The organism is Acidovorax sp. PRC11 (assembly GCF_031844105.1).
Taxonomy (GTDB): Bacteria; Pseudomonadota; Gammaproteobacteria; order Burkholderiales; family Burkholderiaceae_C; genus Paracidovorax.
Map to the genome: position 1 here is coordinate 227,562 of NZ_JAUZUQ010000001.1, position 224,629 is coordinate 452,190.

Annotated in this window: 214 protein-coding genes and 4 pseudogenes (2 of these 218 only partly in view); 146 read left to right on the forward strand and 72 right to left on the reverse strand. The window is 67.4% G+C overall.

Annotation, left to right across the window (positions count from 1 at the left end; genetic code table 11):
• The 11 genes from Q9R47_RS01000 to Q9R47_RS01050 form a co-directional block, all read left to right on the forward strand.
• Window positions 1-1,621, forward strand: partial view of a bifunctional 3-phosphoshikimate 1-carboxyvinyltransferase/cytidylate kinase gene (locus Q9R47_RS01000; RefSeq protein ID WP_311231393.1) — the 3' portion only. 419 nt of this gene lie to the left of the window's left edge; only the last 1,621 of its 2,040 coding nucleotides appear in the window; its start codon lies off the left edge, out of view; its stop codon occupies window positions 1,619-1,621.
• Window positions 1,622-1,774: 153 nt separating this feature from the next.
• Window positions 1,775-3,460, forward strand: a complete 1,686-nt coding sequence (rpsA, locus tag Q9R47_RS01005; RefSeq protein ID WP_311231394.1) for a 30S ribosomal protein S1 — start codon at window positions 1,775-1,777, stop codon at window positions 3,458-3,460.
• Window positions 3,461-3,564: 104 nt separating this feature from the next.
• Window positions 3,565-3,897, forward strand: a complete 333-nt coding sequence (locus Q9R47_RS01010; RefSeq protein WP_311231395.1) for an integration host factor subunit beta — start codon at window positions 3,565-3,567, stop codon at window positions 3,895-3,897.
• Between the two features lie 66 nt (window positions 3,898-3,963).
• Window positions 3,964-4,308 carry a LapA family protein gene (locus tag Q9R47_RS01015; RefSeq protein WP_311231396.1) on the forward strand — a complete coding sequence of 115 codons (345 nt, stop codon included), beginning with the start codon at window positions 3,964-3,966 and terminating at the stop codon, window positions 4,306-4,308.
• Window positions 4,298-5,455 (forward strand): lipopolysaccharide assembly protein LapB, encoded by a 1,158-nt coding sequence (lapB, locus tag Q9R47_RS01020; RefSeq protein ID WP_311231397.1) that lies wholly within the window; start codon window positions 4,298-4,300, stop codon window positions 5,453-5,455. Before Q9R47_RS01015 ends, lapB begins: the two co-directional genes overlap by 11 nt.
• 126 nt (window positions 5,456-5,581) lie before the next feature.
• Complete coding sequence (locus Q9R47_RS01025) at window positions 5,582-8,602, forward strand: monovalent cation/H+ antiporter subunit A (protein ID WP_311231398.1); 3,021 nt, start codon at window positions 5,582-5,584, stop codon at window positions 8,600-8,602.
• The gene (locus Q9R47_RS01030) at window positions 8,602-8,967 is read left to right on the forward strand and encodes a Na+/H+ antiporter subunit C (RefSeq protein WP_271452729.1); all 366 of its coding nucleotides are present in this window, start codon (window positions 8,602-8,604) and stop codon (window positions 8,965-8,967) included. Before Q9R47_RS01025 ends, Q9R47_RS01030 begins: the two co-directional genes overlap by 1 nt.
• A 64-nt stretch (window positions 8,968-9,031) precedes the next feature.
• Window positions 9,032-10,855 carry a monovalent cation/H+ antiporter subunit D gene (locus tag Q9R47_RS01035; protein ID WP_311231399.1) on the forward strand — a complete coding sequence of 608 codons (1,824 nt, stop codon included), beginning with the start codon at window positions 9,032-9,034 and terminating at the stop codon, window positions 10,853-10,855.
• Complete coding sequence (locus Q9R47_RS01040) at window positions 10,852-11,346, forward strand: Na+/H+ antiporter subunit E (RefSeq protein WP_311231400.1); 495 nt, start codon at window positions 10,852-10,854, stop codon at window positions 11,344-11,346. Before Q9R47_RS01035 ends, Q9R47_RS01040 begins: the two co-directional genes overlap by 4 nt.
• Entirely contained in the window at window positions 11,343-11,633 is a 291-nt protein-coding gene (locus tag Q9R47_RS01045; protein WP_107172222.1) for a K+/H+ antiporter subunit F, read from the forward strand. Before Q9R47_RS01040 ends, Q9R47_RS01045 begins: the two co-directional genes overlap by 4 nt.
• A complete protein-coding gene (locus tag Q9R47_RS01050; protein WP_311231401.1) occupies window positions 11,630-12,001 on the forward strand; it encodes a monovalent cation/H(+) antiporter subunit G in 372 nt (123 codons plus the stop codon). Before Q9R47_RS01045 ends, Q9R47_RS01050 begins: the two co-directional genes overlap by 4 nt.
• Window positions 12,002-12,086: 85 nt before the next feature.
• Here Q9R47_RS01050 and Q9R47_RS01055 read toward each other — a convergent pair whose 3' ends face one another.
• Complete coding sequence (locus Q9R47_RS01055) at window positions 12,087-15,749, reverse strand: hydantoinase B/oxoprolinase family protein (RefSeq protein WP_311231402.1); 3,663 nt, start codon at window positions 15,747-15,749, stop codon at window positions 12,087-12,089.
• Between the two features lie 145 nt (window positions 15,750-15,894).
• Between Q9R47_RS01055 and Q9R47_RS01060 the strand changes: the two genes are divergently transcribed.
• From Q9R47_RS01060 to Q9R47_RS01090, 7 genes are all read left to right on the forward strand, one after another.
• On the forward strand, window positions 15,895-17,700 hold the full coding sequence (locus tag Q9R47_RS01060) for a peptidase M14 (protein WP_311231403.1): 1,806 nt from the start codon (window positions 15,895-15,897) through the stop codon (window positions 17,698-17,700).
• Between the two features lie 204 nt (window positions 17,701-17,904).
• Entirely contained in the window at window positions 17,905-18,909 is a 1,005-nt protein-coding gene (locus tag Q9R47_RS01065) for a TRAP transporter substrate-binding protein (protein ID WP_311231404.1), read from the forward strand.
• Between the two features lie 7 nt (window positions 18,910-18,916).
• Window positions 18,917-19,450: a TRAP transporter small permease gene (locus tag Q9R47_RS01070; RefSeq protein WP_311231405.1), complete on the forward strand. Its 534-nt coding sequence runs from the start codon at window positions 18,917-18,919 to the stop codon at window positions 19,448-19,450.
• A gap of 80 nt (window positions 19,451-19,530) precedes the next feature.
• Entirely contained in the window at window positions 19,531-20,844 is a 1,314-nt protein-coding gene (locus Q9R47_RS01075) for a TRAP transporter large permease subunit (protein WP_311231406.1), read from the forward strand.
• Window positions 20,845-20,883: 39 nt separating this feature from the next.
• The gene (gene crcB, locus Q9R47_RS01080) at window positions 20,884-21,264 is read left to right on the forward strand and encodes a fluoride efflux transporter CrcB (protein ID WP_311231407.1); all 381 of its coding nucleotides are present in this window, start codon (window positions 20,884-20,886) and stop codon (window positions 21,262-21,264) included.
• A gap of 72 nt (window positions 21,265-21,336) precedes the next feature.
• Window positions 21,337-22,200: a TIGR00730 family Rossman fold protein gene (locus Q9R47_RS01085; RefSeq protein ID WP_311231408.1), complete on the forward strand. Its 864-nt coding sequence runs from the start codon at window positions 21,337-21,339 to the stop codon at window positions 22,198-22,200.
• Window positions 22,201-22,504: 304 nt separating this feature from the next.
• A complete protein-coding gene (locus tag Q9R47_RS01090) occupies window positions 22,505-23,020 on the forward strand; it encodes a hypothetical protein (protein WP_311231409.1) in 516 nt (171 codons plus the stop codon).
• A gap of 55 nt (window positions 23,021-23,075) precedes the next feature.
• Here the strand turns inward: Q9R47_RS01090 and Q9R47_RS01095 are convergent, their stop codons facing one another.
• The 4 genes from Q9R47_RS01095 to pncB form a co-directional block, all read right to left on the reverse strand.
• Window positions 23,076-24,236, reverse strand: coding sequence for an MFS transporter (locus tag Q9R47_RS01095; RefSeq protein ID WP_311231410.1), 1,161 nt, complete (start codon window positions 24,234-24,236; stop codon window positions 23,076-23,078).
• A gap of 1 nt (window position 24,237) precedes the next feature.
• Window positions 24,238-25,665, reverse strand: a complete 1,428-nt coding sequence (gene rmuC, locus Q9R47_RS01100; RefSeq protein WP_311231411.1) for a DNA recombination protein RmuC — start codon at window positions 25,663-25,665, stop codon at window positions 24,238-24,240.
• Window positions 25,666-25,708: 43 nt separating this feature from the next.
• Complete coding sequence (locus Q9R47_RS01105) at window positions 25,709-26,689, reverse strand: D-glycerate dehydrogenase (protein ID WP_311231412.1); 981 nt, start codon at window positions 26,687-26,689, stop codon at window positions 25,709-25,711.
• Window positions 26,690-26,796: 107 nt separating this feature from the next.
• The gene (gene pncB / locus Q9R47_RS01110; RefSeq protein WP_311231545.1) at window positions 26,797-28,005 is read right to left on the reverse strand and encodes a nicotinate phosphoribosyltransferase; all 1,209 of its coding nucleotides are present in this window, start codon (window positions 28,003-28,005) and stop codon (window positions 26,797-26,799) included.
• A gap of 281 nt (window positions 28,006-28,286) precedes the next feature.
• On the opposite strand from pncB, the gene ggt reads away from it, so the two are divergent.
• Window positions 28,287-30,296, forward strand: a complete 2,010-nt coding sequence (gene ggt / locus Q9R47_RS01115) for a gamma-glutamyltransferase (RefSeq protein ID WP_311231413.1) — start codon at window positions 28,287-28,289, stop codon at window positions 30,294-30,296.
• 108 nt (window positions 30,297-30,404) lie between these two features.
• Here ggt and Q9R47_RS01120 read toward each other — a convergent pair whose 3' ends face one another.
• Window positions 30,405-30,887 carry a thioesterase family protein gene (locus Q9R47_RS01120; protein ID WP_311231414.1) on the reverse strand — a complete coding sequence of 161 codons (483 nt, stop codon included), beginning with the start codon at window positions 30,885-30,887 and terminating at the stop codon, window positions 30,405-30,407.
• A gap of 207 nt (window positions 30,888-31,094) precedes the next feature.
• On the opposite strand from Q9R47_RS01120, the gene Q9R47_RS01125 reads away from it, so the two are divergent.
• The 20 genes from Q9R47_RS01125 to Q9R47_RS01220 all read left to right on the forward strand — a co-directional run bounded on the left by Q9R47_RS01125 (window position 31,095) and on the right by Q9R47_RS01220 (window position 49,766).
• Entirely contained in the window at window positions 31,095-31,673 is a 579-nt protein-coding gene (locus Q9R47_RS01125) for a phasin family protein (RefSeq protein ID WP_311231415.1), read from the forward strand.
• A 232-nt stretch (window positions 31,674-31,905) separates the two neighbouring features.
• Complete coding sequence (locus Q9R47_RS01130) at window positions 31,906-32,181, forward strand: (2Fe-2S)-binding protein (protein ID WP_311231416.1); 276 nt, start codon at window positions 31,906-31,908, stop codon at window positions 32,179-32,181.
• A gap of 115 nt (window positions 32,182-32,296) precedes the next feature.
• Window positions 32,297-33,004, forward strand: a complete 708-nt coding sequence (locus Q9R47_RS01135) for a TonB family protein (protein WP_311231417.1) — start codon at window positions 32,297-32,299, stop codon at window positions 33,002-33,004.
• An 82-nt stretch (window positions 33,005-33,086) separates the two neighbouring features.
• A complete protein-coding gene (locus Q9R47_RS01140) occupies window positions 33,087-33,803 on the forward strand; it encodes a MotA/TolQ/ExbB proton channel family protein (RefSeq protein WP_311231418.1) in 717 nt (238 codons plus the stop codon).
• Between the two features lie 6 nt (window positions 33,804-33,809).
• A complete protein-coding gene (locus Q9R47_RS01145; protein ID WP_311231419.1) occupies window positions 33,810-34,217 on the forward strand; it encodes a biopolymer transporter ExbD in 408 nt (135 codons plus the stop codon).
• Between the two features lie 93 nt (window positions 34,218-34,310).
• On the forward strand, window positions 34,311-34,526 hold the full coding sequence (gene hemP, locus Q9R47_RS01150; RefSeq protein ID WP_311231420.1) for a hemin uptake protein HemP: 216 nt from the start codon (window positions 34,311-34,313) through the stop codon (window positions 34,524-34,526).
• A gap of 258 nt (window positions 34,527-34,784) precedes the next feature.
• Window positions 34,785-37,205, forward strand: a complete 2,421-nt coding sequence (locus Q9R47_RS01155; RefSeq protein WP_311231421.1) for a glucose/quinate/shikimate family membrane-bound PQQ-dependent dehydrogenase — start codon at window positions 34,785-34,787, stop codon at window positions 37,203-37,205.
• 260 nt (window positions 37,206-37,465) lie between these two features.
• Complete coding sequence (locus tag Q9R47_RS01160) at window positions 37,466-38,680, forward strand: site-specific integrase (RefSeq protein WP_043371948.1); 1,215 nt, start codon at window positions 37,466-37,468, stop codon at window positions 38,678-38,680.
• Between the two features lie 75 nt (window positions 38,681-38,755).
• Window positions 38,756-39,118 carry a type II toxin-antitoxin system RelE/ParE family toxin gene (locus Q9R47_RS01165; RefSeq protein WP_043371950.1) on the forward strand — a complete coding sequence of 121 codons (363 nt, stop codon included), beginning with the start codon at window positions 38,756-38,758 and terminating at the stop codon, window positions 39,116-39,118.
• Window positions 39,118-39,438, forward strand: a complete 321-nt coding sequence (locus tag Q9R47_RS01170) for a helix-turn-helix domain-containing protein (protein ID WP_043371951.1) — start codon at window positions 39,118-39,120, stop codon at window positions 39,436-39,438. Before Q9R47_RS01165 ends, Q9R47_RS01170 begins: the two co-directional genes overlap by 1 nt.
• 115 nt (window positions 39,439-39,553) lie before the next feature.
• Window positions 39,554-39,841 (forward strand): hypothetical protein, encoded by a 288-nt coding sequence (locus Q9R47_RS01175; RefSeq protein WP_311231422.1) that lies wholly within the window; start codon window positions 39,554-39,556, stop codon window positions 39,839-39,841.
• Window positions 39,842-40,137: 296 nt separating this feature from the next.
• A complete protein-coding gene (locus tag Q9R47_RS01180; protein ID WP_043371954.1) occupies window positions 40,138-40,410 on the forward strand; it encodes a metal/formaldehyde-sensitive transcriptional repressor in 273 nt (90 codons plus the stop codon).
• A gap of 37 nt (window positions 40,411-40,447) precedes the next feature.
• A complete protein-coding gene (dmeF, locus tag Q9R47_RS01185; RefSeq protein WP_154163134.1) occupies window positions 40,448-41,416 on the forward strand; it encodes a CDF family Co(II)/Ni(II) efflux transporter DmeF in 969 nt (322 codons plus the stop codon).
• Window positions 41,417-41,468: 52 nt separating this feature from the next.
• A complete protein-coding gene (locus Q9R47_RS01190) occupies window positions 41,469-41,822 on the forward strand; it encodes a hypothetical protein (protein WP_051962158.1) in 354 nt (117 codons plus the stop codon).
• Between the two features lie 213 nt (window positions 41,823-42,035).
• Window positions 42,036-43,244 (forward strand): TolC family protein, encoded by a 1,209-nt coding sequence (locus Q9R47_RS01195; RefSeq protein WP_154163197.1) that lies wholly within the window; start codon window positions 42,036-42,038, stop codon window positions 43,242-43,244.
• Window positions 43,241-43,897, forward strand: a complete 657-nt coding sequence (locus Q9R47_RS01200) for a hypothetical protein (protein ID WP_154163135.1) — start codon at window positions 43,241-43,243, stop codon at window positions 43,895-43,897. The genes Q9R47_RS01195 and Q9R47_RS01200 overlap by 4 nt, the downstream gene beginning before the upstream one ends.
• Complete coding sequence (locus Q9R47_RS01205; RefSeq protein WP_043371960.1) at window positions 43,894-45,030, forward strand: efflux RND transporter periplasmic adaptor subunit; 1,137 nt, start codon at window positions 43,894-43,896, stop codon at window positions 45,028-45,030. Before Q9R47_RS01200 ends, Q9R47_RS01205 begins: the two co-directional genes overlap by 4 nt.
• Window positions 45,031-45,040: 10 nt before the next feature.
• Window positions 45,041-48,193, forward strand: a complete 3,153-nt coding sequence (locus Q9R47_RS01210; protein WP_154163136.1) for an efflux RND transporter permease subunit — start codon at window positions 45,041-45,043, stop codon at window positions 48,191-48,193.
• Window positions 48,194-48,289: 96 nt separating this feature from the next.
• Window positions 48,290-48,685, forward strand: coding sequence for a hypothetical protein (locus Q9R47_RS01215; RefSeq protein WP_179954928.1), 396 nt, complete (start codon window positions 48,290-48,292; stop codon window positions 48,683-48,685).
• A gap of 40 nt (window positions 48,686-48,725) precedes the next feature.
• Window positions 48,726-49,766 (forward strand): DMT family transporter, encoded by a 1,041-nt coding sequence (locus tag Q9R47_RS01220; RefSeq protein WP_179954929.1) that lies wholly within the window; start codon window positions 48,726-48,728, stop codon window positions 49,764-49,766.
• Between the two features lie 93 nt (window positions 49,767-49,859).
• Here the strand turns inward: Q9R47_RS01220 and chrA are convergent, their stop codons facing one another.
• Both chrA and Q9R47_RS01230 read right to left on the reverse strand, forming a co-directional pair.
• Window positions 49,860-51,230, reverse strand: coding sequence for a chromate efflux transporter (chrA, locus tag Q9R47_RS01225; protein ID WP_154163138.1), 1,371 nt, complete (start codon window positions 51,228-51,230; stop codon window positions 49,860-49,862).
• The gene (locus Q9R47_RS01230) at window positions 51,227-52,162 is read right to left on the reverse strand and encodes a chromate resistance protein ChrB domain-containing protein (RefSeq protein ID WP_043371969.1); all 936 of its coding nucleotides are present in this window, start codon (window positions 52,160-52,162) and stop codon (window positions 51,227-51,229) included. The genes chrA and Q9R47_RS01230 overlap by 4 nt, the downstream gene beginning before the upstream one ends.
• A gap of 408 nt (window positions 52,163-52,570) precedes the next feature.
• On the opposite strand from Q9R47_RS01230, the gene Q9R47_RS01235 reads away from it, so the two are divergent.
• From Q9R47_RS01235 to Q9R47_RS01250, 4 genes are all read left to right on the forward strand, one after another.
• A complete protein-coding gene (locus Q9R47_RS01235) occupies window positions 52,571-52,963 on the forward strand; it encodes a hypothetical protein (protein ID WP_043371971.1) in 393 nt (130 codons plus the stop codon).
• A gap of 776 nt (window positions 52,964-53,739) precedes the next feature.
• Window positions 53,740-54,564: a DUF932 domain-containing protein gene (locus Q9R47_RS01240; RefSeq protein ID WP_043371975.1), complete on the forward strand. Its 825-nt coding sequence runs from the start codon at window positions 53,740-53,742 to the stop codon at window positions 54,562-54,564.
• A 65-nt stretch (window positions 54,565-54,629) separates the two neighbouring features.
• Window positions 54,630-56,693, forward strand: a complete 2,064-nt coding sequence (locus tag Q9R47_RS01245; protein ID WP_154163139.1) for a ParB/RepB/Spo0J family partition protein — start codon at window positions 54,630-54,632, stop codon at window positions 56,691-56,693.
• Between the two features lie 89 nt (window positions 56,694-56,782).
• Window positions 56,783-56,962 (forward strand): hypothetical protein, encoded by a 180-nt coding sequence (locus Q9R47_RS01250; RefSeq protein WP_043371977.1) that lies wholly within the window; start codon window positions 56,783-56,785, stop codon window positions 56,960-56,962.
• Window positions 56,963-57,087: 125 nt separating this feature from the next.
• On the opposite strand, the gene Q9R47_RS01255 is transcribed toward Q9R47_RS01250, so the two are convergent.
• Entirely contained in the window at window positions 57,088-57,522 is a 435-nt protein-coding gene (locus Q9R47_RS01255; protein ID WP_154163140.1) for a nuclear transport factor 2 family protein, read from the reverse strand.
• Window positions 57,523-57,857: 335 nt separating this feature from the next.
• Between Q9R47_RS01255 and Q9R47_RS01260 the strand changes: the two genes are divergently transcribed.
• Window positions 57,858-58,814, forward strand: coding sequence for a transposase (locus Q9R47_RS01260; RefSeq protein WP_311231423.1), 957 nt, complete (start codon window positions 57,858-57,860; stop codon window positions 58,812-58,814).
• 41 nt (window positions 58,815-58,855) lie between these two features.
• Here Q9R47_RS01260 and arsC read toward each other — a convergent pair.
• The 6 genes and pseudogenes from arsC to Q9R47_RS01290 all read right to left on the reverse strand — a co-directional run bounded on the left by arsC (window position 58,856) and on the right by Q9R47_RS01290 (window position 62,235).
• Window positions 58,856-59,279: pseudogene (arsC, locus tag Q9R47_RS01265) on the reverse strand (arsenate reductase (glutaredoxin)).
• Window positions 59,280-59,293: 14 nt separating this feature from the next.
• A complete protein-coding gene (gene arsB / locus Q9R47_RS01270; protein ID WP_154163142.1) occupies window positions 59,294-60,379 on the reverse strand; it encodes an ACR3 family arsenite efflux transporter in 1,086 nt (361 codons plus the stop codon).
• Between the two features lie 10 nt (window positions 60,380-60,389).
• Entirely contained in the window at window positions 60,390-60,887 is a 498-nt protein-coding gene (locus Q9R47_RS01275) for an arsenate reductase ArsC (RefSeq protein ID WP_013721777.1), read from the reverse strand.
• Window positions 60,888-60,899: 12 nt separating this feature from the next.
• Window positions 60,900-61,370: an ArsI/CadI family heavy metal resistance metalloenzyme gene (locus Q9R47_RS01280; protein ID WP_154163143.1), complete on the reverse strand. Its 471-nt coding sequence runs from the start codon at window positions 61,368-61,370 to the stop codon at window positions 60,900-60,902.
• A 13-nt stretch (window positions 61,371-61,383) separates the two neighbouring features.
• On the reverse strand, window positions 61,384-61,713 hold the full coding sequence (locus Q9R47_RS01285; protein WP_154163144.1) for a helix-turn-helix transcriptional regulator: 330 nt from the start codon (window positions 61,711-61,713) through the stop codon (window positions 61,384-61,386).
• Window positions 61,714-61,944: 231 nt separating this feature from the next.
• The gene (locus Q9R47_RS01290) at window positions 61,945-62,235 is read right to left on the reverse strand and encodes a helix-turn-helix domain-containing protein (protein WP_043376311.1); all 291 of its coding nucleotides are present in this window, start codon (window positions 62,233-62,235) and stop codon (window positions 61,945-61,947) included.
• A gap of 263 nt (window positions 62,236-62,498) precedes the next feature.
• On the opposite strand from Q9R47_RS01290, the gene Q9R47_RS01295 reads away from it, so the two are divergent.
• From Q9R47_RS01295 to Q9R47_RS01310, 4 genes are all read left to right on the forward strand, one after another.
• The gene (locus Q9R47_RS01295) at window positions 62,499-62,849 is read left to right on the forward strand and encodes a DUF2958 domain-containing protein (RefSeq protein WP_043371981.1); all 351 of its coding nucleotides are present in this window, start codon (window positions 62,499-62,501) and stop codon (window positions 62,847-62,849) included.
• Between the two features lie 341 nt (window positions 62,850-63,190).
• Window positions 63,191-63,967, forward strand: coding sequence for a DUF2285 domain-containing protein (locus tag Q9R47_RS01300; RefSeq protein WP_043371984.1), 777 nt, complete (start codon window positions 63,191-63,193; stop codon window positions 63,965-63,967).
• Between the two features lie 83 nt (window positions 63,968-64,050).
• Entirely contained in the window at window positions 64,051-64,332 is a 282-nt protein-coding gene (locus tag Q9R47_RS01305) for an AlpA family transcriptional regulator (protein WP_043376313.1), read from the forward strand.
• Window positions 64,333-64,358: 26 nt separating this feature from the next.
• A complete protein-coding gene (locus Q9R47_RS01310) occupies window positions 64,359-65,192 on the forward strand; it encodes a replication initiator protein A (protein WP_154163145.1) in 834 nt (277 codons plus the stop codon).
• Window positions 65,193-65,354: 162 nt separating this feature from the next.
• Here the strand turns inward: Q9R47_RS01310 and Q9R47_RS01315 are convergent, their stop codons facing one another.
• Window positions 65,355-65,483 carry a hypothetical protein gene (locus tag Q9R47_RS01315; protein ID WP_255446750.1) on the reverse strand — a complete coding sequence of 43 codons (129 nt, stop codon included), beginning with the start codon at window positions 65,481-65,483 and terminating at the stop codon, window positions 65,355-65,357.
• On the opposite strand from Q9R47_RS01315, the gene parA reads away from it, so the two are divergent.
• The 5 genes from parA to Q9R47_RS01340 all read left to right on the forward strand — a co-directional run bounded on the left by parA (window position 65,482) and on the right by Q9R47_RS01340 (window position 69,967).
• Complete coding sequence (parA, locus tag Q9R47_RS01320; protein ID WP_043376318.1) at window positions 65,482-66,120, forward strand: ParA family partition ATPase; 639 nt, start codon at window positions 65,482-65,484, stop codon at window positions 66,118-66,120. The genes Q9R47_RS01315 and parA overlap by 2 nt on opposite strands.
• Window positions 66,117-66,401 (forward strand): chromosome partitioning protein ParB, encoded by a 285-nt coding sequence (locus Q9R47_RS01325; RefSeq protein WP_154163198.1) that lies wholly within the window; start codon window positions 66,117-66,119, stop codon window positions 66,399-66,401. The genes parA and Q9R47_RS01325 overlap by 4 nt, the downstream gene beginning before the upstream one ends.
• Complete coding sequence (locus Q9R47_RS01330; protein WP_043371986.1) at window positions 66,398-66,931, forward strand: DUF2840 domain-containing protein; 534 nt, start codon at window positions 66,398-66,400, stop codon at window positions 66,929-66,931. Before Q9R47_RS01325 ends, Q9R47_RS01330 begins: the two co-directional genes overlap by 4 nt.
• Window positions 66,928-67,527, forward strand: coding sequence for a S26 family signal peptidase (locus Q9R47_RS01335; RefSeq protein WP_154163146.1), 600 nt, complete (start codon window positions 66,928-66,930; stop codon window positions 67,525-67,527). The genes Q9R47_RS01330 and Q9R47_RS01335 overlap by 4 nt, the downstream gene beginning before the upstream one ends.
• A 448-nt stretch (window positions 67,528-67,975) precedes the next feature.
• Complete coding sequence (locus tag Q9R47_RS01340) at window positions 67,976-69,967, forward strand: relaxase/mobilization nuclease and DUF3363 domain-containing protein (RefSeq protein ID WP_154163147.1); 1,992 nt, start codon at window positions 67,976-67,978, stop codon at window positions 69,965-69,967.
• A gap of 47 nt (window positions 69,968-70,014) precedes the next feature.
• Here the strand turns inward: Q9R47_RS01340 and Q9R47_RS01345 are convergent, their stop codons facing one another.
• The 8 genes from Q9R47_RS01345 to Q9R47_RS01380 all read right to left on the reverse strand — a co-directional run bounded on the left by Q9R47_RS01345 (window position 70,015) and on the right by Q9R47_RS01380 (window position 77,563).
• Entirely contained in the window at window positions 70,015-70,407 is a 393-nt protein-coding gene (locus tag Q9R47_RS01345) for an enoyl-CoA hydratase/isomerase family protein (RefSeq protein WP_253279287.1), read from the reverse strand.
• Between the two features lie 31 nt (window positions 70,408-70,438).
• A complete protein-coding gene (locus Q9R47_RS01350; protein WP_255446752.1) occupies window positions 70,439-70,732 on the reverse strand; it encodes an enoyl-CoA hydratase/isomerase family protein in 294 nt (97 codons plus the stop codon).
• Between the two features lie 116 nt (window positions 70,733-70,848).
• The gene (locus Q9R47_RS01355) at window positions 70,849-71,631 is read right to left on the reverse strand and encodes an SDR family NAD(P)-dependent oxidoreductase (RefSeq protein WP_015014604.1); all 783 of its coding nucleotides are present in this window, start codon (window positions 71,629-71,631) and stop codon (window positions 70,849-70,851) included.
• Between the two features lie 30 nt (window positions 71,632-71,661).
• The gene (locus Q9R47_RS01360) at window positions 71,662-72,462 is read right to left on the reverse strand and encodes an enoyl-CoA hydratase/isomerase family protein (protein ID WP_034386985.1); all 801 of its coding nucleotides are present in this window, start codon (window positions 72,460-72,462) and stop codon (window positions 71,662-71,664) included.
• Window positions 72,459-73,640, reverse strand: a complete 1,182-nt coding sequence (locus tag Q9R47_RS01365) for a thiolase family protein (RefSeq protein ID WP_154163148.1) — start codon at window positions 73,638-73,640, stop codon at window positions 72,459-72,461. The genes Q9R47_RS01360 and Q9R47_RS01365 overlap by 4 nt, the downstream gene beginning before the upstream one ends.
• A gap of 28 nt (window positions 73,641-73,668) precedes the next feature.
• Complete coding sequence (locus Q9R47_RS01370) at window positions 73,669-75,345, reverse strand: long-chain-fatty-acid--CoA ligase (RefSeq protein WP_311231424.1); 1,677 nt, start codon at window positions 75,343-75,345, stop codon at window positions 73,669-73,671.
• Between the two features lie 11 nt (window positions 75,346-75,356).
• The gene (locus Q9R47_RS01375; protein WP_154163150.1) at window positions 75,357-76,415 is read right to left on the reverse strand and encodes a CaiB/BaiF CoA-transferase family protein; all 1,059 of its coding nucleotides are present in this window, start codon (window positions 76,413-76,415) and stop codon (window positions 75,357-75,359) included.
• A gap of 2 nt (window positions 76,416-76,417) precedes the next feature.
• Window positions 76,418-77,563: an acyl-CoA dehydrogenase family protein gene (locus Q9R47_RS01380; protein WP_154163151.1), complete on the reverse strand. Its 1,146-nt coding sequence runs from the start codon at window positions 77,561-77,563 to the stop codon at window positions 76,418-76,420.
• Between the two features lie 194 nt (window positions 77,564-77,757).
• On the opposite strand from Q9R47_RS01380, the gene Q9R47_RS01385 reads away from it, so the two are divergent.
• Together Q9R47_RS01385 and Q9R47_RS01390 are read left to right on the forward strand one after the other, a co-directional pair.
• Window positions 77,758-78,786, forward strand: a complete 1,029-nt coding sequence (locus Q9R47_RS01385) for an AraC family transcriptional regulator (RefSeq protein WP_154163152.1) — start codon at window positions 77,758-77,760, stop codon at window positions 78,784-78,786.
• 338 nt (window positions 78,787-79,124) lie between these two features.
• Entirely contained in the window at window positions 79,125-80,174 is a 1,050-nt protein-coding gene (locus tag Q9R47_RS01390; protein ID WP_179954930.1) for an MBL fold metallo-hydrolase, read from the forward strand.
• Between the two features lie 169 nt (window positions 80,175-80,343).
• Here the strand turns inward: Q9R47_RS01390 and Q9R47_RS01395 are convergent, their stop codons facing one another.
• A complete protein-coding gene (locus Q9R47_RS01395) occupies window positions 80,344-80,748 on the reverse strand; it encodes a transposase (protein ID WP_154163153.1) in 405 nt (134 codons plus the stop codon).
• A 168-nt stretch (window positions 80,749-80,916) separates the two neighbouring features.
• On the opposite strand from Q9R47_RS01395, the gene Q9R47_RS01400 reads away from it, so the two are divergent.
• The 19 genes from Q9R47_RS01400 (at window position 80,917) to Q9R47_RS01490 (ending at window position 100,148) form a co-directional block, all read left to right on the forward strand.
• Window positions 80,917-82,284 carry an MFS transporter gene (locus Q9R47_RS01400; RefSeq protein WP_162524646.1) on the forward strand — a complete coding sequence of 456 codons (1,368 nt, stop codon included), beginning with the start codon at window positions 80,917-80,919 and terminating at the stop codon, window positions 82,282-82,284.
• Window positions 82,285-82,308: 24 nt separating this feature from the next.
• Complete coding sequence (locus tag Q9R47_RS01405) at window positions 82,309-84,090, forward strand: acyl-CoA dehydrogenase (RefSeq protein WP_043373373.1); 1,782 nt, start codon at window positions 82,309-82,311, stop codon at window positions 84,088-84,090.
• A 24-nt stretch (window positions 84,091-84,114) separates the two neighbouring features.
• A complete protein-coding gene (locus tag Q9R47_RS01410) occupies window positions 84,115-84,864 on the forward strand; it encodes an electron transfer flavoprotein subunit beta/FixA family protein (protein WP_015014594.1) in 750 nt (249 codons plus the stop codon).
• The gene (locus Q9R47_RS01415; RefSeq protein WP_154163155.1) at window positions 84,865-85,797 is read left to right on the forward strand and encodes an electron transfer flavoprotein subunit alpha/FixB family protein; all 933 of its coding nucleotides are present in this window, start codon (window positions 84,865-84,867) and stop codon (window positions 85,795-85,797) included.
• Between the two features lie 17 nt (window positions 85,798-85,814).
• On the forward strand, window positions 85,815-86,729 hold the full coding sequence (locus Q9R47_RS01420) for a LysR family transcriptional regulator (protein WP_027015136.1): 915 nt from the start codon (window positions 85,815-85,817) through the stop codon (window positions 86,727-86,729).
• 25 nt (window positions 86,730-86,754) lie between these two features.
• Window positions 86,755-86,985 carry an EexN family lipoprotein gene (locus Q9R47_RS01425; protein ID WP_027015135.1) on the forward strand — a complete coding sequence of 77 codons (231 nt, stop codon included), beginning with the start codon at window positions 86,755-86,757 and terminating at the stop codon, window positions 86,983-86,985.
• Window positions 86,986-87,202: 217 nt separating this feature from the next.
• The gene (locus Q9R47_RS01430; RefSeq protein WP_154163156.1) at window positions 87,203-89,221 is read left to right on the forward strand and encodes a conjugal transfer protein TraG; all 2,019 of its coding nucleotides are present in this window, start codon (window positions 87,203-87,205) and stop codon (window positions 89,219-89,221) included.
• Window positions 89,218-89,682, forward strand: a complete 465-nt coding sequence (locus Q9R47_RS01435; protein WP_012436232.1) for a CopG family transcriptional regulator — start codon at window positions 89,218-89,220, stop codon at window positions 89,680-89,682. The genes Q9R47_RS01430 and Q9R47_RS01435 overlap by 4 nt, the downstream gene beginning before the upstream one ends.
• The gene (gene trbB, locus Q9R47_RS01440) at window positions 89,679-90,716 is read left to right on the forward strand and encodes a P-type conjugative transfer ATPase TrbB (protein WP_027015133.1); all 1,038 of its coding nucleotides are present in this window, start codon (window positions 89,679-89,681) and stop codon (window positions 90,714-90,716) included. The genes Q9R47_RS01435 and trbB overlap by 4 nt, the downstream gene beginning before the upstream one ends.
• A complete protein-coding gene (locus Q9R47_RS01445) occupies window positions 90,713-91,105 on the forward strand; it encodes a TrbC/VirB2 family protein (RefSeq protein ID WP_154163157.1) in 393 nt (130 codons plus the stop codon). Before trbB ends, Q9R47_RS01445 begins: the two co-directional genes overlap by 4 nt.
• A complete protein-coding gene (locus tag Q9R47_RS01450) occupies window positions 91,102-91,386 on the forward strand; it encodes a VirB3 family type IV secretion system protein (protein ID WP_154163158.1) in 285 nt (94 codons plus the stop codon). The genes Q9R47_RS01445 and Q9R47_RS01450 overlap by 4 nt, the downstream gene beginning before the upstream one ends.
• A gap of 19 nt (window positions 91,387-91,405) precedes the next feature.
• The gene (gene trbE, locus Q9R47_RS01455; protein ID WP_154163159.1) at window positions 91,406-93,883 is read left to right on the forward strand and encodes a conjugal transfer protein TrbE; all 2,478 of its coding nucleotides are present in this window, start codon (window positions 91,406-91,408) and stop codon (window positions 93,881-93,883) included.
• Window positions 93,880-94,635 (forward strand): P-type conjugative transfer protein TrbJ, encoded by a 756-nt coding sequence (gene trbJ, locus Q9R47_RS01460; protein ID WP_154163160.1) that lies wholly within the window; start codon window positions 93,880-93,882, stop codon window positions 94,633-94,635. Before trbE ends, trbJ begins: the two co-directional genes overlap by 4 nt.
• A gap of 12 nt (window positions 94,636-94,647) precedes the next feature.
• Window positions 94,648-96,015 (forward strand): P-type conjugative transfer protein TrbL, encoded by a 1,368-nt coding sequence (gene trbL, locus Q9R47_RS01465; RefSeq protein ID WP_027015128.1) that lies wholly within the window; start codon window positions 94,648-94,650, stop codon window positions 96,013-96,015.
• Window positions 96,016-96,026: 11 nt separating this feature from the next.
• Entirely contained in the window at window positions 96,027-96,731 is a 705-nt protein-coding gene (gene trbF / locus Q9R47_RS01470; protein ID WP_154163161.1) for a conjugal transfer protein TrbF, read from the forward strand.
• A complete protein-coding gene (gene trbG / locus Q9R47_RS01475) occupies window positions 96,728-97,750 on the forward strand; it encodes a P-type conjugative transfer protein TrbG (protein ID WP_154163162.1) in 1,023 nt (340 codons plus the stop codon). Before trbF ends, trbG begins: the two co-directional genes overlap by 4 nt.
• 2 nt (window positions 97,751-97,752) lie before the next feature.
• On the forward strand, window positions 97,753-99,021 hold the full coding sequence (locus Q9R47_RS01480) for a TrbI/VirB10 family protein (RefSeq protein WP_311231425.1): 1,269 nt from the start codon (window positions 97,753-97,755) through the stop codon (window positions 99,019-99,021).
• Window positions 99,018-99,278: a DUF2274 domain-containing protein gene (locus Q9R47_RS01485; protein WP_154163164.1), complete on the forward strand. Its 261-nt coding sequence runs from the start codon at window positions 99,018-99,020 to the stop codon at window positions 99,276-99,278. Before Q9R47_RS01480 ends, Q9R47_RS01485 begins: the two co-directional genes overlap by 4 nt.
• Window positions 99,279-99,419: 141 nt before the next feature.
• Window positions 99,420-100,148, forward strand: a complete 729-nt coding sequence (locus Q9R47_RS01490; RefSeq protein WP_154163165.1) for a hypothetical protein — start codon at window positions 99,420-99,422, stop codon at window positions 100,146-100,148.
• A gap of 251 nt (window positions 100,149-100,399) precedes the next feature.
• Here Q9R47_RS01490 and Q9R47_RS01495 read toward each other — a convergent pair whose 3' ends face one another.
• On the reverse strand, window positions 100,400-100,807 hold the full coding sequence (locus Q9R47_RS01495) for a heme-binding protein (protein ID WP_311231426.1): 408 nt from the start codon (window positions 100,805-100,807) through the stop codon (window positions 100,400-100,402).
• A 255-nt stretch (window positions 100,808-101,062) separates the two neighbouring features.
• Here Q9R47_RS01495 and Q9R47_RS01500 point away from each other — a divergent pair, with 255 nt between their 5' ends.
• On the forward strand, window positions 101,063-101,755 hold the full coding sequence (locus tag Q9R47_RS01500; protein WP_311231546.1) for a Bax inhibitor-1/YccA family protein: 693 nt from the start codon (window positions 101,063-101,065) through the stop codon (window positions 101,753-101,755).
• Window positions 101,756-101,914: 159 nt separating this feature from the next.
• A complete protein-coding gene (locus Q9R47_RS01505; protein ID WP_311231427.1) occupies window positions 101,915-102,325 on the forward strand; it encodes a hypothetical protein in 411 nt (136 codons plus the stop codon).
• 64 nt (window positions 102,326-102,389) lie between these two features.
• On the opposite strand, the gene rlmD is transcribed toward Q9R47_RS01505, so the two are convergent.
• The 3 genes from rlmD to Q9R47_RS01520 all read right to left on the reverse strand — a co-directional run bounded on the left by rlmD (window position 102,390) and on the right by Q9R47_RS01520 (window position 104,835).
• Window positions 102,390-103,865, reverse strand: coding sequence for a 23S rRNA (uracil(1939)-C(5))-methyltransferase RlmD (rlmD, locus tag Q9R47_RS01510; RefSeq protein WP_311231428.1), 1,476 nt, complete (start codon window positions 103,863-103,865; stop codon window positions 102,390-102,392).
• Between the two features lie 55 nt (window positions 103,866-103,920).
• On the reverse strand, window positions 103,921-104,247 hold the full coding sequence (locus Q9R47_RS01515) for a hypothetical protein (RefSeq protein WP_311231429.1): 327 nt from the start codon (window positions 104,245-104,247) through the stop codon (window positions 103,921-103,923).
• A 105-nt stretch (window positions 104,248-104,352) separates the two neighbouring features.
• A complete protein-coding gene (locus Q9R47_RS01520; protein ID WP_311231430.1) occupies window positions 104,353-104,835 on the reverse strand; it encodes an Lrp/AsnC ligand binding domain-containing protein in 483 nt (160 codons plus the stop codon).
• Between the two features lie 109 nt (window positions 104,836-104,944).
• On the opposite strand from Q9R47_RS01520, the gene putA reads away from it, so the two are divergent.
• Entirely contained in the window at window positions 104,945-108,694 is a 3,750-nt protein-coding gene (gene putA, locus Q9R47_RS01525; protein ID WP_311231431.1) for a trifunctional transcriptional regulator/proline dehydrogenase/L-glutamate gamma-semialdehyde dehydrogenase, read from the forward strand.
• Window positions 108,695-108,802: 108 nt separating this feature from the next.
• Here putA and Q9R47_RS01530 read toward each other — a convergent pair whose 3' ends face one another.
• The 5 genes from Q9R47_RS01530 to Q9R47_RS01550 form a co-directional block, all read right to left on the reverse strand.
• A complete protein-coding gene (locus Q9R47_RS01530; RefSeq protein WP_311231432.1) occupies window positions 108,803-109,543 on the reverse strand; it encodes a DUF2325 domain-containing protein in 741 nt (246 codons plus the stop codon).
• A 429-nt stretch (window positions 109,544-109,972) separates the two neighbouring features.
• On the reverse strand, window positions 109,973-111,004 hold the full coding sequence (locus Q9R47_RS01535) for an iron ABC transporter permease (protein WP_311231433.1): 1,032 nt from the start codon (window positions 111,002-111,004) through the stop codon (window positions 109,973-109,975).
• Complete coding sequence (locus Q9R47_RS01540; protein ID WP_311231434.1) at window positions 111,001-111,999, reverse strand: ABC transporter substrate-binding protein; 999 nt, start codon at window positions 111,997-111,999, stop codon at window positions 111,001-111,003. Before Q9R47_RS01540 ends, Q9R47_RS01535 begins: the two co-directional genes overlap by 4 nt.
• Window positions 111,996-112,769, reverse strand: coding sequence for an ABC transporter ATP-binding protein (locus tag Q9R47_RS01545; RefSeq protein WP_311231435.1), 774 nt, complete (start codon window positions 112,767-112,769; stop codon window positions 111,996-111,998). Before Q9R47_RS01545 ends, Q9R47_RS01540 begins: the two co-directional genes overlap by 4 nt.
• A gap of 19 nt (window positions 112,770-112,788) precedes the next feature.
• Window positions 112,789-115,005 carry a TonB-dependent receptor gene (locus Q9R47_RS01550; protein WP_311231436.1) on the reverse strand — a complete coding sequence of 739 codons (2,217 nt, stop codon included), beginning with the start codon at window positions 115,003-115,005 and terminating at the stop codon, window positions 112,789-112,791.
• A 247-nt stretch (window positions 115,006-115,252) separates the two neighbouring features.
• Here Q9R47_RS01550 and Q9R47_RS01555 point away from each other — a divergent pair, with 247 nt between their 5' ends.
• A complete protein-coding gene (locus Q9R47_RS01555) occupies window positions 115,253-115,855 on the forward strand; it encodes an NUDIX domain-containing protein (RefSeq protein WP_311231437.1) in 603 nt (200 codons plus the stop codon).
• A gap of 83 nt (window positions 115,856-115,938) precedes the next feature.
• Here the strand turns inward: Q9R47_RS01555 and Q9R47_RS01560 are convergent, their stop codons facing one another.
• On the reverse strand, window positions 115,939-116,352 hold the full coding sequence (locus Q9R47_RS01560; RefSeq protein WP_311231438.1) for a DUF2141 domain-containing protein: 414 nt from the start codon (window positions 116,350-116,352) through the stop codon (window positions 115,939-115,941).
• Between the two features lie 35 nt (window positions 116,353-116,387).
• On the opposite strand from Q9R47_RS01560, the pseudogene Q9R47_RS01565 reads away from it, so the two are divergent.
• The 11 genes and pseudogenes from Q9R47_RS01565 to Q9R47_RS01615 all read left to right on the forward strand — a co-directional run.
• A pseudogene (locus Q9R47_RS01565) lies at window positions 116,388-116,619 on the forward strand (MarR family winged helix-turn-helix transcriptional regulator); the annotation flags it as partial.
• An 85-nt stretch (window positions 116,620-116,704) separates the two neighbouring features.
• The gene (locus Q9R47_RS01570) at window positions 116,705-117,754 is read left to right on the forward strand and encodes an NAD(P)-binding protein (protein WP_311231439.1); all 1,050 of its coding nucleotides are present in this window, start codon (window positions 116,705-116,707) and stop codon (window positions 117,752-117,754) included.
• Window positions 117,755-117,810: 56 nt separating this feature from the next.
• Window positions 117,811-117,993, forward strand: a complete 183-nt coding sequence (locus tag Q9R47_RS01575) for a DUF2256 domain-containing protein (RefSeq protein WP_311231547.1) — start codon at window positions 117,811-117,813, stop codon at window positions 117,991-117,993.
• The gene (locus Q9R47_RS01580) at window positions 117,990-118,376 is read left to right on the forward strand and encodes a deoxyribodipyrimidine photo-lyase (RefSeq protein WP_311231440.1); all 387 of its coding nucleotides are present in this window, start codon (window positions 117,990-117,992) and stop codon (window positions 118,374-118,376) included. The genes Q9R47_RS01575 and Q9R47_RS01580 overlap by 4 nt, the downstream gene beginning before the upstream one ends.
• A complete protein-coding gene (locus Q9R47_RS01585) occupies window positions 118,373-119,932 on the forward strand; it encodes a cryptochrome/photolyase family protein (protein ID WP_311231441.1) in 1,560 nt (519 codons plus the stop codon). The genes Q9R47_RS01580 and Q9R47_RS01585 overlap by 4 nt, the downstream gene beginning before the upstream one ends.
• A 27-nt stretch (window positions 119,933-119,959) precedes the next feature.
• Window positions 119,960-120,658, forward strand: a complete 699-nt coding sequence (locus Q9R47_RS01590) for an SDR family NAD(P)-dependent oxidoreductase (RefSeq protein WP_311231442.1) — start codon at window positions 119,960-119,962, stop codon at window positions 120,656-120,658.
• A gap of 150 nt (window positions 120,659-120,808) precedes the next feature.
• On the forward strand, window positions 120,809-121,297 hold the full coding sequence (locus Q9R47_RS01595) for a MarR family transcriptional regulator (protein WP_311231443.1): 489 nt from the start codon (window positions 120,809-120,811) through the stop codon (window positions 121,295-121,297).
• Between the two features lie 43 nt (window positions 121,298-121,340).
• Complete coding sequence (locus Q9R47_RS01600) at window positions 121,341-123,488, forward strand: FUSC family protein (RefSeq protein ID WP_404977084.1); 2,148 nt, start codon at window positions 121,341-121,343, stop codon at window positions 123,486-123,488.
• The gene (locus Q9R47_RS01605; protein WP_311231445.1) at window positions 123,485-123,700 is read left to right on the forward strand and encodes a DUF1656 domain-containing protein; all 216 of its coding nucleotides are present in this window, start codon (window positions 123,485-123,487) and stop codon (window positions 123,698-123,700) included. The genes Q9R47_RS01600 and Q9R47_RS01605 overlap by 4 nt, the downstream gene beginning before the upstream one ends.
• Window positions 123,701-123,735: 35 nt before the next feature.
• Entirely contained in the window at window positions 123,736-124,626 is an 891-nt protein-coding gene (locus Q9R47_RS01610) for an efflux RND transporter periplasmic adaptor subunit (protein ID WP_311231548.1), read from the forward strand.
• Entirely contained in the window at window positions 124,623-126,119 is a 1,497-nt protein-coding gene (locus tag Q9R47_RS01615) for an efflux transporter outer membrane subunit (RefSeq protein WP_311231446.1), read from the forward strand. Before Q9R47_RS01610 ends, Q9R47_RS01615 begins: the two co-directional genes overlap by 4 nt.
• Before the next feature lie 84 nt (window positions 126,120-126,203).
• Here the strand turns inward: Q9R47_RS01615 and Q9R47_RS01620 are convergent.
• Window positions 126,204-126,617: pseudogene (locus tag Q9R47_RS01620) on the reverse strand (DDE-type integrase/transposase/recombinase); the annotation flags it as partial.
• Between Q9R47_RS01620 and Q9R47_RS01625 the strand changes: the two are divergent.
• From Q9R47_RS01625 to Q9R47_RS01635, 3 genes are all read left to right on the forward strand, one after another.
• Window positions 126,562-126,954, forward strand: a complete 393-nt coding sequence (locus Q9R47_RS01625; RefSeq protein WP_311231447.1) for a hypothetical protein — start codon at window positions 126,562-126,564, stop codon at window positions 126,952-126,954. The pseudogene Q9R47_RS01620 and the gene Q9R47_RS01625 sit on opposite strands and share 56 nt — an antisense overlap.
• Window positions 126,955-127,356: 402 nt before the next feature.
• The gene (locus tag Q9R47_RS01630; protein ID WP_311231448.1) at window positions 127,357-127,491 is read left to right on the forward strand and encodes a hypothetical protein; all 135 of its coding nucleotides are present in this window, start codon (window positions 127,357-127,359) and stop codon (window positions 127,489-127,491) included.
• A 111-nt stretch (window positions 127,492-127,602) separates the two neighbouring features.
• A complete protein-coding gene (locus Q9R47_RS01635; protein ID WP_311231449.1) occupies window positions 127,603-136,155 on the forward strand; it encodes a GH36-type glycosyl hydrolase domain-containing protein in 8,553 nt (2,850 codons plus the stop codon).
• A gap of 611 nt (window positions 136,156-136,766) precedes the next feature.
• On the opposite strand, the gene Q9R47_RS01640 is transcribed toward Q9R47_RS01635, so the two are convergent.
• From Q9R47_RS01640 to Q9R47_RS01655, 4 genes are read right to left on the reverse strand one after another with little or no spacing between them, the layout of a single operon-like run.
• On the reverse strand, window positions 136,767-137,303 hold the full coding sequence (locus Q9R47_RS01640) for a PD-(D/E)XK nuclease family protein (RefSeq protein ID WP_311231450.1): 537 nt from the start codon (window positions 137,301-137,303) through the stop codon (window positions 136,767-136,769).
• A complete protein-coding gene (locus tag Q9R47_RS01645; protein WP_311231451.1) occupies window positions 137,300-137,746 on the reverse strand; it encodes a CFI-box-CTERM domain-containing protein in 447 nt (148 codons plus the stop codon). The genes Q9R47_RS01640 and Q9R47_RS01645 overlap by 4 nt, the downstream gene beginning before the upstream one ends.
• Before the next feature lie 7 nt (window positions 137,747-137,753).
• Window positions 137,754-138,029, reverse strand: a complete 276-nt coding sequence (locus Q9R47_RS01650; protein WP_311231452.1) for a hypothetical protein — start codon at window positions 138,027-138,029, stop codon at window positions 137,754-137,756.
• On the reverse strand, window positions 138,026-139,057 hold the full coding sequence (locus Q9R47_RS01655; protein WP_311231453.1) for a PRTRC system protein D: 1,032 nt from the start codon (window positions 139,055-139,057) through the stop codon (window positions 138,026-138,028). The genes Q9R47_RS01650 and Q9R47_RS01655 overlap by 4 nt, the downstream gene beginning before the upstream one ends.
• A 1,255-nt stretch (window positions 139,058-140,312) precedes the next feature.
• On the opposite strand from Q9R47_RS01655, the gene Q9R47_RS01660 reads away from it, so the two are divergent.
• The gene (locus Q9R47_RS01660) at window positions 140,313-141,410 is read left to right on the forward strand and encodes a phage integrase N-terminal domain-containing protein (RefSeq protein ID WP_311231454.1); all 1,098 of its coding nucleotides are present in this window, start codon (window positions 140,313-140,315) and stop codon (window positions 141,408-141,410) included.
• Window positions 141,411-141,414: 4 nt separating this feature from the next.
• Here Q9R47_RS01660 and Q9R47_RS01665 read toward each other — a convergent pair whose 3' ends face one another.
• From Q9R47_RS01665 to Q9R47_RS01705, 9 genes are all read right to left on the reverse strand, one after another.
• The gene (locus tag Q9R47_RS01665; RefSeq protein ID WP_311231455.1) at window positions 141,415-141,768 is read right to left on the reverse strand and encodes an H-NS histone family protein; all 354 of its coding nucleotides are present in this window, start codon (window positions 141,766-141,768) and stop codon (window positions 141,415-141,417) included.
• Between the two features lie 96 nt (window positions 141,769-141,864).
• Window positions 141,865-142,083 carry a hypothetical protein gene (locus Q9R47_RS01670; RefSeq protein WP_311231456.1) on the reverse strand — a complete coding sequence of 73 codons (219 nt, stop codon included), beginning with the start codon at window positions 142,081-142,083 and terminating at the stop codon, window positions 141,865-141,867.
• On the reverse strand, window positions 142,080-142,925 hold the full coding sequence (locus Q9R47_RS01675; protein ID WP_311231457.1) for a PRTRC system ThiF family protein: 846 nt from the start codon (window positions 142,923-142,925) through the stop codon (window positions 142,080-142,082). Before Q9R47_RS01675 ends, Q9R47_RS01670 begins: the two co-directional genes overlap by 4 nt.
• A gap of 53 nt (window positions 142,926-142,978) precedes the next feature.
• Window positions 142,979-143,692, reverse strand: coding sequence for a PRTRC system protein A (locus Q9R47_RS01680; RefSeq protein WP_311231549.1), 714 nt, complete (start codon window positions 143,690-143,692; stop codon window positions 142,979-142,981).
• Complete coding sequence (locus tag Q9R47_RS01685; protein ID WP_311231458.1) at window positions 143,692-144,432, reverse strand: PRTRC system protein B; 741 nt, start codon at window positions 144,430-144,432, stop codon at window positions 143,692-143,694. The genes Q9R47_RS01680 and Q9R47_RS01685 overlap by 1 nt, the downstream gene beginning before the upstream one ends.
• A gap of 26 nt (window positions 144,433-144,458) precedes the next feature.
• The gene (locus Q9R47_RS01690; RefSeq protein WP_311231459.1) at window positions 144,459-145,508 is read right to left on the reverse strand and encodes a PRTRC system protein F; all 1,050 of its coding nucleotides are present in this window, start codon (window positions 145,506-145,508) and stop codon (window positions 144,459-144,461) included.
• Window positions 145,509-145,519: 11 nt separating this feature from the next.
• Complete coding sequence (locus tag Q9R47_RS01695) at window positions 145,520-145,963, reverse strand: PRTRC system protein C (protein ID WP_311231460.1); 444 nt, start codon at window positions 145,961-145,963, stop codon at window positions 145,520-145,522.
• Between the two features lie 95 nt (window positions 145,964-146,058).
• Window positions 146,059-146,547 (reverse strand): PRTRC system protein E, encoded by a 489-nt coding sequence (locus Q9R47_RS01700; RefSeq protein ID WP_311231461.1) that lies wholly within the window; start codon window positions 146,545-146,547, stop codon window positions 146,059-146,061.
• 109 nt (window positions 146,548-146,656) lie between these two features.
• Window positions 146,657-148,396: a PRTRC system ParB family protein gene (locus Q9R47_RS01705; protein WP_311231462.1), complete on the reverse strand. Its 1,740-nt coding sequence runs from the start codon at window positions 148,394-148,396 to the stop codon at window positions 146,657-146,659.
• A gap of 143 nt (window positions 148,397-148,539) precedes the next feature.
• Here Q9R47_RS01705 and Q9R47_RS01710 point away from each other — a divergent pair, with 143 nt between their 5' ends.
• Both Q9R47_RS01710 and Q9R47_RS01715 read left to right on the forward strand, forming a co-directional pair.
• On the forward strand, window positions 148,540-149,205 hold the full coding sequence (locus tag Q9R47_RS01710) for a hypothetical protein (RefSeq protein ID WP_311231463.1): 666 nt from the start codon (window positions 148,540-148,542) through the stop codon (window positions 149,203-149,205).
• Window positions 149,205-149,915, forward strand: a complete 711-nt coding sequence (locus Q9R47_RS01715; RefSeq protein WP_311231464.1) for a PIN domain-containing protein — start codon at window positions 149,205-149,207, stop codon at window positions 149,913-149,915. The genes Q9R47_RS01710 and Q9R47_RS01715 overlap by 1 nt, the downstream gene beginning before the upstream one ends.
• Before the next feature lie 168 nt (window positions 149,916-150,083).
• Here the strand turns inward: Q9R47_RS01715 and Q9R47_RS01720 are convergent, their stop codons facing one another.
• From Q9R47_RS01720 to Q9R47_RS01735, 4 genes are all read right to left on the reverse strand, one after another.
• Window positions 150,084-150,515 carry a hypothetical protein gene (locus Q9R47_RS01720; protein WP_311231465.1) on the reverse strand — a complete coding sequence of 144 codons (432 nt, stop codon included), beginning with the start codon at window positions 150,513-150,515 and terminating at the stop codon, window positions 150,084-150,086.
• Window positions 150,473-151,278 (reverse strand): IS5 family transposase gene (locus Q9R47_RS01725; protein WP_311231466.1). Its coding sequence is split into 2 segments (ribosomal slippage): window positions 150,473-150,954 and window positions 150,954-151,278, totalling 807 coding nucleotides; the frame shifts between segments, so codons are not numbered across the junction. Before Q9R47_RS01725 ends, Q9R47_RS01720 begins: the two co-directional genes overlap by 43 nt.
• 44 nt (window positions 151,279-151,322) lie before the next feature.
• A complete protein-coding gene (locus tag Q9R47_RS01730) occupies window positions 151,323-152,063 on the reverse strand; it encodes a hypothetical protein (protein ID WP_311231467.1) in 741 nt (246 codons plus the stop codon).
• A 135-nt stretch (window positions 152,064-152,198) separates the two neighbouring features.
• Window positions 152,199-153,338: an RES family NAD+ phosphorylase gene (locus Q9R47_RS01735; protein WP_311231468.1), complete on the reverse strand. Its 1,140-nt coding sequence runs from the start codon at window positions 153,336-153,338 to the stop codon at window positions 152,199-152,201.
• A gap of 231 nt (window positions 153,339-153,569) precedes the next feature.
• Between Q9R47_RS01735 and Q9R47_RS01740 the strand changes: the two genes are divergently transcribed.
• The 4 genes from Q9R47_RS01740 (at window position 153,570) to Q9R47_RS01755 (ending at window position 156,365) form a co-directional block, all read left to right on the forward strand.
• The gene (locus Q9R47_RS01740; RefSeq protein WP_311231469.1) at window positions 153,570-154,286 is read left to right on the forward strand and encodes a TIGR02391 family protein; all 717 of its coding nucleotides are present in this window, start codon (window positions 153,570-153,572) and stop codon (window positions 154,284-154,286) included.
• A 158-nt stretch (window positions 154,287-154,444) separates the two neighbouring features.
• Complete coding sequence (locus Q9R47_RS01745) at window positions 154,445-155,437, forward strand: hypothetical protein (RefSeq protein WP_311231470.1); 993 nt, start codon at window positions 154,445-154,447, stop codon at window positions 155,435-155,437.
• Window positions 155,438-155,575: 138 nt separating this feature from the next.
• Window positions 155,576-155,971 (forward strand): HU family DNA-binding protein, encoded by a 396-nt coding sequence (locus tag Q9R47_RS01750; RefSeq protein ID WP_311231471.1) that lies wholly within the window; start codon window positions 155,576-155,578, stop codon window positions 155,969-155,971.
• 73 nt (window positions 155,972-156,044) lie between these two features.
• Window positions 156,045-156,365, forward strand: coding sequence for a hypothetical protein (locus tag Q9R47_RS01755; RefSeq protein WP_311231472.1), 321 nt, complete (start codon window positions 156,045-156,047; stop codon window positions 156,363-156,365).
• A gap of 29 nt (window positions 156,366-156,394) precedes the next feature.
• On the opposite strand, the gene Q9R47_RS01760 is transcribed toward Q9R47_RS01755, so the two are convergent.
• From Q9R47_RS01760 to Q9R47_RS01785, 6 genes are all read right to left on the reverse strand, one after another.
• A complete protein-coding gene (locus tag Q9R47_RS01760; protein ID WP_311231473.1) occupies window positions 156,395-157,552 on the reverse strand; it encodes a phosphoadenosine phosphosulfate reductase family protein in 1,158 nt (385 codons plus the stop codon).
• A 2-nt stretch (window positions 157,553-157,554) separates the two neighbouring features.
• Entirely contained in the window at window positions 157,555-158,022 is a 468-nt protein-coding gene (locus Q9R47_RS01765) for a hypothetical protein (protein ID WP_311231474.1), read from the reverse strand.
• A gap of 434 nt (window positions 158,023-158,456) precedes the next feature.
• Window positions 158,457-159,302, reverse strand: coding sequence for a hypothetical protein (locus tag Q9R47_RS01770; RefSeq protein ID WP_311231475.1), 846 nt, complete (start codon window positions 159,300-159,302; stop codon window positions 158,457-158,459).
• A 1-nt stretch (window position 159,303) separates the two neighbouring features.
• Window positions 159,304-160,926, reverse strand: coding sequence for an AAA family ATPase (locus Q9R47_RS01775; protein ID WP_311231476.1), 1,623 nt, complete (start codon window positions 160,924-160,926; stop codon window positions 159,304-159,306).
• Window positions 160,927-161,012: 86 nt separating this feature from the next.
• Window positions 161,013-161,624, reverse strand: coding sequence for an RES family NAD+ phosphorylase (locus Q9R47_RS01780; RefSeq protein ID WP_311231477.1), 612 nt, complete (start codon window positions 161,622-161,624; stop codon window positions 161,013-161,015).
• 32 nt (window positions 161,625-161,656) lie between these two features.
• On the reverse strand, window positions 161,657-162,331 hold the full coding sequence (locus Q9R47_RS01785) for a hypothetical protein (RefSeq protein WP_311231478.1): 675 nt from the start codon (window positions 162,329-162,331) through the stop codon (window positions 161,657-161,659).
• A 465-nt stretch (window positions 162,332-162,796) separates the two neighbouring features.
• On the opposite strand from Q9R47_RS01785, the gene Q9R47_RS01790 reads away from it, so the two are divergent.
• The 4 genes from Q9R47_RS01790 (at window position 162,797) to Q9R47_RS01805 (ending at window position 170,022) form a co-directional block, all read left to right on the forward strand.
• Window positions 162,797-163,423 (forward strand): hypothetical protein, encoded by a 627-nt coding sequence (locus tag Q9R47_RS01790; RefSeq protein WP_311231479.1) that lies wholly within the window; start codon window positions 162,797-162,799, stop codon window positions 163,421-163,423.
• Window positions 163,424-163,527: 104 nt separating this feature from the next.
• A complete protein-coding gene (locus Q9R47_RS01795; protein ID WP_311231480.1) occupies window positions 163,528-164,199 on the forward strand; it encodes a hypothetical protein in 672 nt (223 codons plus the stop codon).
• 152 nt (window positions 164,200-164,351) lie between these two features.
• Window positions 164,352-164,657: a hypothetical protein gene (locus Q9R47_RS01800; protein WP_311231481.1), complete on the forward strand. Its 306-nt coding sequence runs from the start codon at window positions 164,352-164,354 to the stop codon at window positions 164,655-164,657.
• Window positions 164,658-165,012: 355 nt separating this feature from the next.
• Window positions 165,013-170,022: a DEAD/DEAH box helicase gene (locus Q9R47_RS01805; RefSeq protein WP_311231482.1), complete on the forward strand. Its 5,010-nt coding sequence runs from the start codon at window positions 165,013-165,015 to the stop codon at window positions 170,020-170,022.
• Between the two features lie 58 nt (window positions 170,023-170,080).
• Here Q9R47_RS01805 and Q9R47_RS01810 read toward each other — a convergent pair whose 3' ends face one another.
• Window positions 170,081-172,018 (reverse strand): phospholipase D-like domain-containing protein, encoded by a 1,938-nt coding sequence (locus Q9R47_RS01810; RefSeq protein ID WP_311231483.1) that lies wholly within the window; start codon window positions 172,016-172,018, stop codon window positions 170,081-170,083.
• A gap of 280 nt (window positions 172,019-172,298) precedes the next feature.
• On the opposite strand from Q9R47_RS01810, the gene Q9R47_RS01815 reads away from it, so the two are divergent.
• On the forward strand, window positions 172,299-173,480 hold the full coding sequence (locus Q9R47_RS01815) for a hypothetical protein (protein WP_311231484.1): 1,182 nt from the start codon (window positions 172,299-172,301) through the stop codon (window positions 173,478-173,480).
• A gap of 59 nt (window positions 173,481-173,539) precedes the next feature.
• Here the strand turns inward: Q9R47_RS01815 and Q9R47_RS01820 are convergent.
• Window positions 173,540-174,062: pseudogene (locus Q9R47_RS01820) on the reverse strand (flavin reductase family protein).
• 69 nt (window positions 174,063-174,131) lie between these two features.
• On the opposite strand from Q9R47_RS01820, the gene Q9R47_RS01825 reads away from it, so the two are divergent.
• A complete protein-coding gene (locus tag Q9R47_RS01825; protein ID WP_311231485.1) occupies window positions 174,132-175,577 on the forward strand; it encodes an HNH endonuclease in 1,446 nt (481 codons plus the stop codon).
• 85 nt (window positions 175,578-175,662) lie between these two features.
• On the opposite strand, the gene Q9R47_RS01830 is transcribed toward Q9R47_RS01825, so the two are convergent.
• A complete protein-coding gene (locus Q9R47_RS01830) occupies window positions 175,663-175,833 on the reverse strand; it encodes a hypothetical protein (protein ID WP_311231486.1) in 171 nt (56 codons plus the stop codon).
• Window positions 175,834-176,459: 626 nt separating this feature from the next.
• Here Q9R47_RS01830 and Q9R47_RS01835 point away from each other — a divergent pair.
• The gene (locus tag Q9R47_RS01835; protein ID WP_066692626.1) at window positions 176,460-176,684 is read left to right on the forward strand and encodes a hypothetical protein; all 225 of its coding nucleotides are present in this window, start codon (window positions 176,460-176,462) and stop codon (window positions 176,682-176,684) included.
• Here the strand turns inward: Q9R47_RS01835 and Q9R47_RS01840 are convergent.
• Complete coding sequence (locus Q9R47_RS01840; RefSeq protein WP_311231487.1) at window positions 176,655-176,900, reverse strand: hypothetical protein; 246 nt, start codon at window positions 176,898-176,900, stop codon at window positions 176,655-176,657. The genes Q9R47_RS01835 and Q9R47_RS01840 overlap by 30 nt on opposite strands.
• 111 nt (window positions 176,901-177,011) lie before the next feature.
• On the opposite strand from Q9R47_RS01840, the gene Q9R47_RS01845 reads away from it, so the two are divergent.
• Window positions 177,012-177,524: a hypothetical protein gene (locus Q9R47_RS01845; RefSeq protein ID WP_311231488.1), complete on the forward strand. Its 513-nt coding sequence runs from the start codon at window positions 177,012-177,014 to the stop codon at window positions 177,522-177,524.
• A 105-nt stretch (window positions 177,525-177,629) separates the two neighbouring features.
• On the opposite strand, the gene Q9R47_RS01850 is transcribed toward Q9R47_RS01845, so the two are convergent.
• Window positions 177,630-177,842, reverse strand: coding sequence for a hypothetical protein (locus tag Q9R47_RS01850; RefSeq protein WP_311231489.1), 213 nt, complete (start codon window positions 177,840-177,842; stop codon window positions 177,630-177,632).
• Window positions 177,843-178,384: 542 nt separating this feature from the next.
• On the opposite strand from Q9R47_RS01850, the gene Q9R47_RS01855 reads away from it, so the two are divergent.
• Window positions 178,385-178,693, forward strand: a complete 309-nt coding sequence (locus Q9R47_RS01855; protein WP_311231490.1) for a hypothetical protein — start codon at window positions 178,385-178,387, stop codon at window positions 178,691-178,693.
• 52 nt (window positions 178,694-178,745) lie between these two features.
• Here the strand turns inward: Q9R47_RS01855 and Q9R47_RS01860 are convergent, their stop codons facing one another.
• On the reverse strand, window positions 178,746-181,214 hold the full coding sequence (locus tag Q9R47_RS01860) for a DNA repair protein (protein WP_311231491.1): 2,469 nt from the start codon (window positions 181,212-181,214) through the stop codon (window positions 178,746-178,748).
• 215 nt (window positions 181,215-181,429) lie between these two features.
• Between Q9R47_RS01860 and Q9R47_RS01865 the strand changes: the two genes are divergently transcribed.
• Window positions 181,430-181,831, forward strand: a complete 402-nt coding sequence (locus Q9R47_RS01865; RefSeq protein ID WP_311231492.1) for a DUF6088 family protein — start codon at window positions 181,430-181,432, stop codon at window positions 181,829-181,831.
• Window positions 181,828-182,793, forward strand: a complete 966-nt coding sequence (locus tag Q9R47_RS01870; protein ID WP_311231493.1) for a nucleotidyl transferase AbiEii/AbiGii toxin family protein — start codon at window positions 181,828-181,830, stop codon at window positions 182,791-182,793. The genes Q9R47_RS01865 and Q9R47_RS01870 overlap by 4 nt, the downstream gene beginning before the upstream one ends.
• Window positions 182,794-182,843: 50 nt before the next feature.
• Here the strand turns inward: Q9R47_RS01870 and Q9R47_RS01875 are convergent, their stop codons facing one another.
• A complete protein-coding gene (locus Q9R47_RS01875) occupies window positions 182,844-184,124 on the reverse strand; it encodes a metallophosphatase family protein (protein ID WP_311231494.1) in 1,281 nt (426 codons plus the stop codon).
• Between the two features lie 11 nt (window positions 184,125-184,135).
• Complete coding sequence (locus Q9R47_RS01880) at window positions 184,136-185,419, reverse strand: hypothetical protein (protein WP_311231495.1); 1,284 nt, start codon at window positions 185,417-185,419, stop codon at window positions 184,136-184,138.
• A 297-nt stretch (window positions 185,420-185,716) separates the two neighbouring features.
• Here Q9R47_RS01880 and Q9R47_RS01885 point away from each other — a divergent pair, with 297 nt between their 5' ends.
• Together Q9R47_RS01885 and Q9R47_RS01890 are read left to right on the forward strand one after the other, a co-directional pair.
• Window positions 185,717-186,664, forward strand: coding sequence for a site-specific integrase (locus tag Q9R47_RS01885; protein WP_311231550.1), 948 nt, complete (start codon window positions 185,717-185,719; stop codon window positions 186,662-186,664).
• Window positions 186,665-186,669: 5 nt separating this feature from the next.
• Window positions 186,670-187,959, forward strand: coding sequence for a DUF1173 domain-containing protein (locus Q9R47_RS01890; protein WP_311231496.1), 1,290 nt, complete (start codon window positions 186,670-186,672; stop codon window positions 187,957-187,959).
• A 29-nt stretch (window positions 187,960-187,988) separates the two neighbouring features.
• On the opposite strand, the gene Q9R47_RS01895 is transcribed toward Q9R47_RS01890, so the two are convergent.
• The 3 genes from Q9R47_RS01895 to Q9R47_RS01905 form a co-directional block, all read right to left on the reverse strand.
• Window positions 187,989-188,849 carry a hypothetical protein gene (locus Q9R47_RS01895; protein ID WP_311231497.1) on the reverse strand — a complete coding sequence of 287 codons (861 nt, stop codon included), beginning with the start codon at window positions 188,847-188,849 and terminating at the stop codon, window positions 187,989-187,991.
• Between the two features lie 168 nt (window positions 188,850-189,017).
• On the reverse strand, window positions 189,018-189,257 hold the full coding sequence (locus tag Q9R47_RS01900; RefSeq protein WP_311231498.1) for an AlpA family phage regulatory protein: 240 nt from the start codon (window positions 189,255-189,257) through the stop codon (window positions 189,018-189,020).
• A gap of 422 nt (window positions 189,258-189,679) precedes the next feature.
• Entirely contained in the window at window positions 189,680-190,465 is a 786-nt protein-coding gene (locus tag Q9R47_RS01905) for a DUF1845 domain-containing protein (protein ID WP_311231499.1), read from the reverse strand.
• A 493-nt stretch (window positions 190,466-190,958) separates the two neighbouring features.
• Between Q9R47_RS01905 and Q9R47_RS01910 the strand changes: the two genes are divergently transcribed.
• The 6 genes from Q9R47_RS01910 to Q9R47_RS01935 all read left to right on the forward strand — a co-directional run bounded on the left by Q9R47_RS01910 (window position 190,959) and on the right by Q9R47_RS01935 (window position 196,182).
• A complete protein-coding gene (locus tag Q9R47_RS01910) occupies window positions 190,959-191,540 on the forward strand; it encodes a hypothetical protein (protein ID WP_311231500.1) in 582 nt (193 codons plus the stop codon).
• Between the two features lie 33 nt (window positions 191,541-191,573).
• The gene (locus Q9R47_RS01915; RefSeq protein WP_311231501.1) at window positions 191,574-191,795 is read left to right on the forward strand and encodes a hypothetical protein; all 222 of its coding nucleotides are present in this window, start codon (window positions 191,574-191,576) and stop codon (window positions 191,793-191,795) included.
• On the forward strand, window positions 191,792-192,139 hold the full coding sequence (locus Q9R47_RS01920) for a hypothetical protein (RefSeq protein ID WP_311231502.1): 348 nt from the start codon (window positions 191,792-191,794) through the stop codon (window positions 192,137-192,139). Before Q9R47_RS01915 ends, Q9R47_RS01920 begins: the two co-directional genes overlap by 4 nt.
• A 66-nt stretch (window positions 192,140-192,205) precedes the next feature.
• Window positions 192,206-193,843, forward strand: coding sequence for an ATP-binding protein (locus Q9R47_RS01925; RefSeq protein ID WP_311231503.1), 1,638 nt, complete (start codon window positions 192,206-192,208; stop codon window positions 193,841-193,843).
• Window positions 193,830-194,834: a toprim domain-containing protein gene (locus Q9R47_RS01930; RefSeq protein ID WP_311231504.1), complete on the forward strand. Its 1,005-nt coding sequence runs from the start codon at window positions 193,830-193,832 to the stop codon at window positions 194,832-194,834. Before Q9R47_RS01925 ends, Q9R47_RS01930 begins: the two co-directional genes overlap by 14 nt.
• A gap of 283 nt (window positions 194,835-195,117) precedes the next feature.
• Window positions 195,118-196,182, forward strand: a complete 1,065-nt coding sequence (locus tag Q9R47_RS01935) for a DUF932 domain-containing protein (RefSeq protein ID WP_311231505.1) — start codon at window positions 195,118-195,120, stop codon at window positions 196,180-196,182.
• 93 nt (window positions 196,183-196,275) lie between these two features.
• On the opposite strand, the gene Q9R47_RS01940 is transcribed toward Q9R47_RS01935, so the two are convergent.
• Window positions 196,276-196,941 (reverse strand): S24 family peptidase, encoded by a 666-nt coding sequence (locus Q9R47_RS01940; protein WP_311231506.1) that lies wholly within the window; start codon window positions 196,939-196,941, stop codon window positions 196,276-196,278.
• A 347-nt stretch (window positions 196,942-197,288) separates the two neighbouring features.
• On the opposite strand from Q9R47_RS01940, the gene Q9R47_RS01945 reads away from it, so the two are divergent.
• From Q9R47_RS01945 to Q9R47_RS01965, 5 genes are read left to right on the forward strand one after another with little or no spacing between them, the layout of a single operon-like run.
• Window positions 197,289-197,603: a hypothetical protein gene (locus Q9R47_RS01945; RefSeq protein ID WP_311231507.1), complete on the forward strand. Its 315-nt coding sequence runs from the start codon at window positions 197,289-197,291 to the stop codon at window positions 197,601-197,603.
• Complete coding sequence (locus tag Q9R47_RS01950) at window positions 197,604-198,266, forward strand: FlhC family transcriptional regulator (RefSeq protein ID WP_311231508.1); 663 nt, start codon at window positions 197,604-197,606, stop codon at window positions 198,264-198,266. It abuts the gene before it with no gap.
• Window positions 198,267-198,319: 53 nt separating this feature from the next.
• Complete coding sequence (mobH, locus tag Q9R47_RS01955) at window positions 198,320-200,113, forward strand: MobH family relaxase (RefSeq protein ID WP_311231509.1); 1,794 nt, start codon at window positions 198,320-198,322, stop codon at window positions 200,111-200,113.
• A gap of 1 nt (window position 200,114) precedes the next feature.
• Window positions 200,115-202,016: a conjugative transfer system coupling protein TraD gene (gene traD / locus Q9R47_RS01960; RefSeq protein ID WP_311231510.1), complete on the forward strand. Its 1,902-nt coding sequence runs from the start codon at window positions 200,115-200,117 to the stop codon at window positions 202,014-202,016.
• Window positions 202,013-202,636, forward strand: a complete 624-nt coding sequence (locus Q9R47_RS01965; RefSeq protein WP_311231511.1) for a DUF4400 domain-containing protein — start codon at window positions 202,013-202,015, stop codon at window positions 202,634-202,636. Before traD ends, Q9R47_RS01965 begins: the two co-directional genes overlap by 4 nt.
• A gap of 15 nt (window positions 202,637-202,651) precedes the next feature.
• On the opposite strand, the gene Q9R47_RS01970 is transcribed toward Q9R47_RS01965, so the two are convergent.
• The gene (locus Q9R47_RS01970; protein ID WP_041835951.1) at window positions 202,652-202,897 is read right to left on the reverse strand and encodes a helix-turn-helix domain-containing protein; all 246 of its coding nucleotides are present in this window, start codon (window positions 202,895-202,897) and stop codon (window positions 202,652-202,654) included.
• A 171-nt stretch (window positions 202,898-203,068) separates the two neighbouring features.
• On the opposite strand from Q9R47_RS01970, the gene Q9R47_RS01975 reads away from it, so the two are divergent.
• The 23 genes from Q9R47_RS01975 to Q9R47_RS02085 form a co-directional block, all read left to right on the forward strand.
• Window positions 203,069-203,377 (forward strand): hypothetical protein, encoded by a 309-nt coding sequence (locus Q9R47_RS01975; protein WP_311231512.1) that lies wholly within the window; start codon window positions 203,069-203,071, stop codon window positions 203,375-203,377.
• Window positions 203,378-203,580: 203 nt separating this feature from the next.
• Complete coding sequence (locus Q9R47_RS01980; RefSeq protein ID WP_311231513.1) at window positions 203,581-204,078, forward strand: hypothetical protein; 498 nt, start codon at window positions 203,581-203,583, stop codon at window positions 204,076-204,078.
• Between the two features lie 142 nt (window positions 204,079-204,220).
• Window positions 204,221-204,748: a lytic transglycosylase domain-containing protein gene (locus Q9R47_RS01985; RefSeq protein ID WP_311231514.1), complete on the forward strand. Its 528-nt coding sequence runs from the start codon at window positions 204,221-204,223 to the stop codon at window positions 204,746-204,748.
• Window positions 204,745-205,167 (forward strand): hypothetical protein, encoded by a 423-nt coding sequence (locus Q9R47_RS01990; protein WP_311231515.1) that lies wholly within the window; start codon window positions 204,745-204,747, stop codon window positions 205,165-205,167. The genes Q9R47_RS01985 and Q9R47_RS01990 overlap by 4 nt, the downstream gene beginning before the upstream one ends.
• A 96-nt stretch (window positions 205,168-205,263) precedes the next feature.
• Window positions 205,264-205,626: a hypothetical protein gene (locus tag Q9R47_RS01995; RefSeq protein WP_311231516.1), complete on the forward strand. Its 363-nt coding sequence runs from the start codon at window positions 205,264-205,266 to the stop codon at window positions 205,624-205,626.
• A gap of 31 nt (window positions 205,627-205,657) precedes the next feature.
• Entirely contained in the window at window positions 205,658-205,957 is a 300-nt protein-coding gene (traL, locus tag Q9R47_RS02000) for a type IV conjugative transfer system protein TraL (RefSeq protein WP_311231517.1), read from the forward strand.
• A gap of 14 nt (window positions 205,958-205,971) precedes the next feature.
• Window positions 205,972-206,538, forward strand: a complete 567-nt coding sequence (gene traE / locus Q9R47_RS02005; protein WP_311231518.1) for a type IV conjugative transfer system protein TraE — start codon at window positions 205,972-205,974, stop codon at window positions 206,536-206,538.
• A 91-nt stretch (window positions 206,539-206,629) separates the two neighbouring features.
• A complete protein-coding gene (locus Q9R47_RS02010) occupies window positions 206,630-207,532 on the forward strand; it encodes a type-F conjugative transfer system secretin TraK (RefSeq protein ID WP_311231519.1) in 903 nt (300 codons plus the stop codon).
• Window positions 207,529-208,965, forward strand: coding sequence for a TraB/VirB10 family protein (locus tag Q9R47_RS02015; RefSeq protein WP_311231520.1), 1,437 nt, complete (start codon window positions 207,529-207,531; stop codon window positions 208,963-208,965). The genes Q9R47_RS02010 and Q9R47_RS02015 overlap by 4 nt, the downstream gene beginning before the upstream one ends.
• Window positions 208,949-209,797 (forward strand): DsbC family protein, encoded by an 849-nt coding sequence (locus tag Q9R47_RS02020; protein ID WP_311231521.1) that lies wholly within the window; start codon window positions 208,949-208,951, stop codon window positions 209,795-209,797. Before Q9R47_RS02015 ends, Q9R47_RS02020 begins: the two co-directional genes overlap by 17 nt.
• On the forward strand, window positions 209,794-210,468 hold the full coding sequence (locus Q9R47_RS02025; protein ID WP_311231522.1) for a TraV family lipoprotein: 675 nt from the start codon (window positions 209,794-209,796) through the stop codon (window positions 210,466-210,468). The genes Q9R47_RS02020 and Q9R47_RS02025 overlap by 4 nt, the downstream gene beginning before the upstream one ends.
• Before the next feature lie 7 nt (window positions 210,469-210,475).
• Window positions 210,476-213,058, forward strand: a complete 2,583-nt coding sequence (traC, locus tag Q9R47_RS02030; RefSeq protein ID WP_311231523.1) for a type IV secretion system protein TraC — start codon at window positions 210,476-210,478, stop codon at window positions 213,056-213,058.
• A complete protein-coding gene (locus Q9R47_RS02035; RefSeq protein ID WP_011804807.1) occupies window positions 213,055-213,411 on the forward strand; it encodes a hypothetical protein in 357 nt (118 codons plus the stop codon). Before traC ends, Q9R47_RS02035 begins: the two co-directional genes overlap by 4 nt.
• The gene (gene traF, locus Q9R47_RS02040) at window positions 213,408-213,992 is read left to right on the forward strand and encodes a conjugative transfer signal peptidase TraF (protein ID WP_311231524.1); all 585 of its coding nucleotides are present in this window, start codon (window positions 213,408-213,410) and stop codon (window positions 213,990-213,992) included. Before Q9R47_RS02035 ends, traF (Q9R47_RS02040) begins: the two co-directional genes overlap by 4 nt.
• An 11-nt stretch (window positions 213,993-214,003) precedes the next feature.
• Entirely contained in the window at window positions 214,004-214,387 is a 384-nt protein-coding gene (locus Q9R47_RS02045) for a hypothetical protein (RefSeq protein ID WP_311231525.1), read from the forward strand.
• Window positions 214,384-215,013 (forward strand): type-F conjugative transfer system protein TraW, encoded by a 630-nt coding sequence (traW, locus tag Q9R47_RS02050; RefSeq protein WP_311231526.1) that lies wholly within the window; start codon window positions 214,384-214,386, stop codon window positions 215,011-215,013. Before Q9R47_RS02045 ends, traW begins: the two co-directional genes overlap by 4 nt.
• Entirely contained in the window at window positions 215,010-216,047 is a 1,038-nt protein-coding gene (locus Q9R47_RS02055) for a TraU family protein (protein WP_311231527.1), read from the forward strand. Before traW ends, Q9R47_RS02055 begins: the two co-directional genes overlap by 4 nt.
• Window positions 216,034-216,786, forward strand: a complete 753-nt coding sequence (gene trbC / locus Q9R47_RS02060) for a type-F conjugative transfer system pilin assembly protein TrbC (RefSeq protein ID WP_311231528.1) — start codon at window positions 216,034-216,036, stop codon at window positions 216,784-216,786. Before Q9R47_RS02055 ends, trbC begins: the two co-directional genes overlap by 14 nt.
• 9 nt (window positions 216,787-216,795) lie before the next feature.
• Window positions 216,796-219,213: a type-F conjugative transfer system mating-pair stabilization protein TraN gene (gene traN, locus Q9R47_RS02065; RefSeq protein ID WP_311231529.1), complete on the forward strand. Its 2,418-nt coding sequence runs from the start codon at window positions 216,796-216,798 to the stop codon at window positions 219,211-219,213.
• On the forward strand, window positions 219,210-219,599 hold the full coding sequence (locus Q9R47_RS02070) for a hypothetical protein (protein WP_311231530.1): 390 nt from the start codon (window positions 219,210-219,212) through the stop codon (window positions 219,597-219,599). Before traN ends, Q9R47_RS02070 begins: the two co-directional genes overlap by 4 nt.
• A gap of 10 nt (window positions 219,600-219,609) precedes the next feature.
• Window positions 219,610-220,485 (forward strand): conjugal transfer protein TraF, encoded by an 876-nt coding sequence (gene traF / locus Q9R47_RS02075; RefSeq protein WP_311231531.1) that lies wholly within the window; start codon window positions 219,610-219,612, stop codon window positions 220,483-220,485.
• 9 nt (window positions 220,486-220,494) lie between these two features.
• Window positions 220,495-221,943 carry a conjugal transfer protein TraH gene (locus tag Q9R47_RS02080; protein ID WP_311231532.1) on the forward strand — a complete coding sequence of 483 codons (1,449 nt, stop codon included), beginning with the start codon at window positions 220,495-220,497 and terminating at the stop codon, window positions 221,941-221,943.
• 21 nt (window positions 221,944-221,964) lie between these two features.
• A protein-coding gene (locus Q9R47_RS02085) for a conjugal transfer protein TraG N-terminal domain-containing protein (RefSeq protein ID WP_311231533.1) crosses the window boundary here: on the forward strand, window positions 221,965-224,629 show its 5' portion. 107 nt of this gene lie beyond the right edge of the window; 2,665 of the gene's 2,772 nt are visible here — the first part of the coding sequence; the start codon lies at window positions 221,965-221,967; its stop codon lies off the right edge, out of view.

Below are 224,629 nucleotides of genomic sequence, written 5' to 3' on the forward strand. Positions count from 1 at the left end.
CTGCCAGATCAGCTACCTGGGCAACCCGGGCTTCCCACCGCTGCGGATCGCGCATGCGGGGGGCGTGCCGCCGCTGGCGCTGGACGCCCCGGTGCGGGTGCGCGGCGACGTCTCCAGCCAGTTCCTGACCGCCCTGCTGATGGCACTGCCGCTGGTGGCGCGCGCGCAGGACGTGGTGATCGAGGTGGTGGGCGAGCTCATCTCGCGCCCCTACATCCACATCACGCTGCAACTGCTGCAGCGCTTCGGCATCGCGGTGCGGCACGACGACTGGCAACGGTTCACGATCCCGGCCGGCAGCCGCTACCGCTCGCCGGGCACGATCCACGTGGAGGCCGATGCCTCCTCGGCCAGCTACTTCATCGCGCTCGGCGCGCTCGCCGCGCCGGATGCGGCGCGCGGGCCGCTGCGCATCCAGGGCGTGGGGCTGGATTCGATCCAGGGCGACATCCGCTTCGCCGAGGCGGCGCGCGCCATGGGCGCGGAAGTGACCGGCGGGCCGAACTGGCTGGAAGTGCGCCGCGGCGCCTGGCCGCTGAAGGCCGTGGACCTCGACTGCAACCACATTCCCGATGCGGCCATGACGCTGGCCGTGATGGCGCTCTACGCCCAGGGCACGACCACGCTGCGCAACATCGCGAGCTGGCGCGTGAAGGAGACGGACCGCATCGCCGCGATGGCCGAGGGTTGCCGCCGCCTGGGCGCCACCGTCGAGGAAGGCCCGGATTACCTGCGCGTCACCCCGCCCGCCACGCCGGCCGACTGGCGCGCCGCGAGCATCCACACCTATGACGACCACCGCATCGCGATGTGCTTCTCGCTCGCGGCGTTCAACCCGGCGGATCTGCCGGTGCGCATCGAAGACCCGAAATGCGTCGCGAAGACGTTTCCCGATTATTTCGAGGCGCTGTTCTCGGTCGCGCAGACGCCCGTGGAACGGATTCCCGTGATCTGCATCGACGGGCCGACGGCCTCGGGCAAGGGCACGGTGGCCGCCGCGGTGGCGCATCGGCTGGGCTACCGGTTCCTCGATTCCGGCGCCATGTACCGCATCACCGCCCTAGCGGCCCTGCGCGCGGGTCTGTCGATCGACGCCGCCCACCAGGACGCCATCGCCACCCTGGCGCGCACCCTGCCCGTGCGCTTCGAGGAGGGCAGGATCTGGCTCGGCCGGGACGACGTGACGGACGCGATCCGCACCGAGGAGGCCGGCATGAACGCCTCCCGCGTCTCGGCCCTGCCCCCCGTGCGCGAGGCGCTGGTGGCACTGCAGCACAGCTTCCGGCGGCTGCCGGGGCTGGTGGCGGACGGACGCGACATGGGCACGGTGATCTTCCCCGGGGCCGCGCTGAAGGTCTATCTCACGGCGAGCGCCGCCTGCCGTGCGGAACGGCGCCATAAACAGTTGATTTCAAAGGGGATTTCGGCTAACATAGACGACCTTCGCGCGGATTTGGAGGCGCGTGACGTCCGGGACAGCACCCGGGCGGTCGCGCCTCTCAAGCCCGCGCAGGATGCGCTGGTGCTGGACAATTCCCTGCTGTCGGTCGACGAGGCCGTCGAGCAGGTGCTCGTCTGGTGGCAGCGCCTGCAGCCCTTCGCGCAGCCCGCGCAAGGGTGACGACGGCCCGCGAGGCCCTTCCCGCGCCTGCAGCGCGCGGCCCTTGCGGAGTGTTCAACCCCAACCGTGGCCCACAAGCCACACCCCCGCAGGCAACGATAGAAACGCCGGCAATGGTGCCGGCGGAAACGCGCCCGCGGACCTAGGAAATACATGTCTGAATCTTTTGCCGCCCTTTTTGAAGAGTCCTTGACGCGCACCGAAATGCGCCCGGGTGAAGTCATCACCGCCGAAGTCGTGCGCGTCGAGCACAACTTCGTCGTGGTGAACGCAGGCCTCAAGTCCGAAGCCTACGTGCCCCTGGAAGAGTTCAAGAACGACAAGGGCGAAGTCGAAGTGCAGGTCGGGGACTTCGTCTCCGTGGCCATCGGCTCGATCGAAAACGGTTACGGCGACACCATCCTGTCGCGTGACACCGCCAAGCGCCTGGCCTCGTGGCTCGCGCTGGAAAAGGCCCTGGAATCCGGCGAATTCGTCACCGGCACGACCAGCGGCAAGGTCAAGGGTGGCCTCACGGTTCTGGTCAACGGCATCCGCGCCTTCCTGCCCGGTTCGCTGATCGATACGCGTCCGATCAAGGATCTGACGCCGTACGAGAACAAGACCATGGAATTCAAGGTCATCAAGCTCGACCGCAAGCGCAACAACGTGGTGCTGAGCCGCCGCGCCGTGGTGGAAGCCTCCATGGGCGAAGAGCGCGCCAAGCTGATGGAAACCCTGAAGGAAGGCTCCATCGTGCAGGGCGTGGTCAAGAACATCACCGAATACGGTGCGTTCGTCGACCTGGGCGGCATCGACGGCCTGCTGCACATCACCGACATGGCATGGCGCCGCGTGCGTCACCCCTCGGAAGTGGTGACGGCCGGCCAGGAAATCACGGCCAAGATCCTGAAGTTCGACACCGAGAAGAACCGTGTCTCGCTGGGCCTGAAGCAGATGGGCGACGATCCCTGGATGGGCGTTTCGCGCCGCTATCCCTCGGGCACGCGCCTGTTCGGCAAGGTCACGAACATCGCCGACTACGGCGCGTTCGTGGAACTCGAGCCCGGCATCGAAGGCCTGGTGCACGTCTCCGAAATGGACTGGACGAACAAGAACATCGCCCCGTCCAAGCTCGTGTCGCTGGGTGACGAAGTCGAAGTCATGGTCCTCGAGATCGACGAAGACAAGCGCCGCATCAGCCTGGGCATGAAGCAGTGCAAGGCCAACCCGTGGCAGGAGTTCGCGCAGAACACCAAGCGCGGCGACCGCGTGAAGGGCCCGATCAAGTCGATCACCGACTTCGGCGTGTTCGTGGGCCTGGCTGCCGGCATCGACGGCCTGGTGCACCTGTCCGACCTGTCCTGGAACGAGCCCGGCGAAGCCGCCGTGCGCAACTACAAGAAGGGCCAGGAAGTCGAGGCGATCGTGCTGGCCGTGGACGTGGACCGCGAGCGCATCTCGCTGGGCATCAAGCAGCTCGACGGCGACCCGTTCACCACCTTCGTGACGGTGAACGACAAGGGCCAGACGGTGACCGGCAAGGTCAAGACCGTGGACGCCCGCGGCGCTGAAATCGACCTCGGCGAAGACATCGTGGGCTACCTGCGCGCTTCGGAAATCTCCCGCGACCGCGTGGAAGATGCCCGCAACGTGCTGAAGGAAGGCGACGAAGTCACGGCCGTGGTGGTGAACGTGGATCGCAAGACCCGCAACATCCAGCTGTCGATCAAGGCCAAGGACATGGCCGACGAGCAAGGCGCGATGGCGTCCCTGTCGCAGCAGTCGGCCCGCGAAAGCGCCGGCACGACCAGCCTGGGCGCCCTGCTGCGCGCCAAGCTGGACAATTCCGACAAGTAATCGGAACCTGCCGCCCCGCAAGGCGACGGAAGGCCGTGCCCAACGCACGGCCGCGAGCGGCGGGCGCCTCGTGCGCCCGCCGCTTTTTTACAAGTGAGCATTCCATGACCCGATCAGACCTCGTCGAAGAACTCGCCGCACGTTTCGGCCAGCTCACGCAGCGCGATGCCGAAGCCGCCGTCAAGACCATCCTGGATGCCGTGGGCGACGCCCTGGTGCGTGGCCACCGCATCGAGGTGCGCGGGTTCGGCAGCTTCTCGGTCAACCGCCGCCCGCCCCGCATGGGCCGCAACCCGCGCAGCGGGGAAGCGGTGCATATTCCGGAAAAGCGCGTGCCCCACTTCAAGCCCGGCAAGGCGCTGCGCGAGGCCGTGGACCAGCGCACGGCCGAGATGGGCATCGGCGCGCCCGGCGACATCGCGGCCGGCAAGCCCTGAGCCACGTCTGCCGGCCCTCCGCGACCACGCCCTGCCCGTAGAATCGCCCCACCCTCGGGGAGACGCATGAAATACTTCCTGTGGCTGCTGAAGGCAGCCATTTTTTTCACCCTGTTCGCCTTCGCCCTGAACAACCAGCAGGACACGACGGTGCATTTCTTCTTCGGCACGCGCTGGACCGCGCCCCTGGTGCTGGTGGTGCTGGCCGCCTTCGCTCTCGGACTGGTGGTCGGCGTGCTCGGCATGGTGCCCCGCTGGTGGAAGCACCTGCGCGCCGCCCGGCGCGCGGAGGCCGCACTCCCGGCCACCGCACCCGCCGCCGCGGGCATGGCCGCAGCGCCCGGCCCCGCCGCCACCCCCGCGGTCCCCACCGTCGATCTGCAGCAGCAGCCCCCGATCCATGGAATTTGACCTGAGCTGGCTGCTGCTGGGGCTGCCGCTCGCCTTCGTGCTGGGCTGGCTGGCCTCCCGCTTCGACCTGCGGCAGCTGCGCGAGGAGAACCGGCGCGCACCGAAGGCGTACTTCAAGGGCCTGAACTACCTGCTCAACGAGCAGCAGGACCAGGCGATCGACGCCTTCATCGAGGCGGTGCAGAACGATCCGGACACGTCGGAGCTGCACTTCGCGCTCGGCAACCTGTTCCGCCGCCGCGGCGAATACAACCGCGCGGTGCGCGTGCACGAGCACCTGCTGTCGCGGGGCGACCTGAACCGCACCGACCGCGAGCGGGCTCAGCATGCGCTGGCGCTCGACTTCCTCAAGGCCGGCCTGCTGGACCGGGCGGAAGACGCGCTGCAGCGCCTGGAGGGCACGCCCTTCGAGGGCCAGGCGCGGCTGGCGCTGCTGGCCATCTACGAGCGCTCCCGCGACTGGCCGCAGGCCACCGCCATCGCGCGCAAGATGCACGATTCCCAGCAGGGGGACTTCAGCACCCGCCAGGCGCACTACCTCTGCGAGCAGGCACTGGCACGTGCCGCCCAGGGCGATCTGGAAGCCGCCCAGACGCAGTTCGAAGAGGCCATGGTGTCCGCCCCCGGCGCACCGCGCCCGCGCATCGAGCTGGCACGCCTGCAGCAGCGCCGCGGCGATGCGGCGGCGGCCCTCGCGACGCTGCAGGCGCTGGCGCGGCAGTCGCCCGGCGCCCTGCCGCTCGCGGCGCCACTGCTGATCGAGCTGGCGGCGTCGACGGGCCGGCAGGCCGAGGTCGCGCAGCTGCTCGCGGAGCACTACGCCCAGGCCCCGTCGCTGGACGTGCTCGACGCGATCGTGGCGATGGAGACGGCCGCGGGCGCGGCCGGCGGAGCGCCCCGCGACTGGTACGTGCGCCACCTGGAGAAGGAGCCCTCGCTGGTGGCCGCCGCCAAGTGGCTGGCGCAGGAGCGGCTGGAGCACGAGGAATTCCATCCCCAGGTGCAGCGGGCGCTCGACCAGGCGGCCAAGCCGCTCACGCGCTACCGCTGCGCCGCCTGCGGCTTCGAGGCGCGCCAGCACTTCTGGCAATGCCCCGGCTGCCAGAGCTGGGACAGCTACCCGGCCCGGCGCGTGGAAGAGCTGTGAACACGGCGGCCGCCGCGCGCTGGGCGCTGCGGTCCAGGTCACCCCGCCGGGGTGCGCCCATACACCGGAGTCTGCTCGGGTTTTCATAGCGGCTGGCGCGGACCTTGCCCGTAGAATGGTCCGCGCATGTCCCTGATCTTCCTCGTCCTCCTGCCCTTCGCAGGCAGCCTGCTGGCGGCCCTGCTGCCGGCGAACGCGCGCAACGCCGAGTCGACGCTCGCGGGCGCCGTGGCGCTGTTTTGCGCGGTGCAGGCGGCCCTCTACTTCCCGGAGGTGGCGGCGGGCGGCGTGGTGCGGCAGGACATTTCCTGGCTGCCCTCGCTCGGGCTGAACCTCGTGCTGCGGATGGACGGGTTCGCGTGGATGTTCTGCATGCTGGTGCTGGGCATCGGGGCGCTGGTGGTGCTGTATGCGCGCTACTACATGTCGGCCGCCGATCCGGTGCCGCGCTTCTTCGCGTTCTTCCTCGCGTTCATGGGCGCGATGACCGGGGTGGTGATCTCGGGCAACCTCATACAGATGGTGTTCTTCTGGGAGCTCACCAGCCTGTTCTCCTTCCTGCTGATCGGCTACTGGCACCACCGCAAGGACGCGCGCAGCGGCGCCCGCATGGCCCTGACGGTGACCGGCACGGGCGGTCTGTGCCTGCTGGCCGGCGCGCTGGTGCTGGGGCACATCGTCGGCAGCTACGACCTGGACCGCGTGCTGGCCGCCGGCGAGCTGGTGCGCGGCCACCCCCTCTACCTCACGGCTCTGGTGCTGGTGCTGCTGGGCGCGCTCACCAAGAGCGCGCAGTTCCCGTTCCACTTCTGGCTGCCGAACGCCATGGCGGCTCCCACGCCCGTCTCGGCCTACCTGCATTCGGCGACCATGGTGAAGGCCGGCGTGTTCCTGCTGGCGCGCATGTGGCCGGTGATGGGAGGCACCGAACCGTGGTTCTGGATCGTCGGCGGGGCCGGGCTGCTCACGCTGCTGATCGGCGGCTATGCCGCCATGTTCCAGCACGACCTGAAGGGGCTGCTGGCCTATTCCACGATCTCGCACCTGGGGCTCATCACCCTGCTGCTCGGGCTCAACAGCCCGCTCGCGGCGGTGGCCGCGGTCTTCCACATCATGAACCACGCCACGTTCAAGGCGTCGCTCTTCATGGCCGCGGGCATCATCGACCACGAGAGCGGCACGCGCGACATCCGGCGCCTTTCGGGCCTGCGGCGCATGATGCCGATCACGTCCACCCTGGCGACGGTGGCGAGCGCGGCGATGGCCGGCGTGCCGCTGCTCAACGGCTTCCTCTCGAAGGAAATGTTCTTCGCGGAAACCGTGTTCCTCGAGGCCTCGCCCATCGTGGCCACGGCACTGCCCGTGGCGGCCACGATCGCCGGTGTCTTCAGCGTGGCCTATTCGCTGCGCTTCACGGTGGACGTCTTCTGGGGGCCGAAGGCACAGGATCTGCCGAGGGAGCCGCACGAGCCGCCGCACTGGATGCGCGTGCCGGTCGAACTGCTGGTGCTGGCCTGCCTCGTGGTCGGCATCTTCCCGGCCTGGTCGGTGGGCCGCTACCTGGCCGCGGCGGCCCTGCCGGTGGTGGGTGGCGATCTGCCCGAGTACAGCCTCGCGATCTGGCACGGCTTCAACACGCCGTTCGTGATGAGCCTGGTGGCGCTCGCGGGCGGCACGGCGCTCTACCTGCTGCTGCGCCGCCAGCGCGAGGCGGGCCGGATCGACGCCCCCCCGCTCATCTACCGCGTGAGCGGCAAGCGCATCTTCGAGGCCGTGCTCACGGTGGTGACGCTCGCCGGCTACCGCGGCCGCCGCATGCTCGGCACGCTGCGGCTGCAGTGGCAGATGCTGTGGCTGGTGCTGGCGGCGCTCGTGGCGGGCGCGCTGCCGCTGTGGTCGCGCGGGCTGCAGTTGGGCGATCGCGGCACGCTGCCGCTGTCGCCCGCCTTCGTCGCGATCTGGGTCGTCGGCTCGGTCTGCGCGGTCGGCGCGGCCTGGCAGGCGAAATACCACCGGCTGGCCGCGCTCACGCTGCTGGGCGGCGCGGGGCTGTGCACCTGCATCACCTTCCTCTGGTTCTCCGCGCCCGACCTCGCCCTCACGCAGATCGTGGTGGAGGTCGTCACCACGGTGCTCGTGCTGCTGGGCCTGCGCTGGCTGCCGCGGCGCGACGAGCGGCTGCGGGAAGTGGCGCCGGTCGTCGGCCTGCCGCGGCTGCGGCGCGCGCGCGACCTGGTGATCTCGCTGTTCGCCGGCGGCGGGCTGGGCTGGCTGGCCTACGTGATGATGAGCCGGCCGTTCCCCGAGAGCACGTCCACCTTCTTCCTGGAACGCGCGCAGTCCGAAGGCGGCGGGACCAACGTGGTGAACGTGATGCTGGTGGATTTCCGCGGCTTCGACACCTTCGGCGAGATCGTGGTGCTGGGCATCGTGGCGCTCACCGTGTATGCGCTGCTGCGGCGCTTCCGCCCCGCGCGCGAGGCCATGGACCTGCCGGAACAGCAGCGCAACATGCCCGCCGACCTGCAGACCGACCTGCTCAACCCCCGCCACGCCACGGACACCGCCGTGGGATACCTGATGGTGCCGGCCGTGCTGGTGCGGCTGCTGCTGCCGTTCACGCTGCTGGTGTCGTTCTACATGTTCATGCGTGGGCACAACCAGCCCGGCGGCGGCTTCGTGGCGGGCCTGGTGCTCTCCGTGGGCCTGCTGCTGCAGTACATCATTTCGGGCACGCAGTGGGTGGAGGCGCACCTGGCCCTGTACCCGCGCCGCTGGATCGCCACCGGACTGCTGTTCGCCCTCGGCACGGGTGCGGGCGCGCTGTTCTTCGGCTACCCGTTCCTCACCAGCCACACCGCCCACCTGCACCTGCCGGTGGTGGGCGAGATCCACGTGGCCAGCGCCCTCTTCTTCGACATCGGCGTGTTCGCGCTCGTGGTGGGCGCCACGCTGCTCATGCTGACGGCCATCGCCCACCAGTCGGTGCGCGGCCACCGCTACCACGCCCGCCTCGCGGAGGAGCGCGAGGCGGAAGAATCGGCGCAGTCCGCGCAGTCGGCCCATGCGGCCGAAAGCAAACTGCCCGTGGCGCTGGAGGGCGCCCGCGGCGGAGCCGCCGCCACGGCACCGGGAGGGAACCGCTGATGGAAATCGTTCTGGCCGTCGCGATCGGCGTGCTCGCGGGATCGGGCGTGTGGCTGGTGCTGCGCCCCCGGACCTACCAGGTCATCATGGGGCTGGCGCTGCTGTCGTATGCCGTGAACCTGTTCATCTTCAGCATGGGCCGGCTGGGCCTGGCCGTGGGCAAGGAACCGGTGCTGGCCGAAGGCGTGCCGAAGGACCTGCTGCACTACGCCGACCCGATGCCGCAGGCGCTGGTGCTGACGGCCATCGTGATCGGCTTCGCCATGACGGCGCTGTTCCTGGTGGTGCTGCTCGCCTCGCGCGGCATGTCGGGCACCGACCACGTGGACGGATCGAACTCGCGCGACGTGCAGGAGATGCCATGACCGCCGTGCGCATCGCCACCCCTCGCACCCCCCCGTACCGCCGACCCGCGGCCGGAGGCCGCCGATGAACGCGGCCCTGCAGGCTCAGTTCTCGCAGTGGATGGCGGCCGCCATGCCGCACCTGATGCTCGCGCCCATCATGCTGCCGCTGCTGACGGCTGCGCTGATGCTGCTGCTGCGCGAGGAGCGCCAGCGCCTCAAGCTGGGCATGAACCTGGTGTCCACGCTGGGCGGGCTGTGCATCGCGCTCGCGCTGCTGTTCTGGACGCACCTGGGCGGCAAGCCCGTGACGATGGGCGTGTACCTGCCGGGCAACTGGCCCGCGCCCTTCGGCATCGTGCTCGCGCTCGACCGGCTCTCGGCGCTCATGCTGGTGCTCACGAGCTTCGTCGCGCTGTGCTCGGTCCTGTTTGCGGCGGCGCGGTGGCACCGCGCGGGCGTGCATTTCCATCCGCTGTTCCAGTTCCAGCTCATGGGGCTGGCGGGGGCCTTCCTCACGGCGGACCTGTTCAACCTGTTCGTGTTCTTCGAGATCATGCTGGCGGCGTCGTACGGGCTGCTGCTGCACGGCTCCGGGCGCCCTCGCGTGCAGGCGGGGCTGCACTACATCGCGATCAACCTCGCGGCATCCTCGCTCTTCCTGATCGGCGTGTCGATGCTCTACGGCATCACCGGCACGCTGAACATGGCGGACCTCGCGCAGACCATCCCGCACGTGGCCGATGCCGATCGCGGCCTGCTGCACGCGGCCGCGGGCATCCTGGCCACGGCCTTCCTCATCAAGGCGGCGGTCTGGCCGCTGAACTTCTGGCTCGCGCCGGCCTACAGCGCGGCGAGTGCGCCGGCCGGGGCACTGTTCGCGCTGATGACGAAAGTGGGCGTCTATACCATCCTGCGCCTCTGGACGCTGATGTTCGGCGCCGAGGCCGGGCCGTCGGCGCTGTTCGGCAGCCTGTGGCTGATCGGCGGCGGCCTCGTGACCATGGCGTTCGGCGCGATCGGCATGCTGGGTTCGCAGCGCATCGGCGTGCTGGCGGGCTATGCGGCCATCCTGTCGTCGGGCACGCTGCTGGCGGCCGCGGGCTTCGGGCAGAACCTGCTCACCGCGGGCCTGCTCTTCTACCTGCCGAGCTCCACGCTGGCCATCAGTGCCCTCTTCCTGCTCACCGACCTGATCGACCGCTGGCGCAACGACGGCGCCACGCTCGCCCCCCACGAGCTGGACGACGATGCACCGTTCCTCACGCCCGAGCTGGTGCCCGCCCAGCGCCTGAACCTGGACGAGCAGGAGATGGTGCTGGTCGGCCGCGTCATCCCGGCGGCGGTGGCCTTCCTGGGCCTGGCCTTCCTGGTGTGCACGCTGGTGATCGCGGGCCTGCCGCCGCTGTCGGGCTTCGTCGGCAAGTTCGCGATGCTCACGGCGCTGCTCAATCCGCTGGGGCTGGGCGCGTCGTCCGGCATGCGGGCCGGCCCGGTCGGCTGGGTGCTGTTCGCCATGCTGATAGCCACCGGGCTCATGGCGCTGCTCGCGCTCACGCGCACGGGCATGCGGCATTTCTGGACCACGCACGACCGCGCCGCCCCGCAGCTGCGCGTGCTCGAAGGCGTTCCCATCGCCCTGCTGCTGGCCTGCTGCGTGGGCCTGACGCTGCAGGCAGGCCGGGTGATGGATTTCACGCAGGCGACGGCGAACGCGCTGCACGCGCCGGGGGGCTACATCGACGCCGTGATGTCGGCCCGGCCCAAGCCCGGACCCGCCACGCCCGAAGGCGCGGGGGCCGGGGCCACCGTGCGCAGGTTGGCGCCCGGGCCCTCGCCTTCGCAGGCGGGCTCTCCGGCGACCGACGTCGCGGCGCGGCCCCTGGCCGAACCGAAGGCCGTGCCATGATGAAGCGCCTCTTTCCCGCCCCGCTGTTGTCCATCGCGCTGGCCGGCATGTGGCTGCTGCTCAACCACTCTGTGAGCGCCGGCCAACTGATCCTCGCGGCCATCGTGGGCGTGGCGATTCCGCTGCTAACCCGCGGCCTGCGCCCATTGCCGGTGCGCGTGCGCCGGCCCGGCGCCATCCTGCGCCTGGCATGGTCGGTGATGGTGGACACCTCGCTCTCCAACCTGAACGTGGTGCGCTTCCTCGTGTTCAAATCGCAGCGCAAGCACCCCCCCGGCTTCGTGCAGATCCCCCTGGACCTGCGCGACGCGAACGGGCTGGCCGTGCTGGCGGTGATCGTCTGCATCACGCCCGGCACCTCGTGGGCCGAGCTGTCGCTGGACCGCTCGGTATTGATGCTGCACGTGCTGGAGCTCGACAGCCCCGAGGCCGTGATCGGCCACATCAAGCAGCGCTACGAACGCCCCCTGATGGAGATCTTCGAATCATGACGATGACCACCAGCCCCGTGCTCTCCTGGGCCCTGCCCCTCGCGCTGGCCATGCTCGCGCTGGCGATCGTGTTCGCGCTCGTGCGTATCCTCAAAGGCCCTTCCGCGCAGGACCGGGTGCTGGCGCTCGACTGCATGTACCAGAGCGGCATGCTGGCGATGCTGGTGCTGGGCATCTACTACGGCAGCACCAATTATTTCGAGGCGGCGCTGCTGATCGCGCTGCTGGGGTTCGCCAGTTCCACCGCCATGGCGAAGTTCCTGCTGCGCGGCGAGGTGATCGAATGACGCAGGCGATCCCGCTCTGGGCCGAGATCGCCGTGGCCGTGCTCGTGCTCGTGGGCGCGGCGATCGCGATGCTGGGCTCTCTCAGCCTGCTGCGGCTCAAGACGTATTTCGAGCGCGTGCACGCGCCTTCGATCATCGCCACCATGGGATGCTGGTGCATCATGCACGGCACGCTGCTGTATTTCTCGATCGCGGGCCACGGCCTGGCGCTGCACCCGCTGCTGATCGCGCTGTTCGTCGCGGTGACGGTGCCCGTGACCAACATCTTCCTCATGCGCGCCGCCCTGTTCCGCGCGCGGCGCGCGGGCCGCGACGTTCCGCCGAGCCTGAGCCGCCACGCCGACCAGGCCAGCGAGCGCGACTCCTGACGGCTGCGGGCTGTGGGCTGCAGGCTGGGGTCCGGAGGCCCGCCGCCGCAGCCGAAGACCGCACCCGGGTGCAGCCCCGCGGTCGTCAGCCCAGGCTTCCGAAGCCACCCCCGCCCGGGGTATGGATCTCGAACACGTCGCCCGGCTGCATGTCCACCTGGCCGATGTGGTCCAGCGCCTCCACCCGGCCGTCCGCCCGCACCACCCGGTTCACGCCGGGTTGCCCTGCCTCGCCGCCGGCCATGCCGAAGGCGCCCGCCTGGCGGCCGTTGGAGAGGATGCTGGCCGTCATGGGCTCGAGGAACCGGATGCGGCGCACGCCGCCGTCCCCGCCGCGCCAGCGGCCTGCTCCGCCCGATCCGGCGCGCAGCGCGAAGCTCTCCAGCCGCACGGGGAAGCGGAATTCCAGCACTTCCGGATCGGTGAGCCGCGAATTCGTCATGTGCGTCTGCACCACGCTGGTTCCGGGAAAGCCCCCCGCCAGTGCGCCGGATTCGTCGAAAAGCCCGCCCGCGCCGCTGCCGCCCGCGACGGTCTCGTAGTACTGGAACCGTTCGTTGCCGAACGTGAAGTTGTTCATGGTGCACTGGCTGCCCGCCGACACGCCGAGGGCGCCCAGCAGGGCGTTGGTGATGCAGGTGGATGTTTCCACGTTGCCGGCCACCACCGACGCCGGCGGCAGCGGGTTCAGCATGGAGCCCGGCGGGATGATGACCTGCAGCGGCTTGAGGCAGCCCGCGTTCAGGGGGATGTCGTCGTCCACCAGGCAGCGGAACACGTACAGCACCGCCGCCATGCACACGGCGGTGGGCGCGTTGAAGTTGTTCGGCTGCTGCGGCGAGGTGCCGGTGAAATCGATCACCGCGCTGCGCCGCGCTGCGTCGATGCACACCGCCACCTGGATGCGCGCGCCGTTGTCGAGGGGAAGCGTGTAGGCGCCTTCGGGCAGGCGCGAGGCCAGCCGCGCGATGGCCCGGCGCACCGACTCCTCCGCATTGTCCTGGACATGGCCCATGTAGGCCTGCACGACCGGAAGGCCGAACTGCGCGACCATCCGGCGCAGCTCCTGCGCGCCTTTTTCGTTGGCCGCGATCTGGGCCTTCAGATCGGCGAGGTTCTGCTGCGGGTTGCGGGCCGGGTGGTCGCCGCCCGCAAGCAGCGCGAGCATCCCGGCCTCGCGCAGCACGCCGTTCTCCACGAGCTTGACGTTGTCGATCTGCACCCCCTCTTCCTCGATGCGCGTGGAAAAGGGCGGCATCGAGCCCGGCGTGGTGCCGCCCACGTCCGCATGGTGGCCGCGGCTGCCGACGTAGAAGGACGGGCGGCCGGACGCGGTGTCGCCCCCCTCGTCCAGGTACACGGGGGTGATGACGGTGATGTCCGGCAGGTGCGTGCCGCCATGGTAGGGGTCGTTCAGCACGTACACGTCGCCGGGGCGCATGCGGCCGGCATTGCGCGCGATCACCGTGCGGATGCTCTCGCCCATGCTGCCCAGGTGCACCGGCATGTGGGGCGCGTTGGCGATGAGCTGGCCATCGGCATCGAACAGCGCGCAGGAGAAGTCCAGCCGCTCCTTGATGTTGACCGAGTGGGCGGTGTTCTGCAGCTGCAGCCCCATCTGCTCGGCGATGTTCATGAACAGGTTGTTGAAGACCTCCAGCAGGACCGGGTCCACCGTCGTGCCCACGGCGTGGCGCACCGCGCGACGGGCCCGGCGCTCCAGCACCAGATGGTCCTGCGCGGTGAGGCGGGCCTCCCAGCCCGGCTCGACCACGGTGGTGGACGTGCGCTCGGCGATGATGGCGGGCCCCTGCAGCACATCGCCCGGCCGCATGTCGCCCCGCACCACCAGCGCGGCATCGTGCCAGCGCACGCCGCCGTCCGGGTCTTCGGTATAGACGCGCACGGTCTCGCGGCGCGGTACCTCGCGCGGCGGATGGAGGGCGTGCAGGCGCTCGGCGGGTGCCTCGCCGGGCGCGATGGCCTCCACCGACACGGCCTCCACCACCATCGCCCGGCCCGCCATCAGGAAGGCGAACCGCTGCCGGTAGGCGGCCTCGAATGCGGTCCGCACCTCGGCGGGGCTGCCGAAGGGAACGGCCAGCGCAGTGTCGGAGCCGGCATAGCGCACATGCATGCGGCGCAGCACGGCCGGCGCCTGCGGCTGCGACCCCGTCCCCTGGGCCTGCAGTTCCTCCTGAGCGCGGGCGGCCAGCAGCGCCAGCGCGTCTTCCACCGCGGGCCACGAGGGCGCGTCCAGCGGCACTTCCAGCGCCTGCTCGCGGATCACGCTCTGGTCGGCCAGGCCCATGCCATAGGCCGACAGCACCCCGGCGAGAGGATGCACGAAGACGCGCTGCATGCCCAATGCATCGGCCACCAGGCAGGCATGCTGGCCGCCCGCCCCGCCGAAGCACTGCAGGGTGTACGCAGTGATGTCGTAGCCGCGCGCGACCGAGATCTTCTTGATGGCATTGGCCATCTGCTGCACGGCGATCCGGATGAAGCCGTGCGCCACGTCCTCCGGCGCGCGGCCGGTGCGCGCGGCCCAGTCGGCGAACCGCTCGCGCACCACGCCGGCATCGAGCGCCGCATCGCCGGCCGGGCCGAACACCTGCGGGAAATGCGCGGGCTGGATCTTGCCCACCATGACGTTGGCGTCGGTCACCGCCAGCGGACCGCCGCGCCGGTAGCATGCCGGGCCGGGATGGGCGCCGGCGCTCTCGGGCCCCACGCGGAAGCGCGCGCCGTCGTAGTCCAGCAGCGAGCCGCCTCCGGAGGCCACGGTATGGATGCCCATCATGGGCGCGCGCATGCGCACGCCGGCCACCTGCGTATCGAACTCGCGTTCGAATTCGCCCGCGTAATGGCTCACGTCGGTGGAGGTGCCGCCCATGTCGAAGCCGATCACCCGGTCGAAGCCGGCCGCGGTGGCGGTGCGTGCCATGCCCACGATGCCGCCCGCCGGGCCCGACAGGATCGCGTCCTTGCCCTGGAAGCGGCGCGCATCGGCGAGCCCGCCGGACGACTGCATGAAGTAGAGCGGCACGCCCGGCATCTCGGCCGCGACCTGCTCCACGTAGCGCCGCAGGATGGGCGACAGGTAGGCGTCCACCACGGTGGTGTCGCCGCGGCTGACGAACTTCATCAGCGGGCTCGTGGCGTGCGACGTGCTCACCTGCGTGAAGCCCGCCTCGCGCGCGAGCCGTGCCGCGGCGGCCTCGTGCGCGGTGAAGCGCCAGCCGTGCATGAACACGATGGCCACGCTGCGCAGCCCCGCGTCGTGCGCAGCCCAGAGGCGCTCGCGCAGGTGGGCCTCGTCCAGCGGCTGCTCGATCTCGCCGTGGGCCCCGACGCGTTCCTGGGCCTCGATCACGCGTTCGTAGAGCAGTTCGGGCAGCACGATGTGCCGGTCGAACAGCCGCGGCCGGTGCTGGTAGGCGATGCGCAGCGCGTCGCGGAAGCCGCGCGTGGTGACCAGCAGCGTGGGCTCGCCCTTGCGCTCCAGCAGCGCGTTGGTGGCCACGGTGGTGCCCATCTTCACGCACTCCACCCGGTCGGGCGTGACCGGCGCGCCGGGCGGCAGTCCCAGCAGGTGGCGGATGCCCGCCACGGCCGCGTCGCGGTACTGCTCCGGGTTTTCCGACAGCAGTTTGTGGGTGGCCAGCGAGCCATCCGGGGCGCGCCCGACGATGTCGGTGAAGGTGCCCCCGCGGTCCACCCAGAACTGCCAGCCGTTTCCTGCCATAGTGCGTCCTCGTCCAGATTCCGTTGTTGCGGCGCGTGCATTGCACGGCCCGCGATTTCCATAATGTAGGGGCCCACGGGCCCGTCCCCTGTCCCGCAGGGATCGTGCCCGGTGCCGCCCCCGCCTTCCGCTCTCTCCCCCTGCCATGAAACCTGCCGACCCCGCCCCCATCGGAACACTGCTGCTCGACGCCACGGAACCCCGCACGCTGGACGACTGGCTCGCGCGCTTCGCCACGCCCCAGTGGCAGGGGTGCTTCCTGGAGGGCTGGCTGTTCGAAGGCCCCGAGGCCCGGCGCGCGGCCGAGGCGCGGCTCGACGCGGCCGGTGTGCGGGCGCGGCTGCGCAGCGCCTACAAGCCGCTGGTGCACTGGTTCATCGAGGAGCTTCCCGCATGCTCCGGCGGCGAGCGCCCGGTGGCCGCCGTGGTGCGTTATCCGGTCCATCCTGGTGCGGGCGCGCAGCGTTTTCTGCTGGAAGCGTATCCGCTCGCCGCGCTGCTTCCCGGCTGCGCATTGGTCTTCGAGGCCGGTGCGGACACGCTGCACTACGAAGTCGCGCTGACCTTCGCCAGCGGTGCGCCGCAGACGCACCGGGTGTTCGCCCCGAACCAGCTGCGGCCCGATGTGCTGGGGGCGGCCCAGCTCTGCCCCACCGGCTGGCTGCGCGTGGGCCGCTCGGAAGGCGCGGGCGACCTCATCGACACCGCCCAGGCCACGGAGTTCGAGAACCTGTTCTGGCGTGCGGTGCAGGCGGTGCGATCCCATCCGTGGCCGCCGCAGGAGCCCTACTTCGAGCGGCTGGATCTGCGCGTGGACCTGCCGGGCTACGAATGCCCGCTGGACGTGCCCAACGAATGCATCAGCACCTTCGAGGCCTTGCACGAGGACCTGTACTTCGGTCTGCTCGAGTTCTTCCAGCTCCACTCGGGCCGGCCGCCCGGCGATCGCCTGCTGCAGCCGGGGCAGCTCGTGCCCGACGTCCGGCCGTGCGCTGCCGGCGCGCCGCCGCGCGTGCGCGTGGTGGCCCGGCCTTTCGACACCGCCGCGCAGGACGCCGCCGCATGGCACGACACCGATGCCGGGCAGCCGCTGGACGCCCTGGACCAGGCCCCCTCGCCGGAGCGCATCGCGCGCGAGCTGGAGCTGCTGGGCGGCGAGCCGTTCGGCGCGCACTCGCGCCAGGGCCGCGCCGTCCGGGGGCGCTACCTGCGCGGCAGCCGCGCGCCCGTGCTCGTGAGCGGGGGCCAGCATGCCAACGAGACCTCCGGGGTGGTCGGCGCGCTGCGGGCGGCCCGGGCGCTGGCGGCACAGCCGGGCGCGCACTTCGCGCTGCTGCCGCTGAAGAATCCCGACGGCTACGCACTGCACCGGGAGCTCGGGGCCCGCCACCCGAACCACATGCACCACGCCGCGCGCTACACCGCGCTGGGCGATGATCTGGAATACCGCGCGAGCGCCCCCTGGTACGAACGCGAAGCCCTGGAGCAGGGCCTGGCGCTCTCCGGTGCGCAGCTGCACCTCAACCTGCACGGCTATCCGGCCCACGAATGGACGCGCCCGCTCACCGGCTACGTTCCGCGCGGCTTCGATCTGTGGACGATCCCCAAGGGCTTCTTCCTGATCCTGCGCCACCACGCCGGATGGGAAGCCCGCGGCCGGGCCCTGCTGGAACGCGTGGCCGCCGCACTGCTGCAGGTGCCCGGCCTGCCGGAATACAACACCCGGCAGATCGCGCTCTACCAGCGCCATGCGGGCACGCTCCCGTTCGAGCGCATCGACGGGACCGCCTGCATCCAGTCGGAGGTGCAGCGCGGCGCCCCGGTCACGCTCATCACGGAATTTCCCGACGAGACCATCCACGGGGAGGACTTCCGCTTCGCACACACGGTGCAGTGCGCCGCGGTGCTGGCGGCGGAGCGGGCCTGGCAGGACATCGTGGCCGGCGCCTGACGCCGCCTGCCGGACCGCGGCCGGCCGCCCTGGCACGGGACATGCATAGCACCGGGGCGGCAGGGGGAGCATCCGGGTAGCACCCGAGGCGCCCTTGCCGGGTACCCCGCTTACATTCGATGCGCCCCCTGGCGGCCGCACCGGTGTTCGCACGGTGCCGGGCCGCACAGCCCTTCCTGGATGACCTTTCCTTCCGGAGCCCCTATGCAGCGCAGAGCCGTTCCCTTCCTCGCCCTGGCCCTGGCCGGCGTTCTTTCCGCGGCGCCGTCCGCCGCGCAGGTCCGCTGGGACCTCGCGGCCGCGTACCCGGCCAGCAACTTCCACACCGAGAATCTGGTGCAGTTCGCCAAGGACGTGGAGGCCGGGACCGGCGGCAAGCTGCGCATCACGGTGCACGCGAACGCCTCGCTTTTCAAGGCCAACGAGATCAAGCGCGCGGTCCAGGGCGGCCAGGCGCCGGCGGGCGAGATCCTGCTGCCCAATTTCGAGAACGAGAACGCCGTCTTCGGCGCGGACGGCATCCCGTTCCTCGCCACCTCGTATGCCGAGTCGCGGCGGCTGTACGAAGCCCAGAAGCCGGTGCTCGAACGCCTGCTGGGCGCGCAGGGGCTGCGCCTGCTCTACACGGTGGCCTGGCCGCCGCAGGGCATCTACAGCAAGAAGGAAATCGCCTCCGTGGCGGACCTGCGCGGCATCAAGTGGCGCGCCTACAGCCCCGCCACGGCCAAGATCGCGGAACTCATCGGCGCGCAGCCGGTCACGATCCAGGCCGCGGAACTCTCGCAGGCGATGGCCACGGGCGCGGTGGAATCGATGATGACCTCCGGCTCCACCGGCTACGACAGCAAGCTCTACGAGAGCATCAAGTATTTCTACGACACGCAGGCCTGGCTGCCGAAGAACGCGGTCATCGTGTCGCGCAAGGCCTTCGATGCGCTCGACAAGCCCGCGCAGGACGCGCTGCTCAAGGCCGCGGCGGAGGCCGAGGCGCGCGGCTGGAAGCTGAGCGCGGACAAGAACGAGTGGTACAAGAAGGCTCTCGCCGACAAGGGCATGAAGATCCTGCCGCCGCCGGCCAAGCTGACCGCCGACCTGCGCCAGGTGGGCGACGTGATGCTGGCCGACTGGCTGCGCAAGGCGGGGCCGGACGGCGAGGCCATCATCGCGGCCTACCGGAAGTCGGCGCCTGCGGCGGCCCCGGCGAAGTGAGGTGGCCGTGCGGCGCTTTCTCGACCGGCTGTACCTCGCGGCGGGCGCCCTGGGTGCCGCCTGTGTCGCGCTGATCTGCGCACTGATGATCGCCCAGAGCATCCTGCGCGAGGTGGGCGTGCGCACCGGCGCGCTCAACGACGTGGTCGCCTGGCTGTGCGCGGCCGCCGCGTTCTTCGCCATGGCCCATGCCTTCAAGCATGGCGATTTCGTGCGCGTCACCCTGCTGCTGGAAAAGCTGCCGCCCCGCGCGCGGCGCGCGTTCGAGCTGGCGGCGCTCGCCATCGGCACGGTGGCGACCGCCTACCTCGCCTGGTCCGCCTGCCTGTTCACGTACGAGAGCTGGGACTTCAACGACGTGGCCCAGGGCCTGCTGCCGCTGCCGATGTGGATTCCCCAGATGAGTTTCGCGATCGGTTCGGTGCTGCTGCTCGTGGCCGTGCTGGACGAATTCCTGATCGTGCTGCGCGGCGGCACGCCGAGCTTCGTGCGCGCCGTCGAGGAACGCCACGCGCGCGGCGATTTCTCCGCCGACATCTGAGGCGTGCTCCTTCGCCCGCCCCGCCACCGTTTACCGGAACCCGAGCCTGCGCCGCCGCGCGCGGCAGAAAGACCTGTGCCATGGACATCCTGATGGTGGGCGGCATCCTGCTGCTGCTGATGATCGTGCTGCTCGCGGGCGGCGTCTGGATCGCGATGACGCTGGCCATCTGCGGCTGGGTGGGCCAGGCCTTCTTCACCAGCACCCAGCCCGGCAAGAACCTGTTCTCGGCCTTCTGGGAGAGCAATGCGAGCTGGGAGCTGGCCGCGCTGCCGCTCTTCATCTGGATGGGCGAGATCCTGTTCCGCACGCGGCTCAGCGAGGAGATGTTCGAAGGGCTGCGGCCGTGGCTCAACCGGGTGCCGGGCCGGCTGATGCACACCACCATCCTGGGCTGCGGCATCTTCGGCTCGGTATCGGGTTCCTCGGCCGCCACCTGCGCCACCATCAGCAAGGTCGCCCTGCCGGAACTGCTGCGGCGCGGCTACGACGAGCGGCTGGCGCTCGGCTCGCTGGCCACGGCCGGCACGCTGGGCATCCTCATCCCGCCCTCCATCACCATGGTGGTGTACGCGGTGGCCGCCGACGCCTCCATCATCCGCATCTTCCTGGCGGGCTTCCTGCCGGGGCTGCTGCTCATGCTGCTGTTCTCGGGCTACATCGGCTGGTGGAGCCTGCGGCATCCCGACCGGGTGCCCGCGGCGGATCCGCCCACCACGCTGCGCGAGAAGATCCGGCAGTCGGGCCACCTCATCCCCGTCACGGCGCTGATCGTGTTCATCGTCTGGGTGCTGGTCGCGGGTTATGCCACGGCCACCGAATGCGCGGCCTTCGGCGTGGCGGGATCGCTGGGGCTGGCCCTCTGGAGCCGGTCGCTGACCTGGAAGAATTTCTCCGAGGGGCTGATGGGCGCGACGCGCACCAGCTGCATGATCATGTTCATCCTGGCGGGCGCGGCCTTCCTCACCAAGACCATGGCCTTCACCGGCATACCGCGCGAGCTCGCGGAATGGGTGGAATCCATGCAGCTGCCGCCCTATGCCCTGATCGCGGTGCTGACGGTGGTCTATCTGGTGCTGGGCACGGCGCTCGACGGCATCAGCATGATCGTGCTCACCAGCGCCGTGGTGCTGCCGATGATCCAGAAGGCCGGTTTCGATCTGGTGTGGTTCGGCATCTTCATCGTGCTGCTGGTGGAGATCGCCGAGGTCACGCCGCCGGTCGGGTTCAACCTCTTCGTGCTGCAGAACATGACGGGCAAGGACAGCAACACCATCGCCCGCGCCGCCATTCCGTTCTTCATCTGCCTGGTGGTCTGCATCGCGCTGATCACCCTGTTCCCGCAGATCGTCACCGTGCTGCCCGACCTGGTGATGGGCAAGGACGGCGGATGAGCTTCCGGCACGCCCGCGCGTGCTGAGATACTCCAGGGCATGCTGCTGAATATCGCCGTCATCTGTCTGGCCGCCTGCGTCGGCGCCCTGATGCGCTGGGGCTTCGCGCTCTGGCTGAATCCGGGCGGGCTGATCCCCTGGGGCACGCTGGCCGTGAACCTCATCGGCGGGTACTGCATCGGCATCGCGCTGGCGGTGTTCACCAGCCGGCCCGACATCGATCCCGCCTGGCGCCTGCTGGTCATCACCGGGTTCCTCGGTACGCTCACCACGTTCTCCAGCTTTTCGGGCGAGGTGGTGACCATGCTGATGCAGCAGCGCTTCGGGCTGGCGTTCGGCACCATCGCGCTGCACCTGGGCGGCTCGCTGGCCCTCACCTGGGCCGGCATGCGCACGGCACTGTGGTGGCTCGCCCGCTGACCTGTCGCACACTCGCCACTGTCCCCCGGCACGGCCACGGCCGTGCCATCTTTCCCCCGCACCATCGCATCCATGGAATCCAACACCGAACTCAACGAAAGCCGGCTGGCCAACGCCTGGGCCGAGCTGCACAACCATGCCGTGAACGGCAACCCGCTGCACGCGGACGCCTACCGGCTCGCCTTCGCCGACCCGGAATTCATGCTGCGCCGCGAAACCCGCGGCATCCGCTTCCAGCTGGAGATGCTCAAGCCCGACCTCGGGCAGACGGCCCAGGGCATCCAGAACACCGTGGTGGTGTACGGCAGCGCGCGCTTCCTGGCGCCCGAAGACGCCGCGCAGCAGCTGGCCGATGCCGAGGCCAGCGGCGACGCGGACCGCACCGCCCGCGCCCGCCTGGCCGTGCGCAATGCCCGCTACTACGACCTCGCCCGCCGCTTCGCCCGCGTCGTGGCCGATCACAGCCAGCAGCTGCCGCCTTCCGACCGCATCTACATCTGCACCGGCGGCGGCCCGGGCATCATGGAAGCCGCCAACCGCGGCGCACACGAGGCCGGCGCGCTCAACGTGGGCCTGAACATCGCCCTGCCCCATGAGCAGAGCGGCAACCGCTACATCTCGCCCTCGCTCTCCTTCAAGTTCCACTACTTCGCGCTGCGCAAGATGCACTTCATGATGCGCGCGAAGGCCCTGGTCGCCTTCCCCGGCGGATTCGGCACGCTCGACGAGCTGTTCGAGGTGCTCACGCTGGTGCAGACCGGCAAGGCCAAGCCGGTGCCGATCGTGCTGTTCGGCACCGAGTTCTGGAAGAGCGTGGTGAACTTCGAGGCGCTGGTGGAGCAGGGCACGATCTCGGCGGCCGACCTCAACCTCTTCCGCTACACGGACGATCCCGAAGAGGCCTGGAGCTTCATCAAGGCGTTCTACAAGCTGTGACGGCGGGCTGAGAGGGTCGCTGGAAGGCATCTGTCCGGCGACGCGCGCGCCTACCGGTGTTCGCAAGGCACGCGCCCACTTCGCCTGGCGCGTTCCGCGGCTCCGCGGCGCCGCGAAAAATGGAGGCAATCCACTCCATTCCAGAAAGCCGTCCATGCGCCGCATCTCCAGTCACGCAGCCAGTACGTCCCACGCCAGCTCGCCGAGCGGCGACGACTCCGACACCTCTCCGCCCCGGGCACGGCCGAGCGCCCGGCACGATGCCCCCGAAGGTCTTCCGCAGCGTGGGGCCGCCGGCTTCCGCATGCCCTCGACCCGCTCGATACTCCACCATACCTACACCACCACGGCCATCGGATTGATGGCGACGGGGGCCCACCAAGCCGTGACCAATGAGCGGCGCGGAAACGGAACCGCTGCGGCGCAGGGCGCCCATATTGCGCAAGCGGGCTTCACCATGTTGGCAGGGCGCTCGATCGCCGTCCTGGCAGCTCCCCTGCTGCAGGAAGCCATCGCGGCAATCAGACAGATGTTCGCTCCGCAAATCGACAGGAACCTGCTTCTTGGGGCGCTGAACCACGTCGCCGCCACCTCGGAAGACGACCCCGACGACATGACCAATGTGACCGGGCGCCATACCCAGCAGGTGGTCGATCACCTTGCCGACCTGGCGGACGGAGTCGCTGACCAGCGCGTGGTGAACGTGGCCTACAGGGCCCATAGTTCCAGGGAACTGGTACATCTGCTGCTCGGCCTGGTCAGGGGAGACGATGGCCAGCCGGTGCTTTCCGCCCGTGCGACCTCGTCCAGCCATCGCTGAAGGATTCGCGGCGGCGCCCCCCGGGCACGGGCCCTGGTGCCCGTGCGGCCTCGCCCTACTGCCCCAGCCTGGCGGCAGTCCGCGACCCCATCCCCACGACGCCCCCCACCAACCAGAACAGCCCCGCCACCCCGATCAGCGCGCCGGCCGAGCCGAACAGCACGGGCATGGCGACGCTGGACGCATTGATCGCCATCAGGCGCAGGCCCAGGGCCTCGCCATGGCGGTGGTGCGGCGTGATCTGGTGCAGCATGCTCATGATCATCGGCTGCACCGAGCCGAGCGCGAAGCCCAGCAGCACCGAGCACAGGCCGAGCGCCCAGGCGGTCGGCAGCAGCGGATAGACCGCGAACAGCAGGGCCGTCGCCACCATGGCCCAGGTGACCACGGCCGCCTCCCTGAGCCGCGCGGCCACCAGCGGCATGAGGATGCGGATCGCCGCCGCGGCGATGGCGAACGCGCCGAGGATGGAACCGATCACCGAGGCGGACAGGCCCCGTTCGTGACCGAGCAGCGGCACCACGAAGGTGTGCACGTCCCAGCAGGACGACAGCAGCCAGTTCACGAGCAGCAACCGGCGGAAGCCGGCATCGCCCAGCAGGTCCCAGGCGCGCGGCCGGGTGCCGCCTGCGGGCGCGATGATCGGCGGAAGCTCCACCGTGGCGCGCACCCAGAACCACGTCGCCACGGGCAGCAGCGCGGTGAGCGCGAAGGCCGCCCGGTAACCCGTGGTGCTGCCGGGCGCGGCGCCCGCATGGTCGATCAGCAGCCCGGCGAAGAACGGCCCCACGAAGTTCGATACGGCCGGGCCGATGGCCAGCCAGCTGAACACCCGCCGCAACTGCTCGGAATCGTGCGCCGCGCGGCCGACGTGGCGCTGCAGCGCGATCATGGCCGCGCCCGAGGCCCCACCCGTCATCAGCGCCGCCACGCACAGCATCGGGAACACCGGCCACAGCAGCGCGCCCGCGGCGCCGGCCGACGCCACGCCCACGGCCCAGCCCACCGGGCGCTTCAATCCGTGGCGGTCGGCATAGCGGCCCGCGGGCAGCGAGAGGAACACCTGCGTGAGCGCGAACAGCGCCAGCAGCGCGCCCACGGCCGCGGGGCTGTAGCCCTCGCGCAGCGCCAGCAGCGGCGCCGCGAGGCGCATGCCCGTCATGCTGGCGTGAATGCACACCTGGCCGGCGATCAGCCGCGCGAGGGCCGTGTCCATCTCAGGCGCCCTCCTCCTTCGCGCCGGCACCCTGCGGCGCACCGAGCGCAGCGGCGGCCTCGTCCTTCGGTGCCGGCAGCTCCTGCACGTCGCGCAGCCGCTTCTGGATGGCGCGCGTGCGCACGCCCACCTCGTCGAAGCGCTTGGCCGCGGCGTCGATCGACTTGCGCGTGGCCTCCACCACGTCGCCGAACTTGGCGAACTCGGTCTTCACCGCGCCGAGCAGGCCCCAGACCTCGGACGAGCGCTTCTCGATCGCCAGCGTCTTGAAGCCCATCTGCAGGCTGCTGAGCATCGCCGCGAGGTTCGCGGGCCCGGTCACCATCACGCGGCATTCGCCCTGCAGCGCCTCCACCAGCCCCGGGCGGCGGATCACCTCGGCGAACAGGCCCTCGGTCGGCAGGTACAGCACGGCGAAGTCGGTGGTGTGCGGCGGCGAGACGTACTTGGACGCGATCTTGCGCGCCTCCAGCCGCACCGCGGCCTCCAGCGCATTGCCCGCCGCCACGATCGCGGGCTTGTCGGCCGTGTCGTGCGCATCCAGCAGGCGCTGGTACGACTCCACGGGAAACTTCGCATCGATCGGCAGCCAGACGGGCTCATCCTGGCCGCGGCCCGGCAGCCGGATCGCGAACTCCACGAGCTCGTCGCTGCCCGGCACGGTCTTGACGTTGCGCGCGTACTGCTCGGGCGCGAGCACGTTCTCGATGATGGCGCCGAGCTGCAGCTCGCCCCAGGTGCCGCGCGTCTTCACGTTGGTCATCACGCGCTTGAGGTCGCCCACGCTGCCGGCGAGCGTCTGCATCTCGCCCAGCCCGCGGTGCACCTGCTCCAGCCGGTCGCTCACCAGCTTGAAGGATTCACCCAGCCGCTGCTCCAGCGTCGCGTGCAGCTTCTCGTCCACCGTGCGGCGCATGTCCTCCAGGCGGGCGGCGTTGTCGGCCTGGATGGCGGACAGGCGCTCGTGCAGCGTGCCGCGCATCGATTCCGAGGTCTGCGACATCTCCGCCCGGAACGCGCCGAGCGCATCGGCCAGTTCGCGGCGCGCGACCGCGGCGTCGGCCTGCACCTGGGCCATGCGCTGGCCCAGGCGCGCCTCGAAGGCATCGAAGCCTTCGCGCAGCTCCGCACGGCCCGAACGCGCATCGTGCACCGCCTGCGCGAGCCGCTCGTCCAGCGCCACGCGCTGGCCTTCGAGGTGGGCCTGCGTGGCATGGGTGAAGCCGCGCAGCTGCTGCGCCATGCCCTCCAGCGCGCCATCGTTCTTGGCGACGGCGAGCTGCGTGGCCTGCGCCACCTGCTCCAGGCGCTGCAGGCGCACGGCCCACTCGGGAGGAAGCTCCAGGCGGGGGCTGCGCAGCAGCAGCATTCCCAGGAGCACGATGGCGACCACGAGCATCGCGATCACCACCAGCCATTCGATCGACATGGAACTCCAGACGTTTCGGTTGCTATGCGGTCAGTGGAAGAAATCAGCGGGGCTGGGGTGTGTTCACGGGCGTGAGCGGGCCGCGGCCGTCGAAGAACGCGATCAGGTTGTCGGCCGCGAGGTTCGCCATGGCGCGGCGCGTGGGCACCGTCGCGCTCGCGATGTGGGGCGTGAGCACCACGTTCGGCACCGTGAGCAGGTCCGGATGCACCTTGGGCTCGCCCTCGAACACGTCCAGGCCCGCCGCGGCGATGCGCCGCTCACGCAGCGCCTGCGCCAGCGCCGCGTCGTCCACGATGCCGCCGCGCGCGATGTTGACCAGGTTCGCCGTGGGCTTCATCTGCGCGAGTTCGGCCGCGCCGATGGCGTGGTGCGATTCGGCCGTGTAGGGCAGCACCAGCACGAGGTGGTCGGCCTCGCGCAGCAGCTCTTCCTTGGAGACGTACCGGGCCTTGCATTCGGCCTCCAGCTGCGGCGAGAGCCGAGAGCGGTTGTGGTAGATCACGTTCATGCCGAAGCCGTGGGCGCCTCGGCGCGCGATGCCCTGGCCGATGCGCCCCATGCCGAGGATGCCCAGCGTGGAGCCGTGCACGTCGGAGCCCGCGAACATGTCGTAGCTCCACTTGTTCCACCGGCCTTCGCGCAGGTAGATCTCGCTCTCGGTCACGCGCCGCGCGGTGGCCATGAGCAGCGCGAAGCCGAAGTCCGCCGTGGTTTCGGTCAGCACGTCGGGCGTGTTGGTGGCCTGCACGCCCGCGGCGGTGAGCGCATCCACGTCGAAGTTGTTGTAGCCCACGGCCATGTTGGCGACGATGCGCAGGCGCGGGCAGGCCGCGACCAGCGCCGCGTCGATGCGCTGGCTGCCCGTGGTGAGGGCACCGTCCTTGTCGGCGAGGCGCTCGGCCAGTTCGGCCGGGCTCCAGATCACGTCGTCCGGGTTCGCCTCCACCTCGAAGTGCCCGGCGAGGCGGTTCACCACGTCGGGGAAGATGGCGCGGGCGACGAGGATGCGGGGTCGGGTCATGGGGCGAAGTTCCTGGTGGGCTGGGGAAAACGAAGGGCGGAAGAGGGAAGCGTGCCGCGGCGCCGCGGGCGCCGGCAGCGGTGCGCGCGGACGGGCGCCGCCGGGGCTCAGGCCGGGGCGGGTATCTCGAACACCTGCCGGAGGTAGGCGAGGTATTTCTCGTCGTCGCACATGCCCTTGCCGGGCGTGTCGGAGAGCTTGGCCACGGGCTGGCCGTTGCAGCGCGTCATCTTGATCACGATCTGCAGCGGCTCGCAGCCCAGGTCGTTGGTGAGGTTGGTGCCGATGCCGAACGCCAGCTGGCAGCGGCCGTGGAACTGCCGGAACAGCTCGATCGTGCGCGGCACCGTGAGCGCGTCGCTGAAGATCAGCGTCTTGGTCAGCGGATCGACGCGGTTGCGGCGATAGTGCTCCAGCAGCCGCTCGCCCCAGGCGAACGGATCGCCGCTGTCGTGCCGCGCGCCGTCGAACAGCTTGCAGAAGTACAGGTCGAAATCGCGCAGGAAGGCGCTCATGCCGTAGACGTCCGACAGCGCGATGCCGAGATCGCCGCGGTACTCGCGCGCCCACATCTCGAAGCCGTAGATCTGGCTGTCGCGCAGCCGCGGCCCCAGCGCCTGGCAGGCCTGCAGGTATTCGTGGGCCATGGTGCCGAGCGGCGTCATGCCGAGCTTCATCGCATAGAGCACGTTGCTGGTGCCCGCGAACTGGCCCGCCCCTGCGCGCCCGTCGGGGCGGCGGTCGCCGGTGCCCAGGCGCGCGAGCAGCACTCGCAGCACCTCTTCGTGCCAGGCGCGGCTGAAGCGGCGGCGGGTGCCGTAGTCGGCGATCTTCAGCTCGCCCAGCCCGTCCGCCTGCAGTTGCGCGATCTTCGTCTCCAGCCGGCGGCGGCCCTCGGGGAAATCCGGCACCTTCTGCGTGTTGCGGAAGTACACCTCGTTGACGATCGCCAGCACCGGGATCTCGAACAGGATGGTGTGCAGCCACGGCCCGGCGATGTGGATGTCGATCTCCCCGCTGGGCAGCGGCGTGACGGTGATGTACTTCTCGTTGAGCCGGAACAGGCCGAGGAAGTCCACGAAATCGCTCTTCACGAAGCGCAGCGAACGCAGGTACATCAGCTCGGCGTCCTGGAACTGCAGGCTGCACAGCGACCGGATCTCGTCGCGGATCTCCGCCACATAGGGGGCGAGCTGCACGCCCGGATTGCGGCAGCGGAACCGGTATTCCACCTGCGCCCCGGGAAACTGGTGCAGCACGACCTGCATCATGGTGAACTTGTACAGGTCGGTATCGAGCAGGCTGGTGATGATCATGTCGGAGGCATCGGCGCGCGGCATGGCGACGGACCATGGCGCGGAACGGAAAGCGGCAGGTGGCGCGAAGCATTGTGGCACCAAGCGCGACCTCGCGCGCGGCAGCGGTCACGCACGGCCGCGCTGCGCTGCCGCGGGCGATGCGCGCGATTCCACGATGCGGGCCGAATGCTCCTGTCCGCGCTACCCGAAGCCCCTCGGGAGGCATATGCTTGCACCGCGCCCGGGCACGCAGCGGCCCCGGCGCGCCTTCCCTTCCCTCATTCAGAAAGCGATTCCGGATGCACACCTTCGGCAAGCTCCACGCGCCCCCCTCTGCCCGCCCCGCCTGGGGCCTCACCGCCGTGCTGACCGCCGCGCTGCTCGCGCTCGCGGGCTGCGGCGGCAACAGCGACGGCCTCGCGACGCTGCCCGAGCAGGACGCCAATGCCTGCGCGGTCTCCAGCGACAGCGGCCTGGTCACCGTCGGCTCGGGCCTGCCCGGCGATCCCGCGGCGCCGGAACCCGCGTCGGGCTACCGCGTCGGCAAGACCGCCGTGTACGCCAAGCGGTACATGGTCGCCACCGCGAACCCGCTCGCCTCGCGCGCGGGCTGCGAGGTGCTGAAGAAGGGCGGCTCGGCCGTGGACGCGGCCGTGGCCGTGCAGATGGTGCTGGGCCTCGTGGAGCCGCAGTCCTCGGGCATCGGCGGCGGAGCCTTCATGCTCCACTACGACGCCGCGCAAAAGAAGGTGCAGGCCTATGACGGCCGCGAGACCGCGCCCGCGGCCGCCAACGAAAACTACCTGCGCTGGGTGAGCGACACCGACCGCACCACGCCCCAGCCGGGCGGCGCACGCGCCAGCGGCCGCTCGATCGGCACGCCGGGCGCCGTGCGCATGCTCGAGATGGCGCACCGCGACTACGGCAGGCTCGCCTGGGGCGACCTGTTCCAGCCGGCAGTGCAGCTCGCGCGCGACGGCTTCCGCATCAGCGGCCGCATGGCCGCCGCGATTTCCGGTTCCGCCTCCGGCCTCTCGCGCGATTCCGAGGCCGTCGCCTATTTCTTCAATGCCGACGGCACGCCCAAGGCCCTGGGCACGGTGCTGAAGAACCCCGCCTATGCCGACACGCTGTCGTCCATCGCCGGCGGCGGCGCCGATGCCTTCTACAGCGGGCCCATCGCCCGGGGCATCGTCGACAAGATCAAGACCACCAGCGGCGGCTCGCCGGCCGTGGCGATCACCCCCGGCCTCACGGAGGTGAGCGACCTGGCCAACTACCGCGCGAAGCGCCGCGACCCGGTCTGCACCACCTATCGCGACTACTGGGTGTGCGGCATGTCGCCACCGTCCTCGGGCGGCATCGCCGTGGCCTCGGCGCTCGGCATCCTGGAGAACTTCGACCTTGCTCAATACAAGCCCACGGCCATCGACATCGAGGGCGGCAAGCCCACGGTGATGGGCGTGCACCTCGTGAGCGAAGCCGAACGCCTCGCCTATGCCGACCGCGACAAGTACGTGGCCGACACCGACTTCGTCCCGCTGCCGGGCGGCTCCCCCGCGCGCATGCTGGACAAGGGCTACCTGCGCACCCGTGCGAACCTGATCAGCACCACGCGCAGCATGGGCACGGCCACGGCCGGCGACTTCGGCACGGGTGCGGCGGGCGTGGTGCCCGTCGAGGAGCGCGGCACGACCCACTTCACCATCGTGGACCGCAACGGCAACGCCGTGGTCATGACCACGACGGTGGAGGCCAGCATGGGTTCGTTCCACATGACGCAGGGCTTCCTGCTGAACAACCAGCTTACGGACTTCTCCGCCACGCCCACCGACGCCTCCGGCGCGCCGGTGGCCAACCGCGTCGAGCCCGGCAAGCGCCCGCGCAGCTCCATGGCCCCGACCCTGGTGTTCCGCAAGGCCACCGACGGGAGCATGGGCGACTTCGTGATGGGCACCGGCTCGCCCGGCGGCGGCACGATCATCCAGTACGTGGTGAAGACCGTGGTCGGCGCGCTCGACTGGGGCCTCGATGCGCAGCAGGCGACCTCGCTGGTGGACTTCGGCGCCAGCAACAGCGCCACCACCTCGGTGGGCGGCGAGCACCCGAACGTCAACACGGCGAACAACGGCAACGACGACCCGCTGATCACCGGTCTGCGTGCGCTGGGCCATACGGTCTCGACCTCGGCGCAGTCGAGCGGCACCGCGACGATCCTGCGGGTGAACCGCAACGGCGCGAGCGTGCTGCAGGGCGGCGCCGATCCGCGGCGCGAAGGCGTCGTGCTGGGCGACACCTTCAAGCCCTGAAGGCGGGCGGGAAACCGCCCGGACCGGCCCCCGCCCCCGTGGGGCGGGGTACACGCGGGCCACGGCCGGGCACGTCCCCGGCCGGGCAGGCCCGCCCGGATGGCCGGACTACGCGCCGGACGGCTCCCGGCGCAGCGGCTCCAGCGCACGGCGCAACGCCTCCGGCAGCGGGCGCGGGCGCCGGTCCGCGCGGTCCACGTACACGTGCACGAAGTGGCCCGCCGCGGCGCACAGCGGTTCACCGCGCGCGAACAGGCCCACCTCGTAACGCACGCTGCTGCCGCCCAGCCGCGCCACGCGGATGCCGGCTTCCACGGTCTGCGGGAAGGCCAGCGGCGCGAAGTAGTTGCACTGCGTCTCGACCACGAGCCCGATCGTGTCGCCACCGTGGATGTCGAGCGCGCCCTGCTCTATCAGATAGGCGTTCACGGCGGTGTCGAACCAGCTGTAGTAGACGACGTTGTTGACGTGCCCGTAGACGTCGTTGTCCGCCCAGCGGGTCGTGATGTCGCGGAAGACGGGGTAGCCGGCACGCGGCTCGGGAGCGCGCCGGGGCGCAGCGGCGGGGGCGGAAGGCGTGGCGTGGGTCATGCGGAAGATTCTGCCAGCGGGCCGCGTGGAGGCCCGTCACCGGCCGGACCTGCGTTTTTGGAGCCCCGCCTCTAAAAATGCTGCATTGCAGCAAAAGGGCTTGCATACCTGCAGGAAGACCCTAAAATTCATCTCATGCTGCACTGCAACATCCAATGAAGCGGCGCGGTTCAGTCCAGCCATCTTTTACTTCCTGAGGAGATATCCATGTCCCTGACCCCTGAACAAGTGATCGCCGCCCAGAAGGCCCATCTGGAGACCCTGTTCGGCCTCACGAACAAGGCCTTCGAAGGCATGGAAAAGCTGGTCGAACTGAACGTGACGGCATCGCGCGCCACCCTGTCCGAAGCCGCTGCGCACACCCAGGCCCTGCTGTCCGTGAAGGACGCCCAGGAACTGCTGTCGCTGCAGGCCGCCTTCTTCCAGCCCCTGGCCGAGAAGACCGCCGCCTACAGCCGCCACCTGTACGACATCGCCTCGGGCACCAGCGCCGAATTCGGCCGCGCCTTCGAAGCCCAGGCCGCTGAAGCGCAGCGCAATCTCAGCAACATCGTGGACACCGCCGCCCGCAACGCACCTGCCGGCACCGAAACCGGCGTGGCCGTGTTCAAGAGCGCCGTCTCCGCCGCCAACAACGCCTTCGAAACCGTCCAGAAGGCCGTGAAGCAGGCCAGCGACGTGGCCGGTGCCAACTTCAACGCCGTGGCCAACACGGCCGCCAGCAACGCTGCCACGGCCACGAACGCCGCGGCGGCTGCCGCCGACGCTGCTGCACGCAAGCGTTGAGCACAGACCCGTTGTCTCCTTGGATCCTCGGGCTCGCGTTCCTGGATCCATTCAAAGCCCGGCAGTGCCGGGCTTTTTTTTTGGCTGTCGGATACCCGGGGCTTGCGGGGTTCCAGGCTGCGGGAGGCAGTGCGGGGGAACCATCCGGCGAAGCCTGCGTCGAAAGGATTGCAAATGCGATGAATTCGCATTTATAATGGTTCATCGCCAACCGACTGAACGCCACTGCCCCATGATCGTCTGTGTATGCCGCCGGGTTTCCGACCGGGAGATCGCACGCCACGCGCATGCGGGTTTGAGTTTCGACGAAATCCAGTTCGAACTCGGTGTGGCCACCCAGTGCGGCCGCTGCGAATCCTGCGCGCGCGACGTCGTGGCCCGCTGCGGTGGCGGGCAGCAGGTGGCGGCGATCCACAAGGAAGAAGCCGTGCCGCAGCCGATCCAGCTGGCACCGTCCATTCTGGAGAGCAAGGCATGGAACTGCTCTGCATCCTCGCTGGCAGCCTGATCTTCGTTCTGGGATCCATGTGGTGGATCTTCCGTAAATAATCTCTCCCTTTCTGCTCAGCCGTTGGGCGCGCTGGTGCCGCGGCACCGCCCGGACGCCGGCAGACCTTTTTCCTATGTCCCAGTTTGATCGCTATGGCTCCTCCGGGGGCGTGAGCCGCAATGCGGTGATCGCAGGCTCGGTCGTGCTCCTGCACGTCGCCGGCCTGTGGGCACTGCAGTCCGGCCTGGTGCGCAAGGCCGCCGAAATCATCGTTCCCGCGGAAGTCCTGAGCGAGTTCATCACGCCGCCCGCGCCTCCGGCCCCGCCGGTGCCCCCGCCTCCGCCGCCCCCGAAGCCGGCACCGCCTCCGCCCAAGCCCGCGCCGCGCGCCCCCGCGCCCCGCCCCGCGCCGATGCCGTTGGCCGTGCCCGATCCCGCGCCCGCGCCCAATGCGCCCGTGGGCATCACCGAGCCGCAGCCCCCCGCGCCGCCGATCGCCGCACCCCAGGCGCCGCCGGCGCCGCCCCCGGCACCGCCCGCCCCGCCGGCGCCGCCGAAGATCGAGCTGCCGTCCAGCGACGCCGCCTACCTGAACAACCCCAAGCCCACCTACCCCGCGATCAGCCGCCGGCTGGGCGAGCAGGGCAAGGTCGTGCTGCGCGTGCTGATCGGCACCGACGGCCAACCCCAGAAGGTGGAAATCAACAAGTCCAGCGGCTACGAGCGGCTGGACCGGCAGGCCGTGGACGCGGTCATGCGCTGGAAATTCGTGCCCGGAAAGCGCAACGGCGTGCCCGAGACCATGTGGAACCTCGTCCCGGTCAATTTCGTTCTCGAATAAGCGGCCGTGGAGCCTTCCGGTGCCCCGGCGGTTTCCGGCGTACCCACCCGTTCTCAAATCCTCTACAGCTTCAGGAGTTCTCATGGAATCGCATTTCGGCATCGCCAACGTCTGGGTCCAGGGTGATTTCGTCACCCGGGCCGTCGCCGTGCTGCTGCTCGGCATGTCCCTCGCCTCGTGGATCGTGATCCTCATCAAGGCGCTGGACATCGTCAAATTCAAGAAGCACGCCCGGGCGGCGCGCGATTTCTGGCACAGCGAGGACTTCGCGGCCGGCATGGACAAGCTCGGCAACGATGCCGACAACCCGTTCCGCCACCTGGCGCTCGAAGGCCGCGAAGCCACCGCCCACCACCGCAACACCAAGGCCCATCTGCACGACAGCCTGGACGTGAGCGACTGGATCACGCGCAGCCTGCGCAACACCATCGACGAATTCACCGCGCGGCTGCAGTCGGGCCTCGCGATCCTGGCCTCGGTCGGCTCCACGGCGCCGTTCATCGGCCTGTTCGGCACGGTCTGGGGCATCTACCACGCGCTGGTGGCGATCGGCACCTCGGGCCAGTCCACGATCGACAAGGTGGCCGGGCCGATCGGCGAGGCGCTCATCATGACGGCGCTGGGCCTGGCGGTCGCCATCCCGGCCGTGCTGGGCTACAACGCGCTGGTGCGGGGCAACAAGTCGATCCTGAACGGCCTGAACAGCTTCGCGCACGACCTGCATGCCTACTTCGTGACCGGCGCCCGCGTCAGCGCACCCGCCGACCAGGCCAAGGTCCTGCCCATCAAGAAAGGCTGATGCGCCATGGCATTCGGAACCCAGGACGACGCCGACGAGGTGATGAACGAGATCAACATGACGCCCCTGGTGGACGTCATGCTGGTGCTGCTCATCATCTTCATCATCACCGTGCCCGTCATGAAGCATGCGGTGCCGGTGGACCTGCCCCGCGCTTCGGCCGAGCGCGAGAACGTCAAGCCGGAGACCATCCGGCTGAGCGTGACCGCCGACGGCAAGTACCACTGGAACGAGACCGACATCACCGATGCCGAGCTGGAACCCCGCCTGAAGGCCGAGGCGGCGAAGGACCCGCAGCCCGACCTGCACATCCGCGGCGACAAGGAAGTGCGCTACGAGCGCGTCGCCCAGGCCATGGCAGCGGCGCAGCGCGCGGGCGTGCGCAAGATCGGTTTCGTGACCGATCCGCAGTGAGACAAAACCTTGCAATAAAGCCGGGCTGGGCCTTGACGCTTAATTGAGAATGGTTATCATTAATCCATTGCCAACGCACCGAGGACCCCAACCATGCACGCCAGCCTGACCGCCCTGTCCCCTTCCGCAGCCTTCTTCGGCGCGGGCCTCCACGACCGGCATACGGACGTGAACGGCCTGCCCGCCTCCGCCCCGGCGGTGGACAGCAGCGATCTGCTCAAGGGCCAGAAGACCGTGGCGATCTTCCACAACGGCTCGATCTACCGGCTGCAGGCGACCAAGCTCGGCAAGCTGATCCTCACCAAATAAGCGGGCAGCAGGGGCCCCCGCAGGGCCTGCTCCGACGGTTTCATCGTGGGGCGACTCCCGGGCCACGTTCAGGGCCTGCCGGGTCGTATTCGCCAGCCAACGGTTCGCCCGCGTAGCCAGGCACTTTTTTCCTCCACGGCTTCCAACGAAAAAAACCGGCCATCGGCCGGTTTTTTCATGGCCGGCGAAACCCTTGCGGCCGAGTCGATGCGACGAATGCGGGAAAATACCCTTGACTAACATCAAGAAGGAATTTTCATGACCGCAGATCGACGACAGCCCCCGCAGGCCCGTCCGCGCTGGGCCGGCAGGCTCGTGGGCGCGCTGAGCATGCTGTTCGGCCTCGCCTTCCTCGTGGGCGGCATCTATCTGGCCACCCTGGGCGGCAGCCTGTATTTCGCGCCGGCGGGCCTGGCGATGCTGGTGGCCGGCGTGCTGCTGTGGCGCGGCCGCACGGCCGGTGCCTGGCTCTACGCGGTGACGCTGGCCGCGAGCGTGGCCTGGGCCCTGGCCGATGCCGGCTGGGTGTTCTGGCCGCTCTTCTCGCGCCTCTTCGCGCCGGGCGTGCTCGGCCTGCTGGTGGCGCTGGCCTACCCGGGCCTGGCGGCCGCGCGCGGCCGCCGTGCGTACGGCGTGGCGGCGGTGCTCGCCGTGGCGCTGGTGGCGGCCTTCGGCGGCATGTTCGTGCCGCATCCCACCGTGGTGGCGGACGGCAACGGTCCCGGCCTCACGCCCGTGGACCCGGCCCGGGCCCAGAAGAACTGGGAGCACTACGGCAACACCAACGGCGGCAGCCGCTTCGCCGCGCTGGACCAGATCAATCGGGGCAACGTCGGCCAGCTCGAAGTGGCCTGGACGTACCGCACCGGCGACGTGGCCGTCAGCAACGGCAACGGTGCCGAAGACCAGACCACGCCGCTGCAGATCGGCGACCGCCTCTACCTCTGCACGCCGCACAACGACCTGATCGCGCTGGAGGCCGACACCGGCCGCCAGATCTGGAAGCGCGAGATCCACGCGCAATCCTCCGTGTGGCAGCGCTGCCGGGGCCTGGCCTATTTCGACGCCGCCGCGCCGCTGCCGGCCGTGACCACCGCGGGCGCCGTGCCCGTGCAGCCGGTGGCCCTGCCCCCCGGTGCCAACTGCCAGCGGCGCATCCTCACCAACACCATCGACGCCCGCCTGATCGCCGTCGATGCCGACACTGGCGAGTTCTGCCAGGGCTTCGGCACCAACGGCCAGGTCGATCTGAAGGCCGGCCTGGGCGCCGCGCCCGATCCGTTCTACCAGCTCACCTCGCCGCCGCTCATGGCCGGCACCACGGTGGTGGTGGGCGGCCGCGTGGCCGACAACGTGCAGGCCGACATGCCCGGCGGCGTGATCCGCGGCTTCGACGTGATGACCGGCCAGATGCGCTGGGCGTTCGACCCGGGCAACCCCGCAGACAAGAAGGCCCCCGCCGAAGGCAAGACCTACGTGCGCAGCACGCCGAACTCGTGGGCGCCGATGTCGTACGACGCGGCCATGAACACCGTCTTCCTGCCCATGGGCAGCCCCTCGACCGACCTGTACGGCGCCGAGCGCACCGCGCTGAACCACAAGTACGGCGCCTCCATCCTCGCGGTGGACGCCACCACGGGCGCGGAGAAGTGGGTCTACCAGACGGTGCACAACGACCTCTGGGACTTCGACCTGCCGATGCAGCCGAGCTTCATCGACTTCCCCGTCGATGGCGGCCGCACCGTGCCGGCCCTTGCGATCGGCACCAAGGCCGGCCAGATCTACGTGCTGGACCGCGCCACCGGCAAGCCGCTCACCGAGGTGCAGGAGCAGCCGGTAAAGAAGGCCGACATCCAGGGCGAGCAGTATTCCGAGACGCAGCCGCGCTCGGTCGGCATGCCACAGATCGGCGCGCAGACGCTCACCGAATCCGACATGTGGGGCGCCACGCCCTTCGACCAGCTGCTGTGCCGCATCGCCTTCAAGAAGATGCGCTACGAGGGCCTCTATACCGCGCCCGGCACGGACGTGTCGCTGAGTTTTCCCGGCTCGCTGGGCGGCATGAACTGGGGCGGCCTCTCGGTCGATCCGGTGCACGGTTTCCTGTTCGCCAACGACATGCGCCTGGGCCTGTGGGTGCAGATGATTCCCTCGGCCAACCGCGGCGCGGCCTCCGGTGGCGGCGAGGCCGTGAACACCGGCATGGGCGCCGTGCCGCTCAAGGGCACGCCCTACGCGGTCAACAAGAACCGCTTCCTGTCGGTGGCCGGCATTCCCTGCCAGGCCCCGCCCTTCGGCACCCTCACCGCGATCGACCTGAAGACGCGCCGGATCGCCTGGCAGGTGCCCGTGGGCACTGTGCAGGACACCGGCCCGATGGGCATCAAGATGCGCATGCCCATTCCCATTGGCATGCCCACCCTGGGCGGCACGCTGGCCACGCAGGGCGGTTTGGTCTTTATCGCCGGCACGCAGGACTACTACCTGCGCGCCTTCGACAGCAGCAACGGCCAGGAGGCCTGGAAGGCCCGCCTGCCCGTGGGCAGCCAGGGCGGCCCGATGACCTACCAGTCGCCCAAGACCGGACGGCAGTACGTGGTCATCACCGCCGGCGGCGCGCGCCAGTCGCCCGACCGGGGGGACTACGTGATCGCCTACGCGCTGCCTGCTCGGCGCTGATCCGGACCGGGCCGCAAGGCCCCTCCGGCCCGGCCGCCATCCAGGCCGAAGCCTGCCGTCGTGCGCGACCGCAGGCTTTTTTCATTTCACCATGACTCCAGCACCGAACTTCGCTGGACTACGCCGAAGCCCGATACAGCAGGTTTATCAATAACTTAGGCGAGTTCAACATATGCCGGTGCTTTCCGAAACCTGACCCGGCTTCCCCTCTGCTGGCCCCTATGAGGCTCCTGGGAAACGGGTCTTTCCGAGGAGTCATCATGGCGAAAACCAAGCTCACCAAGACCGCTGTTGAGGCGGCGCAACCCCAGGCTCAGGCCGTCGAACTCCGGGACACGCTGGTGCCCGGCTTCCTGTGCAAGATTACACCAGCCGGCCGCAAGGTGTTCATGCTCCAGTACCGCACGAACGCCGGTGAGCGGCGCAAGCCCGCCCTGGGCCTGTTCGGGGAACTGACCGTCGAGCAAGCCCGCTCGCTGGCGCAGGAGTGGCTGGCGCAGGTGCGCCGGGGCAGCGACCCGGCCGCCGACAAGGCAGCGGCGCGCAAGGCCCCCACGGTCAAGGAGTTGTGCGAGAAGTTCATGGAGGATCACTCCAAGCAGCGCAACAAGCCCAGCACGCAGGACGGCTACCAAGGCGTCATCGACCGCAACATCATCCCGATGCTGGGTCGCATGAAGGTGCAGGACGTGAAGCGCCCGGATGTGGCCGGAACGATGAAGAAGATGGCGCACAAGCCGGCCGAGGCGAACCGCACATTCAGCGTGATGCGCAAGATGTTCAACTTGGCCGAGGTGTGGGGCTACCGGCCTGACGGCACCAATCCGTGCCGCCATGTCCCGACCTACCCCGATGGCAAGGCCACGCACCTCATCAGCGATGAGGAAATGGGCAAGCTGTTCCGGCATCTCGATTTTCTGGAAACCGACGGGCTGGGCCTAGACCATGCGGTTCTTCCGCTGGCGATCCGGCTGCAATTCGAGTTTGCGGCCCGCCGCTCGGAGATCGTCACGCTGCAGTGGGATTGGGTGGACTTGGAGAACAGGCGTGTGGTCTGGCCCGACAGCAAGACTGGCGGCATGTCCAAGCCCTTGAGCGATGAAGCCTGCCGGCTGCTGTCCACCGCACCGCGCCAGGATGGCTGCCCGCATGTGTTCCCGTCCCCCAACCATCCGGGACAGCATATGACCACGGGCGAGTATTACGGTGGCTGGACGCGCATCCTCAAGCGCGCTGGCGTGACCCATGTGGGTACGCACGGCGTTCGGCACCGCTCGGCCACCGACATTGCTAACTCGGGCATCCCGGTCAAGGTGGGAATGGCGCTGACGGCGCACAAGACCGTGGCCATGTTCATGCGCTACGTCCACACCGAGGATGCGCCGGTGCGCGCAGCGGCCGAGCTGGTGGCAAACCGGCGCCAGGCCATCGCAGGAACTCGACGCAGCGCGCCGGCCGAGGCAGCGACCGCCTGAACAGCTAGCCCGAATTGTTGTACCGCTGAAACGACAATTCGGGCTCTTGCGATCTATACCTGAACGGATATGATCATGGAGCAGAAACGAAAGCTGCTGTACTGGGAAGGCTCCTCGAAAAAGGACTTCAAGGACTTTCCCATCGACGTGCAGAAGGACATGGGCGTGGCGCTGTTCATCGTCCAGTTGGGCAGTACGCCGGATTCGGCCAAGCCTTGGAAGGGGCTGGGCTCTGGCGTGTACGAACTTGTGGAAGACCACCGGGGCGATACCTTCCGGGCGGTTTACACCGTGAAGGTGGGCGATGCGGTGCATGTGCTGCATGCGTTCCAGAAGAAGTCCAAGTCCGGCATCGCCACGCCGCAGCCGGACGTGGAGTTGATCGAGAAGCGGCTGAAAGCAGTGCTCGCCCGTCACGGGGCGAGCGGGAGAAAGTGATGATTCGCAATGAGCATCCCCAAGGCACCGACAACGTGCTGATGGATCTAGGCTTTGACGATGCCGAGGAACTGACGGCCAAGGCCGCGCTTGCGCTCAAGCTCAATACCTTGATCGACCAGCGCGGTCTGAGCCAGACCGAGGCGGCGGCGATCACGGGCATGACCCAGCCCAAGGTGTCGCAGGTGCGCCGCTACAAGCTCCAGAACATCTCGCTGGAGCGGCTGATGCAGGCGCTGGTGTCGCTGGATCAGCAGGTCAAGATCGTGGTGCAGCCTGCACGGCGGGCGCATGCGCCGGGGATTCTGGTGGCGGGCTGAGATTCATTTTTTGAGTTGGCCAACTTCCCCAACATTGAGTGGAGCCTGTGCGGCGATGCAGTCAAGCCGGGCCAATGGAGCGCAGATGAGAAGAAGCAGGCCCCATGGTGAAGCAATGGCCGAGCTGTACCGCAGCGATCCGGCTCTGGCGCTGGAGGTCATCCAAGGCATCGAAGCGGACAGCGATCACGCCGAACTGCCAAGCGTGCTGCAGCAGGTAGCGCAAGCTCTCGGTGGAATGGAGAGCAGCCCGATCATTGAATCCCTGCGGGGTGAACTGGTTGCGCTGTGCGCGGGAGGCGCTGTCAGCCGGGAGGTGGTGCAGGCATTTGATGCGCTGCTGGCGCAGGATGGAGATGGAGATTGTCGTATCGCTGATACGACAATTGCTCACGCCCCTTGAGTCCATTCGCCAGACACTGTCTGGCGAATTTCCTTCCAGGTCTTCGGGGCTGGCAACCACATCCCCGGCGTTGGCAATTTCCCAGACAGTGTCTCGGAAATTCGATCTGTTCCTGCCAAGCGGAGTCAGAAAACAGTGATGACTGAATGAGCCTCAGGGCGTGCCGGCACGCAGTGCCGCCAGACGCTAATTGCCTTGAAGCCCATCCGCCTGGTCATGTTTTGACCAAACCCCGTCTCAGCGGTGAGCATGGTCAATGTAATATAGCCCCCTAGGCTATATTGACTGACCTCGCCATGTCCCACACTTCCCGAGAAAAAGCCAAGCTGATCGCGCGCGTGCGCCGCATCAAGGGTCAGCTTGAAGGCATCGAGCGCGCCCTGGAAGCAGATGCAGCCTGTGTCGAGGTGCTGCGCCAGATCGCGTCCGTGCGTGGCGCGGTCAACGGCCTGACTGCGGAGGTGATGGAAGACCATCTGCGCGAGCACGTCATCGCGCCATCGACCGACAAGGAACGCCACCAGGGCGGCGAGGAAATGATCGAAGTCATTCGGGCCTACATGAAATGACCTTGTTGCCCGCGCCTCTCATTGCAGAAATTCAGCCATGAATCTCCACGCCCCCACCACGCCCGCACACGACCATTTCTTCCTCGGCGCTAACCACCAGCGCAACGAGAGCAAGGTATGGCTGGTGATTGCGCTCACGGCCAGCATGATGCTGGTAGAAATCGTTGCGGGCACCGTCTATGGCTCGATGGCGTTGGTGGCGGACGGCTGGCACATGTCCACCCATGCGGGTGCGATGCTGATCACCGCGCTGGCCTACCGTTTCGCGCGCCGGCATGCCGGCAATCCGCGTTTCACCTTCGGCACGGGCAAGCTCGGAGACTTGGCGGGATTTGCCAGCGCGGTGGTGCTGGCCCTGATCGCCTTGCTGATTGGCTGGGAAAGCCTGGTGCGCCTGACCCAGCCAATCCAGATCGACTTCAACCAGGCGATCGCCGTGGCCGTCGTGGGGCTGCTCATCAACCTGGTCTGCGCCTGGCTGCTGAAGGATGACCACGCGCACCATGCCCATCACGGTCATGCGCATGGGCATGGGCATCACCACGATCACGACGACGATCACCATGCGCCGGGCAAGGGACGGGACAACAACCTGCGTGCGGCCTATGTGCATGTGCTGGCCGATGCCCTGACCTCCATCCTGGCCATCGTCGCGCTGCTGCTGGGCCGCAGCTATGGCTGGCTCTGGGCCGATCCGCTCATGGGCGTGATTGGCGCGCTGGTGATTGCCCGCTGGTCATGGGGGCTGATCCAGGACTCCGGCAGCGTGCTGCTGGACGCCGCCGCCGAGGGGCAGGAAGTGCGGCAGGAGATTCGGGAGGCGATGGAGCCCACCGGAAGCCATGTCACCGATCTGCATGTCTGGCAGGTGGGGCCGGGACATTTCGCGGCCATCGTTTCGTTGATGGCCAGGGAACCGAAGGAGCCCGTGCACTACAAGGCGCTGCTGGCGCATATCCACGAGCTGTCGCATGTCACGGTCGAGGTGCAGCGGGCCACCACATGACGATGCACCTCCCCCTCAATCATTCTGGCATTCATTGGCAAACTAGAATCGCATGATGCGCCGCAAGTTCGCCCTTGCCCTGATGTTGCTCTCCATGCTGTGGCAGTCCCTTGCCATAGGAGGGCAAGCTGCGGCATTCGCGGATGTTCACGAAGTGGCGCATATGGCGATGCACTCGCTGAGCGAGGCGCACCACCACCATGACGATGGCTCGGTCGTCCAGGACGACTCCGACGAGTCCCGGCAGCATGTCGTTGCCGATGGCGGCGTGAGCAGCCCCTTCCTATGGGCTGTCACATCCTTCTCGCTCATTCCCACCGGTTCCGCGCGTCCGCCCATGATGGACGAATGGCCACTGCCGCCGCCTGTGCTCGACGGCCCGCGAAGACCCCCCCGGCTGTCCTGACCTTCTGAAAACTCCTCCCCCCGCTGCGCTCCCCGCGCGGCCGGGCTGTTTTCAAGCCGGCGATTCCCTCATCTCTTTGCCCGCCCGCGCATGTCCATGTGGGCAGGCATCGCGTGCCTGTGGATCGCCATCGAATGAGTCAGGACTTTCGTGAAACCCGTTCCTTGGTTCGTGGCCTGCGCCATCGCAGGCTGTGCGGCTGTGGGGGGCGCCTTGCCCGCCGCCGCGCAAACCCCTTCGCCAACTCTCCCAGCCCCTCCGGCTGACAACCTCCGAGTCACCCTGGCCGAAGCCGTGGAGGCCGCATGGCAGCGCGCCGTGCAGGCACGCGAAGTTCAGGCCCAGGGCCGGCGCGCCCAGGCCGAGCAGACCGCCGCCTCCAGCCTCTGGGCCGCGCCACCGGCGCTCGAACTCAACCACCGCAATGACCGCTGGCAAACCAACGTCGGGCGGCGCGAGAACGAGATCGGCGTCGCATTGCCGCTGTGGTTGCCTGGTCAGCGCGACGCACGTTCCGCTGCGGCTGGCGCCGAACTCCAGCTTGCCGATGCGCAAACCCAGGCCGCGCGCCTGCGGGTGGCGGGCCTGGTGCGCGAGGCGGCCTGGCGCTGGTCGGCGGCCCAGGCCGAAGCCGATGCGGCCGAAGCCCAGGTGCAATACCTGCAGCGCCTGTCCGACGACGTGCAGCGCCGTGTCCGCGCCGGCGACCTGGCGCGCGCCGATGCCCTGGCGGCGCGGGCCGAGCTGCTGGATGCCCAATCCCTGGCGGGCGAGGTGCGCCAGAAGCGCCAGGGTGCGCAGGCGCAGTGGCGCAATCTGACCGGCCTGGAGGCCATGCCGGAGATGGCACCTCCATCCACGCCATCGGCGGGACTCGACGTTGCGACCAGTGACGTGCACCCCGAACTGCGACTGGCCGCGCAGGCCGTGGAACGGGCGCGCAAGCGGGTGGGCGTGGTCAACACATCCCGGCGTGATCCGCCCGAGCTGCTGCTGCGCTACCGTGAAGAATCGCCGGGCACCGGCCAGACGACTCAGCGCAGCATCGGCATTGGCGTGCGCATCCCCTTTGGCACCGATGGCCGCAATGCGCCGCTGCAAGCCGCTGCCCTGGGCGAACTGGATGTCGCTGAAACCACCGAACTGCGACTGCGCGAGCGCCAGGAAGCCGACCTCGGCCTGGCCCGCTCGGCCATGCGCAACGCTGCCCGCCAACTCGAAGACGCCCGCGACCGCGCCGCGCTGCTGCGCGAGCGCACCCAGCTCATCGACAAATCGTTCCAGGCTGGAGAAACACCGCTGCCCGAGCTGCTGCGCGCAGCCAATGCCGCCGCACAGGCGGATGCCGCCCTGGCCCGCCAACAAGCGGCGCTGGGCCTGAGCCAGGCCCAACTGCAACAAACCCTCGGACTCCTTCCATGAATTCCCTATCCCTTTCCCGACGTGGCTCGTGGTCCGGTGGCTGGCAGCAATGGCTGTCCGGCGCCGCGGTGGCCTTCCTGCTGATTCTTTCCAGCGCGGGTACCTGGGCTGCGCCCGGCGCCCATGGCCCCAATGGCGAACACCTGGACACTCCCACGGCGGCGGCAGGCAGCGCCAGCACCGCGCCGCGCATGGAGGCCCGCTCCGAGAGTTTCGAGCTGGTCGCCCACCTCCGGGGCGATGAGCTGTCGATGCTCATCAACCGCTTCGAGACCAACGAGCCGGTGCTCAAAGCCCAGGTCGAGGTTGAATCCGGCACGGCGAAGGCGACCGCCAAGTTCCACGAGGACATGGGCGACTACGCCGTCGATGACCCGGCTTTCCTCAAGGCGCTGAAGGCCCCGGGGTCGCATCCGCTGGTGGTCACGATCCTGGCCGGCGAGGAGTCGGACCTGCTGGAAGGGACGCTGCAAACAGGCCCGGCAACCACGGCCAGTGGCGATGACCACGGACATGCACACGATGGCGCTGGACACAGCGACGGGCACGGCATCCCCAACGTGGTTTGGGTCGTGCTCGTGATGCTGTTGTTGGCAGCGGCCAGCGCCTGGAGGACCCGCCGTTCCCGCAAAGCCCAAGGAGGCGCCCAATGAACACCCGTCTGATTTCTGTGTCGATTCTTGTGACGGCCATCCACATGCTGGCGGCTGGGAATGCCTGGTCGGCCCCTGGCGCGCATGGCCCCAACGGCGAACACCTCGATGCGCCGCAGGCTGTGAATGTCAACGGGCTGATGCGCCTGCCCGACGGCAGCGTCAACGTGCCGATGCTCGCGCAGCGGCGCATGGGCATCCGTACGCAGATCGTGGCCGCTTCGCAGGCACAGGCCACGGTGGAGCTGGCGGGCCGCGTGGTGATGGACCCGAATGCCGGTGGTCGCGTGCAGGCGGTGCATGGCGGCCGCGTCGAGGCCGGCCCACATGGCCTGCCCGTCGCCGGACAGGCAGTGCGAAAAGGCGAGGTGCTGGCCTATGTTCGCCACCATGCCGAACCCTATGCCCAGGCAAACCAGGAAGCGCAACTGGCCGAACTGCGCAGCAGCCGCCAGCTTGCCGCCCAGCGCGTTGAACGCCTGCAGTCGCTGGAAGGCACGGTGCCGCGCAAGGACATCGAGGCCGCGAAAGCCGAGTTGCAAAGCCTGTCCGCACGAGAAAAAAGCATTGGCGCCAGCCTGGGCGCACGCGAAGCACTGGTGGCCCCGGTCTCGGGCGTGATCGCCCGTGCGCAGGCGGTGGCCGGCCAGGTGGCCGATGACCGCGAACTGTTGTTCGAGATTGTCGATCCCTCCCGGCTGATGGTCGAGGCCTCGACCGCGGACGCGGCGCTGCCGGCCCGCATGGCCGGCGCTTCGCTGCGCGAGGCGCCCGGCGCACGCCTGCAACTGGTGGGTGCGGGTGGCGCGCTGCGCGACGGCGTGATGCCGGTCAACTTCCGCCTGCAAGCCGCTGGCGCAGGGCAAGCCCTGCCGCTCGCGGTGGGCCAGCCCGTGACGCTGATTGCCCAGCTTGCCGAGCGCATCGAAGGCTTCACGCTGCCCGCTCAGGCCGTGGTGCGCAATGCCGCCAACGAGCAGGTGGTGTGGATCAAGTCGGGCGCGGAGCGCTACATCCCGCAGCCGGTGCGCGTGCGCACGCTGGACGCGGCCACGGTGGTCGTGGTGCAAGGGCTGGGCGCGGACAACCGCGTCGTGGTCGAAGGCACCGCGCTGCTGGCGCAGATCCGCTGAGGAGCACGCCATGTTCAACTGGATCGTGCGCAGCAGCCTGCGCAATCGCCTGTTCGTGCTCGCCGTCGCGGCTTTTCTGCTGGTGTGGGGCGCCGTCAGCGCTTGGCGCACCCCCGTGGACGTGTTCCCCAACCTGGACAAGCCCCTGGTCACCGTGCTGACGGAGGCCGGCGGCATGGCGCCGCAGGAGGTGGAGCAGCTCGTCACCTTCCCGCTGGAGACCGCGCTCAACGGCATGCCGGGCGTCACCCGCGTGCGCTCGATGTCCGGCGTGGGCCTGTCCATCGTCTATGCCGAGTTCGACTGGGGCACCGACATCTACCGCAACCGTCAGCTCGTCGCCGAGCGCCTGGCGCTGGCGCGCGCGCAGTTGCCCGCCGGCATCGAGCCGTCGATGGGACCCGTGTCCTCGATCATGGGCGAGATCATGCTGATCGCGCTGCCGATCACCGCGCAGGCCCAGGACGGCGCTTCGCCCATGCAGGCGCGCGAGTACGCGGACTTCGTGCTGCGCCCGCGCCTGCTGTCCATTCCCGGTGTGTCGCAGGTGATTCCGATCGGCGGTGACGTGCGCACGCTGCGCGTCGCACCGGACACGGCGCGCATGGCGCAGTTCGGCGTCTCGCTCAACCAGGTGGAGCAGGCCATGAAGGGTTATGCCTCCAATGCGGGTGGCGGCTTCATCGACCTGAACGGGCGCGAGTACCTGATCCGCCACGTCGGCCGCACGGCCGACCGTGATGCGCTGGGCGGTGACCTGGCCGGCGTGGCCGTCGCCTGGAAGGACGGCCGCCCCGTGCTGCTGGAGCAGGTGGCACAGGTCGGCTTCGCGCCGGGCCTCAAGCGCGGCGATGGCGGCTACAACGGCGGCCCCGCCGTGATCGCCAGCGTGCAGAAGCAGCCCGGCGCCGACACCGTGAAGCTCACCGCTGCCGTGGAGGCGGCGCTGCAGGAGCTGGTGCCCGGCCTGCCCAAAGGCCTGGCCCAGCCGCAGGTGCTATTCCGCCAAGCCGACTTCATCCGGGCCTCGGTGGGCAACGTGGGCGAGGCGCTGCGCGACGGCGCTGTGATGGTCGCGGTCATCCTGTTCGCTTTCCTGCTGTCGGCGCGCACCACGCTGATCTCGCTGCTGGCCATCCCGCTGTCGCTGGCGGTGGCGGCGCTGGCCTTCCGCGCCTTTGGCCTGTCGATCAACGTGATGACGCTGGGCGGGCTGGCCATCGCCATCGGCGAACTGGTGGACGACGCCGTGGTGGACGTGGAGAACATCCTGCGCCGCCTCAAGCAAAACCGCGCGGCGGACGATCCGCTGTCGGTGCTGGAGGTGGTGCGCCGCGCCAGCGTGGAGGTGCGCTCGGGCATCGTTTACGCCACGCTGGTCGTGGTGCTGGTGTTTGTGCCGCTGTTCGCGCTGCCGGGCATCGAGGGGCGCTTGTTCGCGCCGCTGGGCGTGGCCTACATCGTCTCCATCCTGGCCTCCATGCTGGTGTCGATGACGGTGACGCCGGTACTGGCCTACTACCTGCTGCCGCGCATGAAACGCATCGACCACGGCGACAGCCCGCTGGTCGCGTGGCTCAAGCGACTGGATACGAGGGTGCTGGCTTGGTCTTTCCCACGGGCGAGGGCGCTGGTGGCTTGCGCTGCCGTGGCGGTGCTGCTGGCTGGGGCCAGCGTGCCGTTCTTCCCGCGCGCTTTCCTGCCCGCGTTCAACGAGGGTTCGCTGGTTCTCGGGCTCGTGCTCTCTCCGGGCACCTCGCTGGAACAGGCCAACCGCATCGGCGCCGAGGCCGAGCGGCTGATCGCCGAGGTGCCCGAAGTGCGGCAGGTGGGCCGGCGCACCGGCCGCGCCGAGCTGGACGAGCATGCCGAGGGCGTGCATGCGGCCGAGATCGACGTGGACCTCAAGCCCTCGGCGCGCAGCCGCGAGGCCATCATGGCCCACATCCGCGAACGCCTGGCCCTGCTGCCCGCGCAGGCCACCATCGGCCAGCCGATCTCGCACCGCCTGGATCATTTGCTCTCGGGCGTGCGGGCGCAGATCGCGCTCAAGGTCTTCGGCGATGACACGGATGCGCTGCGGGGGCTGGCCGAGCAGTTGCGCGGCCGCCTGGCCGGCATTCCGGGCCTGGTGGACCTCACGGTAGAAAAGCAGGTGCTGATCCCGCAGATCACCGTGCGCATCGACCCGCGCAAGCTGGCGCAGACGGGCCTGGCGCCTGGCGAGGCGGTGCGGCTGCTGAAAGCGCTGACCGACGGTGCGCACAGCGCCGAGATCGTGGACGGCCCGCGCCGCTACGACCTGGTGCTGCGGCTGCCCGACCAGCGGCGCAGCCCGCAGGACCTGGCCGCCACGCTGATCGACACGCCAGCCGGGCGTCTGCCGGTCTCTGCCTTCGCCACGGTGGCGGAAGAAGACGGCCCCAACCAGATCGGCCGCGAGAACGGACGCCGGCGCATCGTGGTCTATGCCAACACCGATGGCCGCGACATGAGCGCCATCGTCGCGCAGATCCGCCAGGCCATCGGCGAGACACCGTTGCCGCTGGGCTACTTCATCAGCCTGGAGGGCCAGTTCCAGGCCCAGGAGCAGGCGGCGCAGTTGATCGGCGCGTTGTCGCTGGTCTCGCTGGCGATGATCTTCCTGGTGCTGTACGCGCGCTACCGCTCGGCGGTGCTGGCCGGCATCGTGATGGCCAACATCCCGTTGGCGCTGATCGGCAGCGTGGTGGCGATGTGGATCGCGGGCGTGAGCCTGTCTGTGGCCTCGATGGTGGGCTTCATCACCCTGGCGGGCATCGCCACGCGCAACGGCATCCTGAAGATCAGCCACTACATCAATCTGTGCAAGTTCGAGGGGGAGACCTTTGGCATGCCGATGATCGTGCGCGGCTCGCTGGAGCGGCTGACGCCGGTGCTGATGACGGCCTTGGTGGCCGCCTTTGCGCTGACGCCGCTGCTGCTGGCCGCCGATGCGCCCGGCAAGGAAATCCTGCACCCGGTGGCGGTGGTGATCTTCGGTGGGCTGGTCAGCTCGACCGTGCTGGATACGTTGCTCACGCCCGTGCTGTATTGGCTGCTGGGTCGCAAGCCCACCGAGCGGCTGCTGCAGGCGGAGCCGGAGGCCGCAGGCCAGGTGCCAGTGCCGCAGGAGGCGTACTGATGCGGGGTGACGCACACCCCGCCTGAATGCTGTTTCGACAAGGCTTTGCGGCGCCGCCTTTTTTGCAAGCGCGCTGCACCCTGAAAGGATGATCCGATGAACTTCAAACCTGCCTCCCTGCGCCTGCTGGCGGCTTCTGCCTTGTGCGCGGCTTCTCTGCTGGCTGCTCCCACTGTCTTCGCGCATGGCGATGCCAAGCCACAGCATGGCGGCATCGTGCGAACCGCCAGCGACCTGTCGTTCGAGCTGGTGGCCGCCGCCGATGGCGCGACGCTGTATGTCATCGACCACGGCAAGGACTACGACACCGCCGGCGTGAGTGGCAAGCTGACCGTGCTCAATGGTGCGGACAAGTCCGAGGCCGACCTCAAACCCGCCGGTGGCAACAAGCTGGAGGCCAAGGGCGTGAAGCTGGGCAAGGGTGCCAAGGCTGTGGCTGCGTTGCAGACCGCCGACAAGAAGACCGTGACCGTTCGCTTTACGGTCAAGTAACGCACCAAGGGTACGCTGGCGCACCATGAAACACGCTTCCATGCCTTGGCCCGCCCTGCGGGGCGGCCTGTTGGCCTTGCTGGCCGCAGCCCTGTTTGGCATCAGTACGCCGCTGGTGCAGCGCATCGGCGCGGGCGTGGGTGCGTTCTCGACGGCGGCGCTGCTTTACGCAGGCGCAGCCATCGTTGGCCTGCTCTCGCGTCAGCGGGTGGACAAGGAAGCGCGGCTGGTGCGCGGCGACTTTCCGCGCCTGCTGGCCATGGCCGCCTTTGGGGCGGTCCTGGGGCCGGTCGCGCTGGCCTGGGGTTTGCAGCACACCAGCGGCACAGGCGCTTCGCTGATGCTGACCCTCGAAGCCCTGTTCACCGCGTTGCTGGCACGGCTGCTGTATGGCGAGACCATGGACCGGCGTGTCTGGGCCGCCATGCTCCTGCTGCTGGCCGGAGGCCTGGCCCTGGTGCTCGATCAGGGGCGCGAGGGCGGCAGCCAGCTTTGGGGGTTGCTCGCCGTGCTCGTCGCCACGATGGCCTGGGGCACGGACAACACCTTGTCGCGCGCGCTGGCCGAGCGTGATCCCGGCCAGGTGGTGCTGGGCAAGGCCGTCCTGGGGACTTCGGCCACGGCCCTACTGGCCGTTTTGGCGGGGGATCCGTTGCCGACGCTGGGCGCGGCCCTGGGCCTGATGGCCGTGGGTGCCACGGGCTACGGCCTGAGCCTGCGCTTTTACCTGCTGGCCCAGCGGGCCTTCGGCGCGGCGCGCACGGGGTCGGTGTTTGCGTTTGCACCCTTCATCGGCGCCGCGATCGCCATGGCCCTGGGAGACCGCAGCGGCACGTGGATCATGGCGGTGGGGGGCCTGCTGATGGTGCTGGGGGTAGTGCTGCACCTGGCGGAGTCGCACGGACACGAGCATGCACATGAGCGGCTGGAACACGAGCACGCACACAGCCACGGCGACGGCCACCATGACCACGCGCACGATCCCATGCCTGTAGGCACGCACAGCCATGCCCACGTACACGAGCCGATGGTGCATGTGCACCCGCATGTGCCGGATGCGCACCATCGACACGAGCACTGACATTTGCTCAGAATGACCTTGAACGGGCTGGATCGAAATGCGAAAGCATGTCTCGGTGCACGCTCAAGCGCCCGTTTGGCCGCCACATAGGGCTCAAGCTACCAGCAGACGCGCCAAGGTGGCCGCGAGGCCGATCACTGCGCACGCACCCAGCAGTGGCATCACGCCCAGCTTGAAACGGAACAGGGCCACCGCGGCGCCCAGTGCGATCAGGGCCGAAAGCCAGTCGAATGCGCCGCTGAAGCCCTGAGGCCACAACACGTGGTACGCGAAGAACAACGCCAGGTTGAGGATCACGCCCACGACGGCCGCCGTGATCGCCGACAGCGGTGCGGTGAAGCCGAGTTTGCCGTGCGTGGCCTCGATGGCCGGGCCGCCCGCCAGGATGAAGACGAAGGACGGCAGGAAGGTGAAGAAGGTCACCACGGCAGCGGCCAGTGCGCCGCCGAGAAACAGCGCATCGGGGCCAAGCACCTGCTTGAGCCAGCCGCCGACGAAGCCGACGAAGGCCACCACCATGATCAGCGGCCCCGGGGTGGTCTCGCCCAAGGCCAGACCGTCGATCATCTGCGCGCCCGAGAGCCACTGGTGATGCTCCACCGCGCCCTGGTACACGTAGGGCAGCACCGCGTAGGCGCCGCCGAAGGTCATCAGTGCGGCCTTGGTGAAGAACCAGCCCATCTGGGTCAGCGTGCCCTGCAGCCCCTGTACCGCGACGAGCGTACCCATCGCGAGCGCCCACAGCCCCAACCCGGCGGCGAGAACCTTGGCCAGGTGGCTGCGCGAGAAGCGCGCGTGCGCCGGCGTCGGCGTGTCGTCGTCGATCAGGGCCGGGCCATAGCCTTGCTGGGCACCGCCATGGCCGCCGCCGAGTGCGAACACGCCCGGCGCCCAACGGGCACCGAAGTAGCCGATCAACGCGGCGGCCAGGACGATTGCCGGGAAGGGTGTGCCGAAAGCGAAGATCGCAACGAAGGCCAGCGCCGCGATGCCCCACATCCAGCCGTTCTTGAGCGCCCGGCTGCCGATGCGGTGCGCGGCATGCAGCACCAGCGCCGTGACGGCCGGCTTGATGCCGTAGAAGATGCCCGCCACCACCGGCACGTCGCCAAAGCGCAGGTAGATCCACGACAGCGCGATCAGGATGAACAGCGAGGGCAGCACGAACAGTGCGCCGGCCACGATGCCGCCCCAGGTGCGGTGCATCAGCCAGCCGATGTAGGTGGCGAGCTGCTGCGCCTCCGGGCCGGGCAGCAGCATGCAGTAGTTCAGCGCATGCAGGAAGCGCTTCTCGCTGATCCAGCGCCGCTGCTCCACCAGTTCGGTGTGCATGATCGCGATCTGCCCGGCCGGCCCGCCGAAGCTGATGAAGCCGAGCTTGAGCCAGAACCAGAAGGCCTCCCGAAAACTCACGGGCGCGGGCGCTGCATCTTGCTGCTGCGGGCGTTGGAGAACGGCACTCATGAAGAGGCTCCCGGCGCCGCGTAGAGCGCATCGAAGACCGCGGATGCGGCGAGGACCAGTCGATCGTCGTCGGCATGCACTTCGCGCAGGCCGTCGAGCACGGCTTCCAGCCCAGCCGCTTCGGCCACGGGAATGCCGCCGACGTCGAGGTAATGCACGGCCCCGGCGATGCGCTGCAGCTTCGGATCAGCGTCCAGGCCGAAGCTCGCGGCCATCACCTCGAAGGTCACGCGTGCGCCGACGTGGGTGAAGCGGGCGCCGTCGTAGTCGAAGCCGATGACGCCGCGCGGCGCCTTCCTGGCATCGCTCAGCCAGGTGAACTTGGCCTTGGGATCGATGAAGCGCCGGACCAGCCAGGCGCAGGCCAGCCGGTCCACCCAGGGCCTTGCCCGGGTCGCCCAGGCCTTGCCTTTGAACTTGGCGGGGTCGAGCCGCTCGATGCCATCGTCGGCGCGCGGCTGTGGCTCGCCCTTGGAGAAATGGTTGTCGAAAGCGCGCCGCAGCGCCAGGAGGTCCGAGTCGGCCTGCTGCGCGGCGGGGCCGGGGTAGTAGTCGATGCGTCGCAGCGTCTGCAGGGCATCCGCCACGCCGCGCAGGCGGCGCCGTGTCTCGGTTTCGCCCAGCTTCTCGAGTTCGGCCTGGAGCGCTGTGGCAGTGTCGCGCCATTGCGCGTAGGCCTCGGTCCGGTCGAACTGGGCCAGCACCTCGGCGCGTTGCGCCTCGTCGCGCGGCGACAGGATCAGGACAGAGGCCGTGCCGCCGTGCTCCCGGACCTCGGTGGCCAGGGACTCCAGCGCCGCCGCGTGTTTATCGGGCAGCAGGTAGGCGCCATCGCGCAGGGCGGCGCAGCCCAGCGCCTTGAGGGCGCGCCAGATGCGCAGGCGCACGGCGTTGGGCTGGGTGGGGAGCGTGACGATCAGGATGGACCACATCCAATGAATCATACGCTACAGATATTGAAATATTTATCTCTAAATTTTTGGTGTAGCTGAGTGATGGCTGGGGCACGGCAAACCGTTGATGGCGTCTCGGCGTACCGCCGTCGGGCTCGCGGGCTGCGCCCCGCGCCTCGTTCCGAGTCGCGGCCATTCGGCTTTGATCCCTGACGCCTCCGGCCCTCTCGGGCCTGCGCGCTTCGCTTGCCAAAGGCAGGCATGTGTAGGGGGCGGGGTGTGGGCGGTCTTGCTGTTCCCTTCACCGTATCACGGCGCTCTCGCCGTCAATGACTGCGCGTGCTTGCACGCTTGCGGCCTGGTGGCCGTCTTCGATCTTTGACCGCTTGCTCTGCGCCGTGCTGGCGACGGTTCCGGGCAATTCCGCCCGAGTAACCGGAGTTCATCATGAGCGACAAATCACACGTTTCCATCGAACAGCACATTTGCCTGGTCTGCGGCGCGGCCTTCGAGACGGGCAGCATCCTGTTGGACCGCCGCCTGCGCGCGAGCATGGAGCATCACACGAAGACGGGCTGGGGGCTGTGTCCCGAGCACCAGAAGCTGGCCGATGACGGCTTTGTCGCATTGGTCGAATGTGATCCGCAGCGCAGCGGCTCGCAGGCCGACGGGCGCATGAAGCCCGAGCAGGCGTACCGGACGGGGCGGCTGGCCCATCTGCGGCGCACAGTGTTCGCCCAGGTGTTCAATGTGCCGATCGCGGATGAGCAGGCCTGCGTGTTCGTGGAGCCTGGCGTGATCGACCACTTGCAGTCAATGACGGCGCCAGCGGCGAACTGATCTCGCCGTGCTGCCTTCGGTGCGTCATTCCTTCGGGAGCGACGCACTTTTTTTCTGCTACGCCTGGTGCCGGTGCCTTCGCGCCCCTGGCGAGGCGCTGCGCGCTTCGTTTGCTCCCAGGGGAAAGCCCTGCGGGCTATCCCCGCCGCGCAGGCTTGGCGCCCCTGAACACCGCCGACCCGGCTGCGCCGGATCGGCCAGACAGCAGCCGCATCAGGCCCACGATGCCTTGCGTGTGCTCGTCCTGATTCTGTCGTTCCTTCGTCTTTGAAGTCCGGGCGTCCCCGGCCACCTGGGAGATGGCCGGTCGCGCTGTCGTGCGCGTAGCGCATCGAGCCGCCTGCGGCATCTCGCCCCCTGAGGGGCTTCCATCGTTTCCTCGCTCCGCTCGGCTGACGCCTCCGGCCCGGCTTCCAGCTTCGGGCCTGCGCGCTTCGCTTGCCGTGCGGTCGGCATGTAGAGGGCCGTTGCCATGTCCAGCCGTCTTCCCTGACCTCATCACCTTGTCCGCGACTGTAGCCCGCGCCCGTGTGCCGTCAAGGCGCGCAGGGCCGTGTCCTCGGCTGCGCCTGCGGGCCGCACCCACCCTGCGCTTGTCTCCTTGACGGCCCCCGTCCGCGCGCTCCTGACCGTCGCGGGCGATGAACTCAGGAAAGACGGTGGCAACAGGGCCAACCGGGTTCTTCGTGCCGACCGCACCGAACAGCCGAAAGGCTGGGCTCCGAATCTAGGAATCCGGTGTGCGGTTTCTTCAACAGCCAAGTCAGGAGAAAGACATGCTTGCAACCCGTTTCGCTTCCCACTCCCCAGCATTGCGCAGCGACTACCCGCTGTCCGATGACCAGATTCGTAGGGTGGCCCCGTCCATCTTCGCGGACGCGCCACATGAAAGCCGTTCCGAGCGGTACAGCTACATCCCCACCGCAGCCGTGCTGACCGAGCTGCGCAAGGAGGGGTTTCAGCCCTTCATGGTGACGCAGACCCGCGTGCGCGATGAAGGCAAGCGCGAACACACCAAACACATGATTCGCCTGCGCCACGCCAGCCAGATCAACGGCGCAGAGGCTAACGAAATCGTGCTGCTGAACTCGCACGACGGCACCAGCAGCTATCAGATGCTGGCCGGAATGTTCCGTTTCGTGTGCAGCAATGGCCTTGTTTGCGGCGACACCGTGGCGGACGTGCGCGTACCCCACAAAGGCGACGTGGCCGGTTCCGTTATCGAAGGCGCTTTCGAGGTGTTGAGCGGCTTCGAGCGCGTGAAGGAATCCCGCGACCTGATGCGCGGCATCACCTTGGACGATGGCGAATCCGAAGTGTTCGCCCGCGCCGCGCTTTCCCTCAAGTACGACGACCCGGACAAGCCCGCGCCCATCACCGAATCGCAAATCTTGATACCGCGCCGGTTCGACGACCGCCGTCCCGACCTGTGGAGCGTGTTCAACCGCACGCAGGAGAACTTGACCAAGGGCGGATTGCATGGCCGCAGCGCCAACGGACGCCGCCAGCGCACCCGCCCCGTGCAGGGCATTGATTCCGATGTGCGCCTCAATCGCGCCCTGTGGCTGCTGGCCGATGGCATGCGCCAGCTCAAGGCTTGAGCCGTTCCCCCGCCGGAGGGGCGGTTCCCCTCCATTCCTTTGTTTCACTTGACTGGAGATACACCATGAACGCCGTTACCCAAACCGAAGCCCGTGCCATCCAAGCCCCTGCGCTGGAAGCCGCCGACCCGACCAAGAACCTGATTCTGGTTCCGCTGTCGCGGCTGGTGCTGCGCCCCACGGGTCGCAATGTGCGCAAGACCCCGCGCATGTCCATCCACGAACTGGCCGCGAGCATTCAGCGCGTGGGCTTGCTGCAAAACCTGATCGTGATTGCATCCGCCGATGGCGAGCATTACGAAGTCGTGGCCGGTGGCCGTCGCCTCGCAGCCCTCAAGCTGCTGGCGAAGAAACACCGCATCCCGAAGGAGTGGGCGGTGCCTTGCCTGCTGGTGGCCGATGGCACGGCCCGCACCGCCAGTCTCACCGAGAACGTGCAGCGCGAAGCCATGCACCCGGCAGACCAGTTTGAAGCCTTCGCGGCGCTGGTGGCCGAAGGCCGCCCCATCGAGGACATTGCGGCGGATTTCTCCGTCACGCCGCTGGTGGTGCAGCGCCGCTTGAAGCTGGCGAATGTTTCGCCGCGCTTGATGGCCGACTATCGGGCCGATGCCGTGAGCCTTGACCAGTTGATGGCGCTGTCCATCACCGACGACCACGCCGCGCAGGAAAGCGCCTTCTACGACGCGCCGACATGGCAGCGCGGCCCCTCCGCGCTGCGCGAACGCCTGACCGAGCGGGAAATCGACGCCTACCGGCATCCGCTGGTGCGCTTCGTCGGGCTGGACACCTACGAGGCCGCAGGCGGTGGCGTGCGCCGTGACCTGTTCGCGGAAGGCGATACGGGCGTGTATCTCGCCGACGCCGCGCTGTTGGAACGGCTGGCGCAAGACCGGCTGGCAGGCATCGCCGCCGCTGTCCGCGCCGAGGGTTGGGCATGGGTGGATGCCACGCCGGGCCTGACCCATACCGATCTGCACGCTTTTCAGCGTGCGCCGAGGGAACGGCGCGAGCCGAACAAGCGTGAGGCGCAGCGCATCGAAAAGCTGCAAGCCAAGATGCACGAACTGGCCGAAGCGGTGGATGCCGCAATGGACGCCGAGGACGAGGACAAGGCAGACGCCTTGCAGGAGGAAGGAGAAGCCTTGGGCGAGCAGTTGCAGGCAATGGAAGATGGTTTGCAAGGGTATGCCCCGAGCGTGAAGGCCGCAGCCGGTGCCATCGTCACCATCGACCGCAACGGTGAGGCCGTGGTTCATCGTGGGCTGCTGCGCGAAGCGGAAGCGAAAGCACTTCGCACGCTGGAGAAGCTGCGCCAAGGTTTCGGCAGCGTGGAAGGCGAAGCCGAGAGCGGCAACGAAACTGAGGACGACGAGCAGCCCAAGACCGCCGCCATGTCCGATCGGCTGGCGCAGCGGTTGAGCGCCCACCGTACCGCCGCGCTGCAAATCGAAGTCGCCCGGCATCCGCAAACCGCGTTGGCTGCTGTGGTGCATAGCATGGTGCAGACCGTCTTGCAGGAACGCCACTACGGCCACGGCTTACCGCTGGGAGTAAGCCTGAAAGTGCAAGACCGGCTGGAAGGCATGGCCCCGGACTGGCCGGAATCCCCTGCGGCCGTGGCGCTGCGCGAACTGCAACAGGTGGTGGGCGAAGCCTTGCCGGAGGACAGCGCCGAACTGTTCGCCGCGCTGCTGGCGAAGCCGCAAGATGAACTGGTGCGGCTGCTGGCGGTATGCGTGGCCTCCACGGTGGACGTGGTAACGCTTCGCACCACGCAGCGCCAGCCCGGCGCGGAACTGGCGCAGGCCGTGGGCTTCGACATGGCCGCATGGTGGACGCCGACCGCAGAAGGCTACTTCAAGCACGTTTCCAAGGCCGTGATTCTGGATGCCGTGGGCGAGTACGCGCCGGAGCACGTCACCCGGCTGGCGAAGTTGAAGAAGGCCGACATTGCCAGCGAGGCCGAACGGCTGGCGGATGGCACGGGCTGGATGCCCGCCATCTTCAAGGCCGAAGGCCCGCAGCAGGCAGCGCAGGAAAGCGCGCAGGAAGAAGGCCCGGAGCAGGACGCCCCGCAGGATGCCGAGGCAATGGCGGATGAACCCGCCGTGGCGCTGGCCGCTTGACCCGCGCCGAAGGCAAGCGCCCCGGCTTCAACCGGGGCGCTTCGCAGGAAGGAGAAGCTCCATGAACCATACCACGCCCCCCCCCGCGCATGGTGGCGATCTATGGCCCCGGCACGGTGCGCGCCCGCCGCTGGCACGGCGCAGGCGACGTGCGCGGCTACCATCCGCCTTCGGGCTGGACGGCCCGCGCTGACCTCACCGACATTCATCCCATCACGGGCCGCACCTTGCCGCGTGCCGTGTGGTGGCTCATCGAGACGAAGGAATGACGCCGGCACTGGCCCCAGCGTTTCGCGCTGGGGCCGGTGGATTCAAAAATCCGGGCGCGGCAGTGGCCGCGCCCGGTGTTGAAGGCCAACAACCGGTTCAGAGCGCCGCCGCCTTCGCGGCGGCGTCAGACGATGCCGTGCTGCCTCAACAGCGCCTGTTCATCGCCTGATACCCAGCCGAATATCTTGGGTTCGCCGTCAAGCTGCTGCACGAGGTAGTGAACGTCGAAGTCGATGGACACGTCCGGGGTTGCGCCCCGGTCATAGGTCGCCGTCCAGGCGACGTGTGCAAGGCAATGGTGTTCGTCGATGGGGTCGATGCGAACACCGCGCAGAACCATATCCTTTGTGCCGAGCTGGCGGTAACGCTCGAATCCTTGGCTCATGACCTGTTTCAGTTGCTTGTCGTTCTGGCCGGCCATGACACCGGCCGGCGAGGCAGCGATGAAAGCTGTGGCATAGGACGAGGCGACTTGCTCCATGTCCGCTTCGTTTTTCAAGCCTTGGCGGAAGAAGTCCTGGTATCGCTTGAAGAACTCATGGATGAACTTTTCTTCCATCGGTGCTCCCTGGTTTTGGGCCATCGCTGTTCATGCCCATCATGGTAGAGCGTGTCGGCGCAATGCGCCGCCGGGCTTTCGGGCTGCGCCCCGTGCCGTCTTTGCCGTCACGGCCATTCGGCTTCAATCCCTTGTATCTTTGAAATGCGTGTTCGGCAGTGCCGTCACGCCCGGACCTGTCAGGGTTCGGGGTTGGCCGCAGCATGTAGCCCGTCATCCCTCGGTGCCCATGGAGCCCGTGCGTGAGTCTTGGGCGCATGCTCGCGCCCGATCTCTGAGAGCCCGAACAGTTGCATGAACGCCGTTCGCATTTGCAAGGAAGGGACGCGGAGATCATGGCCAATCAAATTGCAGTCGGTATCGACATCTCCAAGAAAGCCATGGATGTAGCCATCGGGCACGAGCAGCCCACGGCCATATTCAGCAACGATGGTGCCGGGCACCAAGCGTTGATCGAAGAGCTGAAAAACCATCAGGTCTCGCTGATCGTGATGGAGGCGACCGGGCAGTACCAACTGGCCTGTGCCTGCGCGCTCCAGGCTGCGGGATTCGCGGTCGTCGTGATCAACCCTCGGCAGGCGCGGGACTTCGCCAAGGCCATGGGGCGCCTGGTCAAGACCGACAGCGTGGATGCCCGCATGCTGGCTGAGCTGGCCCAGGTGCTGAATCTGCGGCCGGATCGAGACCGCTTCATCAAGCCGATGCCAGACCAGGCTCAGCAGTATCTGCATGCGCTGGTGCTTCGACGCCGGCAACTGGTGCGCCTGTTGGTCAGTGAACGCCAGCGCAAGCACATGGCGCACGCGGAGGTGGCGCAGGACATTGCGCAACTGATGGATGTGCTGTCGAAACAGCTTGAAGCGCTGGATCGGAGGATTGCGGAACACCTGGCGCAGCACCAACCCAATCTGGCCGCCTTGCTCAAGAGCGTCAAAGGGGTTGGCCCGGCAACGGCTGCGACGCTGATGTCCGAGCTGCCAGAGCTTGGTCAGCTCAAGGCCAGGCAGATCTGTGCGCTGGTGGGCGTTGCTCCGATGAACCGGGACTCGGGCCAGGCCCGCGGCAAACGCTTCATCTGCGGCGGACGTGCCACGGTCAGGAGTGCCTTGTACATGGCCGCTATCGTCGCCATGCGTCACAACGCCGTGATACGGCACTGCTATGAGCGTCTTCTAGCGGCGGGCAAGCCGAAGAAGGTTGCCATCGTGGCCTGCATGCGCAAGCTGCTGATCATCATGAATGCCATGGTCAAAAGCGGGCGGCCATGGAGTGATCAACTGGCACAAGCATGAAATGGTGATTCAGAATGCCCAATCGCCTGCGCGGGAGGAGTTCAGACCCTGCGGCCCTCTGCGTCCACGATCGCCTCGCCATCCTCTTTGTTGAACGCGCCGCGCTGCGGCTGCGGCAGGATGTCCAGCACGGCCTCTGAGGGCCGGCACAGGCGCGTGCCCAGCGGGGTCACCACGATGGGCCGGTTGATGAGGATGGGGTGCTGGAGCATGAAGCCAATCAACTGCTCGTCACTCCACTTCGGGTCATCGAGGCCCAATTCCGCATAGGGCGTGCCCTTCTCACGCAGCACGGCGCGCATTGGCACGCCCATGTCCTGTGATCAGGCGTTGCAGCGTTTCGCGGTCAGGCGGTGTCTTCAGGTATTCGATAACGTTCGGCTCTTCGCCGCTGTTGTGGATCAGAGCCAGCACGTTGCGCGACGTGCCGCAGGCGGGGTTGTGGTAAATGGTGATGTTGCTCATGAGTCGTGTCTTGGTTATCCGCGGGCAGGGTTCGGGCCGCACTCATACCAGCCCTTGCTTTGGTTGACGATCCGAACGACCAGCAGCATGACTGGCACCTCGATCAGCACGCCGACCACGGTGGCCAGCGCGGCGCCGGACTGGAAGCCGAACAGGCTGATGGCGGCGGCTACGGCCAGCTCGAAGAAGTTGCTGGCGCCGATCAGCGCCGAAGGACAAGCGATGCTGTGCTGCTCGCCCGCCTTGCGGTTGAGCCAATAGGCCAGGCCGGAGTTGAAGAACACCTGGATCAAGATCGGCACGGCCAGCATGGCGATCACCAGCGGCTGGCGGATGATGGCCTCGCCTTGGAAGGCGAACAGCAGCACCAGCGTGAGCAGCAGCGCCGCGATCGACAGCGGGCCGATGCGCTCCAGCGCCCGGTCGAAGGCGGCTTGGCCCTTGCTCAGCAGCGCGCGGCGCCAGAGCTGGGCCAGGATGACTGGAATCACGATGTACAGGCCGACCGATACCAGCAGCGTGGCCCACGGCACCGTGATGGACGACAGGCCCAGCAGCAGGCCGACGATGGGCGCGAAGGCGAACACCATGATGGTGTCGTTCAGCGCGACCTGCGACAGCGTGAACACCGGATCGCCCCCGGTCAGCCGACTCCAGACGAACACCATGGCTGTGCAAGGTGCGGCGGCCAGCAGGATCAGGCCCGCGACATAGCTGTCGAGCTGGTCGGCGGGCAGCCACTGCGCGAAGACCTGGCGGATAAAGATCCAGGCCAGCAGCGCCATCGAGAAGGGCTTGACGGCCCAGTTGATGAACAGCGTCACGCCGATGCCGCGCCAGTGCTGCTTGACTTGGCCGAGAGCGCCGAAGTCCACCTTGAGCAGCATGGGAATGATCATCACCCAGATCAGCAGGCCCACGGGCAGGTTGACCTGAGCCACTTCCATGCGGCCGATGGCCTGGAACACGCCCGGCGCGAACTGGCCGAGCGCGATACCGGCGACGATGCACAGAAGCACCCACACGCTCAGGTAGCGCTCGAAGACGCTCATGGTGGAGGTGGCCGGCGCACGGCCGGCCGTTTGGGTTCCAACACTCATCGCGCCAACCTCACTTCGTACCGATGCTGCGCAGCTCGTGCTGCAACGACATGGCATCCAAGCGCTGCATCGGCAGCGACAGGAATAGCTCGATGCGCCGGCGCAAGGTCAGCGCCGCATCCGTGAACGCCTTGCGCTTCTGTTCGTCGGTGCCCTCGACGGCTGCGGGATCGGGCACACCCCAATGCGCCGACATCGGGCGTCCCGGCCACACGGGGCAGACCTCGCCGGCGGCGTTGTCGCAGACCGTGAAGATGAAATCCAGCTCCGGCGCACCGGGCGCCGCGAACTCGTCCCAGTTCTTGCTGCGGTAGCCGGCGGTCGGCATGTGCAGCCGCTCCAGCGTGGCGAGCGCCAGTGGGTGGACTTCGCCCTTGGGGTGGCTGCCCGCCGAGTAGGCGCGAAAGCGCCCCTGGCCCAATTCATTGAGGATGCCTTCGGCCAGGATGGAGCGGGCCGAGTTACCCGTGCAGATGAACAGGGCGTTGTAGGTCTTGTCGGTGGTCATGGGTATCTCGTATCAGCAGCAGGAGGAAGCCGGCTTCACCGCAACGCCTACCGGCTTGCCGCGCGCCGGGGCGCAGCACGCTGCAGCGGCACCCGCTGCAGGCGCCGCTTCGTTGAAGACGGGGATGTTGCCCAGCGTGTGGAAGTGTTCCCAGGCCACGCCCTGCGGGTCGGTGATCCAGTGCTTCTCGCTGCGCGCGTAGCAGCAGGTGGTGGTGCCTTCGTCCAGCAGCGCCATGTCGGCCGCTTCGGCGCGGGCCTTCAGCACGGCCAATTCCTCGGCGTCATCGGTCTGGATGCCCAGGTGGTCGATGCCCGGCTTGTTGCCGCGCGTGGAGATGGCGAAGTTGACCGGCGGGTCTTCGAGCATCCACTTCGCATAGTCGCCTTCGACGCGCGCGGGCTGCGCGGCGAACAACTGGGAATAGAAGCCGATGCTGCGGTTCAGGTCATCGACGTGCAGGTGGACGTGAAAGCGCTTCATGGGGGTGATCCTTTCAGCAGGAAATACAGGCAGAGGAGGATTCGGTGACCTCGCACGCGCCGCCCTGGCAGCAGTGCTCGGTCAGATAGCCGAGCAGCCCATTCATTTGGGTGAAGTCGGCGCGGTAGATCAGGTTGCGGCCCTGCTGCTCGATGGTGACCAGGCCGGCATGGGCCAGTTCCTTCAGGTGGAAGGACAGGGAGTTGCGGGCCACGTCGAGCTGGTCGGCGAGGACGCTGGGTGTCAGCCCTTCGGGGCCGGCGACCACCAGGGCGCGGAACACGCGCAGCCGCTGGGTATGGGCCAGGGCGCCGAGGGCGGAAACGGCTTGGGTCTCGTTCATTGTTCGATAATACAACATTTATTGAATCATCGGCAAAACGCCTTCAATTGAATGGAGCCTGCGCGCTTGCGAGGCTTGACTTTCAAGACAGTTGCTCACGCCTTCGCGCCTGCGGCGCTGCGCGCTCCGCTTGCCTCCGGGGGAAAGCCCTGCGGGCTATCCCCGCCGCGCAGGGCTTGGCGCCCCTCGATGCCGCCGAACCGGCGTGCGCCGGATCGGCCCGGCCAGCGCCTACGGCTGGGCCGCTGTGAGCTGGCCTTCCGTCGCGGTCATCAGCACCGCCGTGCTGCATTCAAGCGCGCTGGCGATCTTGAAGATGATGGCCAGCGTGGGCATGTGCTCGCCGCGCTCGACCTTGCCCATGTGGGAACGCTCGACGCCAGCCAGGTGCGCCAGTGATTCCTGCGCGATGCCGCGCTCCATCCGCAGCGCACGCACCGCCGCGCCGAAGGCGTGAGCCAACTCGGCGTCATGGGTGGTGGAGCCGGCCGGTCGGCCGCGCTGAACGGATCGCTTCTGCATGGACAGAAGCGTCAAGTCGCAGCACAATTAAAACCACGTTATCTTTAACTCTTTCATGCCATTGGCCGTATTCGTGCTTTTACGGAAATCCGCTTTTGCGGATTCCGCCAAAACCGGAGAACCGCCATCGTGTCTTTCCAGATTTCTACAATTCCGCTTTTGCGCTTCCGTACTTCCACGGCTTGGGTGGAATACGCCTCCGCGCTTCGACGTGGAAACGCAAAACCGGCTGGGCACTCCCATGTTGAAGCAGGAATACCGTGATGAACGCTCCCCTTGTCACCGATGAACAGCGCGCCGCGCTGCTGGTGAACGGGTGGCTTGCTGCCACTGGCGAACCGAACGACCCGTTGCCGGTCGTGCGGCTGTTCACGCCCGACGCGCACGCCACCTGGCTGCTCACCGCGCTCGATCCCACTGACGGCGATACGGCCTACGGCCTGATCGACCTGGGAATCAGCATGCCCGAGCTGGGCCGCGTGAAGCTGTCCGACCTCGCGTCCATCGTCGGGCCGAACAAGTTGCCCGTGATGCGGGATCGGTATTTCCAGGCGGTGCGCCCGCTGTCGGAATATCTGCGGCTGGCGCAAGAGAACGGTTCCATTGTCGATTGAACCGCCCACGCACCGGCGAAACCGGGCGTATTGAGACTATTTCAGTTTTATTCCAGACTCGCCAAGTCTCAATTGGCACTCATGCATCCAAGCCCTGCGCTTCTGCTTGAAAAAGTCACGATCTTTCACGCGGCTTGCGGCATGGTGTTTTGTGCCGCCGTGACATTTTTTGGCTCATGCGGCCGTCGCATTCGGACGGATTTCGCAATGCACCGGAGCCCATCGGTCTTGACTACCAATGGTTACAGCCTGCCCCGATTCTGATGATGTTTTGACCTTGATGCGATAGCTCCGCGTTTCTCGCCGTGGCGGCGTTCCTGAATTCGACAGGAGCTTTCGTCATGGTCGATCCTCACCATCTTGCGCACTGGTATCCCACCGCCGCCTACCTCTACGTCTTGTGGCTGGATGCGCTCGCGCTGGCCTGGGAGTACCTGCGCCGTCATCCCGATTACCGGCTCGACTGGCTGCGCCAGCATCGCCGGCCACAAGCCGCACAGCAGGCGGCGCATCGCTGGGGCTTGCGCCTGTTGGAAGACCCGGCCTTGGATGCGCGCGACGCGCATCCGGCTTGGCTGCCCGGCCATGCCGGCGTGGTGCAGCTCTATCCCGATGCCGATCCGCCGTCCGACGCTGTGACCTTCGCGTTCTGGCGTATCCCCGGCCACAAGCAGCTGCTGCATGACGGCAAAGGGCTGGCGCTGATCGCGCTCCGCCCCGGCCAGTGCCTGCGCTTCGTGCTGGCGCATGGCCTGGAAGACGGCATGGCCGTGGCCTATGCCCATCGCGGCGGCGCTACCGCACCTGCGCGCGGTCATGTGCCTGGCGCAGCCCTGGCCGATACCAAGCCCAGGCCAACGCCTGCCGCGCTGCTGGAGTTGCACACCCTGCAGGCGCTTGACGCGACCCTGGCGGGCGCGTCCTTGCGCGAGGTGGCCGAAGGACTGTTCGGTGCAGATACCGTGGCCGCTGACTGGCACGCCGATGGCGACCTGCGCGCCCGCGTGCGGCGTCTGGCACGGCGCGGCGATGCGTTGATGCGCGGCGGCTACCGCCGACTAGCACAGCTTCCGCCGTTTGAGAAGGGACGTTTTGAAGGGGACGCAAAACGTCCCTGAGCAGGAGAGCTTCGTTTTCTGAGACTGCCTCCATCCGGTTGCGCTGTGTGGCCGGAGCTTCAAAACCGATGGAGGTTCACACCATGCGTCCCGCTCCCTTGCGGCCTGCCGCCACTGTCTCGACCGCTGCCGCGCAGCCGCAGCGTTATCTCACCAACGACGAAGCCGCCGAGTACCTGCGGCTGTCGCCGCGCACGCTGGAGAAGCAGCGCGTGATCGGCGGCGGCCCGCGCTTTCGCAAGTTCGGCCGGCGCGTCATGTACGCCGTGGCCGACCTCGATGCCTGGGCGGCCGACCGCAGCTTCGAGACCACTTCCGATCCCGAGTACGCCGAGCACCATGCGGCGGACAGCCGTGCGCGCTGATCGGCGGTGCGCGGGTGGGCTTCGCCATGTCCAAACCCTCGCAGGAACGCGAACAGCTCGATCTGTTCCGCGCCCTGCCGGGCGACATGGCGCCGCGCGACAGCCAGGATTTGATGGCCTTTCCGTTCTTCTCGCTGGCGAAGTCGCGGCGCACGGCGCCGATCGACTTCCGCGCCAGCGGCATCACGATCCGCGTGGAGGGCACGCAGGAACACGGCATCGCCACGATCTGGGACGCGGACGTGCTGATCTGGGCGGCCTCGCAGATCGTGGAAGCCCGCGACGCGGGGCTGCGCGCGTCACGACTCATGCAGGCAACGCCCTACGAGATCCTGCGCTTCATCGGGCGCGGTACGTCGCTGCGCGACTACCAGCGCCTCAAAGCGGCCTTGGACCGCCTGCAATCGACCACGGTGGCCACGTCCATTCGCGAGACGACCGGGCGGCGCCTGCACCGCTTCTCGTGGATCAACGAGTGGAAGGAGCTGGCCGATGCCAGCGGTACGCCGCTGGGCATCGAACTGATCCTGCCGGACTGGTTCTATGGGGGCGTGCTGGATGCGGCACTGGTGCTGACCATCGACCCGGCGTACTTCCGGCTGACGGGTGGCATCGAGCGATGGCTGTACCGCCTGGTGCGCAAGCATGGTGGACGGCAGCCGGGCGGCTGGCAGTTCGATTTCCAGCACCTGTATCGCAAATCGGGCAGCGTGGCGCGGTACTACGACTTCGCCGCCGACCTGCGGGCGCTGGTGGCGCGGCAAACCTTGCCCGGCTACCAGTTGGGAATCGAGTACGTATCCGGGATTTCCTCGCCGCTGCTGACTTTCCGGCCCGTGCCGCAAACGGCACGGGGATAACTACGGCAAAGCCTGTGGATGGGCTCGTGCTATCAGGCAACAAAGGTATCGTGCTATCAGGCAACGAATCCTCGTGCTATCAGGCAACAAAATCGGCCGCAAACCCGCGCCAGCATTGGGATTGCGCGTCCGCTAACTTCCCTAACTTAATTTCTCTAACTTTTAGTAGGGAAACGCCGCTGCGGTGGACAACCACCACGCGGCCACAAACGGCAGGCAAAACCAGCCACCAGCCGACAGGTTTTGCAGGCCGATCAATGCAAGGCTTTCCAGCATGGAGGGCCGCGCCATGATCGTCGCTCTGCTCAACCAGAAAGGCGGCGTGGGCAAGACCACGCTCGCCACACACATCGCCGGCGAGCTGGCGATGCGCGGCCAGCACGTCGTCCTGCTGGACGCCGACCCGCAGGGTTCATCGCTGGACTGGACACAGCGCAGAAGCCAGCAGGGTTTGCCAAGGTTGTTCAGCGCCGTGGGCCTGGCACGCGAAACGCTGCATCAGGAAGCACCAGAACTCGCCAGGCGGGCCGATCACGTCGTCATCGACGGCCCGCCACGCATCGCGGCACTGGCGCGCTCCGCGCTGCTGGCGGCCGAGCGCGTGCTGATCCCCGTGCAACCCAGCCCCTACGACCTGTGGGCCAGCGCCGAGATGGTGGCGCTGATCCGCGAGGCCCAGGTGTTCCGGCCTGCGCTGCGCGCGGCCTTCGTCATCAACCGGCGCGTCAGCACCACGATCATCGGGCGCGAGGCGCGGCAGTCGCTGGCCGACCAACCGCTGCCGGCGCTGCGCGCCGAGGTTCGCCAGCGCATCGTCTTCGCCGACAGCGTGGCCGCCGGTCGGCTCGCACGCGAGACGGCGCCGGACAGCGCCGCCGCGCGTGAAATCACCGCGCTGGTGGACGAACTGCTGCGGTGGCCGACATGACCGAGAAGCCGCCACCGAACAGCAGACGCACGGCAAAGCGCGTCGGCATCGGCGCGCGTCCGCCCGCGAATCCGCACGCCGAGGCGTGGATTCGCCAAGGCGACGCCGATGCGCTCAACAAGGGCGACCTCTACACCGCCCGCCTGACCCTCGACATCACGCCCGCGCTGCGCGCGCGCATCAAGGTGTCGGCCTTCACGCAAGGCGTGACCGTGGCCGATCTGCTGCGCGGCCTGCTGGAGCGGGAGTTTCCCGGGCATCGCAGGGAAAACACCCCATGACCGCATCCGCTTCGCCTGCCGCTGGCGCGGCTACGGCTGCGCTCGCAGCTCCTTCCGGCCATCCTGCCAGGGCGCCGCTGACGCGCGTGGCACTGGCCTACATCGAACCGCGCTTCAAGCTCTACCTGCGCTTCGGCGAACCTGCGCGCACGCACCAGCTCGACCGCTGGCGGCGCTGCGCCGTGTTCCTGCCGGGCGCGATGTTGTGCCGCATCCGCTGGCAGGCCAACGACTACGGCACGATCCGCTGGCAGCTCATGGTGATGCAGGCTTGCACGCCGCTCGATGCGGCGCAGCGCATTCCCGGCGTGCAGCCGGGCGCACGCCTGCTGCTGCACGCCGAGGGCGAGAATCAGGTGCGCGCCGTGCTGGAGCGCATCGACGCCATCGAGGCGCTGGGCATCGCACCTGTCGGTGCCTCGCCCGCGTACTGGCGCACGCTCGCCAACCGGCTCGCTGCGCGCCTGCCGCTGCCCGAATACACCGCCGAGCGGCACGCCGCCTGGCTGACCGGGAGGGCCCTGCCATGACGCTTCCATCCGCCGTTGCCGGTGCAGCGGGCATTCCGCCGCGTCCTCACTCGCGCCTGCGCGCTCGCATCGTGCTGGCGGGCCTGTCCGCCTGCGGCCTCGCTGCGCTGGCCTGGGCGTCCTTCGTGCATCCGCTGCCGCGCCTGATCTACAACCCGTCCGACAGCGTGGCGGTCGGCTGGTATCGCGTCGATCCGCAGGGCCACGGCACCGACTCGCTGCCACGTCCTTTGTCCGTGGGCAGCATCGTCCTGACCACGCTGCCGCCAGATGCCGCCGCGCTGGCCGCGCAGCGCGGCTACCTGCCGGCGCGCGTGCCGCTGCTCAAGCGCGTGGGCGCCGTCGCGCCGCAGGAAGTGTGCATCGCTGGCGACATTGTCCGCATCGACGGCGTGCCTTCGGCCGCCGTGCTGCCTGCCGACCGCTGGGGCCGGCCTCTGCCATCCTGGCAGCAATGCCGCCGCCTTGAACCCGGCGAACTGTTCTTGCTCAGTGTGACCAACCCTGCATCGTTCGACAGCCGGTATTTCGGGCCGGTCAGCGCATCCGCCGTGATCGGCGTCGCGCATCCGGTCTGGCTGGAGTCCCGCCCATGATGGCCGCCGACTCGCTGCACGTCGCCGTGCATCTCATCGTGCCATCGGGCGTGTCGTTCTGCCGTTCGTCGCCGTGTCGTCGCGCGTGCAGTGCGAGCGCATTCGCGCCGCACTTCGCGTTGCCTTCGGCGCAGCCATCCAACGTGCAGGCGTCTTGCCTCGAACGCGCCCGGCCTGCGGCCGTGTCCGCGTTCGCCGGCGCGCTGGCTGCTCACGCAGCAGCGCCGCCGGGCCGCCGCTGCCCGGAGCGCCAGCGAGGGGCAAAGGCGGAAGGCAAGACAAAAGGGTGCGGCACCTGCCTGCCCGCAAAGCCAGTCTGCACGTGGGGGTGGCGCGGCACGCAACGGCTTCGCCGCCGTGCCGCTGGGGGTGCGTGGCCCGCGCCAATGCGGGCTTGTCCGCGTGCTTCGCACGACGGACTACGCCCCAGCTTTCAGGGAGAGAAGTCATGACCAACCGCCGCGACGACGATTTCCGCATCCGCCCGAACCCTCCAAAGACTCCGAAAAACCGGGGCCAGAGCTTCATCGCCAAGGTGCTCCAACAGACCGGCAAGGCCAGCAGCGGCAAGTCCTCGGTGCGCCGCCCGGCATCGGCTGGCGGCGGCAAGACCACCGGCCCGCGGCCTGGCTCGCGCCTGGGTCGGGGCCACACAGCGGCCCGCTTCGCCGGGGCCAAGCTGACGCCCATGTCGCGGCGCGTGACCATCAAGACACTGCTGGTCAACCAGCAGCGGGCCAGTCCGCAGTCGCTCGCCAAGCACCTGCGCTACATCGAGCGCGACGGCGTGGGCCGCGACGGCGAACCGGGTCGGGCCTATGGGCCGCAGACCGACAAAGCTGATCTGGACGCTTTCAAGGAGCGCTGCGCCGATGATCGGCACCACTTTCGCTTCATCGTCTCGCCCGAGGAAGGGGGCGAGCTGGAAGACCTGCGCACCTACACGCGGCACCTGATGGGCCGCATGGAGGCCGACCTGGGCACGCGGCTGGAGTGGGTGGCCGTCGATCACTGGAACACCGACAACCCGCATACCCACCTGATCGTGCGCGGGCGCGATGACACCGGCAAAGACCTCATCATCGCGGGCGATTACATCGCCGATGGCTTTCGGCATCGCGCCGCCGAGCTGGCGACCGAATGGCTGGGGCCGCGCACCGAACAGGAGATCCGGCGCACCCTGGCCCGCGAAGTGGAGCAGGAACGGTGGACGAGCCTGGATCGTATGCTGGAGCGCGAGCTGGGTGACGACGGCCGGGTGCAGATCGAACGCTTCAACGAACCGCGGCTGCAACGCCAGCGCCTGCTGCTGATCGGCCGGCTGCAACGCTTGCAGCGCCTGGGCCTGGCCGACGAGATGCGGCCCGGCACCTGGGCCGTCCATGCCGACGCGGAAAAAACGCTGCGCGCCCTGGGCGAGCGCGGCGACATCATCCGCACCATGCAGCGGGCCATGCGCGGCGAGCCGCGCGAGCTGGCGGTATTCGAGCCGGGCGACGACGGCCGAACCATCCTCGGCCGCGTCGCCGCAAAGGGGCTGGCCGACGAACTGCGCGACCGGGGCTATCTGGTCATCGACGGGGTGGACGGCAAGGCCCACTACGTCGCGCTCAACGCCCGCGACGAGCTGGCGAACTATCCCGCCGGCGCCGTGGTGGAGGTGAAGGGATCGGCCGCCGTGCGCGCGGCCGACAAGAACATCGCCGCGCTGGCGAGCGATGGCCTGTACCGGACCGACCACCACCTTGCCATCGCGCAGGGTCAGGCCGTGCCCGGCCGCGATCCGCAGGAAGTGGTCGCGTCCCACGTCCGCCGGCTGGAAGCCTTGCGCCGTGCCGGTATCGTGGAACGGGTGGCCGAGGGGCTATGGAAGGTGCCGGACGACCTGCCCGAGCAGGGCCGTCGCTACGATGCGCAGCGCCTGGGCGGCGTGGCGGTGGAGCTGAAATCGCACCTGCCCATCGAGCGGCAGGCCCGCGTGATCGGAGCCACCTGGCTCGACCAGCAGTTGATCGGCGGCGGCTCGGGCCTGGGCAACCTGGGCTTTGGCAGCGAGGTCAACCAGGCGATGCAGCAGCGCGCCGAATTCCTGGCCGAACAGGGGCTGGCAGAGCGGCGCGGGCAGCGCGTAATCCTCGCGCGCAATCTATTGGCGACACTACGCGATCGGGATGTGATTCGGGCTGCCAAGGATATTGCCACCGAAACCGGGCTGGAACACCGTCTGGCGGCCGATGGCCAGCGCGTGACCGGCATCTACCGGCGCAGCCTCATGCTCGCCAGTGGCCGCTTTGCCATGCTCGATGATGGTATGGGGTTCAGCTTGGTGCCATGGACGCCGGTCATCGAACAACGACTCGGCATGCTGATTTCTGGGCAGGTACATGGTGGCACCCTATCCTGGCAAATCCGACGGCAGCAGGGTTTATCCGTTACCTGACGCCAGCAGCGATTGAGCACCTACCGACCGGATGCGTCTACAGCCGTTCAGCGTCCGGCAAACTGCGGGACTCGCTTTGCGACGAACGCGTGAACCGCTTCCAGCGAATCTGTGGTTTTCGAGGCTCGATTCATTTCGGCCGCCTCCAGCCTCAATGAGGTCGCCAGATCACTCTCGAAGGCAGCGAGTTGCAGGCGCTTGGCGCCCGCATAACCTTGCGTTGGTCCGACCGAAAATTGCACCGCCATACGCCGCGCTTCGCCCAGCAGGCTCTCGCCAGGAACCACTTTCTCGACCAATCCCCAGGCCAAGGCCTCGTCCGAACTGACTACGCGATTGGTCAAGATCATGTCTCGTGCGCGTCGTCCACCCACTGCGCGTGGAAGTAGCCAGCTGATGCCGAAATCCCCCGCGTATCCGAGGCCGGTATGGGCCGCCACAAACTTCGTCCCACTTGCGGCAATCAGGTAGTCAGAAGGCCAAGGCAAGCCCGAGACCGCCTCCGGCTACCGCGCCTTGTACGGCGCAGACTACCGGGAACGGCAGGCTGGCGAATTGAGGAATCATGCTTTCGGCCACTCTCAGTTCGTCATCGACCAAGGTAGACAACGCATCGCCTGCGGCCACCATTTCTTCGATGTCGCCTCCGCAACTGAACATCCGGCCCTCGCCGCGCAGCAGCAAAGCTCGGATCGAGCCATCGCGTTCGACATCTGCAATGACACCAGCGAGCACGTTTACGACCGACGTGCTCAACGCATTCATTTTTTTGGCGAGTTGAGTGTTATGGTCGCGACGGCACCATTCTTTTCGAGAATTACCGGATTTCCAGGCATGCTGACGTTCCCTGATTGATCAAAATTTCAGCGTCAGCGTCAGCGTCAGCGCGGCGCCATGCGAATGGCACCATCCACACGAATGGACTCGGCATTCATGTAGCCGCAAGTAACGAGAAACTCGACGGCCTGCGCGAATTCATCGGGGTCGCCTAAACGCTTGGGGAAGGGCACGCTGGCCGCCAGCGCCTGTTTGACGTTGTCCGGCAGACCCAGCAGCAACGGTGTACCGAAGATCCCCGGCATGATGGTGTTGATCCGGATCCCTTCGTCCATCATGTCGCGCGCGATTGGCAGGGTCATGCCCACGATGGCTGCCTTGCTGGCCGCATAGCTGGCCTGGCCGACCTGGCCGTCCTGCGCGGCGGCCGAAGCAGTGTTGACGATGGCGCCGCGGTCGCCATCGGCCAGCGGCGCGAGCGTCAACATGCCCGCAGCTGACTTGGCGATGCAGCGGAAGGTGCCCACCAGGTTGATCTGAATGATGCGATTGAAACGATCTGCCGCGCATGGGCGGATTTCGCCGGTTTTCTTGTCGCGGCTGACAGTCTTGACGGCATCGGCAGTGCCGGCGCAGTTGACCAGAATGCGTTCCTGCCCAATGGCCGCGCGGGCCTTGGCGAAGGCGGCGTCCACCTGCTCCTCGGACATCACGTCCACATTGCAGTAAACGCCGCCGAGTTCGCTAGCCAACGCCTGGCCGACGGTTTCGTTCATGTCGAAGATGGCGACTTTGACGCCATGGCTGGCCAAACGCCGGGCCGTGGCGGCTCCCAGGCCGGAAGCGCCCCCGGTGATGACGGCAGAGATGTCGGAGTTCAGTTGCATGGTTTTTCCTCGATGGGTGAGAAACAGGCGTTATTGGCCGGTAAAGTTGGGTGTGCGCTTGCCTAGGAATGCCGCTTGCCCTTCCAGGTTGTCGGCCGAACGCAAAGCGACGAGGAAATTGCGCTTCTCATGCTCCAGGCCTTGCGCGAGCGGAGTCTCAAAGCTGGCCAGTGCCGCATCTTTCGCCAGCGCCACGGCCAGCGGCGAATTGGCTGCAATCCGGTTGGCCATCGCCAACGCCGTCGGCAGGGCCTGGCCATCAGCCGTCACTTCGGCGACCATGCCTGCATCGCAAGCCTTGCGGGCGTCGATGAAATCGCCGGTCAGCAACAGGGCCATGGCCTTGGACTTACCGATAGCGTGGATCAGGCGCTGCGTGCCCCCGGCACCCGGAATGGCGCCCAGCTTGACTTCCGGCACACCAAAATTGGCAGACTCGCCAGCGATCGCGATGTCGCAGGCCAGCGCTAATTCTGTGCCGCCGCCCAGCGCGAGCTTTTCCACCGCTGCGATGACGGGCTTGGGGAAGCGCTCCAGTTCCGACCAAAAGTGGCCGCCTGCTGCCGCACGATCGCCCAGCAGTGGCTCGGCGCGCAGCGCATCGAAGGCCGTGATGTCGGCCCCGGCGCAGAACACGCCCTCGGCGCCGGTGATGATGACCGCGCGCACGGTATCGTCGTCGCGCAGTTGCACAAGCTGCGCACGCAGGCCATCGAATACCGCGCGGTTCAAGCTGTTCTTCGCGCGCGGGCGGTTGATGGTCAAGGTGGCGATGGCGCCATCGCGGCTGACGAGCACTTCGCTGGCTTCGCTCATGGTGGCCCCGCTCATCCAAGCCGCTCGATGATGGTGGTGTTGGCCGTGCCCGAGGCCTCGCAAATCGTCTGCAGGCCATAGCGGCCGCCCCGGCGCTCCAGCTCGCACAGCAGGTCAGTGAGCATGCGCGCGCCGGTAGAGCCCAGCGGATGGCCGATGGCTATCGAGCCGCCGTTGACGTTGAGGCGGTCGTCCAGGATGCCGAACTCCTGCTGAAACATCAGCGGCACGCCGCCGAAGGCCTCGTTGACTTCGAACAGATCGATATCGTCGAGGGTCAGACCCGATTCCTTCAGTGCCTTGCGGGTGGCGTCGAGCACGGCGGTGAACTGGATCACCGGGTCGGCGGCTGCCACGGCGGTGCTGACGAAGCGCGCACGCGGCTTCAGGCCGTATTGCTTGGCGTAGGCACGGCTGGCGATCAGCAGCGCGGCGGCACCGTCGCTGATCTGCGATGAGTTGGCGGCCGTGGTGGCGCCGTCGGCGGCAAACACGGCTTTCAGCGTGGCCATCTTCTCGGGGTTGGGGTCCGCGCGCACGCCCTCGTCGGCGGCGACGATCGGGCTGTCCGGATCAGCCGGATCCTCGGTCAGCCGCACCAGTTGATCCCTGACGCGGCCAGCCTGCGAGGCCTCGGTGGCCCGCCGATGGCTACGCACGGCGAAGGCATCCAAGGCCTCGCGCGTGAGACCGAAGCGCTTGTTCATCAACTCCGAGGAAGCGCCCTGCGGTATCAGCGGGTTGTCCTGGTAGCGCGCCAGTTCGCTCGGGCTGTATTGCGAGCCCAGCGGCGCGCCGGGCTTGAACGACGGCGGCATGGGGGCCTGCGACATCGATTCCACCCCGGCGCCGATGACCAGTTGGTAAGCGCCCGCCTGGATGCCATGCACGGCAAAGCTCACCGCCTGCTGGCCGGAGCCGCATTGCCGGTCAACCGTCACCGCCGGGACGGATTCGGGCAGCCCCGCCGCCAATACGGCATGACGGCCCAGGTTGCCGTGCTGTTGGTCCCATTGCAGCACGCAGCCGACGATCACATCGTCCAGATCGGCGGGGTTGATGCCGGAGCGCTCGACCAGCTGGCGCAGCGTCTCGCCCAGCAGATCGACGGGGTGCCATTTCTGCAGGCGCCCGCCGCGCTTGCCCACGGGGGTGCGCAACGCACCGACGATGACGGGTTCATGGTCATTCATGTTCTTCTCCTGGTGCAAAAAGGTTGGCTCACTCGGCGTAGCGGCCCGCATGCTCGGCGCGGATGCGCTTCTTGTCGAGCTTGCCGACGCTGGTCTTGGGGATGGCTTCGACAAACAGAACTTGGTCTGGCAACTGCCACTTGGCGAAGGCGCTGGTCAGGTGTTCCTGCAATTGCTCCTGAGTCGCCTGCTGGCCGGGCCTCAGCACCACCAGGGCCAGCGGCCGTTCCTGCCACTTCGCATGGGGAATGCCGACCACCGCGGCGTCGCGCACGGCCGGGTGGCCCATGAGCAGGTTTTCCATGTCGATGGAAGAAATCCATTCACCACCGCTCTTGATCACGTCCTTGATGCGGTCGGTGACTTTGAGGTAGCCGTTCTCGTCCACCGTGCCGAAATCGCCCGAGCGCCACCATCCGCCCTCCAGGAAGCGGTCTCCGGAATCGGGCATGTCGTGGTAGCTGGCCGTTATCCAGGGGCCGCGCAGGCAGATCTCGCCTGCCGACTGTCCGTCGTGTGGCAAGTCCTTGTCGTTGGCATCGAGGATGCGGATGTCTACCCCGGTCAGAACCAGGCCCTGCTTGCGCTTGAGGTTCCACCGCTCGTCCTGGGTCAGGCGCTTCTTGAGCGTGGACTTGAGGCGGTTCATCGTCACCAACGTTGTGGCTTCGGTGGCGCCGTAGGCATGCACCACCTCGGCACCCGTGAGGTCGTAGAAACCGATCATCATCGACAGCGGCGGCTCGGTGGCGCCAGACAGCATGCGCATGCGGCTGAAGTCCGGCTTGACCGGCATCGTCTCGATGTACTGCAGCATGGGCTGGAAGATGGCCGGTGCGCCATTGGCGATGGTCACGCCCTCGGCGATCATGGCATCGACCAGCGGCTTGGTGTCTTCGGCAACGTAGCGGCCCGGCAGCACGATCTTGTCGGCGAGCAGCGTGGCGGCCTGCGGCAGGCCCCAGCATTGCCCGTGGAACATGGGCGTGATGAGCATGACGCAGTCGTCCAGCGTCATGCCCAGATTGGTGGCCATGGCCGTGGAGTGCAGGTAGATGCCGCGGTGCGAGTAGTACACGCCCTTGGGCTTGCCCGTGGTGCCGGTGGTGTAGCAGGCGCTGTAGGCCGAGGTTTCGTCGATCTCGGGCCAGTCGATCTTCGTGTCGGCGGCGGCCAGCAGGTCTTCGTAGTGCAGCAGCGGTTTCAGCGTGGTCTTGATCTGGTCCAGCGGCTTGTCGGTCATGACGATCCAGCCCTTGATCTGGGGCGAATTCGCCGCGATGGATTCGGCAATGGGCAGCAATGTTTCGTCCACGCAAACGTAGGACACCTCGCTGTGGCCAACCACGTAACCCAGATCCTCGGCGCCCAGGCGCAAGTTCATCTGCAGCATGACCGCGGCCAGGCCGGGAATGGACCAGTACAGCTCGAAGTGGCGTCGGCTGTTCCAGTCCAGGATGCCGACCCGGTCGCCCGGCTCGACGCCGAGAGCGCGCAGTGCATTGGCGCTGCGGCAGACGCGCGCGTAGCAATCGGCATAGGTGTAGCGATCCCAGCCGCCATCGGGTGTGCGGTAGACGATCTCCTGGTCCCCGTGGGTGCGCGCAGCGTGCCGGATCAGCGTTGTGGTGTTCAGTTGGCGCTCGTTGCCCGTGGTGGACGGGCAGCCGCGGACAGGCTTGGTGGGCTGGATGGTGTCGGTCATGTGCTTGTCTCCTAGGTAGTTGTGTCGAGTGCCTGGAACCGTGGGGCCGGGGCCGCTTCGATGGCGCCGGATGGGGTGATCTGGTAAATGCCCCGTGCTGCGTTATGCGGATGCCGCACCGCCTCGGCGAGGCTGAGCACGGGCGCAAAGCAGGCGTCGCTGCCTTCGAGCAGCGCGCACCAGTGCGCCCTGGGTTGGCTGCGGATAAAGGCTGCGATCCGCTCTTTCAGCGCTGGCCACGTCGCCGCGTCGTACTGCTCGGCGGGGTTCACGTCAGCAAGGCCCAGCTTCGACAGCAGAAGCGCGTGGAACGCTGGCTCCACTGCTGCGAGGCTGATGAAGCCGCCGTCAGCGCAAGCGTATACGTCATAGAACGGCGAATCGTGAAACGGGCTCGGCTGCGCGCCGTCAATTTGCCCATTGGCGCGAATCCAATGCACCAGCGTGCCCAGCATGGCCACGATGTCAATGATCGCGGCGTCCACGACCCGGCCGCGGCCGGTGGCGCGCGCATCGACCAGCGCGCAGGCGACGCCGAAGGCCATGCCCAGCGCCCCGGCCCCATCCCCGAGTACCGAGGGCGGCACGATGGGCGCCTGCCCCCTGTGCGCCGACAGCGACAGCAGGCCTGTCAGCGCGACGTAGTTCAGGTCGTGGCCTGCGGCCTGGGCGAGCGGGCCGTCCTGGCCCCAGCCCGTCATCCGGCCGTAAACCAGCCGTGGATTGCGCGCCGCGCATTCAGCGGGGCCGAAGCCCAGCCGTTCCATCACACCGGGGCGAAAGCCTTCGATCAGGGCGTCGGCCTGGGCAATCAGCTCCAGTGCGCGCGCTTTGCCACCGGGCGACTTCAGGTCGATGACCTCGACCGTCTTGCCGCGATGCAGCGGGTTCTCTACCGCTCCACCCAGACGCTGCGCCCCAGCAGCCTGCTCGGCCCGTGTCAGCGCGATTACCTCGGCGCCCATGTCGGCCAGCATCCTGGCGGCCAGAGGGCCTGGACCGATGCCCTCGAACTCCACCACGCGGACGCCGTGCAGCGGCATCTGCAGCGTGTGCAACGTGTGCGGCATGTTCACAGCTTCCTCGAAACCAGATCTTTCAGGACCTCGTTGGCGCCGCCATAGATCTTCTGCACTCGCGAAGCGGCATACATCCGCGCGATCGGGTACTCGGCCATGTAGCCGTAGCCGCCGAACAATTGGAGGCACTCGTCCACCACTCGGCACTGCTGCTCGGTGCACCACCACTTGGCCATGTAGGCGGCCTCGTTATCCAGCGTGCCGTCCAGCAGGCGCTGGGTGCAGTCGTTGACGAAGCTGCGAACCACATGCGCGGTAGTGGCCACCTCGGCCAGTTTCTGGCGCGTGAGCTGCATGTCGAAGAGGGGCGCGCCGAAGGCCTTGCGCTGCTTCGTGTACTCCACCGTGACGGCCAGCGCCTGCTCGATAGTGGCGGCCGCCGGCACGGCAATGAGCATGCGCTCGTAGGGCAACGCGCCCATCAACTGCCCGAAGCCCTGGCCTTCGACCTCGCCCAGCAGTTGGTCGGCCGGCACGCACACGCCGTCGAAGAACAACTCCGCCGTGTCCGAGGCCTGCATGCCGATCTTCTCCAGTAGTCGGCCAACGCGAAAGCCGGGCAGATTCTCGGTTTCCAGCACGAACAGCGACACCCCCTTGCTGCCCGCACCGCTGGTGCGCGCCGCGACGATCAACAGGTTGCCGGTGAAGCCGTTGGTGATGAAGGTCTTGGCGCCGTCGATCACGTAGTGGTCGCCGTCGCGCCGGGCACGGGTGGAGATGGCCTTCAGATCCGAGCCGCATCCCGGCTCGGTCATCGCGATGGCGGCCAGCATCTCGCCGTTCGTCACCTTGGGCAGCCAGCGCTGCTTTTGCGCTTCCGTGCCGAAGTCCAGGATGTAATGCGAAGCGATGGTGTGCACCGCGATATTGACCGGCATCTCGGCCTTGGCCAGTTCGTCCTGCACCACCAGCTGGTAGGCGAGGCTGGCGCCGGCACCACCATAGGTCTCGGGCATCTCGGGCAGCAGAAAGCTCATCTCGCCGAACGGACGCCAGACCTCGCGCGGGATGTAGCCCTGGCGGCGCCATTCGTCGAGCCGGGGCGTGAATTCGGCGGCAACGTAGCGGCGGACCTGCTCGCGAAAGGCGTCGATCTCGCCGTCCATCCAGGCGTGGCGATACAGCTGTGGCAGCATGAGCGTGTCTCCTTGTATGCTGGTTTCTGAACCCGCACCGGGCGTTCCGCACAGCGTCACTGCCGAAGTGTTTTAGGGGATGCGACAATCGTAGTAATTGGCCCCTGCGAGGGCTATAACGGATTGCCTCAATCAACTGACAAATAACTTCTTTCGGCCCATGCGACCGGCATTGGCCTCTTCGATCACACGCCATGCTGCAACCCGTCTTCACCGTTCCCATCTTTGCCGTGCATGGCCTGCTGGACGGTGCGCGCGGCAAGGGGCTGGCCACGCCAGAATGGCTGGAGGGCGTGCTGGGGCGCGCGGGCGTTAGCGAATCGCTGCTGGAGTTGGAGGAGTCGCGCGTGACCGTGGAGCAGTTCAACGCGCTGTTCATCGCCGTCAAGGACAGTCTGAACGACGAGTGCCTGGGCTACCTGCATGGGCGGCCGATGCGCCCGGGCAGCGTTGCACTGATGGTGCGCAGCGCGTTCAGCGCACATTCATTGTCGTTCGCCCTGCGGCGCCTGGGTGAATCCTTTGCCCTGCTGCAGGACGACGTGGGGCTGGTGCCGGTGACCGAGGGTACGCTGGGGGGCATCGCGCTGGAGATGCGCGGTGGCCCGGGCGCGCATGCCGACTTCCTGCACGCACATCTGCTGCGCGTGTTCTGGCGCCTGCTGGTGTGGCTGCACGGCGGCCGGCTGGTGCCGCAGCGATTCGACTTCAATTTTGCGCCGCCGCTCCATGCGATGAGCTACGGGCGCATCTTTTCCGGCACGCTGTGCTTCGGGCAGCCGCGCACGGCCGCCTGGTTCGACGCCGATGCCTTTAAACAGCCGGTGCGGCGCGATCGGGACGCGCTGCAGTCCTTCCTGCGCGCCACGCCGGGCAACGTGGTGGGGCCTTACCTGAACGAGCGCAGCGCCAGCGCGCGGGTCCGCATGGTGCTGCAGCGGGCCAGCCCGGAATGGCCCGACCTGGTCGTCACCGCGCAGCGCCTGCACTTGTCGGTGAGCACGTTGCAACGGCACCTGGCCTCCGAGGGCACTTCCTTCCAGGCGCTAAAGGACCAGTTGCGGCGCGACATGGCGATCGTGCGCCTGACCAGCAGCGAAGCCTCGCTCGTCGCCATCGCCGCCGACCTGGGCTTCACCGACAGCACCGCCTTCCAGCGCGCCTTCAAGGTCTGGACCGGCAGCGCGCCGGGAGCCTACCGTGCCCGCTCGCGCAGCAGGTAGAACCCTACATAGAGGCATTCGACGGATTCCGGCTCGGCCACGAGGCTGTAGCCGGCCACCGAGAAGATCGGTGCCTTCATAGCTGCCGGGGCCCTGGCCTACCTCGAGCGAGGCTCTCGTGCGCTCAAGAGACTGTTTGCCGCCGTTGGGGCAGTTGCACCGACGGCAGCGCAGCGACAGGCTGTGCCAGGAAGCAGACGTTTTCCATCAGCCTATCGAGGTCATTCGTCATTGCCACCTGTCGGGGCTGACCCTAAGCTAAAAATGATCTCGCACAGCATAAGAGTGATGGCCGTGCGCCATTTGAAGCGGCATTGCCAGAATGTAAACCAAGCATCATGACCGACGCAGCCCCGGCACTCTCGTATCCGTTCTCGGATCTCCCGCTCCCTGGCCAGGCCACGGAAATCAAGCCAGGTGTGCTGTGGCTGCGCATGCCGCTGCCGTTTTCCCTGGATCACATCAACCTCTGGGCATTGAGCGACGGTCCTGGTTGGGCGGTCGTGGACACGGGAATTCGTAGCGTGGACGTAATGAACGCGTGGCTCGCCTTGCTCGCTCCGCGGGGGCCGTTAGCCGGCCGTCCCGTCTCCCGTGTGATGGTGACGCACATGCACCCGGATCATGTGGGCATGGCGGGATGGTTGACACGTCGCTTTGAATGCGCGCTGTGGATGACACGAGACGAGTATTTGAGCTGCCGGGTGATGCTTGCCGATACGGGGAGGGAAGCGCCAGTCGATGGCGTTCACTTCTATCGGAGGGCCGGATGGAGCGACACTGAGGTGGATGAGTACCGCACCCGGTTCGGTGACTTCGGCAATATGATCCATCCTTTGCCTGACAGCTTTGTGCGGCTCACGGATGGTCAGTTGTTGCGGATCGGGGATCAGGAATGGGAGGTCATCGTCGGCACAGGACATTCCCCCGAGCACGCGTGCTTCTACTCCCGCGAACTGGATTTGCTGATATCGGGGGATCAGGTTCTTCCCAGGATCAGTTCCAATACCTCCGTGTACGCCACCGAGCCGCATGCTAATCCTCTGCAGGGCTGGTTCGATTCCATCGACCGGTTGCTGCAACGCGTACCTGGGAGCGCCCTGGTTCTGCCTGCCCACAACGAACCTTTCCATGGCCTGCACCTACGGTTGGAGCAACTACGTGCGAGCGCCATGAGAGGCACAGACCGCGTCAGGCAACAACTTGCGCAGCCTTTGAGGGTCATCGACCTAGTTCGCGCCCTGTACCGTTCGTCCATTGTTGCGGAGCAAATGCACCTCAACCTCGCGACCGGAGAGACGCTCGCCCACCTGAACTATCTCGACCAGCGTGGGGAAATCGTGTCTGCAAAGGACGAAGACGGTGCAATGCGCTATCGGCTCGCCTGATGCACTAATTTGCCCTCAAGGATATAGAAGCAACCCAATCAAGCCCTGTCATTGACTGGGTTCTTTACTGGTGTGTTTCGAGAGCAATGGGTTCTTGCACCAGCGCGTCGTGTACGGCCTCCAGATCTTTGAACACCGTGTTGGCGAACGAGTCCTGGCGCGGCACCTTTCACAGATGCTCGACCGGATTCAGCTCAAGGCTGTAGGGTGGCAGAAACTCTTGGCTCATATTCTGTGGCACATCCAAGTGACCCGCGATGTGCCAACCCGCTTGATCCATGACCATGATGATGAACTCGACGACATGGCGTCGCGCCATCTCTGCCAGGAACACCGGCATTGTCTCAGCGTTAGCCCAGGGCGGCTCCAGAGAGTCCATCACGCCATCGTGCGTGCTAACGGCAGCGAAGGCGTACAGGTACTGGCGTTGCAGGCGTGCGCCGACGATGGGGCGTGAGCCCCTGGGCACCCAACCCTGCCGGGGTGTTCCCAGCAGGTCGAAGTGCCCTTCGTGCTGGAACACCAGCCGCACGCGGCGAGCATATTCAGCTTGACGCTTGACCTCTTGGTGCACTTGAACAGACTCTCAGAAAGGGGCCGTTTGTCATTCGATCGGGGCGCTTCGTCATCGCGGCTCGCAGCACCGGCACCTAGGATTCCTTGTGTGCGCTGGACGACATGTAGCGGAGCGGCGATGACCGCCGCCCCACGATCCAGAGCCTAACTCAAAGGAGACAAACACGTGTGCCAAATCGACATGCAGAAGCTCGCCGACGACGCTCGCTTCAACCGCTTTCATGCCAAGGTGCTTCTGTGGTGCCTGTTGATTCTCATCATCGACGGCTATGACATCGCCGTGATGGGCATCGCCCTGCCGTCCATCATGCAGCAGATGGGCGTGAACGCATCGACTGCCGGTTTCATGGCCAGTTCGGCCCTGTTCGGCATGATGTTCGGCGCCATGGTTCTGGGCACGCTGTCCGACCGGATTGGTCGGCGCTGGGCCCTCTCCATTGGCGTCATGCTGTTCAGCGTGTTCACCGCGGCCGCCGGATTCACCAAGGATCCCATCAGCTTCAGCGTGGTGCGCTTCATCGCGGGCCTGGGGATTGGCGGTGTGCTGCCGGTCATCGTGGCACAGATGGTCGAGTACTCGCCCAAGAAGATCCGCAGCCTGATGACGGCGCTGATGACTTCGGGCTACGCACTGGGCGGCATCCTGGCCGCGGTATTGGGCAAGCAACTGATCGGCGAGTACGGCTGGCAGGCCGTGTTCATCGCGGCGGGGGTGCCCGTGCTGCTAGTTCCGTTCATCCTGAAGTTGGTGCCGGAGTCCATGACCTACCTGATCTCTCAACGTCGCAACGGCGAGCTCGCCGAAGTGGCACGCCATCTCCAGCCGGGGGGCAAGCACCCGGCGGACGCGCAGTTCGTCGTGCCCGCTGCCGACCGCGTGGCGGGTGCGCCGGTTGCCCGCCTGTTCCAGGACGGGCGGGGCCTGAGCACGATGCTGTTCTGGGTGGCCTTCTTCTCGGGTCTGTTCATGGTCTATGCGCTCAGCAGCTGGCTGACCAAGCTGATGGCGATGGCTGGCTACAGCCTGGGGTCTGCACTCAGCTTCGTGATCGCGCTGAACGTTGGCGCCATCATCGGTGCCGTGGGCGGCGGATGGCTCGCCGACAAGTTCAACATCAAGTGGGTGCTGGTGGCGATGTATGCGCTGGGCGGCGTGCTGCTGTACCTGATGACGTTCCAGACCTCGACCGAGCTGCGTTATCTGATCATCGGCGCGGTCGGCGCCTGCACCACCGGCGCGCAATTGGTGGCCTATGCCTACTGCGGGCAGTTTTACCCGATGTCCATCCGCTCGACCGGCATCGGCATGGCCTCCGGCGTGGGGCGCCTGGGCGCGATCGTGGCGCCGCTGCTAATCGGCCAGATCGTTGCGCTTGAGCTGCCGCTGGAGCAGAACTTCCTGGTGATCGGGGCTTTCGGAATCATCGGCTCGATCGCTCTGGCGTTCATCAGGCATGGCGGCCCGGCGTCGGTGGGCCCGCAAGAGGCTGCACGCGAGTTGCGCCCGTCGCAACAGACGCCGCAAAACGCCTGATCGTAGCCATCAAGGAAATTCGCTGTGTCTGTCTACATAGCCCCCCTGCGCGAAATGCTGTTCGCCATGAAAGAGGTCGGCGGCCTGGACGCGATCTGCGCCCAGCCCGACCATGAAGAAACCACGCCCGACCTGGTCGAGGCCATCCTGCAGGAGGCGGCTAATTACGCCGCTGGCGTGCTGGATCCGCTCAACCGCCCCGGCGACGTGCAGGGCGCGCGCTGGCACGATGGTCGGGTCACGCCCGCCGACGGCTTTCGCGAAGCCTGGGCCAGCTTCTGCGAGAACGGCTGGAACGGCATGCCCGCTGCCACCGAATGGGGCGGCCAGGGCCTGCCCACGCTGGTCTCCACCGCCGTGCTGGAGATGTGGAAGTCGTCCAACCTCGCGTTCAGCCTGTGCCAGATGCTCACGCTGGGCGCGGTGGAGGCCATTGCGCACCATGGCAGCGACGCACTCCAGCGCCGCTTCCTGGCACCCATGGTCGAGGGCCGCTGGACGGGCACCATGAACCTCACCGAGCCCCAGGCCGGCTCTGACCTGGCCGCGCTGCGCAGCCGTGCCGTACACGAGGGCGACCACTACCGCGTCAGCGGCAACAAGATCTTCATCACCTGGGGCGAGCACGACATGGCCGAGAACATCGTGCACCTGGTGCTGGCGCGCCTACCCGATGCGCCACCGGGGGTGAAAGGCATCTCGCTGTTCCTTTGCCCGAAGTACCTGGTCAACGACGATGGCACCCTGGGCGAACGCAACGACTTGGCCTGCACGTCGATTGAGCACAAGATGGGCATCCACGGCAGCCCCACGGCGTCGATGAGTTTTGGCGACAGCGGCGGCGCTATCGGCTACCTGGTCGGCGAGCCGCACCAGGGGCTGGCCTGCATGTTCACCATGATGAACCACGCGCGGCTGAACGTTGGCCTGGAAGGCGTGGGCATTTCCGAGCGCGCCTACCAGCGCGCACGCGCCTATGCGCTGGAGCGGGTGCAGGGCAAGCCGCTGATCAGCGGCAGCACCGCCATCGCAGGCCACCCGGACGTGCGGCGCATGCTGATGGACATGAAGGCCCGCACCGAGGCCATGCGCGCGCTGGCCTACTTCTGCGCCGGTCAGATGGACCGCGCCGCGGGCCACGCCGATGCGCAGGAGCGCGCGCAGGCGCAGGCCCTGGTCGGCCTGCTGATACCGGTGGTCAAAGGCTGGTGTACCGACAGCGCGCAGGGCATCACGTCCGACGGCGTGCAGGTGCATGGCGGCATGGGCTACGTCGAGGAAACCGGCGCCTCCCAGCACATGCGCGACGCGCGCATCACGACCATCTACGAAGGCACCACGGGCATCCAGGCCAACGACCTGATCGGCCGCAAGCTGGCACGCGAGGGCGGGCGCACGCTGAAGGCGCTGCTGGGCCGCATCGACGGCGATGCGCGCCGGTTGGTCGAATCGCCCGATGCAGTGCTGGCGCAGATCGGCCGCGCGTTGGCAGCCGCTGCCCAGGCGCTGGACGAAGCGGTCGACTGGCTGCTGGCCCACGACGGTCAACCCGCGCAGTGCGCGGCGGGCGCCGTGCCCTTCCTGCGGCTGGCGGGCACCGTGATCGGCGGCTGGCTGTCGGCGCGCATGGCCGAAGCCGCTACCGCGCAACTCGCGGCGGGCGCGGGCGATGCGGGCTTTCTCGGTACCAAGCGCGCCACAGCCAGCCATTACGCGGCGCATGTCCTGGTGCAGGCGCCGATGCTGCGCGACATCGTCACGGGCGGCGCCGCCAGCACGCTGGCCCTGGCGGACGATCAACTCTGAATGATCCTGAAAGGAAACCCTCCCATGAAAATCCTGGTTCCCGTCAAGCGGGTGGTTGACTACAACGTCAAGGTCCGCGTCAAGAGCGATGGCAGCGGCGTGGACATCGCCAATGTCAAGATGAGCATGAACCCCTTCGACGAGATTGCCGTCGAAGAGGCTGTGCGGCTCAGGGAGAAAGGCGCGGCAACGGAGATCGTCGCCGTCTCGTGCGGCGTGTCTCAATGCCAGGAGACGCTGCGCACCGCCATGGCCATCGGTGCCGACCGCGGCATCCTAGTCGAGACCAATGAAGAACTGCAGCCGCTGGCCGTGGCTAAGCTGCTCAAGGCCCTGATCGACAAGGAACAGCCCGGCCTCGTGATCCTGGGCAAGCAGGCCATCGACGACGACTGCAACCAGACCGGCCAGATGCTGGCGGCGCTGGCCGGTCTACCGCAAGCCACCTTCGCCTCCAAGGTCGAGCTCGCCGGCGACAAGGCAGCCGTGACCCGCGAAGTGGACGGCGGCCTGGAAACCCTTAGCCTCACGCTGCCCGCGGTCATCACCGCCGACCTGCGTCTGAACGAACCGCGCTACGTCACCTTGCCCAACATCATGAAGGCCAAGAAAAAGCCGCTGGACACCATCAAGCCCGAAGACCTCGGCGTTCAAGTCGCCCCGCGCCTGAAGACCCTGAAGGTGACCGAACCCGCCAAGCGCGGCGCCGGCGTGAAGGTGGCTGACGTGGCCGCCCTGGTCGAAAAACTCAAGAACGAAGCGAAGGTGATCTAAATGTCGGTACTCGTTATTGCTGAACACGACAACGCATCCATCAAGGGCGCAACCCTGAACACCGTGACGGCTGCAGCCGCTTGCGGTGGCGACGTGCACGTGCTGGTGGCCGGCCACAATGTCGGCGCTGCCGCACAAGCCGCCGCCCAGATCGCCGGTGTCGCCAAGGTCATCCACGCCGACGCCGCAGGCTTGGCCCACGGCCTGGCCGAGAACGTGGCCGCCCAGGTGCTGGCCATCGCCGGCAACTACAGCCACATCCTGTTCCCGGCCACGGCCGGCGGCAAGAACGTGGCCCCCCGCGTGGCCGCCAAGCTCGACGTCGCCCAGATCAGCGACATCACCAAGGTGGTGAGCGCCGACACCTTCGAACGCCCCATCTACGCCGGCAATGCCATCGCCACCGTGCAAAGCAGCGACGCCACCAAAGTCATCACCGTGCGCACCACCGGCTTCGACGCCGCCGCCGCCACCGGAGGCTCGGCCGCCGTCGAAACCACCGCAGCAGCAGCAGACGCCGGCAAGAGCAGCTTCGTGGGCAGCGAAATCGCCAAGAGCGACCGCCCCGAACTCACCGCCGCCAAGATCATCGTCTCGGGCGGCCGGGCGCTGGGGAGCAAGGAAAAGTTCGACGAAGTCATGACCCCGCTGGCCGACAAGCTGGGCGCGGCCATTGGCGCCAGCCGGGCGGCGGTGGACGCGGGCTACGCCCCCAACGACCTGCAAGTGGGGCAGACGGGCAAGATCGTGGCGCCGCAGCTGTACGTGGCCGCCGGCATCTCGGGCGCCATCCAGCACCTGGCGGGGATGAAGGACTCCAAGGTGATCGTGGCGATCAACAAGGACCCGGAGGCGCCGATCTTCAGCGTGGCCGACTACGGGCTGGAGGCGGACCTGTTCGCGGCTGTGCCGGAACTCGTCAAGGCCTTTTAACTTGGATGAGATACACCATGGAGCTTCGGCATTTGCGTTGCTTTATAGCGGTGGCCGAAGAACTTCACTTTGGCCGCGCAGCGGAAAAGCTGCACATCGATCAGTCCCCTTTGTCGCGCACCATCAAGGAGATAGAGGAAGAGCTCGGGGCGCAACTGTTCACGCGAACCACGCGAAGCACCCGCCTGACCTTTGCCGGAATGGCATTCCTGGAGCGGGTGCCGCGAATCTTCGAAGCTCTGAAACAGGCGTGTGACGGCGTCAAGTCCGCCGCCAGTGGGTTTCAGGGACAGTTGCGCATCGCTTTGTCCGATGGCATCACGCCCTCGCGAATGCCGACGCTGCTGGCACGGTGCCGAGAGGAAGATCCAGAGATTGACATTCGGTTATTTGAGGTGCCGTTGGACCAACAGATCAAGGGTCTGCACGATGACCTGTATGACGTCGGCTTTTCGATGGCCGAAGAGGTGGGCGACGGCATTGTGGTCAGGCCTGCGTGGGAAGACGAGCTGATGGTGGCGGTCCCAGCTCGCCATCCTGTGCTGGCCCACAAGCACGTTCCGTTGGAAGAAGTGCTGCGCTATCCGCTGGCGCTATGCGATCCGGCGATATGCGAAGGCCATGCACGCCAAGTTGATCGCGTTTTGCAGCGCTACGAGCAACAGCCACTGATCGCCCAGCGCGTGGCGTCCTATGAGGTGATGATGACCTTAGTCTCCGCCGGATTGGCACTTGGTTTGGCGGGCGCCGCGCACATTGCATCCGGCCGTGGGCCAGGTGTTGTGGCCCGGCGCTTGGCGGGCAAGTCGCAGATGCTGGCCACGTATCTGCTGCACCGTGACGTGGAGCCCTCCGAAATGCTGGCTCGGTTCATCGCACGAGTGGACTCCATTGATTCGGCGGATGGCTCCAGCGCCGCCGAGGACTCCTGATCCACCTGCTGAAAGGACCCAAGCCATGCCCCGATTCCTGTCGCTGCTGATGGCCGCTGCACTGACAGCCTCCTGTGGGCCATCCCAACCGACGGAAACCGTGGACTTCCTCGTGGCCCATCCTGAGCGTCTCAAGGAAGTCCAGCGCCTGTGCAAGGAAGAGCGCGCGAAGGCCGGCGAAGAACTCTGCCGACGTGCCGCCGAGGCCGCGAATCGCCGCTTCTTCGGTGATCGGCCGGAGCAGAAGCCTCAATAGGGCACCCCTCCGTCGCGGCGCCGCGACGAAGGTCTCACTGTTACCTCATCACGCCGCAGCGCGCTCGCGCATGCGGCATTTTTATTGTCTTCGCCACAGCAATAAGTCTGGCTCTTTTGGCCTGAATCCCCGCCACAACGGTCTTTGACCGACCTGCACGCTCGCCTTGATCCTCGGCACTACGGCACGTTCCTGTGCCGTAGTGGGAGGTTGACCAATGCAAGGAACGAACGTGCTGTTCGGTCAGATTGCCGTTGTCTTCGGCATCGTGATCGCTGGCGTATGGAGCGCTACGCAATGGACGGCCGCCGCCCTGGGCTACCAGCTACGCCTGGGCTCGCCGTGGTTCGATTTCTTCGGCACGCCGGTCTATCACCCCTGGCGCCTGTTCGAGTGGTGGTTCTTCTTCGACGCCTACGCGCCGCATGTCTTTGACGTGGGCGGTGCCATTGCCGCAGGCAGCGGCCTGATCGCGGTGGTGGTTGCCATCGGCATGTCGATCTGGCGCTCGCGCCAGTCCAAGCTGGTCACGACCTACGGGACGGCTCGCTGGGCCAACGCGGAGGACATTTGCAAGGCGGGGCTTGACCAGCCTGCGGGCGTGTTCCTCGGCCAGCATCGCCAGCAGTACCTGCGACATGAAGGCCCAGAGCATGTTCTGACCTTCGCGCCTACCCGCTCGGGCAAAGGCGTGGGCCTGGTGGTTCCCACCTTGTTGAGCTGGCCTGCATCGGCCGTCATTCACGACATCAAGGGCGAGAACTGGAGCATCACCGCCGGCTGGCGCTCGCGCTTCTCGCATTGCCTGCTGTTCAACCCGACCGATGCGAAGTCGTCGGCCTACAACCCACTGCTGGAGGTGAGGCGCGGCGCGCACGAAGTGCGCGACGTGCAGAACATCGCAGACATTCTGGTCGATCCCGAAGGAGCACTGGAGCGGCGCAACCATTGGGAAAAGACTAGCCACGCGCTACTTGTCGGCGCCATCCTCCATGTGCTCTATGCGGGCGAAGACAAGACGCTGCGCGGCGTCGCCAACTTCCTCTCCGACCCGGCCAGCCCGTTCGAGCTGACCTTGCACCGGATGATGACCACGCCGCACCTCGGCGATGGGCCGCATCCGGTCGTCGCATCGGCGGCGCGTGAAGTCCTCAACAAGAGCGACAACGAACGCTCCGGCGTGCTGTCCACGGCCATGTCGTTCCTTGGCCTGTACCGCGATCCCACGGTGGCCGAAGTCACCTCACGCTGCGACTGGCGCATCGCTGACCTGATCGCGGCCGAGCATCCGGTATCGCTGTATCTGGTGGTGCCGCCTTCGGACATATCGCGGACGAAGCCGCTCATTCGCCTGATCCTCAACCAGATCGGGCGGCGCCTCACCGAATCGCTCGATGGCTCCGATGGGATCGAGCGCCGCCACAAGCTGCTGCTGATGCTCGATGAGTTCCCTGCGTTGGGGCGCCTGGACTTCTTCGAGACGGCGCTGGCCTTCATGGCCGGCTACGGTATCCGCAGCTTCCTCATCGCCCAGTCGCTCAATCAGATTGACAAAGCCTACGGCCAGAACCATTCGATCCTGGACAACTGCCATGTCCGGGTGACGTTCGCCACCAACGACGAGCGCACCGCCAAGCGCATCTCCGAAACGCTGGGCACCGCGACCGAGCTGCGCGCGCAGCGCAACTACGCCGGCCACCGGCTCGCGCCATGGCTCGGGCATCTGATGGTGTCGCGCCAGGAGACGGCACGTCCGCTGCTCACGCCGGGCGAGGTAATGCAGCTTCCGCCCGACGAGGCCGTGGTGATGGTGTCCAGCGTGGCGCCCATCAAGGCCAAGAAGCTGCGCTACTACGCGGACAGCAATTTCAAGCGGCGCGTGCTTCCGCCGCCGGTGCTTGCAACCCTGTCCATGCAGGGGCGCTATGCCGATGTGCCACCGGAACGCACCGACGACTGGAGCGGGCTGGCGATTCCCGCCATGCCGGTCGCACCGACGGCCGACGCCGCCGATGGGCTGGAGAACCTGGGTTCGGCCGACGACAGCGGCCCACGCCGCCAGCCCGAACTTTCCGAAGCCGTCACCTACGACCCCGACCTGGTTGCGCCCGCAGCCGACCTCGGGCTGCTCGATGACGACGACATGCCGCATCCCCTTCCTCGCCAGCTCGATCCGGCCCTGCAGCGCACGGCCCGGCTGGCTTCCCTCGACCCTGACGACGGAATCGACCTATGACCCAACACCGCCTCAATGTGTTCATCCAGCCGGAGCACAGCAAGCGGCTCGATGAACTGGCCGCCAAGAAGGGCGTGTCCAAGTCCAGCATCGTCGCGGCGGCCCTGGCCTCCTGGCTGTCGCCCGATGCGGCCGACCAGCGCGAGGCGGCAATTGCCAAGCGGCTGGACCGCCTGTCGCGCCACGCCGAGCGCCTGGAGCGCGACCAGAACATTGCCATCGAAACATTGGCGCTGTTCATCCGCTATTTCCTCACGGTGAGCACACCCGTGCCCGAGGCCCATCAGGATGCCGCTCGCGCCCAGGGCAAGGCCCGCTTCGAGCAGTTCGTCGAACAGCTCGGACGGCATTTGCTGCGCGGGCGCAGCCTGGTGCGGGATGTGGTGGAGGAACTGCACACCGATCCGACGCGACCGGAGGGCGCTGCGGCCGTCGCGGATGCCCAGGAGCGTGCCTTATGAGCGCCGTTCCTTCCTCCTTCACGGCCACCTCGCTGGATCGCCGCATCCAGATGCTGCGCACGGCCATGGGGCCGCTGATCGCTGCCGCGCTCGAAGACCCAGACGTGGTGGAAATCATGCTCAACCCCGACCGCACGCTCTGGGTGGATCGGCTGTCCACGGGCCGCGCGCCGATGGGCGTGGAGCTGTCCGAGGCCGATGGCGAACGCATCATCCGCCTCGTTGCAGCTCACGTTGGCGCGGAAGTTCATCGGGGCCAGCCGTTGTTGACGGCAGAGCTGCCCGAGACGGGCGAACGCTTCGAGGGCATCCTGCCGCCCGCCGCGCCGGGGCCGGCCTTCGCCTTGCGCAAGCGCGCCTTTGGCGTGATCCCACTGTCGCGCTACATCGAGGACGGAATGATGACCGCCGCGCAGGCGGGCCTGCTGGTGCGCGCCGTGCGCGAGCGCCAGAACATCCTGATCGCAGGCGGCACCAGCACGGGCAAGACCACGCTCGCCAATGCCTTGCTCGCCGAGATTGCCGCTACCGGTGACCGCGTGCTGGTGCTTGAAGACACGGTGGAGCTGCAATGCGCGGCGCGCGATCACGTACCGCTGCGCACGCGCCAGGGCGTGGTGTCGATGACCGAGCTGGTGCGCTCTTCCATGCGCCTGCGCCCGGATCGCGTGATCGTTGGCGAAGTGCGTGGTGCCGAGGCGCTGGATCTCATCAAGGTATGGGGCACGGGCCACCCCGGCGGCATCGCCACCATCCACGCCGGCTCCGCGCTGGGCGCGCTGCTGCGCCTGGAGCAACTGATTCTCGAAGTGGCGGAGAACCCGCCCCGTGCGCTGATCGCGGAAGCGGTCAACGTGGTCATCCACATCGCCGGGCGCGGACGCAAGCGCCGCATCGAGAGCATCGCCCGCGTCGTCGGCTTCGATGGCGCGGGCTACCAACTGGCGGATGCGCTGGAGGCTCCATTCCCGGAGCTGCTGTCGCAGTCCGACCTTTCTTCCCTGTCCCTTGACCAACCTGGAGAACTGCCATGACGCAGATGATCGTTCCTGCTTTCCGTATTTCTGCAAACCCGCTTGCCCTGCGCTGCCGTCCCGCGCGGCTGGATGGCTTGGCACGCCCAGCCCTGCAGGGCCTGATGCTCGCGGCGCTGACGCTGCTGCTCGCAGGCACCGCGCAGGCCGCCGGTTCCTCGATGCCTTGGGAGGGGCCGCTGCAATCCATCCTGGAGTCGATCCAGGGTCCGGTGGCCCGGATCATCGCGGTCATCATCATCATCGCCACGGGCCTGGCGCTGGCCTTCGGCGATGCCTCGGGCGGTTTTCGCAAGCTGATCCAGATCGTCTTCGGTCTGTCGATCGCGTTTGCCGCGTCCTCGTTCTTCCTGTCGTTCTTCAGCTTCTCGGGCGGGGCTGTCGTATGAGCGCGGCCCACGATGGCGTGCAGGGGTTCGCTCCGGGGTTCGAAGTGCCACTGCACCGCTCGCTGACCGAGCCGATCCTGCTGGGCGGCGCGCCGCGCACGGTGGCGATTGCCAATGGCACCTTGGCCGCGGCCGTGGGCTTGGGCCTGCAACTGTGGATTCCGGGCGTGGTGCTCTGGATCGCCGGCCATGCGCTGGCGGTCTGGGGCGCGCGTGTCGATCCGCAGTTCATGCAAGTCTTCGCGCGCCATATCAAGCACCGGCCGCTGCTGGACGTGTAGGGGCAAAGGGAGATATCGCATGCTGAACCTTGCCGAATACCGCCAGCGCCCGGCCTTGCTGGCTGACTGGCTGCCTTGGGCCGGGCTGATCGCTCCGGGCGTCGTGCTGAACAAGGATGGCTCCTTCCAGCGCACGGCGCGCTTTCGGGGGCCAGACCTCGACAGTGCCACGCAGGGCGAGCTGATCTCTACGTCAGCACGGTTGAACAACGCGCTGCGCAGGCTGGGTTCGGGCTGGGCCTTGTTCATCGAAGCCGAGCGCCGGCCCGCCGCCAACTACCCGCACTCGGAGTTTCCCGAGCCGCTGTCCTGGCTGGTGGACGAAGAGCGACGGGCAGCCTTCGAGGACTCCGGCAACCATTTCGAGAGCGGCTATCACCTCACGCTGGTGTATCTACCGCCCGAGGAGGCCCGCGCCCGTGCGGTCGGAATGCTGTACGAGAACCGTCCGACCGAGGGCGTGGACTGGCGTGAGCGCCTGACCGCGTTCGTCGCGGAGACGGATCGGATTTTCGACCTGCTCGATGGTGTGATGCCGGAGATTGCGTGGCTCGATGACAGCCAGACGCTGACCTACCTGCACTCGACTATTTCCACGCGGCGCTACCGCGTGGGCGTGCCAGAGGTGCCATTCCACCTCGATGCCTTGCTGGCCGATTCCGCGCTGATCGGCGGACTGGCACCGATGCTGGGCGACCAGCACCTGCGCGTGGCGACGGTGCGGGGATTTCCGACTTCGACTTGGCCGGGGATTCTGGATGACCTCAACCGTCTCAGCTTTGCGTACCGCTGGAGTACGCGCTTTCTCTGCCTCGACAAAGCCGATGCGGAAAAAGAGCTTTCCCGCCTACGCCGCCAGTGGTTCGCCAAGCGCAAAAACGTGATCGCGCTGCTGCGCGAGACGATCTTCCAGCAGGAAAGCCCGCTGGTCGATACCGACGCCAGCAACAAGGCCACCGATGCTGATGCCGCCTTGCAAGAGCTGGGCAGCGATCAAGTGGCCTTCGGCTACGTGACGGCGACCGTCACAGTCATGGACGCGGATGCCGCCGTGGCCGACGAGAAGCTGCGCAGGGTGGAGCGCGTCATCCAGGGGCGTGGCTTCGTCACCATCCCCGAAACGCTCAACGCCGTGGATGCGTGGCTGTCGTCCATTCCGGGCCATGCCTACGCCAACGTCCGCGAGCCCATCGTCTCGACGCTGAACCTGGCGCACCTGATGCCGGTGTCGGCGGTATGGGCCGGGCCGGAGAAGAACGCGCATCTCGACGGCCCGCCGCTGATCGTCACGCGCACTGAGGGCGCGACGCCGTTCCGGCTGGTTACGCACATCGGCGACGTGGGCCACACGCTGGTGGCTGGGCCAACCGGTATGGGCAAGTCCGTGCTGCTCGCCACTTTGGCGATGCAGTTTCGGCGCTATCGCGGCTCGCGCATCTTCGCCTTCGACATGGGGCGCTCGATGCGCGCCACGATCCTGGGCCTGGGCGGCGAGCACTACGACCTTGGGCTGGATGGCGAGATCGCTTTCCAACCACTCGCGCGCATCGACCGCGAGGGCTACCGCACCTGGGCGGCTGAATGGATCGAAGGCCGTTTGCGGCATGAGGGCGTGGCCGTCGGCCCCGAGGAGAAGGTGGCCATTTGGTCGGCGCTGGGAAGCCTGGCCGGAGCTCCGGTGGAGCAGCGCACGATGACGGGCCTTTCCGTACTGTTGCAATCGAACGCGCTGCGGCAGGCGCTCGCGCCCTATGTGCTCGGCGGCGCCCACGGCAAGCTGCTGGACGCGGATTCGGATCGACTGGGCTCCGGCTCCGTGCAGTGCTTTGAGATGGAAGAGCTGATGCACAACAAGGCCGCCGTCATGGCCGTGCTGCATTACCTCTTTGCACGGTTCGATGAACGCTTTGACGGCGCACCGACGCTGCTGATCCTCGATGAAGCGTGGCTGTTCCTCGATGACCCGGTGTTCGCGGCGCGCATCCGCCAATGGCTCAAGACGCTGCGCAAGAAGAACGTGAGCGTCATCTTCGCCACGCAGAGTCTGGCGGACATCAAGGATTCGAGCATCGCGCCCGCAATCATCGAGAGCTGCGCGAGCCGCATCTTTCTGCCGAACCCGCAGGCGACCGAGCCGCAGATTCGCACCATCTACGAGGGCTTCGGCCTCAACAGGCGGCAAATCGAGATCGTCGCCACGGCGCAGCCCAAGCGCGACTACTACTACCAATCGCGCCTGGGCAATCGCCTGTTCGACCTCGACCTGGGAACCGCGACGCTGGCCTTTGCGGGCGCATCCACGCCGCAAGACCAGCGCGACATCGACGCGGTGCTCGCTGCCGCCAGCACCTCCACGCCTTCCGCTTCCACCCCGTTCGCAGCCGCCTGGCTGCGCCACTGCAGCCTCGATTGGGCGGCCGATCTGCTGCGCGATTTCCCCGGCCCCGCGCCGGGTGCCGCCCCCATCCCCAGCCATCCCCAGGAGAACCTGCCATGAAAACCCATACCCACAAGCTCGCCGCGCTGACCACCGCCTGCGTGCTCGCCTTCGGCATCGCGCAGCCCGCGCATGCACTGTTCGGCGTCGGCGACATCGTGTTCGATCCGACCAATCTGGTGCAGAACACGCTCACCGCCGTTCGCACGCTGGAGCAGATCAACAACCAGATCCGCCAGCTTCAGAACGAAGCGCAGATGCTCATCAACCAGGCGCGCAACCTGGCCAGCCTGCCGTCCAGCGTGGTGGGCCAGCTGCGCGCCAACCTAGCGACCACCCAGCGGCTCATCGCCCAGGCCAAGGGCATGGCCTACGACGTGGCGAACATGGACCAGATGTTCCAGCGTCTGTACCCCGAGCAGTACGCCGCCACCGTCAGCGGCAATCAGATGTACCGCGACGCGCAGGAGCGCTGGAAGAACACGCTCACTGGCCTGCAGACCACCATGCAGATGCAGGCCCAGGCGTCGCAGAACCTCAGCGATGACGAGGGCGTGCTGGCCGACCTCGTGGGCAAGAGCCAGTCCGCCGTGGGCGCTCTCCAGGCGATGCAGGCCATGAACCAGCTGCTAGCCCTGCAGGCCAAGCAGTCGATCCAGACGCAGCGGTTGCAGATCACGCAGGACCGCGCGGCCTCGCTGGAGCTGGCGCGGCAGGCCGCCGCCGTGGAGCGGGGCCGCGAAGTCACGCGCCGCTTCCTGGGGTCAGGCACGCCGTACACACCGCAGCCCGTCGATTTCTACAGCCGCTGACGAGGCCGGGCCATGAATGACGTATCGGTCATTGATCGTTTCCTCGACACCTTTTCGCGCTACATCGACTCGGGCTTCGGCCTGCTGCACGGCGAGGTGGCATTCCTCACGGCCACGCTGATCGTCATCGACATGACGCTCGCCGGGCTGTTCTGGGCGATGGGCCATGCCACCGGCCAGGGCGAGGACGTAATCGCCAAGCTCATCCGCAAGGTGCTGTACGTCGGTGCCTTCGCCTACATCATCGGCAACTTCAACACCCTGGCGGGCATCCTGTTCCGGTCTTTTGCCGGACTGGGCCTGACGGCCAGCGGCTCGACCTTGAGCATGGGCAACTTCCTGCAACCGGGACGGCTGGCCAAGGCCGGTATCGACGCGGCGGCGCCCATCCTCGACCAGATCCGGGAGATGGCGGGCTTCCCAGAGGTCTTCATCCACATCGCGCCCATCGTCGTGCTGTTCCTCGCGTGGCTGGTGGTCATCGTCAGCTTCTTCGTGCTGGCGGTGCAGCTTTTTGTCACGCTGATCGAGTTCAAGCTGACCACGCTGGCGGGCTTCGTGCTGGTGCCGTTCGCCCTCTGGAACAAGACTGCGTTCCTCGCCGAGAAGGTCTTGGGCAACGCGGTGTCCTCAGGCATCAAGGTACTGGTGCTTGCCGTCATCGTGGGCATCGGCTCGGGGCTGTTCGCCGAATTCCGGATACCGCCGGGCTCCGAGCCCTCCATCGACCAGGCACTGGTCATCATGCTGGCTTCGCTGTCACTGCTGGCCCTGGGCATCTTCGGTCCGGGCATTGCGACGGGCTTGGTATCGGGCGGCCCGCAGCTCGGCGCTGGCGCGATGGCCGGTGCTGCCGTTGGGGCGGCCGGCGCCGCCGTCGCGGTCGGCGCAGCGGCCTCTGGCGTCGGCAGCGCCGTGGCGGCTGGGGCGCGCATGGCACCCGCCGCCGCGAGGATGGCTGGGGACGGGGCCCGCTCGATGGCATCGACCGCCGGCAGCGCCCGGTCGGCGTACCAGGCAGGTTCCGCCCCGGCCGGTGGCAGCCTCAAGGGTGCCCCCGCCGGCGTGGGCAACGTGGCCAAGACCGGTGCGCAGGCCGCCGGACAGAAGGTGGCCGACGGAGCGCGCTCGATGAAGGAGCGTGTCGCTGCTTCCTTCCGACCCGATGACGCCGGATCGGCATCGGGGGCAGCTGCTGGGACGCAGAGCACCAGCGAAGCCGCCGCACGACCTCCATCCACCGAGCAGCCGGCCTGGGCCAAGCGCCTGCATCGCAGGCAGCAACTCACCCATGCCGCGACCACCGCCGCCCACACGCTGCGTGGCGGCGATGGCGGCAGCTCCAGCCAGGGCCCAAGCCTTCGCGATTCCGATTCATAAGGAGAACTCCCATGCGATTCAAACGACCGCAGCTGCGCTACGCCGACACACCGCAACCTGCCACTCCGTACCAAGCCGCAGGCCAGGTGTGGGACGAGCGTATCGGCTCGGCCCGCGTGCAGGCAAAGAACTGGCGTTTCATGGCACTGGGCTGCCTCACCTTGGCCGTGCTGATGGCGGGCGGCCTGGTCTGGCGTTCCGCGCAGTCCATCGTGACGCCCTACGTGGTGGAGGTGGACAACGCGGGCCAGGTGCGCGCGGTCGGCGAGGCCGCCACGCCATATCGACCCAACGATGCGCAGATGGCCTATCACCTGGGCCGCTTCATCGGGCTGGTGCGCTCGCTGTCCATCGACTCCATCGTCGTGCGGCAGAACTGGCTCGATGCCTACAACTACACCACGGACAAGGGTGCCGTGGCGCTCAACGAGTACGCCCGCGTGAACGATCCGTTCGCGCGCATCGGCAAGGAGTCGGTGACGGTGCAGATCAGCAGCGTGACCCGCGCCAGCGACCAGTCGTTCAACGTGCGCTGGACGGAGACGCGCTTTGTGAACGGTGCGCTGGATCGCACCGAACGCTGGAACGCAGTGGTTTCCATCGTGCAGCAGACCCCTCGCACCGAGCAGCGGCTGCGCAAGAACCCCCTGGGCATCTACGTCAACGGGCTGTCGTGGAGCCGTGAGCTGGAAGGAAACGAAGGAGCAAAACCATGAATGATCTTTTGCGTAAATCCGCCTTGCCGGCGATCCTGCTGGCATCCACCGTCCTGTTTGCAGGCTGCGCTTCGCAGGGCAAGCCGCCGCCGGCCATCTCGCTCGATGAGCCGGTGCAGGCCCAGCCGCTGCCGGAGCCACCCAAGCCGGTGGAGGTGGTCACGGTGCCCCAGCCGCTCGCGCTGCCGTCGCAGCTGAAGCCGCTGCCCGAAGGTGAAGAAGCCAAGCCTGCGCCAGAGCCTGCCGACGAAAAGGTGCGCGTGTCGCGTGCCAATGCCGAGGCCCGTGTGGCGCCCACGCGCGAGGGCTACGTCAATGCGATCCAGGTGTGGCCCTTCACCGATGGCGCGCTGTACCAGGTCTATGCAGCCGTGGGCCGCGTGACGGTGGTTTCGCTGCAACCGGGCGAGGAACTGGTGACGGTGGCCGCTGGCGATACCGTGCGCTGGATCGTTGGGGACACATCGAGCGGCAGCGGTGATGCGTTGCGCGTCAACGTGATGGTCAAGCCCATCCGCTCGGGCCTCAAGACCAATCTGGTCGTCACTACCAGCCGGCGCACCTATCTGCTGGAGCTGACCTCGACTGAGAAGACATGGATGGCTTCGGTGTCCTGGGAGTACCCCAAGGACAAGATGCTGGCCCTGCAGCGCCAGGCGCAGGCGGCCAGCACTGCCGCTTCGGTCGATACTGGCCTGTCGCTGGAGAAGATCCGTTTCCGCTACGCAGTCAGCGGCAGCAATCCGCCGTGGAAGCCGCTGCGCGCCTTCGATGACGGCGAGAAGGTCTACATCCAGTTCCCGCCGGGCATCGCCCAGGGCGAACTGCCGCCGCTGTTCGTGATCGGTGCGCAGGGCGATGGGCAGTTGGTGAACTACCGCTTCCGCTCGCCGTACTACATCGTCGATCGCCTGTTCGGCGCGGCCGAGCTGCGCCTGGGTGGCGGCAAGGGCACTGAAGGCGACGTGGTGCGGATTGAGCGCACGGATGGTGCTTCGAGTGGCACGCGGAGGAACTGACCATGAGCCAGGACGATTCTCCTGACCTTGCGCCGCAGGCGGGCAAGGTGGCACCCGAGGCGGTGGCGCTGCGCGCGCAGCCGCGTCCGGTCACGCGCCTGAACCGACGCACGCTGGCCATCCTCACCGGCGGCCTGTCGGTTGCCGTGCTCGGAGCCACGATCTGGTCATTGCAGCCGCACCGGCGCAATGCAGGCGAGCAGACCGAGCTGTACAACGTAGATCGTGTCTCTAAGTCCGAAGGGCTGGACGGCCTGCCTTCGGACTATTCCAAACTGCCCGCGAAGGTGCCCGAGCTGGGGCCGCCGCTGCCGGGCGATCTCGGCCCGGCGATCGTGAAGTCGCAGCAGCCGGCGACGCCCACCTATGCGCCGCCGGGCAACGACCCGGATGATGCACGGCGCAAGGAGGCCGATGCCGCAGCGGCTTCGTCGGTATTCTTCCGCTCGGGCACGCCCGGCAAGACGAGTGCGCCAGCGACCGCGCAAGTCGCCGCCGCCGGTTCGGCATCGACCTTGGCGGGGTTCGATCCTCTGGCTGCCGGGCCGGCCTCGACGGCGGCCCAACCCACCGACCCCACCGCTGCGCAGAACCGGCAAGACCAGAAAGAGGCTTTCCTGAAAGGCGGTTCTACGGAAACCCTCAATTCCGGCAATCTGCAGATGCCAGCCTCGCCGTACCAGGTCATGGCTGGGACCGTGATCGCGGGTGCGCTGGTGACGGGTATCAAGTCCGATCTTCCGGGCGACGTGATCGCCACCGTGACGGAGCCGGTCTATGACACGGCCACGGGCAAGTTCCTGCTGATCCCGCAGGGCTCGCGCATCCAGGGCAAGTACAACAGCCAAGTGAGCTACGGGCAAAGCCGCGTGCAGGTGGTGTGGAACCGCATCATCCTGCCCGACACGTCGTCGCTGAAGCTCGACAACCTCGCGGGCACCGATCCTGCCGGCTACGCCGGCCTGGAGGATGGCGTCGATTGGCACTGGGATCGCGTCTTCGCGGGCGCGGCGCTGACCACGTTGCTGGGCGTGGGCGCCGAGTTGGCCGCGCCGCAGAACCGGCAGGACGGCAACCGCGTCATCATCGCCGGGCGCGACAGCCTGCAGGACAGCGTGAACCAGGTCGGCCAGGAGATGACCCGGCGCAACATGAACATCCAGCCCACCCTGACCGAGCGGCCGGGCCTGCCGGTGCGCATCATCGCCAACCGCGACCTCGTCTTGCGTCCGTACCAGCCCTTGTTCTTCAACCGGGGAGCCGCGAAATGAACACCTCCAAGAAACTGCGGCTGGGGCCGCTGCCCAAGACCGAGGCCACGAAGCTCACGTTCTCTTGCCCGACCAGTCTGAAGGCTGAACTCGACCGCTATGCCGCGCTGCACGCACAGACCTACGGCGAGGCGGCCGATGCGGCCACGCTGATCCCGCACATGCTAGAGGCGTTCATGGCGGGGGACCGGGGCTTTAGGCGGGTGGATGCCAAGCGCAAAGCGCAGAAGAGCCTGCCGGCGCACACGCCTGGCTGAACTTGCTAAGATGGCACCATGCACGGGTAGGTGCTGGCCGTCCGCAATGGCAAAGTTCACTCACTACCAATGGCGATTTCCATTGGAATCTTGGTCGGATTCCTACTGAGCGGACCCTAGGAGTCTTCGATTGAGAAACCAATGAAGATGAACACCATCACATGGGCCGATCTGGCCCGCCTCAAGAAGGCCGCCAAGGCGGCCAAAGCCACACTCCCCGACCTGACGCATATGCAACGGCTCAATGCCGTTGCCGCGGCCGAGTATGGAGTGCGCCACTTCCACGAGCTGGAGAAGCGCTACGAAGCGCAATTGGCCAGCCACGTGGACATGGACGGCGGTGCGCACCACTGCCGCTTCTGCTCCTTCACCTTTGATGGAAGGCTGCCCGCTGACATCAAGGCGCACAGCGAGCGGCATCAGCTCTTCGAGGAAGCGCAGGCGACGCTGGGCTTCGTGCCCATGCCGTACAAGGAGCGCGAGCAGGTCAAGCGCACCGGGTACGACTGGATGCGTTCGCCCGACCAGGGAACTCAGCGCCAAGGTGCGCTGGCTGTTCTGCTGTCCCACTTCGAGCGTTCGATGGAGCGCGCCGTTGACGGTGGGCGCTGGCACAAGCACCCGTACTTCGTGGAGTACCTGGCGTATGCGCTGCCCGGCGCTGCCTTTGTCCCTGAGTCGATCCGGCAGCGGCTCGCCAACGAGTTCGGCGAGCAGCCTGGGGTCATTCTGACCGGTTCGACGGACTGGCCGTCGCAGGCCGCCGTCAAGGTGACCCGTTCGACCCCAGATGCCGCTGCCTCTGTGCGGCTTCGCGAAAGCGTGTCGCAGGCGGCGAAAACTGCCGCAGAGGCGTCGATCGCTGCCTGACTGGTTCCTCCACGGAGGGGGAAACCCCCTCCAGAGCATGACGGTGTTTGCCACCGCCATGCTCCCATGTGGCACCTAGCCCACGCAGGCCAACCACCAAAGAGTGACCGATCCAGGCCTAACTGCCTGTGGCGTAAGGGGTTTTAGGCCGGTGCAGGTCCACAGCGGGGACTTGACATCGGACATTTTTCATGGGCGCGACGCAGGGGGCGACGCCGTCCGTCGGGCGCCCCGCCTGCAGGGCGTTCCGATCAGAGGCCGATGGCGGCGATGCCCGCGCGGGCGATCTGCGCGTCCTCGCTCGACTTCACGCCGCTCACGCCGACGGCGCCCAGGCACTGGCCGTCCTTCATGATCGGCACGCCGCCTTCCAGCATGCCGTCGATGAACGGCGCCGTGAGGAAGGCCGTGCGGCCCCCGTTGATGGTGTCTTCGTAGAACTTGCTCTCGCGGCGGCCCAGCGCGGCCGTGCGGGCCTTGCCGGGCGCGATGTGCGACGACAGCGGCGCGGCGCCGTCCAGGCGCTGCAGCGACAGCAGGTGGCCGCCGTCGTCCACGATGGCGATGGTCACGGCCCAGCCGTTGCTGGCGGCCTCGGCTTCCGCGGCGGCGGCGATCTTCTTGACGTCGGCGTATTCGAGTGCGTGTCGGGTCTTCATGGAATGGTTTCGGGAAATGAGGGGAAATGGAACGGGAGCGGGAATGCGGAACACCGCGACCGCGACTGGCAGTGCGGTACCTCGTGCAGGATAGCGCCCGCCAGGGGCCCCTTCGGACGGATTCCCGGCAAAACACTCCATCCCAAAAGGTCGGGAGTGGCAAAGGTTATTTGAAAGCTGCCTGAAAGCCTCCACCTAGAATTTGTCCGTCTGCGATGTGCAGGCCTCAACAGGCAAAGGGAGAGAACGACAATGATGAACGACCGGGTCACCACCTACGACTCCGCGGGATACGGCATCTCGCAGGAGCAGCGGCACCGCGTGCTGCGCAATACCTACTGGCTGCTCGCGCTGAGCATGCTGCCCACGGTGCTGGGCGCATGGCTCGGCGTGGCCACGGGCATCACGGAGTCCCTGCGGGGCGGCGTGGGCCTCATCGTCTTCCTGGGCGGCGCGTTCGGCTTCATGTTCGCCATCGAGAAGACCAAGAACTCCGCGGCCGGCGTTCCCGTGCTGCTGGGCTTCACGTTCTTCATGGGCCTGATGCTGTCGCGCCTCATCGGCATGGTGCTGGGCTTCAAGAACGGCACCGACCTCATCATGACGGCCTTCGCGGGCACCGCGGGCGTGTTCTTCGTCATGGCCAGCCTCGCGAGCGTCATCAAGCGCGACCTCTCCGGCATGGGCAAGTGGCTCTTCGTGGGCGCCATGGTGCTGGTGGTCGGCTCGGTGATCAACGTCTTCGTGGGCTCCTCGGCCGGCATGATGGCGATCTCGGTGGCGGCCATCGGCATCTTCAGCGCCTACATGCTCTACGACCTGAAGCAGATCCTGGACGGCGGCGAGACGAACTACATCAGCGCGACGCTGGCGCTGTACCTGGACGTCTTCAACGTGTTCCAGAGCCTGCTGGCCCTGCTGGGCATCATGGGCGGCGAGCGCGACTGACCGCCCCGGTGCCCCCACGCTGGTCCGGGGCCACCGCTCCCGTCCGCACGAAGAAGGCCTCCGCCCCGCGAGGCCTTTTTCTTTTTTGGCGGTGCCGTCACGTCCTTCGCGGCGCTCCGCCCTCAATGATCCGGCCGCACTGCCGATAATGTCTGGAAGATGCCTTACCGCCGCTCCCCCACCCGCCCGGCCGCGCCGTGCCCACGCCCACGCGCTGCGTGGGTCGCCGCGTGCCTGGCCGCGCCCCTGCTGCTCGCGGGCTGCGACATTCCCGGGCTGGGGCCGGACCCGCGCGCCGTGCAGAAGGAGTCCGAGGCCAAGGCCATCGGCGGTGCCTGCCGGCACGCCCTGCGCGGGCTGGAGGACTGCTTCACCCTCAATCCGAAGGCGGCCAAGGCCCAGGTGTTCGCCGGCTGGAAGGAGATGGACCAGTACATGCGCGAGAACAAGCTCGAGGGAGCGCCCTCGGTGCTGAGCAACCTGGAGAAGCCGCCGGCCGCGCCCGCGGCGCCGGCCCGCCGCAGCGAGGCCGAGACGCGCGAAGGCGGGGCCGGACGCAGCCGCAGCTGACGACGCCGACGCTGCCCCTGCGGGCCCGGCCTCCGCGCGGGGCGGCCGGGTTGCGCCGAGGCGTTCAGGCGCGCTCGAACACCGCCATGCTCTCCACGTGCGCCGTGTGGGGGAACATGTTCACCACGCCGGCCGCCACGCAGCGGTAGCCCGCCTGGTGCACCAGCAGGCCCGCGTCGCGCGCGAGCGTCGCCGGGTTGCAGCTCACGTAGACGATGCGCTGCGGCGGCGTCCAGCCTTCGGCCGAGGCCGGCAGGGGCGGCGCGTCTTCCGCGCCGATGCGCGCCTGGTGGATGTCGGCCAGCGCCTTGGCGAGGGCGAATGCGCCCTCCCGCGGAGGATCGACCAGCCATTTGCCCGCCACGCCGTCGGCGATCAGCATCTCCGGCGTCATCTCGAACAGGTTGCGCGCCACGAAGGTGGTGGCGGCCAGCGCCTGCCCCTGCGGACGGCCCTCCTGGTTCTTGCGGTAGTTCTCGCGCGAGCGGGCCACCAGCGCCTCGCTGCCCTCGATGCCGACGACCTCGCGGGCCAGGGTGGCGATGGGCAGCGTGAAGTTGCCCAGGCCGCAGAACCAGTCGATCACGCGGTCGTCGCGGCCGGCATCCAGCAGGCGCAGGGCGCGCGTCACCAGCACGCGGTTGATGTGCGGGTTCACCTGCGTGAAATCGGTGGGCTTGAACGGCATGGTGATGCCGAAATCCGGCAGCGCATAGGCGAGCTGCGGGCCGCCTTCGTCCAGCAGGCGCACGGTGTCCGGCCCCTTGGGCTGCAGCCACCACTGCACGCCGTGCGCGGCGGCGAAGGCGCGCAGCCGGTCGAGGTCGGCGTCCGAGAGCGGCTCCAGGTGGCGCAGCACAAGGGCGGTGACGTCATCGCCGCAGGCCAGCTCGATCTGCGGGCAGGTGTCGCGCGCATCCATGGAGGCGATCAGCTCGCGCAGCGGCATGAGCAAGGCGCTCACGTGGGGCGGCAGCACCGGGCAGACCTCCATGTCGGCGATGTAGCGGCTCTTGCGCTCATGGAAGCCCACCAGCACCTTGCCCTTCTTGGCGACGTGGCGCACGGCGAGGCGCGCGCGGTAGCGGTAGCCCCAGGCCGGACCCTCGATGGGGCGCAGCACCATCTCGGCCTTCACCTTGCCCAGGTGCCAGAGGTTGTCCTCCAGCACGCGCTGCTTCACGGCCACCTGCGCGCCGACGTGCAGGTGCTGCATCTTGCAGCCGCCGCAGGCGCCGGCATGCAGCCCGAAATGCGGGCAGCCGGGGCGCACGCGCTGGGGCGACTCGCGGTGGATGGCGGTGAGGCTGGCCTGCTCCCAGTTGTTCTTCTTGCGGTGGGTGTTGGCGCTCACCCATTCGAAGGGCAAGGCGCCGTCGATGAAGACGACCTTGCCGTCGGGCCTGCGGGCCACGCCCTGGGCATCCATGTCCATGGACGTGACCTCCAGCCAGCCGGGCGGAAGATCGGCGGCACCGGGGGCCGGTGCGGGGAGTTCGGGGATCTGAAGATTCGCGGTGTCATCGGTGGGGTCGCTCATCCCCCGATTGTCTCAGGCCCGCCGGACCGCCAACGAGTACGGCGGTCGGCGCCGGTCAGCTGCGCGCGGGACGCACGAGGCGCGGCACCGGGTCGTAGGGGGGCAGGCCCCGGCGCGCGGCGGGCATCGAGGCAGCGGCGGGCAGGCGGTTGAATTCCACCTGGCAGTCGCTGGAATCGAGCGAGAACACCATCGTGCTGCCCGGCGCGACGGCCGGCAGGGTCTGGTGGATCTGCCGCGACAAATCGACCGGCGGGGTCTGCGAGCGGTAGATCACCTGCTGGGCGGGCGAATAGACGATGTAGCAGGCGGCGGACGCGGCGGCACTCCAGAGCCCCGCGGACAGCGCGGCGGCGTACAGGGCGAAACGGCAGGCGGTCATCGGGAACTCCTCGGAAAGGGGCGCGGGCGGGAACCGGGGCCACCGGGAGCGGTGGATCGCCGCGCCACACGGTGCTGCCGGAGATTATTGCGGACATTGCGCGGCTCAGGACCGCGTTGCGCGCGCTTCCAGCGCCAGGTGGAAGGAATGCTTCACCTCTTCCATCACCGCGTAGGTGCGGGTTTCGCGCACGCCGGGCAATTGCCAGAGCACCTCGCCGGCGAACTGGCGGTAGGCGTTCATGTCGGCCTGCCGCGTCTTGAGCAGGTAGTCGAAGCCACCGGCCACCATGTGGCACTCCATGATGGCGGGATGCACCTGCACGGCGGCTTTGAACTGGTCGAACACGTTCGGCGTGGTGCGGTCGAGCAGCACCTCGACGAACACCAGCATGCCGGCACCGAGCTTCTGGGGATTGAGCCGTGCCTCGTACCCCAGGATGTAGCCCTCCCGCGTGAGCCGCTGCACCCGCGCCAGCACCGCCGTAGGCGAGAGCGCGACGCTTTCCGCGAGCTTGAGGTTGGCGATGCGGCCGTCGCTTTGCAGGATCGCCAGGATCTTGCGGTCTATGCGATCCAGTTCCTCCATGACACCTCCAACTTACAGTGAATGATTCATCGATATCACGTATTTTTACGCATTCATTCGTCGAACAGAGACGGATGATGGCGGAAATTCACTCCACTGCCCCGTCGCCATGAACGCCCCTCAGCCGCTCCTGCATTCCGCCCCGTTCGCCGACTTCGCCCCGCATGCCGGCGCGCCCCTCGCCTCGCCCCTGCGCCAGGCCATCGCGGCGGCCTGCCGCATTCCCGAGCCGGACGCCGTGGCGCCGCTGCTGGAGGCCGCACGGATCGACGGGCCCGCGGCCGGGCGCGTGCAGGCGCTGGCGATGCGGCTGGCCGGCGGGCTGCGCGAGCGCAAGGCGGCCAGCGGCCGGGCCGGCTGGGTGCAGGGGCTGCTGCAGGAGTTCGCGCTGTCCTCGCAGGAGGGGGTGGCCCTGATGTGCCTGGCGGAGGCGCTGCTGCGCATTCCGGATGCCGCCACGCGCGACGCGCTGATCCGCGACAAGATCGGCGGCGGCGACTGGGAGGCGCACCTGGGCAAGAGCCCCTCGCTGTTTGTGAACGCCGCCACCTGGGGCCTGCTGCTCACGGGCCGGCTGGTGGCGACCCACAGCGAGCAGGGCCTGGGCGCGGCGCTGCGGCGCATCACCGCGCGCGGCGGCGAGCCGCTGGTGCGCAAGGGCGTGGACGTGGCGATGCGCATGATGGGCGAGCAGTTCGTGACGGGCGAGACCATCGGCCAGGCGCTGTCGAACGCCCGCCCGCGCGAGGCGCAGGGCTTCCGCTACTCCTACGACATGCTGGGCGAGGCCGCGCTCACCGGGGCCGACGCCGAGCGCTACCTGCAGTCGTACGTGGATGCGATCCACGCCATCGGCACGGCATCGGCGGGCCGCGGCCCCTACGAAGGCCCCGGCATCTCCATCAAGCTCTCGGCACTGCACCCGCGCTACAGCCGGGCCCAGCACGCCCGGGTGATGCAGGAGCTGTTCCCCCGCGTGCTGGGGCTGGCGGAGCTGGCGCGCGGCTACGACATCGGGCTGAACATCGACGCCGAGGAAGCCGACCGGCTGGAGATTTCGCTCGACCTGCTCGAAGCGCTGTGCGAGGCGCCCTCGCTCGCGGGCTGGAACGGCATCGGCTTCGTCATCCAGGCCTACCAGAAGCGCTGCCCGTTCGTGATCGATTACGTGGTCGATCTCGCGCGGCGCTCGGGCCACCGCCTGATGGTGCGGCTGGTGAAGGGCGCCTACTGGGACAGCGAGATCAAGCGCGCGCAGGTGGACGGACTCGCGGACTACCCGGTCTACACGCGCAAGGCGCACACCGACGTGTCGTACATCGCCTGCGCGCGCCGGCTGCTGGCCGCGCCGGATGCCGTGTATCCGCAGTTCGCCACGCACAACGCCCACACGCTGGCCGCGATCCACGAGCTGGCCGGGCCGGAGCGCTACGCGCCGGGCCAGTACGAGTTCCAGTGCCTGCACGGCATGGGCGAGCCGCTCTACGAGCAGGTGGTGGGCGCGGCGGGCCTGAACCGGCCGTGCCGGGTGTATGCGCCCGTCGGCACGCACGAGACGCTGCTGGCCTACCTGGTGCGGCGGCTGCTGGAGAACGGTGCCAACACCTCGTTCGTGAACCGGGTGGCCGACGCCACGCTGCCGCTGGACAGCCTGGTGGCCGACCCCGTGGCCGCCGTGGCCGCGGAAACGCCGCCCGGCCGGGCGCACCCGCGCATTCCGCTGCCGCCGGCCCTCTACGGCACGGAGCGGCGCAATTCCGCCGGGCTGGACCTGGCGAGCGACGCGGTGCTGGAGCCGCTGGCCGATGCGCTGCGGCAGCATGCGCAGCAGGCCTGGGAGGCGGCTCCGCTGCTGGCCGGCCCGGCGGAGGGCGGGCCGCGCGAGCCGGTGCGCAATCCCGCATGGCATGCCGACGTGGTGGGCACCGTGCAGGAGGCCACCGAAGGCGATGCCGCGCAGGCCCTGCAGTGGGCGCAGGAGGCTGCGCCTGCCTGGGCCGCCACACCGGCCGCGGCACGCGCCGCCGCGCTGCGCCGCGCCGCCGATGCACTGGAAGAGCGCATGCCCGCCCTGCTCTCGCTGCTGGTGCGCGAGGCAGGCAAGACCTGCGCGAACGGCGTCGCCGAAGTGCGCGAGGCGGTGGATTTCCTGCGCTTCTATGCCGCGCAGGCGGATTCGCAATCGGCCGGCGGCGGCTGGGCGCCGCTGGGCCCCGTGGTCTGCATCAGCCCCTGGAATTTCCCGCTCGCGATCTTCATGGGCCAGGTGGCCGCGGCGCTCGCCGCGGGCAACACGGTGCTGGCCAAGCCCGCGGAACAGACCCCGCTGGTGGCGGCGGAGGCCGTGCGCATCCTGCACGGCGCGGGCGTGCCGCGCGGCGCGGTGCAATTGCTGCCGGGCCGCGGCGAGACCGTGGGCGCGCGGCTGGTGGGCGATGCGCGCGTGATGGGGGTGCTGTTCACCGGCTCCACCGACGTCGCCCGCATCCTGCAGCGCAGCGTGGCGGGCCGGCTGGATGCCGCGGGCCGGCCGGTGCCGCTGATCGCCGAGACGGGCGGGCAGAACGCGATGATCGTGGACTCCTCCGCGCTCGCGGAGCAGGTGGTGGCGGACGCCGTCGCCTCCGCTTTCGACAGCGCGGGCCAGCGCTGCTCGGCGCTGCGCGTGCTGTGCCTGCAGGAGGACGTGGCCGACCGCGTGCTCGAGATGCTGCGCGGCGCGATGGCGGAACTGCAGGTGGGCCGCCCCGACCGGCTGGCGGTGGACGTGGGCCCGGTCATCGACGACGAGGCGCGCGCGGGCATCCTGCGGCACATCGACGCCCTGCGCGCGAAGGGCCGCAGGGTGCACCAGGTGCCGGTGCCGCGGGAGGCCGATGCCGCGGGCACCTACGTGCCGCCCACGCTGATCGAACTGAAGGACCTTTCGGAGCTGGAGCGCGAGATTTTCGGGCCGGTGCTGCACGTGGTGCGCTATCCGCGCAGCGGGCTCGACGCGCTGCTGGACCAGATCGCCGCGACCGGCTACGGGCTCACGCAGGGGCTGCACACGCGCATCGACGAAACCGTGGAACGCGTGCTGCGCCGCGCGCGCGCCGGCAACCTCTACGTGAACCGCAACATGGTGGGCGCAGTGGTCGGCGTGCAGCCGTTCGGCGGCGAAGGCCTCTCCGGCACGGGGCCGAAGGCGGGCGGCCCGCTCTATCTGCTGCGGCTGGTGGCGCAGGCGCCTGCGGGCGCGGCGCGCACCGCCGTCGCCGCGGTGGGCACGGACGCTGCCGCGGTACGCGGCGTGCCGGGTGAGCGTCCGGCCATGGCCCCGCTGCAGGCGCTCGCGGACTGGGCGGCCACGGCGCGCCACACCGCACTGCACGCCGCCTGCGCCGCCTTCGCCCGGCAATCGCCCGCAGGCGCCGTGGTGCTGCTCCCGGGCCCTACCGGGGAGCGCAACCAGTACAGCGTGCTGCCGCGCGAGCGCGTCCTGTGCCTGGCCGGCAGCGATGCCGACCGGCTGCTGCAACTGGCCGCGGTGCTGGCCGTGGGCGGCCATGCCGTGTGGCCCGCTTCCGCGGCCACGCTGCACGCCACCCTGCCCCCGGCGGTACAGGAGCGCACGGTGCTGGTGGCCGATTGGCAGGCCCCGGCAGTGGCCCTGGATGCGGTGCTGCACCACGGCACGCCCGAGGGACTGCGCGACGTCTGCCGGGCAGTGGCGGCGCGCCCCGGGCCGATCGTGGGCGTCTCGGGCCATGCACCCGGCGATGCGAACGTGGCGCTGGAACGCCTGGTGGCGGAGCGGGCGGTGAGCATCAACACGGCCGCGGCGGGCGGCAATGCGAGCCTGATGACGATGGATTGACAGGCTTGGCGCACCGGTCGTATCGGCAGGGAATCGGGGCCTGACGGCCCTGGGCGGGTCACCGGACAGCGCGCCGGCCGGCACGCTCTTGCGCCAGAACGTCAGGACTCAGGATGCCGTTTCCCGCGTCCCGACGCGGGCCAGGCCCCGCATGACGTGCACCACCTGCGGCTGGTCCACCAGCACGCATGGTTTGCCGGTGCGGCGGCAGTGGTCCTGCACGCGCCAGTAGTCGTCGTGGCTGACACAACCGGTCTGGCAGATGACGAAATCGGCGGCCCGCAGGCTGGCCTCGAACGCGGCGGGGTCGTCTTGCGTGGAGGCCGCTTCCTGCTGTATGTCCGCGGCATCGGAGGCCGAAGCGAATGCCTCCGCACCACCGAAGGGCTGCGCAACCAGCGCGCCGCGCGGACCCCGGGCGATGCACACGACGGACTTCCTTATCGTGGCGGACGTCCCGCTCAGCTCCGGTGCGGCGGCCAGCGCCGGCATGGAGCCCGTAGCCACGCCCGGCGCCGTGTCGCGCGCCCCGGCATGCCACTGCCAGTGCAGCACCTCGCGCATCAGGCACTGCAGGCGGTGCGTCAGCCCCTCCACCTGCCGGGCCAGCGCGCGGCGCCGGCGCAGGCCGGGCAGCGCCTCTTCCTGCACGCGCCGGTCTTCCTGCGCATAGGCCAGCGCTGTCTCGGCCACGATCGCGCGCGCCCGCAGCCGCACCGCTTCGGCCTGCAGATCCTCGATGCGGCGCGCCTGCGCCGCAAGATCGCGGCTGCAGCGCCGCTGCGCGCGGCCGTATTCGGCGAGCAATGCGCGGTGCTCGGCGAGCACCGGTTCCGGACCAGCTTCCATGCCTTCTTCCTCCTGGGCGCAGGGCCCGTACGGCGCTCAAGGTAAGCGGACGCTCCGCCATCGCCGTACCGCCCTTCCCGATAACCATTCGACGAATATTTGTATTGATAAGCATTCTCATTCAGTGCTACACTGCAGTCAATCGCCGACCCCACCGCCTCCCAGGCGATCGGGCCAGCCGCTCCAGACAGGTTTCATCGTGGGGCGACTCCGGGCCCGTCAAGGGTCCCAAGGGTCGTTTTTGCCAGCCAACGGTTTTCCCGCGTAGCCAGGCTTTTTTTGCGATGACCTGCCAAGGCCTTTCTTCGGCTTATCCGGTTTCTCCGGCACAACGGCGTGCAGGGCGCGGGGCATTCAGCATGCCGCGCCGTCTCGTCTCGCGGCACCCAGGCCCTTCCATGTATGCGCAGGCTCAGTGCGCTGCTCGCCTCACGCGCCGCCTTCGCCCCGCCGCAGCAGCACGATCACGAAACACGCCCCCAGCCCCGAGGTGACGATGCCCACGGGCAGCTCCTGCGCGCCCAGCAGCGTGCGGGCGACGAGGTCGCTCGCCAGCAGCAGCACGGCGCCCAGCGCCACCGCGGCGGGCGACGACGCGCCGTGCAGCGGCCCCTTCCAGCGGCGCGCGAGGTGCGGCACCATGAGTCCGACAAAGCCGATCAGGCCGGTGAGCGCGACGCAGCAGGCCGTGGCGAAGGCCGCCACCACGAAGGTCTGCGTGCGCAGCCGCTGCGGGTCCACGCCCAGGCTGTGGGCGGTGTCGTCGCCCGCCAGCAGCGCATCGAGCGCCCGGTGGCGCCGGGCGACGAACAGCACCGGCACCAAGAGGCCCGCGCCGGCCAGCCAGAGGTTGTCCCAGCGGGCGAGCCCCAGCCCGCCGAGCGACCAGAAGACGACGGAATGCGCGGCGCGCTGGTCTCCCGCGAAGATCAGCGCATGCGTGAGCGCGCCGAACAGGAACGAGACCGACACGCCGGCCAGCACGGTCCGCGCGGGCCCCTGCCCCGCGCCGCCGCGCACGATCAGCAGCACCGCCGCGGCCGCGACGAGTGCGCCCGCGAACGTGGCGAGCGGCAACGTCCACATGCCGAGCGCCGTGCCGGCGAACGTGATCACGGCCACCGCGCCGGCCGATGCGCCCGACGAGAGCCCGAACAGGAAGGGATCGGCGAGGTCGTTGCGCGTGGTCGTCTGCAGCAGGCTGCCGACGAGCGCCAGCGCGCCACCCACCGCCATCGCGAGCAGCACGCGCGGCAGGCGCAGGTCGCGCACGATGGCCTGGGCCATCGCGGCACCGGAATCGGCGGGACCGCTGGGGCCGGTCAGGGCCGAAAGCACGTCGTGCACGCCGATCGGCACGCCGCCGGACATGAGCGACAGCATCACGAGCGCCACCACCGCGAACGGGAGCAGCCCCGGCATCCAGCGGCGCCAGCCCGCCCGCGGAGCACGCACGCTCACCGCGCGCTCCGCAGCGCCCGGGCGATCTTCTCGATGGCGTCGATGTTGGCCGGCCCGGGTGTCAGCTCGGCGTAGCGCAGCACGATGAAGCGGCCGTTGCGCACGGCATCCGTCAGGCGCATGGCGGGGTGCTCCCGCAGCACGCGCTCCAGGTGGTCCGGCCCCTGGCCGTTCTGGTAGTCGAGCAGGATGATGAACTGCGGATTGCGCCGCGCGACGGCCTCCCAGGCGGCGTTGCCCCAGCTCATGGGCAGGTCGTCCAGCACGTTGCGGCCGCCCGCGGCATCGATGAGCGCGGTGGGCATGGCGGCCCGGCCGGCGGTGAAGGGTTTGTCCTCGCCGGAGTCGTAGACGAAGACGCCCGGCCGGCCGGTGAGCGCAGGCCGCGCCGCGGCGGCCACGCGCGCGCGCCAGCCATCCACCAGCTGCCGTGCCTGCGCGCTGCGGCCGAACACCTGGCCCAGGCGCAGCATGTCGCCGTAGAGCAGCTCCATGGTGGCATGCGGCTTGTCGGCGCGGTTCTGCGCGCAGCTTTCGGTCAGCACCAGGGTCTGGATGCCGTGCCGCGCGAGCGTGTCGGGTGTCACCTCGCCTCCGGGCTGCATGCCGTAGTACCAGCCCGCGAAGAACAGATCGGGCCTAGCGGCCACCAGCGTTTCCAGCGTGGGGTACTTGGGCGCCAGCTCGGGCACCCCGTCCAGCGTGCGCAGCAGCGCCTCGCCGGTCTGCTTGTACCAGCCGGTGATGCCCGTCACGCCGACGAGCACGGGCCGCAGGCCGAGCGCGAGTGCCATCTCCGTCATGTTGAGGTCGTGTACGACCAGCCGCCGCGGGGGCTTGTCGATGCGCAGCGGCTCGCCGCAGTTGGAAACCGTCACGGGGTATGAGGCGTCGGCCGCGTGCGCGCCCTGCCCCATCGCCAGTCCCGCGGCGGATACCCAGGCCAGCGCCACGGCCACGGCCACGATCCGGCGCCGCCATCCGTTCATGGTCATGCCGCCCCCCGCTCGAACGACCACAGCAGGCCGCCATGCCGGGGATGGCGCGTGTGCACCAGCTCCATGCCGAACACCTGCGAGACGCATTCGCCGCGCAGCGCCTCGGCGGGCGGGCCTTCCGCGGCGAGCCGGCCGGACTGCAGCACCCAGACCCGGTCGGCGAACGACGGCACCAGCGCCAGTTCGTGCAGCACGGCGACCACGGTGATGCCCAGGCCGCGCACCAGCGCCAGCACGTCGGCGCGCGCCGCGAGATCGAGGTGGTTGGTGGGTTCGTCGAGCAGCAGCAGCTCCGGCGACTGGGCGAGCGCACGGGCCAGGTGCATGCGCTGGCGCTCCCCGCCGGAGAGGCTGGCCAGTGCGCGATCGGCCAGCGCCTGCACGCCGCAGGTGCGCAGTGCGTCCGCGACGGCGCGCGCATGGTCGGCAGCGGCCGTGCGGCCTTCGTGCGGCAGGCGGCCGAGCGCCACGTAGTCCCACGCGCGCAGGCCGCCCTGCGCCGCATCGTCCTGCCCGAGCACCGCCACGCAGCGCGCACGCTCGGCCGCCGGCCAGCGGGCCACGTCCTGCCCGAGCCAGCGCACCGCGCCCGCCGTGGGCGCGATGCGGCCCGCCAGCAGCTTCATAAGCGTGCTCTTGCCGGCACCATTGGGGCCGACCAGCGCCACGCATTCGCCCCGCGCGGCCTGCACGCCCACGCCCTGCAGCAGCCAGTCGCCGCGGGGCGAGCACCATCCGAGGCCCTGGGCCTGCAATGCGACCGACACGTCCGTCAGCCTTCCGAGCTCACAGCGTCCAGCGCAGCGCCAGCTCGAAGCTGCGAGGCGCGCCGAGCAGGATCTGGTCGGGGTAGAACGGGTCCGCCCAGGCCGCGTAGACCCGGTTGGTCAGGTTGCGGCCGCGCAGCGTGAGCTGGGTGCCCGGGGCGACGTCCACGCTCCAGGAAGCGTCCAGCACGCGGTAGGACGCGAGCCGCACGGTGTTCGCATCGCTGTGGAAGCGCTCGCCCACGTGCCGCAGCGAGGCCGAGACCTGCATGGGCCGGCCCGCCGTGAAGCGGTAGGCCGCGCCGACACTGCCCATCACCTTCGGTGCGTTGGGCGGGGTGTGGCCGGAGAACGAGGTGCCGTTGGCCAATTCGAAATCCTCGTAACGCGCGCGGTTCACGGCGAGCTGCGTCCACACGCTCCACGCCGCGTTGGGCCGCAGCGCGAGCGAGAGTTCCGCGCCGCGCGACTGCAGCGCGCCCGCCCGCGCGAGCGACTGGCCGCCCTGCCCGGCATAGACGTTGCGGCGCCCGGCGTCGTAGAGCGCGAGCGTCCATTCGCCGCGCTCCTGCCAGAAGCTCTGCTTGACGCCGACCTCGGCATTGCGCGCACGCGTCAGATCGAGCGGCTGCGTGGGCCCGAGCAGGAAGATGTTGTTGGCGGCCACGTCGGCGCCGGTCGCGGCCTGGGCGTAGAGCATGGTGCCCGGCGCGGCTTCCCAGGTCAGGCCCAATCGGCCGGTGGTCGGGTGCCAGGTCTTGCCATAGGGAAAGCCCCGCCGCGCCGCGCCGGCCGCATCGGTGGAGGTGCGGTCCAGTTCGATCGACTCGTGGCGCAGCCCGGCGACGAGCGCCACGGCGGGCGTGAGGCGCAGCCGGTCCTCCAGCGCGAGCGCCGTGTTGCGCAGGCGCGTGGTCTGCAACTGCTGCACGAGCGGGCCGTAGAAGCCGCGGTCGGGCGCCACGAGCGACACGCTGTCGCCCGGGAAATTCGCGGCGCCGGGGCGCGACAGGTCGGTGTGGCTGAATTCGAGCGCGGCGACGGCCCGGTTCTCCAGGCCCGCGATCCGGCCGTCCCATTGCAGCTCCGTCTTGTTGCCGGTGGTGGTCTGGTCCTGCGCGACGAAGAAGCGTTCGCGGTCCACCAGGCCGGTACCGGTGTTGAACGCGAGCACCTCGTTGTTCAGCCAGGAACGCGTGGCGGTGTAGCGGTAGAACTGGGTGCGCACCGCCCAGGCCGCATCGATGCGCCAGTCCGCGCCGGTGCGCAGCCAGGTCTCGCGCGCCTCGTTGCGGTTGTCCAGCACGTTGTAGTTGGTGCGCAGCGTGCGCCGGTCGATCGCCACCGGGCCCAGCACACTGCCGTTGAAGCCCGAGGTGTAGGTGCCCGAGACCACGCCCGGCTCCGCCTCGACGCCCGCGGAGCCGGCCGACACCAGCGGCGTGCCCCAGTAGGGATGGCCGCGGTCGCGCTGCACCTCCGCCGCCACGAACAGCCTGAGCCCGGGCTTGAGGTGCCAGTCCAGCCCGCCCGACAGGTGCCAGAGGCGCTGGCCGGTGTCGTGCACGAATCCGTCGCCGTCGGAGCCGCTGGCGTCCAGGCGGAAGTCCACGTCCTTCCAGGCCGTGGTGCCGCCGGCCCCGATGGAGAAGCGGCGTTCGCCGAACGAGCCGGCGGCAAGCGTCACCTCGGTCTCGACGGGCCCGCGGTGCGGCGCGCGCGTGACGAAGTTCACCGCACCGCCCGCGGCCCCCTCGCCCGACATCAGCGAGGCGGGCCCCTTGAGGAATTCGACGCGCTCCAGATGGGCCGTGCCCATGACGCGCGAGGTCATGTTCGGCGGGCCGATCTTGATGCCGTTGTAGAGGGTGTTGATCTGGCTGTTGGCGAAGCCGCGCATCGAGAACGCGGCCGGCTCGGCGGGGAAATCCCCGGCCAGCACGCCCACGGCCCCCTGCGCCGCCTCGGACACCGTGCGCAGCCCGCGCTCGGCCAGTTGCTCGCGCGGCACCACGTCGATCGAGGCCGGCGTTTCGCGCACGGTGAGCCCCAGGCGCGAGGCGGATGTGGCCGGCTGTGCCAGGCGCGGGGTTTCGGCGCGTTCGCGCACCTCGACCTGCGGCAGGGAGGCCACCGGGGCATCCTGCGGCGAAACGGACTGCGCCAGCGCGGCGACGGGCGCGGCCCCCAGCAGGAGGGCCCACGCGCGCGGACCGGGAACGGGAGAAAATGGCATGGCGTATTGTCGACGACGCCCGCGCAGGCGCGGGTGGGCAGGCAAGCGTGCAGGCCGCCCGCCGGAGTATCGGGAAAGTGGATGCCCCGCCACGGCGTGCAGGCGGGCGGGTGGCGACGATGTTAACGCAATCAGGTTGCATTAACAAACCTGCGTACCGGCCTCACGGCCCGGCCACGACACTGCACACCTGCCGGGCGGCGGGCAGCGCCCGACCACGCGGCATCACACGGACAGGAGCCACCCATTGAGCATCGCCCACCGCATCCGCATCGAAGACGTCACCACCCTCTCGGACGACTGGTACACATTGAAGAAGACCACGTTCTCGTTCCAGCGCAGCGACGGCAGCTGGCAGCGCCAGTCGCGCGAGACCTATGACCGGGGCAACGGCGCCACCATCCTCCTCTACGACCCGCGCCGCCGCACCGTGGTCCTCACCCGCCAGTTCCGCTATCCCGCCTTCGTCAATGGGCACGACGATCTGTTGATCGAAACGCCTGCGGGCCTGCTCGACGACGCTGAACCCGAGGCGCGCATCCGTGCGGAGGTGGAAGAGGAAACGGGTTTTCGCGTGCGCGAAGTGCGCCAGGTGTTCGATGCCTTCATGAGCCCCGGGTCGGTGACGGAGCGGCTGCACTTCTTCGTGGGCGAGTACCGGCCCGGCGACCGGCAATCGGCCGGCGGCGGCATCGCATCCGAGGGTGAGGACATCGCCGTGATGGAGCTGGGCATCGCCGAAGCACTGGCGATGATCGGCTCGGGAGCGATACGGGACGGCAAGACGATCATGCTGCTGCAGTACGCGGCACTGCATCTTCTTCCGGCCGCGCCGCCATCGGCTCGCTGATGGAGCGCCCGGCAGGCGGCGCGACGTCTCCCTTCAATGGACGTCGCGCCGGGCGTCGGCCCCTGCTGGAACCCGAAGGGAAATCAGCGCAGCCTGATGGCGATACGGGTTTTCTCGTCCGTCAGCTGCAGCGACGCCGCGGAGAAATCCGGTGGCCCGAACAAACCCATGACGTTGTTGGAGAACCCGTAGCGCTCGCTGGGTATCCCCAGGAAATTCGTATCCAGCTTCCCGTTGGAATTTTCGTCCGCGAATGCAACGAAGGCATACGTCCCAGGCGCCAGATCCTTGAAGAGCACCGTCGTCGGTTCGCCTTGCGAGTCAGAGATGTTCGTATGCGACGGCTTGTTCTTGGTCATGGCGTCTGCGCTGGGATAGACGGCCACGAAAACCCGGCTCGACGCAGCCGGCAGGTTCTCGATGGTGATGCCGACATCCGCGGCCCGCACCGCAGTGAACCCGAAGAGCGACAACAGGAGAATGGGTAGTTTTTTCACGAGTACGTGGGGTTCGCGAGTTGACAGGAGCCGTCATGGGACGAGCGGCTGATTGTGGCAGCAGACGGTACCCGGCGCTGGGCGTGTCGCAGGCGGGGGGCTGCGTGGTGCCCACCATCGGCCGGCACGGCGACGGCACCCGCCAGGGCGTGATCGCGGATCTGCTGGGCATCGAGGGGGCCGACACTGATCCGCACGCTGGACCAGCTGGTCGCCGCCGGCCTGATCGAGCGCCGGGAAGATCCCGCCGACCGCCGCGCGCGCACCCCTGCACCTGCCTGTCGCGTCCTGATGACTGCGTCCGCTTCCCCGGGTGATCCAGGAAGCGCCGACCCACGTACAGATCGCTGCAATGACCATTCCCTCTTCACCACGCACCGTTGCCGATGCGCCCGTCGCCGTCATCGGCGCAGGCCTGTCCGGCCTGTCGTGCGCGCAGGCCCTGCTGCAGGCAGGCCATGCGGTCCACATGTTCGACAAAAGCCGCGGGCCCTCGGGCCGCATGAGTACCCGCCGGGGGGAAGATCCTGCCGGCCCCTGGCAGTGCGACCATGGCGTCTCCTGTTTCACGGCGAGCACTCCGGAATTCCGTGCCGAGCTGGCACGTTGGCAGAAGGAGGGCGTGGCGGCACGGTGGGATGCGCGCCTGGCCCGCCTGGAAGGCGCTGCGTGGACCGCCCCGGCCACGCCGCAGGCGTGCTTCGTCGGCACCCCGCGCATGACATCGCCCGCCGGGTGGCTGGCGGAAGGCCTGCGGCTGGCGGGCGATCGCGCGCTGGCGCAGTGGCAGACCACGGTGCAGCGACTGGAGCGCCATGGCGATGGCTGGACCCTCACGTCCGCCGAGCACGGGCCGCACGCCGTGCGCTACGGCACCGTGCTGCTGGCCGTACCGGCACCGCAGGCCGTGCCCCTGCTGCAGGCGGCAGCCCCCGCCGCGGTCTCGGTGGCGGCCGGCGCACGCATGCGCGGCAGCTGGGCGGTGATGGTGCGCTGCACCGCGCCCGTGGATCTTCCCTGCGACGGCGCCTTCATCCACGGCGGCCCGCTGCGCTGGATCGCGCGCGACAGCAGCAAGCCCGGCCGCACGGCGCCGGCAGGCACCGAAACCTGGCTGCTGCACGCCAGCCCGGAATGGAGCGAAGCGCACATCGAAGACGAGCCCGGCAGCGTGGCAGCCACCCTGCTGGCCGCTTTCCATGCGCTGGGCGGCCCGGCCCCCGCGCACGTGCAGGCCACCGCGCACCGCTGGCGCTATGCCGACACCGCGCCGGCCCTCACCATCGGCCACTGGTGGGATGCGGACCACCGGGTCGGCATGTGCGGCGACTGGCTGCATGGCGGCCAGGTGGAGGGCGCATGGCTCAGCGGCCGTTCGCTGGCCCGGGCCGTCGCTGGCTGAATCCGTCGGCGCCCCGACAATGCAGCAGACGCTCCCGCACCGCCCCGACCCTGCCCATGCGCAAAAAATCCGATCTCCCGCAAAAGACCTGCCTGCACTGCGGCCTGCCGTTCACCTGGCGCAGGAAGTGGGAGAAGGTGTGGGACGAGGTGAAGTACTGCTCGGAGCGCTGCCGCGGCGAGCGCAGGCGCGGCGGCGGCGGCGCGGCGGCGGCCCCGGCCGGGGACCGCCCCGCATGAGCACCGTGCTGTTCTGGTTCCGCAACGATCTCCGCCTGCACGACCGGCCCGCGCTGCACGCCGCCCTGCCCAGCGGCGGCGCCCACCTCCTGCCCGTGGCGTGCCGGCCCGTGCCCGAAGACACCACGCCCCGGGGCTTCGCCCGCGTGGGCCCGCACCGCCGCGCGTTCACCCACTTCCGGCTTTGGTTCGAGCTGCTGTGGCGCGACTATTTCCGGCTGCCGCACCTCCAGTGGGGCGCGGCACTGTACCGGGCCCGCGGGCTGTCGCAGCAGCCTCCCGCGCCCCATGACCCGCGCGGCGGCCGACGCTTCAATCCCGTGAAACAGGCGCAGCACCACGATCCCGACGGCGCCTACCTCCGGCGGTGGGACACGCTGTGAACCCGCCGCGGCCGCGTACCCACACGCTGCGCCTGCTGCTGGGCGACCAGCTCAATCCCCGGCACTCCTGGTTCGCCACCCAGGACGAAGGCGTGGTCTACGTGCTGATGGAAGTGCGGCAGGAAACCGATTACGTTCTGCACCATGCGCAGAAGATCCTCGCCCTCTTCGCCGCCATGCGCGCCATGGCGCGCCAGCTGCGCGAGGCGGGGCACCGCGTGCGCTACGTGGCGATCGACGATGCGAGCAACCGCCAGTCCATTCCCGCCAACCTGGCCGCCCTGATGGCCCACTATGGCGCAGAGGCGCTGCAATACCAGCATCCCGACGAATGGCGGCTGGACGCGCAGCTGCGCGCCTGGGGCACGGCGCAGTCCTTCGGCGTGCAGGCCGTGGACAGCGAGCACTTCTACACCCGCCGCACGGAACTGGCCGAGGTCTTCCAGGGCCGAAAGCAGTGGCTCATGGAGCATTTCTACCGGCGCATGCGCCAGCGCCACGGCGTGCTGGTGGACGCAGCGGGCGAGCCGGAGGGCGGGCAGTGGAACTACGACCACGACAACCGCAAGCCCTGGCCCGGCACCGGGGACGCGCCCGCGCTGCCGCCCGACGCTCGGCCCACGCACGACCACGGCGCCCTGTGGGCCACCATCGAAGCGGCGGGCGTCGAGAGCTTCGGCGCTCCTGAAGCCACGCGACTGCGCTGGCCCCTCCACCGGGCCGAGGCGCTGGCATGGCTCGACCACTTCATCGATTCCACCCTGCCGCATTTCGGCGCGTTCGAAGACGCCATGCACACGCGCGGCACGCGGCTGTTCCACTCCCTGCTGTCGTTCGCGCTCAACACCAAAATGCTCGGCCCGCGCGAAGTGGTGGAGCGCGCCCAGGCCGCCTACCACGCGGGCGCCGCGCCCCTGCCGGCGGTCGAGGGCTTCATCCGCCAGATCCTGGGCTGGCGCGAATACGTGCGCGGCATCTACTGGTCCCACATGCCCGGCTACGGCGAGCGCAATGCACTCGGCCACAGCGCCGCGCTGCCCCAATGGTTCTGGACCGGCGATACCCGCATGCGCTGCATGCAGCATGCCGTGGGCCAGTCGCTGCAGGGCGCGTATGCCCACCACATCCAGCGCCTGATGGTCATCGGCAACTTCGCGCTGCTGGCGGGGCTCGACCCTGCCGCCGTGCACCGCTGGTACCTGGGCGTGTACATCGACGCCTTCGAATGGGTGGAGCTGCCCAACACCGTCGGCATGAGCCAGTTCGCGGACGGCGGCCTGCTGGCCACCAAACCCTACGTGAGCAGCGCGGCCTACATCGACCGCATGAGCGACTACTGCAGCGGCTGCCACTACGACAAGAAGCAGAAACTGGGCGACCGCGCCTGTCCCTACAACGCCCTGTACTGGGACTTCTTCGCCCGCAACGAGGGCATGCTGGGCCGCAATTCGCGCCTCGGCATGGTGTACCGCCAGTTGCAGACAATGCGGGGCCCGCAGCTCGACGAACTCCGCGGGCACGCCGCCGGCCTGCGCGCCCGCCTCGACACGCTCTGACCCATCCCCGGCAGCAGGATTTATCCCATGCACTCCCTTCCCACCGGCTACCGCGCGCTCGTCATCGGTGCCACGGGTGCCATCGGCGGCGCCCTGCTGGCGCGGCTGCAGGCCGACCCGCGCTGCGCCCTGGCCGTGGGCCTGGGCCGCCACACCCGCCCCGCGCTGGACCTGGACGACGAGGCCACCATCGCGGAGGCCGCCCGCCAGCTGCAGGCCCAGGGACCCTGGCACTGCATCATCCACGCCGCGGGCCTGCTGCACGGCACCCACGGCATGCCCGAAAAGCGCCTGGGCCAGCTGAACTACGCGCAGATGGAAGCCACCTTCCGCACCAACACCTTCGGCCCCGCGCTGGTGCTGGCGCACTTCTCGCCCCTGCTGCCCCGCAAGGAACGCGGCCTGCTCGCCGTGCTGTCGGCCAAGGTGGGCAGCATCGGCGACAACCGGCTGGGCGGCTGGTACAGCTACCGGGCCTCCAAGGCCGCGCTCAACATGCTGCTCAGGACGGCATCCATCGAAGTGGCCCGCACCCATCCGCAGGCTGTGCTGGTGGCTCTGCACCCCGGCACGGTCGGCTCGGCCCTGTCGGCGCCGTTCAACGGGAGGGACATCGGGCGCCCTGCCGCCGACGCCGCGGCCGATATGCTGCGGGTGCTCGACGGTCTGCCGGCGGAGGCGACGGGCGGTTTCTACGCCTATACCGGTCAAGAATTGCCCTGGTAAGGGGCGGGGGCGCCGGCGGCACGGCCCAGGGAGCGGGCACGACGGCTCCAGGGTGCCATTCAGAACCACGCCGTGTACGAAACCGCACTGCGAACAAGGTCACAACCCATTCCCACCCAAAAAGATAGCTAGCTAGCTAAACTTCGAGACATGCCCAGTGCCCCAGACCTCGATTCCGCCGACCCTGCGGAACTGCGCCACCTCACCTTCTCCCTCAGCCTGCTGCAGCGCGCCTACCGCGCCGCGGCCGACCGGGCGGTCGCTCCGCTGGGCGTCTCGCAGGCGGGCGGCTGGGTCGTGGTCACCGTCGGCCGGCACGGCGACGGTACCCGCCAGGGCGTGATCGCGGACCTGCTGGGCATCGAGGGGCCGACCCTGATCCGCACGCTGGACCAGCTGGTCGCCGCCGGCCTGGTCGAACGCCGGGAAGATCCCGCCGACCGCCGCGCGCGCACCCTGCACCTGACCGAGGCCGGCAATGCGATCCTCGCCCGCATCGAGGACGCCCTGAACAACCTGCGCGCCGAACTGTTCCAGGACGTGCCGGCCGAGGACGTGCGCGCCTGCCTGCGCGTCTTCGGAACGCTCTGGGCGCGCCTGGGCAAGGCCGATCGCGGCGGCGCCGCTGCGGAGGGCTGAAGTGCCACTGCCCCGCCTGCTGCCGCGCTTCAGCCCGGCCGAGATGCTTTTTTCCGCCAAATGCTTCGCCGCCGCCATGCTGGCCATGGCCGTTGCGAGCTGGGCCGGCCTGCCGCGGCCCTTCTGGGCGCTGATGACCACCTACATCGTGGCCAATCCGCTGGCGGGCGCCGTCCGGTCCAAGGCCGCCTTCCGCCTGGGCGGCACGCTGCTGGGCTGCGCGGCCACGCTGCTGATGGTGCCGGCGATGGTCGATGCGCCCGAGCTGCTCACGCTCGCGCTGGCCGCGTGGGTGGCGTCGTGCCTGTTCGTTTCGCTGCTCGATCGCACGCCGCGCTCCTACCTCTTCATGCTGGCGGGCTACTCCGCGGCGCTGATCGGCTTTCCAGCCGTGAGCGTGCCCACCGGCATTTTCGAGACCGCCTCCGCGCGCGTGCAGGAGATCGGCATCGGCATCGTCTGTGCCGGGCTGGTGCACAGCCTGGTGTGGCCGGTGGGCATGGGCCCGACGCTGATCGGCATGGTGGACCGCACCCTGGACGATGCCGGCGCGTGGCTGCGCGCCATGCTGCAGCCGCCCGCCCCCTCGGACGCCGGCCGGCCTGCCGCACCCGCGCAGCAGGCCGCGCGGCGCAAGCTGGCGGGCGACATCTCCCAGCTGCGCGTGATGGCCACGCACGTGCCGTTCGACACCAGCCACCTGCGGTGGACGGCCGAAGCCATCCGCGCGCTGCAGCACGAGGTCGCAGCGCTCACGCCCTTCGCATCGGCCGTGGACGACCGGCTGCGCGCCCTGCGCGATGCCGAGGGCCGCCTGCCGGAGGACGTGGAGCGCACCGTGGGCCGGGTGCTGGCACGCCTGGCCGACAGTGGACGCGCGGCACCGGGCCGGCCCGGCCTGCCCCTCGCCGCCGCCGACGCGGCCGAACTGCGCACGGCGGCCCGTGCGCTGACCGATGGCGCATTGCCCGCCGCGGACGGCTGGACCCTGGCGCTGCGCACGGGCCTGGCCGTGCGCCTGGAAGAGCTGATCGATGCCTGGGCCGCCTGCGTGCAACTGCGGGAACACATCGACGCCGGCCTGGCCGGCCGCCCGCGGCCGCTGCCAGCGCCCGGACGCCGGACGGCGGCGCCCGCAGCGCACGACGTGCTGCACCGCGACGTGGGGATGGCCGCATGGTCGGCCGTGGCCGCGGCGCTGGCGATCTGCCTGTGCTCTGCCTTCTGGATCTTCACCGGCTGGTCCGGCGGCGCGGCCATGCCCATGATGGCGGCGGTCTTCAGCTCCTTCTTCGCGGGCATGGACGACCCCGTGCCGGCGATCTACTCGTTCCTCAAGGCGCTGCTGCTGTCGCTGCCGCTGGGCGCGCTCTACGTGCTGGTGCTGATGCCATTGGTGGTGGACCTGCCCACGCTGGCCGTGGTGTGCGCGCCGGTCTTCCTGGTGCTGGGCGCCTACATGGCGCGGCCCGCGACCCTGCTGATGGCGATGGGGCTGCTGCTGTCGGGCGTGCTCGGCACGCTGTCGCTGCACGACACCGGCCAGGCGGACTTCGCCAGCTTCGTCAACAGCTCGATCGGCCAGGTGCTCGGCGGGGCCACGGCCGCGGTGGTCACGGCGCTGGTGCGTTCGGTGAGCGCCGAATGGAGTGCCCGCCGCATCCAGCGCCGCACCTGGCGCGAACTGGGGCGGCTGCCGCGCGAGGCCGACGCGGCCCAGGCCCGCCTGCATGCGGCCCGTGTGCTCGATCGCATCGGCCTGCTGGCACCGCGCATCGCCCAGGCGGGCGGCACGGTGGCGGGCGTGAACGCCGACGACGCGCTGGTGGACCTGCGCATCGGCACCGACCTGCATGCGCTGCGCCGCCACGCCGCGCTGCTGCCGGCCCGGCTGGGGCCGGACATCCTGGCGCAGGTGGCACGGCTGTTCCGCGAACATCCGGCGCAGTCCACCACCGAACAGGCCGCGCAGGCGCAACCTCTGCTCGCCGAGCGCATCGACGAAGCGCTGCGGGCGCTGCTGCCCCCGGCACCCGCGCCACAGGCAGCGCCGGCGCCCCAGGGCGCGGCCACCGGCACCTTTGATGAGCGCCGCCGGGTGCTCGCCGCCCTGGTCGGCCTGCGCCGCAACCTGTTCCCCTCGCGGCCCTGGACGGCCGCTCCCATTCCCGAGCAGGAGGCCCTGGCATGACCGGCGAAGCGACGTTCTATGGCGTGTACGTGCCCTGGCTGCTGGTGCTGGCCGTGCTGGCCTGGGTGCTGTGCCAGGGCGCGCGCCGGCTGCTGGGCCGCCTGGGCGTGTACCGGTGGGTGTGGCATGCCGCCCTGTTCGATACGGCGCTCTACGTGCTGATCCTGTTCTCGCTCACCCGGCTCACCGCGCCGGGAGGATTCCTCTCATGACAACGACTTCGACGACCAAGACCAAGACCAAGACGATGACGGCGCGGGCCCGCGCCTTCGCGGTGCCGCTGGCCCGCGTGCTGCTGACGCTCGGCATGGTGGCCCTGGCCGCCTGGGCCGCCCTGCGCCTCTGGGACCACTACGAACTCGCGCCCTGGACCCGCGACGGCCGCGTGCGCGCCAACGTCGTGCAGGTGGCCCCCGACGTGTCGGGCCTGGTGCATGCCGTGCAGGTGCAGGACAACCAGCCCGTGAAGGCGGGCCAGGTGCTGTTCGAGATCGATCCGGCGCGCTTCACGCTGGCCGTGCAGCAGGCCCGTGCCGGCGTGCAGTCGGCCCGCGCCACCCTGGCGCAGGCACGCCGCGAGGACGCCCGCAACGACAGCCTCTCGGACCTGGTGCCGCGCGAGGCGCGCGAACAGTCGCGCGCCCGGGTCGAAGCCGCCGCCGCCGCGATGGCCCGCGCCGACGTCGATCTGCGCGCGGCCGAACTCAACCTGCAGCGCGCCACGGTGCGCGCGCCGGTGGACGGCTGGGTCACCAATCTGGACCTGCGCACGGGCGCCTACGCCGCCGCCGGCCGCGGCGCCATGGCGATCGTCGATCGCGGCTCCTTCTACGTCGAAGGCTATTTCGAGGAAACCAAGCTCGCCCGCATCCACCCCGGCGATGCCGTGCGGGTCACGCCCATGGGCAGCCGCGTGGCGCTGGCCGGCACGGTGCAGAGCATCGCCGCGGGCATCGCCGACCGCGACCGCTCCACCGGCGCCAACCTGCTGCCCAGCGTCAGCCCCACCTTCAACTGGGTGCGCCTGGCGCAGCGGGTGCCGGTGCGGGTGCAGTTGGATGCGCAGCCCGACGGCGCCGGGCTCGTGGCCGGCCAGACCGTGCTCGTCGAGGTGGTGGCTCCGGGAGGCCGGACATGAGACACCGCACCGCCCTTTTAGGCACTGCCCTGCCCCGCGCCGCCGGCCTTGCCCGGCGGGCCACGCCCCTGCTCGCCGCCCTGCTCCTGGCCGGCTGCGGCAGCCTGGCCGTCGGGCCCGACTACCACGTGCCCGCCGATGCGGCCGTGCGCGATCCGGCCGCGGCCGGCCCCTTCCAGGAGGAGCAGGCACAGTCGAACGCACCCGGCGCCGACGCCGCCCTCTCCACCGAGCCGCTGCCGCCGCGCTGGTGGCACCTGTTCCGCGACCCGACGCTCGACGCGCTGGTGCAGGAAGCGCTGGCGCACAACACCGACCTGCGCGTCGCCGCCGCCAACCTGGAATTGCAGGACGCCACCCTGGCCCAGGTGCGGGCCGCCGAACAGCCGCAACTGTCGGTCTCCGGCGGCCCCGGCTTCGGCCACGTCTCGGGCCTGTCGGAACTGGCACCGGGCCTCAGTCCATCCAACCAGTTCGCCTACCGGTTGGAAGGCGGCCTGTCCTACCAGATCGACGTGGTGGGCGAACTGCGGCGCGCCGCCGAAGCCGCGCAGGCCGACTCCGCGGCCGCGGCGGCCGCGGTCGATCTGGCCCGCGTGAACGTGGCCGCCGGCACCGCGCGCGCCTACGCCCTGGCCTGCGCCACCGGCCAGCAATTGAAGGTGGCCGAATCCTCCGTCGCCCTGCAGAAAGAGCAACTGGGCGTGGTGCGGCGGCTGCACGATGCGGGCCGCGCCGGCGCCACCGACGTGGCCCGCTCCCGCGGGCTCCTCGCCCAGCTGGAAGCGTCGCCCCCCGCACTGCGGGCGCAGCGCCAGGCCGCGCTCTACCAGCTGGCGGCCTGGCTGGGCCGCACGCCGGGCGCGCTGCCGGCCGCGGTGCAGCAGTGCGCCGCCGTGCCGCAGGTGGCCGGCGCGCTGCCGGTGGGCGACGGCTCCGCGCTGCTGCGCCGGCGGCCCGATCTGCGGCGCAGCGAGCGGCAACTGGCCGCCGCCACCGCCCGCATCGGCGTGGCCACCGCACAGCTCTATCCCAAGGTATCGCTCGGCCTGTCCGCCAGCTCCGCCGGGCCGGCCGGCGACTTCCTGGGCCGCGACACCTTCGCCTGGAACCTCGGCCCCCTCATCCGCTGGAGCCTGCCCAACACCGGCGCCGTCCGCGCGCGCATCGCCGGCGCCGAGGCGTCCACCCGCATGGCCCTGGCCAGCTTCGACGGCGCCGTGCTGCAGGCCCTGCGCGAGACCGAGACCGCGCTGTCGGCCTACCGGCAGGAACTGGTCAGCGTGGAAGCTTTGACCCGCGCCCGGGACGACAGCGCCCAGGTGGCCCGGCAGGCCCAGCGCCTGTACGTGAGCGGCCGCAGCGCGTATCTCGATACGCTGGACGCGCAGCGCTCGCTGGCCACCGCGGAGGCCAGCCTCGCCGCCGCGCAGGCGCGGGTGGCGCAGGAGCAGGTGGCGGTGTTCATGGCGCTGGGTGGAGGGTGGGAGTGAGGCTGGGGAGCCGTACCCATCATTGGGAGAGAGGTCCAGGGTTTCGCAGGCTGACGGATCCTGCATCGATGGTGGAGGGTTCGCGAAGTTCTCATTGAGGCATTCGTCCCTGAGCCGGCCGTAGAAGCTTTCGATATAGGCGTTCCGGGTGTGCTTTCCCGGCTGGATCAGGATGTGCTCGATACCTCGCGCCTGCAGCGAGGCCATGAAGGCCCGGCAGGTGAATTCCGGGCCGTTGTCGGTCCGGATGGCTCGCGGGTACCCTCTGAAGCATGCAGCCCGCTCCAGCACCTGGGCGACGTAGGCCCCGGGCATCGACAGATCCACTGCGATATCGATGCACTCGCGGATAAAGTCATCGGTGATGGTCAGGCATTTGATTCGCCGGCCATTGGCGAGTGCGCCGCTGACGAGGTTCAGGCTCCAGGTCTGGTTGGCACGCATGGCCGCAGCCAGCGGTGTCCGCTCGCCGCGGTACTTCCTGGCCTTGTTGCGCTTGGCGTACCGCCCGATGTGCATGGAACTTCTCGGAAGGCTTGCCAGATCGGAGCTGCCCCTGACCGAGGCCGATCCCGACGTGCTCGACAGGCTGCGCGTACTCGAAGCCGCCGGCCACATCAGGGTGCTGATCCCCTCTGCCCACTTGGACTGCGGCGATTGCCTGCGCCAGGATGCGGTCACTGTCTTGGAGATCCTACCCGCGGGGTGGAGGGCCCTGAGCACGGGTGCACCCGACGAAGAGGCTTGCCCGCTTTCATCGCCGCGGCCGAGGCGCCCGAAACTCGCCAGGATCGCCGACTGGCTCAGCAGCACCAGGCGCCGATCTGGCGAATGAGGTCCCAACCACTGCCCGCGCCGCGACGCCCGCCAGCCACAAGCCGGCAGAGAAGCCCCGCTGCCGAACGCGAACAGCGTCACCCGCACCGCGCCCTGCAGCGGCCCGTCGCCGCGGCTGGCCATCATCAGCCCCGAGTAAGCGTGGGTCGCGTAAGAGTCCACGGCCCATCCCATCCATGCAGACCATCCATGCATTAAGCAATCAAGGGGCCTTGAAATGCGGCCCCCTGCCACCATCTGCATTTGCTACCGAACGGGCGGACCCCTCCGCTTCCCGCTGATTGACGCCAGCGTCTTGCAGATTCCCTTCCTTTCCTGACGCACACGCCAGCCATTTGCATCGAGTGGTTGAGCACCTCGCCCGCAGCAGCGGGCCGACATCCAAGAGCAGGAGCACCCCATGGCAGGAAAAGAGCAAAAGCGCGGCAACCGGGAACTGAAAAAACCCAAGAAGAAACCGGTGCCGGCGGTCGCGGCATCCACGGTCGCAGCCGGGACCGCCGCGGCACCGGTGCGGACTTCCAAGAAGTCCTGACAGACGCTGGGCCACAGCGCCCAGCCGCCGCCACGGGGCCATATGGCCCATCTACTTCTCGGCGGGTTGATCGCGGGGCCTCCCGTGCCCGCGGCGCCCTGAAAGGCGCCCATGCACCCAGTTCTTCAGTTCGCGTTCCGGCGTTCCGCCCGAGGGCCGTGGTCCGACACCGCACCCGTGCGCGAGGAGTTGTTCGGCATCGAACGCCTGGAGCAGCATGCGCGCAGCCTCGCAGCAGCCCAGCAGGTCAGCGCCAACCCGCCCCGGGTGCTTTCGCTGCACAGCCGGTTGCGCGACAACGCCGCCGAACTGCTGCTGGCCTACCGTGCGGGTGCAGCGGAAGTGGCCGCCGGCCACCGCGTGGTCCCGGCCGCCGAATGGCTGCTGGACAATTACCATGTGGTCGAGGCGCAAGTGCGCGAGATCCGCACCGACCTGCCGCCGGGCTACTACCGCCAGCTGCCCAAGCTGGCAGACGGTCCGCTGGCAGGCTATCCGCGCGTCTTCGGGCTCGCCTGGGCCTTCGTGGCCCATACCGACAGCCATTTCGACCCGGCCGTCCTGCACCGCTTCATCGCGGCCTACCAGGAAGTGCAGCCGCTGGACATCAGCGAACTCTGGGCCGTGGCGATCACCATGCGTATCGTGCTGGTGGAGAACCTGCGCCGACTGGCCGACCAGATCGCGGCCGGACGCGCTGCGCGGGCGGACGCGCAAAGCCTGGCCGACCGCCTGCTGGCGCCAGGCGGCGCGTATGCGGCGCTGCAGCGGGACATCGATACCCGCGCGAAGGGCCCGCTGTCCGAGCTGTTCGCCGCGCAGCTCGCCAAGCGCCTGCGCGACCAGGACCCCCGCACCACGCCGGCCCTGCAATGGCTGGACGATCGGCTGAGTCGCCAGGGCTCGGATACCGACCAGGCCATCCTGCATGCGCAGCAGCGCCAGGGGGCCTCCAACGTCTCGGTGCGCAACGTCATCACCAGCATGCGGCTGATGTCGGACATCGACTGGGCGGATCTGTTCGAGAGCAACAGCCTGGTGGACGCGCGCCTGCGGACCGGCAGCGCCTTCGCGGCGATGGATTTCCCGACACGCAACCGCTATCGCACCGCGATCGAGCAACTGGCCCGGGGTTCGCGCCTCTCCGAGCTTGCGATCGCCGAACGGGTGCTGGCGCTGGCTGCGGCGCAGAAGACGTCCGGGCTTCACGTCCGGGACGCCAGCACGGCAGATCCCGGCTACTACCTGATCGCCGAAGGGCGCGACGCCCTCGAGCAGGCCATCGGATTCCGGCCGCCGCCGGCCGTGCGCATCCACCGCTTCAACGTTCGCCTCGGGATCGGTGGCTACGTGGCCGCCATCCTCGTGCTGGCAGCGCTGCTGCTGGGGCTGGTGTTCTGGGCCGTCTTCGGCGCGGGCGCCTCGGCGGCCATTCCCGCCGGACTGCTGGCGGCGCTTGCGCTGGCCGCATTCCTGCCCTCCACCGAGGTGGCCACGGCCCTGGTCCAGCGAGCAATCGCCTCGCGCTCTGGCGCCGTAGGCCTCCCTGCCCTGGCGCTCGTCGACGGGGTTCCCACCCACCTGCGCACACTGGTCGTCGTGCCCACGCTGCTGTCCAGCGAGGCGGAATTGCGCAGCCACATCGAGAGCCTGGAAGTCCACCATCTCGCGGGCGCGGGCGGCGACCTGTCCTTTGCCTTGCTGTCGGACGGCCTGGACGCGGACACGGAGGTGCTGCCCGGCGACGCCCACCTGATCGGCATTGCACAGGAAGCCATTGCCGCACTGAACCACCGGCATGGCCCGGCTCCGGGCGGCAAGCGCTTTTACCTGTTGCACCGGCGACGCCGGTTCAACGCCAGCGAGAACCGCTGGATGGGTTGGGAACGCAAGCGCGGCAAGCTCCACGAACTCAACCGGCTGCTGCGCGGCGCCACCGACACCAGCTTCATGCCGCTGGACGGCGGCGCTGCCGACAACGCGCAGCCACCCGACATCCTGGCCGGAGTGCGCTACGTCATCACGCTGGACGCCGATACCCGGCTGCCGCGCGACGCGGCGCTGCGCCTGATCGGCAAGATGGCCCATCCCCTGAACCGCGTGCGCTGGAGCGACGCCGAACAGCGCGTGGTGGGCGGCTACGCCATCCTGCAGCCGCGCGTGACGCCGGCGCTGCCGCTGGGCCGTGAGGGCTCGCTCTACCAGTGCCTGTCGTCCGGCCCGGGCGGCATGGACCCTTATGCGGCGGCCGTCTCCGACGTCTACCAGGACCTGTTCGGCGAAGGCTCCTACACCGGCAAGGGTATCTACGATGTCGATGCCTTCGAAGCCGCGCTCGCCGGGCGCATTCCCGAGAACACGATGCTCAGCCACGATCTGTTCGAGGGCGTATTCGCGCGCGCGGGGCTCGCGTCGGACGTCGAGGTGGTCGAGGAATTCCCGGCCCGCTACGACGTCGCCGCGCGGCGCCAGCACCGCTGGACGCGGGGCGACTGGCAACTCCTGCCCTGGGTGCTCGGGCGGCGCCACGCGGGCGCAGCCGTGCCGCCGGTGGGCCGCTGGAAGATGGTCGACAACCTGCGGCGGTCCCTGCTGGCGCCTGCGAGCCTGCTGGCCTTCGTACTGTGCGCCTGGCTGCCCTGGCCCCAGTCGCTGCAGGGCATGGGCCTGATGATGCTGGCTCTGGCCGTGCCGGCCTTCCTGCCAGGCCTCGCGGGGCTGCGGCCGCCACGCACGGGCATCGGGCTGGGCAGCCACCTGCGTCTGCTGGCCAGCGACCTGCGGATGGCCGCCCTGCAGGCTGCCTGGGCGCTGGCCCTGCTGCCGGACCAGGCCTGGCGCGCGATGGACGCCATCGCGCGCACCCTCACCAGGCTGTACGTGACACATCGTCACCTGCTGGAATGGACGACCGCTGCCCAAACCGCCGCGCGCCCGCGCCCCGGCATCGCGGGCTTCTATGGTCAGATGGCCGGCGGCTTGCTGCTGGCCGTGGTACTGGCGGTGGGCGTCGGCCTGTTCTCGCCTGCGGCATGGCAGGTGGGACTGCCCCTGTTTGCGCTCTGGCTCGCGGCGCCGGCCCTGGCCTGGCGCGCCAGCCGCCGCTCGCCGCTCTCGCCGTCCGGTGCGACGGATTCCGCCGATGCCCTGGCCCTGCGGCGCACGGCGCGCCGGACCTGGCGCTTTTTCGAGACCTTCGTGACGCCGGCCGAGCACATGCTGCCACCGGACAATTTCCAGGAAGACCCGAAGCCGGTGGTCGCGCATCGCACCTCGCCCACGAACATCGGCCTGTACCTGCTGTCGGCGGTGGCGGCGCGCGACTTCGGCTGGGCCGGCGCCCTGCAGACCTGCGAGCGCCTGGAAGCGACCTTCGCCAGCCTGCAGAGGCTGGAGCGCTTCCGGGGCCATTTCTACAACTGGTACGACACGCGCACGACCCGGGTGCTGGCCCCCCCCTACGTGTCATCCGTGGACAGCGGCAACCTGGCGGGCCATCTGATCGCGTTGGCCAATGCCTGCGAGGAATGGGTGGGCGTGCCGCCAGCCGACTGGACGGACGGCGCCGGCGATGCGCTCGCACTGGCCCGCGAAGCCGCGCTCGCCACGCCCGCGGCCCAGGGACCGCAGGGCCAGCGGCTGCTGGCCCTCCTCGACGATATCGACGCCGGGCTCCAATGCCCTGCCAGCCTGTTGTTGCCTGTGCTCCAGCGCCTGGCCGACAAGGCTTCGGAGGAAGCGCGGGTGCTGATCCCGGCGGCGCTGACCGAGGGCGACGATCTGCTGTTCTGGACCAAGGCGCTGTGCGGGCGGATCGAACAGCAATCGCGCGATGCTGCCTCACACGCCGCCACGGCGAGTCCCCTCGACGCCCGCTGGCGGGCCCTGGCGCAGCAGGCGCGTACGCTGGCGCTCGGGATGGACTTCGCCTTCCTGCTGGACCCCGACCGCAAGCTGCTGTCCATCGGTTATGCCGCGGTGGAGAACGTGCTCGATGCCAACTGCTACGACCTGCTGGCGTCCGAGGCGCGGCTGGCCAGCCTGTTTGCGATCGCCAAGGGCGACGTGCCCACGCGGCATTGGTTCCGCCTGGGCCGCACCGCCATTCCCGTGGGCCGGGGATCGGCCCTGGTGTCCTGGTCCGGGTCGATGTTCGAATACCTGATGCCCTCGCTGGTGATGCGCGCGCCAGCCGGCAGCCTGCTGGAGCAGACCACCCGCCTGGTCGTGCAGCACCAGGCGGCCTACGGCCGGCTGATGGGCGTGCCATGGGGCATCTCTGAATCGGCCTACAACGCCCGCGACCTGGAGTTCACCTACCAGTACTCCAACTTCGGCGTGCCGGGCCTGGGCCTCAAGCGCGGCCTGGCCGAGGACCTGGTGATCGCGCCCTATGCCACCGGCCTGGCCGCCATGGTCGATGCACCGCTCGCGCAGCGCAACTTCGAGCGCCTGCAGGCGCTGGGCGCGCTCGGGCGCCACGGTTTCTACGAAGCATTGGACTTCACGCGCGCCCGCCTGCCCGGCGGCGCGCGGGTCGCCATCGTGCGCAACTACATGGCACACCACCAGGGCATGACCCTGGTCGCCATCGCCAACGCGCTGCAGGGCGCGCGCATGCGCGAACGCTTCCACCGCGAGCCGATGATCCAGGCCTGCGAACTGCTGCTGCAGGAGCGCATGCCGCGCCTGGTCGCCGTCGCGCATCCGCGGGCCGAGGAAGTGCCCTCGGGCGCGGCCGATCCGCACGGCGAACTGCACGCGGTACGGCGCATGGGCGTGTCGGCCACGGCCGCGCCCGCCACGCACCTGCTGTCCAACGGACGCTACGCCGTCATGCTGACCGCGGCGGGCACCGGCTACAGCCGCTGGCGCGAACTGGCCGTGACGCGCTGGCGCGAAGACGCGACCCGCGACGACTGGGGCGCCTACGTCTATCTTCGCGACACGGACAGCGGCCGGGTCTGGTCCGCCGCGGCGCAGCCCCTGGGCGTGGCGGCCGACAGCCACGAGGTGGTCTTCGCCGAGGACCACGCCACCTTCACGCGGCACGACGGCAGCCTGACGACCACGATGGAAGTGCTGGTGTCGGCCGAGGCCGATGGCGAGGTGCGCCGGGTCACGGTGGTCAACACCGGCCGCAAGGCGCGGGAGGTCGAGCTCACTTCCTATGCCGAGGTGGTGCTTGCGCCGCCTGCTGCCGACGATGCCCATCCGGCCTTCGCCAAGATGTTCGTGCAGACCGAATACCTGCCCGAGTTCGGCGCCCTGATCGCCACGCGCCGCCCCCGCACGCCGGGCGAGCCGCCGGTGTGGGCCGCGCATTTCGCGGTCGTGGAAGGCATCGTCACGGCGCCGGCCCAGTACGAATCCGACCGGGCGCGCTTCCTGGGCCGGGGACGCACGGCCACCGCGGCACAGGCCATGGCGGCCGGCACCGCGCTGTCCGGCACGGCCGGCACGGTGCTGGACCCGGTCTTCTCGGTCCGCCACCGCATGCGCATCGCGCCCGGCCAGTTGGCGCGGCTGGCCTTCTGGACGCTGGTGGCCACCACGCGCGAAGCGCTGCTCGACCTCGTGGACCAGCACCACGACCGCAGTGCCTTCGAGCGCGCACGCACGCTGGCCTGGACCCAGGCCCAGGTGCAGTTGCGGGACATCGGCATCGAGGCCGGCGAAGCCGCGGACTTCCAGCGGCTCGCTGCGCCGATCCTCTACGCCGACGCGCGCTTCCGCGCCCCGGCCGAGGCCATCGCACGCGGCGCCGGCGCGCAGTCGGGCCTGTGGCGGCACGCGGTCTCGGGCGGCCTGCCGATCGTGCTGCTGCGCATCGACGACATCGAGGACATGGCCCAGGTGCGCCAGCTGCTGCGTGCGCACGAGTACTGGCGCATGAAGGGGCTGGGCGTCGACCTGTTGATCGTCAACGAACGCGCCTCGTCCTACGTGCAGGACCTGCAGACCGCCATCGAGACCGCCGTGCGCCGCAGCCAGTCGCGGCCCCGCCTGGACGGCGAGTCGCTGGCGCGCGGCGGGGTGCACACGCTGCGCGCCGACCTGATGGACGCGCCGTCCCGCGACCTGCTGCAATCCGTTGCCCGCGTGGTGCTGCTGGCGCGCAGGGGCGGCATCGACCGGCAGATGGCGCGGCTGGCCGCGGCGGCGCCCGCCGCGCGGCCGGTTTCCGAGCCGCCGCAGCCGCTGGCCGCCGCCCTGCCCGGGCAGGCGCAGATTCCGGACACAGCCCGACTGGAGTTCTTCAACGGACTCGGCGGCTTCGACCAGGACGGCCGCGAATACGTGACGGTGCTCACCGACGGCCAGACCACGCCCGCGCCATGGATCAACGTCATCGCCAACCCAGGCTTCGGCTTCCAGGTTTCGGCCGATGGCTGCGCCAGTACCTGGGCCGACAACAGCCGTGAGAACCAACTCACGCCCTGGTCCAACGACCCGGTGACCGACCCGACGGGCGAAGCCTTCTTCGTGCGCGACGAGGCCAGCGGCCAGCTCTGGAGCCCCACCGCGCAGCCGATCCGCGGCAGCGGCACCTACGTCGCGCGCCACGGCCATGGCTACAGCCGCTTTACGCACGAGGCGCACGGCATCGCGCTGGAACTGCTGCAGTTCGTGCCGCTGGAGGACCCCGTCAAGGTCTCGCGCCTGACGCTGCACAACCGCACGGCGCGGACGCGGCACCTGTCCGTCACGACCTATGCGGAATGGGTGCTGGGCACCTCTCGCGCCGCCAGCGCGCCCTTCATCCTGACCGAGGTGGATGCAGCCACGAGCGTGCTGCTGGCGCGCAACCCCTGGAGCACGGCCTTCCCGGGCCGCGTCGCCTTCGCCGACCTCGCGGGCCGGCAGAGCGCGTGGACCGCCGACCGCACGGAATTCCTGGGCCGCCACGGCAGCCTGACGGCGCCGGCGGCCTTGCGCGGCCAAGCGCCCCTGTCCGGCGCGGTGGGCGCGGGCCTGGACCCCTGCGCCGCGCTGCAGTGCAGCCTGGTGCTGCGGCCCGGCGAATCGGTGGAGGTGGTCGCCCTGCTGGGGCAATGCGCCAGCGCCCAGGAGAGCCTGGCGCTGGCGGCCCGCTGGCGCGAGGCCGACCTGGACGCCGAGCTGCAGCGGGTGCGGGACCATTGGGGCGGCCTGCTCGGCGCCGTGCAGGTGCGCACCCCCGACCGCGCGATGGACATCCTGCTCAACGGCTGGCTGCTCTACCAGACGCTGGCCTGCCGCATCTGGGCCCGCTCGGCCTTCTACCAGGCCAGCGGCGCCTACGGCTTTCGCGACCAGTTGCAGGACGGCATGGCGCTCGCCTTCGCGCGGCCGGAAGAGACGCGGCGGCACCTGCTGCGCGCCGCGGGCCGCCAGTTCGTGGAGGGCGACGTGCAGCACTGGTGGCTCCCGCACTCCGGCCAGGGCGTGCGCACGCGCATCTCGGACGACCGCGTCTGGCTGGCCTTCGCCGCGGCCAGCTACGTCGCCGTCTCGGGCGATGCGGCGGTGCTGGACGAATCCATCGCTTTCCTGGAAGGGCCCGCACTGCAGGAGGGCGAACACGACGCCTTCTTCCAGCCCATGCAAGCCAGCGCATCGGCGACGCTGTTCGAGCACTGCGCCCGCGCCCTGGACCAGAGCATCGCGTTGACCGGCGAGCTGGGCCTGCCGCTGATGGGTACCGGCGACTGGAACGACGGCATGAACCGCGTGGGCCAGGATGGCCGGGGCGAGAGCGTGTGGCTGGGCTGGCTTCTGGTGCGCACGCTGACCCTGTTCGGCCCGCTGGCCGAGACGCGCGACCCGGCCCGGGCCGCGCGCTGGCGCTCCCATGCGCAGACCGTGGCCGCCGCGCTGGAGCGCGAGGCCTGGGACGGCGACTGGTACCGGCGCGCCACCTTCGACGACGGCACCTGGCTGGGCACCCGCGACAACGAGGAATGCCGCATCGATTCGATCGCCCAGTCCTGGGCCGTGCTCTCTGGCGTGGCCGACCGCGGCCGCGCCCAGGCCGCGATGGCCTCGCTGCGCGCGCATCTGCTGGTGCCCGAGCCGGGGCTGGCGCTGCTTTTCACCCCGCCCTTCGACCGCACCCCGCGCGACCCCGGCTACATCAAGGGCTACCCGCCGGGCCTGCGCGAGAACGGCGGCCAGTACAGCCACGCAGCCATGTGGGCCATCCTGGCGTTCACGCAATTGCGCGCGGACCCTCAGGCTGGCGAATACGCCCACGCGCTGTTCGCGCTGGTCAATCCCATCCACCATGCCCGCACGCCGCAGCAGGCGGCGCGCTACCGGGTGGAACCCTACGTGGTGGCGGCCGACGTGTATTCGGTGCCGCCGCATGAAGGCCGGGGCGGCTGGACCTGGTACACCGGCGCCGCCGGCTGGATGCACCGCGCGGGCGTGGAGGGCATCCTGGGCATTCGCCGTGAAGGCGAGGTCCTGATCCTCGATCCCTGCATCCCCGCCGAATGGCCCGGATTCGAGGCCCGGGTCGTCCTCGGTGCGGCGCGCTACGCCATCCAGGTCGAATCACCGGGGAGGCGATGCGCCGGCATCTCGTCGGCGGTGCTGGACGGCGTGGCGCTGGCCTGCGACGGCGGTGCCCTGCGCGTGCCGATCACGCCGGGCGAGCATCGATGGGTGGTCACGCTGTGAAGCAACGATTTCCCCGATGCCCTCAGGAAAGCTCATGAGCCGTCCAGAGCCGGCCCCCGCGACACAGGTACAAGTCCCCGGGGGCATTGATCGATCGGCTCGCTTCGCCCTTTGTCCGATCCCTGCGAATCGAAGCCGCCGGTGGATCAACGACGGGCTGACGGGTACGCCCGTCGATCCAGACATCGACCGGATCGGAAATCGACCGTCGGCTTTACCGCCAGCTTCTCCTGCTGGCCGGCGATAGGCTCCGAGGAACCCGGTTTCACTCCCACTCGATAATTAACTCGACCACCTTTTCCCTCTGAAGAGGGGGTTCCAAAATACGCTTGATACCGTCAGTGGTACCGTCAAAATGAGTGGGCTTTCATGACACGCGGTGAGCCTGTTGCAGGCAACAAGTAATGCACCGTGCACCTCTACTTGCTCTCTCAAGTCAAATAATGCCACAGCATGGCCTGATTTCAACAGGTCAAGACGAAGCTCAATCGATCTACGGATCAGTTTCCGCCGATAGATGGTGGCGAGTGCGGCACGTCATCAACGACATGCGTGCTGTCAACGAGCCGCGATACAACGTAGATGCTAGGCGAACCCCATCCGCATCGCCGTCATGCAGGGCGATCACACGCCCAACGAAATGCACAGCCGACACACGCTCGAACCGAGGTGGCATAAGCGGGATCAGTTCGCAGTGCCAAGATTGCACGGCGGCGCTGCGCCAGGGCAATCAACTGGCCTTCATCCAGCAACCGCACTTGATGGGACTGCCAGGGTCGGCGTGATGCCGGACCCAGAACTGTGACAAACGCGACCGGCTCCACCACTTCGCCCGTCTGATGTTCGATGGCCACCCTCTGCGCTGATAGCTGAATGATGTCCGTCAGATGAGGCTTATCCTGTCGGCGCGTCTTCAGTTCCACGAGCACCAGCGATCCCCCTGGGAGCCTGTACACCCGATCCACCTTCGCAACAAGCTGGATGGGCTCTTCGATGCGAAAGAGCTTCTCCATATAGATCAGTTCAGCATTGGCGAGCTCTCGCGGCCGGGACGCTCTCTCTCCAGATCCAAGGCGGCGGCGCCATCGTCGCACCAGCCATACCACGAGCACCAGACTGGCAAGCACATACACGGCAGACGAAGTCATGGCGACCTCCTGTCGCTCAGCGCCCGTTCACACCAAGCAACCACGACGCGCAGTATGCGGCGCACCCTGACCACAGTCGCGGGCGATCGCGCCATGATTCGACAACCCGTCGGTGCAACCCGGTAGTACGCAGCGACCAGAATCCTCCCCCAGCGCCGTCGCAGGAGCACTGCGTCACGGTATGCGCGAAGCAACTGCGTCTCCCGCGCATCCGGGCCGAACACGAAGGTGGCCACAAAGCACCGGCGATCCGCCGTCGCTGCCAGGCCCTCCTCCAAGTACCGCTGATGGGCCACCTGTCCTCGGGCCATGGCTTGCCGCTGCTCGGGCGTCGCCTGGTCACCATATAGATGTGCAAGCTGCACCCTCTTCTCGCAGAAACCCATTTCCGCAAGCTCCGTGGCGCTCACCTCATCACGCTGCGCGTATTTGCGTCTTGGCATAGCCACCTCACTCGTCCAGGCTGGGCCCGAACACGTCGTTGGTCACGGTCGCCGACTTCGACGCTTCGCTGGCCACGAGTGGAGGTGCCCGTCTGGTTTCATCCACGGCAAACACCCCGTATTGCGTCAGCAGTCCGTCATAGGCCAGCACGCGCAGCCGGTTCACGCGCTTGGCCCCTTGCGGAAACCGCACCAGTTCGTCGTACAGACGCGGGTTGTCGGCACGCGCCAGTTCGAACACCAGCCGGATCGGCTTCGGCTCGCTCTGAGGTCGGGAATTCATACAGCCTCCCCTGCCGCGCGATCCCGACCTGAGGCCATGGCGCTGGCGGCATAGTTCTGGCCCGCGATCTGGAAACCGCGCACATTGGCGAACATGGGTTCCTTGACCTCGAGGATCCGGTGCTTCGGAAACGCCGCCTTCACAGCCTTCTTGAACAGGAAGGCGCCACCGCCCACCAGAATGATGTTCTGCAGGCTCTCCGGGGTCTCGATCCACTGGCGCATCGTGGACACCGCCTGCTGGGCCACGCTCTCGGCCAGCGGCAGGTGCTTTTTCATGTCGTAGGGCTTCTGGAAGATCACCGGCGCCTTGCCGGTGCGCAGCGCCAGGTCGATGGCATCGAAGTCACGGTACGGGGTACCGATGTCCTTGGAGATCTCGGCCGCCAGCAGGCGCAGCACGTCGGACATGCCGCGGTTGATCGAGTGCGACTGCTTCTGCACCAGGCGCATGCCGCGCGTGACCAACCAGTCAAAGGTGCGCGAGCCGGGGTCGATGACCAGGCTCTGCTCGGTGCCGATGGTCTCGATCTTCTGGTGTTCGGCCGCGTAGTGGACCAGCGCACCCTGCGGCTGGGCCACGGCCATCGCCTTGGCCACCGTCACGGTTTTGCCGCCGCCGACCTGATGGCTGCCGACCATGGCCTTCTCCAGCGCGGCCTTCTTCAGGGTGAACAGCGCCACCGGTAGCCCGACGATCAGCAGGTCGACATGGGACACCTTCATCATGCTGAGCGCGCCGCGCAGCAGCGCCATGTACTCGGGCGACTCGGTGTACTCGTCGTGCAACTGCTTGGCGCGGAAGGTGTCCGCCGCCAGGCCCACGTCGGGCCCGACCTCGTAGAACAGAGGGCCGACGGGGATACAGACAGTCTTGCGCCGCTCGCTCGCCGGCCACTGCGGCGTCTCGCCGCTGGATGGATAGGCGATGGAGGGGAAGTTGGCGCAACGGATTTCGGTGCCCGTGACGCCGGTGACGAACTTGGTGTTGCCCGATCCGACATCCACCGCTCTGACGATCAATTCCATGATGGTGCTCCAAGGTGAGGAAACATGACGGCCAGCATCGGCAAGGCGGTGCGGCCACGCCACCCGCAATTCGCACGAAATGACCCAGGTTTCGGGATCAGGTGCCGCTGGCTGTCACCGGAGTAAAGGAACAGTGGCATTGCAATGACGCCAGACCCGGACTCAAGCCGCTGCGAACTGCATGTGTGTCACCACGGTCTCACCGCACTGGCAGTCGTCAACCCCCGTTGCGCACCCATCAAGCGCCTTTCGTGCAGATGCCCGACAAGGGCTTGGGACTCCCGTCCGGGACCAGAGGCAGGACTTTCGCCCGTCAAGCCCGCATGCGGCCTTGTTCTGCGTTCGTGCGGGACACTAAATTGCCCCTAGCACGCCGTCGCGTGCCCACAAGCGCCACCGGCAACGCGCTTTCCCATGCCGTCGCATTGCCACGCGGGCATTGACCCGCAAGTCCCTTTCGTCATCCACTAGAGGCTCCCGAGGGCCATCCTTGGCCCGCTCCATCGCGGAGCAACAGGCGTCGCAGTCGTTACCTGCCCTTGCAGCCCCGGCCCAGAGCCGGGGTGGCCGTCGCCCCCGAGGCGACCGCTCCGAGGTTTGTTTCGTAGAGCATGTGCCTCGACCTTTGCCAGCCCTTGCGGCTGGGCGCTCATGGAAGCGCGTCGAGGCCGTCGATCTCCCGGCCCGGCACCCGATGCCGGTTCTCGATCCCGCCATCACCCGAGCATGCGTGTTTCACGCCGCCAGCGGCTGTGCTTGCCCTCATGGGCTCCCCGCTGGTTTCCGCTCAAACGCCCGACACCGCCCTGGACTTTCGGTCAGGGGTGGACCCATGCGGTCGGATGGCGCTGCGGATTCCAGGATTGATCCACCAGTGCGCGCGAGACCCGAGCTCGTCGCCGATGCGGCTGCCCGCCCTTGAGGCGGTGGCGCGTCACACCCCTCCGTGGTCGCAGAAATGCGCGGACGGAGCCGGATCACATGTTTTCATTTTTAAGACCGACCGAGCTGGCCCGTGCAAGCGCATGGCTGGCGCAACCCTTGGGTCGGCGGCACGCGGTGTGGTCCCGCGTGTTGCCGTGCTTGCCTGACCACCCGCTCCAGCGGATGACGGAATCCGTCGCTGGGGTTGGACTTCCCGGATTCCTGACGGCGCGCCGTTCGGGCGGCGCGCCGCTCCCTTGACTTGGAGACCGCGATGACGACACCTTCACCTCGACCGACCGATCCGGCCAGCCCAGGGCGCATCCCTGGCATGGACCAACCGCGCCCCCAAGCCTGGGCAGGCAAGTCGCCCCAGGAAATCCTTGCCCGCCTGCGTCCCGGCTATACCGATCCGCTGCGCGTGCTCGACACCCTGATCGACCTGTTCAACATGCGGCACACGACACGCGAGAAGACCGTCTCGCACAAGACCCGTGCTGAACGAGCGCGCTTTCTGCGGCGCTTCTTCCTCGACCTCCAGCGCAAGGCGGGCTTCCACACCATGCCCGATCCGCGCAACCTGGGACAGAAGCACCTGCACGCGATGGTGCAGGTCTGGCAGCGAGAGCGGCTGGCGCCTGCCACGATCCAGACCTACCTGAGCTTTCTGCGGGGGCTGGCGTCCTGGCTGGGAAAGCCGGGCTTCGTGCGGCCACCGGCACGCTATGGCCTGAGCCTGGAGGAATACGAGCGTCACGAATACGCGCGGCGCGACAAGAGCTGGGACGCGCATGGCGTCGATGTGGAAACGGTTCTCGCCCAGGTCGCGCAGTTCGATGCGCGGATCGCGGCTTCGATGCGGTTGATGGACGCGCTGGCGCTGCGGCGCAAGGAATCGGTGATGTTCCGGCCCTTCGAGCACGTCGTGCCATTCGAGCAGACCGGCCTGCCCCTCGAAAGCCGCAAGGCGGATGAGTATGTATGGATCAAGGGCAAGGGTGGGCGCGTGCGCTGGGTGCCGCTGGAGACAGATGGTCAGCGCTCGGCGGTGGCACTGGCACGTTCACTGGTCACGGGCCGCGACGCGCACATGGGCAATCCCGCCCTGAACCTCAAGCGCAACCTGCGCCGGCTCGACTACGCCCTGGAGAAGTTCGGCATCACCCAGCGGCAGGCAGGCGTCACAGCCCACGGCCTGCGGCATGGCAATCTGAACGACCTGTATGAATCGCTTTCAGGTGCACCGTCGCCCGTGCGCGGCGGTCGTGCGGACGCGAGTGCGGATCGGGCTGCGCGACTGGCCGTATCAGAGAGAGCAGGTCATGCCAGGCAAAGAGCCGCTGGAGCCTACGTAGGCCAGGCATTGCCGAGGCAAAGCGCAGGCAGCAGGCAGTCCGCCGATGGGCCGGAGGCCAACCCGCCAGCCTGACGCTTCAGGCGGCGCGCAGATCGGCTTCGGTCTTGCCGCTGGCCAGGGCCTCGGTGAACCACTTGGGCTTGGGGCCGTAGCCCGACCATGTGTGGCCCGCGTCGTCCTTGTACTTGATGCGGCCTGCGGCGCGCTGGGTCTTCGAGTCCTTAGCCTTCGCCACGCCGGTGCGGGCCTTGCGCTTGGCGGCATCCAGCCCCAGGTCGGCGGCGGTGATGCCATAGTAGGCAATGGCTTCCTTCATACGGCCCACCACGCCAGCCTTCTCGTCCTCGCGGAGTTGATCGCGCTCCTTCTGCAGTCTGGCGATCTCGGCGTCGAGTTCCTGGGTCGTTCGGTGGGGAGATTTGCGAGCCATGGCAGCCTTTGTCATTGGTATGCGTTGGAATGCGTGATCGTGCGAGGCGAGTCAGACACCCGGATCACAGGCCCAGTCTATAGCAGGCCCTCGGAATCAAGTGGCGGGCGACACGTCGAACGCCTCGTCCGGGTAGATCGCAGGGCCGCGTGAACCCTTCCGGTCTTGCTCCATTTCTTCTGCCTCGTCCTCGGACAAGCCATACATTGACAGCGCGGCACACCGCGCCAGCGTCTCGTTGGACTCGGCCACCTGCCCGATATGGACAGCATGCCCGTTGCGCACCACGCGCACATTCCATTGCTTCATGCTCATGGCGCGCACTCCTCGGCAACGGCTTCCACTTCCGGCTCCTGGCGCTCGGCATCCTCGTGGCTGAAACCGAAGCGCGCCCAGGTGCGTGGATCGACCTCGATGGGGCCGCTGCGCTTGGATTCCAGATTGATGACGACACCGTGCGCGGACAGTCGCCCCTTGGAGAACAACTCATACAGCAGTTGCGCGGCGTAGCGCACCGCCACGTCGTTGACGAACAGTCCCTGGGAGGCCAGCGACATGCGCACTGAGCAGGACGGCTGGTTGTCCTCTGGCGCTGCCGCGTCGAGCAGTTCGGGAAACAGCTCCGTCACGCACGGCAGGCGCGGGCCTTGCCCCTGCCACGATGCCGCGCTGCTCTGCGGCTCGCCCAAGACCACCTGTGCGGTGGACTCGGTGTTTCCCAAGTCGAGCCAGTAGCCGTAATGGTTGGCGTCACGCCACGCGAGCTGGTGCAGCACCTGTCGCGCCGAGCGGCTGTCCACGCAACTGACCAGCAGATCGGCGCTGGCCGAGTACCGCTGGCCGAGCACGAATTCCTCGTAGCGCATGGGATGGGCCTCCCAATCCAGCCCATAGAACTGGTTCAGGCGGTGGATGGTCACCAGGGCCTTGTGCTTGCCGATGTCGGCGGCGCTGTAGAGTTGCCGCCCCACATTGGCCTCGCTGACGCGATCCGCGTCGAATGCCTTGACGTGCAGGCCCAACGGATGACCCAGGGCGCGCATCGCAATGTCCAGGCGGGCGAGGCAGGCGGCCATCTGCGCGCCATTGCCGCCCACGCCCACCAGATGCACCGCCACGCGGCGCTCCAGCAGCTTCGGATGAATCAGGTGTTCCACCAGTGCCTCCAATCGAATGTCCTGCACCCAGTCTCTCGCTGAATGGATGGCCTTCAAACCGGCAGGTGGCGCTCGCGCCAGCGCCACAGTACGCGCCGCATCCAGCCTTCGCAGCGCTGTGCCGCAGCGCCCTGCTCCGGCCATTCGCCTTGCGGCTCCCGCCACGGATGCTTGTCGAGCGGCTGGTAGAGGCCATTGATCACCAGCCGAAAACAGGCCGAGGGCCGTGGCCGGTCGAGCAGGCCGAAGACTCCCGCCACCTTGATGCCCTGGTCGTCGCGGTCGTCCTCGCCCGACCAGAAGGCCGGTGCCCGGCCATGCGTGTGCAAGTCCACCGCGACCGTCTCGTCGTCGGCCATGGCGGGACACCGATAGTGGATATGGACAGGCGAGGTCTGCTCGGCTTCGCACATCGCCAGCCGCAGTTGCCCGGTGCGGCGCGAGTAGATCAGCACCCCGGCGGCTTCATTGGGCAGGCGCTCCCTACCCGCCGCCACGAACGCTTCGATCAAACGGATGGGCAGCACGCCAAAGGTGAAGCGCAGGTGCTCCGCGACCTCGCCATACGGCAAGCGCATGGACGGTGAGCCGTGGCCCAGGGCCACGATGCTGTCGAGCCAGTCGAGCCGGGTCTGCACGAACCAGCCGTTGCGCGCCACGATGATGCGCTGGCCGTTGCCCATGTCCGGCAGCGCGCCGAAGCGCGGTGCGGCGATTACCGGGCAGGCGGCGAGCAGGGCTTGGTCTCTCGGGTCCATCGTGCCCATCATGTGGCCTCTGGTTCGCCCAGCAGTTGGCCCAGCGTGGTCTTGGCATCGACCAGCACCCGCTCGGGGAAGCGCGTGAAGGCTCCATCGAGCATGTCGCGCCAGAAGGCGTAGGCCCCGCCCCGGTAGCGCAGCAGCTTGCCCGCCACGTTGGGGTGCGTGAAGTAGGAACGCAGGAAGGCGTCGTTCCAGGCGCTGATCTTCTCCACGGTCGTGCCATGGGGCACCGGCACATTGCCCTGGCAGATATGGCCCTTGCCATCGACGTTGAAGTACGGGGCCTGGAACAACGGCGTCTGCGGCGTCGGGCGGTGATGGCCCTTCACGGCCCACACCCGCCATGTGTGGCTGGCAGCGGCGAAGATCAGTCCCGGCTGCGGCACCGTCTCGCCGCGCTCGCGCCCGCCAAACGCTTCGGCCTGCTCCGCACCCACTCTGAAAGCCACATGCCTGCGTGCCGGTGGCACCCACCACACCAGCAGGTCGCCGTGGAGGTACAGCACCGTCTCGGGCAGGAAACCGCCGTGGGCCGCGCGCTGGAGCAAGGCCCCGGCCAGTTCCCTTGCTGCCTGGGCGGTCATGGCCCGGCCCGCGCCGATCACGGGTGCGCCATCCACGGTGATGACCTCATGCACTGTCGCCAGTGCGCTGCCCGAGCGACCGTGGTACAGCAGCACCGCCTGATCCAGCTCCAGCACGTTGTCCGTGGGCGTCTGAATGGAAAACTCTGCTGCATTCATTGGGACCACCTCCTATCTATATAGATTCAGTGTCCTTGGCACAGGGCGTGGATCAAGCGGTCGATCAGCGCGATGGCCTCGAAGCGCTGGCCCATGCGCAGAAACCATGCTTGCAACGCGCCGGGGTCGTCCAGCGGGATGAGCACCTCTCCCATGCGGTCGCAGTATTCGGACTGGTGCGCCAGATTGAGCAGGTCGTCATAGATGCGCGTGGTGACGTCGCCCTCTTCCCAGGACAGCACCGCGCCGAAGCCGATGTACTCGCCGTCAATGTCGGGATGGAAGTCGTCGGTGAGCGTCAGGCGGGACAGCGCCAGCGCATCGGCGGCAATCTGGCGCTGGAGCGGATCGGTCAGCGTCCTGGCGGCGCGGCGCAGGCTGCATGGCCGCCATTCGGGCGGGCGTCTGCGCCCACCCGCGCTCTTGCCGGGCTGCACCAGCCAGCGGCGAGCCCACTCGGGATAGGCATCGTCCAGCATCCTGCGCGTGACCATCTCCTCGCGCATGGCTTCGCGGTCGGCGTCGTCGCTGTCCTCGCACATCATGTCCAGCGCCGCTTCCTCATCCATTTCTCCCTGCCAGTACACGTAGGACGCCACGTCATCGGCAATGTCCGGGGTGAACAGGGGGTACACATAGCGGCCCTGCTGGCGCAGCACCTGCAGCACCGTGGCCCCCAGGTGCGGCATGGCTGCGTTCAACGCTTCCAGGCTGCGGCCCACCGGCCACTCGGCCTCGCGGTACTCGCACCAGTACACGTCCAGTTGGGCATAAGGGGCCGGTTGCCCGCCGTGCAAGGCCGGACGGTGGCCGTGCTCGTCGAGCACGTTGATGGCGAAGCGCGGCTCCAGACAGTGCAGCGGGCCGATCTGGCGTTTGATCCAGGCGTCGATGGCGCGCTGGCAGGCTTTGAGCGGGTCGGCCTCGCCCTCCGGCAGGTCGTCTTCCCGTACCGCGCCCGATGCGATCAGGAAGCGGCACAGGGCCGCGTTCGCGCTGGCTTGGGACGTGGACGCGACCGCCTGCGAAATGCCGGGTTGCAGGCTGGGCAGCGCCAGCATGGGAGCGACAGGCATGGCCATGGCCCTCAGGGGAGCGGGGTGAGCATTTCGCTGGTGACGCTTGCGCGCTGGGCTGCGCCTTCGTGCCGGTGCTGCTCCAGGGTCTGGCGGACAAAGCGGCTCCACGCTGCCGAGCGCTTCGCCACGGGGCGCTGCGACACGGCGCGGGACAGCTTGGCCGTCGCGCTGGCCGGGCCGGTCTGCTGGGGCTGAACGCGAGCCAGCAGCGCCGCAAGGCGGGGGCCGGGCTGCCCGGACTCGCCCGCGCCCTTGGTGCCCACGGCTTTGCGGAACGTGTGGTCCTGCCGCCCGTTGGCGACCGGACCGGCCTCGACCTCGGCGCTGACCAGTTCGGGGTATTGGGCGCTGTAGAGGTCGCGCACCTCTCGGGGCGAGAGGCCGGGCACATCCGGCAGCAGGATGCCGTTGTAGGTGAAGGTGCGGACAATGGGGGTGACTTCGATGGCCATGGGCTGGACTCCTTGGGGATGAACGCGGCAACCGCCGTGGTTGCCATGTGTTCAGTCTCTCGCTGCTGGTGCCCGCATCAAGGGTGCCCGCCGACTCACCCGAACAGGTCGAAGGATTCGCCGCCAGCGGTGGCGGCTGCGGCAGGTGCCGCGCCCGCCACTGCGGCCTGCGAGGCATCGTCCTCCCCCTCGTCATCCGCCGCACTGTCCGAGGCGGATACCGCCGGGGCTGTCACGGGCTTGGCCGGTGCGGCCTTGGAGGCACCGGCCTTCACGGTGGCATCGCTGGCCTTCTTGACCGATGCCGCCTTCGCAGCCTCGATCACTTCCTTCGTGGCCTCGGCCTGCTGCGCCAGGCTCTGGCGCACCTCGCGGTAGCCGCGCAGGGCTTCGATGAAACCCGCGTCGAACTCCTGGGGCGTGGCCGTGAGGCTCAGGGGCTGGGTCAGCCCAGGCTCGCCTGCATCCTGCCGGGGCTTGGGGATCACGTTGACCGTCAGGCGGCCGGATTTCTCGTCGGCGCTCACGGTCATCGTGAGCGTGGCGCTGCAAGCCAGCGCGAACAGTTCCTCGAACATCGTCATTTGAAGCTCCTTGGTGGAATGGGGGACATGGCCCCATGCGGAGCCGTCCAGACCATGCTAGAACCCGGCTCCGTGGTGTCCAGTGGGTGTCCAGGGGCCGGTTGGCAGGTCAGGCCAGTGCCGTCTCGCGCTGTCCTTCCGGTATCGCCTTCGTGCTCTCTGCCCCATCCGCTGCACGGACCGTAGTTGGCGAGCGGGGGTAGCGCATCACGGCGGGCACCGTGCCCTGGTAGGCGAAGTCCGGCACCTTGAGCAGCGCCGCGATGAACTCGGGCTTGCGTCCCTCGCGCGCGGCCTTGAAGCGCGAGCCCATCGCCTTCTTCAAGCCCACCTCCCCCGCGAGGCTCTCCAGTTCGCTCATGGTGAACAGGTCGAGGAAGGTCTTGTCCCACTTGAAGTAGCGGCCCTCCTCCACCCCGAGGTAGTTCAGCAGCACCAGCAGGTCGCGCTCGTTGACTCCGAACGCCGCCGAGGCCGCGACCGCCTGCACCAGCCGTTCCAGGTGCTGGGAGGCCAGCTCGTCGGCGTGCGTCAGGTGAAGGGCGAGGCCCCAACCGGACTCGCTGGTCCAGCCGCCCGCGATCTTGCGCATCGCCACGCCGTACTCGATCACCCTCGCGTCACCCATATGGCCGTAGCGCGCCAGCGCGATCAGCACACGCTGGTTGCGCTCCGGCTGCGCCATGAGCGCCTGCGCGGCCCACTTGCGCCATTCAGCGATGCGGTGGCTGGTGACGCGCTGCGGCGTGTGGTTCGCGGGCTTCGGCACGGCTTTCTTCACCACAGGCTTGCCGCCGCCGGAGGCTGCGCCCTTCCCGCTCTGCGGCTCTGTCTCGCGTTGCGCCTCGCGCCGCGCCTTGGCCCACAGCGCCACCTTCTGGCTGTTGCACGCGGCATCGAAGCACAGGGAGCGCGTAACCTCGCCATAGCTGCCCGGCATCGCCGACACCGCGCAACCGAAGGACTGGCATCCCTGGCAGGACTGGTACTGCGGCGCTCCAACGCCCAACTCACCCTTGGCGGTCACGGCCAGCGGCGCGAAGCCGTCGCCCGTCTTCACGATGCGGATGACCGGGTACTCGTCGCGCAGTGCGCTAGCGCGGGCCTCGACCGCCTGCAGCGTCAGTTCCTCGAAGTGGCTCGGGTGCTGGCAGTAGCCCTCGCCGAGGGACTCCGCGAACAGGCCCGACTGCCGCGCCGAGTTGTGCGGACAGCCGCCGCACTGCGCGGTGTCGAAGATCGCGTCGGCCAGCCGCCGTGCGTAGCGGCCCAGTTGTGCCTTGAGCACGGCCACCGGTACCCTCTGCGCCACGATGCCAGCCAGCACGCTGTCCTGCTTGTCGGGCGGGATGCCCGAGAGCAGTTCGGCGTGGCCGAGCTGGATGGTGCGGGTGGTGAGCGCCTTGAGCACGGCGGGCGTGCAGGCCAGCAGCGCCAGCCGCCGCTCCAGCACATCGGGCGACCAGCCCATGAGGCGGGCGGCTTCCTCCTTGTCGCCGCGCTGGCGCAGGAGCTGGCGCTGTGCGGCGTGGGCTTCCTCGGCGGGCGACATCGCGGCACGGTGGTAGTTCTCGATCACCGACATGGCCTCGGCCGTCTCGTCGTTCGCGTCCTTGATGACCACCGGCATGTCGTAGCCGTCGCCGAAGACGTTCTTCGCGGCGCGCCAGCGGCGTTCACCGGCGATGATTTCGTAGAGGTCAGTGCCCGGCACGGGGCGCACGACGATGGGCTCGAGCACGCCAACGGCACGAATGCCTTCCTCCAGCTCCGCCATCTCGGCGGGGTCGAAGTATTCGCGGGGGTTCTTGCCCTGGACGATCCGGTGGATCGGCAGGGTCGGTTGCATGGATGGGGTCACGGCGCCTCCTGGCTGCATCGAGTGGGTTGCAGTCATCCTCCCGCCTCGCACCTCCGGTTCAACCCCCGCCGAGCCGCAACCAGCGGACGCCGATATGCCCTCTGGATCCATGGGTCATGCAGAATGTCCCGATGGCCTCTACCTCCAAGCCCTTGAACGTCTTCCGCGACCTTCTGCTACGCGGCCCTGCCGACGCCAGCGCGCAGTTGCGCCAGGCTTTGATAGATCATGCGACTGCCCCCTGGCGACACGCACCTGAGCGCGAAGAGCGCGTGCATCTCCCGGCAGTCGAAGGGAAGCCGATGGCGTTCGAACGTACCGCTTCGCCTGGCTACGAATCAGCCGGGCTGGTTCTCTTTCCTCGGCCCGATGGGCTAGAGGTCACGAACATCGTGCCCCTGGAACGCAGCGAGCTGAGCCGCCGCGCGTACAACACGATTCTTGAAGATTTCGCCGAACAGATCGCGCGGCCGGCGGCGAATTCGACCGGGTTCGTGGTCGAACTGTCCGGCAGCACGGAGCAGATCGAAGACAAACTCTCCCTGTCCGCCTTTGAGGCGCTGACCCGCTTCAGTGCGCTGGCCAATCAGTCGACGGGAGCCTCCCATCCCAAAGACCGTCAGCGCTGGTTTGATTTCGTCATCCAGGCGCATATGGAGCGCAGCGAACTCGACTCCGATTTCCTCGAGCGCTGGCTCATCGAGTCTGAGGATTGGCCGCAAGCTCAGGCGAGCGATCTGGCCATTGAGTACGAGCGCTCCCGCGCGCTGCTTGCCCGGTTCGAAGAGACCGCTTGATGGCCTTGTCGCCCCACGAGGCCGACCGGATCGCGCAGGCTGGGCTGCCCGTACTCTGTATCGACACCTGCAGTCTGCTCGATATCGTCCGCGATCCGTTTCGAGAAACATCCCTGCCACACAATGCCGCCGCAGCGTTGGCCCTCCTGCAAGCCATGGAGGCTGGCACCTTGCTGATGGGGCTCCTGGCCGATCAAGTCCGTCAGGAGTTCGGCACGCACTTGCAAGGCATCGTCGACGAAGCGGGCCGCGGCCTGAGCAAGCTGCGCGAGCACATCGAGCGTGTGGATGGATTGGTCAGTGCCTTCGCGGCACCCGTTCGAACCGACATCCGCCATTGGGATGCCCACATCGCGAATGCGACGGCAGCGCTGCATCGCTGGATCGCGGCTTCAGTGACCGCACCGCAATCGCAGGACGTTCCAATGCGCGCGTTTTCTCGCGTCATGCATGCGCGCGCGCCTGCCCGCAAAGGCAAGGATTCGCTCGCCGACTGCGTCGTGCTTGAAACCTACCTGGAGGCAGCGGCCGAACTGCGGCAGCGGGGTCTGGCCGCCCCTATCGTTTTCCTCTCGTCCAACGTCCAGGACTACACCGTTGCGCCTGCACGCAACCTGCTGCATCCAGAGATTCAAGCCGAGTTCGCCCCCCTCAACATGGCATACGCCACCGGACATGGGATGGCGAAGCGGCTGCTGGGAGTACCGTGACACGGCTTCGGCCAAGCGACTTGTGCATGCCCGAGACTACATGTCCATGCGTGTGTCCCTGGCCGTCGTCCGCGTGCTGTTGAAGCAGCTCCCCTGGGGAGACCACAAGGCAACAGGCAGTCCACGCGAATGCTCCTTGGCCTGCCTGCTCGCCGCTTCAGCCTGCAGCTACTTCGGCGACTTGAATGCAAGAAAGTCTTCCAATGCGTGAAACTCCAACTGCTTGGGCAGCTTGGCCGGCGTCAGATAGTCCTCGATATCGGCAAATATCTTGGCGTGGTCTTGGAGATCCTTGTCCGTGTAGACGATCACGGGGATTCCTCGCTTGCGGAAATAGGCCTTCAACTTCGACATCTCCCTCTCGAAATTGGCTTGTGCCTCTTCGTTGATGGCCTTCTGGGTCTTGCCCTTGGTGCCGGAAAGAAGGCCATGCGTCGACCATGGAGACAGCTCGAAACCGACCTTGGACAGCGTGTACGGATCGATGACGGTGAAATCCAGTCGATGCTCGTGCTTGACATCTTTGCCGCCATAGCGCAGTTCGGGAATAAGAGTCGCTAACAAAACTCTGCCAATGAGCGGACGCAGATGACGCTGCAAGCCAGGCTGAGCAATGCAAGATGAGTCTGGATGCTGCGCTCGAAGCGCACACGCAACTTGCCAAATGCCGCCAGCCAGGCATGCGTTCGCTCCACCACCCAGCGATGACGCCCGAGCCGGTCATTGCGCTCGATGCCCCGGCGGGCGATACGGTCCTGAATCCCACGGCGCTTGAGATGGTCCCGGCAGCGATGGAAGTCGTATCCCTTGTCGGCATGCAGCCGCTCAGGCCAACGTCGTGGCCGGCCCGGCAGGCCTCGGACAGCAGGCAAGTCGTCGATGAGCTCTTCGAAGACGACCGAGTCGTGCCGGTTGGCTCCCGTGACGCAGAACACCAGCGGGATGCCTGCTCGGTCGGTCACGATGTGGCGTTTGCTGCCGAGCTTGCCCCGGTCAGTGGGGTTGGGGCCCGTGTGCGGGCCCCCCGGGGGCTGGGCACGCTGGCCCCATCGATGCTCGCGCGGCTGAAATCGAGGCGGCCTGCGCCTCGCAGCTCGGCCAGCAGCATCAGGTGCAGTTGGTGCCACACCCCCGCAGCCTGCCATTCGCGCAGCCGGCGCCAGCACGTCATGCCGCTGCCAAAACCCAGTTCCTGGGGCAGGTCCTCCCAGGCGATGCCTGTGCGCAGCACGAAGAGGATGCCGTTGAGGGCAAGCTCGTCATCCAGGCGGGGACGTCCTCCCTGAGGTGAGGGCTTCACTACCGGCAACAAAGGCTGTAGCCGTTTCCATAACGCTGAGTTGATCTCTTTCTTCCTGCTCATGCGACGTCGAACGCATCACCCGCTCAATGCGATGACAGGTATTGTTAGGCCGCTCTAAGCAGCGGCACATCTTCCGGCACTGCACTGTCTCTGACGAACTGACAGTAGAGCTTCGCAATGGCCAGCTCGTGGGCTGAGCCCGAGTTCCGAACCAAGGTGTTGCGAAAGAACGAAAGATATTGCTCCACGTCGTTGAACGTGATGCACTCGTCCTCATCAGGTATGACGAATCCTGTCTCCAAGATGTGGCCGACTGTCCAGTACTTCGGCTTGAAGTGCCGAATCTCGCTCTTGTCGTTTTCCCAGGCCCCGTTCTTGAACCTCGGCGTCACGAAGATTCCATAGGCGGCATTTTTCTGGCCGATCCAGATCTCCGCCTCTTCGACCGCAGGCCGTTTCTTGGACAGGGCGTCGTAGTGCCGAAGATAGGTACGCGTCAAAAAGAGCTTGAGCCACTTGAGCACCTTCTTGTGCTTTCGGACATGCACGTAGGCTTCGTAGTAGCGATTGCCTGCCCTTGCGTAAATGCCCAGGCCCTCCAGGGTCCGCAGAAAGCCCTGGAGATACAGGGCCACGAATTGCTCCGGTGTGTCGATCACCTCGTTTTTGATGTCGATGTACTCGGCGTACTTTCCGCCGTAGGTCGCATTCAGCGAGTGTTCGTTCTCATATCCGGTCAACTCAAGCACTTCATCTAGAAGTTCATTGATCTCATCGGTCAACTTGGTGATCTGCTGGTTGCGTAAGGTCTTTGCGGGATCTCTTTTTGCCATCGTCTCTGCCACCTCCAAATGGTCTGTTCGGCCGACTCTTCCCCACATGCATGGTAGCCAATTGTTCTCGGCGCCCTGCGTGATTCGCCGCGCTCAAGGCCGCAGGTCCCAATCGGGGTATTCAGTGCATCGAAGAAAGCGGCATCTCTACCGGGATAGCGCCGCCTCGTGGCGATAGCGTACGCCTTCAATCACATGCATCGAAACTGCTTCGGTCGACATCGCCAGATGGAACGTGGGACGCCAGTCCTGTGCCACCATCGCCTCGGGCGGTCCACGGTCGAAGAGCACGTAGTTCACGCCGCCCTCGCACTGCACGGATCGGAACGCGATGCCGTCAAACGCCTGGTTGTCAAAACGAATGAATTCAGCCAGCGCCTGCGTCATCACGTAGTCGGTGTCATTGAGCCGAACCGGGCGTGCAATTTCTTCGTGCAGATACTCCAGCAGCAGCCGATGTTCACTACGCTTGCGGTAGCTGGGATCGAAAAAACTCAATGCAGCGTGCCGCAGCTGACCGCTCAGCATCGTGAAATCGAAGAACTTCAGTGGTGCCGTGGACTGAAATCGACCCACAACAACCGTATCGCCGATTGAGGGACGAACTTCGGCGATGCACGTATCAACCTCGCGGGACACGTAAAGCAGCGGAACGCCGGCTGGGCTCATGCGATTGTTGGCCGCGCGCTCCTTGGGCGCTGCGCCTAGCGCGACCGCAGGGTTCTCGGCGAAAGTCCGGGCTTCCTGTATCCCGCTGGCGATGCGGGAGCGGAAGAAGTCCGTGCCGGTCTCGAGCACGGTCACCAAGGCAGGCACTCCCGGCCGGTGAGGATCCTCGGCTTCGAGCGCCTCGTCAATCAACCACTCGAAGAACGAGCGCGCTTTGTCGTTGAAGAAGCGCCTGCCATGGACCAACTCGTGGGCGACGTGTTGCCAGGGACCAACCGCATACCAGCGCTCGTGGTCCTTCGACTCAAACGGGCTTGGTGCGCGGCAATACTCCTGCCCCGGCCAGTAAAAGTCTTCTTCATCCGCATTGGCGTCTTCCAGATGTTCCGAGATGGCCCTGCGAACGCTCTCGGAACTGCAGCCGATGGCACTTCCCACAACGTCATCCAGCGTCAGTTCATGGCCTGGGTAGAGGCCATGGTCGATGCGAAAGTGTTCCGGAAGATGCTTCCGGATGAAGCGTGCGATGCGCTCTGGCGTCAATGCGTTCAGGGTTACCTCGCCACAAGCGCCGCAGACCCGCTCGGCTTGGAGCGCGCCATTCAGCCCCTTGATCATGTAGTCACTCAGGCAGTCCTGACACACCCACATTGGTTCAGCGTTCTCCATGTCCAGAAAAGCTTGCTGGAATATCCGTTTTCCTCTCCCAACCATTCCGTATCTCCGATGCCAGATTGACCGAAATTCTGACACTCAAAGGGGGTGCATGGTCGACACCCGCCAGATTGCAGGCGCGCAGTGCTTGCGGCCCGTAAACTTGATCTCGAACTAGAGAAGGAGGGACTGCGAATGATCGAGTGGCTGATTTCAGTGAATGAGAAATGTCGTGACCTGATGGCGAAAGCCAATGACGCCAAAGGGCGCCTGCTGGCGGACGAGAGCGAAACCGCCAAGACAATCAATGGCTACATGAAGCAAGACTACGAGGCCCTCAACCGGTTGTGGAGAGAGGCCGATCCGGAGATGCAAAACACGGGCCGGCTGAGCGAAATGGCTCGCCACATCAGGTTCGGCATGAACGGCGACTATGAGGACATTGTGGTGCATGACATCCCCTCGGTGCTCAAGGCCGCTGAAGCGCTGGCGCGGGAGGGCTCCAAGAAGGCAGAGACCATGGGTTTCGAAGGCCTGCTGCATCCGGCCATTGTTGCCAGCTCCCTCGGCCAATACCGCAACGGCCATCTGAGAGATGCGGTGCTCAATGGCGTCATCGCGGTGTTCGACATGCTCCGTGCCCGCACCGGACTCAACCTGGATGGCAAGGACCTCGTGGGACAAGCATTCGGCCTGGAGAAGGGAAAGCTGGTTTTCAGCGAGATCTCAACGGAGACGGGACGGAACGACCAGAAGGGGTTTCTTCAGATCTACGAAGGCATCTATACGGGTGTGCGCAATGTGAAGGCACATTCGCTCGCTCACGACCTGAACGAGCAGAAGGCGGCCCAATACCTCGTCACCTTGAGTCTGCTGGCCAGGCGCGTCGAGGAATGCAAGGATCGCCCGTAGCTGCTGCCGGGATACCCGCATTTCGCAATGCGGGCGTGACGCACTCCATCGCGCCTGTGCGGCTCAGTGTCGAGTGTGGACCCGTGCAGCATGAATGACGACCTCCAGCTGGCACACTGATGCGATGTAAGTCGGACTGAAAACAGGGATCTAAACAAATGGGCAAGGGCATCAAGATGCGATCCGCCAAGGATCACCGGGGACACACCTACACCGTTGAAACGCTTCAGCGCCTGAAGGATGCTGAAGGTGCCGCTCCACCGCTTCTGTGCGACGACCCGTCATGCGCGTGCTCTGTGCGGTTCGTTCCTCGCCATCAGCAAAATCGCTCCAACCGCATCGAATCCATTGATGTGCCGGCATACATCGGGTTGAGCACGGGCTCAGAACATGCGGAGGGCTGCCGCTACGATGCAGCAAAGAGGTTCACCGCCATCGCAGACCAGTCCGATCCTGAGTTCTTGAGTGCATTGGGTGATGGAAAGCGAGAGCTGCGGTTGTTCGCGCTTCATAACGGGCTGCGCAAACCGGGGCTGTCAGGGGATGCGTCGGTGGCCGCAGGCAACCGGCCAGCTGCCAAGGCCGGTTCGTCGTCCACGGATTTCGCTGCATCGGAACGTAAGCTCGACAGCTATCTGCGCACGGCGTCAGACTTGGTGGTCCTGCGCGCCATGTGCGAGTCCGACGCCCTGCTGGCCGCCGAGCTGACGTTGCGCATGGGCGCAAAGCGCATCCCCTGGAAACAGTTCTTCTTTGAGGCGGACCGCCTTGACGAGGCCTGGGAGTTCATCCGGCGAGGCGGTGAGGCCGCGCACCCTATTGCCCTGGCCGCAGCCGTCAGGCATCACCACAGTCCCGGACCTGGGGCGACATACAAGAGCAGCTTCATGAACTGCTTCTCCCTGACCCGTAAGACGGCCGACCCCAGGCGGCTGGAGACATTCGAGATCAGTGTCGCCCACGCGGATGCAACCTGGCTGTCGTCATTCCCCGTGGGCAGCGAAGTCGCGATGTTCGGCTTCTGGAAGGCGGCCGATGCCGTGGAAAGAGTCGTCCCGGACAAGCGCGACAAGAGCCAAAGCACTACCTACGTGACGCACAAGTTGACCCTTCTCCCACGGTTCAAGAAACAGCTGGCCTCCGTGCCTTGACGCTTCACGCAACTGCCCATTGCACGTCGATCGGGCGGCGCGCCAGACCCGCCCGATAAAATCGGCCTACTGCGCGGATGCGCCCGACTGCAGTGGCGCGCCCCTTTTCTTCAACCAGAACGAACGAGACTGAGAACGATGGCAACTGCGAAGAAAACCAACAAGCCGGCACCTGCGACGAAAGCCGCCCAGACCAAGGCTCCGGCCACGACGGCCGTCCGTCCCATCAAGGACACCTTCACCAAGGGGGCCCTGACCAACCACCTGGCGGAACTGTCGGGCGTGGAGCCCAAAGCCGTGAAGGCGGTGCTAGCCGCCCTGGAAACCACGGTGCTCGGAGCGGTCAACAAAAAGGGCGCGGGCGAGTTCACCCTGCCCGGCCTCCTCAAGATCGGCGTGCAAAAGGTGCCCGCAAAACCCAAGCGCAAGGGCATCAACCCATTCACCAAGGAAGAACAGGTGTTCGCTGCCAAGCCCGCGACGGTGCGCATCAAGGCGCGTGCGCTGAAGAAGCTCAAGGACGCTGCGCTGTAAGCCTCGGACCCTGACGCTGCGATAGACGCTGGCCGGTCGCCGGGCCAGCGCCCGCTTCCCCGGCGACCACGCCATGCCAATCCACTACACCGTGCTCCAACTGCTCGATGCCGCCCACGGCAGTCTGGCCGAGATTGAGCTTGCGCACCCCGGCCTACCCGAGGGGAATGGCACCCGCTGGCTGTGGATCGAGAGCGCCACGGTGACGTCGCTGCAAATCGTGGGCAGTGGTGGCAACCCGTCCAAGCGCGTGTTCGATCGTGCGGTGCTGACGCTCGATGGCCATCACGGCGAACTGGCCTGGCCCAGCGGTCGGCGCGAGATGCTGTCGGTCGATCCTGAGCGAGCACTGCGCCCCAAGTTCCGGCAGCTGGTACATCAGCACCTGAACTGAAGGTCTTCGGCCCGCCTGCGCAACGCGCGTCACGCCCGCAGCCGCTGCGTGCGCTGCTGCATCAGCGCCGCATAGCGTGCACTGACCGCCTCGCTGTCCAGGCAGTCGGCGGCGATCCCCACGGCCTCGGCCACGCGCCGGCGCACCGAAGCGAGGAGCCGCGCTTCTGCGGGCGTCGGCAGGCATGTAGGCCAGCCGGCTTCATAGAGCAGATGGGCGGGGATTTCCAGTTCGGCGGCTTGCCGCTGCATAGCGCGCTCCTTCGCTTCGGCAAGCTGCGCCCGCAGTACTGGATCAAGCAGGTCCGGCGCCACGTCGCCGAGCCAGTTTCCCGCCTGGAAGGAGAAGGTGCTGCGCACCTCCAGCCGCACCAGTTCGCGGTAGACGGCAGCGTTGTCCCCGCAGCGGCTGGCCGCCTGCAGGTCGGCTCGCGCTGCCAGCACACAGAAGGCGCAGGACACCCGGCTGCTGCCATAGATGCGGTAGGCCTCGTGCAGCACGCCGCCGCGCCGACCGATGTAGTCGAGCACGTCCTGGCGCGGCCAGTGGATGATCGCGTGCCAAGACAACCAGACACCGCGCGCACGGGTCAGCACGGTATCGTGCTTCGCCACCGGCTTGCGCGCCCGTGCAGCGCTCTCCTGCCAGCGCAGCCCCACGGCCGAGATCACGGGACCGGTCGGGTGCCGGGCACGCATGGCCCTGGCCAGCACCTGGGATTTCATTTCGCTGGTGCAAAAACGCTGGGTCGCCGAACTCCAGGGCATGATGAGCTTGACGCACGCCAGCATGCGGTAGCGCTCCACGTTCGCCGCCCAGCGCGACAGCCAGCGATCCACCATGTCCCCAGCCGGCCGGCGCACGGTCACGAGTTCCCAGCCCAGCCGCTCGGCCAGTCGCTCACACACCGGAGACGAGTCACGCCATTCGATGCGCCCTAGGTCTGCATGGATCAGCGCGCGCACGCCAGAGTGCCCAATGGCGTCGAGATGCTCCTGCACCCGGTAGGCCAGGGCCTGGCTGTCCTTGCCGCCGCTCACGCCGACGTACACCGGCGCATGGCCTGCCAAGGCGGTGTCGATCATGGGATCACGGGCCACGCTGAAGCGTTGCGCCGATGTTGGGGAGATGGCCCAGGGAGACTGAGGCGCTGCCAGCGCCAGCCCGGGCAATTCGATCTGCTGCACGATCAGCCTCCGGCCCGCGGCGCCGAGGGTGCAGCTGCGGGCCTCGAACGGCTCCGGCCAAGGAAGCGCTGCAGGTTCTGCCGCAGAGTCCGTTCTTCTTCAGGGAAGCGCGTGAGGTTCGGATCCTGCGATTCGCAGCCCCACCAGATCGACGCGTATTGGGAGGCCACACCGTTGTATCCGCAATCCGGGCCATCCTCGTCGAACGCCGCGCACATGCGCCGGATCGCGTCGCCATGTGACAGCCTTCGCATCGACACCAGGACGGCCGGATTCCAGACCACCCACACGTTCCCGCCGAAGCCGCGCACCGCATCGTTGCCACTGCGCACGAAGAATCGATCCCACGCCTCTCCGACGCTGAGCCGGCCGCCGTCGCTGTCGATCCGGTCGGTCCAGCGCGCGATGGGCGCCAGCCAAGCCTCCAGCACGCAGCCACCGGTCTCGTACATGCCGTACTCGTAGGCCACGGTGATCGACTCGCTGAGACAGACACCTGTCCCGGTGTAGCTGCGGGAGGCCGAACGTCGGAATCCATCGCGCAGAATGCGGCGCCCAATCGCGGCACGGGTACCGTGGTAAAGAGGGCCGAGCAGAGTAGCGGCTTGTGTTTCCATGCGGCCAGAATCACATGCCGCGCGTTCCATTCAAGGCGACTGCTTCGGGTGCGCGAGCCTTCGGACCCAGGCATCCTGCAACCACAATGGTGGCATGCGCGATGCCCACGCGCCGAACCTCCCGCGTCCTTCGACCAGCCCGCAAGGCCTGTGCCGCTACCGCGAGGCGCTCATCCAGGGCGGCGCAGTATAGGGCACCTGGACGATGGCTCACCGCACCTGTACCGCCTTGCCTATCACCTTGGCTGCGCCTGGGCCATGGAACGCGACAGCGCGTCTGCGCCCGCTCACGGGATCGTGCGATAGCCTCCGCCCACGAACCAAGCATCAGCGGCCAACGCGCGATAGGTTGCGTATTGCCAACTGTTGGGCCGCACCGAATGCAGGTCTCGCTCATCATCCAGGAACTGCTGGACTGCCGCCACGCCGCCGCGCCCTTCCTGAAGGATCAGCCTATCGCGAAGGATCGGCAATTCATCATTGGCGTTGGTCGTGAACGTTATCGCCAGCCCGCACACGTCGAAATGCCGCCGAACGCGATCTTGATCCACTGCGGACCAGGCAGTTGGAGGACACGCGTCGAACACCAGCACCGGTGGCGGCCCTGGGTTGAGCGTTGCGCGCACCCAGGGATCTTGCAGCAGATGCTGGTCGAAGTAAGGGTGGAAGGTCTGTTGCCCCGCCGTGGCCGGATACTTCGCACGCTTCTTGTCATTGCAAAAATGACAGGCCGGCACGAGGTTAGCCGGCAAGATGGACAAATCGGGATAGCGTGACTTGGGCAGATGGTGGTCGCAATGGGCGACGCTGCCTACACCGCACAGCGGACAACGGTTGTTCGGTGCCGCGCTGCGTATGCGGTCATAGACCGCGCGGGCCGCGCCGCTCGTCTTGCTCAGATGCTCCTCGTAAAGTCCGGTCAACTCCGCCTTGGTGACACCGCCAACCGAGGGCCGGCGCTCGACGTGATGGAGCGAGGCCGCCGTAGCGTTCGCATGGTAGGTCACCCCAGAAGCAGCGAGACTGGCAGCAATTGCCGTCAGGCGGGCCTGAAGGCCAGGATCTGTCGTGGCGCCCAGGCACAGCGCGAACACACTCGCCTGCGTGTCGGTTGGAAGGGGCAAGTTTCGCACGTCAAGCCTCCCCGCCTGCCGCGTCGGGTGGAGGCGGAGGAACCATGCTGAGGGCGCGGGCCAACGATCGTGCCTCGCCGCCGAGCCGGCCGCCAAATCGCGCAACGGCTTGCTCGTACCCTCCTGGCTGCACCGCATCGCTGATCAAGCGGTGAAAGCCGGTCTGCGAGACCTCCAGTCCGAACACTTCGCGGGTGAGAATTCCGACGTTTTCGCCAAAGGTCTCCAGTTCGGGGCGATCGGCGCGCGCGGAGTGGCCCGTGCGGTTCAGCACCCATGCGCAAGAACGGGGCACCTCCTGCAGAACGACCGGCGAGTGCGTTGCGATGATCGCCACGCCGTTGCGGTTGACCATGAGCTCACTCAGCGCACGCACGAAAGCCGACAGCAGCGGCGGATGGAGATGCCCTTCGGGCTCGTCAATGAGCACCAGTGATTTTTCCTCGACAAGTTCGACGAGCAGCGTGATCGTCAGAAGGACAACGCTATGGCCCGAGCTCAGCCGCCGGAACCATTTGCGCGTGCGATCTTCCCAGCCCTCACTTATGTCATCGATGACGCTCCTGGCATTCGCGTCAAGAAACAAGGGATCGGCCTCCAGCAGCTCGACCGCTTTCAGCCAACGACGCCGACGCGCGGCACCGCGACAAGCGACTATGCCTTTCAAAAAATCCCGAACAAGCTCGGAACGCCCCTTGATGCTCAGTTCCGACTGTCCATCATCATCGACGCCACCGGGTTGAATATCCGCTGCGGACTGCCGGATCAGGCCGATGTACTCGTACCTCACCTCCAGTGGAGCATCCGCGCGTACCAGCGGGCCATACTCGTCGAATGGGCTGAACGAAACCGTCACCAATCCGGCAAAGCCGTGGCCCTTCTTCGGGGATGGATTGACGTACCCAAACGGACTGTTGAACCCGAGAGGATTCAGTGGCCCCAATTCGCCTACCGCACCTCCGTCACGCGATTGAAGGCCAAGAAAGGCCCGCGACAAATAGTCGAAGCAGCGCGTCTTGCCAACGCCGTTCCGTCCGATGACGACGTGGACGTTGGTCGGTGGACTGGATTCGGGCGTGACCTGGAAATCGAGTTGCGGCGGCGCGTCCAAGGTTCGCGGATCCTGGGGAAACGTGTAGCGAAACGCGAACGCGGTGAGCACGACATTGCCGAGCGCGAGCCGGTGGAAGCGATTGCGCACCCGGTCGATATCGATATCGCGCAGCAGCGATCGCCGCAAAACTTCCTCGGCAGCGTATTCCTCGAGGAGTGACGGGTTCCGCGCCATGTCACGCATTGCAAGGAGGTACTCGTCCCGCAACTGCTCACCGAGTTCGTTGAGCTGTTCGTAGTAGTTCTCGGTCTGGCCCATCGAGAACCATGGCGCGTCGAGTCGGGGGAAGACGGGGTCGAGCAACGCCGAGCTGACGGCGGACTCGGAGGTCATTCCCGCCCTGGCGATTTTTACGTGGCCAATATCGATCCGACGCCGGTCTTCCGTGACCACGACCACATGGAACTGGGTAACCCAGACGAACCAATCGTTCCAGTTGTCACGGACGAGGAGTACCTCATTTCCGTTGCTTGACCCAGATGCCGAATCGACGACCCTGAATGACAGCATTGCCTCTCCCTCTGTTTTTCCGAGAACATTCCCTGGTTCAGTTCCTCAGCCCGCACTGACAGGAATGGACCAGCCTATGCCATTCTTCAGTCCGCTTCGATGCCTGCCCTCAGCGCCGCCGCCAGCACGGCGTCTCTCAGCGCAGTATTGCGCGCCAACGGACCGCCGACGCGCCGACCGCTCAACGCGCCGGTGAGCCGATCCCCGAACAGCACCAGCGCATGATCCCGGTCCCGCTGGCGCGACATCCACAACAAGCCATCCACATCGGAGAACTGCTGGTGCAGCGCCTGGGCCCAGGCTGCCGTGGCCGGGTAGTCGCGCGAGGGGCTGGCGATCAGTTCTTCCTTGGGCACCTTCAGGCGGTGCAGGCCTTCGCTCGTCAGGTCCACAAGCTTCAGGTCGCGGCTGGGGACCAGTTCGCCATGGCCGCGCTGTGCGAAGTCGTCGAGGTCGACGAACTTGTCGGGCGCATCGATGGGCACGTCATAGAACACGGTCTCGAAGATCGCGCAGTCCAGCGTGGAGCCGCCGTACAGGTAGGGAACGACTTTGCCCTTGAGGCTGTGTATCGGCGCGAAGCGCGTGGGCTTGCGAAGCCTGCGTGCCGCATCGACGCCGGGGTTGAAGCTCTCGGGGGCAAACGCCGTATCGTGGATGACATGGATCACCCGGCCCGCCGGCCAGCGGTCGAACAAGGGATCGAGTGGCGGAACCGGCGCACGGCAAGTCAAGCGGCGCTCCCCTCGGCGTCACGCCGCGCGGCCTGCACGACGGCATCCGGATCGCTGGCCAGCAGATCGACTGGGCGCGCGCTGTCTGGCAGCCCCCCGTTGTTCGAGGTGAACCACAGCGCCAGCTTCCACGGCGCCTTACGCCCGCCGAAGGCCTCCAATACCTCTTGCACCGCCTTGATCGGCTTGCCGTTCTCGAACTGGAAGGCGGGATAGACATCTCGGTCGCGCGCCGCCTTGTCCGGGTGCGGAACGGCAAACACTTGGCGGCGCTTGCGCCAGTTGTCGGCCAGCGCAGTGCGGTTACTGGCTTGGGAGCCGTTGGCATCGGCCAGTTGCTCCGCACTGAAAAAACCGAACTCGTTGAGGATGCGGGCGTGGCGCTGGGCGAGCCGCTGCGCCATCTCCAACTCGACAACGCTGGGGGCGAGCATGCGCGCCGCCATGAAATCGACCATTTCCTCCATGCGGCGCTCGCGCACCGCAGCGATCTTCTCGCCCAGCAGGCGATCCAGCAGCGGCAGCGAAGCCAGCAAGGTGCTGGAAGCCGCTTCGTCCGCCACTTCGAGCACAAAGGCCCGGCCAACGCGCGGGCCATGCCCCCGGTCGGCGCGGTAGGGCTGCACGGTGAACACGTCGCCCTGCAGCATGTGGGATGCGGTTTTCGCCATGGCATGAACTCCGTTTGACCAGATTGATGAAATTATACATCAAAAGGTCAATTTAGTCGAATCACTGGCATTCGGCACCCCGGAAACCAGTCACCGCGCCGTGCACCGCGAGCGCAGTCGCCACCGGCAATCGCCGGTATCGGCCTGGCCTTGCGGGCGGGCACCGCGTCCGGCTGCTTTCAGCCGCCCCAGACTCCGGGCAGACTGAAGCCGTTTCCCGGGCTGTCGCCCCTGCTCGTCACCGAGCATCCCGAGTCCTTCGGGCGTCGCGGTCGTTACCCGCCTGACGCAGCCCCGCTGCCATGCCTTGAGCCGCCCCGGCAGCAGTCGCTTCGCCGGTATCGCCGGCCCCGTGTTTGCGCCCTTCGGCGCGTTTCCCCTTCCCTGCCCGCGGCCCCGCCGCGCCATTCCGTCTCACCCGCCTTCGGGCCGAGGCGGGTTCACCCATTCACAGAAAGGCCATCCATGACCCCCATCACCGAGACCCTGTGCGCCATCGAACGCCGCGCCGAGCGCGCCATCGTTCAGGAATTGCGCCTGATGATCCAGGAGATTCTCGCGATGCGCACCCAGCTCACCCTGGATGAACGCGCCCATGCCGACGCGCTGCTGCTCAAGCTGAGCCACCTGGAAAGCTGCCAGCAGGTGGAGGTCGTTGCGCCGCCCACCATCGCCGATTCAGACCCTACGGCAGTGCCCGTTGTCCCCGCACTCCGGTTCGACATGCTCGAACCGCTGCAGCCCAGCAACTACCTCGTGCACTTCTACGGCCACGAACTCGGCGACCTAGAACGCGTCGAGTTCACGGAGTCTCTGTCTGCCGCCACCCAATTGATCCGCCGCCAGCTGGCAAATCATCCCTCCTGGGTGCAGCGCGTGGAACACGATCCCAGCAGCGGCCATCTGTCGTTCCTCATGGCCAACGACACGGCTTTTGCCACTGTCCAGCCCTGCGCGCCGAACACGCCCGACGTCGAGGCCGATGTCGCCGAGGCTTGTGCGGCGTTGTCCCGCGGCGATGTGACGGCATTGCAGCGCCTGTTTGTGACCCCGAATCGTCACCCGAACGGCCAGGAACTGCTGGCCGCCTGAAGCCAAGGATTCGCGCAGGTGCCACGGCATCCGCGCTTGATCCGACCAACCTGCGGGGTTCGCCCTGCAGGGGTGGGCTCCGTTCAACCTCGGAGAAACCCACCATGAACGTGACACTGAGTCCCGAACAGAGGCTGTACGTCATCCCCTGCGGCGATGGCTACACCTGCCTGGGCTTTGACAACGCACGCGGCCACGCCGACCAGATTGCCGCCCGGCTGCAACGGCCTGACCTGGCCTTCGCGCCCGGCGACCACGGTTCGCTGGACGGCTACGCCAAGTACCAGGCCGCCATCGCCGCCTGGGGTCGATCACCGCTGACACGGCAGACCTACTTCGACCCGGGGACGGACCCCAAGGCGGCCAGTGCGCTGGAGAGTTGCCGGCGCGACAGACGCAAAGTGCGGCTGGTGCTCGGCGACACCGCCACCGGCCGAAGCTGGCTGGAAGAGCACGACGTGGTCGGCCGCATTGGCCGCTCCACCGGCACCATGAAAGTGCCGCTGCTGGTCGAACCCGACGAGGACGGGGGCACCGTCATTCTGACGAGCTGCCTGCTGCGGCTGATCGCCTGGGATTGCGGCCGGGATCTCTATCGGCACCCGGCCTATCGTGTGCCCGGCCTGGCGATCCAGCGTGCCCATGAGCAAACCGATCTGCCCTGGCAGGTGCTGCACGAGGGCGCGGTCGTGGCGTGCTTCTCCGACATCAGCAAGGCGGGAGCCTATCTGGCCTTCATGTGCGGAGAAACCGTGGAACCGCAGGTTTTTCAGTAAGCGCTGGCCTCCGCCCTCGAACGGCGTGCGCGCGCCTCGCAGGGCTTCGTTCCCTGACGACCCGCAGCCGTCTTCATTCATCCCATCCACCCGATGGAGCCATGTCGCCCCATCGGGTGCCGTGGCTCCTCTTCTTTCTCGAAGGAATCACCATGGCACTCGCAGTTCTCATCGTCCCGTCGAAAGCCCGATTCGCCGCCGGACAGATCGTCATGACCATCGGCGTCGACACGCTGGTCGACGAAGGCCGGCTCGATCCCACGCCATACCTGTACCGCCATCTGAGCGGTGACTGGGGCGATCTCGATGCCAGCGACCGGAGCCTGAACGACGCCGCACTGCAATCCGGCAACGATCGGCTGTTCTCGTCCTACCAAGTGGCGTCCGATCTGAAGCTTTGGATCATCACCGAGTGGGACCGGAGCGTAACCACGTTGCTGCTGCCCAGCGAGTATTGACCGGCACGGGCCGATTGGCCCCAGGCGTCTTGCCACCGCCAATCGCCCCTCCTGGCCAGCATTGACGCTGGCATTTCCCCGGCAGGCACCGAGTCCAGCGGTGCCTGCCCCACACTGATCCTCGCACCAGGCCTTGGCCAACGCACGCCCTTCCGGGCGTTCCCGAGTCCGCTCGGGCGTAGCGGTCGATACCCGCCCCACCGCCACGGCAGCCCTGCGCTGCCCATTCACCACACGTCCTGATCCTGCCGCCCACGCGCAGGGCCCAGGGCCGTGCTCATTCGTCCATCCCATCCGGGGAGCTCGCCTCCCCCATGGGTCGGTGCGTTCCCCGCTTCCTTTCGGAGAACCACCGATGGCTCGCCATTCCACGCCTTCGCTGTGGCTGCCCGGATTCGATCCGGACAGCCCCGATCTTCCCGATCCGTCTCCCGAGATAGATCTGTTCAGCGCACCGCCTCCTGCCGAGGCGGTCGATCTCACCTCCTCCTGTCCCATTGCCGAACTGGAGCCGCCGACCGCCGTTGCACCACGGGCGAGCTGGCGCGTCATTGCCGGCAAGAAGCCTGACACCACGCGCAGCCTGTGGCCGGCACTCGGCCGCGAGCAGTTGCTTGGGCTGAGCGGCAGCACCACGAAGTTCGACGCCAACGTGGCCGCGATCCAGGTGCTGCAGAGCCTCGAAGCCAATCAGCAGCCCGCGAGCGCCGACCAGCGCAGCCAGTTGCTTCGCTTCACCGGCTGGGGCGGCCTGCCCGCTGCCTTCAACCTTGAAGGCACGGATCCGTCCTGGTGTACCCGCGCCGAAGCGCTGAAGGCCCTGCTACCCGCCGACGACTACGCGTCGGCCCGGGCCTCTGTCAACAACAGCCACTACACCGAGGTCCATGTGATCGAGGCCATGTGGCAGGCCGTGGAGCGCTTCGGCTTCACCGGCGGGCGTGTGCTTGAACCTGCTGCCGGCGTCGGCCATTTCCTGGGCGCGATGCCCCGCGCGCTCGCCGAGCGCAGCGCGGTCACCGCCATCGAGATCGACCGGCTCTCCGGCCGGCTGCTGCAGGCGCTGTACGCGCCGCATGGCGCCGACGTGCGCATTGCGCCGTTCGAGAAGGTGGCGTTGCCCGAGAACTGGTTCGACTTGGTGATCGGCAACGTGCCCTTCGGCAACTACCCGGCCGCCGATGCGGGCCCCAAGCCCTATGCCCGGTTCCGGATCCACAACTACTTCTTCGGCCGCGCGCTGGATCTGGTCCGCCCCGGCGGGCTGGTGTGCTTCATCACCAGCACCGGCACGATGGAGGCCCGCGACGACGCCGTGCGTGAGTATGTGGCGTCGCAGGCCGAGCTGCTGGGCGCGATCCGGCTGCCCCGAGGCGCCTTCGCCGGCCTCGCCTCGACCGATGTGCAGACGGACATGCTGTTCCTGCGCAAGCGCCACCCCGGCGAGGCCGTGAGCGGTGTCTGGATGGAACGCGTGCTGGTCCCGGACGGGCTGCGCCACCCGCGCTGCCCGCACAAGTACCTGCAGATCAACGCCTGGTACGCGAGGAACCCCGCGTTCTGCATTGGCCAAGTCACGCAGGAGAGCAACGGCTACGAGGAAGTGCCGACCGTAGTGTTCGAGGGCGACCTCGAGCCGGCGCTGGCCGAACGCATCGCGCTGCTGCCCAGCGGCGTGTACGCACCGGCGAAACCGGTGGTGCTGGCCTCCGTGCGCGCCGCCGTGCCGGCCGAGCACGGCGCGCGGCCTGGAAGCTTCCGAGTCAACCACGGGCGCGTGCACCGGGTCGAAGGCGCAGAGCTGGTCGACCTGCATGACAGCCTGAATGCCACCCAGCGCGCCCGCATCGCGGGCATGTGCGCGCTCCGGGACCATGCGCGGGCGCTACTCGACGCGCAGCTGGCGCAGGACGGTGACGAAGGGCTTGCGCAGTTGCGGGCCATGCTCAATGGCACCTACGACCGCTATGTGGCTCGCCACGGCTGCCTGAGCACCCGGGCCAACGCGCTGGCCTTCCGGCGTGACCCGGACTACCCGCTGCTACTGTCGCTGGAGCACTACGACGAAGAGTCGGACACCGCCCGCAAGGCAGCCCTGTTCACCCAGCGCACGCTGCGCCGGGTATCCCCTCCGACGGCAGTCGGCGAGCCCACCGAGGCGCTGGCCGCGTCGGTGCAGTGGCGGGGCCGGGTCGATCCCGGCTACATGGCCCAGTTGCTTTCGGCGCCCGAGGACGAAGTGCTTGCCACGCTCTCCGAGGCCGGGCAGATCTTCCTGGATCCGGCCGACGACGCTTGGAAGACCGCGGATGACTACCTGTCGGGCAACGTCAAGGCCAGGCTCAAGCAGGCGGCGCTCTCGGGCCCGGCCCTGCGCCGCAATGTGGAAGCGCTAGAGCGCGTGCAGCCCGAGGACCTGCCGCCCGCTTCCATCGAGCCGCGCCTGGGTGCGGTGTGGATACCGGCGGGCGACGTCGAGGCCTTCATCCATGAAGTGCTGGAGCTCAAGGACTGCAAGGTGTCGTACTCGGCCGAGGCCGGCGCCTGGTCGGTGACCTACCCCGAGTGGAGCGCCCGGCACAACGTCAAGGTGACCCAGGAATGGGGCACGGCGCGGATGAATGCCATCGATCTGGTGCAGGCCGCACTGAACGTGCAGGTGCCGACGGTGCGCGACCGCGATCCGGCCACGGACCGCTACCACGTCAATCCGGCGGAAACGCTGGCGGCGCGGGAGAAGTTCGGGGTGCTCAAGGACCGCTTCGCGGCCTGGGCCTTCGAGGACAGCGAACGCCGCGAGCGGCTGTGCCGGGTCTACAACGACTTGTTCAACGCCACGCGGCCGCGGCATTTCGATGGCTCGCACCTGAAGCTGCCGGGGTTCTCGCAGTGCTTCGAGCTGCATCCGCACCAGCGGGACTCTGTCTGGCGCGCCGTGCAGACCGGCAACGTGGGCCTGTTCCACGTCGTCGGTGCCGGCAAGACCGCGGTGTGCGTAATCGCCAGCATGGAGATGCGCCGCCTGGGGTTTCTGTCCAAGCCCTGCCATGTGGTGCCCAACCACATGCTGGCCCAGTACACGGCCGAGTTCGTGCGCCTGTACCCGCAGGCCTCGGTGCTCATGGCCGGAAAGGAGGATCTGGAGGGCGACCCCCGGCGCGAGCTGGTGTCGCGCATCGCCACGGGCGACTGGGACGCGGTGGTCATCACGCACTCGAGCTTCGAGCGCATCCGGATGTCGCCGCAATTCACCGAGGACTACATCATGGAGGTCATCCATGAAATAGAGATGGCGGTGCGCGCCGAGAAGAGCGGAGACCGGAGCAACCGGATCATCAAGCAGCTCGAAGCGCAGAAGAAGAGCTGGAAGGCACGCCTGGAGCGGCTGGCCGCCGACCGGAAGAAGGACGATCTGCTGACCTGGGAGCAGTTGGGCATCGACGGCCTGTTCGTCGACGAGGCCCACCTCTTCAAGAACCTCTACCGGTTCACCAAGATGACACGGGTCGCGGGTCTGACGCTCTCGAACTCGGAGCGGGCGTTCGATCTGTACCTGAAGACGCGCTACACGATGAAGCTGCACGGCAACGCGCAGCGCGGCGTGGTCTTCGCAACGGCGACACCGGTGGCCAACACCATGGCGGAGATCCACACCATGCAGCGCTACCTGCAGCCCCGGCGGCTGGAGGAACTGGGCCTGCAGCAGTTCGATGCCTGGGCGGCGACCTTCGGGGAGTCGGTGACGACGCTGGAGATCGCGCCGGACGGCAGCGGCTACCGCATGCACACGCGCTTCGCGCGCTTCATCAACGTGCCGGAGCTGATGGCCGTCTTCGGGGAGGTCGCGGACATCCGCACCGCCGAGATGCTGAACCTGCCGGTGCCCCAACTGCGCGGCGGCAAGGCCCGCACTGTGGCCTGCCCTGCCAGCACGGCGCTCAAGGCCTATGTGCAGACGCTGGTGCAGCGCGCCGAGAGGATCCGCAACGGGCAGGTCGATCCGACCGAGGACAACATGCTCGCGGTCACGAACGACGGCCGGGCGGCGGCACTGGATTTCCGGCTGGTGGCGCCTGCGGCGCGGTTCGATCCGGACGGTAAGGTCGGGGCCTGCGCCCGCGAGGTGTTGGCGATCTGGCAGCGCACGGCGGACTTCCGCGGCGCGCAGCTGGTGTTCTGCGACCTGTCCAGCCCCAAGAGCGGCAAGGCCTTCAGTGTCTACGAGGACCTGCGCCAGCGCCTGGTGGATGCCGGTATTCCCGAGCGGGAGATCGCGTTCATTCACGATGCGGAGACCGACGCGCAGAAGGCCACGCTGTTCAAGGCGGTCCGCGAGGGCCGCGTGCGCGTGCTGCTGGGATCGACCGGCAAGATGGGCATCGGCACCAACGTGCAGACGCGCCTGGTGGCGCTGCACCACCTCGATGCGCCGTGGCGCCCCTGTGATGTCGAGCAGCGCGAGGGCCGCATCCTGCGCCAGGGCAACGAATGCGAGGAGGTCGATATCTTCCGCTACGTGACCGAGCAAAGCTTCGATGCCTACATGTGGCAGACGCTGGAGACCAAGGCGCGCTTCATCGCGCAGGTCATGCGCGGCGACAAGGGCCTGCGGGCGATCGAGGATGTGGAGCTCGCCACGCTGAGCTACGCGGAGGTCAAGGCGCTCGCCTCAGGCAACCCCATGGTGATCGAGAAGGCCGGCGTGGACGCGGAGGTGGCCAAGCTCTCCACCCTGTTCTCGGTCTGGCGCAACCAGCGCTGGGCCAACGAGAGCGAGGTGGGACGGCTGCCCATGCTGATCGAGTCGTTGGAGCAGAAGCTGGCGCTGCAGGCCGAAGATGTGGCCCAGGCGGAGCCCCAGACCATGGCGCAGATCGCCGTGGAGCTGGGAGGCCGGCGGATCGCCGGGCCGGATGCCGTGGGCGACGCCCTGCGCGAACTTGTTAAAACCGCTCGCGCCATCGTCCAGGGCAAAGCCTTGCTGTCAGGCCAGATCCTGGGCCGCTTCGGCGGCTTCGAGCTGGGGCTGCAGGCCATCGGCACCGAAGCAACGCCCGCGTTCTTCCTGGCGGGGCGCTGCCGCTACGACGCCGAGCCCTACCAGACCGGGCCTGGCCTGGTGTCTGCGCTGCTGGCGGCGTTGGCTTCGGTCGGCGAGCTGCAGGCCAGGACGGGCGAACAGCTCGAGCTGCGGCGCAAGCGGCTGGATGATCTCCGGTTGGAGCAGGTCCGGCCGTTCGAGCACGAGGCGCGGCTGACCACCCTGCTGGTGCGCCAGCGCGAGCTGCTCAAACAGCTCGACCTCGACAAGGACGAGGCCGGCAACGCCAGCCTGGATGGCGAAGCGATGCGCCAAGCGGCCTGAGTTCACGCCCTGCTACCGAAAGGTGGCGGGGCGTTTTTTCATTCGGCGTTGCAGCCCCTCAGTCTTCCGCCAGCAGGTAGCTGCGCAGATCCACATGCCCAGGCGCAACGTACTTGTCCTGCCAGGTGTCATCTTCCTTCAGGAAACCCTTGTCGACGGCCTTCTCCACGCTCTTGCCCGAGAGTTCCGCTTCGCGCCGGATTTCCTCCTGTACGGCCCTGAATCGGTAGTGCTCGTGGACATCCAGGACATGGACGGCGTAGGCGCAAGCCAGCGCCCGGTTGCCCCGGACGATGGCCAGGTTCTCGTCGTTGGCGTAGGAGGCCTTGAAGCCGAGGTTGTGGCTGCCGGTGACCACCACGCAATCTTTCTCCGACATCGGGTCGATGACGACGATCTTGTCATGCACGATGGCATGCCCGATCTTCAGCAGTTCCTTGTCGAAGTTGGCGACCGGATCTTCCACGGCTGCGGCCCGCACCAACAGCACATTGGGCGCTCCAGCTGGGGAATAGATGGCCGGTAGCGTCACCTTGGGTTCCTTCGGATCGCGCGGGCGATAGCCGGGCATGGCCGTGGGGTCGCTGATCGCGCCGGCGACAAAGAGCCCTGGCCGGTTGCGACCAAAGGCCAAGGCCGCCGAAATCGCGGTATTCGCATCCTCCTGCATCTCCGCCGTGCGGCCCGGGTTGAAGACCAGGAAGAAGATGGCGTGCTTGGCCTTCGACATCAGGTCGAACAACACCGCCAGGTCGGGGGGGACGGTGCGCGTGGCGGGACTCCCCCGCACCGCCGTGTTCGGTGAAAACCACAGCTGCACCTGCGTGCCGCCCGCGTCGATGGCCGTGTCCGCCGGATGGCTGTTGGCCTCGCGCAATGCCTCACCCTGGTTGGCGTTGCTGGCCTTGGAGAGGGGATCGGGCACCGGCTGCTTGTCCTTGTGCAGGCGTTGCCAGTAGTCCAGGTAGTGCTGCGCCACCTGGCCGGAGCGAAAGACGATCGCATTGTTGGTCTGCGCGCACAGGCCGGTAGGCGTCCAGTTGGTGCTGCCCGTCCACACCGCCTGAGGCTGCCCACCGACCACCAATACGGCGAACTTGTTGTGGCCAATGCCAGCGGAGGTGTTGAACATGCGGTCCTGCATGCTTCGGGTCCGCAATTGCTTCGTACCGATGGCCTCGCGCAGACGTTGGCGCGCCTCGGCATTCGTCGTGTCCCACTCGCCGGTGTCCTCGTCCTTGCCCGCGGTACAGAGGATCAGATGCAGGCGGCTGGCATGCTGCACCAGCAACTCGATCAGTTCCGGGTCGCTCAGTTCATACAGCGCGGCGTAGATCGTCCCGTTCTCGGCCTCGGCCCGCGTGAACAGCTCGCGCAGCAAGGGCAAGATGTCGCCCGCCAGGTAGCGGCGCAGCGGATCGTCCACGGTCTCGATGCGCTTTCTCACCTTCGCGGCGCTGGGCATCTTGCCTTTGGGCGTGTGCAGCTGCTTGCGCAGGTTTTGCGTCGACAGGATGCCGTTGTTGAAACCGACGCTGACCTCGCCCAGGTCATTGGACGCGACGATCTCGTTGGTCTCGACCGCCTCACCATAGAACGCGAGCGGGATCGGCTTGCCCTTGTACTTGCCTGGCTGCGACGTGTCCGTCGATGGCACGGGTGTGAGCCCCGTCTTCATGGGTCCGACCGGCTGGATTTCGTACTTCACGCGCAGGGGACCGGAGCGGGTGGCAAGGGTGTTGCGGCTCTTGCGCAGCGTCAGGTCGCGCCAGGAAAACTTCTGGATCGGCCACACGCTGGTGTCCTGTTCCTCCCAATCGGGATTGGACTGGGACTTGAAAGCCACCCAGGTGGGCAGCACCCGACGCTCCCCCGTATCGACAAAAACACGGGTGACCATGAAACCCAGGCCCCCTTCGATCTTGCCGTCCGTTTCCCAGGCCAGGTAGGCCACTTCGTCATTGCAAAAGGCCTTGGCCTTGGTAATGCGCGCCATGTCTCTCTCCCTTTGTGGTTCAGGCCTCTCCATGAAACGACAGAAATTTGACAGTGGCAAGTCATGACTTGCTCGCGCCGCACCCAGCCTCACATTCAGGGAAATACCCGGAAAGCCTCCTGCTCGAATACACTTCCCTCAAGGCGCCCGCCCTACTTGCACGCGAGTAAAAACAGGCATCTTCTCCATATATTGCCAATCTCCCTTCAAGGCCTCGTCGTCGGGGACTTAAACGCGTGCGTCTGACCCGATCCGGCGAGGTGACACCGAAGGAAGATGCATGTCTTTGAAACAGCTGGTGCACACCGCGCACCAATCCCTCCAGGCCCAGGCCGGCTGCGACGTTCGCCGTAGCCATGTCTACGAGTTGCTCGCCGCGGCGCTCGGCTACCAGAGTTGGGCCTCATTCCATGCCGACGCGCTCCTGGTGGATGCCGGTGCTGGCGCCACGCCCGATGGAATCGCGCCCAGGGTGTCTGGCCGGGCACGCCAGATGGGCTACCCCCAACCCTCCGCTGACACCTTTGCCCAGGTCCTGGCCGCGTTGGCCTCCGAGCATCGGCTTGGCGCTCTGCGGTGGCGTGCGCTGGAACAGGTGCTGTTTCCGCCTCGGCCGCGTGACGAAAGCGATGCCGCCGACGATGAGGCCGACGACTGGGACGAGCCGTCCGTGCCGGCAAGTGCTCCCGCAGCGGTGCCGGAGCATCTCCGGTCGTCGACGCTCCTTCTCGAGAGTCTGGAGCGGGCCGCTGCGCAGGACCCGCGGATGCATTTCATGCTGGCCGCGCTCCATCGCTGCGCCAAGCCCAATCCCTATCTCTACGAGGAATCGCTCAAGGGGCGAGAGCTGAACAGCATCGAACAGGGCTGGGTCGAGAACTACCTCCGGCTGGAGCCCCGGTATCGCCAGTACCAGAGCCACCTCAAGGCGGCAGCGATGGGCGGCGTGCGTGCGGCCGCATTGGAATACGGTACGGTATTTGAGGATGGCGAGTTCATCGCGCTGGCCGAAAGGCTGGACGGTGATGTCGATGCCTTGGAGATGGCAAAGTCGGCCGCCACACCGGAAGCCCGAGGACGCTGGCTTCGCCAGGCGGCTGAGGAAGGCTCCTGGCAAGCACTGCAGGAAATGGCACACCAGGGAGATCCGTGGGCAGAAGACCGAATGGGCTCCAGGGCCGATAGCGGTTGGCTGCGCAGGGTCGCCGAGCGTGCCCTCGACCAGGGCGACGCCCACCGCGCCTGGACCTGGCAGTATGTGGCGCTGGCCCGCGGCGCTGATCTGACGCGCTCGACGCTTGCGGCCCGCCACGATGGCGGGCTCAATGACGGCCAGTTCTATGACAGCGATTTCGGCGGCCCCCTATACGTTGATGGGGATGAAGGCCTGAACCTGCCGGAGCTCAGCAAAGCCGATCACAAAGTCGCGAAGGCCAAGGCTCGGGAGATCCTGCGGCACTAGCGAAGGCATCCGAGGCGTGCTGCGACATGCATGCCTTCGCGATGAACGCACAGAAGTCGTCAATCGGTGGAGGCCTCGTTGACGTCCTTGGCCTCGCCGATGGCGTAGGAGTGCCCACCGGCGATGAAATGCAGGCTACGTCAGGCCGGCTCGGTGGTCTCGAAGTTCCAGTGACCGTCACGGAACACACGGGCATCGGCCCACGCGCCGACGATCTCGGCGATGAACAGGTCGTAGCGCTCCTGGTTGTGTGGCTCGGGAAGCAGGCGGCAGGGCGAGCTTGTCCGGCTGCTCTGCCAGACTGCGATGCCCGACCTGGTAGGTCAGATCGAACTGGGCCACGGTCGGCACCTGGATCACCAGGTGGCCGCTCTGCTCCACCAGTTCGCGGGTCTTGGCGATTTTGTCCTGCACCACGGTCAGCTTGGGCAGCGCGTAGTCCAGTGCGCAGGCCCAGGACGCGGCCATGACGTTGTCGACGCCACCATGGCGAGCGGAGATGACGCTTGACCGGCATACTTGATCGCGCCGACTGGCTCGCTGGGCAAGCCCGAAAGAAGGCTCCGAGCCGTTTCTGCTGATGGCTATAAATCTCAGCACCGCCTACAGCAGAAGTTGAAAGCAAAATCAGTCCACTGGGAGGTAAATCACATGGAGCAAACGACCGAAGATCCGCAGAAATCTGCGGTTCGCAACACCATCGTGACCGGCTCGCTGGATGACCAGCCAGAGTCGCTCGCAGCAATCATTGCCTTCGCCGTAGGGTTCGCTCAGCAAGGAGGGGCGCCGCTGGCCCTGAACGCGGCACAGTCCCACAAGTCGCAGCTCTTGGCATTGCTTACGCCCGCCACCGCAGAGCGCCTCACTGCGGGCGAGACGGTGAACACCGACTCAGGCCCGTCTTTGGATTTGATCGACGACCAGACGGTGGGGAGCTTCGTCGGGTTGGTCCTGTTCGTGGGCGTAGACGCGGCCCGGCTCGCGCTGTTGAAGGTCGACCGCGTAGCCATGGTCATCGCAGTGCCGCGGACCAACGACGAGCGCACAGCAATCCTGGACGCTTTTCCGGACGCGGGGCGTCTTGACTTCCGGCCTGAGCCAGAGGCCGCTCCGCTGCCCGAGATGACGCAGTCGCACACCTCCAAGCTCCAGTGGCTGGAGCAGCGCTACGACCTTCTTGCCGCTCGCAACTTTGACCGGAAGTCGGCCGAGGTCGTTCTTGGCGCTGGCGAGCCTCAGGTCTGTAGATACTGCGGCAAGTCCACCCCGGAGGTGGCCTTTGACAACATCTCGCACGCCTTCCCTGAGCAGATCGGCAACAAGTGGCTGATCGACAGTCGCGAGTGCGATACCTGCAACGCTCATTTCGCCTCGGCCGTCGACACCCCTTTCGGAGACTGGTCATTGCTGGCGCGCTCGACAGGCCGCATCCGCGGTAAGAGGAAGGCGCCCACGTTCGTGACCTCGGACAGCGATGTTCGGATCGACGTCAAGAACGGCAACCTGAAGCTGACCGTGCGCAACGGCGACCCGCGCCTCAAGTTCGACGACAAGGCTAAGCGGATCGAAATGCGGCTTGAACGTCCGCCATACATCCCGATGGGCGTCTTCAAGAGTTTCGTGAAGATGGCGCTTGCGGTGATGCCCGAATCCGAGTCCAGCAAGTGCCAGCACCTCAAGGACTGGATCTTGGCGAAGAAGCACACCTTTGAGAGCTTCCCCTTTCATCCGCTGCAGCTGTACAGCCAGTTCATCGCTGGTCCGGTGCCCAACGACAAGATCAGCTTCATGCTGGTTCGCAGGAAGGCATCGGTCTCCGGGTGTCCCTACCTGATGTTTATGGTTCAGTACGGCAATCATGTTCATCAGATCGCGCTGCCGATGCCCAAGGAGGATGGCATGGGCCAGGAGCCGGTGCAGACATCCCTGATCTATTTCCCGCACCCGTGGGAAAGCGCGGATCACATCGAGGCGTATGGACCGGCTCGGCCCGTTGAGGAAGATCTGTCGTCGCCGGACTTCAGACGCAATGAACCGTACCCGATGCAGTTCACCTTTGCGAAGGCCATAGACACCACGCCGCCCCAAACAGATTGAGCGTTGGCGCAACCTGGCCGCGCGAGGCCGCGTGAGTTCGCTGGAACCGATGGCCGAGAGCGAATCGGGCGGAAGCGGCTCACGTTCAGTGCATCGCGTCGATCTGAGCCTCCAGTACTGCCCGAATCGTCTTCAGTTCGGTCGGGCCGATGGCCGACCATTCCAGCGCCCGCAGGGCAGCCACGCGGCCGCTTCCGAAGGCAGAGAAGCCGGAGATCAGCGTCAACGCCTGTACGTCCACGGCGGGGTCGGTCATGCCACGCGCAATCGCCCTGACCAACGGGCAGTTGCAGTTGGCGCAGTGATTCCCGACGGCAACGGCGTCCGCCCCTTGTCATACTAAGTTCGCTTCCCATGGACATCGCGTCCATAAAGCCTTCCTCGCGGCCTCGGCCGCGCCGAAGTCCAGCCCTGCTGGCGTCGCAGTCGTTACCTGCCCTCGAGTTCCCTGGCTTCTGCCCGGGCGGCTGCTTCGGCTGCCGAGAGCGTCCGTCGGCGTCAGCGCCGACCTTTCTCCGTGACACGCCGCCTCACCGTGGCGCGCCATTGAGCAAGGGCCCTTGCCGCAAGGCACAGGGCCTTCATCCCATGCCGGCCCTCGAGGCCGGTGCCGAGCCGCTTCGCGCCAGCGAGGCACACCCGAACGGGGACCCCAGTCCCCGCCAGGGTTGGGCGTTCCCCTTTTTCACCGAAGGAGAACCCCATGTCTGCTATCCCTGCAGCCAGAGCATCGCACCGCGTCCCGGTGCTGCTGGGCGGATCTGGCCTCGCTAGTCCCCTGCCCGCTCCGCAGCGCAAGCTTGCGCTGCTGTTGCGTCCCCGGCCCTGCCTCGGCAAGTGCATGGGGCTCCCGTGTGCGGCGTGCCGTGCGGGAGGTTGACCATGACGGTCGATCTGTACCGTCGGCGCATTGCCGCCACTGTCGTCGAACTGGCCCGGGACGATCCGTTCCTGGTCAAGGAAGTCATCGCCCGCCTGCGCACGGCGGGCGAAATCGAGGCCGACGATCTGGTCTATCTGGACCGGATCGCCGACCGCTGGATCACGATCGCCCAGGCCAACGCACAGCGAGGCAGTTCAGCGCACCCGCGTCAAACGCACGGGTAGCGAGGCTCCCTTCGCCTGCGCCATCGCCGCAGCGATCTTCTCCAGCAGTTCCGGACGTTCCTCGGCCAGCGTGCCGGCCCATTGGGCCAGCGCCTGGTCGAGATCGTCTTGCGTTCGCGCTCCGCCGACACTGATGCCGAGCTTTCGGAGTTCATCGGTTTCGGTGGGCGTGAACCGGAGTGAGTGGCCTGCACGAAGCATGTGTGGGCTTTCCAAGGCGTGTGGGATGCCAGCTTAGCAAGGCAGCACACCGCCGCAACCCCTGGGAGACTGACGCCTCCCGAACGGGGCCTGGCGCGTGCTTCCCTCCAGCAAGGAGTAACGACCATGACTCTCAACGCCTCCCGCACCCGGCCGAAACGCAACGCCATCGGCCTCGAGGAAGAGCGCGCCTGGGTGTCCTTCTACCGGCGCGCCGGCAAGGATCCAGCGATCGCCGCTGAAGTGGCGGCCCAGCTCGAAGCCGACATCGAGATGAAGCGCGAGCACCTGGCGCTGTATCTGTGCTGCCGCGAATCGCTGCGCCTGCACCAGGCCCGCGAGGCGCGCAACCAGCGCTTCGGGCAGTTCGTGCGCTGGCTGCTCAGCGGACTGTTCGTCCGATTCCCCGCCAACGCGCGCCGCGCCATCGGCCGGGGAAGTGATCTCGCCGCAGCATGTCTGCCCGAGACCGGCGCCGAGCCGGCCGCTGCGCAGGTTCAGCGTTTGAACAAAAGCCCCAAGGTCCGCGCCGCACGCTCCGCGTTCCAGGCGCCACCTGCCGTTGCGGAGACACCCGCCCCACAGGCGACTGTCAAAGTGATGGATGCGGCGCCACGAGTGGCTCAAGCCAACGGCTGAGCCTGGCACCAAGTTCTCCTGGCCCATGGCCGGGGGAACTTGGTGTTTCTGCCGCGATAGGCAGACCATCAGGCAGAACACCCCCATCCCATCGCGTTCACGCCATCAGGCCGCCAGGCAACGCGCAACCTCCTGGTCGATCATCCAATGCAAGAACTGCGTGTCGTGCGACACGCCCCAGTAGTGCGCCTTGCACTTCGCCACATACGCATCGAGATCCGCTCGCGTGCGGATGCCAACCGGCTCGATGTCGGTCAGCCATTGAAAATACTCGATTTCCTTGCTCGTCAAACGGATCTGCGCCCCCAGGCGGATCATGGTGAACCCCCTTGATGGTCACCATACTGACGCCAAAAAACAAACTTGAGGGCGAATTAGCGGAGCCGGAGCAAAAAATATCTTGAGTGACACCGGAGTGACTTTTGAGTGTCACAAGACCATCAGTGGCATTCATCAGACTCTCTCGGCGTTGACGATTCGCGACACCGCGTGCACTCGCCACCCGAATTCGGCAATGAATGAGCGGTTTATCACCTTAGCTTGCCGCCCGCACACGTTTTCCCCCTTGTGACGCACCGAGGCCAGGGCGACACTGTCCAAACCCACTCTCTATTCAGATAAAGGCCCTCCGGCCAGTCGCCGGCGCCGCAATCGCTACGTGCAAAGACCACCGTGCCGACAACCGTTGCGCACCACATTCCCCGCCGGGGACGCCGTCCTCATGCAGCACCGCATCAGCGGTGCCGAAACCATGTTTCTGGGAACGTTGACACTCATGGTGGCCTACCTCTGCAGGGTTGGCGAAGTCCACAAGGCTTCCCGAACCCCATGCCGGCATCGCCACACAAGGAGTAACCCCCATGCACACCCAATGCATTGAGCAGTTGCGCGAATTGGCTGAACCCCTGGCCGCGCTTTCGCTGAACCATCTCACGCCGGCCACGCGGCAAAAGCTGCGAGACGACGAGCTTTCCGTCAATGCCTACCCGACCGACTTTGGAGGCTTCGTCTTCGTAGGCTCACCACGCTATCGCTCGCCTGTGGAATCCGACCTGGCGACGATTTTCGAGATCGCCGAGCGGGCCGGAATTGTCTGGCTCAAGTTCGACTGCGAGGCGCCCGCTATCGAAGGACTGCCGACCTTCGTCCACCAAGATCCCTTCCTATGAGACCGGCCCGAGCAGCCACGCTGCGCCGGGGGCCGGCCCGTCTTCATCGCCATCACGTGACGGCAACCGCTCCGGCGTCGGTCCGCAAAGCTTCCAGATGAATCACCGCATCTGCCATGCCCGCCAACTCGGGCGTCTGCGAGACGAAGAACTCGCGCCGGTAGCCTCCGAGCCGCAACACCTCCCGCTTCATTGCTCCGAACATGCGCTTGCGTTCCGGATCGAGCGCGCCATCGGCCTCGTCCGAGAACAACGTTTCATAGCGATGCTCGCTGGTCTGCGCCAAATACAGTGCCACGGCCCGCCCCAGGGATTCGTTGATCCAGACCCTCTCCCCTCCGGACATCAGCCGCACACTCTTGCTTTCCCCTGATTCGGCGTCGTGCACCACGATGTCGAAATCTTCCCGCTTCTCCCCCTTGGCCGTCTCCGCCTGCGTGACGATGGAGACCGTGAAGCGCGGGCCGTAGCAGGCCAGCAGCAGATCGTTCGCCAGAGCCGACAAGGCCGGCCCCGCGTCGTCGATCGCCAGGGCGATCAGGCCGTCATTGCTCATGCAGCGCGCCAGCAGGGTCCAGTCGCCGATGGCGTTTTCGATACGCTGGCTGCGCCGACGGGCCGCCGCCTGGCGTTCCGACAATGCCTCCCGCTGCTGGCGCAGTGCAGCCAGGCTCTGTACCTGCTGCAGGGCTTGTACATGGGCGCGCTGTGCTACCTCGTGCGCGGTGACGGCGTGATCCAGAGTGGTCTTCGCCGAAGACAACAGTCCTTGATCGAAGGGCTCCGGCAAGGTTGCCAGGACTGCATCCAGTCGGGCCAGCGCTTGCTGCAGTCCGGCCGACTGCTGTTGCCGCTGTGTGCCGATGGCTTGCATCGCCACCGTGATGGCCTCCCGCTCCTCCTGCTCCGCGCAGGCTTCGGCCGAACCGTCCTCGCCACCGGCCTCACCAAGGCCCATCAGCTCATCCCGCGCCTCGGCAAGACGCTGCCGGGCAACCTCCATGTCGTCGGCCTTCGCTGCAAGCAGCGCAAGCGTGGATGCCCGATCCCGTGCACGCTCCAGCCTCCTCTCTGCCACCTCCATGTGGACTCCAGCGGAATTCATGGCCTGGACGCGTGCCTTGACGGCCCGGCCCTCACGCTCGACCCCGGACTTCTCGTCGGCCAGCCGCTGCAGCACCGCGTCAGCGCTGGGAATCAGGGTCTGGGCTTCGCGGGCGTCGGCCAGCAACTGGCAGCGCCCCTGTAGCGGCATGCCGCTGCAGGGCACCTCGGCGGTCAGGCCAAAACGCCGCCGCAGTGCCTGCACCTGCAGGGCCGCCTGCCCCGCTTCGCGCTCGATGCCCTGCACCCGCTGCGCCAGCATCCGCAACTGGCCGCGGGCCTGCTCCCAGTCTGCCAACTGAATCCTCGCCAGACGAACACGCTCCGCGCGCTGCGCCAGAAGGTGCTCGGCCAGCGGCAGGCGCCGAATCGCGCGCCACACCAGAGGCTCACTGGCCAACAAGGCACTGCATTGCGCCTGCACGCCCTCCAGACGCTGCCGGCTCAGGCCGACCTGGGCTTGCCGCTGAGCTATCCGGCGGGCCAGGCGCTCCAGCCGCAGGCCCTCCCTGCTCTCCCGATCCGCCAGTTCCTGCATCGCGCTGCGAGCAACGGTCTGCGCCGCTTCCCGCTCCGCCAGCAGTTGGGCCCGCCGGGCATCGGCCTCACGGGCGTGGTCACACTGCGCGGTGACCTGGACGCAGACCTGCCGAGCGACTTCCAGTTCGGCGCCTGCGGCCGTCACGGCATCCTGGGCTCGTCCGGCCAGCGCCGGTGCATCCGCAACTTCTTCCCATGCGGCTGCCAACCGGCTGGCCTCGGCTTCCATGCCGAGCGCATCCTGCCGCACCGCTACCAGCCCCGCCTTCAGGAGCTTGGCGGTGTCACCAGCCTTGCGGCCCAGTTCGCGAATGTGCTCCTGGCCCAGCAGGTCGGCCAGCAGTGTTTTGATTTCTGCGTTGCGGTAGTCGCTGAGCTGGCGCTTGCCCTGGGCGCCGAAGACCGAGGTGAAGAAGGTATCGGCGCTGCCGCACAGGTGTTCTACGCAGCGCGTATAGGTGTCCACCTTGCCGTCCGATACCGTGCCATCCTCCAGAATGACCGGGCGCCATGCTCCCGTATCGGAGAGCACAAACAGGAAGGCTTCCGTTCGGCGCCGGCCATTGAGCCGGATCACGATCTGGGAACGGTAGCTGCGCCCCTCCAAGGCCCAGACCAGATCCTTCTCGCTCTCCGGGAGGAAGACGTGGTCGTAGTAGCTGAAGCCGCCCGCGCCCGCCGCTGCCGCGCGCGAAGGCATCAGCAGGTACGGGTGCATGTTGTCTAGCACCGTGGTCTTGCCGCGCCCATTGGCGCCTGCGATGGCGACCAGTTCGGCCCCATCGCACAGGGCCTCGAAGTCCAGGGTCAGGACATCCAGCCCCAGGCCGTCGCGGATTCCGCGAAAGCCCTTGAGGGTCAGGGAAAGGAGTTGCATGGCGATGGTCTCCAAGGGATGGGTGCAATCCAGTTTCCCGTGAGGCCGGGGAAGATCAAGGGCTTGTAAGCGCCAATGGGTTTCTCTGCCACTCATCGAACGGATGCTTCAGAGAATGAGCGAGTCAAGATCAAAAATCCCTTTTGTAGACAGCAACTTATGGAAATCTTCAAGAGAGGTAAAATGGCCCTTCAAAGATCCACCGCTCCGCTGTCATGAACACACTCAACCGCATCAAACGCTCTGTCGCCAACCGCAGCGACGACGTGCTCCTGCGCAGCGAGTTCGATCAGTTCGGCAGTGCTGCACAGGTGGGCCGCGCTCTGCGCGAGTTGCTGATGGACGGCACGCTGGTGCGCCTGGGCCTGGGCGTCTACGCCAAGGCCAAGCCCAGTGTGCTGACCGGCAAGCCCATTCCGGTACGGCCGCTGGAGGTTCTGGCCCCGGAGGCGCTGAACAAGCTGGGGGTGACCGTCATGGCCAGCCGCCTGACCCAGGAGTACAACGCCGGGCGCAGCACCCAGGTGCCCGCGGGCATCGTCTTCAACGTTGGACGGCGCCGTATCGCCCGCAAGCTCGGTTTCAACGGCAAGGCGATCCAGTACGAACACGCATGAGGGTACTGGCGCCCGAGCGGCGGGAACTGATCGAGGCGCTCGTCGCGGAAGCGGCGCCTGACGGAATCACGGCGGGCCTGCTGGAAAAGGACGAGCACCTGACCGATGCGTTGCGGGCCCTGTTCGCCTTGCAGCCTGAAGGCGTGCAGTTGGTGTTCTGTGGCGGCACCAGCCTGTCCAAGGCCTATGGGCTGATCGAACGCATGTCAGAAGACGCGGACCTGAAGGTGGTGATCCCGGATGCCGGTCAAGCATCCCGCGCCGAAATCCGCCGCCGGCTTTCCGCACTGAAAGCCCTGGTGACCGAAACGCTGGCCGGCATCGGACTGGTCGAAGACCCAGCCAAGGGGCTGGCATTCAATGAGAACCGGTACTTCTGCAGCGAATGGAGCTATGCGCGGCACTATGGCTCCGCCGCGGGGCTGCGCCCTCACCTGCAGATCGAATTGACGGCACGCACTCCGGTTCTGCCTGCGCAGGTCTGCCGCATCACCACACTGGCCGACCAGCTCGCCGGCCGCAGCGATCCCGCCTTCGAGGCGCTGGTGGTCGCCGTGGCCGAGACGGTTGCGGAGAAAGTCCTCTCGTTCCTGCGCCGCTACGCCCAGCATCGCGCCGGGCTGATGCGCCAAGCCTGGGATACAGCCCTGGTTCGGCACCTGTACGACGTGCACAGCATTCTCCAGCGCCAGCCCGACGTGCTGGCCGATGCCCGACGGGCATTCCCCGTGCTGGTCGCGGGCGACCAGAAGGAGTTTGGCGTCCAGTTCCCAGACTTTGCCGCGGCACCCCATCAGGTGCTGAGCGGCGCGCTGCGGCAAGCCCGTGCGGATACGAAGATCCAGGCGGAATTCACCGGCAACCTGCTGCCCCTGGTCTATGGCGGCGGCACACCCGCATTCGAGCAGGCTTTCGGGGACTTTGAAAAGGTGGCGGCCACGCTGCTGGACACGCTGCGCTGACCAGCCTGTCACCATCGCGCACTGCCGCCCCGGATTGGGACGGCGGATCCTCAGACCAGTTCGCTCAGCGGTTCCGGCAGCTCATGGCACGCCGAGGACGTTGAGTCCGTATCGCTTCCGATCAGCCTTGCCGCGATGACCTCGGGTGGCGCCTGATCCAGCGCGGCCATACAGGCCAGCAGGGGTTCGGGGCGAACCTCGGCCACCTTCGCCCAGGCGCGCAGCTTGTCTTCCAGGTGTGGCAGTTGGGAGATGCCGGCCGCGCGCGTACGCACCACAGGAACGATGCGCCCCTCCAGCTTGGCCTCGGCCGCGCCTGCCAGCATGCGCTGGATCGCCTCGCGGTCGACCGCGCCGCGGTCCTCGTCCGCGACGGTCCAGCGCACGCGCACGCTGGCGCCCGTCACGTCCTGGCGCGCGATTGCGTCTCGCAGCACGTCCAGGTCCGGGCGCCCTTCGAAGACGATGTCGATGGTGCGGCGCGCTGGCGTGGCCTCCAGCGTGCAGTGCGCATCGTCGGCACCGACTTCCCAGACCAGAAAACCCTTCTCGCCCTCCTCACCGTAGTGAAAGCGGCCGATCGACCCGGGATAGGCGATGAGCTGCTGTCCTCGGTCACCCCGCCGGCACCAGGCCTGGTGCCGGTGGATGTGGCCAAGCATGAAGGCCTGGGCCTCGGCCGCAAAGAGAGCGCCGGTGGTGAACTCGTGGTCGAAGCCCGCCATCGGCACGCCATGCTCACTCACGCAGCCGAACACCGTCCCGTGCGACACGCCGATCGTGGGCAATCCTCGCTCACGCGCCAGCCGGTGGGTGGGTGCCCAGCCGGCCAGCAAACGCTCCAGGTGCTCGCCAACGGCCTGGGCAGCATCCACCGCCCCAACCGCAGCCGCCAGCTCAGCCTTGTTGATCGTCGGCAGGCAGGAATACACGGCGACCGCATCGCTGGGCAGCACCTCGAAGCGCCAGCCAGGGCAACGCTGCCAGCCCCGTCCACGCGTCAGGACTACCTGCCCGATGCCTTCAGCCACATGGATGGGATGGTGACCGCCCAGTTCTCGGAAGATCCCGAGCGTGCCCGGCGGCTCATGGGAGTAGGTGCCCTGCAGCAGCAGCACGGGACAGTGATCGGCGAGCCGCCGCACTTGCGCCACCAGCCGCCGGGCCGCCGTGGCGTGCAGGTCGAGCGCATGGTCGGTGGCATCGCCGGAGATGACGGCGGCATCGACACCGAGCGCCGCCGAGCGGTCGATGGCCGCGCCGAAGCAGCGGTCCGCCTCGGCCAGCGTCCGGCTGCCGTAGTGCAGGTCGGAAAAATGGGCAATGCGCATGGTCGTCTCCTTCACGCCGACGCGCGCAGCTCGACGTCGATCTTGTCGGCGTAGCCCCGCGGATCGTTGCGGTAGCGCTCCAGTTCATCCCAGGCCCGGCCCCTGCCATGCGGGTTGACCCGCCAGCCACGGCCCCATCGGCGATCCGCATAGACCTGGTAGCGATCCACCGGCAGGCCGATGCCCCGCACGCGCGCCAGCAGCTGCTCCAGCGTCGGGCGGCCCGGGGACGGCTCCGCCTTCTCTGAACCGTCGGCGTCGTACGCCTCGACTGGTGCCTGCACCTCGCCAAGACCTTGCCCGCCCGCTGCAGCACCGTCCAGGATCTGGGTCGCCAGGCAGGCTTGCTGGACGATCGCCTCCTCGTCTTCGTGGTCGCGCAGGAGCGCCGTCACGTCCACGGGGGCTTCCAGCTCGATGATCCACTGGGGCACGCGCACCGCCCGTCCGTGTTCGTCGATGTGCGGCACCTCCTTGAGCACCTTGGTCAGGAAGAAGGTCGTTCGGTCGCGCCCCAGGAATCCGGAAATGCGCCCGCCGCGCATCTGGGCGATGGCCTGGAAGCGCTGGATGGCGGCGCTCATCGCGTAGAAGCTCGTGGTGGGCAGTTCCAAGGCGCTGATCGAACGGATGCCCGGGATGAAGAACAGAAAGCGGCCCGTGAGATTGCACTGGCGGGCCTGGTATTCAGGGCAGGACTCCGGGTCGCAAATGCCGCCGTTCTCCTGGCGGGGCATGGTCTTGCGTCCGCCGAAGATGCGGATCGTGCGGCGCCCGGTGTCGTCCACCGGTACCGGTGCATGGCGCATGCAGTGGCGCACCAGCCCATCGGGCGAATACTGCGACCAGAAGCGCTTTTCATGGGTGCTCCATGCCGCCAGCTCGTGCGGCATCACGGTCTGCCAGTGGTCGGACGGGAAAACGACCGGGAAGCGGTACAGGCGATGGCCCTGCCCCCGATCCTCGCCATAGGTGTCGAGTATTTCGCGTGCGATTTCCGGGTTGGGGAAGTCCGCCCCGCGCACCGTGAACCACGGTACGTTGCGCGGCACCAGCGGGGACTTGAGCTGGGGCAGCGCCTGCGCCAGCGCCTTCTCGATCGCCTCGAACGATCGCCCTTCGGCCACGCCCTGGGTGTAGATGGCCTTGGCCTCGGACTGCTCTGCCGCCTTCCGCGTGAGCACCATGATGCCGGGGCGGATCTTGCCGCCGGTGGGGATGCGCGCGGGGGCCTGGCCCAGCAAAGTCGGCAAGGAGTCCGGTCCGCCCTGCACCGTGATGATGGCTTGTGCCATGGAGTGCTCCTTCATGAACATCGGGGGATTCCGATGGTTCATGCTCTCGCGCATTCGGCCGTCATCAACCCCTGGCACTGGCTTGCAGCTGATCGCGCAGTTGTAAGCCGATAGACCCAACATTCCCGAGTTGAATCTTCAAGATTGCCCAAGGCATAGCGTCGACGCACAAGGCGCACACTTGGCTGATGCCGAAACCCCCTGCATTTCGCCTCGATTTCGGCTGGCGCGCAGACTGGCATTTGTTCAGCATGGAGCCATGACCAAGCAGGAGCAACAAGGAGCAATAGCGTGCAAATGGAGGAACCCATCGAACCCGAAGAGGGAACAGCGCAAAGTTCCTGGACGCTCGCGATCGCCATGTTGCGTGGCGTTCTGGACGGAGACACCTATGACACCGTCGCATCCCGGCATGGCATCACGCGCACGGCTGTCGAGAGGCGCATCAAGGCCGTCGCCATCCATGTCGCGTCCACCGCAGGCATCGAGGGACTGAATGCCGAGGGAGCGGCCTTCGTTCGTCGTCTCCGGCTGCATCGCGACGCCCTCCACGACGCCTTGGACAGACTGGGCACTGAGCCACCTGCCCATGCACGGCCTATCCGCGTTCTCATCGATGAGGAAATCAGCTCAGGTGCACTGCGCATTCGAGGGCGCAGTCAGCAGCCTCACGAGGATCTGGCTCTCTACTACATCCTGCTCGCCACGGGCGCCCGGCCGCTGGAGATCGCTCGCCTTGAAGTTCGTGACTACCTCCATGCCGACGGCACGGTGCGCCGAATCTCGTCTGTCCGGCGTGAGGTCGCCATCACCGGGAAGGAGCGACCGCTTTTCTTCTGCAGCACACGGCTCGAGGAGGCCTTGAATGCCTATCTGGCGGAACGCATTGCCGCCCGGCAGGGACTGGGGATCGCTGGAGAATACCGAGGTCTCGATCCGGCCAGCCGGCTCTTTCTGTCCGCCAACGGCCAGGGCTTCGAGATCAAGCCCTATGGGTCAAATGGCCAGAAGCGGTTCCGGTGCCGTGCCATCCAGGAAACCTACCGCAAGCTCTTCCGCTACGCGGAGCTCAAGCAGGTGACCGCGCTCACCGTGCGCCATACGGTGGCCGACCGCCTCTATGCGAGAGGGGCGGACGAGTCCCAGGTCGGCCTGTTGCTGGGCATCGCCGACCGCAGCTCGGTGCGGGACCAATTCCCCCGCCGCCTGCCATCGCTGGACATCCTAACCACCGACCTGGTGTAGCGGCCATGAACGGGGTCACAGCCGCCCCGGCCCCGGATGAGCAGCGATTCCTCATCCGTGGTGAGGTCTGGCAGATCACCGACCCGGGCCTGCAAGAGGCGCTCGCCCAGATTCATGACACGGCGGAACGACCGCGCTGCCTGTGCATGCCCGATGGGGTCGAGATGTACGTGGCACGGCACCGCCAATACCTCGTGAAACGGATGCCGGACACCGGCAAGTCCCATCATCCACTTTGCCCATCGTATGAGCCCGACAACGCCTATTCGGGACTGGGTGACTTGGTGGGCGACGCGGTGCTCGAAACGCATCCGGGCCATGTCGAGCTTCGCGTCGACTTTCCATGGAGGCGCGTTCATGGACGCTCCGTCGCGCGCGGCGAGCCGGATGAGCCGGGGGAGGTTTCGGTACCGCGCAGGCGCATGACCCTCAGAGCCGTCACGCACTTCCTGTTCGAACGCGCCGGCTTCAACCGGTGGACACCGGCGATGTCCGGGAAGCGCAATCAAGGGGTGCTGTGCAAGTACCTGCTCGAGGCCGCTGCGGAGGTCGAGATCAAGGGTAAGTCCCTGGCCGAAAGGCTCTACGTGCCCGAGCCTTTCAGCGAATCCGCGAAGGCCGACATCGCGCAGCGCCGGCGCGCCAAGCTGGCGGTACTGCAGCCCCATGACGGCCAGGCACCGCTCGCGCTGGTGATCGGCGAGTTCAAGACCTGCGAGCGGGGAGACAACAGCTGCCGCATCTGGATCCGCCATATGCCGGATGCTCCGCTTCTGATGGATTCACGCGCGTGGGATCGCCTGGCTCGCACCTACGCGGCCCTGCTGGAAGCTCGCGATGCAGATTCCGGCCACCCCGTCCGGCTCGTCATTGCGGCGCTGATCCACGCACGGCGGGAATTCACCTACGAGATAGACGCTGCCAGTCTCATGTTGGTCAGCGAGCAGTGGATCCCCGTGGAAGGGGTGCACGAACTCCCCCTCATCGATGCCTTAATCGCGCAAAGAAGGCGCTTTCTCAAACCGTTGCGCTATGACGCCAAGGCGGCGGCTGCCTTCCCCAATGCTCTGCTGCTGGACTGCGGCACCACGCCCGTCCCCTTGCATCTGACCAGTGAATTCATGAGCGTCAAGGATCGGGCCCTGAAAGAAAAGGCGATTCAAACGGGCGGATCGCCCTCCCACTGGTATTGGCACACTGCCAATGCAATACCGGCCTTGCCCAATATCGCGCCGTGGCCGCAACGGGGCTCTGTTGGCTCATCAGCTGGCCTTCAACGCCGATTTCCGCATTGATGCCAATGAACAAACATCAGGCCGCCAAATCACTCACCTTTTCCAATTTCTCTTTCAATGCTTGAAATCCGATCAACCCATGACTTCAAGTCCATGTTCTGCGGATCATCATGCACATCATCAAAACCCTGATCGATGTTGAAGTGGTACGCAGGGATCAGCCATCTTCCTGCGTGCAGGCTAGCCATGATGTATGCAAGCGCCAGACGCTGTTCCTGATTCGGCCCCAGTCCTGGCTCTGGCGCTTTCCATCCCCAACTGCCTTGAGGCTTGATGCGGGGCTGGATATTCTCGACATGAACAAATAGTGGCTTGGCCGCCGCGACATTGGAGGTCTGTTCCAGCTTCGTGGCCGGGCTGCTCCTGACGGCACCCCAGGGCCGAAGCACTCTGGACGCACCATCTCGAGCAATCAACAGATTCACCCGCTGCGCCAGACCAGGCCAGCCTTGAAGTCGATTGCCTGCCCAGCTCGGGGTGTTCATGTCATCGGGAAACGTCGTTGACGGATAGACGATTTCAGGGGAGCTGGTGTCATGGATGACAAAGTACCGTACGCCCGGGGCATCGCCAGCAACTATCCTGTCAGAAATTTCGGAGCTCGAAATCCCTTGAGCCGTCAGGTACCTGCCGACCTGTTCGGCATTGAACGGAAAAGGCTGCAGCACGCGCTGTGAGAGCCACTCCGGAATGGGTTGGAGATCAGAACCACCTCCCTTGGCACGAACCCTTTTGAGCAGACATTCCGTAGTTTTTTCCGCAGTTCCGGCAAATCGAAGGGCTTTCGAGTCAAATGAGCAAGGCCCCAAGGTGGCCGCCATTGTGGGATTGGCAATTGCCGCCGCAAAAAAACCTAAGCCCAAGAGGGTGCAACGATTGAATTTCAGCATATCTACGGCTATTGCAAATCAATACAAGTAATGGAAGAAAAGATACGTGTCGCCCATTGCTTGGCATAGCTCGCTAACCCTCAAAACAACAGGTCGGCCCCTTGGTTTCGGCCAAAAATTTCGACTGAGCGCGCGGATCGCGCGCCCTCTCACCGCCGGAGTAGTCATTCAATTCTGCTCATCGATCCAGCGCCGAATATCCTCTGCGCGCCATGCCGTGATCCCAACCGACAGGCGAATCGGGGCGGGGAACACGCCGTCGTTGACGCGCCGCCAAAGCGTGGACTTGGAAAATGGGACAAAGCTCAGCAGCAGCTTCTGGCGAACGAATCCCGTCTCCGGCAGTGTGGGCCGCTGCGCCTGAAGTCCGGCGGGCACAGTGGGAGAGGTGGTCGAGGTAACTTGCATGATCATTCCTTGTCTTGGCGAATGCCAAAGGTGCAGGGGCATGACCAGCTCTGTCGCAGCGAAGTCGGTCTTGAAAGGCTTTCGCTGCCGAGGAACGCAGAACTCCTACCTCTGTGCAGGCGTTCCATTCAGGCACAGGGCAATGGGTGTATATAGGGCTTGAATCAGCAGATCATGAACATCTGCCTGCCAGAACAATGAGGACAGCGCTCAATACATGGGGCCGAGTAGTAGGAACGCGGCCTGAAGGCAGGTGACGACTGCGACGCACTTGCTTGCCAAGTGGATTGCGAGGCCAAGGTGAAGTGTCAGCCCCTGTGCATCACTTTACCCTCGGAGGCCCATGACATACCGACCGCATTCAACGCGGCGCCGGCAAACGGCCCCGCGCGCAGCCGGTTGTCCGTGGAGACGTCACGATGCTATGCCGGATCCACCGGGACGGCGTCGGCCTCCGGAGACCGGGATGGTGCGATGTCGTCGGCCCCGGCCACGCCCTGCCCTGCATCGGCCTCCAGCAGAAGACTGGCTGCGGCATCGTCTGCTGGCGGCGCTTCGTCGGATTGGGATCTCTCCACATCACCCGCGCTTCCAGCCTCACTCGCCGGACGGCGCGCGTCGAGCGCATTCATCTCCCGCCGCAGGCGTGTCGCCAGATTGCGCGCCCCGTTCGCCACGTCACGCACCTTGCGCTTGAGCGCTGCCCGTTCGACATCGACGGCCTGCTGGGTGATGACTTCGTGGATTTCGAGCGTCTGCAGCAATGGCATCAGTTGATCGAGCTTGCTCAGGATTTCCAGATACCGGCGGCTGCTCGACGAAAGCACCCCCACCTCCAGATCCAAAGGGACGGTATCGTAGGTCGCGGTGCTGGTGATGCCATTCGCGTGGAACAGCGCCTCGGCACCGTCGATCGCCTTGTTGAGATCCTCGGCCACCTTGTCCATCTGCGACCGGATCAGCGCTTCGACCTTGCTGACGTCGTCGTGGTTCAGCCGGGTGCGCGAGATCACCGAGATGAAATGAATGCCCAACTGGAAGGTGTTGAAGTAGCGGATGAACAGGCGCTTGCCCTCGGCACTGGCAAAGCTCGCCTTGATCTTCAATGAAGCCGCTTCGACGCGGCGGAAGTCGGCCTTGGTTTCCTTCGCGAGGATGCGGGCGTTGACACCCCCTTGGTCGTGCTTGACGAAATCAATGTCGGCCATGATCGAGTTCTCCTGAGGCAGCGCTGCCCGGATCAATGATCGGCCATGCCGCCAGGGGATCGCCACGCGAAACGGCCACGAAGTCGGGCTGCTTTCGGCATTGGCGCGCATTGCTTGCGCCTCAGGCATTGACGCGTAAGGGGCGGCCCTCTACTGTGCGAAGCATGCAGTAGCTGGCCCTGCACCCCTGGCAAGCCCTGGAGTTTCCATCGACACGGTCTGAGCGCGACGCGCACGATCGCTGTCTCCACACGGCCCTTCCCGCCGGCGGCTTTCGAGGCCGGCCCCGAGGGTGACCCTGCCCTCGGCCTGGCGCCGAAAGCTTCCCCCCGCCGGTCGCTGGCACACCGGCCCCACGGCGCATCGCGCCGTTACCCAAGCCAGCCCAGGAATCTCCGATCCGTCTCACGGATCCGTCCACCCATCCACCCCTTGGGGCTCTATCGCCCCTTGATTGGTGCGTTGGCTCCTGCTTTTCTCCAAGGAGCCAACCATGCTGCACCCCAGCGTCGCACCCGAGTTCCGAGCTGCTTCCTCCATCTATCCCGAGCCACAGCGGCCTTTTTTCCACGTCCTGCTCGACAGGCTTCAAACCGATGCTTCGCCGCCCCCGGCAGCAGCGGTCTCGGCTTCGCTGGATGCGGACCAAGGCTCTCCCATCGAATGGAGCGAGGAAGACGTCGTGCTGCTGCACTGGCGGCTGCTCAAGGAAATCGGCCGCCTGGCCGATCCCGAGACGCCGCTGGAGGAGAAGTTCGACACCTTGCGCTGGGTCTTCACCGAGCGCGACAAGGACCTCCGGCCCTTCAGCTTTGTGTCCTGCCTCCGCGTGGTGGGCTGCAGCCCGCTGTCGCCCCTGCCGTACTGCGGCCTGGTCGATGTCGAGGAAGTGCGCGACTTCATCCGTCACGCCGTTCCGCTCTGGCTGCATCAGACCTTGAAGCGCTACCCCGCCTGGGTGCGCGAGGCCATCGTGGACCACCCCGACTGGGTGGAAGAGCGACTGGCCCGCAACCCGCAATGGATCAACGAAGAAGTCAGGCGCTTCGCCAGCGAGGGCGACCTCTTTGCCTGACTGCCCATCAACCCCATCCGAAAGGAGTCCGCCATGAAGGACGTTCTTTGCCTGCTGGCGATCTTCTTCGCCTACGGCCTGGCCGGCCACCTGGACTACCAGCATGCCGTCGCCATGGAAGAAGCCATGCGCCAGGACGATCCGCCGTCCTGCGCCACGCCGCAGTTCGAGCCAGCGCCTGCGCGCCTGGCCCGGGCTGAACTCCACACCCCACCGGCCTGCCGGCCGGAGGATCACGAAGGGATCGAAAAGTGAATCACATCGCACACTCACCAAGCCGCCCGGCCGCACTGCTCACGGTCCAGGCCCTGGGCGACATTGAGTACCTGGTGAAGGAGAGCGAAGTGCTCACCGGCCAAGCCGGCAGAAGCTTCGTCATCGCCGGAGCCGACCGCCTGTCCTATCGGGTGCACTGGCATCCGCTTGGATTCAAGGTCGAGCGCCTCGACGAGCGCGGCGACGTGCTGAATTGCCAGCACCTGCTGCCCTGGGAGTTCTCTCAGCACAGCTTGGCCCAGGCCCTCGCCTGCGGCCAGTTGTTCACAGCACCGGTGCCGCGCGTGTCCAGCGCATTTGGCGCGCCCGGCACCCGCGCCTGATTTCTTTCACCCCGCCAGCGGGCCTGCCCGCTGCGCGGGCGGGCGCTGGCCTTTCAGGAGATCACCATGAAGATCCAGATCCGTTTCAACGAGGAAGGCGCACTGCGCAACCAGCGCTATGCCTTCACGGACCGGTTCACACTGGTCACCGAGCTGCTGCAGAACGCCCGCCGCGCCGGCGCGCACCACATCACTGTCGAGCACCGTCCCGAGGATCAGGTGCTGCGCGTCGTGGATGATGGCCACGGCGTGGAAGATTTCCAGAAGCTGCTGAGCTTCCACGAATCCGGCTGGGATGAGGGCCTGGCAGGCCATGAGCATCCCTTCGGCGTCGGCTTCACCAAGTGCCTCTACGCGGCTTCACGCATCGTGGCCGCATCGGGACGCCAGCAGGTGGACATTGATACCGCTGCAGCCCTGCAGCGCGAGTCCTTCGACGTCACCACCACGCGGCGCGTCGTGAACGGCACGGCCATCGAACTGCATAGCGTCGAGATCAGTGATCTCGCCAAGCAGATGGAGACACTGTGCGAGGGCTTCCCGGTCGACGTGGTGTTCAACGGCACGCCGATGGCGCGCCGCTATGCCGAAGACAAGATCGCGTTGAACCCCACTCCGATTGGCGCGGTATATGTCAGCGGCAACCGCGACGGCAAGGCCACCTACGCCACGCTGGTGTTCCTTCAGGGTTTTTGCGTTCATCGGCCCAGATTCTTCCAGGCGGACTCCGTGAATGTCGTTCATCTCGACCCGCAACAGTTCATGGCCCGGCTCCCCGATCGGGATCAACTGATCGACGCCGACCAGCAGCTCAAGCGGGTCGATGCCCAGGTCAAGCAGACCTGGCGCAGCATCCTCGAGGAGGCGAAGACCCAGCTCAAGCCGCAGGACTTCGTCGCAACCTACTTCGACGCGATGCTCCAATGGCAGCATCAGGATCTGCTCAATGACATGGACGAGTTGCCTGTAGCGCTGTTCCAGCGCATCTCTGGCTATCCCATCCAGACCCGCTACGGAGAGCAGGACTATCTCGAGCCAACCGCCGCAGCCCCCACCCGCGTGGACATCGAGTCCGGTCAGGTCACGCTGGTGTCCATTGGGGCGGTCAGCGAGGAAAACGCCGCGCACTGGATGCTGGCCCGACATAAGCAATGGCTGTTCACCGAGGCATACCGCCTGGACAGCAACCATTGGATTCATCCGCATGTCCGTTACCCGGATTTGGAGAAAGCCGTGGTCGAACCGCAAGGTGAAACCGGGCGCATCACGTTGGAGGGTCGCTGGGTCTGGCCACAGGTCGTCCTCTGCGAATCGGTCAGCATCCGCATCGGCGGGCACGAGGCCATCCTCGTGGATGACGGGGTATGCCACGACGGCAATGTCCTGATGCCCGCCAACGAAGTCTCTGGTGAGGCCATACGGCAGCTGTCCGACTTCGTCGATGGAAACGATCAGTACCGCGAAGACGACGCTGAGGCCGATTGCACGGCACTGGCCGACCTGATCCGCAGGCTGCGGTCGACGGACCCGGTCGCGACGCTCAGCTCGCTGCTGTCCGAGCTCGGTCTTGGCAAGTACGCATTGCTGCACGGCCGGTGCTTCGAGGTGACGGTGGGTGTGGGCAGCATGCCGGGATGTTCGGTGGAATTGGTCGGCGCGGAAGAGGCGCTCGCATCCGGCGAAGACGGCCATGCAGAACGCTGAATACGCTGCGCGCGTGGAAGACGTGAAGCGGCGCGCTCACGGCCGCTGGACCGAGATCCTGGGCGCCCTGGGCCTGGACGAGCGCATGCTCAAGCGCAAGCCCATGCCCTGCCCCGTCTGCAAGGATGGTGTGGATCGCTTCCAGTACACCGACAAGTTCGGCGAAGGGAACTACCACTGCCGCAAATGCGGGCCAGGCGGCGGCTTCAAACTGCTGCAGGCCTGCAAGGGCATGGACTTCCACACCGCGCTGTGTGCCGTCGAGAAGCTGGTCGGCGTGCTGCCTCCTGCGGCACCTGCTGGCGAAGCCGCGCCGGACCGCATGAAAAAGCTGGTGCAGCGCATCTGGAACGAAGCCCGACCGGTGACGCTGGGCGACGAGGTGGATCGCTACCTGCGCGGTCGTGGACTGGCCTTGGGCCAGTATCCGGCCTCGTTGCGGTTCCACCCCGCCCTGGGCTACTACCAGAAGGAAGGTGCGGCCAAGGCGCGCAAGGTGGCCGAATACCCGGCCATGCTGGCCAGTGTGCGGGACGCCCAGGGCGCCGTGACGCTGCACCGGACCTACCTGAACGCAGGCTGCAAGCTGGATGCACCCGATGCGAAGAAGGTGCTCTGCAGCGGCTTCGTCGGGGCTGCGGTCCGGCTGGCCGAGGCGACGGAGGAACTTGCCGTGTGCGAAGGCATAGAGACCGCGATCGCGGTCTTTCTGGCCACCAGCAAGCCCGTGTGGAGCGCCCTGAGCGCCGGCAACCTGGAAAAGCTCTGGATCCCGGAGACCGTCAAACGCCTGTGCATCTACGGCGACAACGATGCCGACGGCGATTTCACGGGACAGGCCAGCGCCTACGCACTGGCGCGCCGGGTCAAGCGCGAGGAGGCACAAAGCGGCCCGCGCACAGTCCAGGTGTTCCTGCCCAAGCTGGCGGGAACCGATTGGGCCGATGTGTGGCTGCAGCGCCAGGAGTCCACGGTGCTGCGCGCCGCGTGATGCTTGCTTCGGGAGTGGGCTCGCCCACTCCCGGGGCCTTTTCAGTGCAGGTTCGAGGTGCTCCCTCTGCGCCTGCACCGAAAAGGTTTCTCCCCCTGGTCGCTGCCAGACCAGGCCGTTCACGACACCCATCGTGCGGCGAAGGCAGCCTTGGAGTTTTCGCGCAATTCGATTGCGCCATCGTGGATCGGTTTGCACCGGTCCTTCATCAGCCCATGCGGGGATGCATCCCCGCCGGGGCTCTGCCGTCCCCGCTTTTCCTGTTCCCCCAAAGGAGATTCTCATGAGAAGCGGACGTACCCTGGTGAGCCTGGCCCATGAACTGCAACGCCAGCTCGATACCAAGAAGGATCTGGTCGTGCCGTCGCCGCTGGTGCGCCACAGCACCAGCGAGGGCGGTGGCACCACCCTCGTCATCGAAGAGGCCGGCGGGCCCGCGAGCTACGGCGTCACGCCGCTGGCCCGACGCCAGCTCGCCGACAAGCTCGGCATTCCGTATGCCTACTTCGAGCGCATGCGCGAGAACCAGCCCCTGCTGCTGGACCGCAACGTGAACACCTGGCTGCAAAGCGAAGGCGACCGCCGGCTGCTGCGCACGCTCGATGGCCGCGTGCGTGCCGTGCTGTCCGACCGCTACCGCCGCCTGGACAACTACGACCTGGCCGAGCATGTCCTGCCCATCCTGCAGGGCCTGCCCGGACTCAGCTTCGAATCGGTGGAGCTGACCGAGACGCGCATGTACCTCAAGTGCGTGACGCCGCAGCTGAAGTTCGAGATGGCGCCCGGCGACATCGTGCAGGCCGGAATCGCAATCTCGAATTCCGAGGTCGGCCAGGGCACGCTGTCGGTGCAGCCGCTGCTGTTCCGTCTGGTGTGCCGCAATGGCCTGATCGTCGCCGACCGGGCGCTGCGCAAGACCCACGTCGGCCGCGCGCTCGCCCAGGAGGATGAAGGCGTGACGGTCTACCAGGACGACACCCTGCAGGCCGACGACAAGGCCTTTTTCCTGAAGGTGCGCGACGTCGTTCAAGCAGCGGTATCGGACGTGACGTTCCGGCAAGCGGCGGTGAAGATGCAAAAGACCATGGGCATCAAGCTGACTGGCGATCCGGTGCAGAGCGTGGAAGTGCTGGCCCAGCGTTACACGCTGAACGACACCGAACGCTCCGGCGTGCTGCGCCACCTGGTGGCCGGGGGCGATCTGTCAGGCTACGGCCTGGTCAACGCGGTGACCCACTTCAGCCAGGAAGTCGAGGACTACGACCGGGCGACCGAGTTCGAGGCATTAGGCGGCAAGCTCATCGAGCTGACGGCCGCCGAATGGAAGCCGCTCGCCGAAGCGGCATGAGTGGCATGAACCGCGTGCGCGGCCCATAGACGAAACCGTGGCGGGAAGGGATGCCCCCTTCCGCCCGTTTTCACGCGCCTGTGCACGCCGGCGTCAGGAGAACACCTTCACGCTGATGGCGCTGCGCACCTTGCCCAGGATTTTCACGCGGCGCCTTGCAGCCGCAGTTGTCCCTGTCCACTCGTAGTCCTGGTAGGCCTTGTTGTCGCACTTGAGCACGATGCTCCGGTCCATGCGGCGTTCCACCCGCCGGATGTACAGACTACCGTTGCAGTTGAACGCATAGATTCCGTTGCCGGCCAGTTGAGTCACCGCCGAATCGACGAAGACCAGATCACCCGCCTTCAGATGGGGAGCCATTTCGTCCCCGGGCACCTGCATGGGAATGCCCAACTGACCATGGTGGGCCAGAGAATCGGTGATGGCCTGGATGCAGTTGGCCACCTCGATGAGCTGGGCGCAGTGGGCCTCATCGTCACCGTGGGGCCGCAGCGCTCCGATGATCTCGTCCGCACTGCAGCCCAGACCCGCGCACAGCCGGGCGAACGATTCCAGATCCGGCAAACCAGGCTCGCTGGCATCGAACCATCGGCGCACGCTCTGGGCCGCGCGCTGCGTGATCCCGGCCACGTGCGAAACCGTCTTTTCGGCGGGAATGCCCATGGCGATCAGCCTGGCCTGCAGGCGGTCACGCACACCAGGAATCAGGTCGAGATCACCATCGAGGGATGCTGCAAAGGAACGCCCTGCGCGGCTCACTGCACGGCTGTCCTCCAGCCTTCCACGCCGATCCACTGGCAAGCGTGGCGCCACGCGGCTCGACGACGTTGTCTTGGCAGTCACATGACCTCCCGCCGAAAAAAATCAAAAGCGCGTGTTTTACCGCTACTTTTGTTACCGGATGTGGCCGACTTCGGAAACGACCGCCAACCCCTGCTCTTTACGGTGGCGAATTCAGCCAGCCCTCGAGAAAGCAGCAATTGATGCGCACCAGTTCATGGTCGACAGCATATGCTGACTACGACCTTACCACCACCTCATCCCCGAATCGAGTACCCGTGAAACATTGTTGACACTCCCCTCCAGAGGGGCATCGAGGAACGATCATGTGCCACCTGCTTCTATCCGATGTGCAATCCACCAACCTTCAATTGCTCCATGCCATCCTGGTCGGCACGGAGCGCGACATGGTGGAGACCTGCCGCAAATTCAACCTGCATGCGGCCCAGGCCGAACGCCTGCGCACCCTGACACCTGCCGGGGTCTGGAGCCTGGTGCATGCGGTCGGCCAGACCTCCCTGTTCGTTCCGCGGGCCGATCTTGTCGCGCTGATCGACTCGCCGCCGGCGCTTGCGGGCACCTTGGCCGCCGCGCGTCCGCCCCGCCCAGCGCCGCCCATGCAGATTCAGGTGTCCCGATAGATGCCGGGCACCAAGATCAGCCAACGCATGCGGGCGCTGCAATTGGCCCGCGATTGCGCAGCATTGGGCGCGCGCATCCGGACGATCCACCACCTCACCGGGCTGCGACCGCGCGAGTTGCTGCACCTGCTGTTCAATTCGCACGCCATGCCGCCCTGTGGCAGGGCCCCGAATTCCCGCGAGTGGTACCACCGCGCGAACCTCGTGCAGCGGATCGAGGCGTCCATCGTCATCGCCAACTTCCGGCGCATGCGCCATCTGGGTTTTCCGGCACCTGAAGCTCTGGTTGGCGCGTACCGCTACTACCAGTCGATGTACCGGCCCCCGCCTCGGATCAGCTTCGACCGGGCATTCGATCTCGCCGCGCACACCGAGGGCTTGTGGATCGCCAAGGCCCCCAGCTTCCGCTTGGCATCGTGTTCCCGCTGTGACAGCGAGTTCCTGGACACATTCGCAGGCGCCGACACGTCTGCACGGCCCTGTCCTTTCTGCCAGTTGCTCGATCGGCACGCCCGCGACCCGCGCCTCACCGCATCCTTCGCCGAGCCGCCGACGGCTTCAGAGGAACTGATTGCGCACCTGATGCCCGTGCTTGGCGCGGTCACGGACGCCAATGGCGAAACCCCCTCCAATTCGTCTTCATTGCCGCCAGCCGAAACCTAGCCCTTCCTGAACAATGAATCTTCATGGCCCCGCGCGGGCATGGAGATTCTTCGATGGCTCCCGGCACCTCATCGTCCAGCACCGGCGTACAACCGTTCGCATCCTCGGATCCCGGCTTCGAAGCACTGCCCTTGGCCGCCGTCATCGCGGGACACCAGGCGCTTCTGGGCCGGATCAAACTGTGCTTCGGCGCGGATCGCGCCACCTTCGAGCGCGAGCTGATGCCACTGGTTCAGGGCTATGCACGTTTCGTGCACCTGCTTCCCGCCACCGCCGACAACTATTTCCACACGCCCGGCGGTCTGCTGCAGCTCGGGCTGGAGACGGCATTCTTCAGCCTGCAGGGCACGGACGCACACATCTTCTCTGGACGCGCCACGATCTCCGAGCGCCGTGAACTGGAGCCGCGCTGGCGCATCGCGACCTTCATAGGCGGACTGTGCTGCGAACTGCACCGGACGCTGACCCACCTCATCGTGACCACTGCGGACGGCGAGGAGTGGCCGGCATTCCTGGGAGGTCTGGCGCCGTGGCTGGAGCAGCGAGCAGCCGATCGCTACTTCGTGCGCTGGCGCACCAATGCGCGAGAGTCCCGGGGCGTGGGCCTGTTCGCCCTGGCCCACGTCGTCCCGGCCGAAGTGCTGCAAATGCTGGGAGATGGCAATTCCCTGGTGGTGCCGCAGCTGCTGGCCAGCATCGCGGGCGTCCCCCAGTACCGCGAGCACAACGTCCTGGACGAACTCGTGCGCCGGTCGATGGCGCTGGTCATCGACCGCAACCTGCTGGCGAGCGCCGACCGCTACGGCAAGCCCCAGTATGGATCTCACCTCGAGCGCTACCTCGTGGACGCGCTGCGCCGCCTGGCCGCCGGCCATTCCGGGTGGACGCCGAACCGCGACAAGAGCCGTGTCTGGCTGGGGCCGGAGGGGTTGTTCCTGGTCTGGCCGGGGGCTGCGGAGGATGCGTTGTCGCTGCTGGAAAGCGACCAATTGGTCGGTATCCCGAAATCGCCCCATACCCTGCTGGATTTGCTGCTCGAGGCGAAGGTATTCGTGGCGGCCCGCGTCGGCCGCGAAACCTGGGACATCGAGCCGCCAGGAGCTAAGACGTCGATCGAAGCGGTGAAGCTCGCCAATCCGTCTATCTTGCTGGCGGGCCTGGAGCCGCAGCCCATCGCCCTGACGGCAAACCTCGTTGCTGCGCCTTCACAGCCAACGAAGCCACCGGCGCAGGCAGCCAACACGAAGTCCGCAGTAGCTGCGGATTCACCTACCGCCACGGCGACCGCGGCCTCTCCTCCAACCACGCCCCCACCCGAGGTACCTGCGGCAGCCGCACCAGCAGAACAGCTGTCGCTGCTGGATACCCCTGGCAACACCGATGCGCCAGAAACTGCGCCGCAAGAAACCGATGCCCTGGTTGAAGCACCGGCGTCAGTTCCATCGAGGGCGGAACCACCCGCCATATGCCTGCGAGCCCCAATGCGCCTGAATCCTGCCGTGCGCAAAGCCCTGGCCGACATCGTGGCGACCCTCAATGACGGCGCCTCTGCGTCGGATATCTGCACTGTGGCCGAGGGCGTCTTTGTGCCGCTTGCGGAGTTCGAACGCCGCGGCATACAACCCAGCATCGCGATCCGCGCGCTGGACGATACCCGGATGATCCGGCGCCTGCAGCCAGACGGCCCGCCCACGGTCTCGCGCCAGATCGGCGGCACCACCGTGGTAGGCGTGATCCTGGCACCCGCCCACGTCGAAGGCCTGGATCCTGCGGCCTTTGGCCTCGCTGCCGAAGGAGACGCGGCCACCCCACCCGACGCTACCGCCACACAGCAGCGAGGCCGCTGACATGCTGGTGCGCCGCTACGAAATGCCCTGGCGCCGCGCCTTCGAGGCCCATGCGGGGCTGGTATGGCTGGCCGCCGCGCTCTATTTCGCGATCATTGCGCTGGCCGGCCCATTGCCTGTCCTTCCTTCACTCGGACTGTCTGCCGCCTGCCTGCTGATGGCCTGCCGGCGAACGGCCCAGGCAGTACGGATACTGCGGCTGCGCGGTTCCCTCGGCGGGCGCCGCATCCAGGTGCTGAGCGCGCAGGAACTGGGACGCCTGTGCACCGATCCGGCCCAGGTGTTCCTGGGCTTCGGCTTCGAATGGAGGCCCGTGCATGCGCAGCGTCTCTATGAACTCTCCAAGGTGGACTACCGCGAGTTCAAAGTGCCACCGTGGCTGCAGCATGCCATGGGGCAAGGTGGCGCCGCACAGCCCGATGCGGAGATCGGCCTGCCCTATATCCACGGGGTGGAGCCGACCGAACATGCGCTGCGGCGGCCATTGCAGAACTTTGAGGGCGGCACGCTCCTGGTAGGAACCACGCAGTCGGGCAAGGGCGTGGCTCTGGCCAACCTGATCACCCAGGCCGTGCGCCGCGGCGACGTCGTGATCGTGATCGATCCCAAGAACAGCCGCCGCCTCAAACGGGTCGTCGAGCGGGCCTGCGAGGACTACCGCGAGGCGGACACCTTCATGGAGTTCCACCCTGCCTTTCCGGAGCGCGGCGTCCGCCTGGACTTCACGTTCAACTGGCAAAAGCCCACCGAGATCGCATCGCGCATCCAGTCCATCATGCCGCCCGACACGGCCGGTGCATTCACGGCCTTCGGCTGGGACGCCGTCAACGTGGTGGTGCAAGGCCTGGTCGAACTGGAAGAGCGGCCGAATCTCATCAAGCTCACCAAGTACATCGAGGGCGGCATCGAGCCCGTGTTGGAGGCCTCGCTGCGGCGCTTCTACGAGGAATTGCTGGGCACTGGCTGGCGCGACCAGCCCGAGATGCGCAAGCTGCTGCACGATGCGCACCGGGGCAACATGCGCAGGCCCTCCGAGGCGGCGAGCGCCGACCTGATGGGCTTCGTCGCCTACTACGAGCACCACGTCCCACAGAACCAGCGCAACAAGGTGCTCGACGCCCAGGTGCGCACGTTCCGGCACAACCGGGAGCACTATCAGAAGATCACGGCGAACCTGCTGCCGATCCTCTCGATGCTGACCTCGGGCGACCTGGGCCGCAGCCTGTCGCCCGACCCCTTCGACGCCGACGATCCACGCCCGATCATGAACTTCGAGAAGATCGAGCGCGGCGGCCACGTGCTCTACATGTGCCTGGATTCGCTGCCCGATCCGTCGGTCGCATCCGCCATCGGTGCCTTGGCCCTGGCCGACCAGGCCGCCCGGGCCGGCATGCGCTACAACCTCGGCACCTACCGCCGCATCTCGCTGTTCGTGGACGAGGTCAGCAACGTCATCAATCAGCCGCTGATCGAGATTCTCAACAAGGGCGCCGAGGGCGGCATCTTCGCGACCTGCGCCATGCAGACCCTGGCCGACCTGGCGCGGCGCCTGGGCAGCGAGGATGCCGCCCGCATGGCGCTGGGCAACCTGAATAACCTGATCGCACTGCGCACCAAGGACCGGCCCACGCAAGACTTCGTGGTCGAGACCTTTGGCAAGACGGCGATCCACACGGTACGTGTCGGCCTGAGCCACGGGGCCGACACGCATATCGGGGACTTCTCCTCGAGCTATTCGACCCAGCTCACCGAAAGCTTCGAGGAGGTGGTGCCGGCGGACATCCTGGGCAAGCTGCCGAACCTGCAGTACTTCGCATCCGTATCGGGCGGCCGCATCATCAAGGGCCGCTTCCCGATCATCGATGCTGACGCGGACGCGCAGCAGGGAGGAGCGGCCGCATGATCCGGGCCGTCGCCGTCATCTCCCTCGTGCTGCTGCTCATACTGGTGCTGTACGTGCCTGCCGTGCATCCGCCCGAGCGCTTCCTGGAGCAAATGCGCAGCGAGCACCAGGTGGCTGTTGAATTCTGGGGAGCGGAACCCGCCTACCGGATGCTCGATCGCGCCATACGCCTGCAGTCCAACGCCGCCGAAGCGAGTCCTCTCCCAACGCTGAGGGACATGCCCAAGAGCCACGACACCAACCAAGCGGTCGCCACCGAGATGAGATCAGTCAATCAGCGCCTGTTCGACAACGTCTACTTTCGCTCGGTCGATGCGCTGCTGATGCTCGCGAGCTATCGCCTTTCCGGATTGCTGGAATGGCTGCCCTGGCTGATCCCCCTGGTGCTGGCCGCCAGCACTGACGGCTTCTTGCTACGCGTGGTTCGGTCCAAGGAGTTTCTGCTGCACGATCCGGAGATGTTCGCCGTGTGGTGCTCACTTCTGATCATCACCGGCTGCGCAACGGTGGTCGCATTCGTGCTACCTATCCAGTTGCATCCAGCCATGCTGGCCGGTTCGCCCATTGCGATGACCGTGCTGCTGGGCCGTGCGATCACGCATTTTCACCGGCGCGCATGACCGAGCCATTGCCCGCTACAACTCAGCCTCGGCCATCAGTTCGGTCATGCTCATCTCCATCGCTTTCGCGATGCGAGCGATCGAGACGATCCCGGGATTCTGGCCGCCGCGTTCGATGCTGCTCATGTAGGAACGATCAATGGCACTTCGGTGTGCGAGTTCTTCTTGAGAGATGCCTCGCGCGCGCCGGCTGCGGCGAATGGCACCGCCCAGTGCGATGAGCACCGGGTCGTTGGCGTGCCGAGGCGAGGTAATGGGCATCCCCGCATGGTGGGGATATGATGCCCAATCACACCACGGACGATATTCCACATAACCGACCTGTGGGAGAGCGTGCGGCTGGTGTTTTTTCCGTTAATGCTGGACTGTTCCCGCTAACTCTGGACTCGTCTCGCATTGACGCAATGCATCATCTCTGTGGAGGGCGCGACCATGAACACAGCCTGCATCGATCGCCTCCGGGAGTTGGCGGAATCCATCACCGCTCTCTCATTATCCCATTTGCAGCCAGCCACACGTGCCAAGCTGCACCGGAATGACCTGTCGGTGAACGCCTATCCCACCGAGTTTGGAGGACTGGTCTACGTCGGTTCACCACCACACCGCATTCCCGTCGAGACTGATCTGGCACTCATCGCGGGACTCTCGGCCCATGCTGGCATTGAATGGCTATTCTTCGACGCCGAGGGGCCGGTCGTTGACGGGCTGCCCGTGTTCGACACTCACCAGTCCACTCCCTGACGCCAATCAGAGTGGAAATCGCTGAGTCCCAAAGCAGTCTCGCCTCTCGCGTTCTCTATGGCATGGGCACCAAAGCAGGCTGATTGCGAAACACCCCTGAGTTGAGCTTCATTCCTGGGCGACTTGCATGCAGCCCTCTCCTATTCTTTGTCCATGCGCTGACGCGCGTGTTCATCGAACTCCAGGACACGAGGACCCATGCCATGCTGATCGCCATGCCGAACACCAGCCCCGCAAGCCAGGCCCCCGAGGGAACTGCCGACACCAGCGACGTGGTCGAGACGCGGCTCTGGCTGGAGGAGCACCACTGGCTCTATGCCCTTCTGCGCAGCGAGAGCAATGTCGCTCCCACGTTCCGCATTCCGGATCTGATGAGTGCTTGCGTGGCTCTCGTCTTCAGCAATGAGGATGCCCCAGAACGGATCTTCGGCTTTCTCGGGACCGCGCTGGTCATGCGCTCGCCTACCACGCCGCGCCGGCGCGAGTCCTTGTGGCGTCCCCAGTTCGAGCTGCTCCACGAGCTGCAATGCTCGCCTGCCAACAAACATCCCAACCCCAAGTTCCAGCTCGACCAGTTGACCACCGCCTGCGTGGCGCTGTGCCAACTCGAGGATGCCTCGGGCGCCGCCGTGCTCATCCAGGCACGCCGCAACATGGTGGAACGGCACCTGACCCAACTCGCGCCGCGACACCCGCGATGACCTTGCGGCATCACGCCACTCACCCGCATTGACCTCCCGGGCCCCCGCCCGGCTTACCCGCCAAGACCCTGACCGGCACGCCCGGTCCCCACCCCGTGCCCGCATTGCAGCGGGCTTGTCCTGAACCACTGGGGGGTGTCCGATGCGCTGGGTTGTCGTTTTCATGGTGGCAATACTGCCGACCGCTTCGGCCCTGGCCATGTGCTGGGACACGGCGGCGCAGCGCTATGGCATTGCGCCGGAGCTGCTCTACGCCGTCGCCCGCACCGAGTCGAGCCTGAATCCGCGCGCGGTGAATCGTGCACATGAGAAGCGCACGGGCAGCTACGACATCGGCCTGATGCAGATCAACAGCCGGCACCTGCCCCGGCTGGCTGGGTTCGGCATACGTGAAGCCGATCTGTACGACCCCTGCGTGAATCTGCAGGTGGGGGCATGGCTAATGGCAGACAGCTTCGCGCGGCATGGTGTCAGCTGGAATGCCGTGGGCGCCTACAACGCAGCATGCACCCAGCTCAAGGGGGACGCCTGCACACAGGCCAGAGCCACCTATGCGTGGAAGGTGTACCGGCATCTGCCGTCGACGCGCGCCGTGGATCAGGGTGTCCGGCAGAAGGCCGTCACCGTCGTGGCGCAAAGCCAGGGCCTGCGCGTGAGGGTGGCGCCATGAAGCGTGCAACACCCGAGGCCCTGTGCAGCCGCTGCGCGCTGTGCGCGTGCCTGGCCATCTCGGCCTGCACCACGGCGCCGCCCAGCGCCATCGAGCCGCCCGCAGCGGTGGTCACCAAGGCCTGGGCGCGGCTGGCCCAGCACGGACATGGCGCGCAAGCTGAGTTCGCACTGTGCCGTGGCGACGCCTGTCCCCAACCCACGACCAAGACCTTGAACACCGCGCCAAAAGTCATCGTCCCGGTAGTGCCGGATCCCGTAGCCGATGCCCCGGTTCCGCTCATCGAGTCGATGGGCCCCGGCGAGCAGGTGGAGGTGCAGACCCATCAGGCAACGCCCGCAACCGAGGGGCCGCCTGGCGCTGAACCACCACCGGAGGCGCCACAGCGCAGTAGTTCACTGCCCGATCAAGACCGCTAACACCCACCTGTCCGGGCCTTGGCCCCACCCCGCCACTGGGCAGACCGAACCGCACCACCTGATCGACACCCGTCTTTTCCTTTCCGGAGATTCGTCATGAGCACTGCCATCCTGTCCACTTCCGCCATAGCCACGCGGCGCACGCCCGCGCGCAGGGTCCTCGGTTTTCTCTGTCTGGTCGCTCTGGCCCTGGCCGGCCTGGCCCTCGCGTTCCCGAGCCATGCGCTGGACCTCGTCGCCTTCACGGGCATCACCGGCCCGCTCACCTCCGCGCTGTCGCAGATCGCCGAGCTGGGGCCGGGCATCAAGGCCCTCGTGGGATTTGTCGGCTTCGTGGTGGCGCTGATCTCGCTGTCCGCGCTGCGCAATTTCGGGCCCGTGCTGTTCTATGTGGGCCTGGCCATCTTCGCCGCCGTCGGCCTCGTGATCGCCGGCGCGATCATGGGCGCAGTCGTCTGAGCCCCGGCGCATCACCATCCCGGAGGCCCACATGCAAGCGGACACCTATATCCCGCGGCGCCTGGACGACCAGTGGAAGATCGGCTTCTGGGACGTCGATGTCGCCGCGCCCATCGTCCTAGCGTTCTTCATCGGCTACCTGTCGGCCAGCAGGACCGCGTTCGCGGTCTGCATGGCCGCCGGCATCGCCGTCTCGCGCTGGATCGCGCGGCTGAAGGCGGACAAGCACCCTGCCTTCGCACTGCACTGGCTGTACTGGCATCTGCCGGTCAATCCCGCCACTGCCATGCGCGCGACGCCGCCATCGCACATCCGCCGCATGGTCGGCTGAGCCGGAGAAGCACCATGGACTTCGATCGGCTCAGAGGCGACCTCAAAGACATGCGCCGACGCAACCGGGGCCTGGGCCTGGCCGTCGGCGCCCTGGCCGCCGGCATGCTGCTCGCGCTCACCATCATCATCAACCTGCTGGGCACGGTGCGCACCGTGGTCGTGCCGCCCTCGATCAGCAGGAGCTTCTGGGTCACCAGCGACCGCGCCTCCAGCGAGTACCTGGAGCAGATGGGCAGCTTCGTCGCCTGGCTGATCCTGGACGTGACGCCTTCCACCATCGACTGGAAGAAGGACATCCTGCTCGGCTACGTCGACCCGGCCCAGTACGGCCCGCTCAAGACGCGTCAGGAGGTCGAGGCCGAGCGGCTCAAGCGCATCAACGCCGCAACCGCCTTCGCGCCCCAGCAGCTCGTCGCCAGCGAGGACACCCAGTCGCTCGTCGTGCGCGGCCGACTGCGCACCCTGGTCAACGGCGTTGAGACCGCCAACGACCTCAAGGCCTACCGCATCGAGTTCGGCCATGCCGCGGCTCGCATGCACGTCATCGGATTCAAGGAGGTGCCCTATGCGGTCAAGTGACAGCACGCTCACCCGGCCCTGGCCCGCGTATTTTCCGCGCACGTTCTCGCGCACTTCGGCCCTGCAACAACCGGCCGGGAGCCTCGGGGCCATGCCGCCCGCTTCGCCTGGCAATCCGTCGCACCAGCGCTGGAGCCGGTTGCCACCGGCCGCTCGGAAAGTGCTCGCCGTCACCGCCCTGTCCCTCGGCCTGCAGGCCCACGCGCTGCAGGTCGTGGAGGCCAGCGACGGGGTGGCGGTCGAGGCGATCGTTTCCCTCAAGGAGCCCACGCGCATCCGCATCGAGGGGGCAGCGATCACCGACGTGTTCGGCAACATCCATGCCAGCCATTGCGGCGGCGGCGCACCGGCCATCTCTGCCGCACCCAACACCCCATCAGGCACGCCCGGCCTTGCCAGCCCGGCATCGCTCACCTCCTCCCCGGTCAATCCGGCCGGGGATGTCATCGTCGAATGCGACCGCGACAAGGGCGAGGTCTACATCCGGCCCGTCGGCGATGCGCTGCGGCCAATCAACCTGTTCGTTTCGTCGGCCACAGCCACCTACACGCTGCTGCTGCGCCGTTCGGACACCCCGGCCGACACCATCGTCATCCGGGACAAGACGCCCCAGGCGCTGCGCCCCGGTGCCCCCGAGGCCACGCCCTCCGGCCCGGCACCCAGCCACGTCCGCGCGATGAAGGGCCTGCTGGTGGCCATGTCCTCGGACCGGGTGCCCGCCGACGTGCGCGTCGAGGAAGCCTCCAAGCCCATCCAACTCTGGGCGGAAGCGCGCTTCACGTTGATGCGCCGCTATGAAGGCCGCGGCTATGTGGGCGAAAAGTACGCCCTGCAGAACGTGAGCCTGGCTCCCATGGTGCTGGCCGAGCAGGAGTTCGACCGCCCGGACAGCCGTGCCGGCGGGGAGATCACCGGCATCGCGATCGAGCACCACAACTTGCGTCCCGGCGAGACCACCAGCGTCTATGTGATCCGGCGAGGAGGTTCACGATGAGCACTCCTTCCATGCCTTCAGGGCCGTCCGGATCCGGACGGCCATCCAGCCACGCCGTGCGCGGCTGGCTGGAGCGGCTGTCGCCGCGCCAGCGCCAGTACGCGCTGCTGGCCGCCATCCTGGGCGGCGGCATCGGCCTGCTATGGATGATCTTCAGCTTCGCGGGAAGCAATGCCAAGCCACACGGCGGCCGCGCGGCACAGACCCAGCCCGGCGACGTCACCAACATCGGCGTGATGCCACCCGGCGGCCAGGTCAATCCGGTGGACCAGTGGGTCGGCACCGCGGGGCGCAAGCTGGCCCAGTACGAGACCGAGCGCGAGGCACAGAGCCGGGTCAACAAGGACCGCGAGGCCTTTGAGAACAAGACCCTGCAGCGCTTCGCGGAACTGGAAAAGCGGCTGACCAGCACCCAGCAGGCCGCCGCATCGCCGCCGCCCGCGCCCACGCCCACGCCGGCACCAGTGCCCGCACCGGCAGCCCCGACAACCATGCCGCCTGCGGCCGGCCTGCCGCCAGCGCCGCCCACCCCGGGTACGGGCGCCATGCCCTCCGGCATGCCCACGTTCCAAGGCATGGCCGCAGCCACGCCGCCAGCGCCCGTGATCTCCCGCGTGACGCTCGCTGAGCGTCCTCGCTCGTCCAACACGACCGGTAGCGACGGCCCCCACAGGGCCGAGGGAGGCGGCCAGGCATCGAACGCGATCAAGACGGTTTCGACCTTCCTGCCGGTGAGCTTCACGCGCGGCATTCTGCTGGGCGGCCTCGATGCGCCCACGGGCGGGCAGTCCCAGGCCAATCCGCATCCGGTGCTGATCCGCCTGTCGGACAACAGCGTGCTGCCCAACCAGTTCCGCGGCGAATACCGCGAGTGCTTCGTGGTCGCGGCGGGCTATGGCGACATCAGCTCCGAGCGCGCCTACCTGCGCACCGAGAACCTGTCCTGCGTGCGGGCCGACGGCGCCACGCTGGAAGTGCGCATCCAGGGTTCGGTCTACGGCGAGGACGGCAAGGTCGGCATGCGCGGACGGCTCGTGACCAAGCAGGGCCAGATGCTCGCCAACGCTCTGCTGGCTGGCGTGGTCAGCGGCATCGGCCAGGGCTTGTCCACCGCCAATACCACCTACAGCAGCTCGCCGCTCGGGACGATGGCCAGCACCGACAGCAATGCCGATGCCTACCGAGCCGGCCTGGGCAGCGGCGTCGGCAAAGCACTGGACCGGCTCGCCCAGTACTACATCAAGCTGGCCGAGAACACGTTCCCGGTCATCGAGGTCGACGCCGGCCGCCAGATCGACGTCGTGATCACCAAGGGCGTGCGCATCGATGTGCCGATGACCGCCTCCTCCCACTCCCTTGCCGAGCGCGGCCAGCGCCGCACCGCTTCCCCCGAAACCCGTTACCTGGAGACCACCGATGATGGCAATTACTGAGTCCATGCGCCGGCGCCACCGCTTCGCTTCGGCAGCGCTCTGTGCTGTGCTGGCGGCTGCGGCAGCGACCGCCCAAGCAGCCCAAGCCGCGCCCTCCGACGAAACCCGGCTCCTGACTGCGCTGCGCAAGGCCCATCCAGGCACCGAATTCACCGAGGTGTCGCGCACCGAAGTCGCGGGCCTCTACGAGGTCTGGATGAACGGCAACGTCGCCTATGTCGCGTCCGCGAATCCGCGCTATTTCGTCTTCGGGCGGCTGTTCGACACCCAGGCCATGCGCGACGTCACGGGCCCCAGGGTCGCGCAGCGCTCCAGCCAGTCCACCCAGGATGGACGGGCGCAGACGGAAGCCGTCACCGCGGCGCCGGTGCCGGTCGATCAGTTGCCGCTGGCCGACGCGATCAAGACGGTGCGCGGCAACGGCCAGCGCAAGCTCGCGGTGTTCAGCGACCCGAACTGCGTCTACTGCAAGCAGCTCGAACCGGAGCTCGCCAGCCTGGACAACGTCACGATCTACACCTTCCTCGTCCCATTCCAGGGCGAGGCCCGGCCGGTCGCCATCTGGTGCGCCGCCGACCGCGAGCGCGCCTGGCGCCAATGGATGCTGCAGGCGGATGCCAGCCTGATGCAGCCGGGCGCGCAGTGCGAGCACCCGATCGCGCGCAACCTTGAGCTGGCGCGCCGGCTCCGCGTACAGGGAACGCCGACCATGATCTGGGCGGACGGCAGCCGCACCGACGGCTATGTCGGGCGATCTGCGCTGGAAGCCAGGTTCGCGGAGGTCGGCAACGTCGCAGCGGCCCAGCCGGTCAAAACGGAGAAGCGGCCATGAGCGCGCGCATTGCATGGATCGCATGTATCGCACGCTGGGCCGCTGCCGCCCTGCTGCTGCCGCTGGCCGGCTGCACGAACATGTCGGGCCTGAGCGGCAGTTCCAAATATGCATGCGCCGCGCCGGAAGGCGTGGCCTGCGACTCGGTATCCGGCACCTACACCAACGCCCTGCACAACAACCTGCCCAGCCAGCAGGCGTCGGCTTCCCGCGGCGGCCCCCAGGGCACTGCAGCGGAGACTATCGCATCACTGTCAGTGCGCCAGCCGATGGTCGGTGCGCCGCGCAGCATCGCTGACGGCAGCGCGGACGGTGCTCCGCCCCTGGCACTGCGCTCCCAGGCCCGGGTGTTGCGTCTGTGGACCAAGCCTTGGGAAGACGCCGACGGCGATCTTTGGGACCAGGGCTATGTCTATGTCCAGGTGGATGCGGGCCGCTGGCAGATCGACCATGTGCGCCAGCGCATCCGCGACCAGTACGCCCCGCTGCGCCCGCCACCAGCGGCTGCACCCACCACGCCGTCCGGTGGCGCGCCGGCACCTGCCGGGCTCGCCCCGTCCGAGCCTGACAGCGCCGCCCCTGCCGAGGGCACCGTTCAGCGCCCCGCCCCATTCAATGCCTTCCCCTCGCTCGCCCGTCCGCCGGCCGGCCTGGGGGCCCGTCCGCAGTGAGGTCGCCATGCTGTTTTCTTCCGCCGATACACGATCCGGCGCTATCCACACCGCGCCGCTGCTTCCCTTTGGCGCCCCCGCGGACACGCCGGCCGAGCAGTTTGCCAACTGGCTGCCGTATTCAGCCTACCTCGCGGATGAGGAGATCTTCGTGAACCGCGATGGCATGGGCTTCATGCTCGAAGTCATGCCCCAGTCGGGCGCCGACGAGCGCATGGCCGAGGTGCTGGTATCGCTCTACGCCAACTGCCCGCCGGGCACCGGCCTGCAGTTCCACCTGTTCGCTTCCCCGCACATCCGCCACCAGCTGCGCCAGTACACCAACCTGCGCGTCGAGGACGAGGACCAGGCCGAGAAATCCCGCGAGCGGGGCCGGCCCGTCCCCAACGAGAACCTGTTCCGCAAGCTGGCCCGCCAGCGGGTCAACCACCTGCTGCATGGCACCCAGGACTCGCTAACTGCGGGGTTCCACTACACGCTGCGGGACTTCCGGCTGATGCTGAGCGTGGCGTTTCCGGGGAACGCCGAGGACTTGAACCGCCGGGACGCGCTGCTGGCCCTGCGCGACTCGATGGCGGCCACGCTGCGCTCGGCCATGCTGCCCAACCGGGTCTGCGACGCGGCCGACCTGATCAACTGGTGCGCACTGTTCACCAACCCCGGCCGCATCGCGCATTCGGACGCCGAGGACCTGAACTACGACGATGACCATTGGCTGCGCTACGACGACGGCCGGGAGATTCGCGACCAGATCGTGGACTTCGACACCATCCAGGACCCGCACCCCTCGGGGATCACGCTCTGGAAGGAAACCAGCGCCGAGGTGCTGGAGGCACGCTTCTATTCGATCAAGTCGTTCCCGGAGCGCTTTGCCCTGTGGCAGATGGGCTCGCTGATCGGCGACCTGATGCAACCGGCGCTGCAGTACAGCGCCCCCTTCCTGATCACGCTGGGCGTGCATGTGCTGGACCCGAACGCCACCAAATCCATCATCACGGCCAACCACGTGCGGGCGACACAGAACGCCAAGTCCAAGATGGCCGACGTGATGCCGGATGTGCGCAAGAAGCTCGACGACTGGTCGGCCGCGGCCAATGCGATCGACACCGGCGGCAGCCTGGTGAGCCTGTACCACCAGCTCGCCATCTTCACGTCACCGGACAAGGCGGCCTCGGCGCACGAGGCCGCGAACGCCATCTGGCGCGCACGCGGCTTCCAGCTCAACGCCGACGCCTACATGCACCGCCAGGCCCTGCTGGCCAGCCTGCCACTGACCCTGACTCCGAGGTTCCACAAGGACCTTGCCAAGATGCGCCGCGTCACGCGCAAGACCATGGCGAATGCCATCCATATGGCGCCATTGATTGCCGAGTGGCGCGGCACGCGCACCCCCGCCCTCGTGTTCGGAGGGCGGCGCGGGCAGGTCATGACGCTGGACCTGTTCGACAACGACCTCGGCAACTACAACTTCGCGATCATCGGCGCGCCCGGCTCGGGCAAATCCGTGCTGATGAACGAGCTGGCCTGGTCGTACCGGGCCATCGGCGCCAAGGTCTGGATGCTGGACCTGGGCCGCAGCTTCGAGAAGCTGTGCCGCAAGGCCCAGGGTACCTATATCGAGTTCCGGCCCGATGTGGACATCTGCCTGAACCCGTTCACCATCGTGCACGACATCAACGAGGACATCGACATGCTGGTGCCGGGCATCAGCAAGATGTGCTCGATGCAGCACACGCTGGACGAGGTCCAGTACAAGGCCATCTCGGCCATGGTGCTCAAGCTCTGGCGCGAGCACGGCAACGACCTGACGATCACCGGGCTGCGCGACGCCTTCAAGACCGGGACCATCGAGGAGCTCGGGGTCACGGGCGACCAGCGCATCCGGGATCTGGCCATCATGCTCAACCCCTACGCCAAGGGCGGGCAGTACGAGCGCTTCTTCGAAGGCCGGGCCAATGTCGACTTCTCGAACGACTTCATCGTCATCGAGAACGAGGAATTGAAGCGCCGACCCGACCTGCACGCGGTCGTCAACATCCTGCTGCTGCACCAGATCACCGGCGAGATGTACCTGACGCGCAACCGGCGCAAGGTGCTGTTCATCGACGAACTCAAGCAGCAACTCGGCGACATCGGCGCCGACGATCCGGTCAAGGCGGCCGTGGTCGAGGAAGCCGCGCGGCGCGCGCGCAAGTACGGCGGCGCCTTGGGCACAGCCACGCAATCGGCCGATGACTACTACGGCAGCGCCCAGATGGAGGCCGCCTTCAACTGCTCGGACTGGGTGTTCCTGCTGCGACAGAAGCCCGAGTCCATCGAGATGCTGGACCGCAAGGGGCGTCTCTCGATGGACGAGCCCAAGAAGCGGCTGCTCAATTCGCTGCGCACCGAGGCCGGGGCATTCTCTGAGCTGTACATCTCGTCGCCCGTGGGCGAAGGCGTGGCGCGCAACATCCTGGACCCGGCCACCCACCTGCTGTTCTCGAACAAGCTGGAGGACAACGCGCCCATCGACGCGCTGCGCGCCCAGGGCCTGTCCATCGACGAGGCCATCGCCGAGCTGCTGCGGCAGCGAGGGCACACGCTATGACCCGGCCGCTGCTGCTCAACGCCATCGTCTCGGCGCTGCTGGTCGCCCTCGGCATCACGGCCTATGACCGCTGGGTGCTGCGCCCGGCCCTGGTGGTCGGTGTGGTCGACCTGTCCGAGGTCTACCGCGCCAAGGAAGCCGAGTTCACCCGCCTGCTGACCCAGCCCGGCAGCGATGCGGACCGCGAGCGGGCGCTCGCGCTGGCGCGCAACTTCTCGCAGCGCCTGCCCGCGGCGCTGGATGAGTTGCCCCGGGAATGTGGCTGCCTCGTCGTCATCAAGAGCGCGATCGCCGGCACGCCCCACGGGCTCGACCTGACGGCGGCCTTGCGCCGCAAGGTGGATCTGCCATGACCGCGCATCCTGACTCCCTGCATACCCAGCCCCGGGCGTGGTGGCAGCGGCATGCCGATGCCTTCCGCGACTTCCTGCGCCACATGCGCCGGCGCTGGTACCTCTACCTGCCCGTGTTCGCGATCTGGGGCTTTGCCTATGTGCGGCTCTTCATCGACCCGACGCCGCGCCTGCCCCTGCTGGTCAACTGGACGCCCAGCCTGCCCTACCACGTGGCGCTGATGCAGTACCAGCGGTCTGGGGTACAGCGCGGCGACCTGATCATCTTCGGGTTCGCGGGCGAGGCCCAGGCCCACTACCCCGGTCTGCGCGGACAGCCCTTCTTCAAGCAGGTACGTGGCATGCCCGGCGACGTCGTCACGGTCGTGGATCGCGTGGTCTTCGTGAACGGCGAGGCCGTGGGACTGGCAAAGACCCATGCCTACGACGGCCATCCGCTGGCGCCCATCGCGCCGGTCGTGATCCCACCTGGGCATTTCTACGTGCAGGGCATCGGCCCCCACAGCTTCGACTCGCGCTACGCCGAAAGTGGCCTGGTGCGTGCCGAACAGGTGGTGGGCATCGTGGTGCCGATCTTCTGAGGAGCCGGACCATGCGCAGAGTTTCCACCCTCGCCGCGCTCCTGCTGGGATACGCATTCGCGGCAGGCATTTCGCTCGCTCAGACCAGCCCGGCGTTCGGCCCGCTGTCCGCGACGCCCAGCCTGGACAGCTCAGGCGACATGCCCCTCGCGGACTACCTGGGCCTGCTCAAGCAGATCGCGCCCGCCGCGGAAAGCGGCGCGCGCACCTACCTCGGCGCCCTGCAGCTGCGCTGCGGCCGCATCCTGACCACGGCCGAGCTGCGGCAGGCCGTGTCCGAGGGCGAAGGCAATCCCGCCCTGATGGGACTGATCCGAGCCGCCCACCAGAAGGACACCGCCGCGCGAGACCGGCTCGTCGCCCAGCTTCCCTGTCCACGCGGAGGCACGCGATGAAAGCCCGCCTTGCGCTCGCGTTTGCCGTCCTGGCCGGCTCCGGCGCATCCACGCACGCCACCGACCTCGGCACGCTGGGCCCTACCTACGACATCGCCGAGCCCCACCTGCTGCAGATGATCGAGCAGCGCCTACGCGAAAAGGAGCGCTCCGGCGAGCTGGCCCGGATCGAGCAGGATGCGCGCGCCCGCGGCACAGAGGCGGTGCGCAGCCCAGCGCCTGTTGCGGGTGTGCAGACCACAGCGAAGCCCCGCACCTTCTACTTCGACCCGACCTATACGCTGGACCGCAACATCCTGGGTGCAAAGGGTGAATTGATGTTCGCCGCCGGCACCAAGGCCAATCCGCTGGATGTGGTGTCGCTGTCGCGGCACCTGCTGTTCTTCGATGCCCGCGACAGCCGCCAGGTCCGCCAGGCGCGCGAGCTGATGGCCCGCTACCAGGGCAAGGTCAAGCCGATCCTGACAGGCGGCTCCTACCTGGACCTGATGAAGTCCTGGCGCATCCCCGTCTACTACGACCAGCAGGGCCTGCTGACGCGCCGGCTCGGCATCTCGCAGGTGCCGGCCCTGGTCTCGCAGGAGGGCAAGCGGCTGCGCATCGACGAGATGGAGGTGCCGCGATGACCCCCACCTTGCCCGCACTCTTCCGCGCGCTGGCGACCGCGTTGCTGGCCGCGCTGCTCCTGGTCACTGGAACGGCGGCAGGCGCCGCGGGCGCGGCCACCTGCACCGGCAAGTTTCCGAATCCCATCACCCACATCTGCTGGAGCTGCATCCTGCCGCTGAGCATCGGCGGCGCGCGCATCGGCAATTTTGGCGACCAGGAGGATATCGACAACCCCTCGAGCCCGCTGTGCACCTGCGGCGTGAATCCCATCATCGGCCTGTCGATCGGATTCTGGGAGCCGGCGCGCCACGTCGAGGCTGTGCGCAAGCCTTTCTGCCTGACCTCGCTGGGCGGCATCGACCTCGATCCCGGCATCCCGGCGCCCGAGGCGGCGCGCTTCACCCGCCCCGAGGGCGATGGCGACGGCGGCAGCTTCTACCAGGCTCACTTCTACGTAAACCCGGTCCTCTACTACCTGGAGGTGGTGACCGACTTCCCGTGCCTGGAGAAAGGCTCGTTCGACCTAGCCTATCTCACCGAGGTCGATCCACTGTGGGCCGACGACGAACTCACCCTGATCATCAATCCGGACGCGGCGCTGTTCGCCAATCCGGTGGCGATCGCCGCGTGCGCCGCCGACTGCGTGGCCGCTTCGGTGGGCTTCGGGATCCGGGAGATGTTCTGGTGCGCGGGCTGCCAGGGCGGCCTGTATCCGATGAATGGCCATGTCCCGTACCACATGGGCGGCGTGCGCACGGCGGCCCTGATGGCCCAACGGCTCACGGCCAAGATGCACCGCGAGCTGATCGCCTGGGCCTGGCACGGACAGGCCGGCCTGTGCGGGCCGTACTTCGCGCCGGTCCTGGACAAGACCGCCTACAAGACCCAGCTCACCCACCCCATCCCGAACACCGCGAAGGAAGCCGGCAAGTGCTGCCAGCCCTTCGGGCGCACGACCGTGACCTGGGGCGCCGGGAAGGAGTACCCGGTGCGCGGCGAGGACTTCGCCTTCCTGCTCTTCAGAAAAAGGAACTGCTGTGTCGGCTACTGACCGCTCCCACCTCCCCACCCTTCTGCGGCGCGCGCTGACTTCGCTGCTGGCCGCTGGCGCGCTGCCAGCGGTCTGGGCCGCCGGCCCGACCATCACGGAGGCCGACATCGAGCGAGCGCGCCGCGCCCAGCCCACGGTCACCGAGCAGGACATCGAACAGGCGCGGCGCAAGCACAGCCTGCCGCCGATGGACATCCCGGAGACCACCGGCCCTACCATCGATGCCCTGCCGCAGCCCGTGACACGCACGCCGGTCGATCTGGAAGCGCTGGCGCGTGGCTATGCGTCGCAGACGGACGCGATGGAAGCCGCCCAAGGCTTGGCGAAGGGCCCCAGCCTGTTTGTCTTCGTCAGCCTCGCGATGCCCCGGCCCACGCTGCAGCGGCTGATCGACCAGGCTGCTCGCGCCCGTGCCTCGGTCATCCTGCGCGGCCTAACCAATGGCTCGCTGCGCCAGACCGTGGCCCAGGTACAGCCGCTCATCGGCCAACGCCAGGTCGCGGTGCAGATCGACCCACAGGCCTTCGACCGCTTCGCGATCGTGCGGGTGCCCAGCTTCGTACTGGTGCGCGACGGCACGCGGCCCGAGTCCTGCGCCGCCGGCAGCTGCGCGCCGCCGGAGGCCTTCCTGCGCACGGCCGGGGACGTGAGCCTGGACTATGCCCTCGAGCACATGCAGCGCGCCGCCCCAGCCTTCCGCGCCGACGCAGCCCCTTTCCTCGCACGGTTGCGGAACTAGGAATTCAGCATGCCTACCGCCCTTGCACTGCTGCTGCGCCGGATCGTCGTCGGCTTCACGCTGGCCAGCTTCCTCGCCACGCAAACGGCAGCCGTGGCCGGCCCCAATGAGGAAGGCACGGCCGCCGGACAGGCTGCCAACCCGGTGGTCCGGGGAACGATCACGACGCCCAGCGCTTCCTCCGTGGTACCGGGCTACACAACGGCTCCGCCCGAGCGCCTCTACTACGGCCAGCCCAATCTCTCGGGCCAGACCAGCGCGCAGTTCGCCGCCTGTGCCCTCACGCCTAACGACCCGGTGTGCCAAGCGCTGCTGGGCGCACGGGCTTCGGCCAACACGCCGCGGGAGCCGGTCTCGCCCTACGACCCAGCCGTACTGGGCGCCAGGCGCATCGCGGCCAATCCCTCAACGCAGCTGGAGGACATCGCGAGCTACTACAGCGGCTGCCAGGTCGATACCGTGGCCACGCCTGCGACGGAGACCCGCGTATGCCGGCAGTACAGCGGCGCCACGGCGCAATCCTGCGCGCGCACCCTGTCGGTGTCGATCTCGCGCACCAGCAGCTGCTCGCCAGGCGAGTGGTTCGCCCAGTCGGCTTCGGGAAGCATCGCCCTGGCTGTTCAGTGCAAGCCGGATCTTCCGGCGTCGGCCCAGCATTTCCGGGTCACGAGCAACGGCGTGCCGCTGGCCTTCTTCGATGTGGACATGAGCGCCGCGTATGTGTTCCCGCAGATGGTTGCGCAGGTGCCAGGTGGCAATTGGTGGGGCGGCGGTGCCAACGGCGTCTGGGTCGCCAACAACCGATGCAACGGCGACGACTGCCGCCTGACCGGCTTCATCGCGCAGCAGTACCGGCAGATCTGCACCGGCAGCGGCGGGGACTCGGGTGATATGACCTGCACCACCGAGCGGCCCTTCCTGGAGGTCTACGCCGCCTGCCCCGCCGGAACGCAAAGCGGCGACCACATCGCGTACACCACCGGTGGCGGCGGTGACAGCGGATCCAGCCAGACGACCTACCTGGACAAGGCAACCTGCTACGCGCCGACGCAGGGGCCCTCAGACTACCCCGGCTCCGACGACACGGGCGCGGTCTCGGGCAGCTACTGGACGGTGCAATCGAGCCGCCCCGTCGTTGGGTTCCAGTTGAACCCGGCCTACGGCCCTATCCCGCAAATGACGCTGGCCTATGAGCGGCCGCACACCACGGTCACGGAATCGGACCAGTGGGACGATCAATGTCCCAACCTCCAGGGCGACGGTCGCTGCTCGATTTCCGGAGCGGCGCGTTGCGTGGACGGACCGGCGACCCGGCAGATCGACGGCGCGCCGGTCACCCGCGCCTGCTGGCGCTACGAGACCGCCATGTCGTGCCAGTACGGCGCACCCACCGACGAGTGCGCGCCGCTGTCTGCCGCAGGCTGCACACCGGCGGGCACAAGCTGCCGGCAGACCAATCCCGCCACCGGCGCCTGCGAGATCACCGAGAACCGCTACACCTGCCCGGTGGCGCCGGGTTCGACCGTGACGGCCAGCAACTGCCCGGCCAACGTCTTCTGCATCGCGGGCAACTGCTTCAGCACGGCATACACGAACGATGCCGATTTTGCCCGCTCCATGTCCTTCCTGGAGGCCGGGCGCGAGGCCGGCGTCTACCTCGACACCGACAACCTGCAGGTCTTCAAGGGAGAGGCGAACAGTTGCCGCGACCGCCTGCTCAAGAACTGCTGCTACGCCGACTCGGCCGGCTCGGGCATGAGCAACCAGAGCGTCTATGGCGTCGGCTCACGGCTGGTTTACGACACGCTCATGAACGCCGGCAACCGCGAGTTCGTCTACCAGGGACTGTCGGCTCTGCTGACCGGCGGAGGGTTCTCCGGCAGCTTCACCAGCTATGGCGTCACCGTGGCGGTCAACGGCACGGCCCTACCGGCAGGATCCGCCGTCCTCTACTCTGGTGAGAGTGTGGTCATTGCCTTCGATCCGTGGAGCCTGGTGATCGCGGTGGTCATCTACATCGTGATGTCGATGATGTCCTGCAACGAGGATGAGGGAAAGCTCGCCATGAAGGAAGGCGCGAAGCTGTGCCACACGGTCGGCACCTACTGCTCGTCCTGCCTGCGGATCCTGGGCAAGTGCGTGTCGTGCATCGAGCACACGACCACGAAGTGCTGCTTCAACTCGGTGCTGGCCCGGATCATCAACGAGCAAGGCCGGCTGCAGGTGATGAAGTGGTGGGGCACGGCGGAGATGCCGGACTGCTCGGGCTTCACGATCGCCCAGCTGCAAGCGCTGGACTTCTCGCGCATGGACCTGACCGAGTTCTATGCCTCCATCGTGCCCAAGCTGCCCAACGTCGGCGCGATCCAGGGCGGCAACGCAGGCCGCGCGAGCAACTGCTACTACGGGGAAGGGAGATGCCAATGAACGTCCGCGCACGCATCGTCTGCGCCTCTGCGTCGGCAACCATGTGCCTGCTTGGCGCGGCGACACACGCCGAGCCGGTGCGCACACCGGTTCCCGATGCTCGCCCCGTCATGCTGGCCGCCCTGCAGTCCGCCGACGGCACGGCCCATGGTGTCTTGACCGGAGAACTCGCGGACGCCATCACCAAGCGCTTCGAGGCGACTTCGCCGATCTACATCGACGTCTCCACCGAGCGGCGCTACCGGGAGCCGGGCTGCAGCCGGCTGAAGATGCTCTTCTGGCAGGAAGGCGTGCGCCTGCCCGAGGCCAAGGCGCCGCGCAAGCAGACGATCGAGTTCGGCATCAACTACTGCGCCACGGGCCTTCCGCCCAAGTCGCTGCTCTGAGGGGATGGCCATGCACGCGCGTCTCCCTTTGATCCTGGCCGCTGCCGTGGTCTCTGCGGCCGCCATGGTGGTTGGCATGGCCTCTGCGCAGAGCGTTGCGCCGCCGGCGGCCATGGGCGACTCGCTGCGCCCCTACTGGTCCGACGGCTGGCGCGGCTGGCACTTCTACGAGGATCCGCCTCTGGAGGAGCCCGCGCCCGCTGCCCGGCCCGCGCCGGCCATCTCGTCCCGACCCTCTGCAGCGCCACGCCCGCCTGAGCTGGTGGAGTTCGAGCGCCTGCAGAAGACTCTTGAGGAACTGCGCAACATCGCGATCATGCGCCCCACCGAGGGCAATGTGCGGCGCTACATGGAGCTGGAGATGCAGGTGGTGAACCGGGCCTCCTACTTCGCGGACATGGCGCAACGCGTGGCCTGGGCCACGCCCGAGCTCGACCCGACCCTGCAAGGTCGTCCGGTCAATGCCCAGGCGTTGGAGGTCTTCGATCAGCAGCAGCGCGCAGGCCGCTCCACCTCCGTTGAATCGCTGGGCCGCGACCATGTGCTGTTCTTCTTCTACCGCAGCGACTGCTCCTACTGCCACGCCTTCGCACCAACCCTGCAGGCCTTCGAAGCCCGTCATGGCATTCAGGTGGTGGCCGTGAGCGTGGACGGAGGCCCGATGCCGGGCTTCCCCTGGGCGCGCCCCGACAACGGCATTGCCACTGCCTTGAAGGTGACCCAGGTGCCCGCGGTTTTCCTGGCCCAGCCCTATACCGGAAAGATCACCCCGATCGGCTTCGGCGTGCTGTCCGAATCGCAACTGCTCGAGCGGATCGCCACCGTCTCATCGCCCACCGGCGAGGCCATGCTGCCCGGCGCCACCCAGCGCCTGGCTCTTCCGTAGGAGGTCTTCATGCCCATCCGTTCCCGCACCGTTCCTGCGCGCAAGGCCACTGCCGCGGCCGTCGCCCTGTCGCTTCTGTGCACCACGATGCCCAGCCGCGCCGATCTCAACAGCGAAGTGAATGACATGTTCAACAATCTCGGCGCCATCGGTAACTACACGGCGCCGGGGGCGTTCCGCGGCCAGGCCTACAACACCTACACCGGCGGCAACCTGATGATGCGATCGCCGAACAAGGTGTACCAGCTCGCGGCCATCCAGTTCCCGAGCGCCAAGGCCGGCTGCGGCGGGATCGACGTGTTCGGCGGCAGCTTCAGCCACATCTCCGCGCAGGAGTTCAAGAACATGCTGCGCAACATCACGGCAGCCCTGCCGGGCATCGCGTTCCAACTCGCGCTCGAGGCGGTCTCGCCGCTCCTGGGTGGCCTGACCAAATGGGCCAAGGGCCTGGAGACCTGGATCAACAACGCCCGCATCAATTCCTGCGAAACCGCGAAAGCCATCGTCAGTACGGCGGCTGAAGCGGTCGGCTACAGCTCGCAGGAGACCTGCGCCGATCTCGCGATCGACATGGGTCTGGAAAGCGACCGGGACTCGGCGCGCAAGCGCTGCGGCACCGACCGGCCCAGCATCCTGTCGTCGGCGCGCGCGTCGGGAGATGCCAATGTGCGCAACAAGGCCCCTTTCGTCGGCAACCTGACCTGGAAGGCGCTCCAGTACACCGGTGCCTATCTGGACGACGCCGAACGCGAGCTGATCATGAGCATGGTCGGCACCATCATCTACTACCCGGAGGAGTCGAAGCGCGATCCGGACCCCATCGCCCCGACACTCACCTCCATCAGCCAGTTGCTCTACGGCCAGGCCGCGGGCTCCGGCACCGATGTCGTCCAGCATCTGCTGCGCTGCAACGACTACACGAACTGCGACGTTGTCTCGCTCAATACCAACTACAGCCACGTTCCGTTCACGGCGAAGGTGGAGACGATGATGCGCTCGATCGCGGACAAGATCGCCACGCGCACGCCGATTCCCAATAATTCGGCGGAGGTCGGCTTCGTGAACCAGACCACCGAACCGATCTACAAGATGCTCTCGGTGGGCACCAGCATCCCAGGTTCGGGCCTGGCCGACAGCCTGATCGGCCAGTACCGCGACGTGATCGCGGCGGACTATGCCTACGTCTTCCTTGAACGCAATCTGCGGCTGGGCATGGCGGCGCTGTCCAAGGACTACACCTTGCAGCAGACCCAGCGCGACCAGGCCAACCAGGTACGGCAGCGCGCGCAGGCCATGCTGCTGCAGATCTCGCAGGAGAAGAACCTGCTGTATCAGAAGGTCGGTTCGTTCCGGGCCGTGGCCAGTCACCTCGAAGAGCTCGAGCGGCAGTTGCGCACCAGCATGCCGCAGCATGTCATGGACATGCTGGGCCAGCAGGCGGCCTATCTGTCGCGCTGACACCGATGGAAGGGTCCGGCCATGTGGGAGATCTACGCTTATCAGAATGCCGACAGCCTGTTCGGCGTATTCAACGCGGCCGCGGCCATCCATGCCTCCAACGACTACGCCTCGGCCGTGGCAGCCGTCGCATTCTGCGGCTTTGTCGCGGCCCTGATCGCCTATGCCTTCGCGCCGGAGAAGCTGCAGGGCTGGAAGTGGCTGGGCTCGGTGGTGCTGGTCTTCGGCATCCTGATCGTGCCCAAGGTGACCGTGGGCGTGGTCGACAAGACCGGCGGCTCCGCGGTCAAGGTGGTGGACAACGTCCCGTTCGGCGTGGCACTGCTGGGTAGCCTCACCAGCACCATAGGCCATACGCTGACCGGGCTGTTCGAGACAGCCTTCCAGGTGATCCCGGGTGCCGGCTCGCTGCCGGCCGAGCTGTCCTATCAGCAGAACGGCCTGATGTTCGGCAACCGGCTGATCCGCGAGAGCGGCAATGTCGTGTTCCAGGACCCAGGCTTCCGCACCGACCTGGTCAACTTCATTCACAACTGCACGACATATGACCTGGTCGACGGCACGCTGGACCCGGCGGTGTTTTCTGCGTCGGACGATGTCTGGCCGCTGATGGGATCGCCCAATCCGGCGCGGTTCAGCACCTTGATTGGAACCGGTGGAGCCGTGGGCGTGGATACCTGCCCGAACGTGTACCTGAGCCTGAACGGCCGGTTGCCAGCGCAGCTGCAGCGCATCCAGGGGCGGCTGGCGTTCCAGCTCAACCCGACGCTGCCGGGCACGGCGGCCGCTGCCGCCATCGCGGGGCAGATCCAACAGGCCTATCTGAAGAACGGCATTGCCAATGCCTCGGCGACCACCGCCGACATCATCCGCCAGAACGCCATGCTCAATGCCTTGGAAGACACGGGCAAGATCGTGGGCCAGAAGGTCAATGATCCCGCCGCCATGGTGCTAGCCGTCGGCCGCGCCCAGGCCGTGGCCCAGATGAATGCCTCGTGGCTGAACTACGGCAAGGTGGCCGAGCAGGCGTTGCCGGTGTTCCGCAACGTGATCGAGGCGGTGACATATGCCCTCTTCCCACTGTTCGTGCTCTTGCTGCTGCTGACCAGCGGCCGAGAGACAATGCTGGCCTTCAAGGGCTATGCCGCCATCCTGATCTGGATCCAGCTGTGGCCTCCGCTCTATGCCATCCTGAACTACATGGCCTCGATCTATGCCGCCTACGACCTGGCGGCCGTCGCCGATCTTGGCACCGGGGGCAAGGCCCTGGCCCTGCAGACCGCCTCGGTGATCTACTCCCGGGCGCTGTCGGGCGAGGCCATCGTCGGGTATCTGGCCATCAGCATCCCCTTCATCGCCTGGGCCGCGCTCAAGCGCATGGAGAACTTCGGTACAGCCCTGGTTGGCGGTCTGTCAGGCCTGCAGGCCATGCTCTCGGGCTCGACGGCGGCGTCCACGGTGGGCAATACCTCGCTGGGCAACGTGTCGATGGACCAGATGCAGCTCGCGCCCAACCGGACCTCGGCGTTCATGGGCAGTTGGCAGAACGACCTGAGCGGCAACACCTTCACCGGCAACGCGCTGACGGGACGTACAGCCGTGAGCCTGCTACGCAACCAGGGCTTTGCGTCGCGGGTGGTGTCGATGCGGGTGTCCGAGCAGGATGTGCAGGATGCCAGTCGTCAGGTCGATGCGGCGCGCGGGGAAGCTGTCGCGGCCAGCAGGGAGCGCTCGACGGTGCTTGCGGAGGCGTTCACCAAGGGTGTCGCCAAGCTGCATTCGTCGCGCAACAGCACCGGCACCACATCGAGCGGCTTCGAGCAGTTCGGCGAGACGGTCAACCGGCTGGACCAGATCAGCAAAAGTGTGGCGGACACGACGGGGCTCACGCAATCTCAGGTGGCACGCATTGCCATGGGTGCATCCGGTCACGTGGGAATCAATACCCCCCTTGCGGGACTAGGCGCAAACGCGTCTGGCGACAAGAGCTATTTATCGGGGCTATCTGCCGCTGAACAAAAGGTGCTGACCTCCATGAACAGCGAGCAACTGGCCGAGTTCAAGCAGTTTGGCGACCGGGTGTCTCGGGACAGAAGCTTCATCAGCATGGTCGCCAGCGATAGCCGTGAAGCCCAGGACCTGTCCGCCCGGCTGGCATCGACCACCGCGCGGACCGAGCGGGCTGACGCCAGCCTGAACGAGCGTAGCGCCTTCGCAGAGCGGGTCTCGACGGCCTATGAGCGAGGAGAGACTATCTCGATCGATATCGCCCAGGATCCCCACAACCTCGCGATGTTCACCCGCTACGCCGAGCAGTATGGTGGCAACAGCGCGTCGGCGCGCGTGCTGATGGAAGCGGAGCTGGCCAGGCAGTCGCTGCAGCCCAACCGGGTGTTCTCGGACGGCACTGCAGTGCCGTCCGCCTTTGGGGACCTGTCCGTCCAGCACCTGCAGAATTCCAGCAGCCCTGCCCTTGCGCCGGATCTTGGAGGCCAGCACCGCGCCAACCAAGGCAGCGTGCGCAGCTCTGGCGGTGGGCCCAGGGCTGCGTCGCCGGGCGAGTCCCCGTCGGCCATGCGCAGCGAGGTCCAGGCAGAAGGCCAGCGTATCCGTGCAAGCTCCTCCGCGGATCAGGCCACCTTCGAGCGCAAAGCGCAGATCACCAAAACGCCGGATGGGACCCTGG

Excerpts from the sequence above, each read along its gene's own strand:
- trbE (WP_154163159.1), top strand. The coding sequence starts at position 91,406 with ATGCTGAACCTTGCCGAATACCGCCAGCGCCCGGCCTTGCTGGCTGAC.
- Q9R47_RS01715 (WP_311231464.1), top strand. The coding sequence starts at position 149,205 with ATGGCCTTGTCGCCCCACGAGGCCGACCGGATCGCGCAGGCTGGGCTG.
- Q9R47_RS01480 (WP_311231425.1), top strand. The coding sequence starts at position 97,753 with ATGAGCCAGGACGATTCTCCTGACCTTGCGCCGCAGGCGGGCAAGGTG.
- Q9R47_RS02010 (WP_311231519.1), top strand. The coding sequence starts at position 206,630 with ATGCCGCCCGCTTCGCCTGGCAATCCGTCGCACCAGCGCTGGAGCCGG.
- Q9R47_RS01215 (WP_179954928.1), top strand. The coding sequence starts at position 48,290 with ATGAACTTCAAACCTGCCTCCCTGCGCCTGCTGGCGGCTTCTGCCTTG.
- Q9R47_RS01790 (WP_311231479.1), top strand. The coding sequence starts at position 162,797 with ATGACCCCCATCACCGAGACCCTGTGCGCCATCGAACGCCGCGCCGAG.
- traF (WP_311231524.1), top strand. The coding sequence starts at position 213,408 with ATGACCGCGCATCCTGACTCCCTGCATACCCAGCCCCGGGCGTGGTGG.
- Q9R47_RS01045 (WP_107172222.1), top strand. The coding sequence starts at position 11,343 with ATGACGATGACCACCAGCCCCGTGCTCTCCTGGGCCCTGCCCCTCGCG.
- ggt (WP_311231413.1), top strand. The coding sequence starts at position 28,287 with ATGCACACCTTCGGCAAGCTCCACGCGCCCCCCTCTGCCCGCCCCGCC.
- Q9R47_RS01050 (WP_311231401.1), top strand. The coding sequence starts at position 11,630 with ATGACGCAGGCGATCCCGCTCTGGGCCGAGATCGCCGTGGCCGTGCTC.
- Q9R47_RS01550 (WP_311231436.1), bottom strand. The coding sequence starts at position 115,005 with ATGCCATTTTCTCCCGTTCCCGGTCCGCGCGCGTGGGCCCTCCTGCTG.
- Q9R47_RS01365 (WP_154163148.1), bottom strand. The coding sequence starts at position 73,640 with ATGAATGACCATGAACCCGTCATCGTCGGTGCGTTGCGCACCCCCGTG.
- Q9R47_RS02055 (WP_311231527.1), top strand. The coding sequence starts at position 215,010 with ATGACCCCCACCTTGCCCGCACTCTTCCGCGCGCTGGCGACCGCGTTG.
- Q9R47_RS01250 (WP_043371977.1), top strand. The coding sequence starts at position 56,783 with ATGGTGGCGATCTATGGCCCCGGCACGGTGCGCGCCCGCCGCTGGCAC.
- dmeF (WP_154163134.1), top strand. The coding sequence starts at position 40,448 with ATGAATCTCCACGCCCCCACCACGCCCGCACACGACCATTTCTTCCTC.
- Q9R47_RS01890 (WP_311231496.1), top strand. The coding sequence starts at position 186,670 with ATGAACGGGGTCACAGCCGCCCCGGCCCCGGATGAGCAGCGATTCCTC.
- Q9R47_RS01990 (WP_311231515.1), top strand. The coding sequence starts at position 204,745 with ATGAAGCGTGCAACACCCGAGGCCCTGTGCAGCCGCTGCGCGCTGTGC.
- Q9R47_RS02020 (WP_311231521.1), top strand. The coding sequence starts at position 208,949 with ATGATGGCAATTACTGAGTCCATGCGCCGGCGCCACCGCTTCGCTTCG.
- traN (WP_311231529.1), top strand. The coding sequence starts at position 216,796 with ATGCCTACCGCCCTTGCACTGCTGCTGCGCCGGATCGTCGTCGGCTTC.
- Q9R47_RS01360 (WP_034386985.1), bottom strand. The coding sequence starts at position 72,462 with ATGAGCGGGGCCACCATGAGCGAAGCCAGCGAAGTGCTCGTCAGCCGC.
- Q9R47_RS01880 (WP_311231495.1), bottom strand. The coding sequence starts at position 185,419 with ATGGCACAAGCCATCATCACGGTGCAGGGCGGACCGGACTCCTTGCCG.
- Q9R47_RS01085 (WP_311231408.1), top strand. The coding sequence starts at position 21,337 with ATGGAATCCAACACCGAACTCAACGAAAGCCGGCTGGCCAACGCCTGG.
- Q9R47_RS01025 (WP_311231398.1), top strand. The coding sequence starts at position 5,582 with ATGTCCCTGATCTTCCTCGTCCTCCTGCCCTTCGCAGGCAGCCTGCTG.
- Q9R47_RS01830 (WP_311231486.1), bottom strand. The coding sequence starts at position 175,833 with ATGACCGACCCCGCCGTGGACGTACAGGCGTTGACGCTGATCTCCGGC.
- hemP (WP_311231420.1), top strand. The coding sequence starts at position 34,311 with ATGCACGCCAGCCTGACCGCCCTGTCCCCTTCCGCAGCCTTCTTCGGC.
- Q9R47_RS02080 (WP_311231532.1), top strand. The coding sequence starts at position 220,495 with ATGCCCATCCGTTCCCGCACCGTTCCTGCGCGCAAGGCCACTGCCGCG.
- Q9R47_RS01340 (WP_154163147.1), top strand. The coding sequence starts at position 67,976 with ATGACCAACCGCCGCGACGACGATTTCCGCATCCGCCCGAACCCTCCA.
- Q9R47_RS01290 (WP_043376311.1), bottom strand. The coding sequence starts at position 62,235 with ATGCAGAAGCGATCCGTTCAGCGCGGCCGACCGGCCGGCTCCACCACC.
- Q9R47_RS01815 (WP_311231484.1), top strand. The coding sequence starts at position 172,299 with ATGTCTTTGAAACAGCTGGTGCACACCGCGCACCAATCCCTCCAGGCC.
- Q9R47_RS01505 (WP_311231427.1), top strand. The coding sequence starts at position 101,915 with ATGCCTTACCGCCGCTCCCCCACCCGCCCGGCCGCGCCGTGCCCACGC.
- Q9R47_RS01995 (WP_311231516.1), top strand. The coding sequence starts at position 205,264 with ATGAGCACTGCCATCCTGTCCACTTCCGCCATAGCCACGCGGCGCACG.
- Q9R47_RS02045 (WP_311231525.1), top strand. The coding sequence starts at position 214,004 with ATGCGCAGAGTTTCCACCCTCGCCGCGCTCCTGCTGGGATACGCATTC.
- Q9R47_RS01665 (WP_311231455.1), bottom strand. The coding sequence starts at position 141,768 with ATGGCTCGCAAATCTCCCCACCGAACGACCCAGGAACTCGACGCCGAG.
- Q9R47_RS01305 (WP_043376313.1), top strand. The coding sequence starts at position 64,051 with ATGCGTCCCGCTCCCTTGCGGCCTGCCGCCACTGTCTCGACCGCTGCC.
- Q9R47_RS01705 (WP_311231462.1), bottom strand. The coding sequence starts at position 148,396 with ATGCAACCGACCCTGCCGATCCACCGGATCGTCCAGGGCAAGAACCCC.
- Q9R47_RS01860 (WP_311231491.1), bottom strand. The coding sequence starts at position 181,214 with ATGCAACTCCTTTCCCTGACCCTCAAGGGCTTTCGCGGAATCCGCGAC.
- Q9R47_RS01415 (WP_154163155.1), top strand. The coding sequence starts at position 84,865 with ATGTCGGTACTCGTTATTGCTGAACACGACAACGCATCCATCAAGGGC.
- Q9R47_RS01845 (WP_311231488.1), top strand. The coding sequence starts at position 177,012 with ATGACTCTCAACGCCTCCCGCACCCGGCCGAAACGCAACGCCATCGGC.
- Q9R47_RS01680 (WP_311231549.1), bottom strand. The coding sequence starts at position 143,692 with ATGGGCACGATGGACCCGAGAGACCAAGCCCTGCTCGCCGCCTGCCCG.
- traE (WP_311231518.1), top strand. The coding sequence starts at position 205,972 with ATGGACTTCGATCGGCTCAGAGGCGACCTCAAAGACATGCGCCGACGC.
- Q9R47_RS01690 (WP_311231459.1), bottom strand. The coding sequence starts at position 145,508 with ATGCCTGTCGCTCCCATGCTGGCGCTGCCCAGCCTGCAACCCGGCATT.
- Q9R47_RS01420 (WP_027015136.1), top strand. The coding sequence starts at position 85,815 with ATGGAGCTTCGGCATTTGCGTTGCTTTATAGCGGTGGCCGAAGAACTT.
- Q9R47_RS01450 (WP_154163158.1), top strand. The coding sequence starts at position 91,102 with ATGAGCGCGGCCCACGATGGCGTGCAGGGGTTCGCTCCGGGGTTCGAA.
- Q9R47_RS01425 (WP_027015135.1), top strand. The coding sequence starts at position 86,755 with ATGCCCCGATTCCTGTCGCTGCTGATGGCCGCTGCACTGACAGCCTCC.
- Q9R47_RS01660 (WP_311231454.1), top strand. The coding sequence starts at position 140,313 with ATGGACCAACCGCGCCCCCAAGCCTGGGCAGGCAAGTCGCCCCAGGAA.
- Q9R47_RS01640 (WP_311231450.1), bottom strand. The coding sequence starts at position 137,303 with ATGACTTCGTCTGCCGTGTATGTGCTTGCCAGTCTGGTGCTCGTGGTA.
- Q9R47_RS01040 (WP_311231400.1), top strand. The coding sequence starts at position 10,852 with ATGATGAAGCGCCTCTTTCCCGCCCCGCTGTTGTCCATCGCGCTGGCC.
- Q9R47_RS01245 (WP_154163139.1), top strand. The coding sequence starts at position 54,630 with ATGAACGCCGTTACCCAAACCGAAGCCCGTGCCATCCAAGCCCCTGCG.
- Q9R47_RS01210 (WP_154163136.1), top strand. The coding sequence starts at position 45,041 with ATGTTCAACTGGATCGTGCGCAGCAGCCTGCGCAATCGCCTGTTCGTG.
- Q9R47_RS01355 (WP_015014604.1), bottom strand. The coding sequence starts at position 71,631 with ATGCAACTGAACTCCGACATCTCTGCCGTCATCACCGGGGGCGCTTCC.
- Q9R47_RS01485 (WP_154163164.1), top strand. The coding sequence starts at position 99,018 with ATGAACACCTCCAAGAAACTGCGGCTGGGGCCGCTGCCCAAGACCGAG.
- Q9R47_RS01910 (WP_311231500.1), top strand. The coding sequence starts at position 190,959 with ATGCTGCACCCCAGCGTCGCACCCGAGTTCCGAGCTGCTTCCTCCATC.
- Q9R47_RS01075 (WP_311231406.1), top strand. The coding sequence starts at position 19,531 with ATGGACATCCTGATGGTGGGCGGCATCCTGCTGCTGCTGATGATCGTG.
- Q9R47_RS01330 (WP_043371986.1), top strand. The coding sequence starts at position 66,398 with ATGACCGCATCCGCTTCGCCTGCCGCTGGCGCGGCTACGGCTGCGCTC.
- Q9R47_RS01900 (WP_311231498.1), bottom strand. The coding sequence starts at position 189,257 with ATGCAAGTTACCTCGACCACCTCTCCCACTGTGCCCGCCGGACTTCAG.
- Q9R47_RS01965 (WP_311231511.1), top strand. The coding sequence starts at position 202,013 with ATGATCCGGGCCGTCGCCGTCATCTCCCTCGTGCTGCTGCTCATACTG.
- Q9R47_RS01985 (WP_311231514.1), top strand. The coding sequence starts at position 204,221 with ATGCGCTGGGTTGTCGTTTTCATGGTGGCAATACTGCCGACCGCTTCG.
- Q9R47_RS01310 (WP_154163145.1), top strand. The coding sequence starts at position 64,359 with ATGTCCAAACCCTCGCAGGAACGCGAACAGCTCGATCTGTTCCGCGCC.
- Q9R47_RS01370 (WP_311231424.1), bottom strand. The coding sequence starts at position 75,345 with ATGACCGACACCATCCAGCCCACCAAGCCTGTCCGCGGCTGCCCGTCC.
- Q9R47_RS01285 (WP_154163144.1), bottom strand. The coding sequence starts at position 61,713 with ATGAACGAGACCCAAGCCGTTTCCGCCCTCGGCGCCCTGGCCCATACC.
- traL (WP_311231517.1), top strand. The coding sequence starts at position 205,658 with ATGCAAGCGGACACCTATATCCCGCGGCGCCTGGACGACCAGTGGAAG.
- Q9R47_RS01850 (WP_311231489.1), bottom strand. The coding sequence starts at position 177,842 with ATGATCCGCCTGGGGGCGCAGATCCGTTTGACGAGCAAGGAAATCGAG.
- Q9R47_RS01700 (WP_311231461.1), bottom strand. The coding sequence starts at position 146,547 with ATGACGATGTTCGAGGAACTGTTCGCGCTGGCTTGCAGCGCCACGCTC.
- traD (WP_311231510.1), top strand. The coding sequence starts at position 200,115 with ATGCTGGTGCGCCGCTACGAAATGCCCTGGCGCCGCGCCTTCGAGGCC.
- Q9R47_RS01570 (WP_311231439.1), top strand. The coding sequence starts at position 116,705 with ATGACCATTCCCTCTTCACCACGCACCGTTGCCGATGCGCCCGTCGCC.
- Q9R47_RS01490 (WP_154163165.1), top strand. The coding sequence starts at position 99,420 with ATGAAGATGAACACCATCACATGGGCCGATCTGGCCCGCCTCAAGAAG.
- Q9R47_RS01750 (WP_311231471.1), top strand. The coding sequence starts at position 155,576 with ATGGCAACTGCGAAGAAAACCAACAAGCCGGCACCTGCGACGAAAGCC.
- Q9R47_RS02070 (WP_311231530.1), top strand. The coding sequence starts at position 219,210 with ATGAACGTCCGCGCACGCATCGTCTGCGCCTCTGCGTCGGCAACCATG.
- Q9R47_RS01055 (WP_311231402.1), bottom strand. The coding sequence starts at position 15,749 with ATGGCAGGAAACGGCTGGCAGTTCTGGGTGGACCGCGGGGGCACCTTC.
- Q9R47_RS01385 (WP_154163152.1), top strand. The coding sequence starts at position 77,758 with ATGCTGCAACCCGTCTTCACCGTTCCCATCTTTGCCGTGCATGGCCTG.
- Q9R47_RS01335 (WP_154163146.1), top strand. The coding sequence starts at position 66,928 with ATGACGCTTCCATCCGCCGTTGCCGGTGCAGCGGGCATTCCGCCGCGT.
- rpsA (WP_311231394.1), top strand. The coding sequence starts at position 1,775 with ATGTCTGAATCTTTTGCCGCCCTTTTTGAAGAGTCCTTGACGCGCACC.
- chrA (WP_154163138.1), bottom strand. The coding sequence starts at position 51,230 with ATGAGTGCCGTTCTCCAACGCCCGCAGCAGCAAGATGCAGCGCCCGCG.
- pncB (WP_311231545.1), bottom strand. The coding sequence starts at position 28,005 with ATGATCATCACCAGCCTGCTCGATACCGACCTGTACAAGTTCACCATG.
- Q9R47_RS01380 (WP_154163151.1), bottom strand. The coding sequence starts at position 77,563 with ATGCTGCCACAGCTGTATCGCCACGCCTGGATGGACGGCGAGATCGAC.
- Q9R47_RS01325 (WP_154163198.1), top strand. The coding sequence starts at position 66,117 with ATGACCGAGAAGCCGCCACCGAACAGCAGACGCACGGCAAAGCGCGTC.
- traC (WP_311231523.1), top strand. The coding sequence starts at position 210,476 with ATGCTGTTTTCTTCCGCCGATACACGATCCGGCGCTATCCACACCGCG.
- Q9R47_RS01315 (WP_255446750.1), bottom strand. The coding sequence starts at position 65,483 with ATGGCGCGGCCCTCCATGCTGGAAAGCCTTGCATTGATCGGCCTGCAA.
- Q9R47_RS01180 (WP_043371954.1), top strand. The coding sequence starts at position 40,138 with ATGTCCCACACTTCCCGAGAAAAAGCCAAGCTGATCGCGCGCGTGCGC.
- Q9R47_RS01155 (WP_311231421.1), top strand. The coding sequence starts at position 34,785 with ATGACCGCAGATCGACGACAGCCCCCGCAGGCCCGTCCGCGCTGGGCC.
- Q9R47_RS01280 (WP_154163143.1), bottom strand. The coding sequence starts at position 61,370 with ATGAAGCGCTTTCACGTCCACCTGCACGTCGATGACCTGAACCGCAGC.
- Q9R47_RS01610 (WP_311231548.1), top strand. The coding sequence starts at position 123,736 with ATGACGGCGCGGGCCCGCGCCTTCGCGGTGCCGCTGGCCCGCGTGCTG.
- Q9R47_RS01090 (WP_311231409.1), top strand. The coding sequence starts at position 22,505 with ATGCCCTCGACCCGCTCGATACTCCACCATACCTACACCACCACGGCC.
- arsB (WP_154163142.1), bottom strand. The coding sequence starts at position 60,379 with ATGAGTGTTGGAACCCAAACGGCCGGCCGTGCGCCGGCCACCTCCACC.
- Q9R47_RS01240 (WP_043371975.1), top strand. The coding sequence starts at position 53,740 with ATGCTTGCAACCCGTTTCGCTTCCCACTCCCCAGCATTGCGCAGCGAC.
- Q9R47_RS01410 (WP_015014594.1), top strand. The coding sequence starts at position 84,115 with ATGAAAATCCTGGTTCCCGTCAAGCGGGTGGTTGACTACAACGTCAAG.
- Q9R47_RS01710 (WP_311231463.1), top strand. The coding sequence starts at position 148,540 with ATGGCCTCTACCTCCAAGCCCTTGAACGTCTTCCGCGACCTTCTGCTA.
- Q9R47_RS02015 (WP_311231520.1), top strand. The coding sequence starts at position 207,529 with ATGAGCACTCCTTCCATGCCTTCAGGGCCGTCCGGATCCGGACGGCCA.
- Q9R47_RS01260 (WP_311231423.1), top strand. The coding sequence starts at position 57,858 with ATGGCCAATCAAATTGCAGTCGGTATCGACATCTCCAAGAAAGCCATG.
- Q9R47_RS01390 (WP_179954930.1), top strand. The coding sequence starts at position 79,125 with ATGACCGACGCAGCCCCGGCACTCTCGTATCCGTTCTCGGATCTCCCG.
- Q9R47_RS01060 (WP_311231403.1), top strand. The coding sequence starts at position 15,895 with ATGAAACCTGCCGACCCCGCCCCCATCGGAACACTGCTGCTCGACGCC.
- Q9R47_RS01915 (WP_311231501.1), top strand. The coding sequence starts at position 191,574 with ATGAAGGACGTTCTTTGCCTGCTGGCGATCTTCTTCGCCTACGGCCTG.
- Q9R47_RS01970 (WP_041835951.1), bottom strand. The coding sequence starts at position 202,897 with ATGCCCATTACCTCGCCTCGGCACGCCAACGACCCGGTGCTCATCGCA.
- Q9R47_RS01875 (WP_311231494.1), bottom strand. The coding sequence starts at position 184,124 with ATGCGCATTGCCCATTTTTCCGACCTGCACTACGGCAGCCGGACGCTG.
- Q9R47_RS01010 (WP_311231395.1), top strand. The coding sequence starts at position 3,565 with ATGACCCGATCAGACCTCGTCGAAGAACTCGCCGCACGTTTCGGCCAG.
- Q9R47_RS01635 (WP_311231449.1), top strand. The coding sequence starts at position 127,603 with ATGCACCCAGTTCTTCAGTTCGCGTTCCGGCGTTCCGCCCGAGGGCCG.
- Q9R47_RS01865 (WP_311231492.1), top strand. The coding sequence starts at position 181,430 with ATGAACACACTCAACCGCATCAAACGCTCTGTCGCCAACCGCAGCGAC.
- Q9R47_RS01445 (WP_154163157.1), top strand. The coding sequence starts at position 90,713 with ATGACGCAGATGATCGTTCCTGCTTTCCGTATTTCTGCAAACCCGCTT.
- Q9R47_RS01825 (WP_311231485.1), top strand. The coding sequence starts at position 174,132 with ATGGAGCAAACGACCGAAGATCCGCAGAAATCTGCGGTTCGCAACACC.
- Q9R47_RS01235 (WP_043371971.1), top strand. The coding sequence starts at position 52,571 with ATGAGCGACAAATCACACGTTTCCATCGAACAGCACATTTGCCTGGTC.
- Q9R47_RS01140 (WP_311231418.1), top strand. The coding sequence starts at position 33,087 with ATGGAATCGCATTTCGGCATCGCCAACGTCTGGGTCCAGGGTGATTTC.
- Q9R47_RS01515 (WP_311231429.1), bottom strand. The coding sequence starts at position 104,247 with ATGACCGCCTGCCGTTTCGCCCTGTACGCCGCCGCGCTGTCCGCGGGG.
- Q9R47_RS01685 (WP_311231458.1), bottom strand. The coding sequence starts at position 144,432 with ATGAATGCAGCAGAGTTTTCCATTCAGACGCCCACGGACAACGTGCTG.
- parA (WP_043376318.1), top strand. The coding sequence starts at position 65,482 with ATGATCGTCGCTCTGCTCAACCAGAAAGGCGGCGTGGGCAAGACCACG.
- Q9R47_RS01930 (WP_311231504.1), top strand. The coding sequence starts at position 193,830 with ATGCAGAACGCTGAATACGCTGCGCGCGTGGAAGACGTGAAGCGGCGC.
- Q9R47_RS01105 (WP_311231412.1), bottom strand. The coding sequence starts at position 26,689 with ATGACCCGACCCCGCATCCTCGTCGCCCGCGCCATCTTCCCCGACGTG.
- Q9R47_RS01200 (WP_154163135.1), top strand. The coding sequence starts at position 43,241 with ATGAATTCCCTATCCCTTTCCCGACGTGGCTCGTGGTCCGGTGGCTGG.
- Q9R47_RS01895 (WP_311231497.1), bottom strand. The coding sequence starts at position 188,849 with ATGCTGAAATTCAATCGTTGCACCCTCTTGGGCTTAGGTTTTTTTGCG.
- Q9R47_RS01350 (WP_255446752.1), bottom strand. The coding sequence starts at position 70,732 with ATGAATGCGTTGAGCACGTCGGTCGTAAACGTGCTCGCTGGTGTCATT.
- Q9R47_RS01160 (WP_043371948.1), top strand. The coding sequence starts at position 37,466 with ATGGCGAAAACCAAGCTCACCAAGACCGCTGTTGAGGCGGCGCAACCC.
- Q9R47_RS01740 (WP_311231469.1), top strand. The coding sequence starts at position 153,570 with ATGATCGAGTGGCTGATTTCAGTGAATGAGAAATGTCGTGACCTGATG.
- traW (WP_311231526.1), top strand. The coding sequence starts at position 214,384 with ATGAAAGCCCGCCTTGCGCTCGCGTTTGCCGTCCTGGCCGGCTCCGGC.
- Q9R47_RS01170 (WP_043371951.1), top strand. The coding sequence starts at position 39,118 with ATGATTCGCAATGAGCATCCCCAAGGCACCGACAACGTGCTGATGGAT.
- Q9R47_RS01255 (WP_154163140.1), bottom strand. The coding sequence starts at position 57,522 with ATGGAAGAAAAGTTCATCCATGAGTTCTTCAAGCGATACCAGGACTTC.
- Q9R47_RS01575 (WP_311231547.1), top strand. The coding sequence starts at position 117,811 with ATGCGCAAAAAATCCGATCTCCCGCAAAAGACCTGCCTGCACTGCGGC.
- Q9R47_RS01035 (WP_311231399.1), top strand. The coding sequence starts at position 9,032 with ATGAACGCGGCCCTGCAGGCTCAGTTCTCGCAGTGGATGGCGGCCGCC.
- Q9R47_RS01795 (WP_311231480.1), top strand. The coding sequence starts at position 163,528 with ATGAACGTGACACTGAGTCCCGAACAGAGGCTGTACGTCATCCCCTGC.
- Q9R47_RS01220 (WP_179954929.1), top strand. The coding sequence starts at position 48,726 with ATGCCTTGGCCCGCCCTGCGGGGCGGCCTGTTGGCCTTGCTGGCCGCA.
- Q9R47_RS01805 (WP_311231482.1), top strand. The coding sequence starts at position 165,013 with ATGGCTCGCCATTCCACGCCTTCGCTGTGGCTGCCCGGATTCGATCCG.
- Q9R47_RS01375 (WP_154163150.1), bottom strand. The coding sequence starts at position 76,415 with ATGCCGCACACGTTGCACACGCTGCAGATGCCGCTGCACGGCGTCCGC.
- Q9R47_RS02035 (WP_011804807.1), top strand. The coding sequence starts at position 213,055 with ATGACCCGGCCGCTGCTGCTCAACGCCATCGTCTCGGCGCTGCTGGTC.
- Q9R47_RS01130 (WP_311231416.1), top strand. The coding sequence starts at position 31,906 with ATGATCGTCTGTGTATGCCGCCGGGTTTCCGACCGGGAGATCGCACGC.
- Q9R47_RS01175 (WP_311231422.1), top strand. The coding sequence starts at position 39,554 with ATGGCCGAGCTGTACCGCAGCGATCCGGCTCTGGCGCTGGAGGTCATC.
- Q9R47_RS01645 (WP_311231451.1), bottom strand. The coding sequence starts at position 137,746 with ATGCCAAGACGCAAATACGCGCAGCGTGATGAGGTGAGCGCCACGGAG.
- Q9R47_RS01120 (WP_311231414.1), bottom strand. The coding sequence starts at position 30,887 with ATGACCCACGCCACGCCTTCCGCCCCCGCCGCTGCGCCCCGGCGCGCT.
- Q9R47_RS01870 (WP_311231493.1), top strand. The coding sequence starts at position 181,828 with ATGAGGGTACTGGCGCCCGAGCGGCGGGAACTGATCGAGGCGCTCGTC.
- Q9R47_RS01435 (WP_012436232.1), top strand. The coding sequence starts at position 89,218 with ATGACCCAACACCGCCTCAATGTGTTCATCCAGCCGGAGCACAGCAAG.
- Q9R47_RS01625 (WP_311231447.1), top strand. The coding sequence starts at position 126,562 with ATGGCCGCAGCCAGCGGTGTCCGCTCGCCGCGGTACTTCCTGGCCTTG.
- Q9R47_RS01905 (WP_311231499.1), bottom strand. The coding sequence starts at position 190,465 with ATGGCCGACATTGATTTCGTCAAGCACGACCAAGGGGGTGTCAACGCC.
- Q9R47_RS01950 (WP_311231508.1), top strand. The coding sequence starts at position 197,604 with ATGCCGGGCACCAAGATCAGCCAACGCATGCGGGCGCTGCAATTGGCC.
- Q9R47_RS01190 (WP_051962158.1), top strand. The coding sequence starts at position 41,469 with ATGATGCGCCGCAAGTTCGCCCTTGCCCTGATGTTGCTCTCCATGCTG.
- trbB (WP_027015133.1), top strand. The coding sequence starts at position 89,679 with ATGAGCGCCGTTCCTTCCTCCTTCACGGCCACCTCGCTGGATCGCCGC.
- Q9R47_RS01925 (WP_311231503.1), top strand. The coding sequence starts at position 192,206 with ATGAAGATCCAGATCCGTTTCAACGAGGAAGGCGCACTGCGCAACCAG.
- Q9R47_RS01655 (WP_311231453.1), bottom strand. The coding sequence starts at position 139,057 with ATGGAATTGATCGTCAGAGCGGTGGATGTCGGATCGGGCAACACCAAG.
- Q9R47_RS01095 (WP_311231410.1), bottom strand. The coding sequence starts at position 24,236 with ATGGACACGGCCCTCGCGCGGCTGATCGCCGGCCAGGTGTGCATTCAC.
- Q9R47_RS01935 (WP_311231505.1), top strand. The coding sequence starts at position 195,118 with ATGAGAAGCGGACGTACCCTGGTGAGCCTGGCCCATGAACTGCAACGC.
- Q9R47_RS01650 (WP_311231452.1), bottom strand. The coding sequence starts at position 138,029 with ATGAATTCCCGACCTCAGAGCGAGCCGAAGCCGATCCGGCTGGTGTTC.
- Q9R47_RS01755 (WP_311231472.1), top strand. The coding sequence starts at position 156,045 with ATGCCAATCCACTACACCGTGCTCCAACTGCTCGATGCCGCCCACGGC.
- Q9R47_RS01785 (WP_311231478.1), bottom strand. The coding sequence starts at position 162,331 with ATGGCGAAAACCGCATCCCACATGCTGCAGGGCGACGTGTTCACCGTG.
- Q9R47_RS01430 (WP_154163156.1), top strand. The coding sequence starts at position 87,203 with ATGCAAGGAACGAACGTGCTGTTCGGTCAGATTGCCGTTGTCTTCGGC.
- Q9R47_RS01590 (WP_311231442.1), top strand. The coding sequence starts at position 119,960 with ATGCACTCCCTTCCCACCGGCTACCGCGCGCTCGTCATCGGTGCCACG.
- Q9R47_RS01165 (WP_043371950.1), top strand. The coding sequence starts at position 38,756 with ATGGAGCAGAAACGAAAGCTGCTGTACTGGGAAGGCTCCTCGAAAAAG.
- Q9R47_RS01495 (WP_311231426.1), bottom strand. The coding sequence starts at position 100,807 with ATGAAGACCCGACACGCACTCGAATACGCCGACGTCAAGAAGATCGCC.
- trbF (WP_154163161.1), top strand. The coding sequence starts at position 96,027 with ATGCGATTCAAACGACCGCAGCTGCGCTACGCCGACACACCGCAACCT.
- trbJ (WP_154163160.1), top strand. The coding sequence starts at position 93,880 with ATGAAAACCCATACCCACAAGCTCGCCGCGCTGACCACCGCCTGCGTG.
- Q9R47_RS01735 (WP_311231468.1), bottom strand. The coding sequence starts at position 153,338 with ATGATCAAGGGGCTGAATGGCGCGCTCCAAGCCGAGCGGGTCTGCGGC.
- Q9R47_RS01615 (WP_311231446.1), top strand. The coding sequence starts at position 124,623 with ATGAGACACCGCACCGCCCTTTTAGGCACTGCCCTGCCCCGCGCCGCC.
- Q9R47_RS01540 (WP_311231434.1), bottom strand. The coding sequence starts at position 111,999 with ATGACCATGAACGGATGGCGGCGCCGGATCGTGGCCGTGGCCGTGGCG.
- rlmD (WP_311231428.1), bottom strand. The coding sequence starts at position 103,865 with ATGAGCGACCCCACCGATGACACCGCGAATCTTCAGATCCCCGAACTC.
- Q9R47_RS01230 (WP_043371969.1), bottom strand. The coding sequence starts at position 52,162 with ATGTGGTCCATCCTGATCGTCACGCTCCCCACCCAGCCCAACGCCGTG.
- Q9R47_RS01205 (WP_043371960.1), top strand. The coding sequence starts at position 43,894 with ATGAACACCCGTCTGATTTCTGTGTCGATTCTTGTGACGGCCATCCAC.
- Q9R47_RS01580 (WP_311231440.1), top strand. The coding sequence starts at position 117,990 with ATGAGCACCGTGCTGTTCTGGTTCCGCAACGATCTCCGCCTGCACGAC.
- Q9R47_RS01015 (WP_311231396.1), top strand. The coding sequence starts at position 3,964 with ATGAAATACTTCCTGTGGCTGCTGAAGGCAGCCATTTTTTTCACCCTG.
- Q9R47_RS01800 (WP_311231481.1), top strand. The coding sequence starts at position 164,352 with ATGGCACTCGCAGTTCTCATCGTCCCGTCGAAAGCCCGATTCGCCGCC.
- Q9R47_RS01030 (WP_271452729.1), top strand. The coding sequence starts at position 8,602 with ATGGAAATCGTTCTGGCCGTCGCGATCGGCGTGCTCGCGGGATCGGGC.
- Q9R47_RS01295 (WP_043371981.1), top strand. The coding sequence starts at position 62,499 with ATGAACGCTCCCCTTGTCACCGATGAACAGCGCGCCGCGCTGCTGGTG.
- Q9R47_RS01775 (WP_311231476.1), bottom strand. The coding sequence starts at position 160,926 with ATGCTGTCATTCAGGGTCGTCGATTCGGCATCTGGGTCAAGCAACGGA.
- Q9R47_RS02025 (WP_311231522.1), top strand. The coding sequence starts at position 209,794 with ATGAGCGCGCGCATTGCATGGATCGCATGTATCGCACGCTGGGCCGCT.
- Q9R47_RS01300 (WP_043371984.1), top strand. The coding sequence starts at position 63,191 with ATGGTCGATCCTCACCATCTTGCGCACTGGTATCCCACCGCCGCCTAC.
- Q9R47_RS01125 (WP_311231415.1), top strand. The coding sequence starts at position 31,095 with ATGTCCCTGACCCCTGAACAAGTGATCGCCGCCCAGAAGGCCCATCTG.
- Q9R47_RS01810 (WP_311231483.1), bottom strand. The coding sequence starts at position 172,018 with ATGGCGCGCATTACCAAGGCCAAGGCCTTTTGCAATGACGAAGTGGCC.
- rmuC (WP_311231411.1), bottom strand. The coding sequence starts at position 25,665 with ATGTCGATCGAATGGCTGGTGGTGATCGCGATGCTCGTGGTCGCCATC.
- Q9R47_RS01530 (WP_311231432.1), bottom strand. The coding sequence starts at position 109,543 with ATGGAAGCTGGTCCGGAACCGGTGCTCGCCGAGCACCGCGCATTGCTC.
- Q9R47_RS01945 (WP_311231507.1), top strand. The coding sequence starts at position 197,289 with ATGTGCCACCTGCTTCTATCCGATGTGCAATCCACCAACCTTCAATTG.
- mobH (WP_311231509.1), top strand. The coding sequence starts at position 198,320 with ATGGCTCCCGGCACCTCATCGTCCAGCACCGGCGTACAACCGTTCGCA.
- Q9R47_RS01500 (WP_311231546.1), top strand. The coding sequence starts at position 101,063 with ATGAACGACCGGGTCACCACCTACGACTCCGCGGGATACGGCATCTCG.
- Q9R47_RS01885 (WP_311231550.1), top strand. The coding sequence starts at position 185,717 with ATGGAGGAACCCATCGAACCCGAAGAGGGAACAGCGCAAAGTTCCTGG.
- Q9R47_RS01630 (WP_311231448.1), top strand. The coding sequence starts at position 127,357 with ATGGCAGGAAAAGAGCAAAAGCGCGGCAACCGGGAACTGAAAAAACCC.
- Q9R47_RS01520 (WP_311231430.1), bottom strand. The coding sequence starts at position 104,835 with ATGGAGGAACTGGATCGCATAGACCGCAAGATCCTGGCGATCCTGCAA.
- Q9R47_RS01835 (WP_066692626.1), top strand. The coding sequence starts at position 176,460 with ATGACGGTCGATCTGTACCGTCGGCGCATTGCCGCCACTGTCGTCGAA.
- Q9R47_RS01605 (WP_311231445.1), top strand. The coding sequence starts at position 123,485 with ATGACCGGCGAAGCGACGTTCTATGGCGTGTACGTGCCCTGGCTGCTG.
- Q9R47_RS01745 (WP_311231470.1), top strand. The coding sequence starts at position 154,445 with ATGGGCAAGGGCATCAAGATGCGATCCGCCAAGGATCACCGGGGACAC.
- lapB (WP_311231397.1), top strand. The coding sequence starts at position 4,298 with ATGGAATTTGACCTGAGCTGGCTGCTGCTGGGGCTGCCGCTCGCCTTC.
- Q9R47_RS01600 (WP_404977084.1), top strand. The coding sequence starts at position 121,341 with ATGCTTTTTTCCGCCAAATGCTTCGCCGCCGCCATGCTGGCCATGGCC.
- trbL (WP_027015128.1), top strand. The coding sequence starts at position 94,648 with ATGAATGACGTATCGGTCATTGATCGTTTCCTCGACACCTTTTCGCGC.
- Q9R47_RS01595 (WP_311231443.1), top strand. The coding sequence starts at position 120,809 with ATGCCCAGTGCCCCAGACCTCGATTCCGCCGACCCTGCGGAACTGCGC.
- Q9R47_RS01065 (WP_311231404.1), top strand. The coding sequence starts at position 17,905 with ATGCAGCGCAGAGCCGTTCCCTTCCTCGCCCTGGCCCTGGCCGGCGTT.
- Q9R47_RS01980 (WP_311231513.1), top strand. The coding sequence starts at position 203,581 with ATGCTGATCGCCATGCCGAACACCAGCCCCGCAAGCCAGGCCCCCGAG.
- Q9R47_RS01670 (WP_311231456.1), bottom strand. The coding sequence starts at position 142,083 with ATGAGCATGAAGCAATGGAATGTGCGCGTGGTGCGCAACGGGCATGCT.
- Q9R47_RS01275 (WP_013721777.1), bottom strand. The coding sequence starts at position 60,887 with ATGACCACCGACAAGACCTACAACGCCCTGTTCATCTGCACGGGTAAC.
- Q9R47_RS01975 (WP_311231512.1), top strand. The coding sequence starts at position 203,069 with ATGAACACAGCCTGCATCGATCGCCTCCGGGAGTTGGCGGAATCCATC.
- crcB (WP_311231407.1), top strand. The coding sequence starts at position 20,884 with ATGCTGCTGAATATCGCCGTCATCTGTCTGGCCGCCTGCGTCGGCGCC.
- Q9R47_RS01135 (WP_311231417.1), top strand. The coding sequence starts at position 32,297 with ATGTCCCAGTTTGATCGCTATGGCTCCTCCGGGGGCGTGAGCCGCAAT.
- Q9R47_RS01695 (WP_311231460.1), bottom strand. The coding sequence starts at position 145,963 with ATGGCCATCGAAGTCACCCCCATTGTCCGCACCTTCACCTACAACGGC.
- Q9R47_RS01145 (WP_311231419.1), top strand. The coding sequence starts at position 33,810 with ATGGCATTCGGAACCCAGGACGACGCCGACGAGGTGATGAACGAGATC.
- Q9R47_RS01855 (WP_311231490.1), top strand. The coding sequence starts at position 178,385 with ATGCACACCCAATGCATTGAGCAGTTGCGCGAATTGGCTGAACCCCTG.
- traF (WP_311231531.1), top strand. The coding sequence starts at position 219,610 with ATGCACGCGCGTCTCCCTTTGATCCTGGCCGCTGCCGTGGTCTCTGCG.
- trbG (WP_154163162.1), top strand. The coding sequence starts at position 96,728 with ATGAATGATCTTTTGCGTAAATCCGCCTTGCCGGCGATCCTGCTGGCA.
- putA (WP_311231431.1), top strand. The coding sequence starts at position 104,945 with ATGAACGCCCCTCAGCCGCTCCTGCATTCCGCCCCGTTCGCCGACTTC.